At 73.5% G+C, this 230686-nt stretch carries 164 protein-coding genes and 1 pseudogene (2 of these 165 cut by a window edge); 88 read left to right on the top strand and 77 right to left on the bottom strand.

The genetic code is table 11. The annotated features are described in order from the left end of the window. The 4 genes from AB0F71_RS06485 to aspA form a co-directional block, all read left to right on the top strand. Positions 1–488: the 3' portion of a FadR/GntR family transcriptional regulator gene (locus tag AB0F71_RS06485; protein ID WP_360229148.1), read on the top strand. 190 nt of this gene lie to the left of the window's left edge; the window shows 488 of its 678 coding nt (coding positions 191–678); its start codon lies beyond the left edge, outside the window; it ends in the stop codon at positions 486–488. Next, positions 485–1987, top strand: a complete 1503-nt coding sequence (locus AB0F71_RS06490; RefSeq protein ID WP_360229151.1) for an amino acid permease — start codon at positions 485–487, stop codon at positions 1985–1987. Before AB0F71_RS06485 ends, AB0F71_RS06490 begins: the two co-directional genes overlap by 4 nt. A 101-nt stretch (positions 1988–2088) precedes the next feature. Next, positions 2089–3105, top strand: a complete 1017-nt coding sequence (locus AB0F71_RS06495; RefSeq protein WP_360229154.1) for an asparaginase — start codon at positions 2089–2091, stop codon at positions 3103–3105. A 48-nt stretch (positions 3106–3153) separates the two neighbouring features. Further along, the gene (aspA, locus tag AB0F71_RS06500; RefSeq protein ID WP_360229157.1) at positions 3154–4563 is read left to right on the top strand and encodes an aspartate ammonia-lyase; all 1410 of its coding nucleotides are present in this window, start codon (positions 3154–3156) and stop codon (positions 4561–4563) included. 79 nt (positions 4564–4642) lie between these two features. Here the strand turns inward: aspA and AB0F71_RS06505 are convergent, their stop codons facing one another. The 4 genes from AB0F71_RS06505 to AB0F71_RS06520 form a co-directional block, all read right to left on the bottom strand. After that, the gene (locus tag AB0F71_RS06505) at positions 4643–6106 is read right to left on the bottom strand and encodes a SulP family inorganic anion transporter (protein WP_360229160.1); all 1464 of its coding nucleotides are present in this window, start codon (positions 6104–6106) and stop codon (positions 4643–4645) included. A 216-nt stretch (positions 6107–6322) separates the two neighbouring features. Then, positions 6323–6673: a hypothetical protein gene (locus AB0F71_RS06510; RefSeq protein ID WP_360229163.1), complete on the bottom strand. Its 351-nt coding sequence runs from the start codon at positions 6671–6673 to the stop codon at positions 6323–6325. 320 nt (positions 6674–6993) lie between these two features. After that, positions 6994–8652: a phosphoenolpyruvate--protein phosphotransferase gene (gene ptsP, locus AB0F71_RS06515; RefSeq protein WP_360229166.1), complete on the bottom strand. Its 1659-nt coding sequence runs from the start codon at positions 8650–8652 to the stop codon at positions 6994–6996. Next, positions 8649–8924 (bottom strand): HPr family phosphocarrier protein, encoded by a 276-nt coding sequence (locus tag AB0F71_RS06520; RefSeq protein WP_350503014.1) that lies wholly within the window; start codon positions 8922–8924, stop codon positions 8649–8651. Before AB0F71_RS06520 ends, ptsP begins: the two co-directional genes overlap by 4 nt. Positions 8925–9269: 345 nt before the next feature. On the opposite strand from AB0F71_RS06520, the gene AB0F71_RS06525 reads away from it, so the two are divergent. From AB0F71_RS06525 to AB0F71_RS06535, 3 genes are all read left to right on the top strand, one after another. Beyond that, positions 9270–10031 carry a DeoR/GlpR family DNA-binding transcription regulator gene (locus tag AB0F71_RS06525; protein WP_360229170.1) on the top strand — a complete coding sequence of 254 codons (762 nt, stop codon included), beginning with the start codon at positions 9270–9272 and terminating at the stop codon, positions 10029–10031. Beyond that, positions 10028–10987, top strand: coding sequence for a 1-phosphofructokinase (pfkB, locus tag AB0F71_RS06530; RefSeq protein ID WP_360229173.1), 960 nt, complete (start codon positions 10028–10030; stop codon positions 10985–10987). The genes AB0F71_RS06525 and pfkB overlap by 4 nt, the downstream gene beginning before the upstream one ends. A 157-nt stretch (positions 10988–11144) precedes the next feature. Continuing rightward, positions 11145–13190: a fructose-specific PTS transporter subunit EIIC gene (locus AB0F71_RS06535; RefSeq protein ID WP_360229176.1), complete on the top strand. Its 2046-nt coding sequence runs from the start codon at positions 11145–11147 to the stop codon at positions 13188–13190. Between the two features lie 128 nt (positions 13191–13318). Here the strand turns inward: AB0F71_RS06535 and AB0F71_RS06540 are convergent, their stop codons facing one another. From AB0F71_RS06540 to AB0F71_RS06555, 4 genes are all read right to left on the bottom strand, one after another. Then, positions 13319–14119 (bottom strand): hypothetical protein, encoded by an 801-nt coding sequence (locus AB0F71_RS06540; protein WP_360229179.1) that lies wholly within the window; start codon positions 14117–14119, stop codon positions 13319–13321. Next, positions 14116–14646 carry a SigE family RNA polymerase sigma factor gene (locus AB0F71_RS06545; protein ID WP_360229182.1) on the bottom strand — a complete coding sequence of 177 codons (531 nt, stop codon included), beginning with the start codon at positions 14644–14646 and terminating at the stop codon, positions 14116–14118. The genes AB0F71_RS06540 and AB0F71_RS06545 overlap by 4 nt, the downstream gene beginning before the upstream one ends. 134 nt (positions 14647–14780) lie before the next feature. Then, complete coding sequence (locus AB0F71_RS06550; RefSeq protein ID WP_360229185.1) at positions 14781–15788, bottom strand: expansin EXLX1 family cellulose-binding protein; 1008 nt, start codon at positions 15786–15788, stop codon at positions 14781–14783. A 217-nt stretch (positions 15789–16005) separates the two neighbouring features. Further along, on the bottom strand, positions 16006–18573 hold the full coding sequence (locus AB0F71_RS06555) for an RICIN domain-containing protein (RefSeq protein ID WP_360229498.1): 2568 nt from the start codon (positions 18571–18573) through the stop codon (positions 16006–16008). 379 nt (positions 18574–18952) lie between these two features. Here AB0F71_RS06555 and AB0F71_RS06560 point away from each other — a divergent pair, with 379 nt between their 5' ends. Beyond that, a complete protein-coding gene (locus AB0F71_RS06560; RefSeq protein WP_360229188.1) occupies positions 18953–20002 on the top strand; it encodes a LacI family DNA-binding transcriptional regulator in 1050 nt (349 codons plus the stop codon). A gap of 117 nt (positions 20003–20119) precedes the next feature. Beyond that, the gene (locus AB0F71_RS06565) at positions 20120–20617 is read left to right on the top strand and encodes a hypothetical protein (RefSeq protein WP_360229191.1); all 498 of its coding nucleotides are present in this window, start codon (positions 20120–20122) and stop codon (positions 20615–20617) included. A 124-nt stretch (positions 20618–20741) separates the two neighbouring features. Here the strand turns inward: AB0F71_RS06565 and mmsB are convergent, their stop codons facing one another. The 3 genes from mmsB to chvE all read right to left on the bottom strand — a co-directional run bounded on the left by mmsB (position 20742) and on the right by chvE (position 24732). Continuing rightward, positions 20742–21977: a multiple monosaccharide ABC transporter permease gene (gene mmsB, locus AB0F71_RS06570; protein ID WP_360229194.1), complete on the bottom strand. Its 1236-nt coding sequence runs from the start codon at positions 21975–21977 to the stop codon at positions 20742–20744. A gap of 3 nt (positions 21978–21980) precedes the next feature. Continuing rightward, positions 21981–23528: a multiple monosaccharide ABC transporter ATP-binding protein gene (mmsA, locus tag AB0F71_RS06575; protein WP_360229197.1), complete on the bottom strand. Its 1548-nt coding sequence runs from the start codon at positions 23526–23528 to the stop codon at positions 21981–21983. Between the two features lie 109 nt (positions 23529–23637). Next, positions 23638–24732 carry a multiple monosaccharide ABC transporter substrate-binding protein gene (chvE, locus tag AB0F71_RS06580; protein WP_360229200.1) on the bottom strand — a complete coding sequence of 365 codons (1095 nt, stop codon included), beginning with the start codon at positions 24730–24732 and terminating at the stop codon, positions 23638–23640. 670 nt (positions 24733–25402) lie between these two features. Between chvE and AB0F71_RS06585 the strand changes: the two genes are divergently transcribed. The 9 genes from AB0F71_RS06585 (at position 25403) to AB0F71_RS06625 (ending at position 39300) form a co-directional block, all read left to right on the top strand. Next, positions 25403–26773, top strand: a complete 1371-nt coding sequence (locus tag AB0F71_RS06585) for a jacalin-like lectin (protein WP_360229203.1) — start codon at positions 25403–25405, stop codon at positions 26771–26773. Between the two features lie 129 nt (positions 26774–26902). Continuing rightward, complete coding sequence (locus tag AB0F71_RS06590) at positions 26903–28831, top strand: phosphatase PAP2 family protein (RefSeq protein ID WP_360229206.1); 1929 nt, start codon at positions 26903–26905, stop codon at positions 28829–28831. 325 nt (positions 28832–29156) lie between these two features. Beyond that, complete coding sequence (locus tag AB0F71_RS06595; RefSeq protein ID WP_360229209.1) at positions 29157–30641, top strand: arabinofuranosidase catalytic domain-containing protein; 1485 nt, start codon at positions 29157–29159, stop codon at positions 30639–30641. Between the two features lie 451 nt (positions 30642–31092). Beyond that, positions 31093–32085 (top strand): LacI family DNA-binding transcriptional regulator, encoded by a 993-nt coding sequence (locus AB0F71_RS06600; protein WP_360229500.1) that lies wholly within the window; start codon positions 31093–31095, stop codon positions 32083–32085. 310 nt (positions 32086–32395) lie between these two features. After that, the gene (locus tag AB0F71_RS06605) at positions 32396–34093 is read left to right on the top strand and encodes a ribulokinase (protein ID WP_360229211.1); all 1698 of its coding nucleotides are present in this window, start codon (positions 32396–32398) and stop codon (positions 34091–34093) included. Next, on the top strand, positions 34090–34758 hold the full coding sequence (locus tag AB0F71_RS06610; protein ID WP_360229214.1) for an L-ribulose-5-phosphate 4-epimerase: 669 nt from the start codon (positions 34090–34092) through the stop codon (positions 34756–34758). Before AB0F71_RS06605 ends, AB0F71_RS06610 begins: the two co-directional genes overlap by 4 nt. 15 nt (positions 34759–34773) lie before the next feature. Further along, positions 34774–36282, top strand: a complete 1509-nt coding sequence (gene araA / locus AB0F71_RS06615) for an L-arabinose isomerase (RefSeq protein ID WP_360229217.1) — start codon at positions 34774–34776, stop codon at positions 36280–36282. An 86-nt stretch (positions 36283–36368) separates the two neighbouring features. Further along, positions 36369–37457, top strand: a complete 1089-nt coding sequence (locus AB0F71_RS06620; RefSeq protein WP_360229219.1) for an aldose epimerase family protein — start codon at positions 36369–36371, stop codon at positions 37455–37457. Between the two features lie 421 nt (positions 37458–37878). Beyond that, positions 37879–39300: a non-reducing end alpha-L-arabinofuranosidase family hydrolase gene (locus AB0F71_RS06625; protein ID WP_360229221.1), complete on the top strand. Its 1422-nt coding sequence runs from the start codon at positions 37879–37881 to the stop codon at positions 39298–39300. Between the two features lie 88 nt (positions 39301–39388). On the opposite strand, the gene AB0F71_RS06630 is transcribed toward AB0F71_RS06625, so the two are convergent. The 9 genes from AB0F71_RS06630 to AB0F71_RS06670 form a co-directional block, all read right to left on the bottom strand. Further along, positions 39389–41143, bottom strand: coding sequence for a cellulase family glycosylhydrolase (locus AB0F71_RS06630; protein WP_360229223.1), 1755 nt, complete (start codon positions 41141–41143; stop codon positions 39389–39391). A 46-nt stretch (positions 41144–41189) separates the two neighbouring features. Then, positions 41190–42701, bottom strand: a complete 1512-nt coding sequence (locus AB0F71_RS06635) for a glycoside hydrolase family 43 protein (RefSeq protein WP_360229225.1) — start codon at positions 42699–42701, stop codon at positions 41190–41192. A gap of 99 nt (positions 42702–42800) precedes the next feature. After that, positions 42801–44582: a cellulose binding domain-containing protein gene (locus AB0F71_RS06640; RefSeq protein ID WP_360229227.1), complete on the bottom strand. Its 1782-nt coding sequence runs from the start codon at positions 44580–44582 to the stop codon at positions 42801–42803. A 168-nt stretch (positions 44583–44750) separates the two neighbouring features. Next, the gene (locus AB0F71_RS06645) at positions 44751–46892 is read right to left on the bottom strand and encodes a glycoside hydrolase family 36 protein (RefSeq protein ID WP_360229229.1); all 2142 of its coding nucleotides are present in this window, start codon (positions 46890–46892) and stop codon (positions 44751–44753) included. A 36-nt stretch (positions 46893–46928) separates the two neighbouring features. Next, entirely contained in the window at positions 46929–48914 is a 1986-nt protein-coding gene (locus AB0F71_RS06650) for a beta-galactosidase (protein WP_360229231.1), read from the bottom strand. 26 nt (positions 48915–48940) lie between these two features. After that, a complete protein-coding gene (locus tag AB0F71_RS06655; RefSeq protein WP_360229235.1) occupies positions 48941–49969 on the bottom strand; it encodes a LacI family DNA-binding transcriptional regulator in 1029 nt (342 codons plus the stop codon). A 112-nt stretch (positions 49970–50081) separates the two neighbouring features. After that, complete coding sequence (locus AB0F71_RS06660) at positions 50082–51053, bottom strand: carbohydrate ABC transporter permease (RefSeq protein ID WP_360229237.1); 972 nt, start codon at positions 51051–51053, stop codon at positions 50082–50084. Continuing rightward, on the bottom strand, positions 51050–51997 hold the full coding sequence (locus AB0F71_RS06665; RefSeq protein WP_360229239.1) for an ABC transporter permease subunit: 948 nt from the start codon (positions 51995–51997) through the stop codon (positions 51050–51052). Before AB0F71_RS06665 ends, AB0F71_RS06660 begins: the two co-directional genes overlap by 4 nt. Further along, on the bottom strand, positions 51994–53676 hold the full coding sequence (locus tag AB0F71_RS06670; protein ID WP_360229241.1) for a Tat pathway signal sequence domain protein: 1683 nt from the start codon (positions 53674–53676) through the stop codon (positions 51994–51996). The genes AB0F71_RS06665 and AB0F71_RS06670 overlap by 4 nt, the downstream gene beginning before the upstream one ends. A gap of 230 nt (positions 53677–53906) precedes the next feature. Here AB0F71_RS06670 and AB0F71_RS06675 point away from each other — a divergent pair, with 230 nt between their 5' ends. From AB0F71_RS06675 to AB0F71_RS06685, 3 genes are all read left to right on the top strand, one after another. Next, complete coding sequence (locus AB0F71_RS06675; protein WP_360229243.1) at positions 53907–56804, top strand: glycoside hydrolase family 3 C-terminal domain-containing protein; 2898 nt, start codon at positions 53907–53909, stop codon at positions 56802–56804. A gap of 143 nt (positions 56805–56947) precedes the next feature. Further along, positions 56948–58003 (top strand): acetylxylan esterase, encoded by a 1056-nt coding sequence (locus tag AB0F71_RS06680; RefSeq protein WP_360229245.1) that lies wholly within the window; start codon positions 56948–56950, stop codon positions 58001–58003. Positions 58004–58064: 61 nt separating this feature from the next. Further along, entirely contained in the window at positions 58065–59429 is a 1365-nt protein-coding gene (locus AB0F71_RS06685) for a GH1 family beta-glucosidase (protein ID WP_360229247.1), read from the top strand. Here AB0F71_RS06685 and AB0F71_RS06690 read toward each other — a convergent pair whose 3' ends face one another. Next, a complete protein-coding gene (locus AB0F71_RS06690; protein WP_360229249.1) occupies positions 59430–61058 on the bottom strand; it encodes an IS200/IS605 family accessory protein TnpB-related protein in 1629 nt (542 codons plus the stop codon). 241 nt (positions 61059–61299) lie between these two features. Between AB0F71_RS06690 and yicI the strand changes: the two genes are divergently transcribed. After that, positions 61300–63582 (top strand): alpha-xylosidase, encoded by a 2283-nt coding sequence (gene yicI, locus AB0F71_RS06695; RefSeq protein WP_360229251.1) that lies wholly within the window; start codon positions 61300–61302, stop codon positions 63580–63582. Positions 63583–63720: 138 nt separating this feature from the next. After that, the gene (locus tag AB0F71_RS06700; protein WP_360229253.1) at positions 63721–65706 is read left to right on the top strand and encodes a glycoside hydrolase family 31 protein; all 1986 of its coding nucleotides are present in this window, start codon (positions 63721–63723) and stop codon (positions 65704–65706) included. 16 nt (positions 65707–65722) lie between these two features. Here AB0F71_RS06700 and AB0F71_RS06705 read toward each other — a convergent pair whose 3' ends face one another. Further along, positions 65723–66376, bottom strand: a complete 654-nt coding sequence (locus tag AB0F71_RS06705; RefSeq protein ID WP_360229255.1) for a GPP34 family phosphoprotein — start codon at positions 66374–66376, stop codon at positions 65723–65725. A 192-nt stretch (positions 66377–66568) separates the two neighbouring features. Between AB0F71_RS06705 and AB0F71_RS06710 the strand changes: the two genes are divergently transcribed. Both AB0F71_RS06710 and AB0F71_RS06715 read left to right on the top strand, forming a co-directional pair. Then, positions 66569–66970 (top strand): nuclear transport factor 2 family protein, encoded by a 402-nt coding sequence (locus AB0F71_RS06710; RefSeq protein WP_360229257.1) that lies wholly within the window; start codon positions 66569–66571, stop codon positions 66968–66970. Beyond that, the gene (locus AB0F71_RS06715) at positions 66967–67779 is read left to right on the top strand and encodes an SGNH/GDSL hydrolase family protein (protein ID WP_360229259.1); all 813 of its coding nucleotides are present in this window, start codon (positions 66967–66969) and stop codon (positions 67777–67779) included. Before AB0F71_RS06710 ends, AB0F71_RS06715 begins: the two co-directional genes overlap by 4 nt. A 21-nt stretch (positions 67780–67800) precedes the next feature. Here AB0F71_RS06715 and AB0F71_RS06720 read toward each other — a convergent pair whose 3' ends face one another. Further along, complete coding sequence (locus AB0F71_RS06720) at positions 67801–68412, bottom strand: PadR family transcriptional regulator (RefSeq protein WP_360229261.1); 612 nt, start codon at positions 68410–68412, stop codon at positions 67801–67803. Between the two features lie 133 nt (positions 68413–68545). Further along, the gene (gene xylA / locus AB0F71_RS06725) at positions 68546–69718 is read right to left on the bottom strand and encodes a xylose isomerase (protein ID WP_360229263.1); all 1173 of its coding nucleotides are present in this window, start codon (positions 69716–69718) and stop codon (positions 68546–68548) included. 97 nt (positions 69719–69815) lie between these two features. Here xylA and xylB point away from each other — a divergent pair, with 97 nt between their 5' ends. The 3 genes and pseudogenes from xylB (at position 69816) to AB0F71_RS06740 (ending at position 72606) form a co-directional block, all read left to right on the top strand. Next, on the top strand, positions 69816–71246 hold the full coding sequence (gene xylB / locus AB0F71_RS06730; RefSeq protein ID WP_360229265.1) for a xylulokinase: 1431 nt from the start codon (positions 69816–69818) through the stop codon (positions 71244–71246). Positions 71247–71522: 276 nt separating this feature from the next. Continuing rightward, positions 71523–72092, top strand: a pseudogene (locus AB0F71_RS06735) (ROK family protein); the annotation flags it as partial. 190 nt (positions 72093–72282) lie between these two features. Further along, positions 72283–72606 carry an ROK family protein gene (locus tag AB0F71_RS06740; protein WP_360229502.1) on the top strand — a complete coding sequence of 108 codons (324 nt, stop codon included), beginning with the start codon at positions 72283–72285 and terminating at the stop codon, positions 72604–72606. 22 nt (positions 72607–72628) lie between these two features. On the opposite strand, the gene AB0F71_RS06745 is transcribed toward AB0F71_RS06740, so the two are convergent. After that, positions 72629–74632, bottom strand: coding sequence for a beta-galactosidase trimerization domain-containing protein (locus AB0F71_RS06745; RefSeq protein ID WP_360229267.1), 2004 nt, complete (start codon positions 74630–74632; stop codon positions 72629–72631). Positions 74633–74829: 197 nt separating this feature from the next. On the opposite strand from AB0F71_RS06745, the gene AB0F71_RS06750 reads away from it, so the two are divergent. After that, positions 74830–75804 carry an alpha/beta hydrolase fold domain-containing protein gene (locus AB0F71_RS06750; protein ID WP_360229269.1) on the top strand — a complete coding sequence of 325 codons (975 nt, stop codon included), beginning with the start codon at positions 74830–74832 and terminating at the stop codon, positions 75802–75804. 262 nt (positions 75805–76066) lie between these two features. Beyond that, positions 76067–77110, top strand: coding sequence for a LacI family DNA-binding transcriptional regulator (locus AB0F71_RS06755; RefSeq protein ID WP_360229271.1), 1044 nt, complete (start codon positions 76067–76069; stop codon positions 77108–77110). Between the two features lie 67 nt (positions 77111–77177). Here AB0F71_RS06755 and AB0F71_RS06760 read toward each other — a convergent pair whose 3' ends face one another. Both AB0F71_RS06760 and AB0F71_RS06765 read right to left on the bottom strand, forming a co-directional pair. Then, complete coding sequence (locus AB0F71_RS06760; RefSeq protein WP_360229273.1) at positions 77178–78740, bottom strand: cellulase family glycosylhydrolase; 1563 nt, start codon at positions 78738–78740, stop codon at positions 77178–77180. A 72-nt stretch (positions 78741–78812) separates the two neighbouring features. After that, positions 78813–80813 carry a glycoside hydrolase family 6 protein gene (locus AB0F71_RS06765; RefSeq protein ID WP_360229275.1) on the bottom strand — a complete coding sequence of 667 codons (2001 nt, stop codon included), beginning with the start codon at positions 80811–80813 and terminating at the stop codon, positions 78813–78815. A 441-nt stretch (positions 80814–81254) separates the two neighbouring features. On the opposite strand from AB0F71_RS06765, the gene AB0F71_RS06770 reads away from it, so the two are divergent. Then, positions 81255–84236 carry a glycoside hydrolase family 48 protein gene (locus tag AB0F71_RS06770; protein ID WP_360229277.1) on the top strand — a complete coding sequence of 994 codons (2982 nt, stop codon included), beginning with the start codon at positions 81255–81257 and terminating at the stop codon, positions 84234–84236. Positions 84237–84305: 69 nt separating this feature from the next. On the opposite strand, the gene AB0F71_RS06775 is transcribed toward AB0F71_RS06770, so the two are convergent. The 4 genes from AB0F71_RS06775 to AB0F71_RS06790 form a co-directional block, all read right to left on the bottom strand. Further along, positions 84306–85349 (bottom strand): LacI family DNA-binding transcriptional regulator, encoded by a 1044-nt coding sequence (locus AB0F71_RS06775; protein ID WP_360229279.1) that lies wholly within the window; start codon positions 85347–85349, stop codon positions 84306–84308. 197 nt (positions 85350–85546) lie between these two features. Next, positions 85547–86467 carry an NADP-dependent oxidoreductase gene (locus AB0F71_RS06780; protein ID WP_360229281.1) on the bottom strand — a complete coding sequence of 307 codons (921 nt, stop codon included), beginning with the start codon at positions 86465–86467 and terminating at the stop codon, positions 85547–85549. A gap of 228 nt (positions 86468–86695) precedes the next feature. Then, the gene (locus AB0F71_RS06785) at positions 86696–87796 is read right to left on the bottom strand and encodes an endo-1,4-beta-xylanase (protein WP_360229283.1); all 1101 of its coding nucleotides are present in this window, start codon (positions 87794–87796) and stop codon (positions 86696–86698) included. 290 nt (positions 87797–88086) lie between these two features. Next, complete coding sequence (locus AB0F71_RS06790; protein ID WP_360229285.1) at positions 88087–89115, bottom strand: LacI family DNA-binding transcriptional regulator; 1029 nt, start codon at positions 89113–89115, stop codon at positions 88087–88089. A 208-nt stretch (positions 89116–89323) separates the two neighbouring features. Here AB0F71_RS06790 and AB0F71_RS06795 point away from each other — a divergent pair, with 208 nt between their 5' ends. The 4 genes from AB0F71_RS06795 to AB0F71_RS06810 are packed head-to-tail and all read left to right on the top strand — an operon-like array spanning position 89324 to position 94705. Next, positions 89324–90616 (top strand): extracellular solute-binding protein, encoded by a 1293-nt coding sequence (locus tag AB0F71_RS06795; RefSeq protein WP_360229287.1) that lies wholly within the window; start codon positions 89324–89326, stop codon positions 90614–90616. Further along, positions 90613–91509: a sugar ABC transporter permease gene (locus AB0F71_RS06800; RefSeq protein WP_360229289.1), complete on the top strand. Its 897-nt coding sequence runs from the start codon at positions 90613–90615 to the stop codon at positions 91507–91509. The genes AB0F71_RS06795 and AB0F71_RS06800 overlap by 4 nt, the downstream gene beginning before the upstream one ends. Continuing rightward, a complete protein-coding gene (locus tag AB0F71_RS06805) occupies positions 91509–92327 on the top strand; it encodes a carbohydrate ABC transporter permease (protein WP_360229291.1) in 819 nt (272 codons plus the stop codon). Before AB0F71_RS06800 ends, AB0F71_RS06805 begins: the two co-directional genes overlap by 1 nt. Next, positions 92324–94705, top strand: a complete 2382-nt coding sequence (locus AB0F71_RS06810; protein ID WP_360229293.1) for a glycoside hydrolase family 3 N-terminal domain-containing protein — start codon at positions 92324–92326, stop codon at positions 94703–94705. The genes AB0F71_RS06805 and AB0F71_RS06810 overlap by 4 nt, the downstream gene beginning before the upstream one ends. Before the next feature lie 102 nt (positions 94706–94807). Here AB0F71_RS06810 and AB0F71_RS06815 read toward each other — a convergent pair whose 3' ends face one another. Next, the gene (locus tag AB0F71_RS06815; RefSeq protein WP_360229295.1) at positions 94808–95791 is read right to left on the bottom strand and encodes a PHB depolymerase family esterase; all 984 of its coding nucleotides are present in this window, start codon (positions 95789–95791) and stop codon (positions 94808–94810) included. Positions 95792–96062: 271 nt separating this feature from the next. After that, positions 96063–96665 (bottom strand): hypothetical protein, encoded by a 603-nt coding sequence (locus AB0F71_RS06820; protein ID WP_360229297.1) that lies wholly within the window; start codon positions 96663–96665, stop codon positions 96063–96065. 305 nt (positions 96666–96970) lie between these two features. Here AB0F71_RS06820 and AB0F71_RS06825 point away from each other — a divergent pair, with 305 nt between their 5' ends. Both AB0F71_RS06825 and AB0F71_RS06830 read left to right on the top strand, forming a co-directional pair. Beyond that, positions 96971–97681, top strand: coding sequence for a FadR/GntR family transcriptional regulator (locus AB0F71_RS06825; RefSeq protein ID WP_360229299.1), 711 nt, complete (start codon positions 96971–96973; stop codon positions 97679–97681). A 1-nt stretch (position 97682) separates the two neighbouring features. Beyond that, positions 97683–100091 carry a glycoside hydrolase family 95 protein gene (locus AB0F71_RS06830; protein WP_360229301.1) on the top strand — a complete coding sequence of 803 codons (2409 nt, stop codon included), beginning with the start codon at positions 97683–97685 and terminating at the stop codon, positions 100089–100091. 77 nt (positions 100092–100168) lie between these two features. Here AB0F71_RS06830 and AB0F71_RS06835 read toward each other — a convergent pair whose 3' ends face one another. Together AB0F71_RS06835 and AB0F71_RS06840 are read right to left on the bottom strand one after the other, a co-directional pair. Next, positions 100169–102316: an alpha-galactosidase gene (locus AB0F71_RS06835; RefSeq protein WP_360229303.1), complete on the bottom strand. Its 2148-nt coding sequence runs from the start codon at positions 102314–102316 to the stop codon at positions 100169–100171. Between the two features lie 232 nt (positions 102317–102548). Then, a complete protein-coding gene (locus AB0F71_RS06840; RefSeq protein WP_360229305.1) occupies positions 102549–104714 on the bottom strand; it encodes a glycoside hydrolase family 9 protein in 2166 nt (721 codons plus the stop codon). A gap of 217 nt (positions 104715–104931) precedes the next feature. Between AB0F71_RS06840 and AB0F71_RS06845 the strand changes: the two genes are divergently transcribed. Beyond that, positions 104932–107976, top strand: coding sequence for a glycoside hydrolase family 2 TIM barrel-domain containing protein (locus AB0F71_RS06845; RefSeq protein WP_360229307.1), 3045 nt, complete (start codon positions 104932–104934; stop codon positions 107974–107976). A gap of 130 nt (positions 107977–108106) precedes the next feature. Here the strand turns inward: AB0F71_RS06845 and AB0F71_RS06850 are convergent, their stop codons facing one another. From AB0F71_RS06850 to AB0F71_RS06895, 10 genes are all read right to left on the bottom strand, one after another. Beyond that, the gene (locus tag AB0F71_RS06850; protein WP_360229309.1) at positions 108107–109105 is read right to left on the bottom strand and encodes a non-reducing end alpha-L-arabinofuranosidase family hydrolase; all 999 of its coding nucleotides are present in this window, start codon (positions 109103–109105) and stop codon (positions 108107–108109) included. Positions 109106–109209: 104 nt separating this feature from the next. Beyond that, on the bottom strand, positions 109210–110130 hold the full coding sequence (locus AB0F71_RS06855; protein WP_360229504.1) for a glycoside hydrolase family 11 protein: 921 nt from the start codon (positions 110128–110130) through the stop codon (positions 109210–109212). Between the two features lie 486 nt (positions 110131–110616). Further along, entirely contained in the window at positions 110617–111111 is a 495-nt protein-coding gene (locus AB0F71_RS06860) for a GNAT family N-acetyltransferase (RefSeq protein ID WP_360229311.1), read from the bottom strand. Further along, a complete protein-coding gene (locus tag AB0F71_RS06865; RefSeq protein ID WP_360229313.1) occupies positions 111108–112298 on the bottom strand; it encodes a type III PLP-dependent enzyme in 1191 nt (396 codons plus the stop codon). Before AB0F71_RS06865 ends, AB0F71_RS06860 begins: the two co-directional genes overlap by 4 nt. Further along, positions 112292–113611, bottom strand: a complete 1320-nt coding sequence (locus AB0F71_RS06870) for a DUF6271 family protein (RefSeq protein ID WP_360229506.1) — start codon at positions 113609–113611, stop codon at positions 112292–112294. Before AB0F71_RS06870 ends, AB0F71_RS06865 begins: the two co-directional genes overlap by 7 nt. A gap of 173 nt (positions 113612–113784) precedes the next feature. Continuing rightward, positions 113785–115209: a GH1 family beta-glucosidase gene (locus AB0F71_RS06875; protein WP_360229315.1), complete on the bottom strand. Its 1425-nt coding sequence runs from the start codon at positions 115207–115209 to the stop codon at positions 113785–113787. A gap of 58 nt (positions 115210–115267) precedes the next feature. Beyond that, a complete protein-coding gene (locus tag AB0F71_RS06880) occupies positions 115268–116179 on the bottom strand; it encodes a carbohydrate ABC transporter permease (protein ID WP_360229317.1) in 912 nt (303 codons plus the stop codon). A gap of 16 nt (positions 116180–116195) precedes the next feature. Continuing rightward, positions 116196–117200 (bottom strand): sugar ABC transporter permease, encoded by a 1005-nt coding sequence (locus AB0F71_RS06885; protein WP_360229319.1) that lies wholly within the window; start codon positions 117198–117200, stop codon positions 116196–116198. Between the two features lie 189 nt (positions 117201–117389). Next, positions 117390–118694 (bottom strand): ABC transporter substrate-binding protein, encoded by a 1305-nt coding sequence (locus AB0F71_RS06890; protein ID WP_360229321.1) that lies wholly within the window; start codon positions 118692–118694, stop codon positions 117390–117392. Between the two features lie 361 nt (positions 118695–119055). Continuing rightward, positions 119056–120069 carry a LacI family DNA-binding transcriptional regulator gene (locus AB0F71_RS06895; protein WP_360229323.1) on the bottom strand — a complete coding sequence of 338 codons (1014 nt, stop codon included), beginning with the start codon at positions 120067–120069 and terminating at the stop codon, positions 119056–119058. 208 nt (positions 120070–120277) lie between these two features. On the opposite strand from AB0F71_RS06895, the gene AB0F71_RS06900 reads away from it, so the two are divergent. Together AB0F71_RS06900 and AB0F71_RS06905 are read left to right on the top strand one after the other, a co-directional pair. Next, the gene (locus AB0F71_RS06900) at positions 120278–121255 is read left to right on the top strand and encodes a glycoside hydrolase family 6 protein (protein ID WP_360229325.1); all 978 of its coding nucleotides are present in this window, start codon (positions 120278–120280) and stop codon (positions 121253–121255) included. A gap of 75 nt (positions 121256–121330) precedes the next feature. Next, the gene (locus AB0F71_RS06905) at positions 121331–122641 is read left to right on the top strand and encodes a glycoside hydrolase family 6 protein (protein ID WP_360229327.1); all 1311 of its coding nucleotides are present in this window, start codon (positions 121331–121333) and stop codon (positions 122639–122641) included. 25 nt (positions 122642–122666) lie between these two features. Here AB0F71_RS06905 and AB0F71_RS06910 read toward each other — a convergent pair whose 3' ends face one another. From AB0F71_RS06910 to AB0F71_RS06925, 4 genes are all read right to left on the bottom strand, one after another. Further along, positions 122667–123278 (bottom strand): GNAT family N-acetyltransferase, encoded by a 612-nt coding sequence (locus AB0F71_RS06910; protein WP_360229329.1) that lies wholly within the window; start codon positions 123276–123278, stop codon positions 122667–122669. An 89-nt stretch (positions 123279–123367) separates the two neighbouring features. Further along, positions 123368–125731 (bottom strand): non-reducing end alpha-L-arabinofuranosidase family hydrolase, encoded by a 2364-nt coding sequence (locus AB0F71_RS06915; protein WP_360229508.1) that lies wholly within the window; start codon positions 125729–125731, stop codon positions 123368–123370. Between the two features lie 343 nt (positions 125732–126074). Then, entirely contained in the window at positions 126075–127502 is a 1428-nt protein-coding gene (locus tag AB0F71_RS06920) for a non-reducing end alpha-L-arabinofuranosidase family hydrolase (protein ID WP_360229330.1), read from the bottom strand. Between the two features lie 150 nt (positions 127503–127652). After that, on the bottom strand, positions 127653–129128 hold the full coding sequence (locus tag AB0F71_RS06925) for an endo-1,4-beta-xylanase (RefSeq protein WP_360229332.1): 1476 nt from the start codon (positions 129126–129128) through the stop codon (positions 127653–127655). A 1253-nt stretch (positions 129129–130381) separates the two neighbouring features. On the opposite strand from AB0F71_RS06925, the gene AB0F71_RS06930 reads away from it, so the two are divergent. From AB0F71_RS06930 to yjfF, 4 genes are all read left to right on the top strand, one after another. Further along, positions 130382–131365 carry an ABC transporter substrate-binding protein gene (locus tag AB0F71_RS06930; RefSeq protein ID WP_360229334.1) on the top strand — a complete coding sequence of 328 codons (984 nt, stop codon included), beginning with the start codon at positions 130382–130384 and terminating at the stop codon, positions 131363–131365. A gap of 77 nt (positions 131366–131442) precedes the next feature. Further along, positions 131443–132966, top strand: a complete 1524-nt coding sequence (locus AB0F71_RS06935; RefSeq protein WP_360229336.1) for a sugar ABC transporter ATP-binding protein — start codon at positions 131443–131445, stop codon at positions 132964–132966. Next, entirely contained in the window at positions 132963–134057 is a 1095-nt protein-coding gene (locus AB0F71_RS06940; RefSeq protein ID WP_360229338.1) for an ABC transporter permease, read from the top strand. The genes AB0F71_RS06935 and AB0F71_RS06940 overlap by 4 nt, the downstream gene beginning before the upstream one ends. After that, positions 134054–135025 carry a galactofuranose ABC transporter, permease protein YjfF gene (yjfF, locus tag AB0F71_RS06945; RefSeq protein ID WP_360229340.1) on the top strand — a complete coding sequence of 324 codons (972 nt, stop codon included), beginning with the start codon at positions 134054–134056 and terminating at the stop codon, positions 135023–135025. Before AB0F71_RS06940 ends, yjfF begins: the two co-directional genes overlap by 4 nt. A gap of 74 nt (positions 135026–135099) precedes the next feature. Here yjfF and AB0F71_RS06950 read toward each other — a convergent pair whose 3' ends face one another. From AB0F71_RS06950 to AB0F71_RS06960, 3 genes are all read right to left on the bottom strand, one after another. Further along, positions 135100–135594 (bottom strand): universal stress protein, encoded by a 495-nt coding sequence (locus AB0F71_RS06950; protein ID WP_360229342.1) that lies wholly within the window; start codon positions 135592–135594, stop codon positions 135100–135102. 13 nt (positions 135595–135607) lie between these two features. Continuing rightward, a complete protein-coding gene (locus AB0F71_RS06955) occupies positions 135608–136864 on the bottom strand; it encodes an arsenic transporter (RefSeq protein WP_360229510.1) in 1257 nt (418 codons plus the stop codon). Positions 136865–137030: 166 nt separating this feature from the next. After that, the gene (locus tag AB0F71_RS06960; protein ID WP_360229344.1) at positions 137031–138161 is read right to left on the bottom strand and encodes a bile acid:sodium symporter family protein; all 1131 of its coding nucleotides are present in this window, start codon (positions 138159–138161) and stop codon (positions 137031–137033) included. Positions 138162–138285: 124 nt separating this feature from the next. On the opposite strand from AB0F71_RS06960, the gene AB0F71_RS06965 reads away from it, so the two are divergent. From AB0F71_RS06965 to AB0F71_RS06990, 6 genes are all read left to right on the top strand, one after another. Further along, positions 138286–139191, top strand: a complete 906-nt coding sequence (locus AB0F71_RS06965; protein ID WP_360229346.1) for a LysR substrate-binding domain-containing protein — start codon at positions 138286–138288, stop codon at positions 139189–139191. Positions 139192–139224: 33 nt separating this feature from the next. After that, a complete protein-coding gene (locus AB0F71_RS06970) occupies positions 139225–140496 on the top strand; it encodes an AAA family ATPase (RefSeq protein WP_360229348.1) in 1272 nt (423 codons plus the stop codon). Further along, positions 140493–141074 (top strand): hypothetical protein, encoded by a 582-nt coding sequence (locus AB0F71_RS06975; RefSeq protein ID WP_360229350.1) that lies wholly within the window; start codon positions 140493–140495, stop codon positions 141072–141074. Before AB0F71_RS06970 ends, AB0F71_RS06975 begins: the two co-directional genes overlap by 4 nt. A 70-nt stretch (positions 141075–141144) precedes the next feature. Next, positions 141145–142812 carry a hypothetical protein gene (locus AB0F71_RS06980; protein WP_360229352.1) on the top strand — a complete coding sequence of 556 codons (1668 nt, stop codon included), beginning with the start codon at positions 141145–141147 and terminating at the stop codon, positions 142810–142812. After that, complete coding sequence (locus AB0F71_RS06985; RefSeq protein ID WP_360229354.1) at positions 142812–145694, top strand: bpX6 domain-containing protein; 2883 nt, start codon at positions 142812–142814, stop codon at positions 145692–145694. The genes AB0F71_RS06980 and AB0F71_RS06985 overlap by 1 nt, the downstream gene beginning before the upstream one ends. A 37-nt stretch (positions 145695–145731) precedes the next feature. Next, a complete protein-coding gene (locus tag AB0F71_RS06990) occupies positions 145732–146169 on the top strand; it encodes a hypothetical protein (RefSeq protein WP_360229356.1) in 438 nt (145 codons plus the stop codon). A 3-nt stretch (positions 146170–146172) separates the two neighbouring features. Here AB0F71_RS06990 and AB0F71_RS06995 read toward each other — a convergent pair whose 3' ends face one another. Beyond that, complete coding sequence (locus AB0F71_RS06995) at positions 146173–146892, bottom strand: TioE family transcriptional regulator (protein WP_360229358.1); 720 nt, start codon at positions 146890–146892, stop codon at positions 146173–146175. A gap of 94 nt (positions 146893–146986) precedes the next feature. Here AB0F71_RS06995 and AB0F71_RS07000 point away from each other — a divergent pair, with 94 nt between their 5' ends. Further along, the gene (locus AB0F71_RS07000) at positions 146987–148168 is read left to right on the top strand and encodes an erythromycin esterase family protein (protein WP_360229360.1); all 1182 of its coding nucleotides are present in this window, start codon (positions 146987–146989) and stop codon (positions 148166–148168) included. A gap of 224 nt (positions 148169–148392) precedes the next feature. Here the strand turns inward: AB0F71_RS07000 and AB0F71_RS07005 are convergent, their stop codons facing one another. The 7 genes from AB0F71_RS07005 to AB0F71_RS07035 form a co-directional block, all read right to left on the bottom strand. Continuing rightward, positions 148393–148845, bottom strand: a complete 453-nt coding sequence (locus AB0F71_RS07005; protein ID WP_360229362.1) for a peptidoglycan-binding protein — start codon at positions 148843–148845, stop codon at positions 148393–148395. A gap of 251 nt (positions 148846–149096) precedes the next feature. Beyond that, on the bottom strand, positions 149097–154043 hold the full coding sequence (locus tag AB0F71_RS07010; protein ID WP_360229364.1) for an amino acid adenylation domain-containing protein: 4947 nt from the start codon (positions 154041–154043) through the stop codon (positions 149097–149099). A gap of 150 nt (positions 154044–154193) precedes the next feature. Beyond that, positions 154194–154898, bottom strand: coding sequence for an SDR family oxidoreductase (locus AB0F71_RS07015; protein ID WP_360229366.1), 705 nt, complete (start codon positions 154896–154898; stop codon positions 154194–154196). A 102-nt stretch (positions 154899–155000) separates the two neighbouring features. Beyond that, positions 155001–156281 carry a cytochrome P450 gene (locus AB0F71_RS07020; RefSeq protein WP_360229368.1) on the bottom strand — a complete coding sequence of 427 codons (1281 nt, stop codon included), beginning with the start codon at positions 156279–156281 and terminating at the stop codon, positions 155001–155003. A gap of 75 nt (positions 156282–156356) precedes the next feature. Then, positions 156357–157739 (bottom strand): MFS transporter, encoded by a 1383-nt coding sequence (locus AB0F71_RS07025; RefSeq protein ID WP_360229370.1) that lies wholly within the window; start codon positions 157737–157739, stop codon positions 156357–156359. A 4-nt stretch (positions 157740–157743) separates the two neighbouring features. Beyond that, a complete protein-coding gene (locus AB0F71_RS07030; protein ID WP_360229372.1) occupies positions 157744–161409 on the bottom strand; it encodes a beta-ketoacyl synthase N-terminal-like domain-containing protein in 3666 nt (1221 codons plus the stop codon). Positions 161410–161411: 2 nt separating this feature from the next. Beyond that, on the bottom strand, positions 161412–166532 hold the full coding sequence (locus tag AB0F71_RS07035) for an amino acid adenylation domain-containing protein (protein ID WP_360229374.1): 5121 nt from the start codon (positions 166530–166532) through the stop codon (positions 161412–161414). Positions 166533–167490: 958 nt separating this feature from the next. On the opposite strand from AB0F71_RS07035, the gene AB0F71_RS07040 reads away from it, so the two are divergent. The 8 genes from AB0F71_RS07040 (at position 167491) to AB0F71_RS07075 (ending at position 182882) form a co-directional block, all read left to right on the top strand. After that, a complete protein-coding gene (locus AB0F71_RS07040) occupies positions 167491–168630 on the top strand; it encodes a PP2C family protein-serine/threonine phosphatase (protein WP_360229376.1) in 1140 nt (379 codons plus the stop codon). Between the two features lie 405 nt (positions 168631–169035). Continuing rightward, the gene (locus tag AB0F71_RS07045; protein ID WP_360229378.1) at positions 169036–170391 is read left to right on the top strand and encodes an MFS transporter; all 1356 of its coding nucleotides are present in this window, start codon (positions 169036–169038) and stop codon (positions 170389–170391) included. A gap of 77 nt (positions 170392–170468) precedes the next feature. Further along, entirely contained in the window at positions 170469–171725 is a 1257-nt protein-coding gene (locus AB0F71_RS07050) for a non-ribosomal peptide synthetase (protein WP_360229380.1), read from the top strand. Between the two features lie 227 nt (positions 171726–171952). Continuing rightward, positions 171953–175045 carry an amino acid adenylation domain-containing protein gene (locus AB0F71_RS07055; RefSeq protein ID WP_360229382.1) on the top strand — a complete coding sequence of 1031 codons (3093 nt, stop codon included), beginning with the start codon at positions 171953–171955 and terminating at the stop codon, positions 175043–175045. Then, complete coding sequence (locus tag AB0F71_RS07060) at positions 175042–176217, top strand: acyl-CoA dehydrogenase family protein (RefSeq protein ID WP_360229384.1); 1176 nt, start codon at positions 175042–175044, stop codon at positions 176215–176217. The genes AB0F71_RS07055 and AB0F71_RS07060 overlap by 4 nt, the downstream gene beginning before the upstream one ends. A gap of 26 nt (positions 176218–176243) precedes the next feature. Then, positions 176244–178061, top strand: a complete 1818-nt coding sequence (locus AB0F71_RS07065) for a non-ribosomal peptide synthetase (protein WP_360229386.1) — start codon at positions 176244–176246, stop codon at positions 178059–178061. Positions 178062–178206: 145 nt separating this feature from the next. Continuing rightward, on the top strand, positions 178207–179991 hold the full coding sequence (locus AB0F71_RS07070) for a non-ribosomal peptide synthetase (protein ID WP_360229388.1): 1785 nt from the start codon (positions 178207–178209) through the stop codon (positions 179989–179991). Beyond that, positions 179988–182882 carry a condensation domain-containing protein gene (locus AB0F71_RS07075; RefSeq protein ID WP_360229390.1) on the top strand — a complete coding sequence of 965 codons (2895 nt, stop codon included), beginning with the start codon at positions 179988–179990 and terminating at the stop codon, positions 182880–182882. The genes AB0F71_RS07070 and AB0F71_RS07075 overlap by 4 nt, the downstream gene beginning before the upstream one ends. Positions 182883–183080: 198 nt before the next feature. On the opposite strand, the gene AB0F71_RS07080 is transcribed toward AB0F71_RS07075, so the two are convergent. The 4 genes from AB0F71_RS07080 to AB0F71_RS07095 all read right to left on the bottom strand — a co-directional run bounded on the left by AB0F71_RS07080 (position 183081) and on the right by AB0F71_RS07095 (position 187474). Beyond that, complete coding sequence (locus AB0F71_RS07080; protein WP_360229392.1) at positions 183081–183260, bottom strand: hypothetical protein; 180 nt, start codon at positions 183258–183260, stop codon at positions 183081–183083. A 24-nt stretch (positions 183261–183284) separates the two neighbouring features. Then, the gene (locus AB0F71_RS07085) at positions 183285–184763 is read right to left on the bottom strand and encodes a VWA-like domain-containing protein (protein WP_360229394.1); all 1479 of its coding nucleotides are present in this window, start codon (positions 184761–184763) and stop codon (positions 183285–183287) included. Beyond that, a complete protein-coding gene (locus AB0F71_RS07090) occupies positions 184760–186004 on the bottom strand; it encodes a MoxR family ATPase (protein WP_360229396.1) in 1245 nt (414 codons plus the stop codon). The genes AB0F71_RS07085 and AB0F71_RS07090 overlap by 4 nt, the downstream gene beginning before the upstream one ends. A gap of 111 nt (positions 186005–186115) precedes the next feature. Beyond that, positions 186116–187474 carry a hypothetical protein gene (locus tag AB0F71_RS07095; protein WP_360229398.1) on the bottom strand — a complete coding sequence of 453 codons (1359 nt, stop codon included), beginning with the start codon at positions 187472–187474 and terminating at the stop codon, positions 186116–186118. Positions 187475–187832: 358 nt separating this feature from the next. On the opposite strand from AB0F71_RS07095, the gene AB0F71_RS07100 reads away from it, so the two are divergent. Then, on the top strand, positions 187833–188492 hold the full coding sequence (locus AB0F71_RS07100; RefSeq protein ID WP_360229399.1) for a polysaccharide deacetylase family protein: 660 nt from the start codon (positions 187833–187835) through the stop codon (positions 188490–188492). 315 nt (positions 188493–188807) lie between these two features. Next, positions 188808–189560: a DUF1062 domain-containing protein gene (locus AB0F71_RS07105; RefSeq protein WP_360229401.1), complete on the top strand. Its 753-nt coding sequence runs from the start codon at positions 188808–188810 to the stop codon at positions 189558–189560. A 109-nt stretch (positions 189561–189669) separates the two neighbouring features. On the opposite strand, the gene AB0F71_RS07110 is transcribed toward AB0F71_RS07105, so the two are convergent. The 3 genes from AB0F71_RS07110 to tpx form a co-directional block, all read right to left on the bottom strand. Continuing rightward, a complete protein-coding gene (locus AB0F71_RS07110) occupies positions 189670–190164 on the bottom strand; it encodes an anthrone oxygenase family protein (protein ID WP_360229403.1) in 495 nt (164 codons plus the stop codon). A gap of 84 nt (positions 190165–190248) precedes the next feature. Further along, positions 190249–190542, bottom strand: coding sequence for a GNAT family protein (locus AB0F71_RS07115; RefSeq protein ID WP_360229405.1), 294 nt, complete (start codon positions 190540–190542; stop codon positions 190249–190251). Positions 190543–190643: 101 nt separating this feature from the next. Beyond that, entirely contained in the window at positions 190644–191144 is a 501-nt protein-coding gene (gene tpx / locus AB0F71_RS07120; RefSeq protein ID WP_360229407.1) for a thiol peroxidase, read from the bottom strand. Positions 191145–191412: 268 nt separating this feature from the next. Between tpx and AB0F71_RS07125 the strand changes: the two genes are divergently transcribed. Further along, on the top strand, positions 191413–192012 hold the full coding sequence (locus AB0F71_RS07125; protein WP_360229408.1) for a DivIVA domain-containing protein: 600 nt from the start codon (positions 191413–191415) through the stop codon (positions 192010–192012). A gap of 182 nt (positions 192013–192194) precedes the next feature. Further along, positions 192195–192776 carry a hypothetical protein gene (locus AB0F71_RS07130; RefSeq protein ID WP_360229410.1) on the top strand — a complete coding sequence of 194 codons (582 nt, stop codon included), beginning with the start codon at positions 192195–192197 and terminating at the stop codon, positions 192774–192776. A 19-nt stretch (positions 192777–192795) separates the two neighbouring features. Here AB0F71_RS07130 and AB0F71_RS07135 read toward each other — a convergent pair whose 3' ends face one another. After that, a complete protein-coding gene (locus AB0F71_RS07135) occupies positions 192796–193647 on the bottom strand; it encodes a LysR family transcriptional regulator (RefSeq protein ID WP_360229412.1) in 852 nt (283 codons plus the stop codon). Between the two features lie 95 nt (positions 193648–193742). On the opposite strand from AB0F71_RS07135, the gene AB0F71_RS07140 reads away from it, so the two are divergent. Further along, positions 193743–194474 carry an SDR family NAD(P)-dependent oxidoreductase gene (locus AB0F71_RS07140; RefSeq protein WP_360229414.1) on the top strand — a complete coding sequence of 244 codons (732 nt, stop codon included), beginning with the start codon at positions 193743–193745 and terminating at the stop codon, positions 194472–194474. A gap of 64 nt (positions 194475–194538) precedes the next feature. On the opposite strand, the gene AB0F71_RS07145 is transcribed toward AB0F71_RS07140, so the two are convergent. Both AB0F71_RS07145 and AB0F71_RS07150 read right to left on the bottom strand, forming a co-directional pair. Next, positions 194539–195780, bottom strand: a complete 1242-nt coding sequence (locus tag AB0F71_RS07145; protein WP_360229416.1) for a methyltransferase domain-containing protein — start codon at positions 195778–195780, stop codon at positions 194539–194541. A gap of 316 nt (positions 195781–196096) precedes the next feature. Then, a complete protein-coding gene (locus AB0F71_RS07150; protein WP_360229418.1) occupies positions 196097–196261 on the bottom strand; it encodes a hypothetical protein in 165 nt (54 codons plus the stop codon). Positions 196262–196552: 291 nt separating this feature from the next. Between AB0F71_RS07150 and AB0F71_RS07155 the strand changes: the two genes are divergently transcribed. From AB0F71_RS07155 to AB0F71_RS07185, 7 genes are all read left to right on the top strand, one after another. Beyond that, positions 196553–196993: a DUF2690 domain-containing protein gene (locus AB0F71_RS07155; protein WP_360229420.1), complete on the top strand. Its 441-nt coding sequence runs from the start codon at positions 196553–196555 to the stop codon at positions 196991–196993. 127 nt (positions 196994–197120) lie between these two features. Beyond that, a complete protein-coding gene (locus AB0F71_RS07160) occupies positions 197121–197858 on the top strand; it encodes a PIG-L deacetylase family protein (RefSeq protein ID WP_360229512.1) in 738 nt (245 codons plus the stop codon). Positions 197859–198183: 325 nt separating this feature from the next. Further along, a complete protein-coding gene (locus tag AB0F71_RS07165; protein WP_360229514.1) occupies positions 198184–198690 on the top strand; it encodes a hypothetical protein in 507 nt (168 codons plus the stop codon). After that, positions 198690–200078 carry a hypothetical protein gene (locus tag AB0F71_RS07170; protein WP_360229422.1) on the top strand — a complete coding sequence of 463 codons (1389 nt, stop codon included), beginning with the start codon at positions 198690–198692 and terminating at the stop codon, positions 200076–200078. The genes AB0F71_RS07165 and AB0F71_RS07170 overlap by 1 nt, the downstream gene beginning before the upstream one ends. Before the next feature lie 8 nt (positions 200079–200086). Continuing rightward, complete coding sequence (locus tag AB0F71_RS07175; protein WP_360229424.1) at positions 200087–201529, top strand: VWA domain-containing protein; 1443 nt, start codon at positions 200087–200089, stop codon at positions 201527–201529. 97 nt (positions 201530–201626) lie between these two features. Next, on the top strand, positions 201627–202742 hold the full coding sequence (locus tag AB0F71_RS07180) for an AAA family ATPase (protein ID WP_360229426.1): 1116 nt from the start codon (positions 201627–201629) through the stop codon (positions 202740–202742). Then, positions 202739–205627, top strand: a complete 2889-nt coding sequence (locus tag AB0F71_RS07185) for a hypothetical protein (RefSeq protein ID WP_360229428.1) — start codon at positions 202739–202741, stop codon at positions 205625–205627. Before AB0F71_RS07180 ends, AB0F71_RS07185 begins: the two co-directional genes overlap by 4 nt. A gap of 326 nt (positions 205628–205953) precedes the next feature. Here AB0F71_RS07185 and AB0F71_RS07190 read toward each other — a convergent pair whose 3' ends face one another. Then, positions 205954–207042 (bottom strand): zinc-binding alcohol dehydrogenase family protein, encoded by a 1089-nt coding sequence (locus AB0F71_RS07190; protein ID WP_360229430.1) that lies wholly within the window; start codon positions 207040–207042, stop codon positions 205954–205956. 126 nt (positions 207043–207168) lie between these two features. Here AB0F71_RS07190 and AB0F71_RS07195 point away from each other — a divergent pair, with 126 nt between their 5' ends. Next, complete coding sequence (locus tag AB0F71_RS07195) at positions 207169–208062, top strand: LysR family transcriptional regulator (RefSeq protein ID WP_360229432.1); 894 nt, start codon at positions 207169–207171, stop codon at positions 208060–208062. Positions 208063–208187: 125 nt separating this feature from the next. On the opposite strand, the gene AB0F71_RS07200 is transcribed toward AB0F71_RS07195, so the two are convergent. Further along, complete coding sequence (locus AB0F71_RS07200) at positions 208188–208697, bottom strand: GNAT family N-acetyltransferase (protein ID WP_360229434.1); 510 nt, start codon at positions 208695–208697, stop codon at positions 208188–208190. A gap of 457 nt (positions 208698–209154) precedes the next feature. On the opposite strand from AB0F71_RS07200, the gene AB0F71_RS07205 reads away from it, so the two are divergent. Beyond that, on the top strand, positions 209155–209751 hold the full coding sequence (locus AB0F71_RS07205) for a restriction endonuclease (protein ID WP_360229436.1): 597 nt from the start codon (positions 209155–209157) through the stop codon (positions 209749–209751). An 8-nt stretch (positions 209752–209759) separates the two neighbouring features. On the opposite strand, the gene AB0F71_RS07210 is transcribed toward AB0F71_RS07205, so the two are convergent. Beyond that, on the bottom strand, positions 209760–210272 hold the full coding sequence (locus AB0F71_RS07210; protein ID WP_360229438.1) for a hypothetical protein: 513 nt from the start codon (positions 210270–210272) through the stop codon (positions 209760–209762). Between the two features lie 295 nt (positions 210273–210567). Between AB0F71_RS07210 and AB0F71_RS07215 the strand changes: the two genes are divergently transcribed. Continuing rightward, entirely contained in the window at positions 210568–211338 is a 771-nt protein-coding gene (locus AB0F71_RS07215) for a hypothetical protein (RefSeq protein WP_360229440.1), read from the top strand. Further along, entirely contained in the window at positions 211335–212681 is a 1347-nt protein-coding gene (locus AB0F71_RS07220; RefSeq protein ID WP_360229442.1) for a nucleotidyl transferase AbiEii/AbiGii toxin family protein, read from the top strand. The genes AB0F71_RS07215 and AB0F71_RS07220 overlap by 4 nt, the downstream gene beginning before the upstream one ends. A gap of 322 nt (positions 212682–213003) precedes the next feature. Here the strand turns inward: AB0F71_RS07220 and AB0F71_RS07225 are convergent, their stop codons facing one another. Then, positions 213004–213465, bottom strand: coding sequence for a DUF2199 domain-containing protein (locus AB0F71_RS07225; RefSeq protein WP_360229516.1), 462 nt, complete (start codon positions 213463–213465; stop codon positions 213004–213006). A gap of 548 nt (positions 213466–214013) precedes the next feature. Between AB0F71_RS07225 and AB0F71_RS07230 the strand changes: the two genes are divergently transcribed. Together AB0F71_RS07230 and AB0F71_RS07235 are read left to right on the top strand one after the other, a co-directional pair. Beyond that, positions 214014–215555 carry an alpha/beta hydrolase gene (locus tag AB0F71_RS07230; protein WP_360229444.1) on the top strand — a complete coding sequence of 514 codons (1542 nt, stop codon included), beginning with the start codon at positions 214014–214016 and terminating at the stop codon, positions 215553–215555. Positions 215556–215713: 158 nt separating this feature from the next. Next, positions 215714–216049 carry a hypothetical protein gene (locus AB0F71_RS07235; protein ID WP_360229446.1) on the top strand — a complete coding sequence of 112 codons (336 nt, stop codon included), beginning with the start codon at positions 215714–215716 and terminating at the stop codon, positions 216047–216049. A gap of 144 nt (positions 216050–216193) precedes the next feature. Here AB0F71_RS07235 and AB0F71_RS07240 read toward each other — a convergent pair whose 3' ends face one another. Then, complete coding sequence (locus AB0F71_RS07240) at positions 216194–216943, bottom strand: FCD domain-containing protein (RefSeq protein WP_360229448.1); 750 nt, start codon at positions 216941–216943, stop codon at positions 216194–216196. Positions 216944–217279: 336 nt separating this feature from the next. Here AB0F71_RS07240 and AB0F71_RS07245 point away from each other — a divergent pair, with 336 nt between their 5' ends. Genes AB0F71_RS07245 through AB0F71_RS07265 form a run of 5 tightly spaced genes read left to right on the top strand, consistent with a single transcriptional unit; the run spans position 217280 to position 223010 of the window. Continuing rightward, positions 217280–218764, top strand: coding sequence for an amino acid permease (locus AB0F71_RS07245; RefSeq protein ID WP_360229518.1), 1485 nt, complete (start codon positions 217280–217282; stop codon positions 218762–218764). After that, entirely contained in the window at positions 218761–220119 is a 1359-nt protein-coding gene (locus AB0F71_RS07250; RefSeq protein WP_360229450.1) for a glutamine synthetase family protein, read from the top strand. The genes AB0F71_RS07245 and AB0F71_RS07250 overlap by 4 nt, the downstream gene beginning before the upstream one ends. Then, positions 220116–220823: a gamma-glutamyl-gamma-aminobutyrate hydrolase family protein gene (locus AB0F71_RS07255; protein ID WP_360229452.1), complete on the top strand. Its 708-nt coding sequence runs from the start codon at positions 220116–220118 to the stop codon at positions 220821–220823. The genes AB0F71_RS07250 and AB0F71_RS07255 overlap by 4 nt, the downstream gene beginning before the upstream one ends. Positions 220824–220863: 40 nt before the next feature. Further along, on the top strand, positions 220864–222237 hold the full coding sequence (locus tag AB0F71_RS07260) for an aldehyde dehydrogenase family protein (RefSeq protein ID WP_360229454.1): 1374 nt from the start codon (positions 220864–220866) through the stop codon (positions 222235–222237). Positions 222238–222242: 5 nt separating this feature from the next. Next, complete coding sequence (locus tag AB0F71_RS07265) at positions 222243–223010, top strand: 3-oxoacyl-ACP reductase (protein ID WP_360229456.1); 768 nt, start codon at positions 222243–222245, stop codon at positions 223008–223010. 105 nt (positions 223011–223115) lie between these two features. Here the strand turns inward: AB0F71_RS07265 and AB0F71_RS07270 are convergent, their stop codons facing one another. Further along, positions 223116–225143, bottom strand: a complete 2028-nt coding sequence (locus AB0F71_RS07270) for an AAA family ATPase (protein ID WP_360229458.1) — start codon at positions 225141–225143, stop codon at positions 223116–223118. A gap of 334 nt (positions 225144–225477) precedes the next feature. Beyond that, positions 225478–225810 (bottom strand): transcriptional regulator, encoded by a 333-nt coding sequence (locus AB0F71_RS07275; protein WP_360229460.1) that lies wholly within the window; start codon positions 225808–225810, stop codon positions 225478–225480. Positions 225811–226289: 479 nt separating this feature from the next. Between AB0F71_RS07275 and AB0F71_RS07280 the strand changes: the two genes are divergently transcribed. The 6 genes from AB0F71_RS07280 to AB0F71_RS07305 all read left to right on the top strand — a co-directional run. Continuing rightward, a complete protein-coding gene (locus AB0F71_RS07280; protein ID WP_360229462.1) occupies positions 226290–226493 on the top strand; it encodes a cold-shock protein in 204 nt (67 codons plus the stop codon). 151 nt (positions 226494–226644) lie between these two features. Then, positions 226645–227127 (top strand): MarR family transcriptional regulator, encoded by a 483-nt coding sequence (locus AB0F71_RS07285; RefSeq protein ID WP_360229464.1) that lies wholly within the window; start codon positions 226645–226647, stop codon positions 227125–227127. Positions 227128–227243: 116 nt separating this feature from the next. Further along, a complete protein-coding gene (locus AB0F71_RS07290; RefSeq protein ID WP_360229466.1) occupies positions 227244–228065 on the top strand; it encodes an ATP-binding cassette domain-containing protein in 822 nt (273 codons plus the stop codon). Further along, positions 228025–228906 (top strand): ABC transporter permease, encoded by an 882-nt coding sequence (locus AB0F71_RS07295; RefSeq protein ID WP_360229468.1) that lies wholly within the window; start codon positions 228025–228027, stop codon positions 228904–228906. The genes AB0F71_RS07290 and AB0F71_RS07295 overlap by 41 nt, the downstream gene beginning before the upstream one ends. Before the next feature lie 204 nt (positions 228907–229110). Further along, a complete protein-coding gene (locus AB0F71_RS07300; RefSeq protein WP_360229470.1) occupies positions 229111–229644 on the top strand; it encodes a pyridoxamine 5'-phosphate oxidase family protein in 534 nt (177 codons plus the stop codon). 240 nt (positions 229645–229884) lie between these two features. Beyond that, positions 229885–230686, top strand: the 5' portion of a protein-coding gene (locus AB0F71_RS07305; RefSeq protein ID WP_360229472.1) for a GDP-mannose 4,6-dehydratase. The gene runs 236 nt beyond the window's last position; the window shows 802 of its 1038 coding nt (coding positions 1–802); the start codon lies at positions 229885–229887; the stop codon falls past the right edge of the window.

The following is a 230686-nucleotide window of genomic DNA, read 5'->3' on the forward strand; positions in this document are numbered from 1 at the left end:
TGGCGAACACGGTCGAGGACCCGACCTTCGGCGACTACGCGGCCAGCGACCTGCTGGAGGTGCGCCGGCACGTCGAGATCCCGGTCGCCGGGTACGCGGCGCTGCGCCGCACCCCGGAGGACCTGGACCAGCTGGCCCACCTGCTCGACCGGATGGAGCGGGAGACCGACACCACCGCGTGGGTCGCCCTGGACACCGTCTTCCACCTGGCGGTGGCCGAGGCCTCCCGCAACCCGGTCTTCCGTCGGGTCATCGAGGAGATCCGCGACGCACTGGCGCGTCAGTCGGCGTTCCTCAACGAGCTGGGCGATCGACGCGAGCAGTCCAACTGCGAGCACCGGGCGATCGTCGAGGCGCTGGTCGACGGTTCCGAGCCCGACGCGGTAGCGGCGATGTCGCACCACCTTCACCGCGTCGAGGCGACCCTCACCGACATCGTGCACCCCAGGCGCACGGAGACCCCCATGGAAGGCAGAGCTGAGGCGTGAGCGAGCAGTTCCTCGAAGACGAGAAGCGCCCCACGACCCCCAACGCCCCTACCACCCCCACGGCCCCCACCACCCCCAACGCCCCCACCACCCCCACGGCCAGGCACGTCGACGCCGGTGACGCCGGCTACAGCAAGTCCTTGAAGCCCCGGCACGTCAACATGATCGCCATCGGCGGTGCCATCGGCACCGGCCTGTTCCTGGGCGCCGGTGGCCGCCTCGCCGACGCCGGGCCCTCCCTGTTCGTCGCGTACGCCGTCTGCGGTGTCTTCGCCTTCCTCGTCGTGCGCGCGCTCGGCGAACTCGTCCTGTACCGCCCGTCCTCCGGTGCCTTCGTCTCGTACGCCCGGGAGTTCCTGGGGGAGAAGGGCGCGTACACCGCGGGCTGGATGTACTTCCTCAACTGGGCGACCACCGGCATCGCCGACATCACCGCCGTCGCCACCTACACCCACTACTGGCACCTGTTCTCCGACATCCCGCAGTGGGTGATCGCGCTCATAGCCCTGGCCGTGGTGCTGACGGTGAACCTCATCTCGGTGCGGATCTTCGGTGAACTGGAGTTCTGGTTCGCCATCGTCAAGGTCGGCGCGCTGCTGGTCTTCATGGGCATCGCGATCTTCCTGCTGGTCACCCGGCACCCGGTTGACGGCGTCGTGCCCGGCCCGTCCCTGATCACCGACAACGGCGGGATCTTCCCCAACGGCCTGATGCCGATGCTTCTGATCATCCAGGGCGTCGTCTTCGCCTACGCCTCCGTCGAACTGGTCGGCGTCACGGCCGGGGAGACCGAGAACCCCGAGAAGATCATGCCGAAGGCGATCAACTCGATCATGTGGCGGGTGGGCCTGTTCTACGTCGGCTCGGTCGTGCTGCTGTCGATGCTGATGCCCTGGAACAGGTACAGCTCCGGCCAGAGCCCGTTCGTGACGGTGCTGTCCCACATCGGCATCCCGGCGGCGGGCAGCGTGATGAACCTGGTCGTCCTCACCGCGGCGATGTCCTCGCTCAACTCCGGCCTCTACTCCACCGGTCGCATCCTGCGCTCGATGGCCGTGAGCGGCTCGGCGCCGCGCTTCACCGCCCGGATGAGCCGCAGTCAGGTGCCGTACGGCGGCATCCTGCTGACCAGCGGCATGTGCGTCCTCGGCGTGGGCCTCAACTACGTGGTGCCCGCGGACGCGTTCGAGATCGTGCTCAACTTCGCGGCGATCGGCATCCTCGCCACCTGGGGCATGATCATGGTCTGCCACCTCTTCTTCTGGCGGAAGACCCGGGCCGGCGAACTGACCCGCCCCTCCTACCGGCTGCCGGGCTCGCCCTGGACCGAGATCGTGACGCTGGCCTTCCTCGCCACCGTCCTGGTCCTGATGTACGCCGACGGCGGCGCCGGACGCACCACCGTGCTCTGCGTACCACTGATCGCCGCCGCACTGGTGGCCGGCTGGTACGCGATCCGCCGCCGCCTCGCGCGCGACGGCGCCCGGTCCGACGGCTGACCCGGGCGGCGGCCTTCGGTGCGGGGGCGACCCCGCGGCTGTCGAGGGCCGCCCGCCCGGCCGGCGGAGCAGCAAGCGAACCACCACCCAGCGAGGCAGTGATGCACAGAACCACCCCCGCGGACGCACCCGCGATCCGCGAGCCCCGGCACGTCCCCGTCGCCCACGTCACCCGCGGCGGCATGGTCGAGGGGGTCCACCACGGCTCGGTCGTCGTCCTCGACGCCGACGGCGAAGTCCGGTTCCGGCTCGGCGACATCGAGGTCGCCTGCTACCCGCGGTCCGCCCTCAAGCCGCTCCAGGCCGTGGCCATGGTGCGGGCCGGGCTGCCGCTCGACGGCGAACTCCTCTCCCTCGCGATGGGCAGCCACTCCGGCGAGGAACGCCACCTCGCCGGAGCCCGGCGGATCCTGGAATTCGCCGGCCTCTCCGAGGACGACCTGCGCAACGTCCCGGACCTCCCGTACGACCCCGCGGTCCGCGACACCTGGATCCGGGAGGGCCGCCCGCCCTCCCGGCTCGCCCAGAACTGCTCGGGCAAGCACGCCGCGATGCTCTACCTCTGCAAGCTCAACGGCTGGCCGCTGACGGACTACGACGATCCCACCCACCCGCTCCAGCGGGTGATCGCCGGGGTCGTCGAGGAACTCACCGGTCAACGCATCGCGCGGGTCAGCGTCGACGGCTGCGGCACCCCGCTGTTCGCCGTCTCGCTGCACGGCCTCGCCCGCGCCGCCGCCCGCATCGCCACCGGCGCGCCCGGGACGCCCGAGTTCCGGGTGGCCGACGCGCTGCGCGCGCACCCGGAGATGGCCTCCGGCGCCGGCCGGGACACGGCCGCGCTGATGCACGCGGTGCCCGGACTGCTGGCCAAGGACGGCTTCGAGGGCGTGCAGGTCGCCGCGCTGCCGGACGGCCGCGCCATCGCCGTGAAGATCGCTGACGGGGCGAACCGGGCGCGCGTCCCGGTGGCGGCGGCCGCGCTGGCCCTGGCGGGAGTCGAACCGGGGCTGCTCACCGGCTTCGCGGGCGAGCCGACGACCGGCGGTGGCCGGCCCGTCGGCGGCGTCCGGCCGGTGGCGGCGCTCGACCCGTCGGCCCTGCCCGCCCCCGTCTGACCCGACCCACCGTTCCACCGTTCCACCGAGGAAGAGGACCGCACACCCATGACCGCCGCCACCCGTAGCGAACACGACCTGCTCGGAGACCGCGACGTCCCCGCCGACGCCTACTGGGGCGTCCACACGCTGCGCGCCACCGAGAACTTCCCCATCACGGGCACGCCCATCTCCACCTACCCGCACCTGATCGACGCCCTCGCCGCCGTCAAGGAGGCCGCCGCCCTCGCCAACGAGGAACTCGGCCTGCTGGAGCCCGCGAAGGCCGCCGCGATCGTCGCCGCCTGCCAGGAGATCCGCGCCGGAAAGCTGCACGAGCAGTTCGTCGTGGACGTCATCCAGGGCGGCGCCGGCACCTCGACCAACATGAACGCCAACGAGGTCATCGCCAACCGGGCGCTGGAGCTGCTGGGGCACGCCAAGGGCGACTACCGGCACCTGCACCCCAACGAGCACGTCAACCTGGGCCAGTCCACCAACGACGTCTACCCGACGGCCGTCCGGATCGCGACCGTCCTCGCCGTGCGCGGCCTGCTCGACGCGATGGCCGTCCTCCAGGACGCCTTCGCCCGCAAGGCCGTCGAGTTCCGCGACGTCCTCAAGATGGGCCGCACCCAGCTGCAGGACGCCGTGCCGATGACGCTCGGGCAGGAGTTCTCGACCTTCGCGGTCATGCTCGACGAGGACCGCAGCCGGCTGGCGGAGGCCGTCGAGCTGATCCTGGAGATCAACCTCGGCGCCACCGCGATCGGCACCGGCCTCAACGCCCCGGCCGGGTACGCCGAGTCCGCCCGCCGTCACCTCGCCGAGCTCACCGGGCTGCCGCTCGTCACTGCGGCCAACCTGGTCGAGGCCACCCAGGACTGCGGGGCGTTCGTCCAGATGTCCGGGGTGCTCAAGCGCATCGCCGTCAAGCTCTCGAAGAGCTGCAACGACCTGCGCCTGCTGTCCTCGGGGCCGCGTGCGGGCCTCGGCGAGATCAACCTGCCGCCGGTGCAGGCCGGTTCGAGCATCATGCCCGGCAAGGTGAACCCGGTGATCCCCGAGGTCGTCAACCAGGTCGCCTTCGAGGTGATCGGCAACGACGTCGCCGTCACCATGGCCGCCGAGGCCGGACAGCTCCAGCTCAACGCCTTCGAGCCGATCATCCTCCACTCGCTCTCGGAGTCGATCACCCATCTGCGCGCCGCCTGCCTCACCCTCGCCGAGCGCTGCGTGGTCGGCATCACCGCCAACACCGAGGTGCTGCGCGCGAGCGTCGAGAACTCCATCGGCCTGGTGACCGCCCTCAACCCGCACATCGGCTACACGGCCGCCACCGACATCGCCAAGGAGGCCCTCGCCAGCGGCCGGGGCGTGGCCGAACTCGTCCTGGAGAAGGGGCTGCTCCCGGCCGAGCGGCTCGCCGCCCTGCTCCGGCCCGAGGTGCTCGCGGGCACCGGCGCTCCGGTGGCCTGACGGCGGGAACCGGCGCTCCGGTGGCCTGACGGCGAGCACCGGCGCTCCGGTGGCCTGACGGCGAGCACCGCGGACGGGGTCAGGTCCGACCGGCCGGCGCCGGGATCAGCCGCACGGCCTCCGGGGCCCGGGCGTTGTGACGCTCGGTCCAGGTGGTCAGCGCGGACTGGCAGGCGTGGTCGAGGTGCCGGAGCCCGGAGAGGTCCAGCTCCACGACGCGGTCGGCGGGCAGCGCTTCGAGGGTGTCCAGGAGCTTGGGCAGCCGGAGGAAGGTGGCGTTGCCCGTCAGCCGGACCCGGACGGTGCCACCGGGCTGCTCCTCCGTCGCCACGTGCAGGCGGGACGTCTCCCAGGCCGACTTGACGACCGACAGGCCCAGGCCGATCAGCACGCCCTCGAACATGTTGACCGTGACGATGGCCACGGCGGTGGCCGCGAGGACGAGCGCCTCCGCCCGGTGCTCGCGCCACAACGGCCCGAACTGCTCGAACGGCAGCAGCTTGAACCCGGCGTGCACCAGCACTCCGGCGAGCGCCGCGACGGGGATGACGCCGAGCGCCGCCGGGAGCAGTGCGGCGAAGAGCAGCAGCCACCCGCCGTGCAGGACGCGGGACGCCTTGGTCCGGGCGCCGGCCTGGACGTTGGCGGCGCTGCGGACGATGACCGCGGTCATCGGCAGGGCGCCCAGGGCGCCGCAGAGCGCGTTGCCCGCGCCCTGCGCCATGAGTTCCCTGTCGTAGTCAGTGCGCGGTCCGTCGTGCAGCCGGTCGACGGCCGCCGCGCTGAACAGGCTCTCGGCCGAGGCGACCAGCGTGAAGGCCACGACCGTCAGGAGCAGGGCCGGGGTGAGCTGCTCGAAGACCCCGCTGCCGGGCGGCTGGACGGCGTCCAGCAGGCCCTTGACCTCGACCTTCTTCAGCGGGCGGTGCAGCAGCCAGGCGGCGCCGGTGGCGAGCAGCACGGCCACCAGCGCGCCCGGGACGACCCGCACCCTGGCGGGCAGCCGCTGCCACAGCACGATCACCGCGATGGTGCCGGCGCCGACCGCGAAGGAGTAGCCGGCGGCGGGCGAGGAGACGAGCCGGGCGAGCAGGCCGGGAAGGCCCAGGAGCTTGTCGATCCCGCTCGCGGGCGCCGGTCGGTCGGCCATCGCGTAGAGCTGCCCGGCGATGATGACCAGGCCGATGCCGGCCAGCATGCCCTCCACCACGGCGACGGAGATCGCGCGGAACCAGCGGCCCCAGCGCAGCGCGCCCAGCAGCAGTTGGAGCAGGCCGGTGGCGGCGACCACCAGGCCGAGGGCGGGCAGGCCGAACCGTTGCACGGTCTCGGCGACCAGGACGGTCAGTCCGGCCGCCGGGCCGCTGACCTGGAGGCTGCTGCCGGGCAGCGCGCCGGTGACCAGGCCGCCGACGATGCCGGTGATCAGGCCGAGTTCGGCGGGCACGCCCGAGGCGACGGCGACGCCGACGCACAGCGGGAGGGCGACCAGGAACACGACGAGCGAGGCGGTCAGGTCGTACTTGAGTGCGGGAATGCGCATGGGAGCCCTCATCCGGGGAGTTGGGTTGTCGGCCACTGGGTCACTTCGGGACCGTGCAACGCTCGCTCGGTACGGGGGCAGCGCGGAGCGCGGCGGCGCCGGCAGGCGGAATCACTGCCGTGGGCCGTCGTGGACTGCCGGGATGTGGCGGGGCGGTGGGTCACCCGTCCGGGGTGTCGCCACCGTCGGTGAGCGTGCGCGCGCGGTCGGCGCCGATCAGCAGCGGAACACCTGGAGGACCGCCGCTCCGGGCTGTCTGCGCGCCCCGTACGGCGGGGCGGGGGTGCGGGCCGGCGACGGGTTGTCGTCGTCGGCGGCTTCCTCGGCGAGGGCCGGGTGCAACTCCCTTTGCTGCCGCGGTACTTCGACGGTCCGGTGGCGCGTCCAGCCGAGGCCGGGCGGGCACTCGGGGACCACCGCCTCCTCGACGAGCGTGGCCTCCGCGACCATCCGGGGGCAGGACTCCGCGCGGGTGAGGGCGGATGCGGACTGGGACAGCACCAGCAGGCCCAGCGCGGCCACGAGGGCCACGGCGGCGGCGCCGATCACCCTCCTGACCAAGGACATCGCCGTTCCTTTCCCCGCCCGTGGGAGCGCCCCTGGGAGTGTCCAGGGGACTTGTCGAACCGTCATCACTTCTGACGGATGCGGGCGCGGGACCAGTTCCGGTATGCCGTGAACGGTCGGTGAAGCATTCCGGCCGGGTGGTGATGATCCATGAACCGGCGGGGCGGAATGCGGGTGACCGGTGAACCGGCTGTGATGTGAACGTTAACGCGTATGAATCCGCTGCTCCTTGGCAGTCGGTCGGACGCAGGACCGCGCGTCGGCCGGGGCCCTCCGCCCGGCGCCGGGTGCGCTCCGACCCGGCGTCGGACGGAAGAGGTTCAGCGCCCGGACATCCTCGACAGGACCGTGCGGCGCGCGGTGTCGGCGTCGTCGGCGAGCAGGGCCAGCTCGGCGAGTTCGCGGCACTGCGCGAGGGTGTGGGTGGCCAGGGCCGCGCGCAGCTCGGGGAGCGAGGCGGGCGCGGCGGACAGGCTGGTGATCCCGAGGCCGACCAGGACCAGGGCGAGCGCCGGGTCGGCGGCGGCCTCGCCGCAGACGCCGATCGGACGGCCGTGCTCGGCCGCCGCGGCGGCGGCGGTGGCGACCAGTTCGAGCAGCGCGGGCTGCCACGGGTCGAGCAGCTCGGCGAGGGTGCCGAGCGTCCGGTCGGCCGCGAAGGCGTACTGGGCCAGGTCGTTGGTGCCCACGCTGAAGAAGTCGCAGGACGCGGCCAGCCGGTCGGTCCGCAGAGCGGCTGCCGGGACCTCGATCATCGCGCCGGCCATCGGCAGGCCGTGCGCGCGGACCCGGGCGGCGAACTCGGCGGCCTCGCGCGGGATCGACACCATCGGGGCCATGACCCACACCTGTGCGGTGCTGTCCTGTGCGGCCTCGGCGATCGCGGCGAGCTGGGTCTCCAGCAGGTGCGGATCGCGGGCGGCCGTCCGCAGACCGCGGACCCCCAGCGCGGGGTTCTCCTCGTCGGCGGAGCTGGCGAAGGGCAGCGGTTTGTCCGCGCCCGCGTCCAGGGTGCGGACGACCACCCGGCGCCCGGCGAAGGCCGCGAAGACCTGCCGGTAGGCGGCGGCCTGTTCGGCCCGGTCCGGCGCCTCGGCGCGGTCCAGGAAGAGGAACTCGGTACGGAACAGGCCCACCCCCTCGGCGTCGACGGCGGCCGCGCCGGCCAGCTCGCGCGGCGCACCGAGGTTGACCAGCAGCGCGACCGGGTGGCCGTCCGCCGTCCGGCCCGGCCCCCGGAATCCGGCCAGCAGCTCGCGGTGCCGGCGCTCGCGCGCGGCGGCCCGCTCGACCGCCTCCGGACTCGGGTCGGGCTCGACCACGCCGTCCGCACCGTGCACCAGGACCTGCCGGCCGTCCGCCAGGGCCGTGGCGCCGGTGCAGCCGACCACGGCGGGCACGCCGAGGGCCTTGGCGAGGATGGCCGTGTGGCTGGTCGGCCCGCCGCGGACGGTGACGAGGGCCAGGACCCGTTCGGGGTCGAGCAGCGCGGTGTCGGCGGGCGCCAGGTCGTCGGCGACCAGGACGTACGGGTGCCCGGGGTCGGGCAGGCCGGGCACGGGCAGGCCGAGCAGGTGGGCCACCGCGCGGTCGCGCAGGTCGTCCAGGTCGGGGGCGCGTTCCGCGAAGTAGCCGCCGGCGGCGGTCAGGGCGGCGCGGAAGCCGTCGAAGGCGGTGCTGAGCGCATGGGCGCCGTCGGTGCCCTGCTCGGCGAGCTCGGCGGCCCGGTCGGCGAGGACCGGGTCGGCGGCCATCATGGCCTGGGCCGCGAGCACCTCGGCGCCGGGGCCGCTCACCCGGGCGGCGCGCTGCTCCAGGTCGGTGACGACCGCACCGAGGGCGGCACGGACCGCGGCCGCCTCGGCCGCCGGGTCGGCGACCGCCCTCGGCGCGGGCAGCGGGACCGGGGGAGCCATCCGGGCGACCGGGCCCGCCGCGCTGCCGGTGCCGACGCCGATCCCGCGGATCGGGACGGTCATGCCGCTGCGTCGAGGTCGGAGGCGAGCAGCTGGGCGAGCGCCTGGAGCGCGTCCTCGGCCCCGTCGCCCGAGGCGGTGAGCTCCAGGACCTCGCCGGAGCGGGCGGCCAGGGCGAGGACGGACAGCAGGCTGCGGGCGTCGACCGGGGCCTGGCCCGGGCGGCCGACGGTGACCTTGACCGGCTGTCGGGCGGCAGCGGCCTGGACGAACAGCGACGCCGGGCGGGCGTGCAGACCGCTGCTGGAGCCGACGGTGACCTGGGTCGAGTGCATGGGAGTCCTTGAGGGAGAGGGTGGATGCGATCGCCGACCCGGGTGGGAGCCGGGTCGGCGGGAGGGTGGGGCACGGTGGCCCGCGCTCAGAAGCGCGGGCCACCGTGGTGGATGCCTGGTCCGCGCGGTACGGGGGCGGTCGCGGGACCAGGCAGTCTGTGGTTTCGCGCCCGTTAAGGCGTTGTTTCGATTGGTTCTACGCCCGATCGCGCAGGGATGTCAACACATTCGGGCATCAGCCCACGGAGTGGACGAGAGACGGAACAGCCCCTTGCTTTTCCGTCCGAAGCGCGTATGGTCGGGCTTCACCAGGCGTAAACGGACATGAAACGGACCCAATCCCACATGTACGCACCCGAGCGGCAGCAACAGATCCTCCACCTCGCCCAGGAACAGGGCCGGGTGGACGTGCCGACGCTGGCCGAGGACTTCGGTGTCACCCAGGAGACCATCCGGCGTGACCTGAGCGCCCTGGACCGGGCCGGCCTGCTGCACCGGGTGCACGGCGGCGCGCTGCCCGTCGGCGCACTGCACCTGGAACCCGGCCTGGCCGAACGGGACTCCCGGGCCGCGGCCGAGAAGGAGCGCATCGCCAGGGCGGCCCTGGCCCTGCTGCCCGGCGAGGGCAGCGTCATCCTGGACGCCGGGACGACCGTCTCCCGGCTGGCCGGACTGCTGCCCCTGGACTGCGCCCTCACCGTCGTCACCAACGCCCTCCCGGTCGCGGCCCGGCTGGCCGACCACCCCTCCCTCGCCCTGCACCTCGTCGGCGGGCGGCTGCGCCATCGCACCCAGGCGGCCGTCGACGCCTGGGCGCTGCGCGACCTGGCCGACATCCACGCGGACGTCGCGGTGGTCGCCACCAACGGCTTCTCCCCGGAGGGCGGGCTGTCGACGCCGGACCTCGCCGAGGCCGCCGTCAAGCGGGCCATGCTCGCCGGTGCGCAACGCGTCGTCCTGGTGGCCGATTCCTCCAAGTACGGCGCCCGCCACTTCGCCCGATTCGGCTCGCTGGACCAGGTCGACGTCCTGGTCACGGACACCGGGCTGACCGACGAGCAGGCCGCCCAGATCGAGAACCACGGACCGGAAGTCATCCGCGCATGATCGTCACCATCACCCCCAACCCCAGCCTGGACCGCACCTACGAGCTGGGAACGCTCGTTCTCGGCGAGGTCAACCGAGCCGGGCAGGACCGGCTCGACCCCGGCGGCAAGGGCGTCAACGTCTCCCGTGCGCTCACCGCCGCGGGCCACCGCACCACCGCCGTCCTGCCGTTGGGCGGCCTCTCCGGCGAGCTGCTCTCCGACCTGCTGCGCCGCCAGGGCATCGACGTCGCGGCGGTCACCATCGCGGGCGACACCCGGATCAACGTCTCGATCGCCGAGGACGGCGGCAGCCTCACGAAGATCAACGCGGTGGGCCCCGAGCTCAGCGCAGCCGAGTCGGCCGCGCTGCTGGCCCTCGTCCGCGACACCCAGAAGACCGGACGGGGCACCGGGAACGGCGTCGACTGGCTGGCCTGCTGCGGCAGCCTGCCGCGCGGCCTCCTGCCCGGCTGGTACGCGGAGTTGGTCGCGCAGGTGCACTCGGGCGGCGCCCGGATCGCCCTGGACACCTCCGGCCCCGCACTGCTCGCCGCGCTCTCGGCCCGCCCCGACGTGGTCAAGCCCAACCGGGAGGAACTCGCCGAGGCCGTGGGCCGCCCGGTCGCCACCGTCGGCGACGCCGTGCACGCGGCCGGGGAACTGCGCGAGCGCGGCGCCCAGCAGGTCCTCGCCAGCCTCGGTGCGGACGGGATGCTGCTGATCGCCGAGGAGGGCAGCTGGTACGGCAGCGCACCGGTCGCCGCCGTGCGCAGCGACGTGGGAGCGGGCGACGCCTCGCTCGCGGGCTTCCTCGGAGCCGGCGGCACCGGCCCCGAGGCCCTGGCGGCGGCCCTGGCGCACGGCGCCGCCGCCGTACAACTGCCGGGGAGCGTCATGCCGACCCCGGCCGATCTGGACCGGGCCGCCGTGGCCGTGACGGCGGACATCCCGCTCGAACGACCGCTCCGCGGTTGAGACTCGAACGACCGCTCCGCGGTTGAGATTCGCGGTTGGTTCCGCGATCGAGAACAGCCTCCTGCCGGAGGCACCCCGCCCGACCGTGTGGGACGGAACGGCGACCAATCCCGGGGGCAAGGGAACACTGTCAGGCACCAGTTGAAGGATCGACACGATGAGCGACACCAGCGGACTGATCACACCCGCACTCGTTGATCTCCACCTCGCCCCCGCGGACAAGAGCGAGGCTCTCCGCTCCCTCGCCCAGCGGCTGGTCGCCGAGGGCCGGGTGACCGACCTCGACGGCTTCCTCGCCGACGTGGCCGCCCGCGAGGCCCAGGCCCCGACCGGAATGGGGGACGGGATCGGCATCCCGCACTGCAGATCACCCCACGTGACCCAGCCGAGCCTGGCCTTCGGCCGGAGCACCAGGGGCGTGGACTTCGATGCCCCGGACGGCCGGCCCGCCGACCTGATCTTCATGATCGCGGCACCGGCCGGTGCGGACGACACCCACCTGCAGATCCTCGCCGCGCTGGCCGGTCGGCTGATGGACCCCGCCTTCACCGGGGCCCTCCGCGAGGCCGAGAGCCCGGGCGCCGTCGCGGCCCTGGTCAACGGCGAGGAGACGCCGACCGCTGCACCGGAGGCGCCCGCCCCTTCGGATACGGTCGCTGCTGCGGAGGCGCCCGCTCCTTCGGACCCGGCCGCTGCGCCGGAGACGGCCGCCGGCGGCGCTGGGCTGCGGCTGGTCGCGGTGACCTCCTGCCCGACCGGAATCGCCCACACCTACATGGCGGCCAAGGCCCTCGAACTGGCCGCCGCCCGGGCGGGCGTGCGGATCCAGGTGGAGACCCAGGGGTCGGCCGGGACGACGGTGCTGGCCCCCGAGGTGATCGCGGCCGCCGACGCCGTGATCTTCGCCCATGACGTCGAGGTCCGGGACCGCGCCCGCTTCGCCGGCAAGCCGACCGTCGACGTAGGCGTGAAGGCCGCCGTCAACCGCGCGGATGACCTGATCGCCCAGGCCGCCGGGCTGGTCGCCGAGGCCGGCGGAGGTGCTCGCCCCGCCACCGCACCGGGCGCCGCGGTGAGCGCACCGGCGGGTGAGCACTGGGCCCAGCGGCTGCGCAAGTACCTGATGACGGGCGTCAGTTACATGATCCCGTTCGTCGCGGCGGGCGGTCTGCTGATCGCCCTCGCCTTCGCCATCGGCGGCTACCAGATCGCCTCCGCGCCCTCCGTGCTGGGCCACTTCGACTGGACCTCCTCGCACAGCTGGGCGGCGATGCTGTTCCAGACCGGCAAGACCTCCTTCGGCTTCCTGGTCCCGATCCTCTCCGGGTACATCGCCTGGGCGATCGCGGACCGGGCGGCACTGGCCGCCGGCATCGCGGGTGGCGCCGTCTCGGTGGCGGTCGGCGCGGGCTTCCTCGGCGGCATCGTGTCGGGCCTGGCCGCGGGCTTCCTGGTGCTGTGGATGATCCGCTGGAACGTGCCGCGCGCGGTCAAGGGGATCATGCCGGTGGTGGTGATCCCGCTGCTGTCGGTGGCGGCGGTCGGCTTCCTGATGTTCGTGCTGGTCGGCTCGCCGATCGCCTCGGCGATGAACGGCCTGACCGACTGGCTGAACGGCCTCTCCGGCTCCAACGCGATCCTGCTCGGCGTGCTGCTCGGCGCGATGATGGCCTTCGACATGGGCGGTCCGCTCAACAAGGTCGCCTACACCTTCGCCGCCGGTGCGCTCACCACCGCGGGCACCACCCCGGACGCCGGCAGCCTCAAGGTGATGGCCGCGGTGATGGCCGCCGGCATGACCCCGCCGCTGGGCCTGGCCCTGGCCACCGTCGTTCGGCGGCGGCTGTTCAGCCCCGAGGAACGGGAAAACGGCAAGGCGGCCTGGGTGCTCGGCGCCTCGTTCATCACCGAGGGCGCGATCCCGTTCGCGGCGGCGGACCCGCTGCGGGTCATCCCGGCGAACATCGTCGGCAGCATGACGGCCGGCGGACTGGTGATGGCCTTCGGCTCCACCCTGCGCGCGCCGCACGGCGGGATCTGGGTGCTCCCGCTGATCGGCAGTCCGTTCCTCTACCTGCTCGCCGTCGTGGCGGGCACGGTGGTCACCACGGCAGTGGTCGTGCTGCTCAAGGGGCTGCGGAAGGACGCCGCCCCGGCGGCCGTGGACTCCACCGTCGCCGAGAAGGGGCTGGCCGGCGTCTGATCCGGTAGCCGGACCCGGAGGTTTGTCCGGCAGCCGGCCCCAGCACAGCAGGGCGCCCGCTCGATGGAGCGGGCGCCCTGCTTGCGTGGAGCGGTGGCCGGGCCCGGGCCCGGCAGCCGCTCAGGCCGTCAGCCCGCCGGGGCGAAGCCTCCCCCGACGGAGGCGGTGCCGCCCGCCGACTGGGCCTCGACGCGGTAGCTGTCGCCGGCGGTCACGCGCACACCGGTGGCGTGGTTGTACTGCCCGGCGAACTCGTGCTGTCCCGCCGGTACGGTACGGCCGGGCTTGAGGACCCAGCGGTAGACCAGTGTGCCCCCGGACTCCTGGACGGTGACCGTGAAGTCGTCGGGCGACAGCGTCCGCCAGTTGCCGGTGTCCCGGACGCCGCCGGTCTGCACGATGCGCAGTTCGACGGTGAGCGCGGTGAGCGGCTGGCCGGTCCTGAGGATCAGGTCGTTCTCGTTCCAGTAGACGGTGCTGTGCGGGCTGATCGATCCCGCCGACCAGAGCGGGCCGTTCTGGGCCCGGGCGCTCGCCGAGGGGCTCGGGTGCGGGCTGGTCGGGGTGGTGGTGGCCGGGGCGGCGGCCGGTCCCCGGGTCCCGGCGGGAGAGGGAGTCGAGGGCTGCGGCGCCGGCGGGACGGCGGGGGAGGAGGGCGCGGCCGGGGCGACCGTGGGCTCCGACGGCAGCGGGAAGTGGGCGAGCTCCGCCATGGCGAGGCTGCCGGTGGCCAGGATGCCGGCGGTGGCCAGCCCGGCGAGGGCGGCCCTGGGCCAGGACCGCAGACCCGATCGGGTGCGGTGACGGGTGGCGGGACCGGCCATGCCGCGCTGGACGCGGGCCAGCATCCTGGCGCGGTCGGGCTGATGGGCCTCGGCCGCCTCGCGCAGCTGCCGGGAGATGTGCTCGTTCACCGGTTCCTCGTTCACCGGTTCCTCCTTCCTGTCGTCAGTTCGCCGACGGCTCGTTCGCCGAGCAGCTGCTTCAACTCGGCCATGGCCTTCGAGGTCTGGCTCTTCACCGTACCGACCGATATGCCCAGCGCCGCCGCGGTGTCCTTCTCCGAGAGGTCGAAGGCGTGCCGCATGACCACGCAGGCCCGCTTGCGGAACGGCAGCCGGGCGAGTGCCGCGCGGACGTCCAGGACGGCCGCGACGTCGGGGCCCGAGGTCTTCTTCGGGCTGCGGGACCAGAACAGCAGGACCCGGCGGCGCTCACGGACCGCGCTGCGGATCCGCTCCCGGGCCATGTTGGCGACCACTCCCCGGGCGTAGGCGAGCGGGTGGTCGGCCGCGCGGAGCCGGTCCCAGCGTTGCCACAGGGCGACCAGGGCGTCCGAGGCCAGGTCGTCAGCCGCGTCCGTCTCGCCGGTCAGCAGATGGGCGAGACGGGCGAGTTCGGCGTAGTGGCGTTCGAAGAAGTGGTGGAACTCCGCGGACGCGTCATCGAGGAGCATGTCCCTCGGTCGCCCTCTCCCTGCAATGTGAACGTTAACAAGAGGCGTGAGCCTAGCAGGGCCCCGCCCTGGGGCCGCGTCGCGGTCGTCGCCCCGCAGGGTCGTGACCTGCGGTTGCCGGGCCGTCGGTGCGCTCAATGCCGTGCGAACTGGGCGTGGGCGGACTGCACGACGTCCGGCTGCAACGCGATCCCGTCGACGGTCAGCCGCTCGCCGTAGATGTCGGTGACCCTGATCGATCCGCCGCAGCCGCTGCCGTCGGGGGAGAGGAAGTAGTTGTAGTCGGTGCGGCTCAACCTCCGCCAGCCGCCGCCGGCCTGGACCTCCAGTGCCGCCACCGGGTTCCGGTGACCGATCACCTGGATCCCGCACCACCACTGGCTCGACCCGGTCTTGTACCGGACGGACATGCTGTCCGGCGCCGCCGGGCTCAGCAGCGTCCAGGTGATCGGGAGGCGGCCCACCGAGAGGTCGGCGAGCTTGGCGAAGGCCTCGTGGCTGAGGTCGAGCTGCCCGGGGGCGCAGGGCAGCGGGCACTCGTTGACGATCCGCACCGTGATGCTCGCCCCGCCGGCGGAGCGGACCTGCACGTACGCCCCGCACGCGCCGGACGTCTCGTAGTCGGTGTGGTTCATCGCCGCGATCATGAGGTCGCCGGACGGCCCGAACGAGCAGGCGCCGTTGCCGTCGGCCGCGTCGTAGGAGGTCGCCACGCCCTGGTAGCTCGTACCGGGCCTGATCCGCCCGGCCAGTGATGCCGGGCCGGCGGCCGCACGGCTGCCGGCGGTCGCCGACGCGGGCGCGGACGCGGAGGCCGACGGCTTCGGGGAGGCGGACGGCTTCGCGGAGGAGGAGGCGGAGGGCGACGGCGTTCCGGCCGACGGCGACGGCGTCGGGGCGGTGGGGGACGGCTGAGCCTCCGGCGGCGTGGCACCGTCAGGGCCGCCGGAGGCGGTCGGCACGGCCTGCCCGGTGGCTGCGACGGCCGCCGCGACGGGCTGCCCCGAGCCGCTCCCGCCGCCCCCGGTGAGCGCGAAGGCCAGGCACACCACCAGCCCGACGGCCACCAGTGCCAACGGAACACCCATGACCAGCACTCGCCCGCGCCGTGCCCGGGGGACGGCGTGCTTCGTTGCCCTCATGTCCAGAAATCCATTTCGGTAGATCGAGTCGACCTTGCACCGGTCAGTGGCCGCCGCGGGCGGAAAGGTTGCCGCCCGGTCGCCGGTTCCTCCGCGGCCCGCTGCAGCCCTCCGCAGCCCTCCACGGCCCCCGCGGCCCTCTGCAGCCCTCCACGGCCCGCGTCGGCCGGCCCGGGGCGGACGGCGCGGCCACGCCGTCCGCCCCGGGCCGCCGCGGTCAGGACGGGTCGCCGTACACCACGCCGCGGCCGTAGCTGCCGAAGTACACGCGGCCGTACACGTCGGGGTCGCCCGTGATGACGTTGATGACCGTCCCGCCGTACTGGTGCTGGTCGTCGTTGATCCGGACCCAGGTCGAGCCGGCGTCGGTGGAGCGGAACAGCCCGGTCACACCCTTGACCGTCCCGCTGAGGTAGAGGGCCTGGTAGCCGGCGCCCGGTGCCGCCTTGCCGAAGCCGAGGCCGCTCGCCTCCTGCACACCGGCGACCTTGGTGAAGCTCGCCCCGCCGTTGGTGGAGTGCTGGAGCCCGCCGTCCTTGCTCGCGATCCACAGGTCGCCCGCGACGCCCGGGACGGCCTTGAGCTGGCCCCAGGCCACGCCGGTGGCGCGGGTGGTGAAGTGCCTGCCGCCGTCGGTGCTGGCGTAGAGGGTGCCGCCGCTGAGGGCGTAGAAGGTGTTCGCCGCAGAGCGGTCGGCCACCACGGCCGCGTCCTTGGGCAGGCCGGAGACCGCCGTCCAGGACGCGCCGCGGTTGGTCGAGACGAACGGCACCTGGCCCTCCGGGGTCCACACCACGGTGGCCCCGTCCGCCGAGACGGCGGTGGAGCCGGCGGCCGCGTCGGCCGTCGGCGCCGTCGCGAACGGCGACCAGGTCGCTCCGCCGTCGGTCGAGTAGGCGCCGTGCTGCTCGCCGCCGGAGCCGACCCGCACGGAGAACGACGGCTTGGCCTGGGCGAAGTCGATGCCCGTGGCGGTGGTGAACTTCGGCCCGACCAGCTGCCGGGTCGGGGACTTGGTCAGGTCGTCGTGCCGGAATCCGCTCTGGTCGCCGAGCGCGCTGACCAGCGGGAAGCCGGGCGCCTTGATCAGTCCGTTGGTCGCGGTCTCCTCCACCCCCTTGGGGATGGTCCAGTGGGTGGCGCCCCCGCGGTCCGCTGCGGTCACGTCGGTGCTGCGCCACATGCCCGATCCGGTGCCGTACAGGACGTGTCCGGAGTCGAACGGGTCGATGGCCAGCGCGCCCATCCAGTGCCCGACGCTGCCGGACCCCACGTAGGGCGCGGCCGAGGCGTCGCGCACGGCGGTCGAGCCCAGCGCCTTCCAGGTCGCGCCGCCGTCGGTCGACCGGTAGAGCTCCTCGTTGGGGTACCAGCGGTTGAGGGTGGTGACCATCACCGTGTCCGGGTGCTCGGCGTCGACCGCGAGACCGGCGAAGCCGTAGTGGCCGCTGGACGGCGAGATGTTCTTCCACGCCCCGGTGGACGGCGTGTACTTCCACACCGATCCGGCCGTCACCGGCTGCGGGCCCGGACCGTCGCTGTACGTCAGGTAGAGCGAGCCGTCGCCGGACAGCACGCCGTGGTGCGGCAACTGACCCGTCGGCTGGCCCTGCACGGCCTGCCAGGAGTTGCCGCCGTCGGTGGAGCGGTACAGGGAAGTGGACTTGTCGGCCACGCCGACGTAGATCGTCCTGCTGCCCGCCGGGCCGAAGGTCACGAAGGACAGGCCGACCCCGCTGCTCGCGCCGTCCTTGACGGGGAAGGCGCCGACCTGGCTCCACGTCGCACCGTAGTCGGTGCTGCGCCACAGGCCGTTCTTGCGGGTGCCCAGGTAGAGCTTGCTGTGGTCGGACGGGTCCACCACGAGGCGCTCGCCCATCGACCGGCCGTCCTCGTTGCCGCCCAGTTTGAACGGCAGGTCGGTGCGCTGGAAGGTCCTGCCCTGGTCGGTGGAGCGGAGGATCGAGCCGTTGCCCGCCCAGCCGTTGGTGTACGTGCCGCTCGCCAGGTACAGCCGGTTCGGGTCGACCGGGTCGGTCGCCAGGCTCTCGATGCCCAGCAGGTTCCAGTCGCTGATCCAGTCGGTGATCGAGGTCCACTGGCCGGCGGCCGCGTCCCAGCGGTAGGCGCCGCCGATGTCGGTGCGGGCGTAGAGGAGGTCCTTGCGGCTGGGGTTGAAGACGAAGCCGGTGACGAACCCGCCGCCGACGATCTGGGCGTTCTTCCAGACGTACGGTCCGGTGGCCTGCGCGCCGTCGGTCGCGGGCATCCTCACCAGCTTCCACTGCTGGTTGGTCCCGCCCCAGCCGGGATACTGGATGACCGCCGCGCCCTGGGCGGTGGAGGCTCCGGAGACGTCCAGGACCTGGCCGCTCCTGCGGGAGGTGAAGGTGACGGCGTCGGAACCGCTCACATCGTCGATCCGCCACTGCTGGGCGGCGGCGGAACGATCCGTCTGCTGCTCGGCGGTGGCCGTCCGGTCGGTCGAATCCCCCGCTATGCCCAGCACCTTGCCGCTGTTGCGGTTCACCAGCTCGTAGTAGCCGTCCCCGGTGGGCCGCAGCCGCCACTGCTGGTTGGCCGTCGCCTGGTCCGTCCACTGCTGGATACGGGTGCCGTCGGCGGTGGAGAAGGCGTCGACGTCCAGCACCTTGCCGCTGCGTACGGAGACCAGCCGGTAGTAGGCATCGCCGTCGACCGTCGCGGCCTGGGACTCCTCGTGGGTGAACACGAAGTACGACCCGACGGCGACGGGCACGCCGAGCAGCAGGGCGGTCGCGCTCATCGCGCGCCGGCGGTGGCGCCCACGGGCACGCCCTGCGCTGCCGGCCGCCCGGGCGCGCCGGCCGCGGCCCTCCGCCGTGGCATCCGTCTCGTTCATGGGGGCTACTCCTTGCTTCGGCCCCGCCGCCGCACCACACCCGGTCGTACGGGCGGGCGCGCGGCGGCGGCAGGTGGTGGGATCGGACGAACCGCGGGGTGTTCCGCCCTCGGTGTCGCCTGTCAGTTGCCGCCGTCGCGCGGGAGGTTGCCGCCCGCCGAAAAAAGTTTCGACCTCGGAGGTGGGCTCGACCTCCGGCGCAGCCACCGGCCGTGGAAACCCCCGCCGACGGCCCGCGCGGTGATCGCGCACAATGGCGGTCGTGGAGGAGAGGGAGTCGGTCATGGGTATCGAGAGCCGCCCGGTGACGCTGCGGGTGATCGCCGACCAGCTGGGGCTGGACGTGTCCACCGTCTCCAGGGTCCTGAACGGATCCGAAGGCGACGGGCGGCGGGCCGCCTCGGGCACGACGGCCCGTCGGGTCCGGGACCTGGCCGAGGAGTTGGGCTACCGGCGCGATCCCGCCGCCGTCAGTCTGCGGACCCGGCGCAGCAACCTGATCGGGGTGGTGTTCGCCCGGCTGTCCGAGATCGTCGTCGCGACCATCTACGAGGGCATCGAGGAGGAGGCAGCCCGGCACGGGTTCGCGGCCTTCGTCACCAACACCCAGGACGATCCGGTCCGCCAGCGCGAGCGGATCGCGATGGTCCTCGGCCGGCGGGTGGACGGCCTCATCATCGGCGACGCGCACCTGGACGGCGCCGCCCTGGCGGACCCGGCGCTCCGGGACACGCCGCACGTCCTGGTCAACCGCCGTACCGACGGCGGGCTTCCGGCCGTCACCTGTGACGACTACCGGGGAGGACGCCTGGTCGCCGAGCACTTCCTGCGGCTGGGGCACCGCCGGGTCGGCTGCGTCGCGGGGGAGCCCTTCGCCAGCACCGGCACCGACCGCACCGCCGGCTTCGTCGACCGGTACGCGGAGGCCGGTCTGCCGGTGCCGCCCGAACTGGTGCGGCACTGCGCCTTCGACACCGCGGGCGGCCGCGAGGCGGCGACCGCCCTGCTGACCGCCGACGGCCGCCCCACGGCGCTGTTCGCCGTCAACGACCTGGCCGCCATCGGGGTCCTGGGAGCGGCCCGGGACCTCGGCAGGCACCCGGGGCGGGACCTCGCCCTGGCGGGCTTCAACGACACCCCGGTCGCCGCCGAGCTGCCGGTCGCGCTGACCACGGTCCGCTCGCCGATGGCGGAGCAGGGCCGGGTGGCGGTGCGGGAGCTGCTGCGCCGGATCGGCGGCGCGCCCGCCCGCTCCCGGCGGCTCGCGCCCGAGCTGGTGGAGCGGGCCTCCAGCGGAGCGGCTGTCGGGCCGTCACTTCTCCGGTCCAGGTGAGGAGTTCCGGCCTCTGGCGCCTTCGGTCGAACCTGCCTATCATCCAACCCAAACGATTGGGCCAAACGTTTGGGTTGGGGGGAAGTCATGTCACAGGCGATGCCCAGGGGTGGCTCTGTGAGCGTTCACCACGTCCGCCGTTACGTTCCGCTGGCGGTCTGGAAGTGGGCCTTCATCGCCCTGGTCCTGCTCTTCTGGTTGCTGATCTACCACGGCATCCTGTGGCAGGGGCTGGTGGTCGACGCGGTCGTGCTGGGCGGCCTGGTGGTCATCGGTCAGCTCCCGCCGAGCGTGGGCCTGCGGACCGTCGAGGTGCGCCCGGAGGGCCTGTGGCTGCGCTTCGCCCGCACGCCGGACCCGATGCTGCTCGGCTGGGCCGACATCCTGGACGTCAGCTACCGCCCCGGCTACGCGGAGACCCGCCGCAGCGGCGGCCGGGAGGTGTCGACGTTCCACCACACGACCGTCGCCCTGCTGGTCCGCGGGAGGGAGGAGCCACTGGTCCTGGTGCACGTCCGTCGGTCCAAGCGGCTGGCGCTGCTGATCGCCTCCCACGCGGCCCGGGCGCGCGCCCGGGCGGCCGGGCTGGAGCGCCGGGACGGCGAGGGGGTCTGACCGGCGCGGCGATGCCGTACTCGACGATTGAACAAGAGGCTGAACGCGGCATGACGGGCACGGTGCCGCCGCACCGTGCCCGTCCTGCCGCGTCGCTCAACGGCTTGCCGCGTCGCTCACCGGATCAGGAACCGGCCCGGCGCTTGTTGTAGACGTCGAAGCCCACGGCCGCGAGCAGCACCAGGCCCTTGATCACCTGCTGGTAGTCGGTGCCGACGCCGACCAGCGACATGCCGTTGTTCAGCACGCCGAGCACCAGGCCGCCGATGATCGCGCCCATCACGGTGCCCACGCCGCCGCTGGCGGAGGCGCCGCCGATGAAGGCGGCGGCGATCGCCTCCAGCTCGAAGTTGATGCCGGCCTGCGGGGTGCCGGCGTTGAGCCGTGCGGCGAAGACCAGCCCGGCCAGTGCGGCGAGGACGCCCATGTTGGTGAAGGCGAGGAAGACGACCCGCTTGCTCTTCACGCCGGACAGCTTGGCCGCCGCCTCGTTGCCGCCGATGGCGTAGGTGTGCCGGCCGATGATCGAGTTGCGCATCAGGTAGCCGAAGCCGACCAGCAGGGCGCCGAGGATCAGCAGGACGATCGGCACGCCGTGGTAGCTGGCCAGCAGCAGGGTGAACACGACCACGGCCGCCGTGATCACGGCGAGCTTGGCCAGGAACAGCCCGAGCGGGAGCACCTCCAGCCCGTACGAGGCGGTCTGCCGCCGGCCGCGCAGCTCCTGGAGGACCGCCACGGCCAACACCGCGAGACCGAGCAGCAGGGTGAGGTTGTGGTAGTTGGTGTGCGGGCCCACCTCGGGCAGGAAGCCGCTGCTGATGCTCTGGAAGCCCTTGGGGAACGGCGCCACCGACTGGCCCTGGAGCAGGATCTGGGTGCCGCCGCGGAAGAGCAGCATGCCCGCCAGGGTGACGATGAAGGACGGGATCCCGAGGTAGGCGATCCAGAAGCCCTGCCAGGCGCCGGCCAGGGCGCCGATCACCAGCGCGATCAGCATCGCCACGGGCCACGGCAGGTGGTGCTCGACCATCATCACCGCGGCGGCGGCCCCGACGAAGGCGGCCAGGGAACCGACCGACAGGTCGATGTGCCCGGCGATGATGACGATCATCATCCCGATCGCCAGGATGAGGATGTAGCCGTTCTGCTGGATCAGGTTGGTGATGTTGAGCGGCTGGAGCAGGATGCCGTCGGTCCAGATCTGGAACAGCAGCACGATCAGCGCCAGGGCGACCAGCATGCCGTACTGGCGCACGTTGCCGCGCAGTGCGCGGGCCAGGGCGGCGCCGACGGACGGGCTCGGGTCGGGCTCGGGCCCGTTCTGGGCGGAGTCCGGGATGATCTCGGTCTGGGCCATGCCTCACACCTGCTCGTTGCTGGATGCGGCGCTCATGGTCATGAGCCGCATGAGGGATTCCTGGGTGGCGTCGGCGCGGGCGACCTCGCCGGTGATCCGGCCTTCGGCCATGGTGTAGATCCGGTCGCACAGGCCGAGGAGTTCGGGGAGTTCGGACGAGATGACGAGTACCGCCTTGCCCTGGGCGGCCAGTTCGGCGATGACGGTGTAGATCTCCGCCTTGGCGCCGATGTCGATGCCGCGGGTCGGCTCGTCGAGGATCAGCACCTCGGGCCCGGCGAAGATCCACTTGCTGAGGACGACCTTCTGCTGGTTGCCGCCGCTGAGCGTGCCGGTCCGGGTGAACACCGTCGGGGCCTTGATGTTCATGGTCCGCCGGAACGATTCGGCGACCTTGGTCTCCTCGTGCCGGTCGACCCGGCCGTACCGGGCGACCTTGCCGAGCGCGCTCAGCGAGATGTTCCGGCTGATGTCGTCGATCAGGTTGAGGCCGAAGTGCTTGCGGTCCTCGGTGACGTAGGCGATGCCGTGGCCGATGGCCTCCGGCACCGTCCGGGTGCGGATCTCCCGGCCGTGCAGCAGCACCCGGCCACCGGCCCAGCGCCCGTACGAGCGGCCGAAGACGCTCATCGCGAGCTCGGTGCGGCCGGCGCCCATCAGGCCGGCGACGCCGACGATCTCGCCGCGCCGCACGTTCAGGGAGGCGCCGTCCACCACGGTGCGCTGCTGGTCGATCGGGTGCCGGACGGTCCAGTCCTCGATCTCGAAGGCGACCTCGCCGATGTCGGGGGTGCGCTCGGGATAGCGGTGCTCCAGGTCCCGGCCGACCATGCCGCGGATGATCCGGTCCTCGGAGATGCCCTCCGGGCCGATCGCGATGGTCTCGATGGTCTGCCCGTCGCGCAGGATGGTGACGGCGTCGGCGACCCGGGCGATCTCGTTCAGCTTGTGCGAGATGATGATGCAGGAGATGCCCTGCGCCTTGAGCTCCAGGATCAGGTCGAGGAGCTTGCGGCTGTCCTCGTCGTTCAGCGCGGCGGTCGGCTCGTCGAGGATGAGCAGCTTGACCTTCTTGGCCAACGCCTTGGCGATCTCGACCAGTTGCTGCTTGCCCACGCCGAGGTCGGCGATCCGGGTGTGCGGGCTCTCCGCCAGGCCGACCTGGCGGAGCAGTTCGCCGGCGTGGGTGAGGGTCCGGTGCCAGCTGATGATGCCCCGGGTGGCGTGCTCGTTGCCCAGGAAGACGTTCTCGGCGATGGACAGGTACGGCACCAGGGCGAGTTCCTGGTGGATGATGACGATGCCGCGCTGCTCGCTGGCCCGGATGTCCTTGAACTGGCAGGGCTCGCCCTCGAAGAGGATCTCGCCCTCGTAACTGCCGTGCGGGTAGACCCCGCTGAGCACCTTCATCAGGGTGGACTTGCCGGCGCCGTTCTCGCCGCAGATGGCGTGCACCTCGCCGGCCGCCACGGTCAGGTTGACCTCGGAGAGTGCCTTGACGCCGGGGAACGACTTGCTGATCGACCGCATTTCGAGAACGGGTCCAGCCATGGGTGTGCGTCCGTATCGTTCGGGGCGGTGCGGCCCGTAGGGCGCCCGGGGGAGTCCGGGCGCCGCACCGCCGGTTCGGCGCGGGGCCCGTCGAGCGGGCCCCGCGGGGCTACTTGAGCTGGTCAGCGGTGTACTGGCCGCTGTCGACCAGGACCTTCTGGTAGTTGTCCTTGTCGACGCTCACCGGCTGGAGCAGCTGGGCCGGAACGACCTTCGCGCCGTTGTTGTACTGGGTGGTGTCGTTGACCTCGGGCTTCCCGCCGGTCAGCAGCGCGTCGCCCATCTGGACGGCGACCTTGGCGAGCTGGCGGGTGTCCTTGTAGACGGTCTGGGTCTGCTCGCCCGCGATGATCGACTTCACCGAGGCCAGCTCGGCGTCCTGACCGGTGACGACGGGCAGGGACTTGGCGCTGCCGTAGCCGACGCCCTTGAGCGAGGAGATGATGCCGATCGAGATGCCGTCGTACGGCGAGAGCACGGCGTCGACGTGGGCCGAGGTGTAGGCCTTGCTGAGCAGGTTGTCCATCCGGGACTGGGCGAGGCCGCCGTCCCAGCGCAGCGTGGCGACCTGGTTGAAGTCGGTCTGGCCGCTCTGCACGACCAGCTTCTTCTGGTCGATGTACGGCTTGAGGACGCTCATCGCGCCGTTGAAGAAGAAGGTCGCGTTGTTGTCGTCCGGCGAGCCGGCGAAGAGCTCGATGTTGAACGGCCCCTTGCCGTCCTTGAGGCCGAGCTTGTCGGCGATGTACCCGCCCTGGAGGACACCGACCTTGTAGTTGTCGAAGGTCGCGTAGTAGTCGACGTTCTGGGTGCCCCGGATCAGCCGGTCGTAGGAGATGACCGGAATGTGCGCGTCGGCGGCCTTCTGCAGCACGTTGGTGAGGGAGGAGCCGTCGATGGCGGCGATCACCAGCAGCTTGGCGCCCTTGGTGATCATGTTCTCCACCTGGGAGACCTGGTTCTCCACGACGTTGTCGCCGTACTGGAGGTCGGTCTTGTAGCCCTTGGCCTGGAACTCCTTGACCATGTTGTTGCCGTCGTCGATCCAGCGGGCCGACGACTTGGTCGGCATCGCGATGCCGATGAGCCCTCCCTTGGCGTCGCCCTTGGCCGCCCCGTCGCCGACTCCGTTGGCGCTCTGCCCGCAGGCCGCCAACGAGAGCGTCAGGCCCGCTGCGACGAGGCCCGCTGAAAGCTTCCGCACAGTTCCTCCATGGTGATGTTCCGCGACCGGGACAGCGCACCCCTGACTGGGCGGCTGGGAGTGGTCGAGCGGGCCGGGGCCGGAGCGGTCCCTCGCGCTGTGGACGTTGGGGTGGCAGTAGCTCTGGCCTGGCGTGAAATGAAGTGTTAACGCTCACAACAGCGTCGTCAAGGGGCCTTGGGTCACCGTTCGGTCGCGGTGTCCCGGGGGCGGGTCCGTCCGGATGCGAACGGTTGGACGGGGGTGGATCGAAGGGGCGACAAACAGGCCATCAACGTCAATCCGGCGTCTGTCCGGAAGGGGCTGCGGCTGGCGGGGCTCGCGCCGTCCGGCGCGGGGCGCCGACTGCTCGGCGTGCGGCAACGCCCGACCGCCGACGGGTGAGTCCGCCTGAACGTGTGTCGGGCGGGCGCGACCGTGCCTGTCCGGCACCCGGTCGGGCACCCGGTCGGGTACACGGTCGGGCACATCGCCGGGACCCGCTCCGAACGATCGGGCGAGAACAGTCTGTTAACGCTAACAGAACATTGCCGGTGAACTTGGCGTGGCCTGGTAAAACAGCAGGTCAGAGGCGGTTTGTGGGCGTGGCGACCTGGTTGACGCGATCACGGTCCACTCGTACGCTCCGGGGCACCGGATCCCGACGCCGTACTCCGAACGGAGCACACCGATGTCCAAGTCCCGCCTCCGCCATCCCCTTCTCCGCTCCGTCCTCGTGGGCGCGCTCGGCGCGGCTGCCGCGCTGGGCGGCCTGGTCGGCGCGCCAGCCGCGCAGGCCGCGCAGGCCGACGCCGGGGGCGGGTCGTTCTCCGTGCTGACGTACAACGTCGCCGGGCTCCCGCAGCCGGTGAACAGCGCCCCCACCGAGCGGCAGAGCAGCACCACCGCCATCGGCCAGCGGCTGGGGCCGTACGACGTCGTGCACGTCCAGGAGGACTTCAACTACCACGCTGCGCTGTACGCCGCCGACGCACACCCGTACCGCACGGCGACCAGCGGCGGGGCGGGCATCGGCAGCGGCCTCAACACCCTGTCCGGACTCGCCTACGACACCGACGACTTCGAGCGCGTCAAGTGGAACGACTGCCAGCTGGACTCCGGTGACTGCCTCACCCCCAAGGGCTTCACCTTCATGCGGACCCGGCTGGCCGAGGGCGTGTACGTGGACTTCTACAACCTCCACGCGAACGCGGGCACGAACCCCGGCGACGAGACCGCGCGTGCCGCCAACCTGGCGCAGCTCACCGGCTACATCAGGACCCACTCGGCCGGGAACGCCGTGGTCGTGATGGGCGACACCAACACGCGCTACACCCGCGCCGACGACACCATCGGCGCCTTCGCCGCCGACAACGGGCTGACCGACGCGTGGGTGCAGCTCGAGCGCGGCGGCGTGGCGCCGACCCGCGGCGCCGACCCGCTGCTGTGCGACCAGAACGCGCCCACCGACACCTGCGAGATCGTCGACAAGGTCCTGTACCGCAGCAGCCCGCTCGTCTCACTCGCCGCCACCTCGTACGCCAACAAGCACGCCGACTTCCTCGACGGCTCCGGCAGGATGCTCAGCGACCACGACCCGGTCGCGGTCGGCTTCACCTGGAGCCGGAACCAGGCCTACCTGGCGAGCGAGCAGTTCGGCGGCCCGCACGGCGACTTCTACGACGACATCGACCGCGTCGCGCCCGGCGCCCGGGCCACCACCGTCAGCCTGCGCTCCGGCGCCCGGGTCGACCAGGTCGGCCTGACCCTCGCCGACGGCACCACCCTCACGCACGGGGGCTCCGGCGGCACCGCCTCCTCCCTCACCCTGGGCAGCGACGAGTACCTGAGCGCGGCCACGCTCTGCCAGGGCTCGCGCGACGGGCACACCCGCATCTTCTACGCCTCCTTCACCACCAACCTGGGCCGCTCCCTGGCCGGCGGCACCACCACCGGCGACTGCGTGACCCGCACCGCGCCCGCCGGCTGGCAGATCGCCGGGTTCCACGGACGCGCCGGGGACGAGGTCGACAAGCTCGGCTTCCTGTTCACCCGCCGCTGACCGCCCCGAACCTCCCTGGCCCGGGCCGCCGACCGGGCCGGGGACCCTCCGTTCCCGAACACCGCTCCTGAACGCCGCTCCTGAACCACCGCTCCCGCCCGCCGGGCCCACCACCGCAGGAAGAACCCCATGAACGATCAGCGCACCCTGGACCGCCGCCGCTTCCTGCGCACCTCGGCGGGCACCTCGGCCGCCCTCCTCACCGGGCCCGCGGCCCTGAGCCTGCTGGGCACACCGCAGCGGGCCGCCGCCGCCCCGGCCGGCCCCGCCCAGGGCGCCGCCTTCGTGGACTCCTACACGACCAACACGATGGCCGACCTCACCCCGGAGGGGAACGCCGCCGTGCGCATCCTCACCGGAATGAACCGGATCTGGCACACCGGCACGTCCTGGAACGACGGCTCGCCGCTGCTCGCCGACATCCTGCGCGCCAACGTGGACTACTGCGTGGAGGTCACCACCGAGCGCACCGAGGCCCAGGCCCGCGAGGCGTTCATCTACGACCGCCAGCACCAGAGTTACGCCGTCATCGCCGGCCTCGGCCCGCTCGCCGGCCTGTACCGGACCGGCGCCCGGGCCGTCACCTCGATCACCACCGCGCCCGACACCACCCCGCCCGCCAAGGTCGACGACGCCGTCCCCGCCGACGCGCCCGCCGGCTCCGCGCTGGGCCCCGGGGCCGTCGACTCGGAGCTGGGGCAGGTGGTCGCCCTCGTCAACGCGCTCCGCGGACCGTACGCCTCCGGCAACCCCGCCAAGTACGCCTACCGGTACCCGCGCCCCTGGCGCTTGAACGAGGACAGCGGGGTGGTCGACACCGGCGCCACCGACGCCCTCGGCTTCCCGGTCTACGACTCGGACGTCGTCGTCGCCCCCCAACTGCTGCGCCAGCGCGGCACCTCCCCGGCCGACGACGGCGGCTTCGTGAGCGGTCACACCAACGCCTTCCACCTGGCCGCACTGGCGCTCGCGTACGCGGTGCCCGAGCGCTTCCAGGAGCTGGTCACCCGGGCCTTCGAGCTCAGCCACACCCGGATCACCGCCGGCATGCACTCCCCGCTCGACGTCATCGGGGGCCGCACGCTCGCCACCGCGCTCGCCGCCGCCACCCTCGCCGACCCGCGCAACGCCGCCCTCAAGGCCGCCGCCCGCAGCCAGGCCGCCGCGTACTTCCGGGCGAAGACCGGTAGCACCGCCGACACCCTGTACGCCTACGCCCATCGGGCCGCCCCGGCCGAGGACCCGTACGCCGACCGCGAGGCCAACGCCGAACTGGTCACCCCGCGGCTGACGTACGTCCTGCGCCGCAGCGGCCGCAGCGTCCCGATGAGCGTGCCCAAGGGCGCCGAAGTCCTGCTGGAGACCCGCCTGCCCTATCTCGACGCCGCCCAGCGCCGCGAGGTGCTGCGCACCACCGCCTTGCCCGGCGGCTACGTCCTGCTGGACGGCCCGGAGATGTGGGGCCGGCTCGACCTGTTCGCCGCGGCCGACGGGTACGGCGCGTTCGAGCAGGACGTGACCGTGGACCTGAACGCCGCCGAGGGCGGGTTCTGCGCGGCCGACACCTGGCGCAACGACATCGGCGGATCCGGCGGCCTCACCAAGCGCGGCACCGGGACGCTGACCCTGACCGGCACCAACCGCTACACCGGCACCACCGTGGTGACGGCAGGAGTCCTCGCGGCCGGCTCCCGCGACGCCCTCGGGCGCGGCGGCGTCCAGGTCCGCGGCGGCACCCTGCGGGTGGATGTCGAACGGGGGCCCCTGCGGCTGCACGGCGACTACCTGCAGTCGGCCGGCGCACGCCTGGAGTTGACGCTCCACCACTGCCACGCCCCGGCGCTGACAATCGCGGGCCGGGTGACGATCGCTCAGGGCGCGGAACTCCTCGTGCGGCCGGCGGAGGACCTCGAACTGGACGAGGACGTGGTGCTGCCGGTGCTCAACGCGCGTACCCTGCAAGGCGGGTTCGCCCGCGTCACCGTCGACGCGGACGGGTACCGGGCGACGCCGCTGTACACCCGCGACGGCCTCGCGGTGCGCCTGACCAGCTGCTGAACTCACCTCCGCACCCCCGGAATCCGACGGGGGAGCCCATGACCGTGCCCGCGACCAGGTCGAGCCGGACCAGCGGGCCGGCACGGTCACGGTGAGCGCAGCCCTGTTGCCGTAGTGGCGGTGGGGCGTGTGCGGATGGCGGGTTTGTGCGGTTCCGTACGGACGGGGCGCGTCAGAAGTCTTGACGGGACACCGTCGGTGCGGGCACTGTCGCCGCTCGAGGAACTCTCCATGTCCGGCCCGGGTGGGAGAACTCTGTCCCGGGCTGGATTGTTAGCGCTCACATTCCCTTTGAGCCGCGCTCAACGACGAGCAGGGAGACAGCATGAGTGACACCACCAGGACCACCCGTGGACGGGGCGCGCTGCGCCGTCTCGCCCGGGCCGGGGCGGCCCTCGCCGTCCTCGTCGGCGCGCTGGCCGGCGCCACCGCGACGAGCGGTGCGGCCCAGGCCGCCACCCAGGGGCCGTGCGACATCTACCGCGCCGGCGGCACACCGTGCGTGGCCGCGCACAGCACCACGCGCGCGCTCTACGGCGGCTACGCCGGGCCGCTGTACCAGGTCCGGCGCGCCTCGGACCAGGCGCTGCGCGACATCGGCGTGCTGAGCACCGGCGGCTACGCCGACGCCGCCGCCCAGGACGCCTTCTGCGCGCACACGACGTGCGTGATCACCGTCATCTACGACCAGAGCGAGCGGCACAACCACCTCACCCAGGCGCCCGGCGGTGGAGCCGCGCCCGGCCCGGACAACCTCGCGGACGCCACGCTGGCGCCCACCACGCTCAACGGGCACCGCGCCTACGGCGTGTACGTCGCCCCGGGCACCGGCTACCGCAACAACCACACCTCCGGCGTCGCCACCGGCGACCAGCCCGAGGGGATGTACGCGATCCTCGACGGCACCCACTACAACGGCGGCTGCTGCTTCGACTACGGCAACGCCGAGACCAGCAGCAACGACACCGGAAACGGCCACATGGAGGCCATCTACTTCGGCAACATCAAGGTCTGGGGCTACGGCTCCGGGCCGGGCCCCTGGGTGATGGCCGACCTGGAGAACGGCCTGTTCTCCGGCGCCGACACGCGCTACAACGCCAACGACCCGACGGTGAACCACCGTTACCTCACGGCCATGGTCAAGGGAGCCCCGAACCAGTGGGCGATCCGGGCCGGCGACGCCCAGTCCGGCGGCCTGTCGACCTTCTACTCCGGTCCGCGCCCGAACGCGGCGGGCTACGACCCGATGCACAAGGAGGGCGCGATCATCCTCGGCATCGGCGGCGACAACAGCAAGAGCGCCCGGGGCACCTTCTACGAGGGCGTGATGACCGCCGGCTACCCGTCGGAGGCCACCGAGAACGCCGTCCAGGCAAACATCGTCGCGGCCGGCTACGCCAATTCCCCGGCGGCCGCCTCGGGGGCCCTGCGCGGCGCCGGTTCGGGCAAGTGCCTGGACGTTCCCGGCGCCTCCGGCACCCCCGGGCTCCAGACGCAGATCAACGGCTGCTCCGGCGGGGCGAGCCAGACGTGGACCCGCACCGCCGACGGCAGGCTCACCGTGGACGTCTCCGGCACCACGCTGTGCCTGGACGCGTACGGCGGCGCGACGGCCGACGGCACCAAGGTGGTGACCTGGCCCTGCAACGGCGGTGCCAACCAGCAGTGGCAGTTCAACGCCGACGGCAGCGTCACCGGCGTCCAGTCCGGCCGCTGCCTGGACGTCGCCGGGGCCGGCACGGCCGACGCCACGCCCGTCCAGCTGTGGAGCTGCTGGGGCGGCGACAACCAGAGGTGGGCGCTCGGGTAGCTCGGGCAGCACCCGCCCCCGACCGAACCCGGCCCGACCGAGCCCGCCCCCGACCGAACCCGGCCCCGGCTCCGCGCACCAGCGGGGCCGGGGCCGGCCGTCGTCCCTGTGCCGCGCCGGTGGTGTCGCGTTCGCCGTGCCGTCAACCGGACGTCACCCGGTGGTGTGACCGGGACGTGACGGGGGAAGGGCGTGGGGAGCAACGCGATCATGCCCGGCGCCTTCCCCGTTCGACGAGGTCACGCTTTGGCAGTCGGGGCACCTCCGGGAGCGTCAACACGCCGCAATGGCCAGATGTGGGAGGGCCGAAGCGCCTGGTAGGAAGGGATCCGCCCGTCGCGCCGAGGGTGACGAATTGGCCTGGACCTGGTCGCGTACTGTGGTCCACAATCAGGAGGAGGGGACTGCAGTGGCAACGGACAGCACCGGGACGGAACAGCGTCAGCCCGTGATGGCGGACGTGGCGAAACTGGCGGGTGTGTCCCACCAAACGGTGTCCCGGGTGCTCAACGGCGCCCCGCACGTGAAGCCCGACACCCGGGACCGGGTGCTGGCGGCCATACGGGAGCTGGACTACCGCCCCAACTCCGCGGCCCGCGCCCTGGTCACCCGCCGCTCGCAGGCGCTCGGCGTGGTCAGCTTCGACTCGACCCTCTACGGCCCGGCCTCGATGCTGGACGGGATCGAGCGGGCCGCGCGCAGCGCCGGGTACTTCGTGACCGTGACCAGTCTGCGTTCCCTGGACGGCCGTTCGGTCCAGGAGGCCGTCGACCGGCTGCGGGACCAGGGGGTGGAGGGCGTGGTGGTGATCGCGCCGCAGACCTCCTCCGTCAGCGCGGTGGCACGCCTGTCCAGTTCCGTGCCGCTGGTCGCGGTCGGCTCGGGCGACCAGGCGCGTGTGCCCATGGTGTCGGTGGGCAACCGCTACGGCGCCGGCGAGGCCACCGGGCACCTGATCGACCTCGGGCACCGCACCGTGCACCACCTGGCCGGTCCGGTCAACTGGCGGGAGAGCCAGGACCGGGAGGAGGGCTGGCGGCTCACGCTGCAGGCGGCCGGATGCCCGGTGCCGGAGGTGGAGCGCGGCGACTGGAGCGCCCGCTCGGGCTACCAGGCGGGGCTGCGGATCGCCCGGCTGCACGAGGTCACCGCCGTCTTCTGCGCCAACGACCACATGGCCCTCGGCCTGCTGCGGGCCCTCCACGAGGCCGGCCGGGCCGTCCCGGACGAGATCAGCGTGATCGGCTTCGACGACATTCCGGAGGCCGCGTACTTCACCCCGCCGCTGACCACGGTGCGGCAGGACTTCGGCGAACTCGGCAGACGGGCCCTGGAACTGCTCGTCGCCGAGCTGGAGGGCGGCGCGCGCTCCGCACCGACCCAGCTGGAGATCAGCCCGGAGCTGGTGCTGCGGCGCAGCGCGGGACCGGCCGTGCGCCGTTGAGCCGACCCGGCGCCCGGTCCCCGAGCGCCGGTTCCGCAGACTGACCGATGCCGTCCGTCGCCTCCCTTGACATGCCGTTTGTTAGCGCTAACAATCTCTGTGAGCGTTAACAGAAACGCTCCCTTCCACTCCGCCGGCCGGGCCACCGCATCCCGCTTCCGTGAGCCCGGCCGACGGTTCCGCGTTCCGCCGCCTCATGAGGGAAAGGCGGCGGAATGAAGCCTGTCGCCGGTGCGGTCCGCCCTGCCCCGGCCGAGGACCGCACCGGCGACAGACGACGACGCAGACCCCTCCCACGAAGGATGAGCACGTGACCGTGACCCCTCCCGCCCAGGACCCCGACCGGTACGTCGTCGGCGTCGACTTCGGCACCCTCTCCGGCCGCGCAGTGGTGGTCCGCGTCAGGGACGGCGAGGAGGTGGGCACCGCCGTCCACGACTACCCCCACGCCGTGATCGAGAGCGACCTGCCCGGCACCGGCCGACCGCTCCCGCCCGACTGGGCGCTCCAGCACCCGGAGGACTGGCGCGAGGTGCTGCGCACCGCCGTCCCGGCCGCGGTCGCCGCCGCCGGCGTCGACCCCGCGCACGTCATCGGCATCGCCACCGACTTCACCGCCTGCACCGTCCTGCCGGTGCTCGCCGACGGCACCCCGCTGGCCGAGACCTCCGCCTGGTCCGGCCACCCGCACGCCTGGCCCAAGCTCTGGAAGCACCACGCCGCGCAGCCCCAGGCGGACCGGATCAACGAACTGGCCCACGCCCGCGGCGAGAAGTGGATCTCCCGCTACGGCGGGAAGATCTCCGCCGAGTGGCAGTACGCCAAGGCCCTGCAGGTCCTGGAGGAGGACCCGGCCGTCTACGCCGCCTGCGAGCGCTGGATCGAGGCCGCCGACTGGATCGTCTGGCAGCTCACCGGCGCCGAGAGCCGCAACACCTGCACCGCCGGCTACAAGGGCATCCACCAGGACGGGAGTTACCCGAGCGAGGACTACCTCGCCGCGCTCCACCCGCAGTTCGCCGACTTCGCCCGCACCCGGCTGGAGCACCCGCTCTCCCCGCTGGGCTCCAGGGTGGGCGCGCTCACCCCGCAGGCGGCGCAGTGGACCGGCCTGCCCGCGGGGATCGCCGTCGCCGCCGGCAACGTCGACGCCCACGTGGCCGCACCGGCCGCCCGCGCCGTCGACAACGGCCAACTCCTCGCCATCATGGGCACCTCCACCTGCCACGTCGTCAACGGCGCCACCCTCGCCGACGTCCCCGGCATCTGCGGCGTCGTCGAGAACGGCATCGTCACCGGCTCCTACGGCTACGAGGCCGGCCAGAGCGCCGTCGGCGACATCTTCGCCTGGTGGCTGCGCCAGGGCGTGCCCGCCGACTACCTGGCCGAGGCCGAGGCCAACGGCGAGGACCTCCACCAGCTGCTCACCCGCAAGGCCGCCGCCCAACCCGTCGGCGCCCACGGCCTGGTGGCGCTCGACTGGATGAACGGCAACCGCTCCACCCTGGTCGACCACCACCTGTCCGGCGTGATCGCGGGCCTCACCCTGACCACCCGCCCCGAGGAGGTCTACCGGGCCCTGCTGGAGGCCACCGCCTTCGGCACCCGCGTCATCGTCGAGGCGCTGGAGCAGGGCGGCGTCCCCGTCACCGAGTTCATCGTCACCGGCGGCCTCAAGAAGAACGACCTGCTGATGCGGATCTACGCCGACGTGCTGCGCCGCCCGGTCTCGGTCGCCGAGTCCGAGCAGGGGCCGGCGCTCGGCTCCGCGATCCACGCGGCCGTCGCCGCCGGAGCGCACCCGGACGTGCGCACCGCGGCCGCCGCCATGGGCCGCGTGCGGCAGGGCGCCTACCTGCCCGACCCGGCCGCAGCCGACACCTACGACCTGCTCTTCGCCGAGTACCGCGCGCTGCACGACCACTTCGGCCGCGGCGCCGACAAGCTCCTGCACCGCCTGCGCGACATCCGCAACACCGCCCTCACCACACCGAGCGAGGCCCTGTGAACGCGACCATCGACCGCATCCGCCGCCAGGTCAGCGACCTCCACCAGGAACTGGTCCGCTACAACCTGGTCGTCTGGACGGCCGGCAACGTCTCCGCCCGTGTCCCCGGCGAGGACCTGCTCGTCATCAAGCCGAGCGGCGTCTCCTACGACGAGCTGACGCCCGGGAACATGATCGTCTGCGACCTGGACGGCAAGGTCGTCGAGGGCGAGCACGCGCCCTCCTCCGACACCGCCGCGCACGCCTACGTCTACCGCAACATGCCCGAGGTCGGCGGCGTGGTCCACACCCACTCCACCTACGCCTGCGCCTGGGCGGCCCGCGGCGAGGCCGTCCCCTGCGTCCTCACCGCGATGGCCGACGAGTTCGGCGCCGAGATCCCCGTCGGCCCGTTCGCCCTGATCGGCGACGACTCGATCGGCCGGGGCATCGTGGACACCCTCAGGGGCCACCGCTCGCCGGCCGTCCTGATGCAGAACCACGGCGTCTTCACCATCGGCAAGGACGCCAAGGCCGCCGTGAAGGCCGCCGTGATGTGCGAGGACGTGGCCCGCACCGTCCACCTCTCCCGCCAGCTCGGCGAGCCCCTGCCCATCGCCCAGGCGGACATCGACAGCCTCAACCACCGCTACCAGAACGTCTACGGCCAGCCCCAGGGCCGGTAAGAAGGAGCCACCCCCGTGAAGAAGCCGCTGAACGGACGCCAGGTCTGGTTCCTGACCGGCAGCCAGGGCCTCTACGGCGAGCAGACGCTGCGCCAGGTCGCCGAGCAGTCCCGGCAGATCGCCGCGGCCCTGGACGGCGCCCCGGCGATGCCCGTCGAGGTGGTCTGGAAGCCCGTCCTCACCGATGCGGACGCCATCCGCCGCATCTGCCTGGAGGCGAACTCCGCGGACGACTGCATCGGCCTGATCGCCTGGATGCACACCTTCTCCCCGGCGAAGATGTGGATCGCCGGACTCGACGCCCTGCAGAAGCCGCTGCTCCACCTCCACACCCAGGCCAACGTCGAACTGCCCTGGGACTCCATCGACATGGACTTCATGAACCTGAACCAGGCCGCCCACGGCGACCGCGAGTTCGGCTACATCCAGTCCCGCCTGGGCGTCCCCCGCAAGACCGTCGCCGGGCACGTCAGCGACCCGGCCGTGGCCGCCCGGGTCGGAGCCTGGGCCCGCGCCGCCGCCGGCCGCGCCGAACTGCGCAGCCTCAGGCTCGCCCGCTTCGGCGACAACATGCGCGACGTCGCCGTCACCGAGGGGGACAAGGTCGAGGCCCAGCGCCGCTTCGGCGTCTCCGTCAACACCTACGGCGTCAACGACCTGGTCGCCGCGGTGGACGCGGCCGAGGACGCCGACGTCACCGCGCTGGCCAAGGAGTACGAGGACAGCTACCGCCTCGCCCCCGAACTGCGGGCCGGCGGGGAGCGCCACGACTCGCTGCGCTACGCGGCGCGCATCGAGCTCGGCCTGCGCGGCTTCCTGGAGCAGGGCGGCTTCAAGGCGTTCACCACCAACTTCGAGGACCTCGGCGGACTGCGCCAGCTGCCCGGCCTCGCCGTCCAGCGGCTGATGGCCGACGGCTACGGCTTCGGCGGCGAGGGCGACTGGAAGACCGCCACCCTGCTGCGCACCCTCAAGGCGGCCTCCAGCGGCCTGCCCGGCGGGACCTCCTTCATGGAGGACTACACCTACCACCTGGAGTCCGGCTCCGAGCTGATCCTCGGCGCGCACATGCTGGAGGTCTGCCCGAGCATCGCGGCCGGGACCCCCTCCTGCGAGATCCACCCGCTGTCCATCGGCGGCCGGGAGGACCCGGTCCGCCTGGTCTTCGACGCCGAGCCCGGCCCGGCCGTGGTGGTCGGCCTCGCGGACCTCGGCGACCGGTTCCGGCTGGTCGCCAACGAGGTGGACGTGGTCGAGCCGCCGGCGCCGCTGCCGCACCTGCCGGTCGCCCGCGCGGTGTGGAAGCCGCGGCCGGACCTCCACACCTCCACCGAGGCGTGGCTGACGGCCGGCGGCCCGCACCACACCGTGCTCACCCGGGCGCTCGGCGCCGAGGAGCTCGACGACCTCGCCGAGATGCTGGGGGTGGAACTCCTGCTGATCGACGAGGACACGTCCCTGCGCCGGTTCACCAAGGAACTGCGCTGGAACCAGGCGTACCACCGCCTGGCCCAGGGGCTGTGAGGCCCTTGTCCCGAACCGACGACGCCCGCCGACCCGGCGGGCGTCGCCCGTTCACGCCGAGACCCCGCACGGAACGGAGCGGCCGCGTGCCGAGAGAAGCGCTCACATCGACGGGCGAGGTGACCGTCTCCCAGAACGTCACCGCGACGCTGCCGGACGGACGGCCCGTCACCAGCTGGACGCTGGCCGCGCCCCGGGGCGTGAGCGCCGAGGTGCTCGGTCTCGGCGCCCGCCTCCAGGCCCTGTACGCGCCGGACCGCGACGGGGTGCCGGCGAACGTCGTCCTCGGCTGCGACGGCGTCGAGGACCTGCTCGGGGAGGCCGTGTACCTCGGGGCGACCGTCGGCCGCTACGCGAACCGGATCGCGGGCGGGGAGTTCCCGCTCGGCGGCGCCACGCACCGGGTGGCGGCCCCGCCCGGCGGCCACGCCCTGCACGGCGGAACGGACGGTTTCGCCTCCCGGCTGTGGGACGGCGTCGCGGTCCGGGAGGGCCGGCGGGCCGGGGTGCGGCTGCGGCTGCACAGCCCCGACGGCGACCAGGGCTTCCCGGGAGCGCTCACGGCCGAGGTCACGTACCTGCTCGACCCGGCGGGTGAGCTGTGGATCGGCTACCGCGCGACCACCGACGCCCCGACGGTCGTCAACCTCACCAACCACGCGTACTTCAACCTGGCCGGCGAGGGCGACGGCACGGTGCTGGACCACCTGCTGCGGGTGGAGGCCGGCGGGTACCTTCCGGTGGACCCGGGGCTGATACCGGTCGGACCGGTGGCGCCGGTCGACGGCACGCCCTTCGACCTGCGCGAGGCCCGGCGGATCGGGAACCGCTTCGCCGAGGGGAACCGGCAGATCCTCCGGGCCGGCACGGGCTTCGACCACAACTGGGTCCTGGACGGCCACGGGTTCCGGCAGGTCGCCGCCCTGAGCCACCCGGCCAGCGGCCGGCGCCTGGACTGCCTGACGACGGAACCGGGCATCCAGGTCTACACCGGCAACCACTTCGACGGCACCCTGATCGGCCGCTCCGGGCGCCCGTACGGCGCGTACGCGGGCGTCGCGCTGGAGACCCAGCACTTCCCGGACTCGCCGAACCGGCCCGAGTACCCCTCCACCGTCCTGCGCCCGGGGGAGGAGTTCCGCTCGATGACCGTGTACCGCTTCTCGGCCGAGTAGGGGTCACCCGGCCGAGGGGAAGGGGGCGGTGGGGCCGGGTGGGCCCCACCGCCCCCGTGTGGTTTCGACGCTGGCGCGTCCGGGCCTCCGGCCACTCCGGTAGGAAAGTCGGTGCAGCCGTCTTGACGGGCCGGGGCGCGCGGGTATTGACTCCGCTCACACCCAGGATCGGATCCGCCTCCCAGCAGGGGGCTCGCTTCGGCCGTGGATTGTTAGCGTTAACAATCCTCCGAGGACGAGCGGTGGTCCGACGGGCAGTGTGGTGGCCCACCCGGGATCGCCGCCTCTTGGGTTCCGGCGGGCGACGGTGGGGATTCCTCGCCGGTCGAGCCTAACTCCTGGCGCCCGCCGTCAGGTTGCACACGTGTTAACGACTGCCGGACCGGGTGACGGTTCCCTCCCTCCCAGACAGGAGATCTTGATGCGCAGACGACGTTCCGACCGCAGGCCCCTGACGGTGGTGTTCGCCGCGATGGCCGCGGCCGTGGTGGCGTTGGCGGCGATGCTCGTCGCAGCCCCGGCGCAGGCGGCCACCAGCGGCGCCCTGCGCGGTGCGGGATCCGGCCGGTGCCTCGACGTGCCGAACGCCACCCAGAGTGACGGAACGTTCCTGCAGATCTGGGACTGCTCGGGCGGGACCAACCAGCAGTGGACGCTGACGTCCGCCAACCAGCTGACCGTGTACGGCAACAAGTGCCTGGACGTCCCGGGCCACGCCACCGCGGCCGGCACCCGGGTGGAGATCTGGACCTGCACCGGCGCGGCGAACCAGCAGTGGAAGGTGAACACCGACGGCAGCATCGTCAGCACCGAGTCCGGACTGTGCCTGGACGTGTCGGGCGGCGGTACCGCCAACGGCACGGCGGTGCAGCTCTGGACCTGCAGCGGCACCGGCAACCAGCAGTGGACCGGCCTGTCCGGGACGGGCACCACGTGCGCTCTCCCGTCGACGTACCGGTGGACCTCGACCGGTCCGCTGGCGGACCCGGTGAACGGCGGCGCCGCGCTGAAGGACTTCACCGACGTGGTCTACAACGGCAAGCACCTGGTCTACGCGACCTACTCCGACGGCACCTCGTGGAAGTCGATGGGATTCGCCCCCTTCACGAACTGGTCGGACATGGCCTCGGCCACCCAGACCGTCATGCCCTCGTCCGCGGTGGCGCCCCAGCTGTTCTACTTCGCGCCCAAGAACACCTGGGTGCTGGCCTCGCTGGGGTGGGGCACCGCCTGGCCCTTCACCTACCGCACGTCCAGCGACCCGACCAACCCCAACGGCTGGTCCGCTCCGCAGGCGCTGTTCACCGGCAGCCTCCCCACCGGGGGCCCGATCGACCCGACCCTGATCGCCGACGACCAGAACATGTACCTGTTCTTCGCCGGTGACAACGGCAGCATCTACCGCGCCAGCATGCCGATCGGCAACTTCCCCGCCAGCTTCGGCTCCTCGTACACCACGGTCATGACCGACACGGTGCAGAACCTGTTCGAGGCGCCCCAGGTCTACAAGGTCCAGGGCCAGAACCAGTACCTCATGCTCGTCGAGGCCCGGGACGCGAACGAGCACCGCTACTTCCGCTCGTTCACCGCCACCAGCCTGAACGGCTCCTGGACGGCGCAGGCCGCCACCGCGAGCAACCCCTTCGCCGGCAAGGCCAACAGCGGCGCCACCTGGACCAACGACATCAGCCACGGCGACCTCGTCCGCAACAACCCCGACCAGACCATGACCGTCGACCCCTGCAACCTGCAGCTCCTCTACCAGGGCAGGAACCCCTCCTCGGATGGCGCGCCCTACATCCAACTGCCGTACCGGCCGGGCGTGCTCACCCTGCAGCGCTGACCCGCGCCGTTCCACCCGGGAACCCGTACCCGACTCCTGAGGAGCCCCGGCCGCCGGAGGTGGCGGCCGGGGCGGGGAGGGGCGGGGGTCAGGAGACGGTGCCGGTCACGGTGTTGCCGGACCTGGTGACGGTGTAGGTGACGGTGTCACCGGTCCAGAAGCGGAAGGTGAGCGTCGCCGGGGCGCCGTCCTTGAGCGACTTGAGGAAGTCGGGCTTGACGGTGGTGGTGTCGGCGCCGTAGTCGGCGCGGTAGTTGTCGAAGGTCTGGTAGGTGGTCCAGGAGGCCGGGCCGGCGGCGGTGCCGTCGGCGTAGGTGGACTGCACGTTGGCCATCAGGGAGCCGTTGAACCGGGTGGGGATGGTGAGCCCGTCGAGCGTCCCGGTGGCGTCGGCCATGGTCGGCTTGTCGTAGGAGCGCACGAAGAGCTTCCACGGGACGCCGTCGGAGTACCGGACTTCGAGGGTGGCGTTGATCCCGGCGGCGCGGTCCCCGGCGAGCCGGGTGAGGGCGCCGGCGGTCAGGGTGAGCCGGTCGCCGTCGAGGGTGTAGTCGACGTAGGGGATCAGCGGCCGGTCGCCCTGCCACAGGCCGGCGAACCCGAGGCCGTTGCGGTTCAGGGTGACGGTCTGCGCCGCGACGGGGCCGGACTTCGGCAGGAAGAGGTTGTCGGTGGAGGCGGTGCCCGAGCGGGTCCGCCAGGAGCTCTGGATCAGGGCCTTCATCTCGGGGACCGCCCACTGCATGGTGGAGCGGTTCAGGAAGTCGTTGAAGGCGTCCCACACGGCGGAGGTCATGCCGTTGCGCCGCGCCTCGTAGTTGACGTGCTCGAAGTACTTGAGCATCTCGCCGCGCTCGACCACGCCGGAGTAGGGCGAGGTGAGCAGGCCGTACTCGCCCAGGTAGACCGGGATGCCCTTGGCGACGAAGGTGTCGTGCACGCGGGCGAAGCCCTCGGTGAGGTCCGACTGGGCCTTCGCGTCGTAGGTGGTCCCGTTGGCGATGTTCACGCTGAACGGGTACCAGCTGTAGTAGTGCACGGTGGCGACCAGGTTGCGGTCGTGCAGCGAGCTCATCGTGGTGGACAGGTCGTCCAGCCAGTGCTGGGCGTTGTTGGTCTCCTCCGAGGGCAGGACGAGCAGGCGGTCCTTGTTCCGTCCGCCGGAGTTGCGGACGATGCTGTGGAACGAGGTGTTGAGTTCCCGCAGGTACTGGGTCTTCTGGGCGTCGGTGGAGTTGTCGAACTGCGGTTCGTTGATGCTCTCCATGAGCAGGGTGCGCGGCTCGTCCTTGAAGGCGGTGGCGATCTGCTGCCAGGTCGAGTTGAACCGCGCCATGACGGTGTCGTGGTCGGTCGACATGTACTCGATCCACTTCCACGAGTCGTGGTGGACGTTGATCTCGACGTAGAGGCCGTCCTCCAGGGCCCAGTCGACCACCTGCTTCACCCGGTTCATCCACACCGGGTCGATGGTGTAGGGGGCCGTGTCGGACTGGTGCGGGTACCAGGTGACGGGGATGCGGACGCTGCGGAAGCCCTGGGCCTTGAGGCCGTCGAAGGTGGCCTTGGTGGTGAGCGGGTTGCCCCAGGAGGTCTCGTCGGGGATGGCGTCGAGGGTGTTGCCGAGGTTCCAGCTGGGCTGCATCCGGGCCACGGCGGCCATCGGGTCGCTCGGGACCCTGGCCCCCGCCGCCTCGGCCGCTGCCAGGGGCTGGTGATCGGCGGGGGCGGCGACGGCGGTGCCGCCGCAGAGGGCGCCGGTGGTGACCAGGGCCACCACGAGGCCGGCCGTGCGCAGGAGGCGGCGGTTGCGGGGACGTGCGGTGTGCTGGGCGTCGTTCACGATTGTCCCTCTCGTGCTGACGGGTGGGGGAGCCCCTGACGGGTGGTCAGGGAAGCGGGAGCGGCTCGTAGTCGAACCGGTCGAAGTGGACGGTGCCGTCGGCGGCGTACATGCCGATGACCCGGCCGGTGAAGCCGCCGGCCACTTCGGTGGAGAGGTAGCGGCCGTCGAGGGTGGCGAGCACGGTGAAGGTGCCGTCGGGCTCCTCGACGCCGAGGAGGACGTCGTCGGGGCCGGTGCGCGGGCCGCGTGTTGGGCGCGGGACGACGTCCACGCCGAGTACCACGGCCCCGGCGGGCACCGGACGGGAGGCGACCTCGGTGCGCAGCGAGCCGATCCGGGCGAGGACCTTCACCTCGCCGTCGGCCGCCTCGATCTCGTAGTGGTGGTCCTCGTCCATGCGGACGGCCAGGCCGCCGCGGCCGTCGGCGGGGTCGATCAGGGTGCGGGCCCGGCAGCCGAGGTGCTGCTGGCGGCGGCCGACGAACACCACGTCGTTCTCGTCGAGGGAGGCGCCGGCGGCGCGCAGGGTGAGCCAGCCGGAACGTTCCTTCGTGGTGACCAGGTGCTCGGGGCGCTCGCGTACCGAGAGCCACTGGGGGTGCAGTTCGGCCTGGTCGAAGTCGTCCCGGGCCGGGACGGCGGGCACGGGGTGCAACGGCCAGGCGGGGGTGGGCAGTTCGGGGGTGACCCGGCCGACCGCCGGCCAGCCGTCCACCCACTCGACCGGGGCGAGGAAGGTCTCCCGGCCGAGCACGTACCAGCCGGGGGTGCCGCCGCGCGGCCGGACGGCGAGCAGCACCATCCACCAGGAGCCGTCGGGCGCCTGGACGAGGTCGGCGTGCCCGGTGTTCTGGATGGGATGGTCGATGCCGCGGTGGGTCAGCACCGGGTTGGCCGGGCACGCCTCGAAGGGGCCGGAGGGCGAGGTGCCGCGGGCGATGGAGACGGCGTGGCCGCGCTCGGTGCCGCCCTCGGCGATCATCAGGTACCAGTACGCGCCGATCCGGTACAGGTGGGGGGCCTCGGGGGCCATGGCGCCGGGCGCGCCGGACCAGATCCGCTGCGGCTCGCCGATGGTCTCGCCGGTGGTCGGGTCGAGGCGGACCTGGGAGACGCCGGCGACGGTGCAGTAGCAGGTGCCGTCCTCGTCCCAGGCGAGGTCCGGGTCGATGCCGTGGACGCCGGGCAGCCGGACCGGCTCGGACCAGGGGCCGGCCGGGTCGGTGGCGGTGAGGAGCAGGTTGCCGTCGCCGCTGACGTTGGTGACGACCAGCCAGAAGCGGCCGTCGTGGTGGCGCAGCGTCGGGGCGTAGATCCCGCCGGAGGACGGGGACTCGCGCGGCAGGCGCAGCTGGCTCGGCCGGTCCAGGGCGTTGCCGATCTGGGTCCAGTTGAACAGGTCGCGGCTGTGGAAGACGGGGATGCCCGGGAAGTACTCGAAGCTGGAGCAGACGAGGTAGTAGTCGTCGCCCACGCGGCAGACGCTCGGGTCCGGATGGAAGCCGGGGATCACCGGATTGGGGAGGGTGCCGCTCGGCTGGGTCTGGTCTGACACGTGGTCGGTTCCTTTCGAAGGTGCGTGTCGGGGTGGTGGTGCCCCGGGCCCTCGGCCCTGGAGAGATCCGGGGCCCGGGGCACCACCGGCTCAGCGGGTTCAGCCGATCGCGCAGGAGGCGCCGTTGAACCGGAAGGCGGAGGGGTTGGCGTCACTGCTGGACCAGGTGGCCTTGAAGCCCCACTGGACGCTGCCGCCCTGCGGGACGGAGGCGTTGTAGGACACGTTCCCGGCGCTGACGCTGTGGCCGCTCTGCGACACCGAGGCGTTCCAGCTGTTGGTGATGCTGTTGTCGCCGGGGAAGTCGAAGCCGAGGGACCAGCCGTTGACCTGGCCGAGGCCGTTGTTGACGACGGTGATGTTGCCGACCGTGACGCCCGACCACTCGTTCTTGTTGTAGACGACCCGGCAGGCCGCGCTGGTCGGGTGCATCTGGACGACCGTGATGCCGTAGGCGGGCACGGTCTGGGTGGTCGGACTGCCGGACTGGGCGGTGCCGATCCCGTGGGCGTTCTTGAGGTAGGAGTGGACGGTCGGGGTGGCGGCGGACGGGGTGAACCCGGTGTAGGAGAGGTTCACCGTGGCGTCGTTGTTCGGGTCCTTGTTGATCAGCATGACGTCCACGTCGCCGTCGGCGCGGCGGACGGCGTGTGCGGTGAGCAGCGAGGACGAGCTGGCGGCCTTGACGAGCGTGTCCCCGGGCGCGCCGAGCCTGCTGATCATCTGGATGCCGTAGTAGGCGGGGAAGGGGGTGTTGACGGCCGGCTCGCAGGGGGAGCCGCTGGAGAGCAGGCCGCCGTCGTTGTAGTCGGTGGCGCCCTCGACGGTGGTCACCTTGGTGCAGTCGGTGCCGTTGCGCAGGTCCCACCAGTCCACGTTGAACGCGCCGTTCTCCAGCCAGGTGAGGTAGTTGTCCGGGGCGAACAGTCCGTTGGGGGAGGTGTCCAGGTAGGCCTGGGCGTTCGCCTCGGTCACCGCGATGCCGACGTCGGGGGCGTTGGTCCCGGCGTACTGGTTGATCAGCGAGCGCACGGCGCCGGCGATGGTGGCGTTCTGGGCCTGCGGCTTGGTGAGCAGGTCGGCGGGGCTGGTGCTGGTGGGGTAGGCGTGCACGATGGCGAAGTCGATCTTCGAGCCGACGATCGACAGGACGGTGTGGTTCCAGTCCATGGTGTCGCCCGGTCCGACCATGCCGTCCGGCCAGTAGCCGGGGGTGGTCAGTACGGCGCCGATCCTGACGTTCGGGTCGGCCGCCTTCATCGCCGAGACGTACTGGAGCACGTTGTTCGCGTAGGTCGTGGCGCTCTTGCTGCTGTGGGTGTCGTACTCCCACTTGGCGCCGTACTCGCCGTTGCCGTAGACCTCGTTGCCGATCTCCCAGTACTTGACGCCGTAGCCCTTGGTGACGTTGGCGTAGTGGACCCAGGCGGCGGCCTCCTGGGGGGTGCCCGAGCCGTAGTTGGCGGTGATGATCGGCTGCGCTCCGGCGGCGCGCACGGTGCCCATGAAGGCGTCGAAGCCGGTGTTCGGGGCGACGTACGCGCCGTCGTCGGCCGTGCCGGTCTGCCAGTGGTAGACGTCGGAGTGGCTGCCGCCGGGGTAGCGGACGGTGTTGATGCCGGCCGTGCTGAGCAGGCCGGGGGTGGCGGCGGCGTTCATGGCGGCGTCGTAGACCGGGATGTTCACGCCGACGCCCGTGGCGGGGATCTCGGCGAGCTGCAGGGCGGCGTCGACCGACACCGACACGGTGCTCGCGGTGACGGCGGGCGGTGCGGCGGCGGCGTGCGGCGCCGCGACGGCGATCGCGCCGGTGACCGCGAGCGACAGAGCCGCCGCGGCGGCTATGGCGCGATCATGACAGGTGCGGGCTGACCATTTCATGGCGTCCCTCCAGGGGGTGGGGGTGCGAGGCGTTCGCGTGGGGGTGCGAACTCGCGCGATCTGGACGGCAGGGGGCCCGTGCGGCTGCAGGACCGGGCCCGGACGCTGTGCTGCTCCGTCGGTGCGCGGGTCGGCGTGGCGGGCCGCGCGCGATCGGCTGACGCATCGTCAACACCTCTCGGATGACAGCGTGGTGAGGCGCAGCAGGACGGCGGACGGGGCCGCCGGCAGGGTCAGGGTGAGTTCGGCGGTGTCCGGGTGCCAGGCGGCCGACGCCTTGCTGTCGGCCGGGTAGAGCACCTCGGTGCGGACCTCGGCGCCGCGCAGGTGGGGCAGGGCGAGGTCCCTGACGGCCTCCTCCCCGCCGCGCCTCCAGGCGGTGACGTACGTGGTGGCCGGGGTGTGCAGCGCCAGGGCGATCCACGGGTCCTCCCAGCCCGGGAGCCCCAGCGGCCAGGCGGGCACCGCCTGGGGAAGGTCGGCGCGGATCGCCTTGTGGACGGCCACCGCCTCGTGGACCAGCTCCCGGGAGCGCGGGGGGAGTTCGGTGAGCCGCCCGGAGAGGTGGATGCGGCCCAGCAGCGCGTTGGCCATGGTGAGGGCGACTTCGTCGGGGGTGTCCTCGGGCAGCGGGTAGGCCCAGACGGCGCCCTGCTCCGGGGTGACGGCGGTGGGGGCCGCCGCCGCGATCGGTGCGTAGCGCAGCAGGTCCTGCTGGTCGCTGGTGGACTGCAACTGGAGCCGGGACAGCAGGGCGTGGTCCATCCGCATGCCGCCGGAGGCGCAGTTCTCGATCACCAGGTCCGGGTGGCGGTCCAGGAGGCCGTCGAGCCAGTCGAGTTGGGCGCGGTTGTGGCCGAGCAGGCCGGCCGCCGGAACCTCTCCCGGATGGGCGCTGGTGCCGGAGCCCGGGTCGGTGTTGTGGTCGAGCTTGAGGTAGCCGACGCCCCACTCGCCGACCAGGCGGTCCACCACCCCGTCCAGGTGGGCCCGGGCGGCCGGGTGGCGCAGGTCCAGGTGGTAGCGCCCGCCGCCCTCCTCCACCCGCAGGCCGTCGCGGCGGAAGAACGCCTCCTCCGGGAGGGACGCGGCCACCGGGCTGTCCACCCCGACCGCCTCCGGCTCCAGCCACAGGCCGGGGACCATGCCGCGCTCCCGGATGCGGTCGAGGACCTCGTGGATGCCCTTCGGCCCGGGGAACCGGGCGGCCGACGGCTCCCAGGCCCCGACGGAGCTCCACCAGCTGCCCCCGTCGTCGTACCAGCCGGCGTCGATGACGAAGTACTCGGCGCCGGCCTCGGCGGCCGCGTCGACCAGCGGCAGCAGCTTGGCCGTGGTCGGGTCGCCCATCAGGCAGTTCATGTAGTCGTTGAAGATCACCGGCAGGCGGTGGTGGTCGGGGTGCGGGCGGCGGGTGGCGCGCCGGTAGCGGGTGAGGGCGGCGAAGGCGGCGTCCGGGCCGCCCTCCGCGGCCAGCGCGAGCGCCACGGGCACGGTGCGGAACTCGGCGCCGGGCTCCAGCGGGTGCCGCCAGCCGTGGTCGGCGGCCTCGGGCCCGTACAGCGCCGCGTACGCGGTGTCGTCCCGCACCCCGCACTCCCAGCGCCAGCCCCCGCCGTTGTGCTCGATCTGCCACAGCCAGGTCCGGCCGGAGCGGCGGTCCGTCAGGCCGCCCATCGGCAGGTGCCCGCAACTGGACCACACGCCCTGCCCGGCCAGGACCTGGGTGCTGCGCCCGGCGGTGGTGTGGAAGCGGCCGCTGCGCTCGGGCGAGGAGGCCCGCAGCGGTCGGCGCTGCCAGCGGCACTCGGCGAACCACTCGTTCTCCGCCCACAGCAGGTCGGCGGCGTCCAGGGCCTCGGCGCCGCCCTCGGTGAGGCAGCCCGCCACGAGCGAGGCGACCGACTCCAGGTGCAGCGTGCGCGGCCCGTCGTTGCGCAGCAGCACCTCGCTGCGCAGCACCGGCAGGCCGTCCGGGGAGCGGTGGACCACCACGGCGGTCAGTCCGGTCTCCGGCTCGTGGAGTTCGACGGTGAGCACGTGCCAGTCGCCGTTCCGGCCCGCGCGGTGGGAGCGGTGGCGCAGCCGTGGGCCGAGGACGGTGTTGACGAGGTGGCGGCCCGACCAGGAACGGCCGAGGCCGGCGGTCGTCACCTCCACCAGCGGCAGCGGTGCGCAGGGGCGCGCGGCGGTGGACTTCTCGCCGGGCGCGCCGAGGCGCACCAGGCGGGCGGCGCCCTGCTCGTCCAGGGCGATCTCCAGCTCCAGGGCGTCGTGGCCCCAGCGGATCGTCTCGTGCGGGTCGGTCATGGTGCTGCCCTCCTGGGAAGGGAGACGCGGCGGGGGTCAGCGCGCGCGCAGGACCGCGCAGCCGCCGGGCGGCAGTTCGCCGAGCGTGGTGCCGGTGAGCAGGTCGTGGCCGGGCCGCGGCAGCGGTACGGCCACGGGGCGGTGGTTGAGCAGCAGGTGCCAGGCGCGGCCGTCCGGGGCGTGCCGGGTGACGGCCTCCACGCCCCGGGTTAGTCCGGGCAGTTCGGGGGCGGCCCCGGCCTGCGCGAGGAGCCGCTCGACCAGGGCGGCGTAGCCGGCGTCGTCGAGGCGGGTGGACAGGTACCAGCCGTGGCCGGAGCCGAAGGCGTGGCGGGTGAGCGCCGGGCTTCCGGCGAGCGGGCCGTGGGTGTAGGCGGCGAGCGCCTCGGCGCCCTCGGTGCGCAGGGACTCCGTCCAGGAGGTGGCCGTGGAGCCGTCGGAGAGGGTGATCTCCTCGTCCTGCCGCAGCGGGCGGTACTCCTCGGCCCGGATGCCGAGCGCCTCGCGCAGCGGTGCGGCCGGGTACCCGCCGAGCCGGGAGTGGAGGCGTCCGTCGACCACGCCGCTGAAGTGCTGGACGAGCAGGGTGCCGCCGTCGGCGACGTAGTGGCGCAGGTTCTCCGCTCCGGCGTCGGTGAGCAGGAACAGCGCCGGGGCGAGGACCAGCCGGTAGCGGCTCAGGTCGTGCTCGGGGTGGGCGAGGTCGACCGTCCGGCCGGCGTTCCACAGTGCGCGGTGGGCGCGGCGCAGGGCGGCGTAGTAGTCGAGTTCGGGCGAGGGGAGGCCGTCGACGCCCAGGGCCCACCAGGCGTCGGAGTCGTGCAGGACGGCGACCTCGGCGCGGACGGTGGAGCCGGCGAGCTCGCCGAGCCGGGCGAGGGCCTCGCCGGTGGCCGTGACCTCGCGGAAGATCCGGCTGTCCGGCCCGGCGTGCGGGACCATCGCCGAGTGCCACTGCTCGGCGCCGGCCCGGGACTGGCGCCACTGGAAGAACAGGGCGCCCTCGGAGCCGCGGGCGATGTGGGCGAGCGAGTGGCGCAGGATGTCCCCGGGCTCCTTGGCGAGGACGCGTCCGTCGGCGTAGACGGTGTTGGTGCCCTGTTCCATCAGCAGCCAGGGGGCGCCGCCGGCGATCGAGCGGGCCCGGTCGGCGTCGAAGGCGGCGTGGGCGGCGGCTTCGAGGCCGGGGGCGCTGGGGTAGTGGTTGACGGTCACCACGTCGACCTCGCGGCCGAAGGCCCACAGGTCGAGGTTCTGGTAGCCGGGCAGCATGAGGTTGGTGGTGACCGGCCGGTCGCTGTGGGCGCGGATCGCGTCGCGCTGCTCGCGGTAGGCGGCGAGGGTCTCGTCGGACCAGAACCGGCTGAAGTCCAGGCTCTGGCCGGGGTTGTGGTGCCACTGGGTGGTGCGGGGCGGCAGGATCTGCTCCCACGAGGTGTAGTGCTGGCTCCAGAAGTCCGTTCCCCAGGACTCGTTGAGGGCGTCGAGCGATCCGTGGCGCTCGCGCAGCCACACGCGGAAGGCGGCGGCGGTGTGGTCGCAGTGGCAGAGGGTCACGTACTCGTTGTGGACGTGCCACAGGGCCAGCGCCGGGTGGTCGCCGTAGCGTTCGGCGAGGGCGGCGGCGATGCGGCGCGCGGCCCGGCGGTAGGCCGGGGCGGTGAGGCAGTAGGTGTCCCGGCTGCCGTGGGTCAGGCGGGTGCCGTCGGGGCGCAGCGGCAGGGCTTCCGGGTGGGCCAGGGTGAACCAGGGCGGCGGGGAGGCGGTGGGCGTGGCCAGGTCGACCGCGACGCCGGCCGCGTGGAGGCGGTCGAGGTGGGCGTCGAGCCAGGCGAAGTCGTACCGGCCCTCCTCGGGTTCCAGCAGGGCCCAGGAGAAGACGCCGACGGTGGCGAGGTTGACGCGGGCCCGGCGCATCAGCTCGTCGTCCTCCTTCCAGACCTGGGCGTCCCACTGCTCGGGGTTGTAGTCCCCGCCGTAGGCGAGGGCGCCGAGGCGGTCGGTGAGCCGTTGCGGATCCATCCGGGGCCGTCCTTCCAGGAGTGCGGTCAACTGCGGTGCGGGGCGGGGGCGGTGCTCTCGCGGACCACCAGTTCCGGGGGCATCAGCAGGAGTTGGTCCGGCGGCTGTTCGCCCGCGGCGGTCGCGGTGATCCTGGCCATGACCTGCTCGACGGCGACCTGGCCGAGGTCCTTCTTGGGGCTGGTGACGGAGGTGAGCCGGGGGGAGTGCTGCTCGGCCAGCGGGTCGGGGCAGATGGCGATGACGGAGGCGTCCTCCGGTACGGTCCGCCCGCTGGCGCGCAGCAGGCTGAGCAGCGGGCCGATCGCGGCCTCGTTCTGCACCACGAAGCCCGTGGTGTCGGGGCGGTCCGCGAGGATGCGGGCCAGGGTGCCGGCGGTGCTCTCGTAGGTGCCCTCGCAGGGGCGGTGCAGGAAGCGCAGGCCGCGCCGTTCGGCGCGGGCGCGGAAGCCGTTGAGGGTGCGCTCGGCGTAGCCGGCGTGGCGCCGGTAGACGCGGTTGCTGTAGCCGATGAAGGCGATGTCGCGGTGGCCGAGGTCGGCCAGGTGGTCGGCGCACAGGGCGCCGGCGGTGGCGAAGTCGTGGTCGACGCAGGAGAGTCCGGCGGGGTCGTCGGGCAGTCCGATGAGGGCGGCGGGGATGTCCTCGGCGCGCAGGACGGGGATGCGGTCGTCGTCGAGCCGGACGTCCATCAGGATGACGCCGTCGGCGAGTCCGGTGGCGGCGACCCGGCGGACGCCGTCGGGCCCTTCGTCGTTGGTGAGCAGCAGGACGTCGTAGCCGTGTTCGCGGGCCGCGACGGTGACGGCGATGGCGATCTCCATCATGGTGGGCACGTGCACCTCGGGGTGCAGCGGCACCACCAGGGCGATGATGTGCGAGCGCTTGCCGGCCAGGGCCCGGGCACCCGCGTGCGGGTGGTAGCCGAGGTCGGTGATGGCCCTCTCGACGCGGGTCCTGGTCTCGTCGGAGATCGGGCGCTTGCCGCTGAGGGCGTAGCTGACCGTGCTGGACGAGACGCCGGCGTGCCTGGCCACATCGGCGAGTGTCACCATCGTTGTGCTTCCTTCGGGTCGGTTCCGGTGGGAGCGGTCCCGGTCGTGCGACGGGGAGGTCCGCGGGGACCGCTCCCGGTCCGTGGGGCCCGCGGGGCCCGGGGCGGACGGCTCAGCCCTTGATCGCGCCGGTGAGGACACCGGTACGCAGGTGCTTCTGCACGAACGGGTACACGATCACCAGTGGTACCAGGGTCAGGACCACGACCGCCATCTGCAGGGACAGCGGTGCGGTCTGGGTGTGGCTGTTCCCGAAGCCCGAGTTGAGGGAGCCGGGAAGGCCGTTGGCCCGGTTGACGTAGGTGAGCAGCACGTACTGCAGCGGCCACTTCTGACTGTCCGTCGGCATGTAGAGCATGACGTTGAAGAAGGAGTTCCAGTAGCCGACGGCGTAGAACAGCGCGGTGACGGCGGTGACGGCGCGCGAGGTGGGCAGGACGACCGACCACAGGATGCGCCAGTCGCCGGCGCCGTCCATCCGGGCCGCGTCGATCAGCTCGGAGGAGGTCTCCTGGTAGAAGGCGCGCAGCACCAGGATGTTGAAGACGGAGACGGCGCCCGGCAGGATCAGCGCCCACCACTGGCCGTAGCCGCCGAGGCCGGTGACGACCAGGAAGCTCGGGATCAGGCCGCCGCTGATGAACATCGTGACGATCAGCAGCAGCAGGACGAAACGGTGTCCGAGGGAGCGCGGCCGGGAGAGGCCGTAGGCGCACAGGACGGACACGACCATGGACAGCGCGGTGCCGGCCACGGTGATGCCCAGGCTCACCCCCAGCGCGGTGACGATCGTCGGGTCGCCGAGCATCTGGCGGTACGTCTCGGTGGTCAGGCCGTCCGGCCAGATCACCAGGCCGCCGGCCCGGTTGATGGCGCCGGGGGTGGAGAAGCTGGTCAGGACGATGATGTAGAGCGGGACCAGGATGACGGCGAGCGTCCCGCCGAGCGTGATCCCCTTGGCCGCCTGGCCGACGGCCGTCGGCGGCTCCTCCCAGGGCGGGCGGGCGGAGCCGACCCGGCGGCGGGTCGCCGCCGCCGTCCGGCGCTTCTGACGGCGGGAGCCGATGGTGAGTGCGTTGGTCATCTGCGATACAGCCCGTCCTCGCCGAAGGCGTGCGCCAGCCGGTTGGCACCCCAGATGAGCAGCAGGGAGACCACGCTCTTGAAGAGCCCGGCCGCCGCGCCGTAGCTGTAGCCGCCGGTGGCGATGCCGTAGTAGAAGGAGAAGGTGTCCAGGACGTCGGCGGCCTCGTGGCCGACCGCGTCCCGCTGGACCAGGAACTGCTCGAAACCGACGGACAGCGCGTTGCCGAGGCGCAGGACCAGCATCAGCACGATCACTCCGCGCAGGCCGGGCAGCGTGATGTGCCACATCCGCCGCAACCGGCCGGCGCCGTCCGCCGCCGCGGCCTCGTACAGCTCGCTGTTGATGGCGCTCAGCGCCGCGAGGAAGACGATGATCCCCCAGCCCGCCTCCTTCCAGATCGCCTGGGAGGTGACCAGCAGCGCGAAGGTGTGCGGGTTGGTCATGATGTCCCAGGTGCCGATGTCGTGCTGGCGCAGGAACTGGTTGAGCACGCCGGCGCCGCCCAGCATCTGCTGGAAGATCGTGACCGCCAGCACCCACGAGAAGAAGTGCGGCAGGTAGACCACGGACTGGAAGAAGTTGCGCACCCGCTCGCTCACGACCGAGTTGAGCAGCAGGGCCAGGGCGATCGGGACCGGGAAGAAGAGGATCAGCTGGACGAAGCTCAGGTACAGCGTGTTCTTCATCGCGGCCCAGAACCCCGGGTCGCCGAACAGCTGCTGGAACTGGTCGAAGCCGACCCATTCGCTGTGCCAGACCCCGACCAGCGGGTCGTACTCCTGGAAGGCGGTGACGACGCCGAACAGCGGGACGTAGTTGAACACCAGGAGCAGGACGACCGCGGGAACCGTCATCAGCAGGAGCGACCTGTCGCGCCGCAGCCTGATCCGCCAGTTGAGCCGCGCGGGGCGGGCCGGGCGCTTCGGTGCGGCGGTGCTCACTGGCCTGTGCCGTACTTGTCGAGCACGTTGTCGGTCATCCACTGCTTGAGTCGCTCCCCGGGGCCGGAGCGCCAGCTGGAGACGGCGTCCTGGACGTCGGAGACCTTCTTCTTGCCGTGGTAGCAGTCCTTGAGGGTGTCGTTGACGTTCGGCGCCGCCAGGGCGGTGGCGATCGCCGGCGGCATGCTGAGGTTCATGCCCCAGAAGGGCGCCTTGGTGACGTACTTGACGTTGGCGGCGGACCAGGCCGAGTAGTCCCTGGTGACCTGCTCGCCGCCCGGGTTGCTGACCACGGAGGGGGCGGCGGCCAGGAACGCGTAGGTCGTCGGCTGGACGTCCTTCTTGCCCTCGTCGGTGAAGGTCGGCACGCCGCTCACCCGGGTGTGGTGGACGCCCTCGACCCCGTAGGTGAGCAGGGTGTACTCGGCGGTGCCGTAGGGGGCGGCGAGGAAGTTGGCGACGGCGAGCAGTTCCTCGATCTGTGCGGGCTTCAGCTTGGCGTTGAGGTAGCTGAGCATGCCGGCGCTGGCGCCCATGTAGGCCACCGGTGTGCCCTTGCCGTCGGCGGTGATGGAGTTGAGCGCGCCGCGCCGGTAGTTCGGGTCCGCGGCGACGCCGGACTGGTGGTCGGACAGGTTCCAGGCGCCCAGTCCGCCGCCTGCGATCAGGCACTTGCCGCTGTAGAAGCGGGTGCCGGAGTTGGCGACGTCGCCGGCGAGCGTGTCCGGGTGCATGGAGCCCGAGTTGGCCAGGCGGTAGTGCCAGTCGACGGCCTCCAGGAACTCCTGGGTCTCGAACATGTGGACCAGCTTGCCGTTGTCGATCCGCCAGCCCATGGGGACGTTCCAGGTGAACTGGAGGTAGGTCCACACGTCGTCGAAGGCCCACACGCCCCGTTTGGCGTCGGTCAGTTCCTTGCCGAGGTTCATCAGGTCGTCGGCGGACCTGATCTGGTCGGCCGTGATCCCCCGGGCTTCGAGGACGTCCCGGCGGTAGAAGGTGGCACCGGGCATGCCGAAGCTGGTGGAGAAGCAGGGGATCCCGTAGAGCTTGTCGCCCCAGACCCCCGCCTGCCAGGCCCCGGTGGGCAGGGCGGCCAGGTTGGGGTACTTCTTGATCTTGTCGCCGGACAGGTAGGGGGTCAGGTCCGCGAGCTGGGAGCCGGTCAGCCCGCCGGTGTTGAAGTTGGCGTTCCACCAGGCGGGCAGGTTGATCCAGTCCGGCAGCTTCTCGGCGGCGGTCATCGTCGGGACGATGGTGTTGTAGTTGATCCCGTCCGCCGGCTTCATGGTCAGCTCGACCCCGAGCGCCTTGTTCATCGCCTGGTAGAAGGAGTTGCCGACCGGCGGGGCCGTGCCCCACAGCGGGGTGACCGCCGTGTAGCTGCCGCCCTTGCCGGGAACGCCGGAGACGGTGGTGGGCGGGGAGGCCGGGTAGGAGAGGTAGGCCGGATCGGTCGCGATGTCGGCCGCGCCCTGGACGGAGGCGATGTCCGGCTTGACCGCGTTGGGGTTCGGCACGTAGCTCGGCAGGGCGGCCTTGAGGCCCTCCCTGGTGTTCGCCCCGGCCTTCTTGGTCGATCCGCCACCGCAGGCGGACAGCAGTGGTGCCATCGCGGCGGCCCCCGCGACCGTGGCGGCGGTGGCCAGAAAGCTCCTGCGGTTCAGTCCGGATCTCATGGTGGCGTAGCCCCTCTCCGTCGAAGCGCGGCCCAAGCATCGGCGCGTCGAGGCGTCGAAGCGCTTGGATGTTTCGGTGACACTAACGACGCGTTACGGGTTGGGCAAGAGTCTGAACAAAGGCAAAATCCTTTGTTTCCTGGGGACTTGACGCGGTCGATGGAGCGTGTCAGCGTCGAAGCGCTTCGATCGACGATCTCCGAGCCGAACCCGCCCGAGGGGTGTTCCACGTGAGTTCCGTGCCCGATTCCGCCGCCGCCCTGCCCGGTTTCCGCAATCCCGCGCTTCCCCTGCGGGAGCGCGTCGACGACCTGCTGAACCGGCTCACGCCGGCCGAGCGGCTCGCGATGCTGCACCAGTACGCGCCGGCCGTCCCGCGCCTCGGGGTCGGCGCGTTCCGCACCGGCAGTGAGGGCCTCCACGGCGTCTCCTGGCTCGGGGAGGCGACCGTCTTCCCCCAGGCCGTCGGCCTCGGCGCCAGCTGGGACGAGGACCTGGTGCGCGAGGTCGGCGAGGCGGTCTCGACCGAGCTGCGGGCCTTCCACTACCACCGCCCGACGGCCGTCGGCTCCCCCGAGCGCGGGCCCAACTCCCTCCAGGCGTGGGCCCCCGTGCTCAACCTGCTGCGCGACCCCCGGTGGGGGCGCAACGAGGAGGGGTACTCCGAGGACCCGGTGCACACCGCACGCGTCGGCGAGGCGTTCTGCCGCGGCCTCTCCGGCGACCACCCCAGCTACCTGCGCGCCGCCCCGGTGCTCAAGCACTTCCTCGCCTACAACAACGAGGACGACCGCTGCACCACCTCCTCCGCACTGCGCCCGCGCGTGCTCCAGGAGTACGACCTGGCCGCCTTCCGCCCCGTCATCGCCTCCGGCGCCGCGACCGGCGCGATGGCCGCCTACAACCTGGTCAACGGCCGCCCCTGCCACGTGAGTCCGCTGCTCGAAACGGAACTGCGCCGCTGGGCCCGCCCGACCGGCCACGAGATCTTCGTGGTCAGCGACGCCGAGGCCCCCTCCAACCTAGTCGACCCGGAGCACTACTTCGACGACCACGCCGAGTCCCACGCGGCCGCGCTCAAGGCCGGCATCGACAGCTTCACCGACCACGGCGAGGACTCGGAGACGGTGACGGGCCGGCTGCGCGAGGCACTGGAGCGCGGCCTGATCGACCAGGCCGACGTGGACCGGGCCGTCCGCCGCCAGCTCGAAGTGCGCTTCCGTCTCGGCGAGTTCGACCCCGAGCTGGACCCGTACGCGGGCACCGGCCCCGAGGTGATCGACAGCCCCGAGCACCGCGCCCTGGCCCGCCGGGCCGCGACCGAGTCGGCCGTCCTGCTCAAGAACGACGGCCTGCTGCCGATCGACCCGGCCCGCACGGCCCGGATCGCCGTCGTCGGCCCGCTCGCCGACACCCTCTTCGAGGACTGGTACAGCGGCACCCTGCCGTACCAGGTCAGCGCCGCCGCCGGCCTGGCCGCGGCCCTCGGCGCCCACGGCGGCGAGGTCGTCCACGTCGAGGGCTCCGACCGGATCACCCTGCGCTCGCGCACCACGGGCGACCTGCTCGGCAAGTCCGCCTTCGACGTGACCGACTGGGGCGGCGGCGCCTCCACCCTGCGCGTCGCCGACACCGGCCGCTACCTGTGCCTCCAGGACGACGACACCCTGGCCCCGGGCCAGGAGATCATCAAGAGCTGGTTCGTCAAGGAGACCTTCCGGATCGAACCGGCCGGCCCGGACACCGTGCTGCTGCGCAACGTGTTCACCGGACGCTACGCCACCGTGGACCCGACCGACGGCCGGGTCAGCGTCACCGCCGAGACCGCGCAGGAAGCCGAGCACTGGCAGCGCGAGGTGGTGCGCGACGGCGCCGCCGAGGCCCGGGCGGCCGCCGCGGCGGCCGACCTCGCCGTCGTCGTGCTCGGCAACCACCCGCTGATCAACGGCCGCGAGACCGAGGACCGCGCGGACATCGCGCTGCCCGAGGGGCAGGAGAGGCTGCTGCGTGCCGTCGCGGCCGTCCGCCCGGACACCGTCCTGGTCGTGATGAGCAGTTACCCCTACGCCCTCGACTGGGCCGACGAGCACCTGCCCGCCGTGGTGTGGACCTCCCACGGCGGGCAGGAGACAGGACACGCGCTGGCCGACGTCCTGCTCGGCGCGGCCGAGCCCGCCGGGCGGCTGGCGCAGACCTGGTACCGGGGTGACGACCCGCTGCCCGCCCCGCTCGACTACGACGTCATCAAGGCCGGCTGGACCTACCAGTACCACCGCTCCGCGCCGCTCTACCCCTTCGGCCACGGGCTCTCCTACACCGACTTCACCCACCGCGACCTGCGGCTGTCGCAGCCCTCGATCGGCCCGGACGGATCGGTCGAGCTCGCCGTGACCCTGGAGAACACCGGCGCGCGGCCGGGCAGCGAGGTGGTCCAGGTCTACGTCCGCGCCCTGGAGGCCCGGTACGAGGCGCCCCGCCTGCGCCTGGCCGACTTCCGCAAGGTCACGCTGGCACCGGGGGAGAGCCGCGAACTGGCCTTCCGGCTCCCGGCCGGGCAGCTCGCCCACTGGTCCGTCGCCACCGGTGGCTTCACCGTCGACCCCGGCGGCTACGAGGTGATCGTCGCCCGCAGCGCCGACCACCCGGTGCTCACCGCCCCGCTGACCGTGACCGGGGAGCGCCCCGGCCCCAGGGCGGGCACCGGACACCGGGTCCTGGCCGTCGACTTCGACGACTACGAGAACGCCGCCATCGTCGACGCCACCCGCTCCGACGGCGACGCCGTCACGCCCGCCGACCCCGCGCGCCCCGCGACGCTGCACTTCCGCGAGGTCGAACTCGCCGGCGCCGCCCTGATCGAGGTCGAGACGGCCCGCGAGGGCGAGACGCCCCGCGAGGGCGAGACGCCCCGCGAGGGCGAGGGCGAGGGCGCCGGCGGGGCGCGGCTCGTCGTCCGGGCGGACGGCCGGGTACTGGCCGAGATCGAGGTGCCCGTGACCGGCGGCCGCTACGTCCGGACGAGCACCACCGTCGGCCTCTCCGCCCCGCTGGACGGCGTCCACGACCTGAGCCTGACCCTGCACGGCGACTTCCGGCTCACCGCCTTCCGCTTCGGCACGGCGGGCTGAGACCGGCCGACCCGCAGACCAGCCGACCCACAGACCGGCGGTCCGTTCAGGGGCGGACCGCCGGTCTGTGGCCCGGCCCGGCCCGGGCAGGGTGTCCCGATCGTCCGAGCTGGGCCCGTCCACCACCGCCCGGAGGCGGCCGCATGTCACCTCTCACGCCCTACTCCGTCACCTCGAACTCGCAGCACCCGGAGGAAGCCCCCGTGCCGCCACCCGACTTCGGAACCGGCTTCGGAACCGACGAACTCGCCGCCTACCGGCCCGAGTCGACCGCCCCGCAGGACTTCGACGAGTTCTGGCGGCGCACCCTCGCCGAGGCCCGCGCGCACGGCGGGACGGTCAAGGCCGAACGCGTCACCGAGACGTACGGACTGCGCACCGTCGAGGTCGACGACGTGCGCTTCCCCGGCTGGAACGGCGAGCCGGTGGCCGCCTGGCTGCTGCGCCCGCGCGGCGCGGCGGGCCCGCTGCCGGTCGTCGTCACCTACATCGGCTACACCGGCGGCCGCGGACTGCCCACCGAGCACCTGTTCTGGTCCGCCGTCGGCTACGCCCAGCTCGTCGTGGACAACCGCGGCCAGGGCCACGACACCCCGGACCGGAGCACGGGCGACGGCACCCAGTGGGTCGAGGGCTTCATGACCCGCGGCATCGAGTCCCCGGAGCACCACTACTTCCGGCGGCTGATGACCGACTGTGTGCGCGCCGTGGACGCCGTCGCGCAGCTGCCCGGCCTCGACACCGACCGGATCGTCCTGGCCGGCGGCAGCCAGGGCGGCGGCCTGGCCCTCGCCGTCGCCGGACTCACCGGGGGTGGGGTGGCCGCGGTGATGCCCGACATCCCGTTCCTGTGCCACTACCGCGAGGGCGCCCGAACCGCCCTGGACGGGCCCTACCAGGAGCTCGTCAAGTACCTGCGCTGGCACAGCCCGGGGCGTGTACGGCCGACCTTCGACACCCTCGCCTACTTCGACGGCGTCCACTTCGCGCAGCGGGCCACCGTTCCGGCCCTGTTCAGCGTCGGTCTGATGGATCCGATCTGCCCGCCCCGGACGGTCTACGCCGCCTTCAACCACTACGCGGGCGAGGACCGCACCATGACGGCGTGGCCCTTCGCCGACCACGCGGGCGGCTGCGGCTCCAACCCGCCCGTCCAGCTGGCCTGGCTGCGCGAACGCGGGCTGGCACCGCGGCCGTGACGCCCGCGCCCGATCGCCTTCCGACCGATTCCGACCGATTCCGACCGATGAGGAGCGCCGCATGAGTGCCCCGGGATTCCCGCAGCTGCCCCCCGGTTTCCGGTTCGGCGCCGCCACCGCCGCCTACCAGATCGAGGGCGCCCATGACGAGGACGGCCGGGGCCCGTCCATCTGGGACACCTTCAGCCACACCCCGGGCCGCACCCTCGGCGGCGCCACCGGCGACACCGCCTGCGACCACTACCACCGCCACCGCGAGGACGTCGCCCTGCTGCGCGGGCTCGGCGTCGACGGCTACCGCTTCTCGATCTCCTGGCCGCGCCTGCTGCCGCAGGGCACCGGTGCGGTCAACCGGAAGGGCCTCGACTTCTACGACCGGCTGATCGACGACCTGCTGGCCGCCGGGATCGCGCCCGCCGTCACCCTCTACCACTGGGACCTGCCGCAGGCCCTGGAGACCCCGCCGAACAGCGGCTCCGCCGCGGGGGGCGGCTGGCGGGTGCGCGGGACGGCCGAGGCCTTCGCCGAGTACGCGAACGTGGCGGCCGACCGCTACGGGGACCGGGTCGAGCGCTGGATCACCCTCAACGAGCCGTTCTGCTCCGCCTTCGTCGGCCACGCCGAGGGCCGGCACGCGCCCGGTGCCCGGGAGGGCCGGGGCGCACTCGCGGCCGCCCACCACCTGCTGGTCGCCCACGGTCTGGCCGTCCGGGAGCTGCGCGCCGCAGGCGCCCGCGAGGTCGGCATCACGCTCAACCTCGACCGCCTGCACGCCGCCTCCGACCGCCCCGAGGACCTCGCCGCCCTGCGCCGGGCCGAGGTGCTCCACAACGAGGTGTGGACCGAGCCGCTGTTCGCCGGGCGCTACCCCGAGCACGAGGCCGAGACCTGGCAGGGCCTGGCCGACGGCCCGTGGCGCCGGCCCGGCGACCTCGAACTCATCGGCGCCCCACTGGACTTCCTCGGCGTCAACTTCTACCGGCCGGTGACCGTCGCGGCCGCCCCCCACCGCCAGGAGGATCCCGCCCTGCGCACCGCCGTGGACATCGGCGTCGCCGAGACCGACCCGTACGGCACCCGGCGGACCACCATGGGCTGGCCCGTCGTCCCGTCCGCGTTCACCGAGCTGCTCACCGGGCTGCACGCCCGCTACCCGCGACTCCCGCCCGTGTGGATCACCGAGAACGGCTCCGCCGAGGCCGACAGCCTCACCCCCGACGGCCGGGTCCACGACCCGGAACGGATCGACTACCTGGCCGGCCACCTCGCCGCCGTCGCCGACGCCGTCACCGCCGGGGTCGACGTACGCGGCTACTACGTGTGGTCCCTGCTGGACAACTTCGAGTGGGCCCGCGGCTACGACCAGCGCTTCGGCCTCGTCCACGTCGACTACGACACCCTGACCCGAACCGTTCCTGAACAGTGATCAGGAGTGACCGTGAAGATCGACTCTGTCACTGCGCGCATCCCGAACGGTTTTGGGTGCGCTGGTCGCCCGCGTTCTCTTGTTCCCTGTCCGGGCGTGCGGCTCTTGGCTGCGGTCCGTGACGGGGTGGCGGGTTTCCTCACGTCCTCGGGTACCTGGTCCGGCCTGGGCGGTCCGATGCCCGTGCACATCGCTCTGGTGTGCGCGGGGCGGTGTCGTCCGTCGCCGGATCGGGTGTCCGAGGGCGCGTCGTCCGATGGCCACCGCTGCCGCCTGGTGGCGGGTGGTGGCGCGGGTCTTCGTGGTGAGGGGCTTCTTCCAGTGCTGGTCGCCCCACAGGCTGGTGTAGGCGGGGTCGACGGCGATCACCGACAGGCCGTGCTCGGCGCACATGGCGAGGAGGCGGGAGCGGAGGCGGCCGGTGGGGATGCCGGAGATCAGCTGCCGCAAGCGCTTCTTGCGGCCGTGCTTCTCCCGGGTCTTGGAGTCGGTGAAGTCCAGATCCTCAACCGCTATGGCCTGTACGCCGGTGCCGGCGGCCCAGTGCAGGAGCTGGGTGAGGGCGTGGCGCAGTTGCGCGTCCCGGTGGTTCGCGTTGCCGGTCAGGTGGTAGTCGAAGCGGCGGGGTTCGCCGACCGGGTTGCCGTGGGCGTCGAGGTGCCAGGCGGCGAGGTGGTCGGCGTTCGTGTCGACGCCGACGACGCCGCCGGTCCGCAGGCTGTCCAGGGCAACGAGGGGGAGGTCTTTGCGGGTCCACGACGCGTCGAGGTACCAGCGGTCGCGTTCCACGTCCAGGTGGATGCGGTAGGCGACGGCTCGGTTCGCTTCGATGCGGTCGGCCCATTCGTCGCCCCGGTGGGGGAAGCTCACGCGGGCGGCCGGCGTGTACCGGCCGTGAGGGGAGTTCGCCAGCCCGGCGAGTGGCGCGGGGAGCTTGATGCTGATCTCGCCGTCGGAGGTGACCCGGATCGTCTCGTTGCCGTAGCGTTTGCCGGACTCCCCGTCAGCGGACAGGAACCAGCGCGCCGCTTCCCAGCGTGCGCGCCACTGCGCCTCGGTCAGCCCGGCGGCGGGAAGGTTGTGCCGGGTGTTGGCCAACTTCCTTCCGCCCCGCACCACATGTACCCGTCCGGCTTCCCGGTCGGCCCGCACCTGAGCCGCCCGGTCCTCCAGCATCGCCAGCCGACGCGACTTGACGAACCACTCGTGCGCCGAACGGTAGCCGCCCGGGGCCTTCCTGGTGCCCTTCTCACCGACCGGCAGGGACAGCCGATGCCGGATGGTCCTGGTCCCGGCTTCCAGGCCCTGAATGTGGGCGAACTGCGCCCGGCGGGACAGCCCCCACTGCGCATGCGTCGCCCCGGTGACCGACCCCGCCCATCGGGACGACGACTCGGCCGTCAGCTCCCGCTTCCGCGCCGCCCACGTATCGGTGGAATGCTCCAGGCCATCACGGCACCGGGACGCGAGGTCGCGGGAGGCCAGCGAGCCCATGTGCTCGCCGACCAGCCGCAGAACCTTCTCGTCCTCCGCCGTCAGGCCCTTCAGCCGGTCCCGTATACACACACCGCCGGCAGGATCGGCCACGAACGGCCGGGCGATCTGCCGCAACGTCTTCTTCTCGGACACGGCACACCACCTCCCCAACGACCGATCCGGATCAAGACATGAGCACCCTATACGCACCATCAGAACGCCACAAAATCAGGCAAATAGCCACATGTTCGGCATATCCGACAAGCTCACTAAACAGACCTTGCGAACACTCAATGACACTCAACCGCCAGCAGTTCGCCACCCCCAAGGACAGCTACCACTGGTACCGGGGCCTGATCACCGCGCACCGCGCGCGGACGGAGGAAACCGCCCGATGAAGTTCACCGACGGCTACTGGCTGATGCGTCCGGGCGTCACCGCGCGCTACGCCACCGAGGTCGCCGACGTCCGCACCGGCGAGGACCGGATGACCCTCTACGCGCCCGTCCGGCACGTGCGAGGCCGCGGTGACACCCTCAACAGCCCGCTGCTGACCGTCGAGTGCTGGTCCCCGGCCGAGGGCGTGATCGGGGTGCGCGCCACCCACCACGCCGGTTCGGTGCAGCGGGGCCCGGAGTTCGCGCTGCCCGGCTCCGCACCGGGCAGCGGCAAGGTCCACCGGGACGGCGACGTGGTGGAACTGAGCTCCGGCGAACTGACGCTGAGGGTGAACACGGCCGGGCCCTGGCAGCTGGAGTTCTCCGCCGGCGGCCGGGTGCTCACCACGGCGGGCGAGCGCGGCACCGGCTTCGTCACCGACGCCGAAGGCCGCCACCACATGCTCGGACAGCTCGCGCTGGGCGTCGGCGAGCTGGTCTACGGCCTGGGGGAGCGGTTCACCCCGTTCACCCGCAACGGCCAGGTGGTGGACGTCTGGCAGGCGGACGGCGGCACCAGCAGCGAGCAGGCGTACAAGAACGTCCCGTTCCACCTGACCAACCGGGGCTACGGCGTCTTCGTCAACCACCCCGGCAGGGTCAGCTACGAGATCGGCTCCGAAGCCGTCGGCCAGGTGCAGTTCAGCGTCGAGGACCAGTCCCTGGAGTACTTCGTCGTCCACGGCCCGACCCCCAAGCAGGTCCTGGAGCGCTACACCGCCCTCACCGGCCGCCCCGCACTGCCGCCGGCCTGGGCGCTCGGCCTGTGGCTGACCACCTCCTTCACCACCGACTACGACGAGGCCACCGTCAACCGCTTCGTCGGCGGCATGGCCGAACGCGGCATCCCGCTGAGCGTCTTCCACTTCGACTGCTTCTGGATGCGCGGGTACCAGTGGAGCGACTTCCGCTGGGACCAGGACACCTTCCCGGACCCGGCGGGCATGCTCGCCAGGCTCAAGGACCAGGGGCTGCGCATCAGCCTGTGGATCAACCCGTACATCGCGCAGAAGTCGGAGCTGTTCGCCGAGGGCGTGCGCGAGGGCCACCTGGTGCGCCGCCCGGACGGCAGCGTCTGGCAGTGGGACCTGTGGCAGCCCGGCATGGCCCTGGTGGACTTCACCAGCCCCGCCGCCCGCGACTGGTACACCGGCAAGCTGCGCGCCCTGCTGGACATCGGCGTGGACTGCTTCAAGACCGACTTCGGCGAGCGCATCCCGACCGACGTGGTGTGGCACGACGGCTCCGACCCGGAGCGGATGCACAACTACTACACCCAGCTGTACAACCGGGCGGTCTTCGACCTGCTCCGCGAGGTGCGCGGGGAGGGGGAGGCGCTGCTGTTCGCCCGCTCCGCCACCGCGGGCGGCCAGCAGTACCCGGTGCACTGGGGCGGCGACTGCGAATCGCACTTCAACGCCATGGCGGAGTCGCTGCGCGGCGGACTCTCGCTGGGCCTGTCCGGCTTCGGCTTCTGGAGCCACGACATCGGCGGCTTCGAGGGCACCCCGACCCCGGCGGTCTTCAAGCGCTGGGCGCAGTTCGGCCTGCTCTCCTCGCACAGCCGGCTGCACGGCAGCAAGTCCTACCGGGTGCCGTGGGAGTTCGGCGAGGAGGCCGTCGAGGTCACCCGGGAGTTCACCCTGCTCAAGCACCGGCTGGCGCCCTACCTCCAGCGCGCCGCCCAGCAGGCGCACGCCACCGGTGTCCCGGTGATGCGCGCGATGGTGCTGGAGTTCCCGGACGACCCGGCCGCGGCCGCGCTCGACCGGCAGTACCTGCTCGGCGACGACCTGCTCGTCGCCCCGGTGTTCACCGAGGACGGCACGGTCGAGTACTACGTGCCCGAGGGGATCTGGACCAACGTGCTGACCGGCGACCGGATCACCGGCCCGCGCTGGGTGCGCGAGCGGCACGGCTTCCACACCCTGCCGCTGCTCGCCCGCCCCGACTCCGTCATCCCGTTCGGCGCGGAGGACCGGCGCCCGGTCTCCGCCTGGGCCGAGGGCGTGGAACTGCGCGTCCACGCCTTCGCCGACGGCGCCGAGCGCACCGTCGTCATCCCCCGCTCCGACGGCGTCGGCGAGACGGCCCGCTTCCAGGTGCGCCGCACCGGCGACCGCCTGCGGGTGACCACCGACAGCCCGCACCCCTGGCAGCTGCGCCTCGGCGGCCCGGACGGCGCCCTGTACGTCAGCCCGGCCGGCACCCGCGAGGCCGAACTGCCCTACCCGGCCTGAGACCGAACCGCCCTACCCGGCCTGGTGCCGAACCGCCCTACCCGGCCCGGTCGCCGGGACAGCCGCCGCGGCCGTTCCCGGAAGCACCACCCGGGCGTCCGCCCGCACCCGTCGGTCACGTGAACGGAGGAACCACCCATGTCCTACCGCATCCGCGCGGGCGGCCTGGAACGGCACACCGGCGCAGAGGTCCTGCGCATGGAGCCCTGGGGGCCGGACGCCCTGCGGGTGCGCGCCGCGTCCGGGACGATCGACCCCGCCGCCCCCGGCGCCCTGGAGGCCCCGTCGCCGTGCCCGCAGGCCGAACCGTTCCTCTCGGAGGACGGCGGCGCCCGTCTGGTCAACGGCCGCATCGCCGTCGAGGCCACGGCGGACGGCCGCCTGAGGTTCCTCGACACCGCCTCGGGCCGCGAACTCCTCGCCGAGCGGAGCCCGTTCGCGCACCACACCGGCGCCCGCGTCCACGCACCGGGCGGCCGGACGGAGCAGTCCTTCGCGGCGTACGACGGCGAACGGCTGCACGGCCTGGGGCAGCACCTGCACGGGCGCCTGGACCAGAAGGGCTGCGTGATCGACCTCGTCCAGTCCAACACCGTGGCGGCCGTGCCCTTCCTGCACTCCTCGCGCGGCTACGGACTGCTGTGGAACAACCCCGCCACCGGCCGCGTCGAACTCGGCGCCGACGCCACCCGGTGGACCGCCGACGCCGGCGGGCGCATCGACTACTGGATCACGGCCGGTGGCACCCCGGCCGAGGTCCTGGACTCCTACACCCGGGCCACCGGCCGCCCGCCCCTGCTCCCCGACTGGGCCTCGGGCTTCTGGCAGTCCAGGCTGCGCTACCGCACCCAGGACGAACTCCTGTCCGTGGCACGGGAGTACAGGCGGCGCGGCCTGCCGCTGTCCGTCATCGTCTGCGACTTCTTCCACTGGCCGAGGATGGGCGACTGGCGCTTCGAGGAGAGCGAGTGGCCCGACCCCACCGCCATGGTCAAGGAGCTGGCGGACCTCGGGGTGCAGCTCGCCGTCTCGGTGTGGCCCACCGTCGAGCCCGACAGCGATGCCTTCGACGGGCTGCGCTCGGCCGGGCACCTCGTCCGGGACGCGGACGGCGGCCTGCTCACCTTCCGCTGGCCGTCCCGGTTCAGCGGGCAGGAGCGCGGGAGCCGCCCGATGGCGTACTACGACGCCACCCACCCCGGGGCCCGCGCCGAGCTGTGGCGGCGGCTGGACGCCAACTACCGCGCGCTGGGCGTGGCCTGCTTCTGGCTGGACGCCTGCGAACCCGACCTCCCCCCGGGCATCGCCGAGCGCGCCGTCTACGCGGCAGGGTCGGCGGCCGAGGCCGCGAACCTCTACCCGCTGGAGCACGTCCGCGGCGTGGCCGAGGGCCTGCGCGCGGCGGGCGAGGACCGGCCGCTGTCGCTGGTCCGCGCCGCCTGGGCGGGCAGCCAGCGCCACGGGGCCCTGCTCTGGTCCGGCGACATCCCCACGACCTTCGACTCCCTCGGGCGCCAGATCAGGGCGGGGCTGAACGTCGCGATGAGCGGCATCCCCTGGTGGAACACCGACATCGGCGGCTTCTCCGGCGGCGACCCGCAGGACCCTGCCTACCGCGAACTGCTGATCCGGTGGTTCCAGTACGGCACCTTCTGCCCCGTCATGCGGCTGCACGGCGACCGCGTGCCCAACTTCCCGGCCTTCTCCACCGACATGACCGGCGGGCCCAACGAGGTCTGGTCGTACGGGGAGGAGGCGTACGGCATCCTGCGCGCCCACCTGGCCCTGCGCGAACGCCTGCGCCCCTACCTGGGGACGCTCTCCGAGGACGCCCACCGCACCGGCGCCCCGCCGATGCGCCCGCTGTTCTTCGACTTCCCCGAGGACGAGCGCGCCTGGGGCGTGGACGACCAGTTCCTGCTCGGCCCCGACGTGCTGGTGGCACCCGTGTACCAGGCCGGCGCCCGCTCCCGCCGGGTGTACCTGCCCTCCGGCGCCCGCTGGCTCGACCCGGCCACCGGCCGCGCCGTCGAGGGCGGGACGACGCTCGACGCGGACGCCCCGCTGGAACGCCTCCCGGTCTTCGTCCGGGAAGGGGCCGAGGTCGGGGGCCTGCTCCGCTGATTCCGGCCGGGGCCGGTCAGCTCCCGCCCATGCCGCCCTGGGCGGCGACGATGGTCAGGTTCAGCCCGTGCACCGCACGCGCCAGGCCCGGGGTTCCCTCGGCGAGCCGGGCGGTGAGCGCGGCGACCCGCTCGTGGTGGGCCCGGCGGTCGTGGCCCGACAGCACCAGCCGCAGGTGTCCGTGGGCGGCCAGCGCCGCGAGGACCGCGTCGCCGAACGGCACCGCGGCGACCGGGGCGCCGCCCCGGACGACCTCGGCCACCCGCAGCTGGAGGTCCAGGGCCTCGCGCGGATCGTCCACCGCCACGGCCCGGTGCGGCGCGACCGGGCCGTAGGGGTCGCGGTCGGCCATCGTCACCGCGCCGAGCACCGCGAGCCGCTCCTCGACGGCCTCCAGGGTGTCCTCGCGGCCGCGTCTGATCCACGCCTTCCAGGAGCGCGGCCGCTCGGCCACCTCCGCGATCAGCGCGTCCAGCACTGCGTCCCCCGTGGCAGCGGCGGAGACGATCCGCACCCGGCCCGCCCCGTCCTCGTCGACGGCGCCCCGGTGCGCGAGCTCGGCCAGCGCGGCGGCCCGCACCAGGAACCCGGCCCGGGTGCGGTCCTGCAACGACTGCGTCCGGGTGTCGAAGGCCAGCAGATAGGCGTCCAGATGGAGTCCTCGGCTCATGGGACCGACGATACGGCGCGCAGCCCCGCTCGCCGTCGCTCCGCGGGAGGACCCGCCCTCCACCTGCGGGAGCACGCCCGGCCCGCCTCGGAGACGCCGGGTACGTCTACGCCACCCTCGACAGTGCCGGGACCGGGAGGCTAGGCTCGCGCGCAGGCAAGCTATTCAATTTGTTGACTATGGAGCCCGCCCGTGCACCCCTTCCGCGCAGCCGTCGAGGCCGACGACCACGACGCCATCGAGGCCCTCCTGGCCGAGGACGTCGTCTTCACCAGCCCCGTCGCCTTCAAGCCCTACCCGGGCAAGGCCATGACCGCCGCGATCCTGCGCGCCGTCGGCCGGGTCTTCGAGGACTTCCACTACGTCCGCGAGATCAACGACCCCGACGGCCGCGACCACGCCCTCGTCTTCAAGGCCACCGTCGACGGCCGCGAGGTGCACGGCTGCGACTTCCTCCACCTCGACGAGGACGGTCTGATCGACGAGTTCACGGTGATGGTCCGCCCGCTCTCCGGCGCGCAGGCGCTCGCCACCGCGATGGGCGCGCAGTTCGAGCGGATCGCCGCCGAGGCGCTGGGTGCGTCCGAGGCGTGAGCGCGACGACGGGCCTGTACCGCTACGTCGCGGTCGGCGACAGCCAGACCGAGGGCCTGGGCGACGGTGACGAGACGGCCGGGTGGCGCGGCTGGGCGGACCGGCTGGCCGAGACGATCGCCGCACACGAACCCGGCCTGCGCTACGCCAACCTCGCCGTCCGCGGCCGGCTCGCCGGCCAGGTGCGGGCCGAACAGCTCGCCCCCGCGCTCGCGCTGCGGCCGGACCTGGTCAGCGTGGTCGCCGGGATGAACGACCTGATGCGGCCGGGCTTCGACGCGGCCGAGACCGTGGCGGAGCTGGACGCGATGTTCGCCGCCTTCACGGCGAGCGGGGCGCGGGTGCTCACCTTCACGTTCCCCGACATCGGCCGGATCGCGCCGCCGGCCCGCGCGCTGCGCCCCCGGGTGCTGGACCTGAACGCGCGTATCCGGGCCACGGCCGAGCACCGCGGGGTCGTGGTCGTCGACTTCTTCCGGCACGAGGTGACGACCGATCCGCGCATGTGGAGCGCGGACCGGCTGCACGCCAGCCCGCTCGGCCACGCCGGGATCGCCGCCGCGGCGGCCGAGGCGCTGGCGCTGCCCGGCAGTGACGGCGGGTGGGCCGAGCCGCTGCCGCCGCTCCCGGCGGCGGGGGCCGGGCGGCGAGCGGCCCAGGAGGCCGCCTGGATCGGCACCTTCCTCGGGCCGTGGCTGGTGCGCCGCCTGCGCGGCCGCTCCTCCGGGGACGGGCGGGTGGCGAAGCGCCCGGACCTGCGGCCCGTCCAGGCTCCCCGGCCCGTCGAGGCACGCCGGCCCGCGCACTGAGTGGGCGGGCCCCGGGATTCGTCAGACCGGGCCCTGCACCGGCCCCTGCGTCGGCCCCTGAGCCGCCGGGGCCGGCGCGGTGGCCCGCCTCCGGTCCAGGACGGCGAGCGCCTGCTCGCACCAGCGCTGGTTCTCGCGCTCGAACGACAGCCCGCGCATCAGCGTCAGATACGGCCCGATCCGCTCGGCCGTGGCGAGGTACTCGTCCTCGAAACGCCCGTCCAGCAGCCGCGCCCGCAGGCGCTCGTAGCGGGCCACCTTGGCCTGCGCCCACACCAGGCGTTCGAGCAGCGCCGCGCGCACGGCCTCCGGGTCGCCCGCGTCCACGGCCTGCACCTGGACGAGCAGCTCGTCCCGGATCGCGGACGGCCGGGGCGGCGTGGCCGTGAACGCCCGCAGGGCGGCGCGGCCCGCCTCGGTGAGCGAGAACAGCCGCTTGTTCGGCCGCCGCTCCTGCTCGACGACCCGGGCGCTGACCAGCCCCTCGGCCTTCATCCGGTCCAGCTCCCGGTAGAGCTGCTGCGGGGTGGCCATCCAGAAGTTCGCCGCCGACGCGTCGAAGGCCTTCGTCAGGTCGTAACCGGACGCCTCGCCCTCCAGGAGGGTCGACATGATCGCGTTGCGCAGGGCCATGCCGACAGCCTAGCGAGCGCCGGGGACAGCGGCCACCGATGCGATTAGTCAACAAGTTGCGTATTCCTACAGGCCTCCGCCACGCCGGCCGGGTCGTACGGCCCGCACGACCCGGCCGGCGCAGCCGTTCCGGTCAGCGGGCGCCGAGGAGGTGCTCCAGGGCGAGCTGGTCCAGCTGCTCGAAGGCCATGCCGCGGCGGGCGGCGGCGTCGACGTCGAACTCCTCGAAGGCGGAGCGGTCCGCCAGCAGGCCGGTCAGGCCGTCCTCGGCCGTGGGGAGGGCGAGTTCGGGCAGGCGGGACGCGGCGAGCGCGGCCCGGACCTCCGGGTCGGCCCGGAAGGCGCGCGAACGCTCCGCCAGCAGCAGGTAGTTGCGCATGCAGCCGGCCGCCGAGGCCCAGACGCCGTCGAAGTCCTCGGTGCGCGGCGGCTTGAAGTCGAAGTGCCGCGGGCCGTCGTACCCGGCCGACTCCAGCAGGTCGACCAGCCAGAACGCCTGGCGCAGGTCGCCCGCGCCGAAGCGCAGGTCCTGGTCGTACTTGATGCCGGACTGGCCGTTGAGGTCGATGTGGAACAGCTTGCCGTGCCACAGAGCCTGGGCGATGCCGTGCGGGAAGTTGAGCCCGGCCATCTGCTCGTGGCCGACCTCCGGGTTGAGGCCGACCCGCTCGGGGCGCTCCAGCGCGTTGATGAACGCCAGGGCGTGGCCCACGGTGGGCAGCAGGATGTCCCCGCGCGGCTCGTTGGGCTTGGGCTCGATCGCGAACCGCAGGTCGTAGCCCTGCTGCTCGACGTACTCGCCGAGCAGGTCGAAGGCCTCCTTCAGCCGGTCCAGCGCGGTGCGCACGTCCTTGGCCGCGCCGGACTCGGCGCCCTCGCGCCCGCCCCAGGCGACGTAGACCGAGGCGCCGAGTTCGGCGGCCAGGTCGATGTTGCGGATGGTCTTGCGCAGGGCGTAGCGCCGGACGTCGCGGTCGTTGGCCGTGAAGGCGCCGTCCTTGAAGACCGGGTGGGTGAAGAGGTTGGTGGTCGCCATCGGGACCTTCAGCCCGGCGGAGTCCAGGGCGCCGCGGAAGCGCTTGACGGTCTCCTCGCGGGTGGCCTCGCCCGCGCCGAACGGGATCAGGTCGTCGTCGTGGAACGTGACGCCGTAGGCGCCGAGTCCGGCCAGCCGCTGCACGGTCTCGACCGGGTCGAGGGCGGGGCGGGTCGCGTCGCCGAAGGGGTCGCGCCCCTGCCAGCCGACGGTCCACAGACCGAAGGTGAACTTGTGCGCGGGGGTGGGGACGAACGGGTCACTGGACATGGAACGGCTCCCGATGAGTGCCAGGGGGTGTTTGTCAGGACTCTCAACAAATTAGTATGCCGGGACGTCGGAAGGAACCCCCGTACCGGAGGAACGCATGGCTGAGCAACGCGTCGTGATCGGCTTCGACAGCTCGACCCAGTCCACCAAGGCCCTCGCCGTCGACATCGACACCGGCACCGTCCTCGGCCAGGGGCGCGCCCCGCACACCGTCAGCACGGGAGCCGGCCGCGAGAGCGACCCCGAGCAGTGGTGGCGGGCGCTCGGCGAGGCCGCGGCCGCGACGGGCTGGGCCGACCGCGCCGCCGCCGTCTCGGTCGCCGGCCAGCAGCACGGCCTCGTCACCCTCGACGCCGCCGGGGCGCCGGTCCGCCCGGCGCTGCTCTGGAACGACGTCCGCTCCGCGCCCCAGGCCGCCGAACTGTCCGCCGCGATCGGCGCGGCGGACCTCGCGCGCCGCACCGGCAGCGTCCCCACCGCCGCCTTCACCGCCCCCAAGTGGGCCTGGCTGCGCGCCAACGAGCCCGCCGCCGCCGAGCGGACCGCCGCCGTCCGGCTCCCGCACGACTTCCTGACCGAGCGTCTGACCGGAGCGGCGGTCACCGACCGGGGCGACGCCTCCGGCACCGGCTGGTGGGGCCCGGACGGCTACGACCACGACCTGCTCGCCCGCATCGGACTCGACCCGGCCCTGCTGCCCCGGGTCCTCGCGCCGGGCGCCCGCGCCGGTACCGTCCGCCCCGGCACGCCGCTGCGGGAGGGCGCCGCGGTGGCCACCGGCACCGGGGACAACATGGCCGCCGCCCTCGGGCTCGGCCTGCCGCCCGGCCGGCCGGTGCTCAGCCTCGGCACCTCCGGCACCGTCTACGCCGTCGGCCGCACCCGGCCCGCCGACCCGACCGGCACCGTCGCAGGCTTCGCCGACGCCCTCGGCCACTGGCTGCCGCTCGCCTGCACGCTCAACTGCACCCTCGCCGTCGACCGCTTCGCCGCCCTCCTCGGGCGAGGCCGCGAGGAGGTCGAGGACGGCGGCACCGCCGTCGTCCTGCCCTACCTGGACGGCGAGCGCACCCCGGACCTCCCGGGCGCCTCCGGCCTCGTCCACGGGCTGCGCCACGACACCACCCCGGGCCAGCTGCTCCAGGCCGCCTACGACGGCGCCGCCCACGCCCTGCTCGCCGCCCTGGACGGCGTGCTGAGCGCCGGCGGCGCCGACCCGGCGGGCGAGGAGCCGCTGCTGCTCATCGGCGGCGGCGCCCGGGGCCGGGCCTGGCAGCGGACCGTGCTGCGGCTCTCCGGCCGGGCCGTCCAGGTGCCCGACGCCCGGGAACTGGTCGCCCTCGGCGCGGCCGCCCAGGCCGCCGCGCTGCTCACCGGCGAACAGGCCGACGAAGTGGCGCGCCGCTGGCGGACCGCCCGGGGCCCGGTGCTGGAGCCGGTGAAGCGGGACGAGGACGCGCTCGCGCGGATCGGCGATACCCTGCGACGGGCCGGGGCCTTGCAGGGCGCCCCGGCCGAGGACCGGTAGGAGGGGCAGCGCGTGACAGCGGTCGGCAGGGCGGCGAGCAGGGGAGCGGAGCACGGGCCCGCCTCGCTGCAGGACATGCGGCGGCAGAACCTCTCGGTCGTCCTCGCCGCCGTCGCCGCACACAGCCCGCTCTCCCGGGCGGACGTCTCCGGGCGCGTCGGACTGACCAGGGCCGCCGTCTCCTCGCTCGTCGACGAGCTGATCGGCCGCGGAGCGGTGACCGAGGCCGCGGCCACCGCCAGCGGACGGGTCGGCCGGCCCGGACGCGCCCTCACCATGGCCGACGACGGCCCGGCGGGCCTCGGCCTGGAGATCGGCGTCACCCACCTCGGCGCCTGCGTGGCCGACCTGCGCGGCGAACCGCGGGTGTGGCGCCGGGTGGAACGGGCCAACGCGGGCCGGCCCGCCGAAGCCGTCCTGGCGGACCTCGCCGCGCTGGCCGAGGAGGCACAGGCCGAGGCGGCCGCCCTCGGACTGCGCGTCGCGGGCCGCGTCCTGGCCGTCCCCGGGGTGGTCCCCAACACGCCGCGCGGACTGCTGGAGCGCGCGCCCAACCTCGGCTGGCACGGCGTCCGGCTCGCCGACCACTGGCCGGACCCGGACACCGTGCCCGAGCCGGAGAACGAGGCCAACCTCGGGGCGCTGGCCGAGTACTGGAACGCCGGGAACCCGGTGGAGACCTTCGTCCACGTCTCCGCCGGGGCCGGGATCGGCGCCGCCCTGGTCATCGACGGGCGGCTGTTCCGGGGCGCCCGCGGCTTCGCCGGGGAACTCGGCCACATCCCCGTCCACCCGGACGGCCCCCGCTGCCCCTGCGGCGCCCGGGGCTGCCTGGAGCAGTACGCGGGCGAGGCGGCCGGGGGGGGGGGGGGGGGGGGGGGGGCCGGGGGGGGGGGGGGCCCGCGGCGCCCGGGCGCGCGCGGGGGCCGCGCGGGGGGGGCGCGGCGGCCGCCCCCCCCGCGGGGGCGGGGCGGCCGGGCGGCGGCCCCCGGCCCGCCGGCCCCACGACGGCGCGGGCACCGGCGACCCGGTCGCGCTGCTCGCCGAACGGGCGGCGGCCGGGCACCCGCCGACCCTGGCGGCGCTGGAGCGCGCGGGCCGCGCCCTCGGCCTGGCCCTCACCTCCGCCGTCGACCTCATCGACCCGGACCGCCTCGTCCTCGGCGGCGCCTACGCCGAACTCGCCGGATGGCTGCTGCCCGCCGTCCGCGCCGAGCTGGCCGAGCGCGTCACCGTACGGCCCTGGGCCGAGGAGGCGCTGCGCCCGGCCGCCCTGGGGCGGCGCGGGCCCCTGCTCGGCGCGGCGCTGACGACGGTCCGGCGCATCATGGCCGATCCCACGCTGCTCCCCACCGCCTGACCAGGAGCCCGCGCGGCACGGGTCAGTCGTGCTCGACCACGACCATCGCGTGCCCGTCCGCGGTGGTGACCCGCACGTGGACGTACCCGCCGTCGTGTTCCCAGGCGAGCTCCTGCCCGGCGGGCTGCAGCCGCACCGAGCGCGGCGCCGCGGCGAGCCGGAGGGAGACGGGCACGTCGACCAGCGGGAACGGGTCGTGCACCAGGTCCAGTTCGGGGGTCTCCCGGGACGGGACGAAGCTGGTCAGGTGCACCACCGTGGCGGTGTCGGTCCGTACCACGGTGGTCTCCAGGTGGACCGGCCCGCCCGCGCGGACCAGCGGGTCCGGCAGGAGCCGGTCCAGGGCGGCGCCGAGCAGCCGGCGGTACGGTTCCAGGCCGTGGTCGTGGAACGCCTCCAGCAGCGGGACGGCCACCGCGGCCACCCCGCCGCCGACGGCGAGGGCCACCTCCTCGGTCGGGTCGGCCGGCGGTGTGTAGGAGTGGCCGCAGAAGCGGTCCCAGGAGCGCGGGAAGTACGGCGCGACGACCCGGGCCAGCACCTCGGCGCCGGGCATCGCGCGGGCGGTCAGCCGGGAGCCGTGGCTGATCACCGGGAAGTCCTCCGGGACACCGGGGACGCCCTCGCAGGCGAGGAACACCTCACCGGCCGGGGCCGGGGCCAGGTCCTCCACCGGGAGGCCGGGCAGGGCGGGCTCCGTGCCGCCCCGCAGCAGCGCGGGCCCGACCAGCACCACCGCCCCGCCGGCCCGGCGGTACGCGGCCAGACGCTCGGAGAGGTCGTCGTCGACGGGGGTGCTCTCCGGCACCACGACGGCCCGGTACCCGGCCAGGTCGGCCGTCGGCGGGACGACGTCGAACTGGACCCGCAGCTGCTGGAGCGCCCGGACGGCGCCGATGTTGCTCGCGCCGGGGCGGTCCCCCAGGCCGGGGTCGACGACCATGGCGACCTCGCTGACGACCCGTCCGCCCTCGACGAACGGCTCGCACCGCGCGATGTGGCCGTAGACCGAGCCGATCAGCTCGTACACGGCCGGGGCCGGCACGCCCCGCGGATGCAGCACGTCGCCCACGCCGCTGGTCAGGCCGTGGCTCAGCATCTGGCTGTTCTCGTAGAGCAGCGCCGCCCGTGGCTTGAGGGCGGCGTTGTCGCCCCAGCTCTCGTGGAAGCGCCCGGTGTGGCTGAGGGTCGGCATCCCCAGCGGGCGGACGAAGCGGGCCACGTACGGGAGGAAGGCGTAGCCCCAGCCTCCGGTGGGCAGGCCCTCGATCTCGACGTGCCGCAGGAACTGCCGCTCCTTCGGCAGCCCGGTCTTGGGGCGGCCGTTGTAGTAGACGCCCTGGACGGCCTCCGGCGGCAGGGCCTTCTCCACCATCGCGGTGTAGCGGGCCATGTAGCGGTGGGCCACCAGGTCCGCGTAGCGCATGCGGTGGTCGGCGTCGGCCGGGTCCAGGCCCTCCCTGCGCATCCCGTCGACGGCCCAGCGGCTCAGGCTCGGCTGGCTCCAGCACATGTCGACGAAGATCCCGTCGACGGGGGCGAAGCGCCGCAGCACCTCGTCCAACTGGTCGGCGAAGTAGTCGGCGTAGGGGCTGGACATATCGAGGATGTTCCAGCCCGCCTCGAGGGCGGAAGGGGTCCAGCGGGCGATCTTGAGGTTCTCGTCGTGGGCGACCCACTCGGGGTGCTCGCGGGCCGCGTACTCGTCGACCTGGAGGGACAGGTAGATCGGTGCTCGGATGCCGGCCGCGTGCAGGGCGTCGACCTGTTCGGCGAGCAGGTCCAGGTCGGGGGAGAGGCCGGGGTGGCGCTCGGTACGGTCGGTCCCGTAGTAGAGGTGGCCGTGGTGGCACTTGGCGAAGACGGTGACGCTGTCGACATGGGCGTCGCGGAAGGGCTGCGCGAAGGTCGCCGGGTCGAAGTCCCGGCCGACGTCGGGGACATCGGGGCCGGTGTGGAAGTCCAGGTGTACGGTGCGCCGGGGGAAGCGAGCAGGGTTGAGAGCGTTCACATGTCCCTGGGTCATGGGATGGATTTATAGGAGCCAGGTGTGGCAGAGTCCAGGGGTTTTGCAGAATGAGGCTCAAAATCCATGACGGAGAAGGGGACTTGGGCCGGGCTCCGGCCTCTCGCCGTGGGTCGCGTCCTCCCGTTCCTCTCTCGGACATGGGATCTCTCGCCAGCTCGGCGCCGAGCCGCTGACCCCATCTCTGGAGCGCCCTCATGCCCCTCGACCCCTTCCTCGCCGACAAGGTGCACCTCCTCGACGGCCTCGACTGGCCGCAGGTCCAGAACGACCCGCAGGCCGCGGCGCGGCTGGGGGAGTACCTCCGCGATCCCGGCGAGTGGACCGCCCCGGACGTCTCGGTGGAGGACCGCACGGTGCCGGGCCCCCACGGGCGGATCCCGATCCGGATCTACACCCCCGCCACCGAGCCCGGCCGCGCGCTGCTGTGGCTGCACGGGGGCGGGTTCCAGGGCGGCGACCTCGACATGCCCGAAGCGCACCAGGTGTCCGCCGAACTCTCCGCCCGGGCAAGCGCGTTGGTGGTGTCGGTCGACTACCGCCGGGCCGTGGACGGTACGCACTACCCGGTCCCCGTCGACGACGCCCACGCCGTATGGCGCTGGCTCGGCGAAACCCTGCGGCTGCGCTCCGGCCCGTCCGGTCCGGTCGCCCTCGGCGGCGCGAGCGCGGGCGCCGCCATCGCCCTGTCCACGGCGATCCGGCTCCGCGACCTGGGCCAACGCCGCCCGGACGCCCTGCTGCTCGCCTATCCCTTCGCGCACTTCCCGAACCCGGCGCTGGACGCGGACACCCGGGTCGAGATGGAGGCGCTTCCGCCGCTCCTGCGGTTCACCACCGAGGGGATCGAGTCCATGGTGCGGAACTACGTGGGGCGCCTGAGCGACCTGCCCCCGTCGGCGATGCCCGGTGCCGCGGACCTGCGCGGCCTCCCCGCGACCGGCATCGTCCTCGCCCAGTACGACGACCTGAGGCCCTCAGGTGAACTGCTCGAACGGCAGCTGGGCGAGGTCGGCGTCGGCGTACGGTCCTACCTGGCAGCCGGCATGACGCACGGTCACCTCAACCGCGGTCCGTCCCTCAAGGAGGTCGACCGCTCGCTCGACTTCCTCGCCGCCGTGCTCGCCGACGGCGCTGCGGCCCCGGCGGAGCACCCCACCTATAACGGATAGATGCCCCACCATCGGCCTTAGGCGGCAAGCTTCCGGTAGGCCCTGCCCGGCACGCCTCCCCAGCGGCCCGTGCCCGGATCTGGCCGTCGGACCGGTTCTGCGGCTACCGTGAAGGCATTGTGGGAGCGCTCCCAAGGCGGCAGCCGGAAGGGTGCGGTCCGGCGCGGTAATGTGTCGAGGGGGTGGCGCCGGCCGAGCGGGGCTCGCGCCGGAACCCCCGGGGAGCTCGGGCGGACCGGGCAGAACAGGACGGGACGTCAGAATGAACGACAGCGCGGGGCGACCCGCCGGCGGACCGGCCGCCCGGCCGACCCTGGAGGAGGTCGCCGCGCTGGCCGGGGTCGGCCGGGGCACGGCCTCCCGGGTGATCAACGGATCGCCGCGGGTCAGCGAGAAGGCACGCACGGCGGTGGAGCGGGCCGTGGCGGAGCTGGGGTACGTGCCCAACCGGGCGGCCCGCGCGCTGGCGACCTCGCGCACCGACGCGATCGCCCTGGTGGTGCCGGAGGCCGAGACGCGGCTGTTCTCGGAGCCGTACTTCGCCGACATCATCAGCGGGGTCTCCGCCGAACTCTCCTCCACCCAGCTCCAGTTGCTCCTGGTCCTGGTACGCGACCAGCGCGAGCACGAGCGCCTGTCGGCCTACCTGCGGGCCGACCGGGTGGACGGCGTGCTGCTGGTCGCCGTGCACCAGGACGACCCCCTGCCGGTCATGCTGGAGGACCTCGGCATCCCCGCCGTACTGGCCGGCCGCCGCGGCGAGCACGAGCCGCTCAGCTACGTGGCGGCCGACAACGCGGGCGGCGCCCGGATGGCCGTGCGCCACCTGCTGCGCCGCGGCTGCCGCCGGATCGCGACCGTCACCGGCCCGCTGGACATGGAGGGCGCGCAGGCCCGCCTCGCGGGGTACCGGGCGGCGCTCGCCGAGAGCGAGGCCGGGACGCTGCCGGAACTCGTCGCGGTGGCCGACTTCACCGAGAGCGGGGGCCGCGCCGCGATGGCCGAACTCCTGGAGCGCGAGCCCGGGGTGGACGCGGTCTTCTGCGCCTCGGACGTCCTGGCCGCGGGGGCCCTGCAGGCGCTCAGGGCGGCGGGCCGCCGGGTGCCGGAGGACGTCGCCGTGGTCGGCTTCGACGACTCGATCGTGGCCCGGCACACCGATCCGCCGCTGACCACCGTGCGGCAGCCGACCCAGGAGATGGGGCGGGCGATGGTCCGCCAGCTGCTGGAGCAGATCGCCGAACCGGGCAGGGCGCGGCGCCAGCTGGTGATGGCGACCGAGCTGGTGGTGCGCGACTCGGCCTGAACGGGAACGGCCCGGCGCCGGGGCCCGTGGCGGGCCCCGGCACCGGCACCGGGGTGGGCGGGCCGGTTCAGCCTCCGGCCGCGAGGTGGGCCCGGTAGCCCGCCCCGTACGCGGTCGGGGTGCCGTCGTAGGCCGAGATCAGCGAGGGGCCGTTGGAGCAGTCCCAGGTGTTCCAGGTCCACGCCAGGTAGGAGATCCCGTGCCGGTCCAGCCAGGGCAGCAGGGTGTCCAGGTAGCCGGACGCGCAGTCGTTCTCGCCCAGCTCCCCCGCGACCACCGGGACGGCCGCCGCCACCGGGGCCACCTGGGCGTCCCAACAGCTCGACGAGGCGCAGGCGTTGAAGTTGTACGAGTGCCAGGAGGCGGCCAGCTGGTGCAGCGGGTCCGACGGCCGGTGGCTGAGCCACTGGGTGAGGTCGTTGGCGTACTCGATCCCGCCGAGCATCAGGACGTTGTCCGCGCCGGTGCCGCGCACGGCGTCCACCAGGGACTGCATCCCGGCCACCGGGTAGCCGATGCCCGGGCAGGTGCCGCCGTCCCGCCAGCAGGCCCAGCCGCTGTCCGTGCCGCCGGTGGCGCGGGAGGGGTAGGGCTCGTTGAACAGGTCGAAGACGGTGGCGCCGTCCCCCTTGAAGGCGGTGGCCACCGAGCGCCAGAACGGGACGGCGTTGGCGGCGTCCGGCATGGGCTTCTGGCAGGTGGCGGTCGCGGTGGAGCAGGCCGAGGAGTTGCCGGTGTAGACGCCGTCGGTCCAGTGCAGGTCGAGGACGGTGTTCAGCCCGTTGCGGTGCAGCAGCGCCACGTAGGACTTGACCGCCTCGATGTAGGTGCTTCCCGCGTAGGCGGCCGGGACGTTCGGCAGGCCGAGCCAGCAGTCCTCGTTGAGCGGGATGCGGACGGCGGTGACGTGCCAGGCGCGCATCGCGTCGATCGACGCCTGGTCCACGGGCCCGTCGAAGAGGCCCTTGCCCTGGACGCAGGCGAACTCGGCGCCGGAGCGGTTGGCGCCGCGCAGGGTGACGGCGTGCCCGCTCGGGTCCTGGAGCTGGTTGCCCGCCACGTGCAGGGCCGGGGCCGGACCGCCCGGCGCCGGGGTGGTCGGCGGCGGGGACGTCGGCGGTGTGGTCGGCGGTGTGCTGGGCGGTGTGGTCGGCGGTGTGGTCGGAGGGCCGGACGGACCACCGCAGACGGTGCCGTTGAGGGTGAAGGTGGTGGGGGCGGTGTTGGTGCCGGTGTAGGTGAAGTTGGCGCTGGTGGTGTAGGTGGTGCCGGGGTTGATGGTGGGGGCGTAGCTGGGGTTGGTGGCGGTGACGGTGTGGCCGGTCTGGGTCCAGGTGCCGTTCCAGCCGTTGGTGAGGGTCTGGGTGCCGGTGTAGTCGTAGCTGAGGGTCCAGCCGTTGACGGGGGTGGTGCCGGTGTCGGTGATGGCGAGGTTGGCGGTGAATCCGCTGCCCCAGTCGTTGGCGGTGTAGCTGACGCCGCAGGACACCCCGGCGGTGGCGGCGTTGGTGGCACCGGGCGGTAGCAGCAGGGCGCCGGCCAGCGCGCCGGCGGCGACGGCCGCCGTCGCGAACAGGGAGGCGTGCGGGCGGTGAGGGGCACGGGAGGCGCGTACAGCTCGGGGAATCATGGGGCGGCTCCGGTGGAAGCCGGGCCGGCCGGCGGGTGGGACCGGCCGGCCCGGGTGGGGGAGGGGTGCGGGTCAGCCCGCGGTGCAGCTGAGGGTCGGAGCGGTGTTGGCGCCCGAGTAGCTGCCCTGGAATCCGAAGCCGGTGCTGCCGCCGGCCGCGATCGTGCCGTTGTAGCCCGCGTTGACGGCGGAGACGGCGGCGCCGCTCTGGGTCACGGTGGCGTTCCAGCCGTTGGTCACCTGCTGGTTGCCCGGCCAGGTCCAGGTGACCTTCCAGGACGTGGTGGGTGTGCTGCCGGTGTTGGTCACCGTGACGTTGGCACCGAAGCCGGAGCCCCAGTCGTTGGCCACGGAGTAGCTCGCGGTGCAGCCGCTGCCGGTCCCGCCGCCGGTGCTCGCGGTGGTGGCGGTGACGGCCGCGGAGACCGGTGAGGTGTTGCCGGCGGCGTCGAAGGCGTCGACGGTGTAGCGGTAGGCGGTGGCGGGCGACAGGCCGGTGTCGGAGTAGGTGGTGCCGGTGCTGGTGCCCACCTTGGCGCCGTCGCGGTAGACGTGGTAGCCGACGACGCCGACGTTGTCGGTGGCGGCCGTCCAGGAGAGCGAGGCGCCGGTCGCGGTGGTGCCGGTGACGGTCAGCCCGGCCGGGGTGCTCGGCGCGGTGGTGTCACCGCCGCCGGTGGAGGCGCCGAGGGACGGGTAGGCGTTCTGCACCAGCTGCCGGAACTGGGCGCCGAACCACTGGCCGGCCTTGACGTTGTCGCCGGGGAAGGAGTTGGTCGGGTAGGTGTTGCCGTTGCCGTCGCTCTGCGTCCCGGCCGGGTCGCAGTGCGGGTCGCCGTGCGGGTGCGTCGCCGAGGGGTAGTCGCCGTCCGACTCGCCCGGCGGCTTCACCCACAGGAAGGCGATGATCGGGCTGGCCGACCCGAAGGGCTGCGCCTGCGGACGGGCGCCGATGCCCGCGCCGTAGACGTTGCACCAGTTGCCCCGGAAGACGCGCTGGTCCACCTTGTTGGCGGCGACGTAGCCGTCGACCGTGGTCGGCGTGCTGTTGACCCCGGTGGGCCGGGCGCTGCCGCCCCAGCCGTTGCGCGAGGTGTCCACCAGGAAGCCGACGGTGCTCGGGAAGCCGTTGGAGACCATGGTCGAGTACATCTGGCTGGCGTAGTTGTACTCGTCGAAGTCCGGGTTCCACTGGTAGAAGTTGGCGGACCTCAGCGGCTGCCCGCCGACCTGGAGGTTCTGGTCCGGCAGGTACGGCTCGTTGAGCGGGGTGTAGTTGGCGGTGTTGCTGATGAAGCCGTCCACGCTGGCGAATCCGCCGGTGGTGGCCTTGGCGACCTTGGCGTACTCCTGGCCCGCCGGAACCATGTTGGTGGGCCAGCCGAGCCAGCCCGAGTGGCCGATGTCCAGGTAGTTGTAGACGTTGCCGATCGGGTGCAGCTTGTTCAGCGCGTACTCGATGCCGGCCTCGTAGAGCGGGGTCGCGGTGGCGCAGGCCGGCTTGTTCTGGTTGGTGACGGCGTTCGGCAGCGAGTCCGGCTCGATGATCGCGGCGATCCGCAGCGAGGCGTACTTCGGGTCGGCGAGGACGGCCGCGATCGGGTCGATGTACTGGCTCTGGTACGTCGCCAGGCCGGCGGCGGTGGCGGGGAGTTCGCCGTTGGAGGCGATGGCGGCGCAGTCCCGGCCGGGCAGGTCGTACACGACGACCTGGAGGACCACGGGGGTGCTGCCGGCGGCGGCCTGGGCCAGGGCCCGGTCGAGGTGGCCGCGCAGGCCGAGCCGGCCGTTGTCGCCGGCGATGGCGCCGATGTGGTCCATCCAGACGGCGGTGGAGTTGTTCGCCACCTGCGCCTCGGCGGCACCCAGCGTGCCGCCGTCGGCGGCGGCCTGGGCGCTGACCTGGGCGGTGTAGTCCGGGTTGAGGTAGCCGGTCGCGCCGACGAACGGGTTGACCGGGCGGGCGGTGGCGGCGTGCGCGGCCTGCGCGCCGGCGACCGGGACGAGGGCGGAGACGCCGAGCGCGGTCGCGACGGCCGCTGTTCGGAGTCGGCGGAGGGCGGAGAGTGGCACGGTCGGGTCCCTTCGGGTGGGGTGGTGGGCCCGGGGGTTGGGTGCCGGGTCGGACGCTGCGGTCGGGGTCCGGGGCGCCCGGGCCTGCAGCCGGGACGGAGCGTGTGATGGGAGCGCTTCCATATTCCGGCAGACGGCTTTCGCCGGTGCCTGAGTCACATGAAGCCAGGCCGCAGCTGGCCCGTCAAGAGCTCCGACGCGCAGGCCCGAGGGTGAAATGGGCGCGCTCCCACGGGAGTTGGCAGGGCTGTGAAACTTTCCCGCCGACGCCCCGACCCGGGTACGGACGTCCCCGCTGGTCGGCGGCGGGGTGGCGGACGGGGGCCGGACCGGGCGGCGCGCGGCGGGGTTTGCCGGGCCGTTCACTCGCGGAACCCTGCGCCACGCGGGGCCGGAGGACGCCGGCCCCTGCTTCCTCCCACCCGATCCGGAGGCCCGTGCATGCCACGCAAGACCCTGCGCTCCCGCGCGCCCGTACCCACCGTCGCCGCACTCAGCGCCCTCGCCCTGGCGGCGGCGACCGGCGGCGCGCTCACCGTCCCGGCGTCCGCCGCCACCGCCGGGGTGTCCTGCGGCGTCAGCTACACCGCCAACGACTGGGGCAGCGGATTCACCGCCAACCTCGCCATCACCGACACCGGCACCACCCCCGTCAACGGCTGGACCCTCAGCTACGACTACACCGGCACCCAGACCCTCACCAACGGCTGGAACGGCACCTGGACCCAGACCGGCCACACCGTCACCGCCACCAACCCCAGCTACGCCCCCACCATCAACCCCGGCGCCACCTACACCACCAGCGCCAACTTCACCTACACCGGCACCAACACCGCCCCCACCACCTTCACCCTCAACGGCACCGTCTGCCGCGGGCCGAACCAGCCGCCGACGGTCTCGCTCACCTCCCCGGCGGCGGGCACGACCTACACCCCCGGCTCGACCGTGCCGCTCGCGGCGACCGCCGCGGACGCGGACGGCACCGTGGCCAAGGTGGACTTCTACGCCAGCACCGGCCCCGGCGACAACAAACCGGTCGGCACCGCCACCACCGCGCCCTACACGCTGAACTGGGCGAACGTGCCGGCCGGCGACTACTCGCTGACCGCCGTCGCGACCGACAACCTGGGCGCGACCACCACCTCGGCCCCGGTCGCGGTCAAGGTGTCCGGACCGAGCCTGCTGGTCAACCCGAGCACCCTGGCGGTCCAGCAGGGCTCCAGCGGCACCTTCACGGTGGCCCTCTCCCAGGCCCCGGCGGCCCCGGTCACGGTGACGGTGACCCGCTCCGGCGCCGACACCGACCTGTCGGTCACCTCGGGCGGAAGCCTCACCTTCACCCCGGCCAACTGGAACACCCCGCAGACGGTGACCGTCGCGGCCGGTACGGACGCCACCCAGGCGGGCGGCACCGCCACCTTCACGGCCACCGCCACCGGCTACGGCTCGGCGGCCGTCACCGTCACCGAGGCGGCGAAGAGCTCGGGGTACGACCAGTACTTCCTCGACCTCTACAGCAAGATGAAGAACCCGGCGAACGGCTACTTCAGCCCGCTCGGCATCCCGTACCACTCGGTGGAGACGCTGATGGTCGAGGCGCCCGACTACGGCCACGAGACCACGTCGGAGACCTACAGCTACTGGCTCTGGCTGGAGGCCGACTACGGCCGGGTGACCGGCGACTGGACCGGGTTCAACAACGCCTGGACCAGCCTGGAGACGTACATGATCCCCGGGCACGCCGACCAGCCCGGCCAGGGCACCTACAACCCGTCCAAGCCGGCCACCTACGGCCCGGAGAAGGCCCAGCCGGACCAGTACCCGGTGAAGCTGAACTCCTCCGTCCCGGTCGGCACGGACCCGCTGGCCGGTGAACTCTCCACCGCCTACGGCAGCCCGGACGTGTACGCGCCCGCCTGGATCATGGACACCGACAACAAGTACGGCTTCGGCCGCTGCGAGGACGGCACCACCAAGCCGAGCCTGATCAACACCTACCAGCGCGGCCCGCAGGAGTCGGTCTGGGAGACCGTCCCGCAGCCCGACTGCGACGTGCTGAAGTACGGCGCCTCCGGCTCGGGCTTCCTCAGCCTCTTCAACGACGGCGGCGGGAACTACTCCAAGCAGTACAAGTACACCGACGCGCCGGACGCGGACGCCCGCCTGGTGCAGGTCGCCTACTGGGCCCGGACCTTCGCCACGGCGCAGAACAGGAGCGCGGCGATCAGCGGCACCGTCGCCAAGGCGTCCAAGCTCGGGGACTTCCTGCGCTACTCGCTCTACGACAAGTACTTCAAGCGCGCCGGCAACTGCAACGGGTCGAGCACCTGCCCGGCCGGCACCGGCAAGGCCGACGAGCAACTCGGCCTGCTGACCTGGTACTTCGCCTGGGGCGGCGACACCGGCGGGTCCTGGTCCTGGCGGATCTCCGGCTCGGCCGCGCACCAGGGCTACCAGAACCCGATGGCGGCCTGGGCACTGTCCACCGACCCGGCGCTCACGCCCAAGTCGCCCAGCGCGGCGGCGGACTGGTCCGGCAGCCTGGACAAGCAGCTCCAGTTCTACCAGTGGCTGCAGTCCACCGAGGGCGGGATCGCGGGCGGCGCCACCAACAGCTGGGGCGGGAACTACGGCGACGACGGCGCGCCGCCGGCCGGCAACCCGACGTTCTACGGCCTCGCCTACGACTGGCAGCCGGAGTACCACGACCCGCCCAGCAACCAGTGGTTCGGCTTCCAGACCTGGTCGATGGAGCGGGTGGCCGAGTACTACTACGCCACCGGCGACGCCAGGGCCAAGGGCGTGCTGGCCAAGTGGGTCCCGTGGGCGATCTCGGTCAGTAAGGCGGACCCGGCCACCGGCACCCTGACCACGCCCGACGTCCTCACCTGGACCGGCGCTCCGGACACCTGGAACGCCACCGCACCGGGCGCCAACACCGGCCTGCACGTGAAGGCCACCGGCGCGCTCACCGACCTCGGGGTGGCCGGCTCGCTGGCCAAGACCCTCTCGTACTACGCGGCGAAGGCCGGCGACGGCACCGCGCAGAGGTTCGCCCAGAACATCCTGGACATCATCCACGCCAAGTACGCCGACCCGCTCGGCTACTCGGCCCCGGAGACCCGCACCGACTACAGCCGCTTCACCCAGGCGTACGACCCCGCCACCCACCAGGGGGTCTACATCCCGCCGGGCTGGAGCGGGACGTACCCGGACGGCACGAAGCTCAGCTCGGCCAGCAACACCTTCCTGTCCATCCGGCCCTGGTACACCAGCGACCCGCAGTGGTCGAAGGTCCAGTCCTACCTGAACGGCGGCCCGGCGCCGGTGTTCAATTACCACCGGTTCTGGGCCGAGGCGGACATCGCCACGGCGTTCGACACCTTCGCCCAGCTCTTCCCGACGGTGAACCCGGGCGGCTGACGCCCGCACCCGCACCGCGGTGGTGCCGTGCCCGGAACCTCCGGGCACGGCACCACCACGTCCGGCCCGTCAGCCCGCCGAGTCGCGCAGCACCAGGGTGGTCGGCAGCACCAGGGACGCCGAGCGGTCCGGGCGGGTCAGCAGCATTTCCAGGGCCCGGGCGCCGAGTTGCTCGACCGGCTGGCGCACCGTGGACAGCCGGGCCCGGGCCGCGGCCGGGGCGTCGTCGAAACCGATCACCGCGACCTGCTCGGGCACCCGGTGCCCGAGCCGCCTCAGCACGCGCAGGGCGCCCAGGGCCATCGGGTCGGAGGCGGCGAACACCGCGTCCAGGGCCGGGCGCCGGCGCAGCAGCCGCAGCATGGCGTGCTCGCCGGAGGCACCGGAGAAGTCCCCGTAGGCCACCTCGGGGCCCACCGCCGCCTCGGTCTGGGCGAGCGCCTGCCGGTAGCCCGCCAGGCGGTCCGCGCCCACGGCGGTGTCCGGCGGTCCGGCGATGGTCACCACCGACCGCCGTCCGGACGCGCACAGCCGCAGCACGGCGTCGCGGGCGCCGCACAGGTTGTCCGCGTCCACGTACGCCACCGTGCCCGCGCCCGGCGGACGGCCGACGGACACCGCCGGCACGCCGGCGGCCCGCAGCAGGCGCGGCAACTCCAGCGTCTCCCACGCGCCGACGAGCAGCACGCCGTCCACGTGCCCGCCGCACAGGTGCCGCAGCAGGGCGGGCCGCTGCGCGCTCCCGGGGACGGTGAAGACCGCCACCTCGAGTTCCAGCCCCGCCGCGGCCTCCCGCAGCCCCGCCAGCAGCCGGAGGTGGAACGGGTCGGAGTGGTAGCGCACCGGATCGGCGAAGGCCACCACGGCCACCACGCCGGTGCCCCGCCCGCGCGGAGCACGGCGCCGCACGTACGCCAGCTCCCGTGCGGCGGCCATCACCCGGGCGGACACGGGAGGCGAGACGGGCGCCGAGCGGTTCAGCACCCGGGAGGCGGTCGCGGTGGAGACGCCGGCCCGCCGGGCGACCTCGGCCAGGGTGGCGGGCGCGGCTGCGGCAGGGGCTGTGGCGGGGGCTGCGGCGGGGGCGGGCAGGTCGGAGGCGGGCTTCGGCATGGGAGGGGTCCTCACCGGTCGGGTGGAGGGGTGGGGGAAAGGGCGCGCCGCCCGCTACGCCGCGTCAGGTCACCATCGCGCACGGCCCGGACGCCGTCAAGAAGCGCGTCACCGGATGCTCCACCGACCGGGAACGGCCCCGGAACCACCGCCCTTGGAGGGCGGTTCCGGGGCCGGCCGCAGGGCTCTCGGGCCCGTCAGGGAACGATGACCAGCTTCCCGCGGGTGTGGCCGGTGCGGCTGGCGTCGAAGGCATCGGCCGTCCGCTCCAGCGGGAAGGTCTGCGCGACCTCCACGGTCAGGGCGCCGCGGTCCGCCAGCGCGGCCAGCTCGGCGAGCGCGGCGCCGTCCGGGCGCACCCAGATCCACGCGCCGCCGTGCTGGGTCACCGCGGGATCGGCGACGGAGACGTGACGGCCGCCGTCGGCGAGCACGGCGAGCGTCGTCTCCAGCTGGCCGCCGACGAAGTCCGCGACGGTGGAGACGCCGCCGGGTGCCAGCGCGCGCACCCGTTCGGCCAGCCCCTCGCCGTAGGTCACCGGCTCGGCGCCGAGCTTGCGCACGAAGTCGTGGTTGCGCTCCGAGGCGGTGCCGATCACCCGGGCGCCGCGGTCGCGGCCGAGCTGCACGGCGAGGCTGCCCACCCCGCCCGCCGCGCCGTGCACCAGGAGCACGTCGGCGGGGCCGACCTCCAGGCGCTGCAGGCTGCGCAGCGCGGTCAGGCCCGCCAGCGGCAGGCCGCCCGCCTGCTCCCAGCTGAACGAGGCGGGCTTGCGCGCCACCGCGGGCGCGGAGACCGCGACGTACTCGGCGAAGGTGCCGGCCTGCACCACGTCCTTGCGGGCGTACGCCATCACCTCGTCCCCGGGCGCGAACTCGGGCGTGTCCGGGCCGGTGCGGGTGACCACGCCCGCCACGTCCCAGCCGGGGACGGCGGGGAAGACGGTGTCCATCATCGGGTCCAGTCCGCCCGCCATGACCTTCCAGTCGACGGGGTTGACGGAGGCGGCCCGGACCTGGATCAGCACCTGGCCGGGGCCGACCTTGGGATCGGGCACCTCGCCGTACCGAAGGCGGGAGTTGTCCGGGGCGTAGGAGTCGTAGGTCACCGCGCGCATGTACGGACCTCCAGGGGGGGATGTGCCGGCCCCGTGCACCCCGGGGCGGGTGCGGCGGGCGCCGTCGGCCACGATAGGCCGACGGCGTCCGTCCGGCATCCGGGCGAGGCCGTCGGAGAGGCCCGGCCCCCCGGCCCCGGCCCCTCCGTGCGGCTCTCGCCCGCGGTGCGCGCCCCCCGCGGGGGCGTCCCCGTCGGATCGGTACGGAGGTACCGAGCCCGCGGGCCGTCAGTCGGTCGGTGCCAGGTGGTGGGCACCGGCCGCGAGGGCGGCGGCCGAGGCGGTGTACGCGGGCTTGGGCCGGTAGCCGTTGTCGAACATGGTGGCGGCGCCGTAGCCGGGGAAGGTGCCGGGGATCCACGAGTCCGGGTCACCCACGTCCCACTGGGTGATGCCCACGCAGCGGGGGACGGCCAGGCAGGTCCTGACCACGCCGGCGTAGTCATCGGCCTGGCGGGCCAACGCGGCGCTGTTCGCCGGGAGCTGGATCCGGTCGTCGAGTTCGGTGACGGCGACGTCGACGCCGAGCGCGGTGAACCGCTGGAGGTTGGCCTTCAGACTCGCGGGGACCTGGCCGACGACGAAGTGGGCCTGGAAGCCGACGCCGTCGATCGGGACGCCCTGGCTCTTGAGCGACTTCACCAGCCGGTACATCGCATCGCTCTTGGCGTTCAGGCCCTCGATGTTGTAGTCGTTCAGGTACAGCTTGGCGTTCGGGTCGGCGGCCCGGGCGGTGCGCAGCGCGTCGGCGACGTAGCCGTCGCCCAGTGCGTTGTGGAACGGGTCGTCGGTGCGGAAGCTGCCGTCCTCGTTGAACGCCTCGTTGACCACGTCCCAGGCGTAGACCTGGCCCTTGTAGTGGCCGGCCTCGGCGGTGATGTGGCGTCGCATGGCGGCGCGCAGCTGGTCGGCGGGCAGGCCGCGGACCCAGGAGGGCAGCTGGTTGTGCCAGACCAGGGTGTGGCCGCGCAGCCGCATCCCGTTGGCCTTGGCGTAGGAGGCGATCCGGTCGCCGGGGGCGAAGTTGAAGCTGCCGGGCCCGGGCTCGGTGGTGTCCCACTTCATCTCGTTGGCGGGGGTGAGCATGCCGAACTCCCTGCCCGCGACCGCGGTGAGGGAGGGGTTGTTCAGGTCCGACTGGGCGAGGGAGGCGCCGAAGTAGATCCCCCTGGCCTGGGCGAGCGAGCGCAGGGAGGTCCCGGCCGCACCGGCCTGGCCGGTCGGCAGCAGGGCGGTGACGGCCAGGGCGGTCGCGGCGGCGACGGCGAGGGAGCGGGCGGCGCGGCGGGCGCGCCCGGGGCGGGGGAGGCGGGACGTCGGGAATTGCACCGGCGTGGTCCTTTCTCGTCGGGTGGGGCGAGGAGGGGGACGTGCGGTGTGCCTGGAACGCCGGAGGTGCGGGAGCGGCCGAGCGGCCAAGCGACCAAGTGGCCAAGCGGCCGAGCGGCCATGCGGCCATGCGGCCATGCGGCCATGCGGCCATCGAAAGTTTCGGCTCATCCTCCGACTTCTTGAGGGGACGGTAGGGGCGGGCCCGACGGCCCGTCAACCTTTCTGACATGAACCGCTTCGGCCGGGTGCGCCACGAGCCCGGGGGACGGCTCGCGGCGCGGGCCGCCTCAGGCCTCGGAAGCGGGGGCCGGGACACCTCCTCGCGGCGGCGCCGTGCTGCTGCGTTCGACCAGGCTGGTGGCCAGGTCCACCCGCCGGGTCCCGGGCCGCGTCCCGCGGGCCAGGTCGATGACCAGCCTGGTCGCCACCTCGGCCATCTCGGTCAGCGGCTGGCGCACGGTGGTCAGCGGCGGGCCCACCCAGCGGGCCAGCGGCAGGTCGTCGAAGCCGACCACGCTGAGGTCCTCCGGGATGCGCAGCCCCAGTTCGCGGGCGGCCTCGTAGAGGCCGAGCGCCTGGAGGTCGTTCCCGGCGAACACGGCGGTCGGCCGGTCCGGCATCGCGAGCAGCTCCAGGCCGAGCCGGTGCCCGGCCTCGTGGTGGAAGTCGCCCTCGCGGACGAGCCGCGGGTCGTACGGGATGCCCGCCATGTCGAGCGCGGCCCGGTAGCCGTCGGCCCGGGCCCGGCTGCACATCATCCGGGCGGGCCCGGCGATCAGGCCGATCCGGCGGTGGCCGAGGTCGAGCAGGTGCCGGGTGGCGGCGAGGCCGCCGTCCCAGTTGGTGGTGCCGACGGCGGGCACCTCCTGGCCCGGGTCGCCGGCCGGGTCCATCACCACGAAGGGGATGTCCCGGCTGGAGAGCTGCTCCCGCAGCGCGCGGTCCAGGTCGGACAGCACCAGCACCACGCCGGTCGGGCGGCGGGCGAGCACGCCGTCCACCCAGGACTGGCCGGGCCCGTGCCGCTCGGCGGACTCGGAGAGCACGATGCTCAGGCCCTCCTCGCGCACGACGTTCTCGACGCCGCGGATCACCTCCACCGCCCAGGCGCTCTCCAGTTCGTGGAAGACCAGCTCCAGCAGCGGGTTGGCCTGACGGTTGCCGCGCCGCCGGTAGCCGTGCCGGTGCAGCAGCTCCTCCACCCGCTCCCGGGTGGCCGGGGCGACGTCGGCCCGGCCGTTCAGGACTTTCGAAACCGTCGGTGCGGAGACCCCGGCCTCCTGTGCGATCTCGGCGAGCGTTGCCGCTCTGGTCATGAGTTCCTCCTGCACTGCCCCTGCTGGGCGAACTCCGCTGCGGACATGGCCGTACGACGCGGCCGAGGCCGTGCCGTACCGCAGGGATGCTAGCCCCCGCCGTAGCGAAACCGATCCCGTCAGGTCTCTTGACTGGCCGTCAACACGGACCTAGGTTTCCAGCAAGTTTCGCCGACTCGCTCGAAATATTCGAATCAGAGGGCAGGAAATGGGATCGAGAATCGCCGCGGTCGCCGCGGTCACCGTGCTCGTCCTCGGCACCACCGCCGCATGCGGCTCCGGAGGCGGCTCCTCCGACGCCGGCTCCGGGACGATCCACGTGCTGGTCTACGGTGACGCCGCCAACAAGGTCGAGAAGCAGCTCGTCGAGACCTTCAACAAGACCTCCAAGGTCAAGGTGGTGCTGGACACCATCCCCGGCGCGGACTACCAGCAGAAGCTGCAGACCGTGATCAACACCTCGCGGGCCCCCGACGTCTTCTTCAACTGGGGCGGCGGCTCCATCCAGCCGTTCGTCAAGGCGGGACTGCTGCTGCCGCTGGACGACTTCATCGCCAAGGACCCGGGCCTGAAGGACAACTTCCTGCCCGCGGTCTTCAACTCGGCGGTGGTGGACGGCAAGCCGTACGGCGTGCCGATGCGCGGCACCCAGCCGGTGCTGCTGTTCCACAACAAGCAGGTGCTCGCGGACGCCGGGCTCACCCCGCCGAAGACCTGGGACGAACTGGTCGCCGCCACCAAGGCGTTGAAGGCCAAGGGCATCACCCCGATCGCGCTCGGCGGCGGGGACCAGTGGCCGACCCTGATGTGGTTCGAGTACCTCTACGACCGGATCGCCGGCCCCGAACTGTTCCAGCGCGCGCTGAACGGCGACAAGGCCGCCTGGGCGAGCGAGGACAGCCGCAAGGCGCTGAGCACCCTCAAGGAACTGGTCGACGCCGGCGCCTTCGGCAGCAACTTCGACTCCGTCAAGTTCACCGACGGAGGCTCCCCGGCCCTGGTCGCCAAGGGCAAGGCCGCCTTCGAACTGATGGGCTCCTGGTACTACTCCACGCAGCAGGACGCCAACCCCGACTTCGCCAAGTCCGGCCTCGGCTACACCGGCTTCCCCTCCGTGGGCGGCGGCAAGGGCGACCCGGCCGCCGTCGTCGGCAACACCAACAACTTCTACTCCGTCCTGAAGAAGACCAAGTACCCGGACGCCGCCGCCGCCTTCCTCAAGCTGATGTACTCCGACGACTTCGTGAAGGCGCAACTGGCCATCGGCAACCTGCCGACCACCACCAGCACCGCCGACTTCCTCGACCTCTCGGCCAGCCCCGCCTACTCCAAGGCCCAGTACGAGCTGGTGAAGGCCGCCCCCTCCTTCCAGCTCTCCTGGGACCAGGCCTACCCGCCGAGCGCCATGACCCCCATGCACACCGCCGTCCAGCAGTTCTTCGACGGCCGGATCGACACCGACGGCTTCATCAAGGCCATGAGCGCCTTGCCGACCTCATGACCCGCCCCGCGCGCCCCGCCGCGCCGGCGACCCGCCCGGGCTTCGTGTGGGCGCTGCCCGCGGCGGTGTTCTTCCTGCTGTTCGCGTTCGTGCCGCTGGCCCTGGTCGCCGTGCTCTCCTTCACCAGCTGGGACGGCATCGGCGAACCGCACTTCAACGGCCTGGACAACTGGACCTCCCTGTTCGACGACCCGGTGATGCTCCAGTCCGTCTGGACCACCCTGCTGCTCACCGCCCTCGGTGTGGCCGTCCAGACGCCGGTCAGCATCCTGATCGGCGTCTGGGCCGCCGGGCACCAGCGCAACCGGGCGGTCCTCTCCGCGATCTACTTCGTGCCGCTGCTGCTCTCGGCCACCGCCGTCTCGGTGGTGTGGCGGGCCGTCCTCGACCCCAACTTCGGCGTCCCGGCCCAGCTCACCTGGCTGTTCGGCGACGGCAACCTGCTCGGCACCAAGGGCGGCGCGATCGCCGTGCTGACCTTCGTCGGCGTGTGGCAGTACACCCCGCTGCACGCGCTGCTCTACCAGGGCGGCGCCCGGGCCATCCCCCAGGTGCTCTACCAGGCGGCCGCCATCGACGGGGCGGGCCGGGTGCGGCAGTTCTTCCACATCACCCTGCCGCAGCTGCGCAACACGATCATCACCTCGGTGATCCTCATGGTTGTCGGCGGCCTGACCACCTTCGACACGGTGCTGATCCTCACCCAGGGCGGACCGGGCACCGACACCACCGTCACCGCCTACTACATGTACCAGAAGGCGTTCAAGGGCTTCGAGTTCGGCCCGGGCTCGGCCGTCGCCCTGGTCCTCGTGGTGGTCGCCACCCTGATCTCGCTCGTGCTGGTCCGGCTCTCCGGCTACGACCGCATGCGCGGCACGACGGAGGGCATGTGATGCGCCGCCGCCCCAACCTCCTGGCCGGCTTCGGCTCCCTGGTCTGGCTGGCGCTGATCGGCCTGCCGCTGTACGTCCTGCTGATCGCCACCTTCCGCACCCGCGCCGACTACTCCACCGAGGGCCCGCTGAGCCCGCCCGCCCAGTGGACCCTGCAGAACTACCTGGACGACTTCTCCAACGGCTTCGGCCAGGACTTCCTCAACACCCTGACCGTCACCGCCGGCGTGGTCGCCATCGTGCTGCTGGTCGTCCCCCCGCTCGCCTACGCCATCGTGCGCGCCCGCGGCCGGGCCACCGGCTGGGTGTTCCGGCTTTTCCTGCTGGGCCTGGCGATCCCCGCCCAGGCGGTGATCGTGCCGATGTTCTACGTCATGAACCAGACCGGGCTGTACGACCACCTGATCGGCATCGTCCTGCCCACCGCCGCCTTCTGCCTGCCCGTCTGCACCCTGGTGCTGACCGGGGCGATGCGCGACATCAGCCCCGAGCTGTACGAGGCGATGGCGATGGACGGCGCCTCCCCGGCCCGGGTCTTCCGGCAGCTGGTGATCCCGCTGTCCAAGGGCGGGCTGTCCTCGATCACCGTCTTCGCCGCGCTCCAGGCGTGGAACGGCTTCCTCTTCCCGCTGATCCTCACCCAGTCCGACTCCACCAAGGTCATCACCCTCGGCCTGTACGACTTCCAGACCGAACACGGCGTGGACGTGCCCGCACTGCTCAGCGCCGTCGTGCTGTCCATGCTCCCCATCCTCGTCGTCTACCTGTTCGCCCGCCGCGCCCTGGTCCAGGGACTGACGGGCGTGGGAGGAAAATGAACCACCGCCAGCGCACGGAGACCGCGCCCGCCTGGCGGGACGCCGCGCTCACCCCGCAGGCCAGGGCCGACGCCCTGATCGCGGCGATGACGCTCCGGGAGAAGACCGCCCAACTGGTCGGCCTGTGGGTCGGGGCCGACGGCGAGGGCGACGAAGTCGCCCCCCACCAGCACGACATGGAGGAGCCGCCCGACCTCGACACCCTGCTGCCGTACGGACTCGGCCAGCTGACCCGCCCGTTCGGCACGGCCCCGGTCGACCCGGCGATCGGCGCGCTCTCCCTGCTGCGCACCCAGCAGCGCATCGCCGCCGCCAACCGCTTCGGCATCCCCGCGCTGGCCCACGAGGAGTGCCTGGCCGGCTTCGCCGCCTGGGGCGCCACGGCCTACCCCGTGCCGCTGTCCTGGGGCGCCACCTTCAACCCGGACCTCGTCCGTACCACGGCCGCCGCCATCGGGCACGACCTGCGGGCCGTCGGCGTGCACCAGGGCCTCGCTCCGGTGCTCGACGTGGTCCGCGACGCCCGCTGGGGCCGGGTCGAGGAGACGATCGGCGAGGACCCGTACCTCGTCGGCACCGTCGCCACCGCCTACGTCCAGGGCCTGGAGTCGGCCGGGGTCGTCGCCACCCTCAAGCACTTCGCCGGGTACTCCGCCTCCCGGGCCGGGCGCAACCTCGCCCCCGTCTCCATGGGCCCGCGCGAGCGCGCCGACGTCATCCTGCCGCCCTTCGAGATGGCCGTGCGCGAAGGGCGGCCCCGCTCGGTCATGCACGCCTACACCGACACCGACGGCCTCCCCTCCGCCGCCGACCAGGACCTCCTCACCGGCCTGCTCCGGGACACCTGGGGCTTCACCGGCACCGTCGTCGCCGACTACTTCGGCATCGCCTTCCTCAAGACCCTGCACGGCGTCGCCGAGGACTGGTCCGACGCCGCCGGCCTGGCCCTGGGCAGCGGGGTCGACGTCGAACTGCCGACCGTCGACACCTTCGGCCAGCCCCTGTTCGACGCCGTCGTCTCGGGCGCCGTCCCGGAACGGCTGGTCGACCGGGCGCTGCGCCGCGTCCTCGTCCAGAAGGCCGAGCTCGGGCTGCTGGACGAGGACTGGAGCCCCGTCCCGGCCGCCCTCGCCGACGCGGACCTGGGCGACCCGCGGGCGCTGCGCGGCCGGATCGACCTGGACGGGCCCGCCAACCGCGCACTCGCCGCCGAACTCGCCGAACAGGCCGTGGTGCTGCTGCGCAACGACGGCCTGCTGCCCCTGCGCGACCCGGCCCGGATCGCGCTGATCGGCCCGAACGCCGACGAGCCCACCGCGGTGCTCGGCTGCTACTCCTTCCCCGTCCACGTCGGCAGCCAGCACCCGGACACCCCGCCCGGCCTCGAACTCCCCACCCTGCGGGAGGCGCTGGAGAAGGAGTTCCCCGGCAGCGAGCTGCGGACGGTGCAGGGCGTGACGGTCGACGGCGAGTCCACCGCCGGCATCGTCGAGGCCGTCCGCGCCGCCAAGCGGGCGGACGTGGTGGTGCTCGCCCTCGGCGACCGCGCCGGACTGTTCGGGCGCGGCACCAGCGGCGAGGGCTGCGACGTCGAGTCGCTCGAACTCCCGGGAAAGCAGCGGCAGTTGCTGGAAGCAGTGCTGGACACCGGGACACCGGTGGTGCTCACCCTGCTCGCCGGACGGCCGTACGCGCTCGGCCGGGCCGTCACCGAGGCGGCCGGGATCGTCCAGTGCTTCTTCCCCGGCCAGGCCGGCACCCGGGCCCTCGCGGGCGTGCTCAGCGGGCGCGTCAACCCGTCCGGCCGGCTGCCCGTCTCCGTCCCCGCTCACCCCGGCGTTCAGCCCTCCACCTACCTGGCCGCCCGGCTGGCGCAGGCGGGCGAGGTCTCCAGCACCGACCCGACCCCCGCCTTCGGCTTCGGACACGGCCTCGGCTACACCGAGTTCGCCTGGTCCGACCTGGAGGTGCAGCAGGCCGAGACCACAACCGACGGCGCGTTCCGCCTCAGCTTCCTGCTGCGCAACACCGGCGCCCGGGCCGGTACCGACGTGGTGCAGCTGTACCTCCACGACCCGGTGGCCACCGTGGTCCAGCCGGTGCAGCGGCTGGTCGGCTACCGGCGGATCGAGCTGGCCCCCGGAGCGGCCTGCCGGGTGGAACTGACCCTCCCCGCCGACCTGGCCTCCTTCACCGGGCGGGACGGCGAGCGGATCGTCGAACCCGGCGCCCTGGAGCTGCGGATCTCCGCCTCCAGCACCGACGCCCGCCTCACCGCGCCGCTGCGCCTCACCGGCCCGGTCCGCCCGCTCGACCACACCCGGCGGCTGCACCCGACCGTCACCGTCCACCAACTCCCTGCTGCCGCAACGCCGTAGCGGGGTTCCCCGCGCTGCTCGACTCCTGAGCCGCCGCCGCCCCTCGGCCGGGGGGCGGCGGCGGACGGTTTTCAGGGCGGCCCGGCGGCCCGGCGGGGTCGCTCAGCCGTGGTGCGGCTGCCGGCTGCCCGGGGCGGTGGCGGCGGAGCTGCCGTCCAGGCCCATGAAGTGGACGGCGTCGGCGGCCATCGGTGTGCCCTGGATCGGGAGTTGGTGGCCGGCGCCGACGATGCTGTACGTCTCGACCTGCGTCCTGCCGGAGCGGTCGGCGTACCGGGACCGGTTCCAGTTGGCGGCCGGGGTGTCCGTCGAGGACGGGGTCTGGCCCACGCCGAGGACGTTCGTCCACTGCTTGGTCTCTTCGCCGAGGTTGCGCTGGTTCAGGATGGGGTCGGCGGTGCCGTGCCACAGCTGCACGCGGGGGCGGGGCCCGTTGTAGCCGGGGTCGGCGCGGCGCGCCAGGTCGCCCCACTGCTGCGCGGTCATGGAGACCTGGCCCCCGGCGCAGGCGCCGTTCCAGCCGCGCACGGTGCCCGTGTGGAAGCAGTGGTAGGGCACGCCCATGAACGCGGCGCCCGCCTTGAACACGTCCGGGTAGTCCGCGAGCATGACGTTCGTCATCATGCCGCCCGAGGACTCGCCGGTGACGTACACGGCGCCGGGGTTGCCGCCGTAGTGCTGTTCCGTGTACGTGATCATCGACATCAGCCCGACCGGGTCACTGCCGCCGTTGCGGGTCAGCGCCTGGTCGGAGGAGACGTCCCAACAGCTGCCGCCGGGGCTGGTCGAGGGGTAGACGACGATGAAGCCGTACCGGTCGGCCAGCCCCGCGAAGTCCGTGCTGGAGTACATGTACGGCCCGGAGCCCTGGCAGCCGTGCAGCGCCAGCAGGATCGCCGGGTGCGGCTTGACGCCGTTCGGGACGTACACGTGCATCTGCAGGTTGGTCGGATTGTTGCCGAAGGCCGTGACCTGGGTCAGTGAGGCGGCGGCGGCCGGGGGAGCGGCGGACATGCTCACCCCTGCCGCGGCGCCGACCGCCAGCAGTACGGCGAGCAGGCGGGACTTCAGGTGCCGGGAACGCAAGATGGGACCCCTTCTCTGTGGACGGTTGACGGCGGTGTCGGTGCCGGTGCTGGTGCGGGCGCCACGAATTGTGAGCGCTCACATTGCGGCAAACCGGGCTCCGCCCCTGCTTCGGTTTCCGGTGTCGGCTGTTGACGCTGCGGCAATGGCCGGTTCCTGTCAAGGAGTGGTCGGGCCGGTTCCGCGACATCCCGGCGATACGGCCGCTGGAAGCGGTTCTGCCGGTGCAAGTTTCACGGGCGGCGGCGGGTTCAAGGGCCCGTAGCGCCGGTCAGGTGCACCAGAACAGGAACTGCTTGCAGGTCGGTGTCGGTTTCGGTGTGGGCGTTGCCGTGGGCCCGGCCGGGCCGGGCGAGTGCCCGGTGGTCGGTGCCGCCGTGGGCTGCGGAGCGGGCGGCCCGCTCGGGGCGGTGCGCGACGGCGCGGCGGTGGTCCTCGACGCGCTGGGCCGGGCGCCGCCGGAGGGAGACGGTTGCGCCGTGGGGCTCGCGCTCCTCGGGGCGGTGCTCACCGTGATGGGAACGCTCACAGTGCCCGGAGCGGACGGCGTGGCCGTCGACGCGGACGCCGCCGTCCGGTCCGCCGGGAGCGGGACCGCCTCGCCGTCGCCCTGGCCGAGCGCCACCACGGCGGTGGCCAGTCCGCCCGCCGCCACACCGAGCGCGGCCAGGGCGAGCCGGGTGCCGCGCCGCCGGGTCGTTCGGCGCCGGGCCCTCCGGGGTGCGGAAGCCATGGCGGTCGGGTCCGTGGTCGGGCCTTCCCGCCCCTGCTCGGGGAGTTCCCCCTGCCGGGGGAGCTCCTCCTGCGGCCGCCCGCAGCCCGGGCAGGACAGCGCGCCGTTGAGGTGGCGTTGGCAGAGCGTGCAGTAACTCATTCGATCTTCCGTAGCTGCCCGTGCGTCACGACGGGTGTTCTGCGGAGCGTACGCAGATCCGCCCCGGCCGCGACACCGGCCCGGCGCGAGGCTTCTGCGGAGATCACGTGTGGTTCGCGTGAGGTGGACCTGCCGGCCGAGCGAACAGGAGGCCGGGCGGGGCGGTGATTGATGGGATGTATCCAGCCCCGGAGTCCCCGGCCTGCGAAGGTCGACCGGTGAAGTGCCGTGCTGGGGACGCTCATTGCCCGGAGCAGCGGGTGAACTCCCTTCCTGGACATGGGATCACCTGCTACGTTGACGCCGTGTCCCTGACCGACAGAGCAATCACCCGGATCCGTCAGATGATCAGCGAGGGCGAGCTGCTCCCCGGAGCGAAGCTGCCCCCCGAGCAGCAGCTCGCCGCGGAACTCGGCCTGTCCCGGAACCTGACGCGCGAAGCGGTCAAGTCGCTGGTCGTCGCGCGGGTCCTGGAGATCCGGCGCGGCGACGGGACGTACGTGACGAGCCTGGCCCCCGCGCTGCTGCTGGAAGGGCTCGGCGGCGCGGTCGAACTGCTGCAGGGCGACACCGTCCTGGAGCTCACCGAGGTGCGCCGACTCTTCGAGCCCGCCGCCACCGCCCTGGCCGCCACCCGCATCACCGACGAGGACCTCGCCGAGGTCGAGCGCCACCTGTCGGCCATGCGGGACGCGAAGGACGACGTCGAGCTGCTGATCCGGCACGACGCCGCCTTCCACCGGGCGGTCGTCCACGCCACCCGCAACGAGACCCTGGCCACCCTGCTGGAGCACATCTCCGGACGCACCCTGCGGGCCCGCGTGTGGCGCGGACTCACCGACGCCGAGGCGGCCGGGCGGACCGTCGCCGAGCACGAGGCGATCCACCGGGCCCTGGTCGCCCGCGACCCCGAACTCGCCCGGGCGGCGGCCCTGATGCACGTCAACACCACCGAATGCTGGCTGCGCGACCACCTGGCCGAGGGACAGCGGCCCCCCGCGACCGAGGAGTTCTGACGTGCACCCCCATCGGACCCCCACCGACCCGCTCTGGTACCGCCGCCCCGCCGAAGGCTTCCTGGAGGCGCTGCCGCTCGGCAACGGCCGCCTCGGCGCCATGACGTACGGGGGCGTGCACACCGAGCGGATCGAGCTCAACGCGGACACCCTGTGGTCCGGCGGGCCCGGCCCCCGCGACCGGGCGGGCGCCGCCGCCCACCTGCCCGCCCTGCGGGAGGCGGTACTGCGCGAGCGCGACCACGCCGCCGCCCACGCGATCGCCGCCGCCCACTTCGGCGGCCCCCGGACGGAGGCGTACCAGCCGCTGGCCACCCTCCGGCTCACCTTCCCCTCCCACGGCGAGGGCGAGGCCGCCGACTACCGCCGCGCCCTGGACCTCGACCGGGCCGTGCACACGGTGTCGTACACGGCGGGCGGGGTGCGCCACCGGCGGGAGAGCTTCGTCTCCGCCCCCGCCGGCGTGCTGGTCCTGCGCCTCGGCGCGGACACCCCCGGAGCCCTCTCCTTCCGTGCGGACCTCGCCACGCCCCACCCGGCCGCGGCCCCGTCGGCCGAACCCCGCACCGCCACCGTGTCGGTGCACGGGCGGGCCCCCGTGAGCGTCGTGAGCTGGGCCGGCGGGGAGACGGCGTACCGCGAGGACGAGGGCACCGGCTTCGCGGCCGTCGTCCAGGTGCGCACGGTGGGCGGGAGCCGCACCGCCACCGACGGCGGGATCGAGGTCACCGGCGCCGACGAGGCGGTGCTGCTCGTCGCCGTCGGCACCGGGTACCGCGGCTGGCAGCGCCGGCCGGACGGCCCCGGGACGGCACTCGCCGAGGCCCGCCGCCGGCTGGACGAGGCCGGGGGACAGGGGTACGACCAGCTGCGCGACGCCCACACCGCCGACCACGGGCGGCTTTTCGGCGCAGCCGGCCTCCGGCTCCACGACTCGGCGTCCGCGGCGGCGGCCGAACTCCCGACCGACGAGCGCCTCGCCACCGCCGACAAGGACCACCCGGACGCGGGGCTCGCCGCCCTGCTCTTCGCCTACGGCCGCTACCTGCTGATCGCCTCCTCCCGCCCCGGCACCCAGCCCGCCAACCTCCAGGGCATCTGGAACAACGACATCACCCCGCCGTGGAGCAGCAACTGGACGTCCAACATCAACCTCCAGATGAACTACTGGCCCGCCGAGACCACCGGCCTGGCCGAATGCCACGAGCCGCTGTTCGACCTCGTCACCGACCTCGCCGAGGCCGGCCGCTCCACCGCCCGCGCCTACTACGACGCCCCGGGCTGGTGCTGCCACCACAACGTCGACCTCTGGCGCGCCACCAACCCCGTCCCGGGGGACCCGGTCTGGGCCCACTGGCCCATGGCGGGCCCGTGGCTGGCCGCCCACCTGTGGGACCACCACCTCTTCCACGGCGACCGCGACTTCCTCGCCGACCGCGCCTACCCGGTGATGCGCGAGGCCGCCCGCTTCCTCACCCACCTCCTGGTCGAGGACGCCGACGGCACACTGCTCACCTGCCCCTCCACCTCCCCCGAGCACCACTTCCGGCTCGCCGACGGCACCCTGACCGCCGTGGACGCGGGCAGCACCATGGACCACTGGCTCGCGGCGGAACTCCTCGACAACACCGTCGCGGCCGCCCGCGAGCTGGGCGTCGACCACGAACTCGCCGAGGAACTGGCCCGCGTCCGCGCCCGGCTGCGCCGCCCCGGGCTGGCCGCCGACGGCCGCCTCCTGGAATGGCGGGACGACCTCCCCGAGGAGGACCCCGGCCACCGCCACCTCTCCCACCTCTACGGCCTCTACCCGGGCAGCGCCGTCGACCCGCTCGGCGACGACACCCTGCTGGACGCGGCTCGCCTCGCCCTGGACCGCCGCCTCCGGCACGGCGGGGGCGGCACCGGCTGGAGCCTCGCCTGGGTCGCCGCGCTCGCCGCCCGCCTCGGCGACGGCGCCCTCGCCGGCAGCGCCGTCGAGCGACTGCTCACCACCTCGATCGCGCCCAACCTCCTCGACCTGCACCCGCCGCAGCTCTTCCAGATCGACGGCAACTTCGGCATCACCGCCGCCATCGCCGAGTCGCTGCTCCAGAGCCACAACGGCATCCTGCGGCTGCTGCCCGCCCTGCCGCCGTCCTGGCCGGACGGCGACGTCCGCGGCCTGCGCGCCCGGGGCGGGCTCACGGTCGGCCTGAGCTGGCGCCAGGGCCTGCTGACCAGCGCGGAACTGCACGCCGCCCGGGACGCCGAGGTCGAGCTGCACCTGCCCGAGCGCGAGGGCCGGCCGGTCGTGACCGACGAGCAGGGCAAGCCGGTCGCGGCGCCGGGCTCCGCACGGCTTCTGCGGCTGCACCTGGCGGCGGGCGGCCGCCACCGGCTCGGCTACCCGCAGCCGGACCTCGGCCACTGACCCGCCGAGGGGTCACGTCACGGGGCAGGGACGGTGTCGGTTCCCGGCGCCCGGCGCGGGCTCCGGCCGGACCGGGGTCACTCCTGCGGCGCGGGTGCCACCGCCAGCGCCTCGACCACGAGGGCGTGGCCGGGGCGGTCGGCCAGGCCCGGGGCGGCCAGGCCGACCTGGGCGAGGTACCGGCCGGTCAGGGTGAGCGGGGCCGTCCGCCGGGCCCAGGCGGGCCAGGTGGGCTCGGGGGAGGAGAGCTCGGGGCGCACCCGCAGGGTGTAGCGCGTGCCGGGCTCCAGCCCCGGGAGGCGTACGGGCGCGCCGTTCTCGGCGGCGGAGGTCTCCAGCTGGACGTACGCGAAGAGGGCGTGGGCCCGGTCCCGCGAGACGACGCCGTGGACCCAGGCGGCGGGGTCGGGGTGGTCGGTGCGCACGACGTCGCCGCCGTGGAGCAGCGGCCGCAGCTGCTTGTAGGCGTCGATCCACGCGGCCAGCGCCGCCAGGTCCTCCTGCGGCCAGCCGGAGATGTCGGACTCGATGCCGGCGTGCCCGAACAGGGCGGTGGCGCAGCGGAAGGCGAGTGTCGTGTCGCGGTGGCTGATGTGGGCGGGGGAGGAGCCGACGTGGGAGCCGATCAGCTCGTAGGGCAGCAGCAGGCCGGTCCAGCGCTGGATGGCCTGTCGTTCGACCGGGTCGATGTTGTCCGAGCCCCAGATCCGGTCCGTGCGTTCGAGGATGCCGAGGTCGGCGCGGGCCCCGCCGGAGGAGCAGGACTCGATCTCCAGCCCGGGGTGGCGGGCCCGCAGTTCGTCCAGGAGCCGGTAGACCGCCGTCGTCTGGGCGTGCACGCCGGGGCGGCCGTCGTGGACGGCGTCGGCGAGGTCGCGGTTGTGGTCCCACTTGACGTAGTCGATGCCCACCTCGCCGACCAGGGTGCTGATCCGCTCCAGCAGGTAGGCGTGGGCGTCGGGGTGCGCGACGTCCAGCACGTGCTGGCTGCGCTGCTCGTACGGGAGGCGCTCGGGGTCGGCGAGGAACCAGTCGGGGTGGGCGCGGGCCAGGTCGGAGTCGGGGTTGACCATCTCGGGTTCGAACCAGAGGCCGAACTGCATGCCGAGCCCGTGGACGTGGTCGGCGAGCGGGCGCAGGCCGTCCGGCCACACCTTCTCGTCGACGTACCAGTCGCCGAGGCCGGCCCGGTCGTGGCGGCGGTGGCGGAACCAGCCGTCGTCCACCACGAACCGTTCCACGCCGACCTCCGCCGCGGTCCGCGCGAAGGCGTGCAGGCGCTCGGGGTCGTGGTCGAAGTAGACCGCCTCCCAGATGTTCAGGGTGACGGGCCGGGCGGTGGTCGGGTGCTGCGGCCGGGCGCGGAGCATGGCGTGGAAGCCCCGGCTGATCCCGTCCAGGCCGGTGCCGGAGGTCGCGAAGTACACCCACGGGGTCCGGTGGAACTCGCCTTCCGCCAGCCGGATCTCACCGGCGTCCAGCAGTTCGCCGGCGCCCAGGACCGTCGTCCCGTCGGCCAGCCGCTCCGCGTACTGGACGTGGTTGCCGCTCCAGGCGGGGTGCACGCCCCAGACCTCGCCGTGCCGGAAGCCGAAGCCCTCGGTGCCGGTGAGCAGCAGTCCGGCGTCGAAGCCGGTGCGGCCGCGGCGGTTCTCCCTCGACCAGACGCCGTGCCGCAGCGGGGCGCGCTGCGGTGAGCGCTCACGGGCCCAGCGGCCGGTGAAGTCCAGCAGTTCCGCGGCGTGGGCGGGCACCGGCAGCACGCAGGCCAGCGCCTCCACGGTGTAGGGCTGCGGCGCCGTGTTGGTCAGGGTGTGCCGCATCCGCACCACGCCCTGCTCCGTCATCTCCAGCTCGGTGTCCAGCGCGAGCCCCGCGCCGGGGTCCAGGGCCCGCGCGTGGACGGTGCCGCCCCGGCCGTCCCGGGCGCCGTGGACGGCGACGGGTTCGGCGAGTTCGAACCGCAGGGGGCGGACGCGCCCGTCGCGGTGCCCGGCCAGCGTCGGGCGGCCGAACCAGCCCGAGCCCCGCCCCTGGGAGGGCATCAGGCTCCCGCCCTGGTGGCGCGAGGTCCGGCCCATGGCGTCGAGCACCTGCGCGGCGTCACCGGCGCCGAAGCCGGGGTCGGCGCCCCAGTGCAGCACCCGGGGCGGCTCGGGTCCGGTGACGTCGAGCGCGAGGGCCGCTTCACCGGCCGTCAGCACGACGAGCTTCGCCTCAGTCATGTCGTCCTCGTTCAGGGGGGGTGGTCCTGGACTGCAAGGTCGTGTGAGCGTGAGCGTTAACAGGCACTCCGCCCGACGCGTTGGCCGGTACGGGCTTTCCTAGAGATAGCACGTCCACCCGCGCGCGAACATCCCGTGTCCGGTCAGCGCTCGCGACCTACGAACGCCCTGTCGAGATGGGCACGCAGCTGCCGGGCCGGCCTCGGCCGACCGCCCGCCCAAGGGGCCGTGCTCAGGCGCAGGCGGCGCCGTTCAGGGTGAAGAGGGCCGGGGCGGGGTTGGCGGTGGAGTACGTCGCCTGGAAGCCGAAGCTCGCACTCGCTCCGGGCGGCAGCGTGCCGTTCCAGCCGGAGTCCCGGGCGGTGACGGCGCCGCCCGACTGGGCCACCGTCGCGTTCCACGCGTTGGAGATCCGCTGGTCACCGGCGAAGCTCCAGCCGAGGGTCCACCCGGGGACGGCGGAGGTGCCGGTGTTCGTGACGGTGACCGTCGCCGTGAACCCGTTGCTCCAGGCGCTGTCGACCTTGTACGCCACCGCGCAGGACCCCGTGGGCGGCACCGGCCCCGGCCGCCGCTCGGCGGCGAAGGCCGCGAGCCACGCCAGGGAGGCGTTCCAGTTGACCGCCACCTCGTTGGTCGAGTACGAGCCGATGTCGTCCACGTAGCACGCCGCCGGTGCGCAGCCCTGCAGTTGGGCCTTCGACACCGGGTCCTCCAGGCCCTTGTCCGGCCCGCCCGCCAGGGAACCCGCCGGCGGGTGCGGCAGCGAGGGGTCGTTCTGGTGCGCCCAGAACCGGTGGTGCTGGTTCTCGGAGGCGCGCGGGCCGTAGCCGGTGACGTACGAGTGGTCCAGGGCGTTGCGGCCCAGCAGGTAGTCCAGGGACTCCAGCGCTCCCGTGCGGTAGCGCTGCTGACCGGTCAGCTCGTAGGCGACGGCGATGGTCATCGCATTGTTGAGGACCGCGCTGTTGGAGCCCCACACATAGCCGTCGGCGGGGATCGGCACGGCGTAGCCCTGGCCCGCCATGGTGGTGAGGTAGCCGTCGGCCGCGGAGGTCAGCAGGCCGCGCAGCCGGGCGATGTCGTCGGCGGGCAGGGCCACGCCGGGGACGGTGGCGAGGGTGATCCGCCCGAGCGTCGCGGTGCCGCCCCACCAGAACGCGTCGACGGGTTCGGTGTGGTGGGGGGAGGAGGTCACGGCGTCCCGGTACTGCGACTCGCCGGTGGTGGCGAGGAGTTCGGCCGCCGCCCAGTAGAACTCGTCGGAGACGTCGGCGTCCTCGTACGCGCCGCCACCGGTGCTGTCGGTCGCCGGGGCGAACACGGCCGGATTGGCCTTGGCCGCCGCCCAGGCACGGCGCGCGGCGTCCAGACAGCGGGCGGCGAAGGCGGCGTCGTACGGGGCGTACACCCGGGCGCACTGGGCGCCGGTGGCGGCCAGGTTCAGGGTGGCCGCGGTCGAGGGCTTGTGCAACTCGCGTTGCTCGGGGTCGAGTTCGGGGCGGGTCGGCAGGGCGGTCCAGTGGGCGTCGTGCACCTTGTGGAAGGCCATTCCGGCCATCGGCTGGTCGGCCGGGACCTGCATCCGCATCAGGAACTCCAGCTCCCAGCGGGCCTCGTCCAGCACGTCCGGCACGCCGTTGCCACGCTCCGGTATCCGCAGCGTCGAGTCGCCGAGCGCCGCGTCCCCGCCCGAACGGTGGGCCCGTTCGAAGGAGTTGACCAGTTCCCAGGTCGCGATGCCGCCGTTGACCACGTACTTGCCCTGGTCGCCGGCGTCGTACCAGCCGCCGCGGACGTCCAGGGTGTAGTTGCAGACCCCGGCCTGGCAGGGCACGTTGGTGTCGCCCTTGTTCGGCGCGACGCCCAGGTGGCCGGCCGGGCGGGCGTAGGCGCTGCCCGCCAGGGCGGCGTCGATCGCGATGCCGCTGCGCTGCTGGTAGAAGAACGACATGCTGTCGGAGCGGAGGCCGTCGTACAGCGCTGCCGAGATGGCGAAGGGGTGGCTGGCCCGGCCGCCGACGACCAGGGTGAAACCGGTTCCGGTGCCGGTGTAGGCGCCGAAGTCCACCAGGTGGGTGGACTGGCCGGACGCCTGGTCGGCGCCGTACGGGACGGTGGTGCCCGAGGCGACCTGCGCGCCGGAGGCGTCGCGCAGCTGCCAGGCCAGCGGGGCGGTCGCGGAGCTGACCACGGTGGCCCGCTTGGGGCCGTCGGGCAGGTAGCCGAGCTGGTTGACCCGGACGGGGGAGTCGGTGGCGGCGGCGACCGGCGCGGCCGCGTGGGCGGGGCTCGCCGTGAACGCGGCCGAGGCCGTACCGCCCGCGGCCAGGGCGAGACCGGTCAGTAAGGCGACGACGCGCCGCGGCCCGCCGCGGCGCGAGGTGACAGGAGGCACGGGGGAGCCTTCCATGGGTGGGGGTGGGGGTGGGAAACGGGCATCCGCGAGACTGGGAGCGCTCCCAAGGCTCCATCAAGCCAGCCCCGCAGGGGCGCGTCAAGACATGGGGACGGAATGGATCCCGACTCCGGACCGCCCGGGGCGGTACTTCCCGGAAGAAGCCTTCGATAGTACGGTCGCGCGCATCAGCCGAGACCCTCCGGAGGAATTCCGCATGTCGGCACGCTACTTCGAGGACTTCGCGATCGGCCGTGGCGGGCTCGCCCCGCGTGCGGTCCTGGATTCCGACGCTCCTGTGATCGATCTCAACGGGCCGTGGGCCTTCCGCTTCTCGCCCACGCTGCGCGGCGAACCGGACGGCTTCCAGGAGCCGGAGTTCGACGACGGCTCCTGGGGCGCCCTGCCCGTCCCCTCGCACTGGCAGCTGCGCGGCCACGGCCGGCCGGTCTACGTCAACGTCTCCTACCCCATCCCCCTGGACCCGCCGTTCGTCCCGGACGAGAACGAGACCGGGGACTACCGCCGGGTCTTCGACCTGCCCGGGTCCTGGGACGGTGTGCCCGCCGTGGTGCGCTTCGAGGGTGTGGACTCCTGCGCCCGGGTCTGGCTGAACGGGACGGAACTCGGGGTGACGTACGGCAGCCGCCTGCCGGTGGAGTTCGACGTGACCGCCGCGCTGCGGCCGGGGCGCAACGTGCTGGCGGTCAGGGTGCACCAGTTCTCCGCCGGCACGTACCTGGAGGACCAGGACACCTGGCGCCTGTCGGGCATCTTCCGCGACGTCCGGTTGCTCGCCCGCCCGGCCGGCGGCATCCGGGACGCCTTCGTCCGGGCCGACTACGACGCGGCCACCGGGGCGGGCCTCCTGCGGGTGAGCGTGGACACGGACGCGCCAGTGCGGATCACCGTGCCGGACCTCGGGATCGACGACCGGCCGGCCGAGGGCGGGTTCCGGCTCCCGGAGGTACGGCCGTGGAGCGCGGAGGACCCGCACCTGTACGAGGCCGAGCTGGCCACGGCGACCGAACGCGTCCGGGTCCGGTTCGGGTTCCGCACCGTCGCCGTGGACGAGCACGGCGTGCTCCGGGTCAACGGGCGCCGCGTCGTGCTGCGCGGGGTCAACCGGCACGAGTTCGACCCCGACCACGGCCGCACCCTCTCCCTGGAGACCATGCGCCGCGACGTGGAGCTGATGAAGCGGCACAACATCAACTCCGTCCGCACCTCCCACTACCCGCCGCACCCCGCCTTCCTCGACCTGTGCGACGAACTCGGGCTGTACGTCGTGCTCGAGTGCGACCTGGAGACCCACGGGTTCGAGTACGCCGACCAGGAACGCTGGCAGCGCAACCCCTGCGACGACCCCCGCTGGCGCACCGCCTGCCTGGACCGCATCGAGCGCACGGTCGAGCGGGACAAGAACCGCCCGAGCGTCATCCTCTGGTCGCTGGGCAACGAGGCGGGGGACGGCCGGAACCTGCGGGCGATGGCCGACTGGCTCCACCGGCGCGACCCCTCGCGCCCGGTCCACTACGAGGGCGACCGGCTCGCCGAGTACACCGACGTGTTCGGCGAGATGTACCGCACGCCCGCGGCCGTGGCGCGGATCGGGCGCGGGGAACTGCTCCCGGGCGAGATCTCGTACCCCGCGCGGGCCGGGTCCGGCGACCCGGCGGACGATCCGCGCAACCGTAAGCCGTACCTGCTCACCGAGTTCGCCCACGCGATGGGCAACGGCCCGGGCGCCCTCGCCGAGTACGAGCGGCTGTGCGACGAATACCCGCGGGTGCAGGGCGGCTGGGTGTGGGAGTGGATCGACCAGGGCCTGCGAACGTACGACGCCGAGGGGCGCGAATTCTTCGGCTACGGCGGCGACTTCGGCGAGGACCTGCACGACGGCAACTTCATCTGCGACGGCCTGGTCTTCCCCGACCGCACCCCCTCCCCGGGCCTGCTGGAGTACGCCAGGGTCAACGCCCCGGTGCGCATCGGCCCCGGCCCGGAGCCCGGGACGCTGAGCGTGGAGAACCGCTACCAGGTGCTGGACCTGTCCCATCTGCGGTTCACCTGGTCGCTGGAGCGCGAGGGCACCGAGCTGACCCGGGGCGAGCTGCCCACCCCGAGGCTGGCCCCCGGGGAACGCGGCCGGCTGCCGCTGCCCGCGCCCGACCTGCCCCCGGGGGAGAACGGGGAGGGGGAGGACGGGGAGGGCGAACTCTGGCTCACCGTACGGGCGGAGCTGGCCAAGGCCACCGACTGGGCTCCCGAGGGGCACGTCGTCGCCTGGGGCCAGCTCCCGCGCTCCGCACCGGACCGCAGCCGTCCGGAGGGGCTTCTGGTGAGCGCTCACACCGAGGACGGGAGCGTCCGGCTCGGCCCGGGCCGCTTCGACCCCGACACCGGGCTCCTGCTCGGCCTCGGCGAACTGCCCCTCCAGGGACCGCGCTTGAACCTGTGGCGCGCTCCCACCGACAACGACCGCGGCTGGTCCCAGCAGGACGCCGCCTACTGGAAGGCCCGCGGCCTGGACCGGCTGCGCCACCGCACGGTCTCCGTCACCCCTGGCGCCGACGGCCTGACCGTCGTGGTCCGCAGCGCCGCCGCCGCGGTCAGCTGCGGCTACCTGACGACGTACCGCTGGAGCAGCGACGGGACGAGCCTGCGGCTGCGCGTGCACGCCGAGCCGGTCGGCCACTGGCCCGAGCGGGAGGACCACGAGGCCGAGAGCCTGGTGGACGCGGCCCTGCCGCCCGGGGAGTTCCGGGAACTGGTCCGCCGGGGCGCATCGCGTTCGCTGGCCCGGATCGGCCTCGACTGGCAGCTGCCCGCCGACTGGTCGCTCGTCGAGTGGTTCGGCGCGGGGCCCGGCGAGGCGTACCCCGACTTGCGGCACGCGGCCCGGGTGGGACGCTTCCGCGCCACGGTCGACCAGTTGCAGACGCCCTACGTGCGCCCGCAGGAGAACGGCAACCGGGCGGACGTGCGGTGGGCCGAGATCAGCGACGGGGCAGCGGGAGCCGTCCGCGTCCAGGGCGAGGAGCTCTTCCACCTCTCCGCCCGCCGCTGGACCGACCGGCAGCTCGCCGAGGCCCGGCACCGGACGGAGCTGGCCCCGGGGCCGGTGGTCCACCTGCACACCGACCACGCCGTCCACGGCCTGGGCAGCGCCGCGTGCGGCCCCGGCGTGCTGCCGGAGCACCGGCTCGAACTCGGCACCGTCGACTTCACCCTCCTCCTCACGCCGATCCGGCGGTCGTGACACCGGAAGCACCCGGCCACCGTGGGTACGGCGGCCGGGTGCTTCCCGTGGTGCCCGCCGGCGCAGGCCACCACGGATCGGTGCGAGCGGTCCGCAACGGGCCCGCCCGTCACGGGCGGGCCCGTTCCGGTCAGCGTCGCAGGGTGAGGAGGGCGGGGCGCCAGGGGAGTTGGTCGTAGGGGGCGGTGGAGCCGGGGGTCATGCCCTGGTACAGGAGTTGGAGGTTGCAGGGGTCGATGGTCATGGTCTGGTCGGGGTTGTTGCGGACGAGGTCGCCGTGGCTGATGTCGTTGGTCCAGGTGGTGCCGCTGTTGGCTTTGCCGGCGAAGGGGTTGTTCTCGGTGGCGGCTTGGGGGGTCCAGGTGCCGTTGAGGCTGGTGGCGGTGAAGGAGCGGAAGTAGCGTTGCTCGTTGGCGCCGCGGGCTTCGACGATCATGAGGTACTGGTTCCGGTCCTTGACCTTGTAGACCTGGGGTGCTTCGAAGAGGTTCTTCACCGTGTCGGTCATGACGGTGGTGTAGGAGGAGCCGAAGTTGCCGGGGAAGTTGCCGATGGGCATGCTGGCCCGGTAGATGCTGCCGTTGTCGCCGGCGAAGAACAGGTAGATGTTGTGGTCGTCGGCGATCAGGGTCTGGTCGATCGGGCCGGTGCCGGAGTTCGGGATGCTGCCGGTGAACAGGGGCTGCGGCGCGGACCAGCCGTTGGGGTTGGTCGGGTCGCTGGAGGTGCGGTAGATGAACGGCCAGGCGCCCCACTGGTAGGCGAGCACCCAGATCTTCTTGGGCGCGAAGTAGAAGATCGTCGGTGCCACGGCGGCCTGGTTCATCCCGGTCTGCGGGGCGGAGGCCATGCCCGACCAGTCGCCGAAGGGGCTGAACGCCATCGAGCCGTAGGACTTCCCGTTCACGTTCGACGCGTAGACCAGGTGCTTGCCGTTGTACGTGACGTTGGTGAAGTCCTTCAGCGAGGCCCAGCCGTGGGCGGGCTGCGCCAGCGCGCCCGTCGAGGACCAGTGGTACGTCGACGGAAGGGCGCAGCCGGCGGCCGCCGGAACGGCCGCCTGCGCGGGGGCGACGAGCGCAGCCGCGGCGGTCAGGGCGGTGAGCATCACGGACAGGTGCTTGCGCAAGGGGAAACCTCCTGGGTGAACGGACGGGCGGTCGGAGACGGTGTGTGAGCGCTCACAACGGTGCGCGCGACCGTCGTCGTGCGGCGGGGATCCGGCACCGTGGGTCAGCTCTTGTCGCAGGAGACCGTCGGCCAGGTGGTGCTGCCGTTCTTCATGATGGTCATGCCCCAGTTGTCGCCCGCGCCGTTGGGAGTGGCGACCAGCGTCCGGGCGTCGGGGTAGGACGCGTTGACGTTCCAGGTCGAGCTGACCGTCTCCGGGGCGGGGACGTGCACGGTCACCTTCCAGGCGCTGGTGCCGGTGACCGAGACGTTCAGGTTGTAGCGGTCGCTCCACGAGGAGCCGGCCGACAGCGTCGCGGTGCAGCCGCCCGCGCCGCCGCCCCCGCCGCCCCCGCCGGTGGTGGTGCCCAGCGTGATGTTGGAGTTGCCGCTGCTCTGGTAGCCCTCGGTGGCCAGGATCTCGTAGTTCATCGTGCCGAGGTTCATGCCGGACCTGGCCCACGCGTCGAAGTGGTTTCCGACGGTGATGGTCCCGCCGGTCCGCTTGGCCCGGCGGACGCTCCAGTACTGGTTGAAGGTCTTGATGCCTTCGATGGAGGGGGCGTTGTAGCGCGTCGTCTCGTAGACGTCGTAGGTGTCGCCGTCGGTGGTGACGGTGCCCTTGTAGGTGCCGGTGGGCTTGTAGGAGCCGTAGTTCTCGACGATGTAGTACTCGACGAGAGGGTTGGTGGTCCAGCCGTAGAGCGACAGGTAGGCGTTGCCGTTGGTGCTCCACGTGCCCGAGTAGGACACCGGGTTGCGGGATCCGGTGCTCCAGCCCTTGCCGGCGACGAAGTTGCCCGCGTTGGACCACGAGGTCCCGTAGTTGCCGCCGCCGTTCAGGGACATCGAGGCCGCGCCGCTGCCCTCGGTCCAGAACGAGTAGAAGTATCCGCCGTCGGTGCCCGTCTGGTTCGTGGTGACGGTCGCGGCCTCGGCGGTGCCGGGCGTGATCAGGACGACCGCGAGGGCCGGTGCGAGCATGCGGGCCTTGCCTGCGAGCCGCCAGCGGCGGCCGATCCTGCGGCTCCGGGAGAGGGGGAGGTTCACGAGCGTGATCCGTCCTGTCGGGGGGATGGGGGTGGTGGCGGTCCTGAGCCGCCGGGCGGCCGCGAAGGGGTGGGTGCCGTCGCCCGGCGAAACGCGCAGAACCGACCTGTCGTCAACACGCCTGCGTCCGCCAGCAGTTGGCGGACGGGCGGCGTCGATCGATCCGAGGCGCCGCTGGGACGTGCCGACGGCGACAGTGTTGGCCTGCTCCCGACAAGGTGTCAACACTTTCGACAGGAGGAGCGACAGATTCGTTCCGCCCTCGGCCGTACCCCTCCCGTGAATGCGCAGGTCAGGCCGGTGACGGCGATGCACACCAGCTGAACTCACGTTCACCAGGGCATTTTTCTGCGACCAACTTGACGAAAGCGCCATGCCATGCCCCGAAAGTTTCGGCCACGCGATCGCCGTGCCCTCCGCTCAGTCCTCTGCTCGGAGGAGCCGGGACATGTACGTCGCCCCCGGGCCGTACGCGGCCGGCAGCGTGATCTCGGGATGCCGGAGGAAGCCGCGCGCCGCCCAGAAACCGGCGGCGTCCCCCACGGCGACGAGCGACACCACCTCGTACGCCTGCCGGCCCGCCTCGGCCAGCAGATGGTCCAGGAGCCGCCCGCCCAGCCCCAGTCGGCGGTGGCCGGGTCCGATGACGAGGTCGTGCAGGTGCAGGTTGGTGGAGACGAAGGGCGTCGTGTCGGCGTGGGCCAGATCGGGGAAGCGGAACCGGGGGTACGGCAGGGACAGGGCGTAGCCCAGGATCCGCCGTCCGTCCGCGAGGACGTAGGAGGTGCTCCGGTTCGTCCGGCTCAGGAGAGCCTCCGGTGACTCCGACAGGCCGCTTCCCGCATAGGTCTGGGTCTCCAGCGCCACGATGCCGGGCCAGTCCTCCTCGGTGACGGGACGGGGCTCGACGGTCATCGGCTGCCCGCCTCGTCCAGGACAGCGGCGCGCACGGCGCGGTGGGGCAGCGGCGGGAAGCCGTTGAATCCGCTGGTCAGATAGCTGACCGAGTAGGCGCCGGCCGTCAGGATCCACACCGGGTCGCCCGAGGTGACGGCGGCGGGCACCGGGACGGGATGCGCTGCCGCGTACGCGTCGTCGCTGTCGCAGGTCGGACCGGCGATGACGGCCGGTACCGTGGGGCCGCCGCGATGCGTCGGGAAGACCAGCGGGTACTGCACCTGGTCCATCTCGTAGAGCCCGTTGAACCGGCCGCAGCTGAGGTAGAGCCAGTGCCGGCGCTTCCCGTCGCTCTGCTGGCGCTCGGTGAGGCGCACGACGCGGGCCCGGATCACGCCGTGGTCGGCGACGAGGTGGCGGCCCGGTTCGAGGACGAAGCGAAGCGGGCGTGCGCTCGCGAGGCGGAGCCGCCGAATGCCGTCCCGCAGCTCCGCGAGGATGCCGTCCAGGTCGGGGCGCAGCGGTTTCCCCTGCCGGTCGCGGTAGCCGAGGGCGGGCAGGCCTCCGCCGAGATTGACGTGGTCGAGGTGGATGCCGCGCTCCCGCAGCACGGCGATCGCCTCGGTGAGTGCGGTGACGGCGGATCTCCACGCGCCCGGGTCCATCTGCTGGGATCCCACGTGCAGGGACAGTCCGCTCGGGGTGAGGCCGTACGCACGGGCCGTCTCCAGCACGGTCGCCGCGTCCTGCGGGCTGCACCCGTGCTTTCCGTTCAACGGCCACAGGGCGCCCGCGCCGGTGGTGGCGAGGCGGCAGAACACCCGCGCCCCGGGGGCGTGCGCGGCGATGGCCCGTACGTCCGGAACGCTGTCGGTGGCGAACTCGCGCACCCCCATGCGGTGGGCGGCGGCGATGTCCTGATCCGACTTGACGGTGTTGCCGTAGTGGATCAGACGGGCGTCACCGCCCGTGCGCAGTGCCTGGGCGATCTCGTGCGGGCTCGCGGCGTCGAAGCCCGCACCGCCGCGGGCCAGCACCTCCAGCACCTCGTCGACCGGGCACGCCTTGACGGCGAAGCGCACCTCCACGCCCGGGAGTTGACGGAGGAGGCGGGCCAGGCCGGTGTCGACGGCGGCGAGATCGAAGAGGATCTCGTCCTCGGTGGCCGCCGTCAGAGCGGTTCGCAACTCGGAGCTGATCAGCATCGGCCGGACTCCCCGGCGGGCCGGCCCGCCGCCTTGGCCGCGGCGACCAGGCCGGCCCAGGCGTCGATCAGCAGGGCGAAGTCCGTCATGTCCCGCTCGGCCTCGGCGAGGAGCTGGTCGCGGCACGCCCCGAGGCGTTCGGCGAAGACCGCATAGCGTCCGCCCAGCGTCCGGTACGCCAGTTCGAGCTGGTCGAGCCGCCGGATGTTCGGTGCCTGATCGAGCCGGGCGGCCTCCCGGACGATGGCGGCGATGCGTTCGGCGCGGATCCGGTACCCGGGGCCGAGCAGGCGCTGCCCCTCCTCCCGCATGCGCTGGTAGATCACATGGAGGTAGCGCATCGACAGGAAGAACTTCGCCAGCCGGAGGTGGTAGGGGTGGAAGGCCGCGTCCGTCTTCCGGTCGGGCGTGTGCAGGTTGACGACGTGCCGGTTGTGGAGCACACCGGGGAGGCGGCTGTCCGGGACCAGGTGGATGAGGAAGTAGTCGCTGCCGATGGTCTCGGTCATCGGCGGCAACGGGATCTCCTCGTGCACCCGGTGGTAGCTGATGTTGCCCATGTCGACCCGCATCGGGTCGACGAGGCAGAGGATCGAGTGGTCCTGGACGAACGGCTCGTCGGCGGCCCCCGTGAACGACTCCGCGACGAGCGCGCGCTTGTCCTCCTCCGTGGTGCCCTCGGCGGCCCAGAGGCTGACGATGTGGTAGTACGCCTGCGGGTTCAGCTGCTTGATCTCCGCGATGTCGACCGACATCTCGCCGACGTAGGAGGCGCCGACGGTCACCACGGGCTTGTCCCGGTCGGCCGGGTCGAGATCCACCTCGCTGACGTACGCCGCGACTTCGGCGGCCGGCCTGCCCAGCGCGATCAGTTCGTGGTGCACGGGGAAGACCGGGCCGATGGCGTGCTTCTGGAACTCGATGTCCGAGTCGCGCCGGTGCACCGAGTCGCAGCCCAGCGAAGCCGCGATCAGGAAGGCACGATTGGTGCACGCCCCGTAGGAGACCGCCTTCGGCAGCATGAGGTCCATGATCAGCTCCGGCTGCGGGTGCCCGGAGCGGGCGACCACCCCGGACAGGAAGTCGCGTTGCCGCTCCTCGTCGAGGTGCAGCACGGTGAGCTTCGCCGTGCTGGGGAGGGCGTCGACGGCGGCGGCGTGCCGACGGAAGGTCGCCGGGTCGGAGGAGTCGAGGATCACGTACACGACCTCGACGTCGAACCGGTCGATGGCGTAGGAGGCCTCCGCCGCCACCGCGGCGATGGTGGCGACGCATTCTCGGTGGGTGGGCAGGGCCAGGCAGATCTTGCGCAAGCCGGACGCGGTCAACGGTGTTCCTCTGTTCGTCGGCGTGACGGCGCCGTGCCGCCCCCGTGCCGTCGGGGATGTTCACGCTCGGGTTGAAGGGCCCCGTCCACGGGCCTTTGCCCGGCCCGCAGATGCCGGGCAACGACCCGTGGACGGGTGACTGACTGCGGAGACGGGGGTCAGGCCAGGCCGCCCCGGCGGATGACCTGGGAGTACCAGTGGGCGCTGGACTTGGGGGTGCGCTGCTGGGTGGCGTAGTCGACGTGGACGATGCCGAAGCGCTTGCCGTACCCGTACGCCCACTCGAAGTTGTCCAGGAGGGACCACAGGTAGTACCCGCGGACGTCGGCGCCGGCCTCGATGGCGTCGGCGACGGCGCCGAGGTGGCTCTCCAGGTAGCGGATCCGCTCGGGGTCGTGGACGGCGCCGTCGGCGTCGGGCACGTCCTCGAAGGCGGCGCCGTTCTCGGTGACGAGCAGCGGCAGGCCGAACTCCCGGTGCAGGGCGGTGAGGGTGTCGGAGAGCCCGGTCGGGTCGATCGGCCAGCCCATCGCCGTCAGGTCGTCGTTGGCGCGGTGGAAGGCGACGTCCTCGGCGCCCGGCCAGGGGCTGTGGGGGCTGTCACCGTGCCCGTCGTGGCGCGCGAGGTTCCTGGCGTTCTCCGCGGAGGAGACCACGGTGGGGTTGTAGTAGTTGAGGCCGAGCAGGTCGATGGGGCGGGAGATCTCGGCGAGGTCGCCGTCGTGGACCAGTTCCTCCCACCTGACGAGGTGGGCGGTGTCCTTGAGCAGGTCCTCGTCGTAGCGGCCCTTGAACATGGGGCTGGTGAAGACGCGGTTGCCGACGGCGTCGATCCGGCGGGCCGCCGCCAGGTCGTCGGGGTGGTCGCTGAGCGGGCGGACGGCGTGCAGGTTCAGCGAGACGGCGATCCGGGAGGCGCCCGGGAGGGCGGCGCGCAGGGCGCCGACGGCGAGGCCGTGGCCGAGGTTGAGGTGGTGGGCGGCCTTGAGGGCGTCGGCGGGGTCGGTACGGCCGGGGGCGTGGACGCCCGAGCCGTAGCCGAGGAAGGCGCTGCACCAGGGCTCGTTGAGGGTGGTCCAGGTGGAGATCCGGTCACCGAGGGCTTCGGCGGCCAGGGCGGTGTACTCGGCGAAGCGGTGGGCGGTGTCGCGGTGGGGCCAGCCGCCGGCGTCCTCCAGCTCCTGGGGGAGGTCCCAATGGTAGAGGGTGGCGACGGGGGTGATGCCGTGGCTGAGGAGCTCGTCCGTGAGGGCGCGGTAGAAGTCGAGGCCGGCCTGGGAGGCGGGGCCGCGTCCGGTGGGCTGGATCCGGGGCCAGGCGAGGGAGAAGCGGTAGGTGGTGAGGCCGAGGTCGGCCATGAGGCGGACGTCGTCGCGGAAGCGGTGGTAGTGGTCGACGGCGGTGTCGCCGGTGTCGCCGTTCTCGGTCCTGCCGGGGGTGTGGCTGAAGGTGTCCCAGATGGAGGGGGTGCGGCCGCCTTCGGTGACGGCGCCCTCGATCTGGTACGCGGCGGTGGCCGCGCCCCAGGCGAAGCCCGCGGGCAGGGCGCGGTGGACGGGGACGGACGGGGTGGTCACGGTCATCGGGTTCGTGCTCCAAGGAGGTGGGGGTGACGGGGCTCGGGGCGGGGGTGACGGACGGTCAGCCCTTCAATGCACCCTGGGTGATGCCGCCGACGATCTGTCGGCCGAAGACGGTGAACACCAGCAGCAGCGGCAGGGTGCCGACGAGCGCGCCGGCGGTGATGACCGACCAGTCGGTGGACCAGCCGGTGCCCAGCCCGGCCAGGGCGACCTGGACGGTGGGGTTGACGGCACCGTTCACGGCGATGATCGGCCACAGGAAGTCGTTCCAGGACTGCACGAAGGTGAGCATGCCCAGCACCGCCATCGCCGGCCGGGCGACCGGGACGACGACGTGCCACACGACCCGCAGCGAGTTCGCACCGTCGACCCGGGCGGCCTCCAGCAGTTCGGTGGGCAGGGCCTGGGTGAGGTACTGGCGCATGAAGAACACGCCGAAGGCGGTGACGAGGGTGGGCAGGATCAGCGCGCCGAGCTGGTTGCCCAGTCCCAGGTGCTTCATCAGGATGAACAGGGGGACGATGCTGACCTGGGCCGGCACCGCCATGGTGGAGACCACCAGCGCGAGCAGCGCGCCGCGGCCGGGGAAGCGGAGCTTGGCGAAGGCGAAGCCGGCCAGCACGGAGAAGGCCACGGTACTGAGCGCGACGGTGCCGGCGACCAGCGTCGAGTTGAGCAGCGCCACGCCCATGCCGCGCGCTCCGGCGTGCTCCCAGACGTAGCCGATGTTGTGGAACAGGTTCCCGCCGGGCACCAGCGGAGGCGGCGTGGCGATCACCCGGTGGCCGTCGCTGGAGGCCGCCACGAGCGTCCAGTACAGCGGGAAGAGCGAGGCGACCGAGACCAGGATCAGTGTCGCCAGCGCGAACGGTCCGGCCCGGTGCTGGCCGCCCGCACCCCGGGCACGCGGCCGGGGCGTCCCCTTCCGGAGACGGCGGGCGGGGGAGTCGGAGGCGGGGACGGTGGTCATGGGCGTTCCTTCCCGCTCACTTGGCGGAGCGCAGGCGGCGGGCGATGAGGGTGTTGGCCAGGCCGACCAGCAGGAGCAGGCCGAACATGATCCAGGCGATGGCGGAGGCGCGGCCGAGCATGCTGCTGTGGAAGCCCTGGTCGTACATGAAGACGCCGAGGGTCTCGTACTGGTGGTCCGCGCCGCCCTGGTGGCCGCTCTGGCCGCCGAACAGGTAGGGCTCGCCGAAGAGTTGGGTGGCCCCGATGAAGGAGACCACGACCGTGAACAGGATGGTGGGGCGCAGCTGGGGGATGGTGACGTTGCGGAACTGCTGCCAGCGGCTGGCACCGTCGATCGCGGCGGCCTCGTACAGGTCGCGCGGGATCGCCTGCATCGCGGCGAGGTAGATCAGCGCGTTGTAGCCGGTCCACCGCCAGATGACGATCACCGAGATGGCGAACTGCGAGGTCCACGGGCCCGCCTCCCAGCGGACCGGGCCCGCTCCCACCAGGCTGAGCAGCCAGTTGGCCATGCCGCCCTCGGGGCTGAAGACCAGCGCGAACACCAGGGTCGCGGCGGCCACCGAGGTCGCGTACGGCGCGAGCAGCGCGGTGCGGAAGAAGCCGCGCGCCGGGAGCTTGTAGTTGAGCAGGTGCGCGAGGCCGAGCGCGGCCAGCAGTTGGGGGACGGTGGACAGCAGGCCGAGGGTGACGGTGTTGCCCAGGGCGTTCCAGAAGTAGTGGCTCGGCGCGCCGAAGAACAGGTCCCAGTAGTTCTGGAACCCGACCCAGTCGGCCTTGTCCACGTTGTAGAGGCTGACCCGGTGCAGTGACAGCCAGCCGGTGTAGAGCAGCGGGAAGAGGCCGAAGACGGCGAACACCAGGAAGAACGGCGCGACGAACACGTAGGGCGAGACGCGGTGGTCCCAGCGGTGCAGGCGGCTGCGCAGGCCGCTCGGCGCCGGGCGGCGGGCCTGGGTCGGGGTGGTGGGCGGTGGGCCGGGCGGGTCGCTCCGGCCCGTGCGGGTGGGGGTGGCCACAGGTTTCCTCCGTGCCGTGTCGGCCGCCGGGTGGCTCGACGCGTCGGTCATTGATGGGGCAGGGGCAGGGGCAGGGGAGAGGGCGAGGGCGAGGGCGAGGGCGGGCAGCCGGTCCGGCTGCCCGTGGTGTCGCGCGCCGCCGTACGGTCCGGGTGCGGCTGCGGCCCGTACGGCGCTTCGCGCTCGCGGCTACTGGACGGTGCTCTCCACCTGCTTGACGGTGGCGGCCCACGCCTCCTCGGGGCTCTTGTGGTTCTGCTCCATCAACAGCACGCCGTTGCTGAACGCTCCGTGCAGGTCGCCGTGGTGCGGGCCCGTCTCGGCCGGCGTGATGGCCTTCGCGGCGGTGGAGAAGATCTTGCCGGTGGGGGCGTTCGGGCCGATGTACGGGCTGGTGAAGTCGGTGACGCCGGGCAGCGCGTACGCCTTCTGGTTGGCCGGGATGTTGCCGACCTTCTGGAAGACCTTGGCCTGCTGCTCGGGCTGGGTCAGCCAGACGGCCAGCGCCTGGGCCTGGGCGACGTGCTTGCCGGAGGACGGCACCGCGAGGAAGGAGCCGCCCCAGTTGCCGGCGGAGGGCGCCTGCGCGACGTTCCACTTGCCGGCGTTGGCGGGGCCGGAGTACTTCTCGATGTTCGCCTGCTGCCAGGACGGGCAGACCGTGGTGGCGAAGGTGGAGTTGGAGAAGGCCGTCTGCCAGGGGGTGTCGAACTCCTTGAGCCCCTGGCTGACTCCGGCCTGGACGGCTTCGGAAGCCAGCTTCCAGCCCTTCTGCACGCCGGCCGAGTCCTTGTAGGCGAGCTTGCCGTTCCGGTAGTACTGCTCGGAGTTGGAGGAGAGCACGCCGTTGTACAGGCCGGTGGCGGTGTCCATGAAGAAGGTGCCCTTGGGGGCCTTGGCCTGGTACTGGCGGCCCACCTCGACGTACTTCGCCCAGTCGCCCGCCCACAGGGCGCTGACCTGGGCGGGGTCGGTGGGCAGGCCGGCGGCGGCGAACAGGTCCTGGCGGTAGCAGATCGCCATCGGGCCGACGTCGGTGCCGAGGGCGACGGTGCGGCCGTCGGAGGTGGTGGCCTGCTGCCACTTCCACGGCAGGTAGGCGTCCTTCTCGACGCCCGGGGCCTTGGACATGTCGGTGAACGCGTTGTTGAGCTGGTCGGAGGTGGCCAGGGCGATCCGGCTCACCTCCAGCGCCTGGATGTCGTCGAGACCGCCGCCGGAGAGCCGGGTCTGGAGGGCGGTCCAGTAGTCGCCCTCCACGGTGGTGGTGTTCTCCGTGATGGTGATGTTGGGGTGGGCCTTCATGTACTCGTCGAAGAGCCCGGCCTCCTTGTAGCCGAAGGTGCCGTAGTCGCCCACGCTGAGCGTGACCTTGGCGTTCGGGTCGTCGTCCGATCCGGACCCGGAGGAGGAACACCCGGTCGCCAGCACCGCGGTGACGGCGACGGCGGACACCAGGGCGGCGGTTCTGCGGGAGCGGCGGTGCGGGGACATGGAATCTCCTGGGGTGGTGGGTGGGAGGTACGCGAGGAGAGCGGGGGACCGCCCGAAGGGCGTGGTCGACGGCGTGATCGGGGGCGATCGGAGGGTGATTGGGGGCGTGATCGGAAGGTGATCGGGGGCGCAGAACACGGAGCGTGTGATGGGAGCGCTCCCAAAAGCGGCTGAGCGACACCCTGCTCCGGGTGGTGGGCGGCTGTCAAGAGGTGGTCTTGACGGATCGTCGGCTGTCGTGCGGCCGGTCGGGCGCGCGGCCGACCGGCCGGGCTGCAGGGCGGCGCAGCGGTGGGTCGGCGGTCGGTTGCGGTGGGGTGCCGGTTGGGTGCGGTGGGGCGGGCGGTGCGACGGCGGCGGGTCAGGTGGAGTCGCGCTGGACCAGTGTGGTGGGCAGGATCAGCGGGCTCGGGCGCTCGCCCGCGATCAGCGCGAGCAGCATGCGGGTCATCTCCCGGCCGAGGTTCCGTATCGGCTGGTGGACCGTGGTCAGCGGTGGCTCGGTGTTCTCGGACACCGTCAGACCGTCGAACCCGGCCACGGCGACCTCGGTCGGAACGGCCCGGCCCGCACGGTGCAGCACCCGCAGGGCTCCGGCCGCCATGTTGTCGTTGGCGGCGAACACCGCGTCCAGGTCCGGATGGCGGGCCAGCAGCGCCTCCATGGCCGCGACCCCGCCGCGCTCGGTGAAGTCGCCGCCCTCCTCCGCCCGGTAGGGGAGGCCCGCGAGGGTCATGGCCTCCAGGTAGCCGCGCCTGCGGGCCTGGCCGACCTCGGTGTCCAGCGGTCCGGTGAGGGTCGCGATCCGGGTGCGGCCGCGGGAGATCAGGTGCTCGGTCGCCTGCCGGGCGCCGAGCACGTTGTCCACGTCGACGTAGTACGGGACCTCGCGGTGCAGCGGCTTTCCCCCGAAGACGGCGGGGACGCCGGCGGCCAGGGCCAGGCCGGTCAGCGGATCGTCCCCGCGCAGGGACATCAGCATCACCCCGTCCACCGCCCGCGCCCGCAGCAGCTGCCTGACCCGGACCTGCCCCCGGGCGGAGGTCGCCAGGCACAGCACCAGGTGCAGGTCGGTCTCCTCCAGGACGGTCGAGGCGCCCGCGATGACCTGTCCGTAGAACGGGTCGGCCAGCACCGCCGGGTCCTCCCCGGAGATGATCAGTGCCACGGCCCCCGCCTGCTGGGTGGCCAGGGCACGGGCCGTCGGGTTGGGGACGTACCCGAGCTCGCTGATCGCGCTCAGGACCGCCTCGCGCTTGGCGCGGCTCACGTTCGGGGCGTTGTTCAGCACCCTGGACGCCGCGGTGCGGGACACGCCCGCCCGCTCGGCGACCTCGTCCAGGGTGGGCCTTCGGGGCGTCGGATCGTCCCTCATCGTGTCTTCACCTCGACTTGAAGCCGTTGCACAATGTTACCGTTCACATCCAGCCAGACTGGAAGCGCTTCCAGTCCGGACTGTATAGCGATTCGGGCCCAAGGAAAAGTAAAACGAGGTCCCTTGACATCGCCTCAGGGACGCCCAATCATCTGGCCAATGGAAGCGCTTCCACCTCCCCCACCCCACCCCAAGCGGAGGAAGCCCCATGCGCCGCCCACGCCGCCGCACGGCTCTGCTCATCGCACCCACGCTGACCGCCCTCCTGGTCGGGCTCGACCCGGGAACCGCCCACGCGGCCGACCCCACCAGCATGACCAGCGGCTTCTACGCCGACCCCGACTCCAGCGCCCAGCAGTGGGTCAACTCCCACCCCGGGGACGGCCGGACCGCCGCCATCCGGTCCTCGATCGCCAACGTGCCGGCCGCGCACTGGTTCGGGAACTGGAGCGGCCCCATCGGGACCGCCACCGGCGCGTACGTCGGAGCCGCCGCCTCCGCCGGGAAGCTGCCGATCCTGGTGGCGTACAACATCCCCAACCGGGACATCTGCGCCGGGCAGTCCGGCGGCGGGGCGGGCTCCGCCGCCGACTACGACACCTGGATCGCCGCGTTCGCCGGCGGCATCGGCAACCGGCCCGCCCTGGTCGTCCTCGAACCCGACGCGCTCGGGCACGAGAGCTGCATGACGCCCGCCCAGATCTCCGAGCGCAACGCCATGCTGCGCAACGCCGTCGCCCAGTTCAACGCCAAGGCCCCCAACACCTGGGTCTACCTGGACGCCGGGAACCCCGGCTGGCTGAGCGCCCCCGCCATGGCCAGGCTGCTGGCCGACGCCGGAGTGGCGGGGGCCCACGGGTTCTCGCTGAACGTCTCGAACTTCTACCCCACGGGGCAGAACACCGCCTACGGCAACGACGTCAGCGCGGCGCTGAAGTCCTCGTACGGGTACACCAAGCCGTACGTGGTCGACACCAGCCGCAACGGCAACGGGTCGGACGGCACCTGGTGCAACCCGCCCGGGCGCCGGATCGGCACGCCCACCACCCGCGCCGGCGGTGGCCCCGAGATGCTGCTGTGGGTCAAGTCCCCCGGCGAGTCCGACGGCAACTGCGGCACCGGCAGCGGATCGACCGCCGGGCAGTTCGTGCCCGACGTCGCCTACAAGCTGATCTACGGCTACTGACGCCGGATCACATCCACCCGCCCGGGGCCGGCTGTTGGCCCTGTCCGGCCCCGGGCGGCCCACCTGAGGAAACCGATGAGACCTCGCACCATCCCCCGCCCGTTGGTCCCGGTTGCGCTGGCCGCCCTGCTGACCTCGCTCGCCGTACCGGGCCAGGCGCAGGCGCAGGCGCAGGACCGGCCGGCCTCCGGCCACACCCTGCCCGCCGACACCCGGTTCTACGTCCAGCCGGACAGCGACGCCGCGAAGCAGGCCGTCCGCTCGCTGCTGGAGGGCGACCTCGCGGGCGCCACCGCCATGGCCCAGCTCGCCAGCTGGCCGGAGGCCGTCTGGTTCACCGACGGCACGCCCGCGGAGGTGGAGTCCCGGGCCCGTACCCTGGTCCGCCGCGCCGCCGCGACGGGCACCGTCCCGGTCATCGTGGCCTACAACGTCCCGCTGCGGGACTGCTCCCAGTACTCCAGCGGAGGAGCGCAGTCCGACGCGGAGTACCAGGCGTGGATCTCGGCCCTGGCCCGCGGCATCGGCAGGAGCAAGGCCGTGATCGTCCTCGAACCGGACGCCCTCGCCAACCTGCCCTCCGACTGCTCCCCGACCACCGACCCCACGGGCGCGATCACGGCCGGACGCATCGCGGACCTCCGCCACGGCATCGACGCCCTGGAGCGGCAGCCCGGCACGGTGGTCTACGTCGACGCGGGCAACAGCCACTGGCAGAGCGTCGGCACCGCCACCAAGCGACTGCTGGACGCGGGTGTCGAACACGCCCAGGGCTTCTCGCTGAACGTCTCCAACTTCTTCGCCACCGGCCCGTCCGACCGCTACGGCACCTGGGTGTCCAACTGCCTCTGGTACACCACCAAGGGGCCGGAGTCCGCGCGCGGGCGCACCGACCTGTGCGCCGGCCAGTACTACTCGCCGGCCGCGCCCAACGACGGGAAACCGGGCAACGCGGTCGACGTGGACGACCCCGGCACCTGGCACTGGACCGACCAGTGGTACCAGCAGAACGTCGGCACCCCGCCGGTGAACGAGCTCACCCACTTCGTCGTCGACACCGGGCGCAACGGGCAGGGCCCCTGGACCCCGCCGGCCGGCAAGTACGCCGGAGACCCGCAGACCTGGTGCAACCCGCCGGGCCGGGGCCTCGGCGACCGGCCCACCGCGAACACGGGAACCCCGCTGGTCGACGCCTATCTGTGGATCAAGACCGTCGGCCAGTCGGACGGCCAGTGCAACCGCAACATCCCCGGCGGCACCGTCGACCCCGAGTACGGCACCGTCGACCCGGCGGCCGGCGCCTGGTGGCCGGAGCAGGCCAGGACCCTGGTGCGCAACGCCAACCCGCCGCTGACCTTCGCCCCGTGGGGGCGCCCGCATGACTGACCGTTAGCGGGCGCGAGCCCCTCGTTCAGCTCGTGGCCCGGCCGAGGTAGGTCAGGGGACCGGGGTCGGCGACGGGGATCTCGTGGAAGCCCATCCGGTGGTAGAAGGCGCGCGCCGCCGTGTTCGCCGTGACCATCGCCAGGTGGACCCGCTCCGCCCCGGCCCCGGCCAGGGCGGCGAACAGCTCGGTCAGCAGGGCGCGGCCGTGGCCGCGGCCCTGGTAGTCGGGCAGCAGGTCGATGTGCAGGTGGGCCGGGTAGTCCGCGACCTCGGGGACGAGCATCCGCTCCGGCCGGTGCAGGAGCGCCGTCATCACCTCGTCGGGGGTCGTCGGTTCGCCGGCCGGGAGCGGATGGCGATCGGCGACCACGGGCAGCCACGTGCGGCGGAACTCGCGGACGAAGCGCGGGGTGTCGCTGGTCCCCAGCACGTAGCCGACCGGCCCGGCCCCGTCGTCGAGGACGAAGGCCAGGCCCGGTTCCAGCTCCGTGTAGGGCGCGGCGAAGATGTTCGGCAGCAGGTCCTGGTCGCGGTAGCTGCCGCGGGCGTCGCCACCGGCCTCGGCGGTGCGCATGCAGATGTCGAAGACGGCGCCCCGGTCCTCGGGGCGATACGGGCGGATGACGGGCGCGGGCATGCGGAGCCTTCCGGGCGGATGATCTGGGAGCGCTCCCATCCTATGGGGAGCCCCGCCGGTGTCCGGCGGGGCTCCCGTGCCTGGTCGGGTCAGCGCTGGAGGGTGAGGAGGCCGGGCCGCCACGGGAGTTGGTCGTACGGGCCCGTGGCGTTGGGGCTCTTGCCCTGGTAGAGGAGTTGGAGGTTGCAGGGGTCGATGGTCATGGTCTGGTCGGGGTTGTTGCGGACGAGGTCGCCGTGGCTGATGTCGTTGGTCCAGGTGGTGCCGCTGTTGGCTTTGCCGGCGAAGGGGTTGTTCTCGGTGGCGGCCTGCGGGGTCCAGGTGCCGTTGAGGCTGGTGGCGGTGAAGGAGCGGAAGTAGCGCTGCTCGTGGGCGCCGCGGGCCTCGACGATCATGAGGTACTGGTTCCGGTCCTTGACCTTGTAGACCTGCGGAGCCTCGAACAGGTTCTCCGGGGTGTCGGTCATGACCGTCGTGTACGAGGAGCCGAAGTTGCCCGGGAAGCTGCCGATGGGCATGCTCGCCCGGTAGATGCTGCCGTTGTCACCGGCGAAGAACAGGTACATGTTCTGGTCGTCGGCGATCAGGGTCTGGTCGATCGGCCCCGTGCTGGACTTGGGCAGGCTGCCGGTGAACAGCGGCTGCGGCGCGGACCAGCCGTTCGGGTTGGTCGGGTCGCTGGAGGTGCGGTAGACGAACGGCCACGGACCCCACTGGTAGGCGAGCACCCAGATCTTCTTGGGCGCGAAGTAGAAGATCGTCGGCGCCACGGCGGCCTGTTTCATCCCGGTCTGCGGGGCGGAGGCCATGCCCGACCAGTCGCCGAAGGGGGCGAACGCCATCGAGCCGTAGGAGGAGCCGTTCACGTTCGACGCGTACACCAGGTGCTTGCCGTTGTACGTGACGTCGGTGAAGTCCTTCACCGCGCTCCAGCCGTTCGCGGGCTGCGCCAGCGCGCCCGTCGAGGACCAGTGGTACGTCGACGGCAGGGCGCAGGTTCCGCTCGGGGCGGGCTCTGCCGGGGTCGGGGCCGGGGCGGTCGACCCGGACGGCCGGAGGTTCCAGTGCTGGTTGGCGCCGCCCCAGGAGTCCCAGATCTGGACGGGGGTGCCGTTGCCGGTCTGGCCGCCGGGGGTCTCCAGGGCGCGGCCGCTGGCGACGTTGACGAGGGTGTACGAGCCGTCGCTGTTGCGGTTGGCCTTCCAGCGCTGGTTGGCACCGCCGTGGGCCTCCCACACCAGCGGCTGCGTGCCGTTGGCCGTCCGGCCGGCCGGTTCGTCCAGGACCTTGCCGCTGGCGAGGTTGGTGAAGGTGTAGGAGCCGTCGTCGTTCCTGGCGGCCCGCCACTGCTGGTTGGCGGCGCCGCCGGCGTCCCAGACCTGGAGCGGGGCGCCGTTGCCGTTCTGCCCGGCGAACTCGTCGAGGACCCGACCGGAGGCGCCCACCGCGGAGATCATGTAGACGGCGCCCGGGGTGATCCCGCCGCCCGGCGTGCCACCGCCCGACGTGCCGCCGGCGCTGCGAAGGGTGGCGAGGACGTCGGTGTAGGCGGGCTTCCGGTTGCCGTTGTTGTCGAACAGCAGCGGGTTCTCGCCGGTGCGCCAGGAGTCGCTGTCGCGGATGCCCCAGACGGTGATGCCGGTGCAGCGGGCGACGTTGAGGCAGGACTGGACGGCGCCGGCGTAGGCGGTGGCGGGGGCCTGGGCGATGTCGAGTTCGGTGATCTGGACGTCGACGCCGAGTGCGGCGAAGTTGGCCAGGGTGGTCTGGTAGCTGGGCGGGGGGCCGCCGGCGCCGAAGTGGCTCTGGAAGCCGACGCAGTCGATGGGTACGCCGCGGGACTTGAAGTCCTTGACCATGTGGTAGACGCCCTGGGTCTTGGCGTCGGACCAGTTCTCGATGTTGTAGTCGTTGTAGCAGAGCTTGGCGGACGGGTCGGTGGTGCGGGCGGTGCGGAAGGCCTCCTCGATGAAGCCGTCGCCCAGCACGCGCTGGAAGACGGAGTCGCGGTGCCGGCCGCTGCCGTCGTCGCTGAACGCCTCGTTGACCACGTCCCAGGCGTAGATCTTCCCCTTGTAGTGGGACATCTCCTGGGTGATGTGGTTGTTCATCACGCTGCGCAGGGTGGTGGCGTCGCCGGTGGACTTGACCCAGTCGGGCAGTTGGGAGTGCCAGACGAGGGTGTGGCCGCGCATGCGCTGGCCGTGCGCGGAGGCGTGGTTGACGATCGAGTCGGCGGGCGCGAAGTTGAACGACCCGCGCGAAGGCTCGACGGTGTCCCACTTCATCTCGTTCTCCGGGGTGATCATCTTGAACTCCCGGTCGAGAATGGTCGAGTAGGCCGGGTCGCCGAGCCTGCCCGACGCCACCGCCGTACCGAAGTAGCGGCCGCTGCCGGCTGCCGCGTCGCCGACCGTGGTCGGCGAGTTGGTGCCCGGTGTGAGCGCTGCCATGGCGACCAGCGGGACGGCGGCACCCGTGGCGGCGAGGGCCACGGCGATGGCGATCACGCGGCGGGTCGCCGGACGGCGGCGGTGAGAGCGGTTCTGATCTGGCAAGGGTTCGTTCCCTCTGGGACGGAGTTGGCCGTGGTCTTCGGCCTCGGTCACCTGTCAGTTGCCGCCGTGCGCACAGAGGTTGCCGCGATCGGAGAATATTTTTTTTGGGTGTGGGGGAGGGAGGCTCTGCGCGCTGACGAGGCCCGGTACATCGGCGTGCGCCCGGACGCGACGGATGCGAACAGCGGAACCCCGGCCGGTGGGCGGCCGGGGTTCCGCTGTTCGCGGACCGGGTGGGTCAGTGCTGGAGGGTGAGGAGGGCGGGGCGCCAGGGGAGTTGGTCGTAGGGGGCGGTGGAGCCGGGGGTCATGCCCTGGTAGAGGAGTTGGAGGTTGCAGGGGTCGATGGTCATGGTCTGGTCGGGGTTGTTGCGGACGAGGTCGCCGTGGCTGATGTCGTTGGTCCAGGTGGCTCCGGCGTTGGCTTTGCCGGCGAAGGGGTTGTTCTCGGTGGCGGCCTGCGGGGTCCAGGTGCCGTTGAGGCTGGTGGCGGTGAAGGAGCGGAAGTAGCGTTGCTCGTTGGCGCCGCGGGCTTCGACGATCATGAGGTACTGGTTCCGGTCCTTGACCTTGTAGACCTGGGGTGCTTCGAAGAGGTTCTTCACCGTGTCGGTCATGACGGTGGTGTAGGAGGAGCCGAAGTTGCCGGGGAAGTTGCCGATGGGCATGCTGGCCCGGTAGATGCTGCCGTTGTCGCCGGCGAAGAACAGGTACATGTTCTGGTCGTCACCGATCAGGGTCTGGTCGATCGGGGCGGCGCCGGGGATGCCGCCGGTGAACAGGGGCTGCGGCGCGGACCAGCCGTTGGGGTTGGTCGGGTCGCTGGAGGTGCGATAGATGAACGGCCACACGCCCCACTGGTAGGCGAGCACCCAGATGTTCTTCGGTGCGAAGTAGAAGAGCGTGGGCGCCACCGCGTTCTCGTTCATCCCGGTCTGCGGGGCGGAGGCCATGTCCGACCAGTTGGTGAAGGGGGCGAACGCCATAGAGCCGTAGGACTTCCCGTTCACGTTCGACGCGTAGACCAGGTGCTTGCCGTTGTACGTGACGTTGGTGAAGTCCTTCACCGCGGTCCAGCCGTTGGCCGGTTGCGCCAGCGCGCCCGTCGAGGACCAGCGGTAGGTCGACGGCAGCGGGCAGGTGCCGCCCGGCGGGGTGGACCCGGACAGGCCGCTCCACTGCTGGTTCGCTGCGCCGGTGCACGGCCAGATCTGCACGGCCGTGCCGTTGGCCGTGCCCCCGCCCGCGACGTCCAGGCACAGCCCGGACTCCACTCCGACGACGCTGCCGTCGGAGTTCACCCGCCACTGCTGGTTCGCGCTGCCGGTGCACGTCCAGATCTGCACCCGGGTACCGGCCGTGGTGGCGTGGCCGGGGACATCAAGGCACTTGTTTCCGTACACGGTCAGCTCGTTGGCGGAGGTCGCCGTCCACTGCTGGTTGGTCCCGCCCCAGCAGTCGTAGATCTGCAGGGCGGTGCCATCGGCCTGCCCGGCGTTCTGCACGTCGAGACACCGCCCGGAGCCCGTACCGCGCAGGGCGCCGGTGCCGGTGCCGGTCGCCTGGGCCGGGTCGGCGACGACCATCGTCGCCAGTGCCGCCACGACCGCGAGGACGGCCGTGAGCACCGTGGACAGGCGCCGGTAGGTGGAACTTCGTCTGCGCATGGGGATCTCCAGGGGAATGGGCGGAGCTGTCGCACGCCTTCGTCATGTTTGGGCTCCGGGGTGCGCCGTGCGTACGCTCCGGGAGCCGGCACTTGGCGGGCGCGGAGCGGGAGAGGTGCTCCCCCGCTCCGCCCCCGCCTGCGGTTCAGTTCACCTGAACGTCCAGTGCTGGTTGGCGCCGCCCCAGGAGTCCCAGATCTGGACGGGGGTGCCGTTGCCGGTCTGGCCGCCGGGGGTCTCCAGGGCGCGGCCGCTGGCGACGTTGACGAGGGTGTACGAGCCGTCGCCGTTCTGGCCGGCCTTCCAGTGCTGGTTGGCGCCCCCGTTGGCGTCCCAGACCGCCACCCTCGTTCCGTTGCCCGTCTGGCCGCCCGGCTCGTCCAGGACCTTGCCGCTGGCCATGTTGGTCAGCGTGTACGAGCCGTCGCTGTTCTGGTCGACGCGCCACTGCTGGTTGGCGGCGCCGCCGGCGTCCCACACCTGGAGCGGGGTGCCGTTGCCGTTCTGGCCGGCTGGCTCGTCGAGGACACGTCCGGCGGCCACGTCGGAGAGCGTGTAGACCGTGCCGGAGGTGATGCCGCCGCTCGGTGTGCCACTGCCGCCTCCGCCCAGGGCGTTGAGCACCGCGCCGTAGGCGGCCTTCTTGTTGCCGTTGTTGTCGAACAGCAGTGGGTTCTCGCCGGTGCGCCAGGAGTCGCTGTCGCGGATGCCCCAGACGGTGATGCCGGTGCAGCGGGGGACGTTGAGGCAGGACTGGACGGTGTTGGCGTAGGCGGTGGCGGGGGCCTGGGCGATGTCGAGTTCGGTGATCTGGACGTCGACGCCGAGTGCGGCGAAGTTGGCCAGGGTGGTCTGGTAGCTGGGCGGGGGGCCGCCGGCGCCGAAGTGGCTCTGGAAGCCGACGCAGTCGATGGGCACGCCGCGGGACTTGAAGTCCTTGACCATGTGGTAGACGCCCTGGGTCTTGGCGTCGGACCAGTTCTCGATGTTGTAGTCGTTGTAGCAGAGCTTGGCGGACGGGTCGGCGGTGCGGGCGGTGCGGAAGGCCTCCTCGATGAAGCCGTCGCCCAGCACGCGCTGGAAGACGGAGTCGCGGTGCCGGCCGCTGCCGTCGTCGCTGAACGCCTCGTTGACCACGTCCCAGGCGTAGATCTTCCCCTTGTAGTGGGACATCTCCTGGGTGATGTGGTTGTTCATCACGCTGCGCAGGGTGGTGGCGTCGCCGGTGGCCTTGACCCAGTCGGGCAGTTGGGAGTGCCAGACGAGGGTGTGGCCGCGCATGCGCTGGCCGTGGGCGGAGGCGTGGTTGACGATCGAGTCGGCGGGCGCGAAGTTGAACGACCCGCGCGAAGGCTCGACGGTGTCCCACTTCATCTCGTTCTCCGGGGTCACCATGGTGAACTCCCGGTCGGCGATGGCGGAGTACGTCGGGTCGCCGAGCCTGCCCGAGGCCACGGCCGTACCGAAGTAGCGGCCGTTGTCGGCGGCCGCCGCACCCAGCGTGGTCCCCCCGGCGGCGTGGGCCGCCGGGCTCGCGGTGGCGGCGGCCGTGACCGAGCCGGCGAGCAGGCAGGCGGCGGTCGTGAGGACCGTGCGGAGACCGGGTTTCTGCTTGAGCCATGGCATGACGGATCGTTCTCCTCGTGGGTGGGGGATTCCTGCGTACCGCTCGGGAACCGGCTGTGCGTCCTGACGCTGGTTCCGGAGCGGGCACTCGGCCGATCCGTTCTGTTCCGATCCGTGCTGATCCGGTCCGTTCCGGCCGAGCAGGGCGGGCGGTGCGTGTGCGTGCGGGGTCGGGCCGACGGGGATCGGCCTGGCGGGCGAGGTCCGTTAACGCTCACAATCCACCGGGGAAGACTGCGGCTCGACCTGGCAGGTCGGTACTGGCGGGTCAGCTCTGACGGGCGGTGTCAGGGCTTCGCGCGACGGCGGGCCGTCAGGTCACGCCCCAGGAGCTCGCGGGCGCGCGGGAGCGCTCCCTGCGGGCGTCTCGCCAGGGGCAGTTTGTCGTACGGCTCTTGGGGGTGCGGAGAGTTCACGACGGTGATCCGTCCTGCTGACGGGAGTGGGGGCATCCCTGCGGCACCGGCGGCCGTGGTGGGGTGGGTCGGCCGGACGGTGTCGCGCAGCGGTGCGGGTGGAACCGGCTTGGCATCGACACGGCCGCGCCCTCCGCCGGTCGGCGAGGACGGCCCCGGATCGCTCCGGGACCGTGGGACGTGTCGACGGCGACAGTGTTGGCCGGGGCCCGACAAGCTGTCAACAGTTTCGACAAGCACGTCGAAAGCCTCGGGACCCTCCGGGTGGGCCGGGATGCCGATCAGATGCTCGGCAGTCGGGGCGCGTGCAGGAACTTGTCCGGGATCTCGCCGATTTCCGACGGTCACTCCGCAGTGCAGAGCGTGATCTGCACCGGCGAACGTGCTCGAAAGTTTCGGCGATCCCCCTCGGCCGCCGAGAAGCGCCCTCCGCATCGACAGGGCGTGCCACCGTCGGCCGACCGTCGGGTCCTGGGCCCGCCTTCGGGACGTATGTTAGCGCTCACATGCGTCGCCCCGGGCGAGGCGCGGGGGTGTGGCGCCGCCGCACGACGAGGTGGCGGACGGTCGAGATCGGGGCGGGGGCTGCGGCTCTCGACGGCGAGAGTGTCGCGGCATGCTCCTCCGGGTGCGGCAACTGCCCATGTTTCTGACGAGTTGACGGCGCTTCGGACCACCCCCGGTGACCCGGTCAAGATTGAGTAACGGGCCGCAAGAGCCTTGCCGGGGCCATTTGTGAGCGCTAACAATCTGTTCCGAGCGAAACGGCGTCGAAACCTCACGTTCACGTGACGGGTGCCGCTCGCGCGATCGACGAATCCGAGAGGAAGTCCCACCATGTCCAAGAAAGCTGCGGCGGCTCTGGTCGCCGGTGCGATGGTCACCGTCCTCACCGCGTGCGGTTCCGGCGGCGGTGGGGGCTCGGCCGACAAGGGGCCCGGCCACAAGCTCGTCGTGGGCTTCTCGCAGGTCGGCGCGGAGAGCGGATGGCGCACCGCGAACACCAAGTCGATCCAGGAGTCCGCGAAGAAGGCGGGCATCGAGCTGAAGTTCTCCGACGCGCAGCAGAAGCAGGAGAACCAGATCAAGGCGATCCGCTCGTTCATCCAGCAGAAGGTCGACGTGATCGCCTTCTCGCCGGTGGTGGAGTCGGGTTGGGACACCGTGCTGAAGGAGGCGAAGGACGCCAAGATCCCGGTGATCCTCACCGACCGGGCGGTGGACTCCAAGGACGACTCGCTCTACGTCTCCTTCCTCGGCTCGGACTTCGTCGAGGAGGGCAAGAAGGCCGGCGACTGGCTGGTGAAGGAGTACCAGGGCAAGTCCGACGCCGTGAACATCGTCGAACTGCAGGGCACCACGGGTTCGGCGCCGGCCAACGACCGCAAGGCGGGCTTCGGTGACGTGGTCAAGGCGGACGCCAAGTTCAAGGTGGTGGCCTCGCAGACCGGTGACTTCACCCGGGCGAAGGGCAAGGAGGTCATGCAGGCGTTCCTGAAGGCCCAGCCGAAGATCGACGTGCTGTACGCGCACAACGACGACATGGCGCTCGGGGCGATCCAGGCGATCGAGGAGGCCGGCAAGAAGCCGGGCACCGACATCAAGATCATCTCGGTGGACGGGGTGAAGGACGCCTTCACCGCGATGAGCCAGGGCAAGATCAACGTCGACGTGGAGTGCAACCCCCTCCTCGGCGACCAGCTGATGGACCTGGCCAAGAAGGTCAAGGCCGGCGAGCAGGTGCCGAAGCGGATCAAGACCGAGGAGGGTGTCTTCACCCAGGACCAGGCCGCCGCGGCGCTGCCCACCCGCCAGTACTGACCGGCCCGGCCGGCCCGGGGAGCGATCGGCGGATCGCTCCCCGCGGCGCCGGGTCGTACGAGGAGAGGAGAACCGGGGTGCGTCAGCAACCGGTCCTGGAAGTACGGGGGATCCGCAAGGAGTTCCCCGGGGTGGTGGCGTTGGACGGGGTCGACTTCCGGCTCTTCCCCGGCGAGGTGCACGCCCTGATGGGGGAGAACGGCGCCGGGAAGTCCACGCTGATCAAGGTGCTGACCGGGGTCCACCCGGCGGACGGCGGCGAGATGGTCCTGGCCGGGGAGCGGGTGCGGATCGCCGGACCGCTGCAGGCCCAGCAGGCGGGCATCAGCACCGTCTACCAGGAGGTGAACCTCTGCCCGAACCTGTCGGTCGCGGAGAACATCTTCATCGGCCGCGAGCCGCGCCGCCTCGGCCTGATCGCCTGGGCCGAAATGCGCCGCCGGGCCGCCGAGTTGGTGCGCACGCTGGATCTGGACATCGACGTCAGCGCGCCGCTGGACAGCTACTCCATCGCCGTCCAGCAGCTGGTCGCCATCGTCCGCGCGGTCGACGTCTCGGCCAAGGTGCTGATCCTGGACGAGCCGACCTCCAGCCTGGACCGCGACGAGGTGAGCCAACTCTTCGCCGTGATGCGGCGGTTGCGCGACCAGGGGGTCGCGATCCTGTTCGTCTCGCACTTCCTCGACCAGATCTACGAGATCTGCGACCGGATGACCGTCCTGCGCAACGGCCGGCTGGAGGGCGAGTACCTGACCAGCGAGCTCAACCAGGTCGACCTGGTCTCCCGGATGATCGGCTCCGAACTCGCCGGACTCGACCAACTCGCGGGCGGCCAGCGGGGCGAGCGCTCCGTCCCGGCCGCCGGCCCGGCCTTCCTGGAGGCCGAGGGCCTGGCCCGGCGGGGCGCCGTCGAGCCGTACGACCTCGCGATCCGCCCCGGCGAAGTGATCGGCCTGGCGGGCCTGTTGGGGTCCGGCCGGACGGAGGCGGCCCGACTGCTGTTCGGCGCCGACCACAAGGACGGCGGCGCCGTGCGGATCAACGGCACCGAGGCCGACCTGCGGACCCCGCGTGACGCGATCGCCCACGGCATCGCGTTCTGCTCGGAGAACCGCAAGACCGAGGGCCTGGTCGGCGAGTTGACCGTCCGCGAGAACATCGTGCTGGCGCTGCAGGCCGCCCGCGGCTGGACCCGTCCGCTGTCGCGCACCGTGCAGGACGCGTTGGCGGAGCGCTGGATCCGCACCCTCGACATCCGCCCGGGCGACCCGGAGGCGCTGGTCCGCAACCTCAGCGGCGGGAACCAGCAGAAGGTGCTGCTGGCCCGCTGGCTGATCACCGACCCCAAGCTGCTGATCCTGGACGAGCCCACCCGCGGCATCGACATCGGCGCCAAGGCCGAGATCCAGAAACTGGTCGCGGACCTCGCCGAGAAGGGCATGGCGGTGCTGTTCATCTCCGCCGAACTGGAGGAGGTGCTGCGGCTCAGCCACCGCGTCGGCGTGCTGCGCGACCGCCGGATGGTCGCCCAACTGCGCAACGACGGCGCGCTCACCCCGGAGCGCGTCCTGGCCACCATCGCGAGCGGAGCGGAACAATGACCACGGCCCTGACCACCCCATGGGCCAGGGCGGTGACCCGGTCCCGGCTGTTCTGGCCGGCCGTGGTGCTGGCCGCGCTGCTGCTCGGCAACCTCGCCTTCACCCCGGACTTCTTCGCGATCCACCTCAAGAACGGCCACCTGTACGGCAGTTCGATCGACATCCTGCACTTCGGCGCCCCGCTGATCCTGGTGTCGCTCGGTATGACCCTGGTGATCGCCACCGGCGGCATCGACCTCTCGGTCGGCTCCACCGTCGCCATCGCCGGCGCGCTGGCCTGTCAGCACATCAGCCAGGCCGCCGACCCGGCGAGCCTCGGCACGGTGTTCGGCGCGGTGGGCATCGCGCTCGCGACGGCGGTGCTGCTGGGCGCGGCGAACGGTGTGCTGGTGGCCCGGGTCGGGGTGCAGCCGATCATCGCGACCCTGATCCTGATGGTCGCCGGACGCGGCGTCGCCCAGCTGATCACCGACGGCCAGATCATCACGATCACCAGCGAGCCGTACAAGCTCATCGGCGGCGGCTACTGGCTGGCGATGCCGTTCGCGATCCTGCTCAGCGGGCTGGTCGCACTGCTGACGGCGCTGCTCACCCGCTCCACCGCGCTGGGCATGCTCCTGGAGTCGGTCGGCGGTAACCCGGTCGCCAGTCGGCTGGTCGGCATCCGGGCGATGCGCCTGGTCGGCCTGGTGTACGTGTTCAGCGCGCTGTGCGCGGCGGTCGCCGGACTGATGGTCTCCTCCAACGTCTCGGCGGCGGACGGCAACAACGCCGGCCTGTGGATCGAACTCGACGCCATCCTCGCGGTGGTGATCGGCGGGACCTCGCTCAACGGCGGCCGGTTCTCGATCGGCGGTACGGTCCTCGGCGCGCTGATCATCCAGACCCTCTCCACCACCGTCTACACGATCGGCATCCCGCCGGAGACCACGCTGGTGTTCAAGGCGTTCGTGGTGATCGCGGTCTGCCTGATCCAGTCGCCGAACTTCCGCGCCAAGGTCGCCAAGCGCGGTGCCGGACGCCACAGCGGAGCCCGACCCGCTCCAGCCACCACCACCACCACCAACACCAACCGGGAGGTCGGCGCGTGAACGCCAACGCCCTGCTGGCCAGAGTGCGCGGACAGATCCCGCTGCTGGTCACCTCCGTCCTTCTGGTGTCGATGTTCACCGCTGGATCGGTGCAGTACGACGGATTCTTCTCCGGGCAGGTGCTGCTCAACCTGCTGATCGACAACGCCTTCCTGCTCGTGGTCGCGGTCGGCATGACCTTCGTCGTGCTGACCGGCGGCATCGACCTGTCGGTCGGTGCGGTGGTGGCCCTGTCCACGATGGTCTCCGCCTGGCTGGTGGAGCAGCACGGCTGGCCGCCGTTGCTGGTCATCCCGCTGGTGCTGCTGATGGGTACGGCCGGCGGCTGGGTGATGGGGTGGGTGATCCACACCTTCGAGATCCAGCCGTTCATCGTGACGCTGGCGGGCATGTTCCTGGCCCGGGGCCTGTGCTACACGATCAGCATCGAGTCGATCTCGATCACCGACCCGTCGTACACCGCGATGGCGCAGACCCGGATCCCGCTCGGCGACCTGTTCATCTCGCCGAGCGTGCTGATCGCGCTGCTGGTGGTGGCGGCCGCGTTCGTCGTCCTGCACTACACCCGCTTCGGCCGGAACGTGTACGCGCTCGGCGGCAGCGAGCAGTCGGCCCTGCTGATGGGCCTGCCGGTGGCGCGGACCAAGACCACCGTGTACGCGATCAGTGGCTTCTGCTCGGCGCTCGGCGGCGTCCTGCTCACCTTCTACATGCTCTCCGGCTACGGCCTGCACGCGGTCGGCCTGGAACTGGACGCGATCGCCGCCGTGGTCATCGGCGGCACCCTGCTCACCGGCGGCTCGGGCTACCTGCTGGGCACCGTGCTGGGCGTGCTGGTGCTGGGCCTGATCCAGACCGTGATCAGCTTCCAGGGCACCCTCAGCTCGTGGTGGACCAGGATCGTGATCGGCGGGCTGCTGTTCGTCTTCATCGTCCTGCAGCGACTGATCACCGCCCGCCGCCGATAGCCGGAGCGGTCCTCGGCGGTCGGGTCCGCAGGGCCCGCGTCCCGGCCCGAGGCCGAACGCCGGGCACCGAACGCCTACCGCCGGTGGTGCGGCGGGGGAGGGGGAAGGGTGTCGGCGCCCGGTGCCGGCTCCGGCCAGACCAGCAGGACGGGGCAGGGCGCGTGGTCGACGACGAAGCGGGTGGCGGGGCCGAGGCTGTGCGGTCCCAGCCGGGAGCGGTCGCCGTCCCGGGCCAGGACCAGCAGCTCGGCCCCGTCGGCCGCCGCGACCACCTCGCGTTCGGCGCGGCCGGTGCGCTCCAGCCGGGTGCAGGGGCGGGCGAGGCGGTCGGCGGCGGCGTCCAGGAGCTGCCGGGCGGAGGCGGCGGCGAGGTGTTCCACCCGGTCGCCGGGGTCGCGCTCGCGGTGGCCGCGCCCCAGCAGGCCGGCGAAGGCGCCGTGGGCGACGCCGGGGACGTCCTGGCCGCTGACGTGCAGCAGGACGAGCTCCGCGCCCTGCGGCGCGTGGACGCGGGCGGCGTCGACGCAGGCGGGCCAGGTGCCTTCGGCGATCCAGACGACGACGGTCACGGTGTCGGCCTCCTCATGCTCCGATGATCTGCAGGGACCCCCACAGTGCCACCACGGACAGCGTCAGGGCGGCGGGTACGACGAGCAGCCCGAGCCGGGTGAACTCGCCCAGGCCGAGCTCGGTGTCGTGCTCGCGGACGATCCGCCGCCACAGCAGGGTGGCCAGCGAGCCGGCGTAGGTGAGGTTGGGGCCGATGTTCACCCCCAGCAGCACGGCCAGCACGGCGCCGGAGCCGGAGGGCACGGCCAGCGGGAGCAGCACCAGGGTCGCGGGCAGGTTGTTGATGACGTTCGCCAGGACGGCCGCCAGCGCGGCGACGCCCAGCAGCGCGGGCAGCGAGGTGCCGGACGGGAGGAGGTGTCCGAGCGCGGAGGCCAGCCCGTTGTCCACCACCGCCCGGACCACGATGCCGAGCGCGAGGACGAAGGCCAGGAACGGCACGGCGGCCGAGCGGATGATCGCCACCGGAGTGGTGCGGCGCCGGGCGAGCGCCCGGACGGCCAGCACCAGCGCGCCGACCATGGCCGCCCAGGCCGGATCGACGCCGACGATCGAGGTCAGGACGAAGCCGGCCAGTGTGCCCGCCACCGTGACCAGGGCGAACAGCGGCAGCTCCGGCGCCGCCACCTCGGTGCCGGCCGCGGTGCCCGCGTCCAGGTCGGCGGCGAAGAACCGGCGCAGCACCACGTACTCGACGGCGACGGCCACCAGCCAGGGCAGCGCCATCAGGGCGGCGAAGCGGGTGAAGCTCAGCCCGCTCGCGGTGAGGGCCAGCAGGTTGGTGAGGTTGGAGACCGGCAGCAGCAGCGAGGCGGTGTTCGACAGGTGGGTGCAGGCGTAGAGGTGCGGCTTGGGGCGGGCACCGAGGCGGGCCGCGGTGGCGAACACCACCGGTGTCAGCAGCACCACGGTGGCGTCCAGGCTGAGCACGGCCGTGATCACCGAGGCGACGACGAACACCTGCGCCAGCAGCCGGCGCGGACTCCCGGCCGCGGTGCGGGCCATCCAGGCCCCGCAGGCGCGGAACAGCCCCTCGTCGTCGCACAACTGCGCCAGCACCAGCACGGCGGCCAGGAACCCGATCACCGGCCCGAGCCGCTCCGTCTCGGCGACCGCGTGCGCCGACGGGATCGCGCCGGTGGCGACCACCAGCCCCGCCGCGGGGACGGCGACCACCGCCTCCGGCCACCCCCACGGCCGGGCCACCGCACAGACCAGCACCAGGACCAGCAGGCCGACGGACAGTGCTTCGGCGAACGACGTACTCAGGGTCCTGCTCCTCGCGGGCGGTGGTGACGGCGGTGACGGCGGCTACGGCGGTCCCCATCGAACCAGAGCCTCCCGGACCGCGGCACGTCGGGCAGGCCGGGGTCGACCGACGACCGACGACCGACTGCCGTGCGCCTCGCCGATCGGGCGGGCCCGGCCGCAGCGGTCACCGGGCCCGTGCCCGGTGGACGACCGGCGCTGCCTTCGGTGCGCCCTGCCGTCGCGGTCGCGGCGCGGCCTCAGCGGCCGGGGCCTCGGCGGCCGGGGCCTCGGCGCCCCAGCGGCGGGCGAGGACGGCGCACACCATCAGCTGCACCTGGTGGAAGAGCATCAGCGGCAGCACCATCAGTCCGGCCGCCGCGCCGGGGAAGAGGACGGCGGCCATCGGGACGCCGCTGGCCAGGCTCTTCTTGGAGCCGCAGAAGACGATCGCGATCAGCTCGCCCCGGTCGAACCCGAGCCGGCGGCCGCCCAGCAGGGTCACGCTCAGGACCAGCGCCAGCAGCGCGGACTCGACCACCAGCAGGGCGGCCAGCCGGGGCAGCGAGAGCGTGCCCCACATCCCACCGACGACGGCGGCGCCGAAGGCGCTGTAGACGACCAGCAGGATCGAGCCGCGGTCCACCAGGGCGAGGACGGCGCGGTGGCGGGCCGTCCAGGGGGCGATCCAACGGCGCAGCAACTGCCCGGCGGCGAACGGCAGGAGGAGTTGTTCGGCGATCTCCAGCACGGTGCCGGCCGGGATGCCGCCCCTGGTGTGCAGCAGCACGGCGGCGAGCAGCGGGGTCAGGAGGATGCCGAAGAGGCTGGAGAAGGTCGCACTGCAGACCGCGGCGGCGGTGTTGCCGCGGGCGATCGAGGTGAAGGCGATCGAGGACTGCACGGTGGAGGGCAGCAGGGTCAGGAACAGCAGGCCCTGGTAGAGCTGCGGGGTCAGGACGGTCGGCACCAGCAGGTGGGCGGCCGTCCCGAGCAGGGGGAAGAGGACGAAGGTCACCGCGAGCACGGTGCCGTGCAGTCGCCACTGCTTGAGGCCGTCCCAGGCCTCACGGGCGGAGAGCCGGGCGCCGTAGAGGAAGAACAGGACGGCGACCCCGCCGGTGGCGGCGTCCGAGACGACCGGTGCGGCGGCGCCGCGCGCGGGGAGCAGGGCGGCGACTGCCACGGTGGCGAGCAGGGAGGCGATGAACGGGTCGATCCGGAGGCGGGCGCGTCGTCGAAGCAGTGGTCGGGCGCGGAGGCGGCCCGTTCGGCGGGTGTTTCCTCGGCTGTGGGGCGGGGTGTTCGGGCGGGCCATGGTTCTCCGCGCTGGTGGTTCGGGTGGGACGGCCTCAGCCTGCCGCCCGTTCGGGTGAGTGTGAATCCCGCTGGCCGCACTCACTGTCATCATGATGCGTGATATCAGCGGATAGGCTGGCTGGATGTTCGATCCGGTGCAGTTGAGGTCCTTCCTCGCGGTGGCCCAGACCGGCGGCTTCACCCGCGCCGCCCAACGGCTGGGACTGCGGCAGTCGACGGTCAGCCAGCACGTACGGCGGCTGGAGGAGGCCGCCGGCCGGCGGTTCTTCCTCCGCGACACCCACTCCGTGCAGCTCACCGGCGAAGGCGAGGCGATGCTCGGGTTCGCCCGGACCATCCTGGACGCGCACGAGCAGGCGCTCGGCTACTTCGCGCACACCCAGGTGCGCGGGCGGGTGCGCTTCGGTGCCTCGGAGGACTTCGTCCACACCGAACTGCCGCAGATCCTGCGGGGCTTCCGGCGGCGCAACCCCCAGGTCGACCTCGAACTCACCGTCGGGCTGAGCGCCGTGCTCTACGAGCAACTGGCCGACGGGCGGCTCGACCTGGTGCTCGGCAAGCGGCCGCCGGGCGGTGACACCCAGGGCCAACTGGTCTGGCAGGACCGGCTGGTGTGGGCCGCCGCGGAGGACTTCCGGCTCGACCACCCGGCGGAGCCGCTGCCGCTCATCGTCTACCCGCCGCCCAGCATCACCCGGGCCCGCGCCCTGGACGCCTGCGAACGCGAGGGCCGGCCCTGGCGGATCGCCTGCACCAGCACCAGCCTGTCCGGGGTCCGGGCCGCCGCCCTGGCCGGCCTCGGCGTGGTGCCGCACGCCCGCAGCCTGATCCCGTCGGACCTGCGCCCCTTGCCCGACCAGTCGGGCCTGCCGGACCTGGGCACCACCGACTTCGCCCTCACCACGGGGCGCACCGCGGCCCGCGGCCCGGCCCAGGCGCTGGCCCGAGCCGTCCTCGCGGACGCGTTCCGGCTGCACCGCGCGCCCACGGCGGCGGAGGCGCCGGCCCCGGTGGAAACCCGCTGGTGAGGGGTGTTCGGGGCAACGTAGACTCCCGTGCTCGTGACCGAGACCACCGCCGCCGCTCCGATACCCGGCCCCGCCGACCTACCGCCCGTCACCCCGCCCGCCACCTTGCCGGACACCCCGCCGGCCACCTCGCCGGGTGCTGACGCCGAGCTCGTCGCCGCGGCCGTGGCCGCCGCCGGGCGCGGCATGGTCGGCCGGGAGACGGTGGCCGAGGTGGTGGCACTGTGCGCCGTCGCCGGGGAGCACCTGTTGGTGGTCGGCGCGCCCGGGACGGCGAAGTCGGAGGCGGTCCGGCGGGTCGCCGCGCAGCTCGGCGGGCGGTACTTCGAGTACCTGCTCGGCCGCTTCACCGAGCCCAACGAACTGTTCGGACCGGTCGACCTGCGCCGACTCCGGGAGGGCCGGGTCGAGTTCGAGACCGCCGGGATGCTGCCCGAGGCCGAGATCGCCTTCCTGGACGAAGTCTTCCTCGGCTCGACCGCCGTCCTGAACACCCTGCTCGGCCTGCTCAACGAACGGGTCTTCCGGCGCGGCGGCACCGTGCTCGCCAGTCCGCTGCGGATCTGCGTCGGCGCGGCCAACCACCTGCCCGAGGACCCGGCGCTGGCCGCCTTCGCCGACCGGTTCCTCGCCCGGGTCTTCGTCGAACCCGTCGTCGACGCCCGGCTGGAGGAACTCCTGGAAGCCGGCCGCCGCCCGGCCGCGCCCGCGGCCACCGGCGACCTGCTCGGCGCCCTCGACCGGCTGACCGCCGCCGCCCGCGGCTGCGACCTCGACGCCGTCACCCCGCTGCTGGCCACCGCGCTGCGCCGACTGCGCTCGGCGGGCGTCCCGGTCAGCGACCGGCGGGCCGTGCGCTCGCAGAACCTGGTCGCCGCGGCCGCCGTCCTGGACGGCCGCACCGCCGCCTCCGCCCGCGACCTCTGGGTGCTCCCGCTGATCGCCCCCACCGCCGACACCCAGGCGCTCGCCCGCGAGGCCCTCGCGGACCTGATCGACCGGGCCGCCAACCGCAGCCTGGCGCACACGGCGGAGGAACTCTCCCGCAGCAGCGCGGCCCGCGCCGAGCGCCTGCTGCGTACGGGCACCGCGCTGCTCGCCGAACACGGCGGGCTGCCGGACGGTCAGGACTCCCGGCTGCGGCTGGAGGCCGCGCTGCGCGAGATCGACGCGGGCTTCGACCCGGCGGACCTGCCGGCGCCGCTGACCGGGCTCCGGGCCGGACTGGTCGCGGCGGTCACGGCGGGTGCGGCGGTCGCACCGGTCGCACCGGTCACGGCGGGTGCGGCGGTCGCCTCCCCGTGACCGGTGCCCCGCTCCGCTGGGAGCGCCGTGAACCACCGCTGGAACCGGTCGCCGCCCTCGCCCTCGGCACCGCCGTCCCCGCCCTCGCGGCCGCGACGCGCTCCCGGCTGGCGGCCGGGCACCGGCTCGCCGTGGCGGCCGACGGGACGGCGCTGCTGGTCCTCGGCGAGGCGCCGGACCTGCCCTGGGCCGACGGTGCCCGCTACCTGGGCGAGGACGACGGCGTGCTGGTGCCGACCACGGCCCGCCCGCAGCCCGGGGCGGCCCTGTGGCGGGTCGCGCTCGGGGCGACGGACGGGCAGTTGTGCGTCCTCGTCCCCGGCCACGCACTGGTCGGTGACCGTCCGGCGCCCGTCCGAGGCCCGGCGGACCTCGACCGCTTCGTGGAGCCCGGCAGTGGGGAGCCCGGCAGTGGGGAACCGGGCAGTGGGGAACCGGGCAGTGGGGAGCCCGGCATCGGGGAGCCGGGCATCGGGGAGCCGGACGGAGGCGTCGCGCGGAGCGGCGCGGAACGGGTGCGCGAGCAGGGAGGACCTCGACGGTGGAGCGGTACGACGCGGAGCGGAGCGGAAGCGTGAGCAGCGGGGCGACGGTCGAGGCGGCGGAGCCGGTCCGCCCGGCCGACCGGCCGGCGCGGGTGCGTGGCCGGTGACCGCCGCACTCGCGCCCTGGGCCGGGACGCTGTCCGCGCTCACCCCCGAACTCGCCACCGCGCTCGGCCCCCTGCTGCGCCGCCTGGACGCCCTGATCGGCGCGCACGAGCCCGTCGCCGGGTCCGAGGGCGAGCCGGACGGCTACGGCGGTCTGGCCCGCGGCCGACGGCCGGAGCGGCTGCTGCCCGCCGAGTGGCTGCTCGCCGAGGAGTGCCCGGAGGAGTTCCTGCGCCGGTGGAGCGAGGGTGAACTCCTGGAGCTGGAAACCGAGTTGCGTGCCCCCGAGGGCCGCGGCCAGGTGGTCGTGCTGGTGGACGCCGGACCGGCCCAGGCGGGCGCGGCGCGGCTGGTCCAGCTGGCCGCGCTGCTCGTGCTGCACCGCCGGGCGGCGGCCCGGGGCAGCGAACTGCTGGTCGGCGTCCTGGGGGACCCGCCCGGGCGGCTGATCGGCGGCGACCTCGCCGAACTGCTGCCGCGCTGGCTCAAGGCCCGTCAGCACACCGACCCCGAACCCGAGGACGTCCGGTACGCGGAGCGGGCGCTGGACCCGGCCGCGCAGTGCTGGCTGCTCACCTCGCCCCGGCTGGCGGCCCGGCTGCCCGCCCGGCGGCGCACGGTGGCGAGCGAGGAGGCGGGCTGGAACGCGACGGGCGTCGCGCGGGTGACGGTCCGGGTGGACGGCGCACCGGCCGTCGAGCTGCCGCTGCCCCCGGCGAGGGTCGCCGTGCGGGCGCTGCGCGGCAGCGGCTTCCGGGCCTCCGCGCAGTTGGACGCCCAGCTGCCCGCCGTCGGCGGGGCGCTGCCCGCGTTCACCACCGACGCGGCCACCCTGCTGGCCCGGGGCCGGCGCGCCGATGTGCTGATCGCCGTGGCGCTGTCGGGCGGACACCCCGACGGTGCCGCCCGGCCGCGCCGCCACGAGCTGTTCGGCCCGGTGATCGCGGCCGCGCGCACCAGCGGGCGGCTGCTGGCGCTGTGCGCGCGCAACGACCGGCTGGAACTCCACGTGAGCGGACGGGCGTTGAGCGGCTCCGACGGCTACCGGGTCAAGTCGGCGACCGTCGGCCTGCCGGAGATCGGCTCCCCGGAGTTCGCCGAGCTGATGGCCCAGCCGGTGCTGCCGCTGCTGCGCGAGGGCGATGCCCTGGTGCTGCCGGTGGCCGGCCGCTGGCGCCGGATCGAGCGCGGCGGACGGGTGTCGGAGGACGGACCGGTCGTCTCCACCCAGGGCGGACAGCCGTTCCGGCGTGGGCGGGAACCCCGGCTGTCGCCCGTCCCGCTGCCCGCCGACGCGGCCGGGGCACCGCACCTGGTGCACGGCGGCCGTGCCGTCGGCTGGTCGGAGGACGGGCGGACCTGGGAGGTCCGTCCGAGCCGGGGCGAGCACCGCCGGATCCGCCTCGGGGAGGGGGAGACCGAGGTGATCGGACTGGTCGAGGACGGCTTCGAACCCGTCCTGATCACCTGCACCCGGGCCGCGGGGCTGGTCCGCGCCGTCCGGGCCGACGGGGTCCGTACGCTCACCGCGCTGTCCGGCGGCACGACCGCCCCGGCCGTCCACCCCCGGCTGCCGCTGCTCGCCGCCGAACCCCGCCCGGGCCGGGTGGTCGTCGCGAACGCGACCGACGGGCGCACCCACGCCGTGATCAGGAGTGCCGACTGATGAGCAGTTCCCCGACGAGCAACCGCGTGGCGAGCAGTCCCGTCGTGGGCGGCCCCGTGCCGGGCGCCCCGGTGGTCGACGCGGCCGGGTTCCTCCTCGACGTGCCGCTGATCGGCGCCGCCGAGGCGGCCGAGCGCGTCCTCGCGCACTGGCAGGACGGCGCCCGGCTGAGCGAACTGCCGGACGGGCGCTGGCTGTTGCGGCTGGCCGAGCCGGTGCGGACCCGCACCGACCGGGCACCCGGCGCGCCGCTGCAGCTCGCCGGACAGGCCCTGGTGGCGAGCCCCGGGCAGACCGGCCGACCCGGTGAACTCGTGCTCGCCACAGGTGCACTGACGGTCCGTCATGTCATCGCCGAGCTGCGGCCGGTGGACCCCTCGGAGTGGCTGGACCTGAGCGGGCTCACGCTCCACCGGCTTGGGCCGGTCGGCACCGCCGTCGAAGCCGAACCGGTCGGGACGGACCTGCCACGCCCGGCCGCCGTGGACCTGCGGGCCGTGGCCGGTATCCCCGGGCGCAGCCGACGGGCCGGTCGGCTGCTGGGCGAGCCGACTCCAGGTGCCGCGAGGGCGCGCCGGATCTCCGGGGTCGTGACCGCCCTGGTGCTCGCGCTGGGTCTGTCCTTCCTGGCCTCGGTCGTGGCCGCCGGAGTGCCCAAGGCACCCGTGATCGTCCTTCCGGTGGTGGTCGGCGCCTCCGCCGGACTGACGTACCGCTGGTACTCCCGGGTCCGTCCGGGTCTCCGGTTCGGCCGACCCGGCGGCAGCGGCCGGACCGGCCGGCCCGGCACGGCCTTGGCCGCCCCCGTTCAGCAGCGCCGGCCCCGGCAGCGTCCGCACCGGCGTCCGCGCGGCCAGTGGCTGGCCCGGTTCGCCCTGCGCAGCCCCGCCGGGGCGCTCCTCCGGGAGCGCCACGCCCGCTACCTGCACCAGCTCTCCCGCTCCTTCCGGCAGCGCCGCTGGGAGGACGCCCTGCGCGACGCGATCCGGCTCTCCGGCGCCGACGGCCGCCCGGAGCAGGGCCTGCTGACCCTGCGCCTGCCCGACCGCTTCACCGGCGCCCTGCGGCCCAGCGCCCAGGAGCGCGGCGGGGCGCCGCTGGCGCTCCCGCTCAGCGGCCCGACCGTCCACGAGTACCTGACCGGCCTCTACCGGGACGCCGCCGAGGCCCTGGAGCGCGACGGCCGGATCGACGAGGCCGCCTACGTACTGGCCGACCTGCTGGCCCAGCCTGCCGAGGCCGTCGCCCTGCTGGACCGGCACGGCCGCACCGCCCAGGCCGCCGAACTCGCCGAAGGCCGCGGCCTGGCCGCGGAACTGGTGGTCCGGCTGCACTGGCGGGCCGGGAACCGGGAGCGGGCGGTGCGGATCGCCCACCGGCGCGGCGCCTTCGCCAGCGCCGTCGAGCGGCTCACCGCCACCGACCCGGCGGCCGCCCGTGAGCTGCGCGCCGCCTGGGTGGACCACCGCCGTCGGGCCGGGGACCGGCTGGGCGCGGTCGAGGCCGCCTGGCCGGACGAGACGCTGCGCCCGGGCGTGCTGCCGGACCTGCGGGAGGCCGCCGAACTCGGCGGTGCGGCCCGCGGGCGGGCGCTGGTCCACCTGCTGGCGCTCGGCGAGGACGTCGCGGAGCCCGTCCGGGCCCTGCTCGCCGAGGCCGGGCCGAGTGCCGCCGGGCCGAGTGCCCCTGAGCCGTGGTCCACCGAGCCGAGTGCCACCGAGCGTGCGGCCGCCCTCGCGGCCCTTGCCGAGCTGCGGTGCGCCGACCCGGCCGTCGACCGCGAGCTCGCCACCTTCGCGGTACGCTCCCTGGTCCGCACCGGCGGACTGCCCGGCCGCGCCGCCGTACGCTCCGAAAGCACCGTCCACGCCCGGCTGTTGAAGCGCGCCGACCCGCTGGCCGCCGCCGACCTGCCGAAGCCCCGGCGCACCGGGCCCGGCCGGAGCGGGGCGCTCACCGTCACCGCCGCCGACCGCCCCGGCACCCTGCCCGTCCTGGACGCGGCCCGGCTGGACTCCGGCCTGGTGCTGGTGGCCTGCGGCCAGGCCGGCGTACGGCTGCTCGGCCCGGACGGCCGGGCCCGCGCCCGCTGGGACGTGCCCGCCGAGCAGCTGGTGGTCGCCGACCACGGCGGCACCGTGCTGTTGGTCGCCCGCTACGGGACGGTCCGCGAACTGTTCCGGCTCGACCTCGCCACCCGCCGGGTCGAGCGGTGGACGGCCCTGCGGGTGCGCGGGATCGTCCCCTCCTACGACGGCCGCCACCTGCTCACCGTCGACCAGGACGGCATCGCCGTGCTCGACACCCGCGCCACCCGCCCGACCGTCGTCCACCGCGAACTCGGCAACGACCAGCAGGCCGTGGGCCGGATCGCCCGCACCCCCGCGAGCTGCGCCGTGGTCGTCCACACCCGGGCCGGCGGCCACACCGCCGAACTGACCGAACTGTGGCGCTGGGACCAGCCCGGCTGGGAGCTGCGCGCCCGGCAGCAGGTCGAGCTCGACGACTCCGTCGACCGGGTGGCACTCGCCGACGGACGGCTGCTGACCGCCCGCCCCGGCGAAGCCCCCGGCGCCAGCGTGCTCCGCTGGACCGGCCGGGGCAGCGCCGAACAGACCGTCACCGGTCCCCCGGTGGTGCTCGGCGCCGACGGCACCCACTGGGCGTTCACCGAGCGCTCCGAGGACGGCCTGCGGACCACCGTCGGGGGCGCCTCCGGGGCCGCCTTCACCGCCCTGCTGCCCGGGGCGGTGACCGACCCCGTGCTCCGGCTGCGCGCGCACGCCGGGGCGGTGACCTGCTGGCACCGCAGCGGGCGGGTGTTCGCGGTGCGCGCGGACGGTACCGAGCTGCTGGCCATCCTGCGGGTCACGGCGGGCTGACGGAGGTTTGCCAGATGGCGTTCGAGGAGGTGGGCCGGTGTCCTGGCCAGTGGTGATCGTTGTCGTCCCGGCGGAGCGGCGTGCGGAACTGGAGCTGCGCTTCCGCGCACTCGGCCCGTTCTGGCAGCCGGCGCCGCAGGACGATCGGGTGCACTGGGGCGGCAGCTCGTACGCCCTCGACCTGTCGGGGGAGGTCCTGCGCGACTTCGAGCCAGAGGACCTCGAAGAGCTCACGGCCCGGATCGGGGAGCCGTACGCCGTCCGGGTGGCGAGCGAGTCGATGGCCGCGGCCCGGGCCCTGCTGCGGCACGTCCTGCCCGGCCTGGCCGCGATCGTCGACACCGACCACTGGGAGCTCATTCCCTCCGACGACTTCCTCGGCCTCCTCGCCCGTCACCCCGAGTGGGACTGGCGCCGCCTGCCGAGCACGGAACTCCCCGGCGTGTCCGGCGTGTCCGGCGGTGGGGAGAGGTAGGCGTCAAGGCGAGCCCGGCGCGTCGGGCGGTGCGGAGAGGTAGGCGTCCAGGCGGGCCGCGGCGGTGAGCATGGCGCGGCCCCGGGCGGTGAGCCGCTGCTGCCAGCTGTCGAGGGCTGCGGCCAGGCCGTCCGTGCCGCCCGCCGTGCGGACCTGCCGGAGGACGGTGGCGATGTGCGCCAGCGGGTGGCCGCCACGCCGTAGCAGGTGGGCCAGTTCGGCGTCGCGGACGTCCTCGGGGCGGTAGTAGCGGTGCCCGCCGGGGCGGTCGCGGGCCGGGGTGAGGATGCCGGCTGTCTCCCAGGTGCGCAGGGTGGCGGGGGTGAGGTCGAGCCGGTGGGCGAGTTCGCCGATGCTCAGCGGGCCGGGGAGGGTGGTCGCGGCCCGGGTGGGCGGGTGCGCCGAGGTGAGGTGGTCGACCGCACGGCGGACGGTGGCGAGGGTCTCGCGGTCGCGCAGCAGCTGGGCGTGGCCCCGGTCGAGCGCCGTCAGCGCCTCGTCCGGACGGTCGTCATTGACGGCGGACATCGCCAGGCCCGCCGTCGCATGCCCGAAGGCCGCGACGAGGGAGAGGAAGGCCCGCAGCGCGGCGGCGTGGCGCGCGGTGTAGATCCGGTAGCCGGTGGGGGTGCGCTCGGTGGGCGGCAGGAAGCCGTCACGCTCGTAGTTGCGCACCGCCTGGGTCGAGAGGCCGTGTTCGCGGGCGAGGTCGGCAGGGCGCACGGCGGTGACCTCCTGGTTTGAGACTTTTCATCGAGAATGCCGGGCCGAGACGGGAAAAGTCTCAACCGAGCTTTCAAGGATACGCTTGAGGTTCATGAGCCAGGACATCTTCATGACCCAGGACATCGGAGACTTCCGCACCCCTTCCTGCGAACTGCTGGCGCTCGGCGAGCCGACGCACCAGGAACCGGCTTTCGGACTGGTCCGCAACCGGCTGTTCGCCCAACTCGTGGCACAGGGCTTCCGCTCGATCGCCCTGGAGACCGACCGGGTGGCCGCGCTGGCGGTGGACGACCACGTCCGGCACGGCGTCGGCACCCTCGACGCCGTGCTCGCCGAAGGCTTCACCCACGGCTTCGGCGCCCAGCAGGCGAACCGCGAACTCGTCGCCTGGATGCGCGAGTTCAACCGTGACCGGGAGGCCGCGGAGCAGGTGGCGTGCCACGGCTTCGACCTCCCCACCGAGAACACCACGGCGCCCAGCCCACGCCGCTACCTCGAACACGCCCGTGACTACCTCCGGCTCGACCTGGACGTCGCCGCCCTGACGGGGGAGGACGAGCGCTGGGAGCGTGAGGAGGCGATCCTCGACGCCGCCGCGTCGCCCGGAGCCACCCCCGAGGCCGAACGGCTGCGCCGTACCGCCGACGATCTGCTCAACCAACTCTACGTGCGTGCACCGGACTTGATCGCCGCGACCTCGCACGCCGAGTGGCTCCGGGCCGGTGTCCACCTGCGCGCCGGACTCGGAGTGCTGCGCTACCACGCCCAGGCGGCGGTCCAGGGCCTGGGGACGAGCGCCCGGATCTCCGGTCTGATCAGGATGCGGGACGCCCTGATGGCGCAGAACCTGCTCGACATCCGCGCCGTCGAGGCCCGGCGCGGGCCGACCCTGGTGTTCGCCCACAACCGGCACCTCCAGCGCAATCCGAGCGCCTGGTCCCAGGACGAACTGGACTGCGGATGGAACGGCGCCGGCCACATCGTCGGCTCGCTGCTGGAGGAGCGCTACGTGTTCGTCGCGGGGAGCCTCGGGCGCAGCGCCGCGCTCGGGCTCGGCGAGCCGGCGCCGGGGACGTACGAGGCGCGGCTGCAAACCGGCGCCGGCGCCTGGCGGTTGACCGCCCCGCCGGTCTCGGGCACCGCCCGTACCCGGACCGACACCACCCCACGCCAGGGCTACTTCCCGCTCGACCCGGAGACCCTCGACGGCGCCGCCGCGCTGCTGCACATCGTCGACGGCGGGGCTGTGGGGGACGGAGGCGCTGTGGGGTAGTCCGTCGTCACGGCCCCGGGTAGGCCGCCCGCAGGTGGGCGACCAGGGCGGCGGCCGGCGGCGTAGGTGGCCGGAGCGGGGCGCGGAGCGCTTCACGGGGTGGGCCGGCCGGTGACTCCGGCCGACCCACCCCGGGCCCTTCTGCCACCGTCAGGGTGGTTCCCGGGTGGCGCCCGGCTGACGCCTGGGCGGCGCCTCGTTGGCGCCTCGTTGGCGCCCAGGGATCAGAGCGAGTCGCAGTACCGCGCGAACGCGGCCTGGGTCCCGGCGCCGGCGATGCCGTCGATGGCGCCGGTGTAGCCCCAGTTGCTCTTCAGCCAGCGTTGCAGCGCCTCCACCGTGTGGGCCCCGACGATGCCGTCGATGGCATCGGTGTAGCCCCAGTCGGCACGCAGGAACCGCTGCATGGCCTGCCAGCTGCCGGTGCCGAGCTGGCCGTCGAGGGCGCCGGTGTAGCCCCAGTACTGCTTGAGCGCCACCTGGAGCTTGGCGGCCTGCGAGGTGCTCAGCCCGAGGTTGACCACCGCAGCCAGGGCGGCGGGCCCGGGCGCCGCCGCCTGCTGGACGCCGGTCGGCGTCGCCGCGACGGCGGTACCGGCGCCGGCCAGGCCGCCGACGGCGATGCAGGCCACGGCCGTGGCACCGACGACCGCCTTCACCAGAACGTTCGAGCGCATGTGCAGCCCCCTTCGGTACACCCGTGGGACGGGTGGGTTGTCTGGACACCGTCACTCTGGCACGGAGACCGCCGCCCACGAACCGAACCGGTCCGGATGGCCGGTACTGCGCCCTCACTGGCCGACCGGCGGAGCTTCGAACCCGAACCTCCGCCTCCACCTACGGATCCGCCCGCCCCGCCGGTGGCCGCCGTACCGGTGCCCGCCCGGCGGGATCCCGCCGGGCGGCCACCGGGTCAGGGCAGGACCGGTCACGCCCCGCCGACGGCGGGGTACTCGGCGTGCGGGTCGGCGGCGATCTGCCGGAGGGCCTCGAGGACCAGCTCACCGAGCCGCGCCCCGGTGCCCGCCAGGGGGCTGTCCACCCCCACGGTGACGGACAGCGCGCGTTCCCCGGTGTGTGGGGAGCGGGTGAGCTCCAGCATCAGCGGGAAGCTGTGCCGGTCGGAGAACCACCAGTCGCCGGTGCGGATCCGGGCGAGCGCGTCGAGGTCGTCGAAGGCGTGGAAGTCGGTGTAGTTGAAGGCGACTTCGAACAGGCGGTGGTCGCGCCCGACCAGCTGCTGCATGGCGGCGAGCGGGTACCGCCGGTGCGGCTGCCGCTCCCGCTCGGCGTCGAAGGCGGCCCGGGCGAGGTCGGCCCAGCGGCCACCGTCGACCCGGACGTGCACCGGCACCATGTTGAGCAGCAGGCCCAGGACGAGGTCCCCGCCCTCCTGCTCCATCCGGCCGTTGACCTGCATCGCGCCGACGGTGTCGGCGCGGCCGGTGAGCCGGCCCAGCGCCCAGGCGTGGGCGGCGTAGTAGACGCTCTTCACCGGAATGCCCAACTCGGCCGCGACCAGGTCGAGTTCGGCGTCGAGTTCGGCCGGGAGCGGCGCGTGGAAGGCGAACTCGTCGGTGCTGCCGCCGCCGGGCAGCACCGGCAGCTCGGCGGCCGGTGCGGTGGCCGGGAGCAGCCCGGCCCAGTAGTCCCGGGCCGCCGGGTCGGCGAGGGCGGCCTGCTCGGCGGCGACGAAGTCGCGGTACCTGGTCCGCGGCAGGTCGGGCAGAGCGGCGTCGGTCGCGCCGAGCCGGGCGTCGTAGGCCAGCAGGAGTTCCGTCATCAGCCGGGCGAGGCTCCACCCGTCCAGGATGGAGTGGTGGACCGCCAAGGACAGTTGGAAGGCCTGCGGGCCGTCGTGCAGCACGGCGCAGCGCACCAGCGGCGGCTCGTCGAGGTAGAACGGATCCGCCTTCTCCCGCTCCCACCAGGCGTGCAGCAGGGCTTCGCGTTCCTTGTCGCCCAGCTCCGGGCCGTGGTGGCGGTCCTCGACCGTGAGCGGGACGAGGGCCTGTCGGTGTACGAGCTGCATCGGCTCGCGGAACAGGCCGAGGTGGAAGGAGGTCCGCAGGATCTCGTGCCGTCGGCCCAGGTCGGCGAGCGCGGCCTCCAGCGCGGTCCGGTCGAAGGCGCCGTCCACCCGGACGCTGATCAGGTCGTGGTACAGGCCCGACTCCTCGTCGTCCGCGAGCTCGCACTCGTAGACGATGGCCAGCTGCATTGCCGCGGTCGGGTAGGCGTCCGTCACGTCCTCGGGCAGCGAGTCCGGGTCGAGGTCGGCCAGGGTGGTGGAGAGCGGCGCCGGTTCGGCCGGTCCGGCCGGTTGCTCGGCGGCGGCGGTGAGCTCGCAGTGGCGGGCCAGCTCGGCGACCGTGGGATTGCGGAAGATGCTCTCGATGGTCACCGGCAGTCCGGCCGCCCGGGCGGCCACGCCGAGCCGGATGGCGATGATGGAGTCGCCGCCGACGGCGAAGAAGTTGGCGTGCACGTCGGGCTCGTCGCCGCGCAGCACCGTGTGCCACACCTCGGCGAGCCGGCGCTCCGTCTCGGTCCGCGGAGCGGTGCGGGCGGCCGGGGCGGCCTGGGTGCCCGGTGCGGCCGCCGCCTCGGTGCCGGGCGCCGGCAGCTGGGTCTTGTCGAGCTTGCCGTTGGCGGTGAGCGGGAGGGCGGGCAGCTGGACGAAGGCCGCCGGGAGCATGTGCGCCGGCAGTCGCTGCGCCAGCGCGGAGCGGACGGACTCCGCGTCTAGCGGCCGGCCGGGGGCGGGCACCAGGTAGCCGACCAGCCGCGGCACCCCGGGGGTGTCCTCACGCAGCACGCAGGCGGCGCTGCGCACCCCGGGCTGGTCGAGCAGTGCGCGCTCGATCTCGCCGAGCTCGATCCGGAAGCCGTGCAGCTTGATCTGCTGGTCGGCCCGGCCCCGGTACTCGAGTTCGCCGTCCGGCAGGCGGACGGCGAGGTCGCCGGAGCGGTAGAGCCGCTCGCCCGGGGCGCCGAACGGGTCCTGGACGAAGCGCTCGTCGGTGAGCTCGGGGCGGTTGAGGTAGCCGCGGGCCACCCCCGGGCCGCCGATGTACATCTCGCCCTCGGTGCCCGGCGGGACCTCGGCCATCCGCTCGTCCAGGACGTGCACCCGCAGGTCGCCGATCGGGCGGCCGATCGGGCTGGTCGATCCGGTGAGATCGGCGATGCCGATCGGGCGGACGGTCACGTGGACGGTGGTCTCGGTGATCCCGTACATGTTGACCAGGCGGGGCCGGGCGGTGCCGTAGCCGCCGGCCCAGCCGCGCAGCATCGCCGGGTCGAGCGCCTCGCCGCCGAAGACGACCGTGCGCAGGGCGAGCGGCGGGAAGCCGGCGTCCTCGGCGACGGCGGCCAGGTGCCGGAAGGCCGTCGGCGTCTGGTTGAGGACGGTCACCTGCTCGGTGCGCAGGAGTTCGAGGAAGGCCATCGGGTCACGGCTGACCAGGTAGGGGACGAGGACGAGGCGGCCGCCGTACAGCAGCGGGCCCCAGAGCTCCCAGACCGAGAAGTCGAAGGCGATCGAGTGGAACAGGGTCCAGACGTCGTCGGCGCCGAAGCCGAAGTCCGCGGTGGTGGCGGTGAAGAGCCTGGTCACGTTGGCGTGGGTGACGACGACGCCCTTGGGCTTTCCGGTCGAGCCGGAGGTGTAGATCACGTAGGCGACGTTGTCCGGTCCCACCCCGGACTGCGGCGGCCGCACGGACTCGTCGTCGGCCGACCGGCCGTCCCCCGGTTCGCCGCCCTGCGGCCCGTCCCCGAGCGGCCCGTCCCCGAGCGGCTCGTCGAGCCGGACGAGGGTGCGCTCCGCGGAGCCGAGCAGCGGCTCGCAGGACTCGGCGTCCCCGACGAGCAGGCGGCAACCCGCGTCGGTGAGGGTGGCGTCCAGCCGGGCGGCCGGGTGGCGCGGGTCGAGCGGCAGGTAGCCGGCGCCGGACTTGAGGATGGCCAGCAGGCCGACGACCAGGTCGACGGTGCGCTCGGCGCACAGGCCGACGAGCTGTTCGACGTCGGCGCCGTGCCGGCGGAGGCGGTGCGCCAGCCGGTTGGCGGCCCGGTCGAGCTCGGCATAGCTGAGCCGGCGGGTGCCGTCGGTGACGGCGATCGCCTCCGGGTGGCGGGCGGCCACCTCGGCGAAGACCTCGTGCAGGCAGCGGCCCTGCCAGTCCGGCGCGCCGTTCGACGTCGCGGCGGCGGCCTGCACGGGAACGGCCGACCGGTCCGGGCCGGTCGCGTGGTCGGGCCCGTCCAGGGCCGAGGCGAGCAGCTCCACGTACCGGTCGAGCAGGGCCGCGGTCCGCTGCTCGGTGAACAGGTCGGTGCTGTACTCGGCGCTCAGCACGAACTCCTCGCCGTCCTCGTGGACTTCGAGGGTCAGGTCGAACTTGGCGGTGCCGTTGTCCACGGTCCGCGGCCGCACGGTCAGGCCCGCCAGTTCGGCGTGCGGGCGCAGCGGCCCCTGGTAGGCGAGGGCGACCTGGGCCAGTGGGGTGCGGGAGAGGTCACCGGCCGGGGCGAACTCGGCGGCCAGCCGCTCGAAGGGCACGTACTGGTGCTCGACGGCGTCGAGCGCCGAACCGTGGGCTTCCTTCACGGCCTCCCGGAAGCTGCCGCCGCCCGGCCGCAGCCGGACCGGCACGGTGTTGGTGAAGAACCCGACGACGTCCTCCAGCGCGGGCTCCGGCCGGCCGTCCGTCGGGGAGGCGACCAGGAGGTCCCGGCGGCCGGTCAGTTCGCCCAGCAGCAGGCCGTACGCGGCGAGGCAGACCGCGTACGGGGTGGTGCGGGTGGCCGCGGCGAGCTCGCGGGCCGCCGTCAGCAGGGCGGAGCCGGTGCGCCGGGTGACCCGGCGGCCGCGGTGGCTGCGGACCGCGGGGCGCGGGTGGTCCGCGGGGAGGTCGAGGGTGGTGGGGGCGTCCTGGAGGTAGCTGCGCCAGGGGGCGAGCCGGGCGTCGGCGTCCGGGGCGGCCGCGAGCTCCTGCTGCCAGTGGGCGAAGTCCCGGTAGGACAGCGCCGGTTCGGGCAGGGCTTCGTCCGGGCCGCCGGTGTGCTGCCGGTAGGCCCGGGCGAGGTCGCGGTCGATGACGTCCAGGGTCCGGCCGTCGGCGATCAGATGGGGGAGGACCAGCACCAGCAGGTGGTCGTCCTCGCCCAGCCGGAACAGGGCCGGCCGCGGCAGCGGTTCCCGGCCGAGGTCGATGTGCTCGGCGGCCAGTCGCGCCGCCCGGTCCAGGGCCTCCTGCTCGGGGGCCGGGTGCCCGCTCAGGTCGGTGGTCCGCAGCGGTGCGACGGCGTCGTGCACCCGGGTGTCGAGCTCGCCGTCGACGAGGAGGAAGGTGGTGCGCAGCTGCTCGTGCCGGCGGGCCACCGACGCCCAGGCGGCCTCCAGCGCCGCCCGGTCGAGCGGACCGTGCAACCGGGCGGCCGCCGCCACGTTGTAGGAGACGCCGGCGGCGGGGCTGAGGTGGTCGAGGAACCAGAGCCGGCGCTGGCCGAGCGAGTACGCGGGGCCCTCGCCGGGCGCCCGGCGCACCGGGGGCAGGGCGGCCGCCCGGGTCGGGGAGCCGTCCGCGCGGTGGCGCAGCCGCTGGTCGAGCAGGTGGGCCAGGCCCGCGACGGTCCGGGCCTCGAAGAGCTCCCGCACGGTGAGGTCGGCGCCGTGGCGCCCGCGGATCCTGGCGGCGACCCGCGCCGCGTGCAGGGAGTTCCCGCCGAGCTCGGTGAAGTCCACGGCGGGGTCGACGGCCGCCACCCCGAATATCTCGGCCCACAGCCGGGCCAGCTCGTCTCGGAGGCCGTCGGGGGAGGTCGGTGCGAGGTCCGGTCCCGTGGTCGTCCCGGGGTCGGTGGTCATGTGCTGGCGCTCCTGGAGTCTCGCGGGTGGCGACTGGGCGTCACCGGAAGGCGTACGAAGTGCGGCGGCCGATCTCGGCGAGGTGAGTGCGGGGGGTGCGGGGGCGGGCAGGCCGTTGCGCACGGCCTGCCCGCAGGGGCGGACGAGCCGTCAGACGGCCTGTCCGACCGGCCGGATCACGACGGTGTTCACGTCGACGCCGGCCGGCTGGCGGACCGCCCACACGATGGAGTCGGCGATCTGGTCCGCGGTCAGGTTGAGGCCCTGGGGGGCGCCGCCGGCGCCCTCCCAGAAGTTGGTCTCCACCCGGCCGGGGGCGACCAGGGTGACGCCGATCCCGTCGGCGGTCACCATCCGGCGGGTGTTCTCGGCGAGGCCGGTCACCGCCCACTTGGTGGCGCCGTAGATGTTGCCGGGGGTGTAGACCACGCCGGCGACGCTGCCGATCAGCACGATCCGGCCCTTGGACTCCTTCAACGCGGCCAGCGAGGACCGGATGAGCAGGGCCGGGCCGAGCACGTTGGTGAGGACCATGTCGCGCCAGCCGGCCGGGTCGCCCTCGGCGAGCGAGTCGTGGGTGGCGTAACCGGCGTTGGCGACGACGGTGTCCAGTCGGCCGAAGGTCCGTACGGTGGCCTGGACGGCGGCCTCGACGGCCTCGTGGTCGGCGGCGTCGGCGGCGATGGTGAGCAGGGTGTCCGGCTTCGCGGCGGTCTCCTCCGCGAAGCGGGCGAGCCGGTCGCTGTCACGGCCGGTGACGGTCACCCGGTGGCCCTCGGCGAGCAGCCGGCGGGCGGTGGCGGCGCCGATGCCGCTCGAACCGCCGGTGATGAGGGTGACGGGGGAGTCGGTCATGAGGTGGTGCTCCTTGTTCTTCGGTGCAGCGCTCCGCGGTGCAGCGCTCCTCGGTTCGGCGCCCGTTGGTCCGGCGCTCTCGGTTACGGCCGCCCGGGCGGATCAGCGCGGCAGGCGACTGGTGAACCGTACCGGCAGGTCCTCCAGGCCGCGACTGATCGAACTGTCGGCGACCCAGGTCAACCGGTCCGCAGGGACGGCGAGTTCCAGCTCGGGCAGCCGGCGCAGCAGCGTCGCGAAGGCGATCTGGCCCTCCAGTCGGGCCAGCGGCGCGCCCGCGCAGAAGTGCGGGCCGTGACCGAAGGTCATGTGCCGGTTGGGGCTGCGGGTGATGTCGAAGCGGTCCGGGTCCGGGAAGACGGCCGCGTCGCGGTTGGCGCCGGACACCGAGAGGTGGACGAAGCTGCCGCTGGGGATCTCGACGTCGCCGATCCGGACGTCCTCGGTGGTGGTGCGCAGCGTGCCGCGGTCCACCGAGCCCTCGTAGCGGAGGAACTCCTCGACCGCGGGTTCCATCAGCTCCGGCCGGGAGCGCAGCAGTTCCAGCTGCTCGGGGTGGGTCAGCAGGGCCCACACGCCGTTGCCGATCAGGTTGGCGGTGGTCTTGTGGCCGGCGATGATCAGGAAGATCGCGGTGGAGATCAGCTCGGCGTCGGTGAACACGCCGTCCTCGTCGGCGGCCCGGACGAGGTCGCCGAGCAGGTCCTCCTGCGGCTCGGCGCGGCGCTTCGCCAGGACGTCGGTGAAGTACTCCACCACCGCGTCGTTGACCAGCTTGCGCTCGCGGGCCGCGTCGCCCTCCTGGCTCGGGTCCTGGCTCAGCACCTTGCCCCAGTGCTGGAACAACGGCCGGTCCTCGTACGGGACTCCGAGGAAGGCGCAGATGACCATCAGCGGCAGCGGCAGGGCGAAGGCGTCCAGCAGGTCGAGCTCGCCGGACTCCGGGAAGGCGTCGATCAGGTCGTCGGTGATCCGCTGGATCTGCGGGCGGAGCAGCTCCATCCGGCGCGGCACGAACGCGCGGCTGACCAGGCTGCGCAGCCGGGTGTGCTCGGCGCCGTCGGCGAGCAGCATGTTGCTGGCCAGCACCGAGCTGTTCTGCAGGGTCTGGTCGCGGAACCAGGCCGGGGCGGCGTCCAGTCGCTTGGACAGCCGGGGGTCGCCGAACGCGCGGGTGACGCTGTCGTGGTCGATCACCACGTAGGAGCCGTCGGCCCCGGCGGGGAAGTCGATCGGGTGCACCGCGCCCTGGGCCCGCAGCTCGGCGGTGGCCGGGTGCGGGTTCGGCCCCGGGTCGGTGACGAACTCGGTGGGGACGCGGAAGGGGCAGACGGCGCCGTCCGGACGGGCTTCCGGACGGGCTTCGGAACGGGTTTCGGACACGGTGATTCCCTCGACTAGGCGCATTCGGGCGGTCAGGAGGTGCTGCAACGGCGGGAACCGCTGGTGCTGCGGGTGTCAGGACGGGGCGCTGGCCAGCGCGTCGGGGTGGGGCAGCCGGCGGATCAGCCGGGTGAGGGTCGGCAGTGCCGCCAGCGACGAGACCAGGGCCATGAAGGCGAAGACCCAGGGCGCGCCGCCCAGGTCGAAGATCGAGCCGACCGCCAGGATGCCCAGCGGCTGGGCGACGTAGGACAGGAACATCACCGCGCCCATCACCCGGCCCTGGAGCCGGTCGGGCACCAGGACGGCGACGTACGCGAAGAAGAGCGCGTTGACGATCGGACCGCGCAGGAAGACACAGGCCAGCAGGACGCCGAGCGGCAGCACTCCGGGCACGGTCATCAGCAGCACGGCGGCGACCGGGCCCAGCCAGGCCGCGGCGAGGAAGATCGTCGCGGGGCGCAGCCGGTTCAACACCCAGGTGGCCAGGGCCGCGCCGACCAGCCCGCCGGCGCCGGCGATGCTCAGCATCATGCCGATCTCGGGTTCCGAGGCGCCGCGCTCCTTGGCGGTGGCGATCAGCGCGAGGAAGGCCCCGGTGTGGTTGAAGGCCATGTTGGAGCCCATGATCCAGACGATCCAGATCACCAGCACCGGGCGGCCCAGGATGAACCGGAAGCCGTCGAGGGCCTTGCGCCGCTCGTCGTTGCCGGTCGGCGCCGCCTGCATCGGGCGCCGGATGAACAGCAGCGTCAGCGCCGAGCAGACGAAGGTCAGCGCGGTGGCGACGAAGGGCAGGGCCCGGGCGACCCCGAACAGCGAGCTGCCGATCGGGGCGCCGGCCACGGTCGCGCCGAGCGGCCGGATCTGGTTCTGGGCGGTCGCGCGGGTGAGTTGGGAGGCCGGCACCACCTGCTTGATCGCCGCCAGGGCGGGCGGTTCGGAGAGGCCGAGGCAGACCGCGGAGACCACGGCGAGGACGAAGACGGCCGGCACGTTCGTCCGGTCGGCCAGCACCAGCGCGCCGAAGAGCAGCAGCATCAGAGCCCGGGTGGCGTCGCAGGCGATCAGCAGCTTCCGGCGGTCCATCCGGTCGGCGAGGGTGCCGCCGGCGATCGACACGGCTCCGGTGACCATGAGCTGGGTCGCGCCGAGGGCGCCGGCGTAGGCGGCCTCACCGGTGATCGCGAGCATCAGCAGCGGATAGGCGACCTCGGCCGACTCCTTGCCCACGCTGGCGAGGAAGCGGCTGATCCACAGCGCCTGGAAGTCGCGGTTGCGGATCAGCGGCACGTCCTGGGCGGGGGTGTCCGGGGCGCTGCTTCCGGGGCCTGCCGGCCCGAGGACCGAAGCTTCGGCGGCGCCGGGCTCGGCGGCACTGAGTCCGGCGGCAGCGGGCTCGGCGGTGCCGGGTTCGACGGCACCGGATTCGGCGGTGCCGGGTTCGACGGGCTTCACGGGGTCACTCACCTCCGGTCGCGGCCGTGGTCCCGGCCAGGATCGTCGCCAGGTGCGCGGCGACCGGACGGGCGTCGGGTTCGGCGAGGACCGACCAGTGGTCGCCGCGGACCGGGTGCACCTCCACCGACGTGTACAGCTGCCGCAGGTCGCGCCGCAGCACGGCCGCGGTGCGTTCGTCGGCGGCCGCCTTGAGCACCACCGCCGGGCAGCCGACCGGGCGGGGCCGGTAGCGCAGCACGGCGCCGATGTTGGCGACGAACTGCCGTCGCAGCGCGGGGAGTCGGCGCAGCCGCCCGCCGACCGTGCCGGTGCCGAGGACGGCGTCCAGCTGGAGCCGCAGGTTCCCGGCGAGGAAGCCGGGGTCGGTGGCGATCGGCAGCCCGCGTCGGTCGGGCGCGAAGCCGTCGAGGCAGAACAGGACGTCGACCTCCGCTCCGGCGCGGGTGAGTTGCCGCGCCGTCTCGTGCGCCACCACCGCGCCGAAGGACCAGCCGCCGAGGGTGTACGGACCGGAGGGCTGCGCCTGCCGCAGCAGTGCCACGTTCCGGGCGGCGACGGCCTCGATGGTCACGGGCCGGCCGAACCGGCCGAACCGGCCCGTGCTGCCCACTGGTCGGTCGGCCCCGTCGGGTTCCAGCCCGAGGATCGGACGGGTGGTGTCGACGAGCGAGGCGAGGGTTCCGTAGCTGCCGGAGCTGCCCATCGCGTCGGCGGCGAGGAACAGCGGCCGGCCGACGCCCGAGCGCAGCGTCACCAGACCGGGCGGGGTGGGCGCGGTCTCGGTGGCGTGCTGCTCGACCAGCTTCACCAGCGCTCCGAAGGTCGGCGTCGCGGTGAAGTCGGCGACCGGGACGGCGGCCCCGGTGTGCCGGCGCACCTCGCTCATCAGGCTCACGAGCATCAGCGACTCGCCGCCGAGGGTGAAGAAGTCGTCGCCCTCGGCCGCGGACGCCACGCCCAGTGCCGTCCGCCAGAGGCGTTCCAGGACCTGGTGGACGGGCCCGGCCACCACGGTGGTCCGGGCGCGCGCCCGGGCGGGGCGCTCGGGTTCGGTGGCCGGGTCCCGGGAGTCGAACGGGTGCGCCGGCAGGGAGGTCCGGAACGGCCGGTCCGCGCCGAGCAGTTCCTCCGGGTCGAGGTCGGCGCCGCGCTCCCAGAGCGCGCCGACGGCGAGCAGGAGTTCGCGCTCGCCGTCCCCGCCGCTGCGGCCGAGCAGCGGCACGGCGGTGCGGGCGGCGTCCCAGTCGCGGTGGCGCCGCAGGGCTCCGGTCATCGAGGTGCCGGGGCCGAGTTCGAGGAAGGTGTCGCAGTCCGCGGCGAGCACGGTGGCCAGGCCGTCGTCCAGCCGGACGGTGCGGCGCAGCTGCTCGGCCCAGTAGTCGGGCGTGCGGACGGCGCTGGGGTCGGCCCAGTCGCCGGTGGTGTTGGAGACCAGGCCAAGCCGGGGCTCCCGGCCGGGGACGGCGGCGACGGCCTCGCGCAGCGCCCGGCTCGCCGGCTCCATGGTCGCGGAGTGGAACGCGCGGCCGACGTCGAGCACCCGGACGTCGAGGCCCGCCAGGGCGTCGCCGGCCAGGAGTTCGTCCACGGCGGCAGCAGGTCCGGAGACCACGACCCGCTCCGGGCCGGCCACCGCGAGGGTGACGGCGCCGCCGGTGCCGATCCGGCGGGTCACCTCCTCGGGGGAGGCGGTGACGGCGGCCATCCGGCCGGGCTCGGTGTCCCGCATGGCGGTGGCTCGGGCGTGCACCAGCCGGGCCGCCTCGGCCGGGGTCCAGACCTCGGCGAGGGTCGCGGCGACGTACTCCCCGATGCTGTTGCCGAGCATCGCGGTGGGAGTGATGCCCCAGTCCGCGAGCTGCCGTCCGAGGGCGTGGCCGAGGGCCAGCAGCCCGAGTTGCTGGTGGACGGTGTCGACGAACCAGTCGGCCGGTGCCTGCTCGGGGGTGACGACGGGGGAGAGGTCGAGCCCGCAGGTCTCCCGGACCACGGTGGACCACTCGTCGAAGGAGGCCCGGAAACCGGGGAGCAGCCGGTAGGCGGCCGCGCCGGCGGCGCCGGTCAGGGTGCCCTGGCCGGGGAACAGGAAGGCGACCCGGTCGAGCGTGGCCGGGGCCCGGGTGGCGGGTGCCTCCCGCAGCAGGCGGGCCGCCTCCTGCGGGCTGTCGGCCACCACGGCCCGGCGCCAGTCGTGCCGGCGGCGCCCGGCGAGGGTGCGGGCGGCCTCGGCGAGGGCGACGGACCCGGTGCCGTCCCCGGCCGCGGCGGCGTCGGACTCCAGCCGGTCCGCCAGGGCCTGGCCGAGCCGGTCCCGTCCGTCCGAGGAGGCGCCGGACACCGCGAGCAGCCGGTGCCCGGCCCGGGCGGCCGGGCGGCTGCGCTGCGGCGAACCGCCCAGCACCACATGGGCGTTGGTGCCGCCGACGCCGAAGGAGCTGACGGCGGCCAGCTTGTCGCCGCGCTCCGGCCAGGGCTGCAGCCGGTCGGCGATCCGGAACGGCGTCTCGGCCAGCCGCAGCAGCGGGTTGGGCCGCCGGTAGTGCAGGGTGGGGACCACCTCGCCGTGCTCCATCATGAGCAGCGTCTTGATCATCCCCGCCACGCCGGAGGCGGAGCCGGTGTGGCCGAGGTTGCTCTTCACCGCGCCGACCCAGCACTGGCCGACGGCGTCGGTCGAGCGGCGGAACGCGTCGGTGAGGGCCTGCAGTTCGACCGGATCGCCGATCCGGGTGCCGGTGCCGTGGGCCTCGACGTAGTCGAGGTCGGCCGGGTCGATCCCGGCCACCTTCTGGGCCAGCAGGATCGCCTCCCGCTGGCCGGGGATGGACGGCGCGGTGTAGCCGATCTTGTCCCCGCCGTCGTTGTTCAGCGCCGAGCCGAGGACCAGGCCGGCGATCCGGTCGCCGTCGCGCAGCGCGTCCTCCAGCCGCTTGAGGACGACGACGCCGACCCCCTCGCCGGGCACGGTGCCCGCGGACTCCTCGTCGAAGGGCCGGCAGTGCCCGTCGGGGGAGAGGATCCCACCCTCCTGGTACAGGTAGCCGAACTCGCCGTGCGGGGCCAGCGAGACGCCGCCGGCCAGCGCCGCGTCGCACTCGTAGGCGAGCAGGCTCTGGACGGCCAGGTGCACCGCCACCAGTGAGGTGGAGCAGGCGGTCTGCACGGTGATGGCCGGGCCGCGCAGGCCCAGGCGGTAGGCGACCCGGCTGGTGAGGAAGTCCGGCCGCCCGCCGATGACCTGGGCCATCGGGTCGACGTCGTCGCGCGGCGGCAGGGTGCTGCCCTCGGCGCCGGCGAAGACGCCGATCCAGCCGGGGAAGCGGGTCGGGTCGATCCCGGCGTCGTCGACGGCCTGGGACGCGCACTCCAGGAAGATCCGGTGCTGCGGGTCGATGGTCGCGGCCTCGGCGCGGCTGTAGCCGAAGAACGACCAGTCGAAGCCGCGCGAGGCCGGCAGCACTCCGCGGGCCGGGACGTAGTCGGGCCGCCGGACCAGCTCCGGGTCGGCCCCGGCCGCCACCAGGGCGGCCGGGTCGAAGCGGGTGATCCCCTCGGTGCCGGACCGCAGGGCGGCCCAGTACGAGCGCACGTCCTCCGCGCCGGGGTAGCGGCAGGCCATGCCGACGACGGCGACGGCTCCCTCGGCGAGTTCGGCTTCGGTGTCCACGATCACCTTCCCGCGGCGCGCGGCCGCATCTTCCGACGGGCGGCGCCGCGCGCGTCCGCGTCCAGACCGGGGGCGGCAGTCGGCGCGGGCGCGGCCTGGGCCGGGCCCGCCGGGCCGGAGGCGGCCGCGAGGAAGCGGGCCATGGTCCGGATCGTCGAGTTCTCGAACAGGCGCTGGACCGGCAGCTCCACCGCGAAGGCGCGGCACAGCTCGGCGTGCAGGGTCACCAGCTTGAGCGAGTTGCCGCCCCGGTCGAAGAAGTTGTCGTCCGGGCCGAGGTCGGCGGTGCCGAGCACCGTCGACCAGAGGGCGGTGACCCGCTCGACCACGTCCTCGGCGGCCGAGGCCGGGGCCGGGGCAGCGGCGGGGGTGGAGACGGGCGTGGCGACGGCCGGCGCGTTCGGCACCAGCCCGACGAGCGAGCGGGTGCGGTCCTCCAGGACGGCCTCCAGCACGGTCGCGTACCGCCGGGCCAGCTCGGCGGCCGACTCGGCCGAGAGCCGGTCGCCCCGGTACAGCAGCGAGCCGGACATCCGCTCGCCGACCACGGTCAGGCCCAGGGTCAGCGCGAACTTGCCCACCGTCGCGGTGCCTTCGCCGACCGTCAGCGGCAGCAGCTCGTGACCGCCCAGCCGGGCGGGGGCCTCGGCGTGCGCCTGCGGGGCGAGCACCACGTCGAGGTACGGCGTGGACCCGGCCGAGCGCGGCGGGTTGAGCGCGGTGACCACCGTCCCGAACGGGACGTGCTGGTCGTCCAGCGCGTCCAGGATGCCGTCCCGGGTGGCTTCGAGCAGGTCGGCGAGAGTGTCGCCGTCGGTGTGCCGGGAGCGCACCACGACGGTGTTCAGGCAGGGGCCGATGACGTCCTGGAACTCGGGCGAGGTCCGGGTGTCGGTCGGGAACCCGAAGGTGAGGTCGCTGCTGCCGGTCCAGCGGTGCAGGGTGCCGATCAGGGCGGCGGCGGCCACCATGAACCAGGACACGCCCAGCTCCTCCTGGAGCGGACGCATCCGCCGGAGCAGGTCCGCGGGCAGGTCGAGGGCGACACTGCCGTGCGGCTGCGGGGCGGGCGGCGCCGGTAGCGGGAGGCGGCTCGGCGCGCCGGTCAGCCGCTCCACCCAGCGGTCCAGGCCCTCGGGGTCGCCCTGCTCCTCGGCCGCGACCAGGTCGCGGTACTGCTTGCCCGGCTCGGTCGAGGTGCCCTGGTAGCCGCGCTGGAGCTCGGCGAGGAGAAGCGGCAACGAGGAGATGTCGAAGACGATGTGATGGATCGTCAGGGTGAGGACCTGGCCGTCCGGAGTGTCGACCAGCCCCGCCCGGAGCAGCGGCCCGGCGGACAGGTCGAAGGGGCGGTCCGCCTCGGCCCGCAGCAGCCCGTCGAGTTCGGCCGCGCCGGCGCAGCGATCCCGGCGCACCTCCGGTCGCCACGGCGCGCCGATGAGCTGGCGGACGCCGTCCGGCCCCTGCTCGAAGGTCGTGCGCAGCGCCTCGTGCCGTTCGACGACCCGGGCGAGTGCCTCGGCGAGCCGCGCCGGGTCGAGCTCACCGGTCAGCCGCCAGGCGAACGGCACGTTGTAGCGGCCGGGTTCGGGGTCCAGCCGCTCGGCCAGCCAGATCTGCTGCTGGAAGCCCGAGGCCGCGGATTCCTCGCGCGCGGCGGCGGGTGCGGCGGGCGTGGCCGCGGTGCCCCGCTGGGCGTCGATGTGGGCCGCGAGGTCGGACAGGACGCCGTGCTTGAACAGGTCGCGCAGTTTCAGCCGTACGCCCAGCCGCTCGCGGATCCGGGCCAGCAGGGTGACCCCGCGCAGCGAGTGGCCGCCCAGGGACCAGAAGGAGGCGTCGCCCGAGGTGACCGGCCGTTCCAGCAGCTCGGTCCACATCTCGGCGAGGAACAGCTCGGTGGGCGTGGTCAGTTCGCGCCCCGGGGCGTCCGGCTGCCCGCCGGGGGCGGCCGCCGTCCCGGCCTGCTCCAGGAGTTCGAGCATCCGGGCCCGGTCGGCCTTGCCGGTCGGGCCGATCGGCAGCTCGGAGAGGACCAGCCAGCGCGCCGGGACCATGTACCCGGGCAGCCGGTCGGCCAGCCGGGCCGACAGGGCCGCGGGCAGGTCGTCCCCGGCCGGCTCCGACGCGGCGCCGACCACGGCGCAGCCGGCCAGTTCGGCGGCGGTGCCCTCGCCCAGCTTCTCCACGAAGGCGGCCTCGACGAGCCCGGTCGCGACGGCGGCCTGCTCGATCTCCTCCAGCTCGATCCGGAACCCGCGCAGCTTCACCTGGCGGTCCCGGCGGCCGGTCATCTCCAGCGCGCCGTCCGGGAGTTCGCGGGCCAGGTCGCCGGTGCGGTAGATCCGCTCACCGGTGCGCGGCTCGGTGACGAAGCGCTCGGCGGTCAGCTCGGCCCGGCCCAGGTAGCCCAGCGCCACGCCAGGGCCGCCGAGGCACAGCTCGCCCGGCTCACCCGGCGCCACCGGGGCGAGGTCGTCGTCGAGCACGTACGCGGTGGTCTGCTGCAGCGGGTGCCCGATCGGGACCCGCTCGCGACCGGCCAGGCTCTCGGCGGTGCACTCGAACCAGGTCGCGAACGCGGTGGCCTCGGTGGGGCCGTAGCCGTTGACCAGGCGGGCGGGCGGCCCGGCGGCCAGGACCCGCAGGGTCGCGGCCAGGTCCAGCTGCTCGCCGCCGACCACCAGGTTGCGCAGCGAGGCGAAGGCGTCGGGCTGCTCCCAGGCCACGGTGTGGAACAGCGAGGTGGTGAGGAACATCGTGACGATCCGGGCCTCGCGGACCAGCGCCGTCCACTCGTCCAGGGTGAGGTCGGTGAGCAGCGGCAGCGGGACGATGGTGCCGCCGGAGGTCAGCGTGGACCAGATCTCGCAGGTGGTGACGTCGAAGGCGGGGTTGCAGGTGTTGGCCACCCGGTCACCGGGCTCGATCGGGCAGTAGACGGCCCCCTCGACCAGCCGGATGACCGCGCGGTGCGGCACCAGGACGCCCTTCGGGCGGCCGGTGGAGCCGGAGGTGTAGCAGACGTAGAGGGGGTCCTCGCCGCCCGCCGCCGGGAGTGCGGGGCCGGGCTGGGCCGTTCCGGGCTGAGGCGCACCGGGCTGCGGCTCGCCGGTGCCCGGGTCGGCGTCCGTGGTCAGCACGGTGAGCCCGGCGGGCATCCGCCGCCGGCTGCCGACCACGGCGGCGGCCGCGCCGGAGCCGGTGATGATGTCGGCCACCCGGTCCTCGGGGGCACCGGCGTCCAGCGGCAGGTACGCGGCGCCGCTGCGGGCGATGCCGAGGAAGGCCACCACCAGCTCGACCGACCGGTCCAGGTCGACGGCGACGACCGCGCCCCGGCCGACCCCGGCCGCGGCCAGCCGGTCGGCGAGCGTGCCGGCCCGGTGCCACAGCTGGGCGTACGTCAGGGCGGCGCCGGTGACCGGGTCCTGGACGGCAGGGGCCTCGGGCCGGGCCAGGACCTGGGCGGCGACCAGTTCGGTGACGCTCCGGCCGGTGACGGCCCGGCCCGCTCCGCCGGCGCTGTCGACGCGCAGGGCCGGATCGCCGAGGCGGTCGCGGTCGATCTTCCCGTTGCGGGTGAGCGGCAGCTCGGAGAGGAACACCAGCTCGGCCGGGACCATGAACCCGGGCAGCCGCTCGGCCAGGCCCCGGCGGACCGACTCGCGGTCGGGGACGGCGCCGGCGGCGACGGCGTAGGCGAGGATGCGCCCGCTGCCGTCGTCGAGCTTCTCGACCGCGACGGCGGCCTGGGCGATCCCCGGGTGCGCGGTGACGGCGGCCTCGATCTCTCCGGGCTCGATCCGGAACCCGTTGATCTTCACCTGGCGGTCGGCGCGGCCCAGGTAGCGCAGGTTCCCGTCCTCGCCCCAACGGGCGAGGTCACCGGTGGCGTACATGCGGTCGCCGGGGGCGCCGAAGGGGTCGGCGAGGAAACGTTCCTCCGTGAGATCCGGCCTGGCGGCGTACCCCAGGGCGACGCCCTCCCCGCCGATGTACAGCTGGCCCGCGACGCCGGGCGCCACCGGTGCGCCGTTCTCGTCGAGGACGTAGACGCGGGTGTTGTCCATCGGGCTGCCGATCGGGACGTCGTCGCCCAGCGGCGGGCCCGGGTGGATCCGGTAGCGGGTCGCGAAGGTCGTGGTCTCGGTCGGGCCGTAGCCGTTGACGAGGGAGATGCCGGGGCAGGCGGCGACCACCTGGGACACCGCGAGCGGGGAGACCACGTCGCCGCCGACCCAGACCTCGCGCGCCCCGTCGAGGCAGCCCGGGTCTCCGGCGGCCAGCGCGCCGAACAGCCCCGCCGTCAGCCAGAGTCCGGTGACCCGGCCGCCGCCGACCAGCCGGCGCAGCAGCACGGCGTTGACCGCCTCGGGGGCGACCACGACCCGGCCGCCGGACAGCAGCGGCACCCAGAGCTCGTAGGTGGAGGCGTCGAAGGCGTGCGGGGAGTGGAACAGCACCCGTTCGTGGGCGCCGCCGCGCCAGATCCGGTCGGAGGCGAGCGCCACCACGTTGCGGTGGGTGACCTGGACGCCCTTCGGCTCGCCGGTGGAGCCGGAGGTGTGCATCACGTAGAGCACGCTGTCGGGGCCGGGAAGCGTCTCGGCCTCGGTGGCTGCGGTGCCCACGGTGTCGGGCGTGTCCAGGGCAGTGCCGTCCACGGTGTCGTGTGCGGTGTCGTGCGCGGCGCCCGGGCCCACCAGCAGGGTCCGCCCCTCGGCGGCGAGGGCGTGGTGCTCGGTCGTGCCGTCGACCAGGAGCAGCGCGCAGTCCAGCCGGTGCAGGATCGAGCGCAGCCGGGATTCGGGCGAGCGGAGGTCCAGCGGCACGTAGGCGGCGCCGGTCTTGGCCACCGCGAGCAGGGCCACCACCAGCGCGGCCGAGCGTTCCATCAGGACGGCGACCCGGTCCCCGGGCCGTACCCCGTCCCCGGCCAGGCGTCGGGCGAGCACGTCCGCCCTGGTGTTCAACTCCGCGTAGCTGAGGAGCTCGCCGTCGGCGGCCTCGATCGCGACGGCGTCGGGGGTCTCGGCCACCTGCTTCTCGAAGACCTGCGGGAGGCTCCCCTCCGGGAGGGGAGCCGCCGTGTCGTTCCGCTCTCTCAGCCACGCTTCCATGTCAAGTCCTCACGAAGGGCATGCCCAGGGCGGTGGGCATGAAGGTCCGGATGATGGGAGTCGGCCCGGGCGCGCGACGGCAGCCCGCGGGCGGACGGCCCCAGGGGGGACCGCCCGGACCGCGTGCGCGGGGTACGGCTCAGGGATTCTCGACGGTGGTCGCTCGGGCGGGCGTGCGGGGCGCCGCACGGCGGGGAGCGAACGGGGCGCGGGGCACGCGGGGCCGTCGGGCGGGTTGGGCGCGCGGAGGCGCCGGGTGGCGGGCGCCCGTGGGCTAGGCCGTCACACGGGGCGGGGGAGGCGACAGCCGCCCGAGGGGTGAACTGCCTCGGGTGAGAGCGTCGTTCGAGTTGAACCCACTGTGCCTGTCCCCCTGTGAACCAAAAGATGATCGTGTCGCGTCAACAACGTAAGGACCATTCGTCGCGCCGGACAAGGGCCTCCCGGCTTCTGGCCGGAATGCTTCGGTCCGGCTGGGCACTGGGTGCCACTCCGAGGGCCACCGGTCCGTGGCGGTCCGGTGGCGGGGAGTGACAGTGGGCCGTCGGTCCTGGGCGGACGGGTGGACCGGTGCGCGGGATCCGGGCCCTGGTCGGGGAGGTGGCCGTCGGGCTGACCTCCTCGTTCACGCCACGGGGTACGTCGGATGGAGGTCCGGTGAGCGGGTCGCGGCGGTTTCCCGGAGGTACGTCGAGGCCCTGCCCCGGGGTGGGTCGCGCGGGCGGGTGTGGCTGAAAATCTTCGACGCTGACACCTTGTCAGCTTCGATCCGCCGGTGGCAGGGGCCGAGGGTCTTGGTTTCCGTGCTCGGCGGGGGCCGGGGGGCCGCCGTCCGCCGGGGCCCGTGGCCCTTCCCGCCACCTCGCGCGCCCCGCCGTGCTCCGTGCCTACGATCGGAGGAGCCTCCCGCTCGCCGGACGAGCGCGTGGGTGCAGGCGAGACGGAAGTCAGGTGGCCGATGGCCCCGAGGTCCGCGCAGTGGCCGCCGTACGTGCGGCTGGCGCCGTGGTTGCTGATCGTCGGCGGGCTGGTGTGGGACGCGCTGGACCCGGCCGACTACTGGGGCGACCCGATGCTGGCGGCGGCGGCCGTGCTGGCCGGGGCGCTGCTGCCGCTGCGGGACGTCGTCGCGGTGGCGCTGGCGAACGTGGCCGGGATCCTGGTGCTCTCCGCGCGGGACGGCTCGATCGGGACCGGGAGCGGCTACCTGGAGCTGGTCAACACCGCCTTCGCCGCGCTGCTGGGCATCGGGGTGAACCGGCTGCTGGCCCGGCACGGGCGCCGGCTGGAGCGGGTGCGGTCGGTGGCGGAGGCCGCGCAGCGGGCGGTGCTGCCGGAGCCGCCGGGGCGGGTGGCGGGGCTGGAGGTCGCGGCCTGCTACCGGGCGGCGCTGGACGAGGCGCTGATCGGCGGGGACGCGTACGCGTTGCAGGCCACTCCGTACGGGGTCCGGGTGCTGATCGCGGACGTGCGGGGCAAGGGGCTGCACGCGGTGGGGGCGGTGTCGGTGCTGCTGGGGGCCTTCCGGGAGCTCGCGCACCGGGAGCCGGACCTCGCCGGGCTCGCGGAGGCCCTGGAGCGCACGCTGGCCCGGGAGAGCGCCGGGCTGGGCGAGGAGCTGCGGCTGGAGGGGTTCATCACCGCGCTGCTGGTGGAGTTCCCGCCGGGGGAGGCGGTCGCCCGGACGGTGGACTGCGGCCACCCCGGGCCGTACCTGCTGGACGGCGGCGGGGCGGGGGTGAGCCGGTGGGACGCGGCCGACCCGGGGCTGCCGCTCGGGATGGGTGCACTGGGGGCGGGCCGGCCCGAGGTGGAGACCAGGCCGTTCCCGCCGGGGAGCACGCTGCTGCTGGTGACCGACGGGGTCACCGAGGCGCGGGACGCGGCGGGGGAGTTCTACGACCCGGTGCGCGGACTGGCGCCGCTCGGGCCCTTCGCGGGGGCGGGGCAGGCGGTCGCGGCACTGGTGGCGGACGTGGCCCGGTGGACGGGCGGCCCGCGCGACGACGACATGGCGGTGCTCGCGGTCACCCGGCTCCGGCGGCCGGGCCCTGCGGCTCCGGCGGCTCCGGCGGCTCCGGTGGACCCGGCCGGCTGAGCGCGGCGGGCCGGGTGCGGCGGGCCGAGGGCGGCGACCGAGAGTGGCGGGGCACGGCTCCGAACGGTTACGCCGATATCACGGTGAGGTTACGGAAGCTGCCTACTCCATGGATTCCGGCCAAGTTGGCGGGTGTTGGCCGGTGGCCGGAAAGCGGGTGTCCGGATACCGGACGAGGAAATGGACGCCCTGGTCGGGAGCCGTCCGGGAAGCCCCGGAGAGCGGTGAAGGCCTTGGCGGGCAGGCCGGGCCGGGTGCACGCGGGAGCGGCGCCGGGGGATAAGGGCTCGTAAGGGAGGTGCCGGGGCCGGTCACCGTGGTGGCGGGATCCGGCCGAGCCGGGGAACGTCCGGAAAGGGACCTGTTGCTTGCCCTGTGTCGAATGCGTGACCGAGAGTCGCATCGATGAACGAGAAGCCTCACCCCCGCCAGGCCCGTCTGTTCGGCCACCGCGACTTCCGGCTCCTGCTGTCCGGGGCAGCGGCGGCCCAGACGGGCAGTCAGGTCACCCTGGTCGCCCTGCCCTTGGTGGCGGTGGTGGTGCTCGACGCCACCCCCTTCGAGGTCGGCCTGCTCACCGCCGCCGAGACCGCGGCCTTCCTGCTGGTCGGCCTGCCGGCCGGCGCCTGGCTGGACCGGATGCGCAAGCTCCCGGTGCTGATCCGCGCCGACGTGGTGCGCTGTCTCGCGGTCGGCTCGATCCCCCCGGCGGCGGCCTTCGGGGTGCTCACCATGCCCCAGCTCTACCTGGTCGCGCTGGTCACCGGGGTGGCCACGGTCTTCTTCGACGTGGCCCACCAGTCCTTCCTGCCCGCTGTCCTGCCGCGCGAGCAACTGGTCGCCGGAAACGGCGCCCTGGAGACCGTCCGCTCCTCGGCGCAGATCGCCGGGCCGGGCCTGGGCGGCGGGCTGGTCCAACTGCTCGGCGCACCGCTCGCCATCGTGGCCGACGCCTGCGGCTACCTCGCCTCGGCGCTGCTGCTGGCCCGGATCCGGGTCGAGGAGGAGCTGCCGGAGCCGGAGCCCGGGCGCTCGCTTCGGGCCGAGGTGGCCGAGGGCGTGCGCTTCGTGCTCGGGCACCCGCTGCTTCGGGCGATCGCCACCGCCACCGCCGTGTCCAACCTGTTCGCCGCCGTGCTGATGGCCGTTCAGACCGTCTTCTGGGTACGGGTGCTCGACCTGTCGCCCGGGGCCATCGGCGCCCTGCTGTCGGCCTCCGCCGTCGGCGGGCTGGCGGGCGCGCTGTGCGCGGGGCAGCTGTCCCGCTGGGTCGGGCAGGCCCGGCTGATCTGGCTGGCCACCGTGGTCACTGCGCCGTTCGCGCTGCTGTGGCCGCTGTCCGGCGGCGGCCCCGGCGCCGTGCTGTTCGGCATCGGCTCCGGCGTGGTGCTGTTCGGCGCGGTCGCCTACAACGTCGCCCAGGTGAGCTTCCGGCAGAGCGTCTGCCCGCCCGAACTGCTCGGGCGGATGAACGCCACCATGCGCTTCCTGGTCTGGGGCACCCTGCCGATCGGCGCCCTCGGCGGCGGGGCCGTCGCCGACTGGGCCGGGCCGCGCGCCGCGCTGTGGCTGTGCGCGCTGGGCTTCCTGCTGGTGCCGGTGCCGCTGCTGCTCTCGCCGCTGCGGCGGATGCGCGACCTGCCCACGTCGCCGGCCGGACCCGGCGGCGAGGGCGGCCAGGACGGCGAGGGCAGTGAGAGCAGCGAGGGCAGCCAGGACGACGCCCAGCAGCCTGCGGCGAGCCCCAGCGCCACCCCCTGACCACCCGCCAACCTGACCGACCCGAACCGACCCGAACCGACCCGACCGAGCCGACACCGGAGACCGGAGACCGTTCCGTGCACGCCAGCATCACCGCCGCCTACCTCGCCCGGTACCGCGCCGCTGCCGCCGACTCCCCGATGGAACTGCTCCCGCTGACCGGCGCCCAGCGGCGGTTCCTGATCACCCGCCGACTCGCCCCGCAGACCCGCTCCGACGTCGCCCCGCTGTTCTTCGCCTACCCGGCCGGCGCCCTCGACCTGGACCGGCTGGGCCGCGCCGCCACCGCCGTCGCTGCTGCCCACCCGGCGCTGTGCGGCGCCTTCGTGACCGTCCGCGGCACCCCGGTGCTGCGCACCGGCGGCCCCTCCGTCGAGGTCGCCCGGATCGAGGTGGACCCCGGCGCCGGCACCCACCGGGCGCTGCGCGCGGCGCTGCTGGACTGGCCGCTCGACGGGCCCGCGCTGCGCCTGCTGGTGGCCCGGGAGCCGGACGGCGGTGAGGACCTGCTCGCCCTCGCGTTGGACCACGCGGCCTGCGACGAGCAGTCGCTCGGGGTGCTGGTCGGCGAACTCACCGAGGCCTACCGGCGGGACGAGCCGTCCGCGCCCGGCCCCGGCCCGCAGGCCGTCGCCGACTTCCGGGAGGCCGTCGAACTCCAGCTGGCCGCAGAGGAGTCCGCCGCCGGGCCCGCCGCCCAGGCCCACTGGGGGCGCCGGCTCGGCGGCCTGACCGGGGCGGGCGGCGGCGCCGCGCGGACCACCGGCATGCTGGTCGAGCGGCTGCCCGCCGTCCCGGCGAGCGCCCGGGGCGCGATCTTCCCCGCCCTGCTGGACGCCGTCGGCGCCGCCGCCAGGCGCCTGCACCGCGCGGACGGCCCGCTGGCGCTCGGCTATCCGTGGGGCGGCCGCCCGCCCGGCGCGCCCGCCGCGCTCGGCTGCTTCCTCAACACCCTGGTGCACGCCGTGCCCACCCGGCCCGCCACCGACCTGGAAGCGCTCTGCGACGACTGGTGGGACGACCTCGACCACGCCGGAACCCCCTTCGACGAGGTGGTCCGGGCCGCCCGGGTCGCCGGATCGCCCTGGTCCGGCGGGCTGGACGCGATGCTCACCTTCGAGGACCTCCAGCGCCGCCCGCCGTTGGTGCTCGGCGGCGTCCCCGGCCGGGAGGTCCACCTCGGCGGGCGCCCGCTCGCCGCGCCGACGGCCGTCTCCGCCTCCCACGGCGAGGAGCTGACGGTACGCCTGGCCTGGGACGACGAGCGCTTCCCGGCCGCCGACGCCGAGGCCGCCTTCGCCGAGCTGCTGGCCGTGCTGCGCCGTCACCTCTAGACGCTACGGCCCCTCAGACCCCATCCTCCCCAAGGGCCACATCCACCTCCCAGGACCACCACTCCAAGGACCACCTCCACCTTCCAGGACCGCCTCCACCTCCCAGGACCCCCGGGCCGCGCCCCCACCCCGGTGCGGTCCGGCCCCCACCGGCCGCGCCGGGACCACCCCACGCCCGCGCCCGGCCACCGCAGTGCCGACACGCCCACCACACAAGGGAATCACCCATGTTCGCACTCTCTCCCTCGCAGGAGATCGTCTGGCTGCACGAGCAGATGCAGCCGGGCAGCCGCGCCTACAACTTCACCGGCGTCCTCGACCTGTGGGGGACCCTCGACCGGGACGCCCTGCACGCCGGCCTCACCGCCGTACTGGCCCAGCACCCCGGCCTGCGCCTGGAGTTGGTGCCCCGGGCGGAGGGCCTCCCCGGCCAGCGGGTCGCCGAGGACTGCCGGCCGGAGCTGCGGCACAGCGACTTCACCGCCGAGGCCGACCCGGAGGCCGTGTTCCGTACCCTGCTCGCCGCGGAGGCCGAGGAGCCGCTGGACACCGAGCGGGCGCCGCTGCTGCGCTGGCACCTCGTCCGGCTCGCCGACGACCACCACCGGCTGATCCACGTCGAGCACCACCTCGTCCACGACGGCCACTCCTTCGCGATCTTCCTGCGCGACCTGTTCACCGTCTACCGCGCCCACGTCCTCGGCGAGTCCTACGAGTTGGCCACCGCCCCCTCGTACGAGCAGCACGCCCGCACCGAGGCCGACCCGCAGGCCCGCGAGCGCGCCCTCGCCTTCTGGACCAAGGAGCTGGCCGACGCCCCGCGCGAGGTCACCCTGCCCGGGCTGGCCCACCCCGGGGTCGAGCGCCGCCACCGCGGCGGGCAGCTGCGCCAGTCGATCGGCGCCGACCTCGCCGAGCGGCTGCGCGAGCGCAGCCGGACCGACGGCCACACCCCGTTCAGCACCCTGCTCGCCCTGTTCGCCGAACTGCTGCGCCGGCACAGCGGCCACCGCGAGGTCACCGTCGGCACCGCCGTCGGCAACCGCCCCGAGGGCTTCGAGGGCACCGTCGGCATGTTCGTCAACACCGTGCCGCTGCGCCTGCGGCTCGACCCGGCCGCCTCCGGCACCGAGGCCGTCGACGAGGTCACCGACGTCCTGATGCGCGCCCTGCCCTACCAGGACCTGCCGGTGCAGGAGCTCACCCGCCGGCTCGGCCTGCACACCGGCGGCGCCGACAACCCGCTGTTCAACGTGATGTTCAGCGCCCACGACGCCGCGCTGCCCGACGTCCAGGCCCCCGGGCTCGACGTCTCGCTGTACGAGGGCTTCAACACCGGCACCACCCGCTTCGACCTCGACCTGGTGCTGCTGCCCGACGACCGCCGGGTGGTCGGCGAGAAGCACGGCGCCGCCGGGATGACCCTGATCTGGGACTACGACGCCGACCTGTTCGGCGAGGCCAGGGCCGTGCTGCTGTCCGAGCGCCTGCTGGAGCTGCTGCGCCGCTACCTGGACGCCCCGGAGACGGTGCTCGCCGCGCTGGCCCCCGAGCCCGCGGCCGAGCCCGCCACCCCGGTCGTCCCGGTCGGACTCGACCCGGCCGCCGCCCACGACCCCACCGCGCTCGCCCTGCTGGCCGGCACCGAGCGGATCACCTACGGCGAACTGGACCGCCGCGTCGGCGAGTTGGCCGACCGGATGCGCGCTGCCGGGGTCACCGCCGGCCAGCCGGTGGCCGCCGTGCTGCCGCGCGGCACCGACAGCGTGGTCGCCCTGCTGGCCTGCCTGCGCCTGGGCGCCGTCCACGCGCCGCTGTCCACCGAGGACCCGGCCGCCCGGCTCGGGCTGCTGCTGGAGCGGCTCGCCCCCGCGCTCGTCCTCGCCACCCGGCAGAGCGCGCTCGCGCTGCCCGCCGAGGGCGTCACCCCGGCGCTGCTGGACGGCCCCGCCTTCCCGAAGGCCGAGCCCGCCGCCGTCCTGGAGGGCGGCGCGTACGTCATCCACACCTCCGGCTCCACCGGCGTGCCCAAGCCCGTCCTGGTCGGCCGCGAGGCCCTCGCCGGGTACGTCGCCGCGATCGCCGCCCGCTACGAACTCACCGCCGCCGACCGGGTGCTGCTGTTCGCCCGGCCCTCCTTCGACGTGTCGCTGGAGGAGGTGCTGCCCGCCCTCGCGGTCGGCGCCGCCCTGGTCGTGCCGCAGCGCGAGGTGCCCACCGGGCCCGAGCTGGTCGCCGTGCTCGCCGCCCGCGGCGTCACCGTCGCCAACCTGCCCACCAGCTACCTGCTCGCGGTCCGCGAGGACCTGCGCGAGGCGCTGCGCGACGGCCGCTGGACGCCGCGCCTGCTCGTCCTCGGCGGCGAGCGGCTGCCCGCCCGCGCCCTGGCCGGGCTGACCGAGGCCACCACGGTGCTCAACGCCTACGGCGTCACCGAGGCCACCGTCACCTCCACCGTCCACCGGGTCACCGCCGAGGACGTCGCCGAGGACGGCGAGATCCCGCTCGGCGCCGAACTCGACGGCGTGCGCCTGCACGTCCTGGACGAGACGCTGCGCCCGCTCCCGTACGGCTGCGTCGGCGAACTCGCCGTCAGCGGCGGCCTGCTGGCCGAAGGCTACCTCGGCCTGCCGGAGCCCACCGCGGCCCGCTTCATCACCGTCCCCGGCCTGGACGGCGCCCGGGTCTACCGCACCGGCGACCGCGGCTACCGCGACACCGAGGGGCGCCTGCGCTTCCTCGGCCGCGCCGACAACCAGGTCAAGCTGCGCGGCCACCGGATCGAACTGGAGGAGATCGAGGCCGCCGCCTCCGCCGAACTCGGCGGCCGCTCCTGCGCGGTGCTGCTGCACCACGACCCGCAGACCGGCCCCCGGCTGGTCGGCTTCCTGGAGGGCGCCGACCGCCCCGACCAGGCCGCCCTGCACGACGCGCTGGCCCGCCGGCTGCCCGGCGGACTCGTCCCCGCCACCTGGACGGCCGTCGCCGCCATGCCCACCCTGCCCGGCGGCAAGCCCGACCGCGCCGCCCTCGCCCGGCTGGCCGACCAGGCCCCCGCCGAGCGGGAACAGGAGCGCGCGCCCAGCGCCTTCACCGACCCCGGCCAGGAGCTGATCGCCACCGCCTGGCGCGAGGTGCTCGGGCACGACCGCTTCGGCCCGGACTCGCACTTCTTCGAGGTCGGCGGCCACTCGCTGCTCGCCGCCCAGCTCGCCGCCTTCCTGGAGCCCCACCTGGGCAGCCGCCCGCCGCTGCGCACCCTGTTCCGGCACGCCGTCCTGGCCGACCAGGCGCGCGTCCTCACCGGAGACGTCAAGTGACCGCCCCCTCCGCCGTCCTGGAGGACGGCCACCGCGAGCTCGTGGACGCCTTCGAGAGCTTCATCCGCCGCGAACTCGTCCCGCTCGCCGCCGAGTTGCCGGAGACCGCCGACCAGGTCCCGAGCGACCTGCGGGCCTACGTCCGCAAGCGCTCCGCCGCGCTCGGCTTCTACGCCGGCGACTACCCCGAGGAACTCGGCGGCGCCGACATGCCGTTCACCGCCGTGGTGCTGCTGCACCACGCCGCCGGACGCAGCGGCTGCGTGCTCGCCCCCTACGCGCTGGCCGGCTCCGACGGGCCCAGCCCGCTGCTGCGGCACGGCACCCCCGAGCAGATCGAGCGGCACCTGATCCCGCTGGTGCGCGGCGAGCAGACCCGCTGCCTGGCGCTCACCGAGCCGCAGGCCGGCTCGGACGCCTTCCACCTCACCACCACCGCCGTGCGCACCGGCGACGGCTGGGTGCTGAACGGGCGCAAGACCTTCGTCAGCAATGCCGAACACGCCGGGATCGCCCTGGTGGTGGCCGCCACCGACCTCGGCGACGGCAAGGGCCCGACCGCCGGGGCGACCGCCTTCGTGCTGCCGATGGACCAGCCCGGCCTGCGGATCGGCCAGCGCTACGAGGGGATGTCCGGCGAGCCGCTGTTCGAGCTGCTGCTGGATGGGGTCACCGTCGGCCCGGAGGCCGTGATCGGCGGCGAGGAGGGCATCGCCGCGGCCACCGCCCTCGCCATGGACAGCCTCTCCCGCGGCCGCCTGGTGGTCGCCGCGATGTGCAACGGCATCGCCGAGTACGCGCTGCGGATCGGCGTCGAGTACGCCCGCGAGCGGCGCGCCTTCGGCAAGGTGATCGGCGAGTACCAGCACATCCAGGAGCACCTGGTGACCACCCGCGCCGAGGTGGAGTGCGCCAAGCTGCTCACCCTCGCCTGCGCCCGGCTGGTCGACGAGGGCACCGAGGCGCCCGAGAACGCGGCGCTCGCCAAGCTCACCGCCTCCGAGACCGCCGTCCGCGCGGTGGACCGCTCGCTCCAGGTCCACGGCGCCACCGGCTGGGTGCGTGGCCACCCCCTGGAATTCCTGTACCGCTACGTCCGGATGACGACGATCATCGAAGGGACCTCCGAGGTCCAGAAGGTGATCATCGCCCGCTCCATGGGCCTGAACTGACGTCACGCACGCATCTGGAGACGATGATGGAATCCCTGAGCATCGGCTACGGCCGCCCGCACCAGGACGGCGCGGTCCTCGACCTGTTCACCACCTGGGCGCACCGCACCCCGCAGGCGCCCGCCCTGATCGACGGCGGGCGCACCCTCGGCTACGCCGAACTCGACCGCCTCGCCGACACCGTGGCGGCGTCCCTGCGCGGCAAGGTCGGCGCCGGCGACCTGGTCGGCGTCTGCCTCGGCCACTCGGCGGAGCTGGCCGCCGTCACCCTGGCGATAGCCAAGCTCGGCGCCGTCCACCTGCCGCTCGGCCCGCGCCCCGGCGAGAAGCGCCTCCAGGCCGTCGCCGAGCAGCTGCGCCCGGCCTGTCTGATCGGCGAGGCCGCCGTGCTGCCGCCCGGCGGCGAGCGCCTCGAACTCGACCTGCCCAGCCCCGGCCCGACCACCCCCGGGCTGCCCACCCCCGGCCTGCTGGCCGCCCTGACGCCCGGTGAGCAGGTGAGCGTGCCGGTCGGCACCCACTACGCCGTGCTCACCTCCGGCTCCACCGGCACCCCCAAGGCCGTCGCCGTCACCGAACCGGCGCTCGGCGCGCTGCTGCACTGGTACCGCGAGCTCACCGGCCTCGGCCCCGGCGAGCGGCACAGCCTGCTGGTCGGCGTCGCCTTCGACCCGCACGTGATGGAGCTGTGGGCCACCCTCACCTCCGGCGCCGCGCTCGTCGTCGCCCCCGAGAGCGTCCGCTGGGACTCCGGCGCGCTCACCGACTGGTGGCGCGAGGCGGGCATCACGGTCTCCCTGCTGCCCACCCCGCTGGCCGAGCCGATCCTCAACCGGCCCTGGCCCGCCGGGCTGGCGCTGCGCCACCTGGTGGTCGGCGGCGACCGGCTGCGCCGCGCCCCCGGGCCGGAGGTCACCGCGACCGTCCACAACGCCTACGGCCCCGCCGAGGCCACCGTCGCCACCACCGTGCACACCATGGCGCCCGGCGGCGACCACGGCGCCGGTGCGCCGCCGATCGGCCTGCCGATCCCCGGCGCCGTCCTGCTGGTCACCGACGAGCAGGGCGACCCGGTGCCCAGAGGGACGGCCGGCGAGCTGCGGATCGGCGGCCGGGGCCTGGCCGCCGGCTACCTCGACCCCGAGCTGACCGCCCGCCGCTTCGTCCAGGCGCCCCCCGGCGTGGACGGCACCGACCGGGTCTACCGCACCGGCGACCGGGTGGTGATGCGCGCCGACGGCGTGCTGGAGTTCCACGGCCGGCTGGACGACCAGGTCAAGGTCAGCGGGGTGCGGATCGAACCCGCCGAGGTCGAGGCCGCCTTCGAGCGCGACGACCGGGTGCGCCGCGCTGTGGTGGCCGCCGAGGCCGCGGCCACCGGCGGCGTCCGGCTGCTCGCCTTCGTCCAGGCCGAGGCCGACGCGGAGACCGCGAGCCTGCTGGAGGCTGTCCGGCCCTGGCTGCCCGAGCAGGCCGTGCCCTCGGCCGTACGGCTGGTCGACACCTTCCCGCTGGACCCCAACGGCAAGGTGGACCGCGCGGCGCTGCTCGCCGCGCTCGCCGCCGAGCCCGCGGCCCCGGCGGCCGTCGGCGAGGACGGCGACACCGCGGTCGAGCGCACCCTGGTGAAGCTCTGCCGTGAGCTGCTCGGCCGTGCCGACCTCGGCCCGGGCGACAACTTCCTGGCGTCGGGCGGCAACTCGCTGGCCGCCGCCCGACTGCTGGAGTCCCTGGAGGGGGAGTACGGCGTACGGCTGCGCGCCCCGCTGCTGCTGCGCCAGCCCGATCTGCGGGCGGTCGCACGGCTCGTCGAGGAGCGGATGCCCAGCGCGTCCCTCGCCTGAGGACCCGGAGCCGTCCCGTGCACCGGGCCCCGTCCGGCCCTCTGTGTACGGGACGGCTCCGCCCCCGCCGCGCCCCCGTCGCACCTCCCGATCTGAACAGCGGCGCCCCGGCCCCAGCGCCGGGGCGCCCGGAAGGGACCCAGCCATGACGCCCGTCCTCCCCACCCTCCCCGCGCTGGTCGCCCGGCAGGCCGAGCAGCACCCGAGCGCGCTCGCCCTGACCGACGGCGCCACCTACCTCACCTACCGCGAACTCCACGACGCCGCCGGCCGGTTGGCCGCCGTTCTGGCCGCGCGCGGGATCGGCCCCGGCAGCGCCGTCGGCCTGCTGTGCGCCCGCTCGGCCAGGTTCGCCGTCGCCCAGCTCGCCGTCTGGCGGGCCGGCGGCCTCGTCGTCCCGCTCGACCCGGCCTACCCGCGCCCGCGCATCGCCGAGATGACCGCCGACGCGGAGGTCCGCCTCGTCCTCGGCGACAAGGCGCTGCTCGCCGACGCCGGACTGCCCGCCGAGCGCACCCTGGTGCTCACCGAGCGCGGCACCGAGGAGACCGGCGCGGCGGTGCCCGACGCCGCCGAGCCGGACGCGCCGGCCCTGCTCTACTACACCTCCGGCTCCACCGGCCGCCCCAAGGGCGTGCTCGTCCCGCACCGCGCCGTCACCGACCTGGTCACCGCCCCCGACGGGCTCGCCCTCGGCCCGCGCGACCGGGTGCTCTTCCACTCCACCCCCTCCTTCGACGCCGCCACCTTCGAACTGTGGGCGCCGCTCGCCCACGGCGCCGCCGTCGCCGTCTCCCCGACCGAGCGGCCCAGCGCCGAGGAACTCGTCCGCGACATCGAGCGGTTCGGCGCCACCACCGCCTTCCTCACCACCGCGCTCTTCCACCACCTGGCCGCCAAGGAGTCCCGGATCTTCGGCGTGCTGCGCACCCTGGCCGTCGGCGGCGAGGCGCTCGCCGCCGAGCATGCCGGGGCCGTGCTGCGGGCCTTCCCCTGGCTGGAGCTGTACAACGTCTACGGGCCCACCGAGGCCACCACCTTCACCACCGCCCACCGGATCACCCCCGCCGACTGCGCGGGCGGCCCCGTCCCGATCGGACGCCCCTTCGGCGGCGCCCGTACCCTCGTCCTGGACGAGCGGCTCGCCCCGGTCGCGCCCGGCGAGATCGGCGAACTGTGGATCGGCGGCGGGCGGCTCGCCCAGGGCTACCTCAACCGGCCCGAGCTGACCGCCGAGCGCTTCCGCGAACTCCCCGGCAGCGGCCGGGCCTACCGCAGCGGCGACCTGGTGCGCCAACGCCCCGACGGCGCACTGGAGTTCCACGGCCGCACCGACGACCAGGTGAAGGTTCGGGGCTTCCGGATCGAGCCCGGCGAGGTCGAGCAGGCCCTGCTGCGGTTCCCCGAGGTCGCCGAGGCGGCCGTGGTGGTCCGCCGCCCCGGACAGGCCGACGCCGCGCTCACCGCCTGCGTCGTCCTCGCCGAGGGCGCCGGGGCGGCCGCCGAGACCCTGCGCACCCGGCTCGCCGAGCGACTGCCCGCCCACCTGGTGCCCACCGCCTGGACCGTCCTCCCCGCCCTGCCGCTCACCGGCAACGGCAAGGTCGACCGCCGCGCGCTCGCCGCCGCCCCGGACCCGGCGGCGGAGCACACCGGCGCGGCGGCCGAACTCACCCCGATCCAGCAGGTCGTCGCCGAGGCCTGGAGCCGCGCCCTGGAACGCCCGATCACCGATCCGGCCGCCGACTTCCTCGCCGAGGGCGGGCACTCGCTGCTCGCCATGTGGGTCGTCGACGACCTGGCCGGGGAGTTCGGCATCGACCTGTCCCTCGCCGACTTCCTCGGCCACCCCACCGTGGCCGGCCAGGCCGAACTACTGGAGCGCGCCCTGCGGGACGCCGACGACACCCAGGGAGCACCCCAGCGATGAGCAACGACCAGAACGACCTGCTGCGGCGCGCCCGCAACCGCCGCACCGCCCTCGCCCCGCAGCGCCCGGCCGCCGCCGCCGTCGACGCCGGCCCGGCCCCGCTCTCCCACGCCCAGCAGCGGATGTGGCTGATGGAGCAGCTCGGCCAGGGCGGCGCCCTCTACAACGTCCCGATCGCCACCCGGCTGCGCGGGCCGCTCGACGAAGCCGCCCTCGCCACCGCGCTCACCGGCCTCACCGAGCGGCACGCCGTGCTGCGCACCCGCTACCCGCGCCGCGGCGAACAGCCGTACCAGCACCTCGAACCGGCCGGTCCCGTCCCGCTGGCCGTCCTGGACGCCACCGGCGACGGCACCGAGCAGCTGACCGCCGAGGCCGCCCGCCCCTTCGACCTCACCGAAGGCCCGGTGCTGCGCGTGCTGCTGCTGCGGCACGCGCCCGAGGACCACACCCTGCTGCTGACGATCCACCACATCGCGGTCGACGGCGGCTCGCTGCCCGTCCTGGCCGCCGACCTCGCCGAGCTGTACGCCGCCGCCCGCGACGGCGTCGAGCCCCGGCTCCCGGCGCCCGGCATGCGGTACGCCGAGTACGCCCGCCAGGAGCGCGCCCGCGACGCCGAACTCACCGCCGCCGCCGACGCCCTCGCCGCCCGGCTGGCCGGCGCCCGCCCGCTGCCGCTGCTGCGGCCGGTCGCCCCCGGCGCCCGCGACCGCCGGGCCGGCCTGCACGCCGTGCCGCTCGACCCCGCCACCGTCGAGGGCCTGCGGCAGCTCGGCGCCCGGCACGGCGCCACCCTGTTCGCCGTCGTCCTCACCGCCGCCTTCGCCACCCTGCGCACCGCCGCCGGCCAGGACGACCTCACCCTCGGCTGCGCCAGCGGCCACCGGGCCCGCCCCGAACTGCGCCGCACCGTCGGGCTGGGCGTCAACACCCTCGCGGTGCGCGCCGAACCGGCCGGGGACGCCTCCTTCGCCGAGGCCATCGCCCTGGTGCGCGGCGCCCTGCTGGAGGCCCAGCAGCACCACCAGGTGCCCTTCGACCTGGTGGTCGAGCGGCTCGGCGCGGCGGCGCGCGGCGCGGACGGCACCCCGCTGCTGTCGGCCAGCTGCGACCTGGTCCAGCCCGCGACCGCCCTGACGCTGCCCGGCCTGGACGCCGAACACGTCGACGTCGACCTGGAACTCGCCAAGTTCGACCTCACCCTGGTGCTGGAGGAGGGGCCGCGGCCGCGCTGCCTGGTCCAGCACGACCACGCGGCCCTGGACGGCGCCACCGCCGCCCGGCTGGCCGAGGCCTTCGCCGCCGTGCTCCGCGCGGCCGTCGAGGACCCGGACCGCCCGCTCGCCGAACTCCCCGGCGAACCGCTGGTCCGCGCCGACCGGCATCCGGTGCTGGCGGCCCTCGCGGCCCACCCCGGGGTAGCCGACGCCGCCCTGGTGGAGACCGCCGACGGCCCGCCGCTCGCCTACGCGGTGGTGCGCGGCGCGGTCGCCCCCAGCGGCACCGACCTGCGCGCCCTGCTCCGGGCCGCCGTCCCCGCCGCCGAACTCCCGCTGGCCGTCACCCTGTTGGACCGCATCCCGCGCGGCGCGGACGGCGCCGTCGACCGCGGGCGGCTGCCCGGCGCCGCCGGTGCGGCGGCTCCCGGTGGCTCGGGCGCTGCGGAGGCGGATCGGGCCACGGCGGATCGGGCCACGGCGGCTCGGGCGACGGCGGCGACCGGCCCGCTCGACCTGGTCCGCGCCGCCTTCGGCGAACTGCTCGGCAGCGTCCCGCCCGCCGACGGCGACTTCTTCGCCCTCGGGGGCTACTCGCTGGTCGCCGTCCAGCTCGCCGAACGCCTGCGCACCCGCGTCGGCGTGCCGCTCACCGGCCTCGACATCCTGGAGCACCGCACCCCGCGCGCCCTCGCGGCCCTGCTCGCCGCCCGCGAGGAGGAGCGCCGCGCCGCCCTCACCCGCGTCGACGGCTTCCACAGCACCGAGCCGCGCACCGGCACCGTGCTGCTCACCGGCGCCACCGGCGGCGTCGGTGCCGCCGTGCTCCAGGAACTGATGGCCCAGGGGCGGCCGGTACGCGTCCTGGTCCGCCCCGAGTCGGCCCACCTGCCGGCCCTGCACGGCGCCGAGATCGCCGAGGGCGACCTCGCCGACCTCGACAGCCTCGAGCGCGCGGTCAAGGACGTGGACGCCGTCATCCACGCCGCCTGCACCTTCACCGAGCACGAGGTCGACCGGGCCGCCATGCGGGCCCTGCTGGACGGCTGGTCCGGCGGCCCGTTCGTCTTCGTCAGCAGCATCGACGCCTACGGGCGCCCGCCCGGCACCGAGGTCGCCGAGGGAGGCCCCAGCGGTGCACCCGTCACCGCCTACGGGCAGGCCAAGCTCGACTGCGAGCGGATGCTGTTCGAGACCGCCGAGGCCACCGGCCACGGCCCGGCCACCGTGGTGCGCGCCCCCATCGTCTGGGGCCCGCACCACCGCCTGCGCGACCAGCTCCGCTGGGGCTCCACCGGCGACCTCTACCAGGCCGCCCTGGCCGGCCGGCCGATCGCCCTGCCGGCCGCGGCCGACGGCGAGCCGGAGCAGTGGAACGGCGCCGCCTGGGTGCACTCCGCCGCCCTGGCCCGCGCCCTCGCCGCCTGTGCCCTGCCCGACAGCCCCGCCGCCGGCCGGATCGTCAACGCGATCACCGGGCACGTCTCCTGGGCGGAGTTCGGGACCGAGCTGATCCGGCTGCTCGGCTCGGACAGCACCCTGGACCTGCGCCCCGACGCCGACCCCGAGCTGTGGCGCCCGTGGCACTACCGGGCGGACACCCTCGCGGCCGCGCTCCAGCCGGAGCCGGGGGAGGACTGGCGCAGCGTGCTGGCGGCCATGGTCGGCTGACGGCGCCCGCCGGGCGGCGGTCGGCCAGCTCCGATCCGGGGGCCGGCCGCCGTTCGACGGGTGGTACGTCCTGAGCTTCGCCTTCGTTCCGGACCGGCGGTGCCACTGCACGGAGGAGTTCTCGGACGCCCCGGGTTGGGCCGACACCCTTGCCGGGGCCGGCTTCGCCGTGCTGGGGCGCCCTCGCCGGGCGGTGGCTCAGCGCCGGTGCAGCCGGGCCGTGGCCGTGGTGCGGATCCGCCGGGTGCGTCCGTGTTCGGCCAGGAGGTCCAGCACAGGGCCGCTGGGGGCCGTCCCGGCGGTGTGTTCGTCCGGGCCCTGCTCCGGGTCCTGCTCCGGGCCCTGCTCCGGGTTCGCGGTCAGCCCGTCGTCGTGCACGGGGATCTCCTCTCGTCGCGCCCCTCAGCCGATGTCGACCACCCGGGCCCAGCTCGGCGGTGCGCCCGGCCGGTACTCGCCGTTGTTCTCGCTGTACCGGGCCCCGCGCCGGAACCGGCCCACCACCGTACGGCAGGAGGGCGCGACCGACGGCCAGGGCGTCTGCCCGTCCGTCAGCACCACGACGACGTCCGGCTGCGGCCTGGTCCGCAGCGCCGCCGCGAAGCCCGTCCGCAGGTCCGTCCCGCCGCCGCCGACCAGCGGGACGCCCGCCGCGCGGCAGAGCGCGCCGACGGACTGCGGGGCCGCGTCGCAGGACAGCACGGTGACCAGGTCGTGCCGGCCGCCGACCGCCCGGCCGATCGCCGCGACCTCCAGCAGCGCACTGCCCAGCTCCTGGTCCGAGACCGACCCCGAGGTGTCGATCACCACCGACACCCGGGGCGGGCGCCGCCGCAGGCTCGGCAGCACCACGCCCGGCAGCGAGACCGCGCGGCGGGCCGGACGGCCGTAGCTGTAGTCCCCGCCCGCGCCCGGCCCGGAGACCGCCGAGCGCAGTGCCGCGCCCAGTAGTTGGCGCCACGGCTGCGGCGGGTGGAACGCCTCCTCGGCCCAGCGCCGCCAGCCCGCCGGGGCGTTCCCCGGGCGGCCCCGGATGCCCTCGGCGACCCGGAAGCGGACCGCGTCCTGTTCCTGGGCGGTCAGCCCGTGGGCGCCGTCCGGGCCCAGCTCCCAGGGGCGGTCCACGCCGTCGGCGCCGCTGCCGCAGTCCAGCCAGGCCAGGTTCAGCCGGCGCAGGTCGAAGCGGAAGCTGCGGACGTAGTCCTCCATCAGCTCGCCCCCGGGCAGGTCGAGGAGCTCCGGGGTCAGTGCGCCCGCGGGCGTGACCAGGCCGTCACCGAAGGCGTCGTCGTTGATCTCGCAGTCGGCGGCGATGTTCATCCGCAGCCGGTCCGCAGGTTCGGTCAGCCCGAGGACGCGGGCCAGGCGGTCGCTGCGCCCGTGGTGGTCGCGCAGCAGGTGCGAGACCTCGTGGACCCAGATCGAGGCGAGGTCCTCCACCGGGGTGCGGTCGACGAAGGCGGGGGAGGCGTAGCAGCGCCAGTGGCGGTCCACGGCCATGGTCGGGACCTGGCGGTCCTCCACCAGGTGGAGGGCGAACAGCGCGGTCGCCAGGTAGGGGCGGGCCCGGGCGGCCTGGAGCCGGGCGGCGTAGAGCTTGTCGCGGTCCAGCGGGCGCGCGTCCGCCGGGCGCGCGTCCACCGGCTCCGGCACCGGTTTCCGCGCCCGTGCGGACAGTGCTGGGGACCGCGGTACGGGTAGCGGTACGACCAGGGGGCGGGCGGTCAGCGGTTTGCCGCGCCTGCGGACGTCCAGCGGTGTGGCGGCGGGCCGGGTCCGGGTGTTCCAGCCGGTGTCCGGCGGGGTGTCGCCGGTGGGGGTGGTGCCCGGCGGCGTGCTGCCCTCGGGCACGGTGCCCTTCGGCGTGCGGCTCGTGCTCATCGGCCGGCCGTCACGTCGGTGCGGGCGGCGGTCCGGACGGCGGCGCGGTCGGCCCGCCGGGACAGCGCCACCGTCGAGGCGAGGTGCTCGATTGCCGCCGGGACCTCCCAGTCCTCCCGGCGCAGCGAGGCCAGCGTGGTGGCCGGGACGACCAGCACGTCCGGCGCGCCGGTCGACATCGCCCGCACCAGCAGCGCCCAGGCCGCGTCCCAGCGCGCCCGCTCCGGCCGGTTGCGCACCGCGGCCACCACTCCGTCCAGCACCACCTGGCGCAGGTCCCCGCGTTCGGGCAGCACGGCGGCGCTCGGGTCGGCGAGCAGCAGCTCGGGGTCCGGCAGGTCCATCCGGTCCATGCTCGCCATCAGTTCCAGCCCCGGCCCGTCCCCGACCGTGCCCCGGACCAGCAGCGACAGCACCTCCCGGGAGGAGCCGGCCGCGGTGGCGAAGGCGATCAGCCGCAGCGTCATGTCCCAGCTGCGCGGGGACGGCCAGGCACCGCCCCGCCTGGTCTCGTTGGTGGGCAGTCGGTGCACCAACTCAGGCCTCACCGTGAGCAGTTCGCAGACCGCCCGGCGGGCGAAGCCGACCGCCGCCGACAGCTCCGCCGGATCGAGTTGCGGCAGGGTGGCGACCGGCCACACCCCGCCGAGGCCGCGCACCACCACCTCGTGGTCGTGCACCCACTGGAGGTGGACGAAGCGGTTCGCCAGCGGTGCGCTCAGCTCCCACCCGTCGGCCGCCGAGGAGCGCGGGTTCGCCGCCGCCACGATCCGTACGCCAGGCGGCAGTTGGAGCGATCCGATGCGCCGCTCCAGGACCAGCCGGAGCAGCGCCGCCTGCACGGCGGGCGGCGCGGTGGACAGCTCGTCCAGGAACAGCAGCCCGTGCCCGGCCCGGACCAGGCGCACCGCCCAGTCCGGCGGGGCCAGCGGGATGCCCTGCTGCGCGGGGTCGTCGCCGACGACCGGCAGGCCGGAGAAGTCCGAGGGCTCGTGGACGCTGGCGATGACGGTGGTCAGTGGCAGGTCCAGGGCCTCGGCGAGCTGGTTGAGGGCGGCGGTCTTGCCGATGCCGGGCTCGCCCCAGAGCAGCACGGGCAGGTCCGCGGCCACCGCCAGGGTGAGCGCCTCCAGTTGGTCGTCCGGGCGGGGTTCGGTGCGGGTGTCGGCGAGCAGGTCGAGGAGCCGGCGGGCGACGTCGAGGCGGGCGGGGGTGGCGGGGGTGGACATGGTCACGGGCATGGGTGATCACCTTTGGAGGTCGGAGGAGGCCAGTGGGTTCCGCGCGTGGCGGTGCGCGGGTTTCTCGCGGATCGGCGGATCAGCGGGCGGCGGTACGCGGTTTCGAGTGGATCAGCGGGCAGCGGTGTGCGGGGGCCGCGGGAACGCGTGGCTGCGGCCCCGGTGTCGGGGCAGGCCGAACCGGTAGAAGTCGTAGTGGGTCAGGGGCTTCGCAGTCCTGGCCTGCCGGTCGACGGTCAGGCCGGAGCGGTAGAGGCCGTAGGCGACCCGGCGCTCGGCGGCCGCCGCGAGCTCCTCCCGCAGCGGGCCCTCACGCAGTGCCGCCTGTCGGCCGAGCAGGTCCTCCACCACGGCCAGGGCTCCGGCGGTGTCGCCGTGGTTCAACCGCTGGCGCACGTCGTCCAGTTCGGCCGGATCGCGGTGCGCCTGGTCGATCGCGCGCAGGCAGGGCAGCGGGGTGCCGGACAGCGCGGCCAGCAGCTCCTCGCGGCGCAGCTGTTCCGGGTCGTGGTCGAGTGCGGTCAGCACCCCGTCGACCACGGCGATCCGGTGCCTGGCGCCGCGGCACTCCACCAGCCTCTGCCCGGCGGGTGGGCGGTCCTCCTGCCGGGGTCGGTGGCCGGGTGCCAGCGCGGCCGCGACCAGTGGGTGCAGCCGGTCTGCGTCGAGCTCCCCGCTGTGCAGCAGGTCGAGGTCGGGCGGTACCCAGGTCGCCGCGTCGGGCAGCAGTGGCAGCGCCCGGACGTCCCCGACCGCCGCTTCGGCGTGGCCGTCGGGCCCGAGCACCAGCCGCTCGCCGCGTCCGAGCCGTACGGCGACGGGCCCTGGCGGGAGCCCCTCGGCGTGCAGCAGCAGCTGGGCCTCGGCGGGCCAGCGGTCGACGGCCCGGCGCAGCCCGTGGGGCCCGACTCCGTTGTACGGTGCCCCAGTTGGCGGGAGGGAGCCGGACCGCGCCGCCAACTCCCCGCTGCGGCCCGCGTCCCACAGGTGCCGGTGCAGGTCGAGCCGGTACCGGCGGCTGGGGCGCGGATGGGGGTGCGGGGCCGGGCCGGGATCCGAACCGTCCCAGAGCGCCAGGCCGATCCGCTGCCCGTACTCCGCCCAGGCGGGCGGCGTCCGGACGACGAGGTGCACCGGCCGTTCGCCCGGATAGCGGGCGAGCGGGACGGTCAGCCCGGCGCGCAGCAGTCCGGCGGGGGCGGTGCGCGGCAGGTGCCAGCGCAGCAGGTCCGGCGCCAGGCGACGCAGGTCCTCCCGTACCCGTTCGGCCAGTGCGTGCCCGTGGGCGTGCGCGACGTCCCGCAGGCGGAAGTCGACCTCGACGTTGGCGGCGGCGCAGGCCCCGGCCCAGTCACCGGCGAGTCGGCGCGCGGTGGCGGTTTCGATCATGGAGGGCGGCACGGCGTACTCGCGTACGCGCCGCCAGAAGGAGAAGCGGGAGTCATCCTCGTTCGCGGTGTGAGTGAGCATCAGCACTCACCTTTGGCGAACGGGACCTCCGATCCGAGAGCAGCGAAAGTGTTCATCGCCGGGGAGCATAGCGCCCGTCCTCGCCGCCGCGCCACAGCTTTTCGTCACGGCTCCGGTGCGGGTCCGTCCTGCCGGTGTGCGTCCGCCGGTCCGCTCAGGAACCGCTGGAGGGCAGGTCAAGGGCGGTGGTCCGGCTGGCCGATTTCGTCCCCCTTCGCCCTCGGGTTGGTCGCGGTGCCGGCGGTCGGCGGCGCAGACTGGTCGGTACACGGCAGTTCCGACACCAGGGGGCGGCATGGCCTTACCAGCCTTTGGGTGTAGTGGAGTTGGACGGCGGGCGGGTGGGCGGCTCCGGGCGGTGGTCGGCGCGCTCGCCGTCGCCGCGCTGGCGGCGGGTGCGGTGGTCGCGGTGCCGGCCGACACCGCGGAGGCTGCCGGTCCCTCCGGGGGCAAGGGCGGCGCCAAGGTCGTCTACCTCACCTTCGACGACGGCCCCAGCCCGGCCTACACCCCGAGGATCCTCTCGATCCTCGACCGCTACGGAGTCCGCGCGACCTTCTTCGAGCTCGGCGAGAACGTCGCCGCCCACCCCTCGCTCACCGCCCAGGTCGCCCGGCAGGGCCACAGCGTGCAGAACCACTCCTGGTCGCACCCGGACCTGCGCCGGCTCTCCGGCTCCTCCTTCAACGCCCAGGTCGGCGACACCGACCGGGCCATCCGTGCCCGGGCGGGGCACACCCCGACGTGTCTGCGCCCGCCCTACGGGGCGGTCAACGGCACGGTGCGCTCCCGGGCGGCGGCGCTCGGCAAGCAGGTCGTGCTCTGGTCGGTCGACCCGGCCGACTGGTCCCGGCCGGGCGCGGCGGCGATCCGGTCGCGGGTGCTGGACAACGTCCGCCCCGGTTCGGTGATCCTGCTCCACGACGGCGGCGGGGACCGCAGTCAGACCGCGGCGGCCCTGCCGACGATCCTGTCCACCCTCAAGGCGCGCGGGTACCGCTTCGCGACGCTCTGCTGACCGGGCGGGGGCCCGGGCCGGCCGGGCCCCGGCCCCGCCGAATAATGAGTTGCTCGCGGGCCGATCCTCGACCACGATCACCCGCATGGACTTTTAACAGCTGCCACGTAGCACCAGCGAACCCTGTCGCGCGATCGACCTCGGAGCCTGACGGCTCGGTACCGAGGCGATGACGCGCGCCCACGTGTGCATCCGTCATCCCGGGAGCGCCCGCGATCCGCCCTGCCCTGCCCTGCTCCGGCCCGTCACGGTCGGGGCCGCGCCGGGGCGGGGTCCGTGGGGCGTTCCCGCAGAGTCCTGAGAGCAACCACCACCATGAATACCGACCGCAAGGCCCACTGGGCCGTGCGTGAGTCCGCGCTGCCCACCGTCGTCCGTCCCTGCCCGGACTGCCCCGGCACCCGGCACCGTCCCTCGGGGAAGATCCGCGTCAACGCCAGCGGGAAGCTGCTGGACGTCTGGCTGCTGCTGAGCTGCGCGGGCTGCGACCGGACCTCGAAGGTGCCCGTCCACGAACGCGCCCACGTCTCCTCGCTCGACCCGGCCCGACTGGTGGCCTACGAGACCAACGCCGCCGCCGTGGTCCGGGAGTTGACGACGAGCGCCTCGCTCGCCGCCCGGAACGGCTACCGCCTCGACTGGGCCGGCACCTGGGAGCTGGAGGTCCGGACGCCCCTGCACCTGCTCGACGACCCGACGCCGCTCACCGTCCTGGTCGGCTTCGAACTGCCCGTGCCGGTCCGGATCGAACGGCTGCTGATGCTCGGGCTCGGCCTCAGCCGCACCGCCGTACGGCGGATGGCCGCGGACGGGCGGATCCAGCTGCCGCCCGCCCTGACGCCGACGGCCAAGGCGCACCGGGACTTCGAACTCACCCTCCAGCGGCCCGCTTCGGTCCGGGCCGCTTCGGTCGAGGTCGCTTCGGTCGAGGTCGCTGGGGGAGAGGCCGCCGCGCCGGTTCCGACCGTCGTACCGGCCCGGATCGCCACGGCCACGGACCTGGTCCGCCCGAGGGTGTCCCGTACAGCGCGGCGCCAGCCCCTCGTGACGCGGGTCGCGGGCGCGTAAGGAGGGGAACCGCCGTGCCTCCCGTGCGGCCCACCGGCGGATCGCCCGCCGGTGGGCCGCACGGGAGTCCGGCCAGGTCGGTCCGGGGCGGTCCAGGTCAACGGGCCGCTCAGCGCTGCCCGTTGAGGACCAGCGCCCAGGCGAGGCAGCACAGTGCGGCCGTGCACAGCAGCGCGCGCAGCACGTTGAAGCGCACCCAGCGCGCCTCGAAGCGGGTGCGCACCGCCGCCGGGTCGGCGAGCCGCTGCGGTGCCCCGGCCTGCTCCAGCTCGTCGTTCAGCGGGATGTTGACCACACGGGTGACCCCGATCGCCGCCGCGTAGAGCACCAGGGCGGCGATCGTGGCGGGCAGCGCGCGGTGACCGTCCGAGGGCAGGTGCAGGGCGACCGCGGCGGCCGTGCTGAGCAGGGCGCCGACGAAGCCGAGCACGAACCAGCCGTTCAGGATCGCCACGTTGACCCGCTGCATGACCTCGATGAACGTCCGGTCCTCGACCCGCGCGAGCGCCGGCATCACCGAGCACGCGTAGGCGTAGAACAGCCCGGCGGTCAGTCCGCAGGTGACGGTGGCCGCCACCAGGGCGAGTGTGCGCGCCGATTCCATTCTCCCAGCCCCCTGCTCGGTCGTGCTGCTCGTGCTCTTTCTACACCAGCTCGACCGCTCAGGAGTCCTTCAAATGACGAGACGTCACATCATCTCCGGCGCCGACCTGACCATCGGCAGTCCGAACATCGACAGGCAGGGAGGCAGCCCGCTGACCGAGACGGGGACGCGCGCCCGCGCCTGCCAGGCGTCACGGGTCAGCCGCAGCCGCCTGTTCGTCACGGGCCGGCCGCGGACCACATGGCGGTCGATGCCGTCGAGCTCATAACCGTGCCTCCGGGACACGGCGAAGGAGGCGGCATTGTCCTCGAAGGCTCCCGACGTCGCCTCCAGCGCGTCCAGGCCCGCGAAGGCCAAGTGCAGGACGGCGGCGCGCATCTCGGTGCCGACGCGTCGCTGCTGCGGGTGTGGCCGGGCCCGCCTCGTGCCGCTGTTGGTGGCGGTGTGGGGCGGGCCCAGGGTGTGGTGCTGCGTGGGGGTTAGTTGAGGGCGGCGAGGGCGGCCTCGTAGTCGGGCTCTTCGGCGATCTCGGCGACGAGTTCGGTGTGGAGGACGGTGTCGTTCTCGTCGAGGACGACGACGGCGCGGGCGGTGAGGCCGGCGAGGGGGCCGTTGTTGATGGCGACGCCGTAGGTGTCGTGGAAGTCGCGGCCGCGCAGGGTGGAGAGGGTCTTGACGTTGTCGAGGCCTTCGGCGCCGCAGAAGCGGGCCTGGGCGAACGGCAGGTCGGCGGAGATGCAGAGGACGACGGTGTTGTCGAGTGCGCCGGCCTTGGCGTTGAAGGTGCGCACCGAGGTGGCGCAGGTGGGGGTGTCGATGCTGGGGAAGATGTTGAGGACCTTGCGGCGGCCGGCGAAGTCCTGGAGCGAGGTGTCCGCGAGGCCCTCGCCGACCAGCGTGAACGCGGGGGCCTGGGTGCCGGCGGCGGGCAGCGCGCCGCCGATCTCGACCGGGTTCCCCTTGAGCGTGACCTGAGCCATGAAAAGCCTCCTACCAGCGGTGTACGACTGACAACGCCGACGATCCTACTGCCCGCACCCGCCCCCGACGCAGGGTGACCGAGGAACGGACACCCACCCGCCCGGCGCCGCGGGCGTCGGCCTGGTCCTGGTCCTGCTTCCTGTTCCTGGGGCCGGTCCTGGTCCTGCTTCCTGGTCCTGCTTCCTGGTCCTGGTCCTGGGGCCGGTGGGCGGGTCTGTGCGATGCTGACGGGACGGCAGACGGCCGGTGGGACAGCGGGAGGGGCGAATGGCCGAGGGCGGCGGGAGCGGGTTCGACGTGGTGCGGCGCGGCTACGAACGCGCGGAGGTGGACGCCTACTTGGCCCTGGCAGTCTCCCAGCGCCCGGACGTCCCGCGTTTCACCATCGCCCGGCGCGGCTACGACCGGGCCCAGGTCGACCGCGCGCTGGCCGCCGGACACCCCGCCGGCGCCGGTGCTCCTGCCACTGCCACTGCCAGTGCCACCGCTGCGGTGCCGGTGGACGCGGTCGCCCGCCGGGGGTTCGACCTGGTGCGCTGGGGCTACGAGCGGTCCGAGGTGGATGCGTACCTGGCGTCGGCGTCCGCGCCGGGGCGGCGTGCGGGTGGGCCGCGGTTTCGCGTCGTGCGACGCGGTTACGACCCCGCACAGGTCGACCGGGTAGCGGCGGGAGCGGTGCCGGTGTTCGCCCCGGCGTGGCGCGGCTACGACCCGGCGCAGGTGGACGCCCACCTGGCGCAGGCCTCGCACCGGCACCCGGCGGCCGCGGTGTTCGCGGGGTTCGCGGTGGTCCCCCGGGGCTACCGGCGTGCGCAGGTGGACGGCTATCTGGAGGCGTACGGTCCGGGCGCGGTGGCGTCGGCCTGAGGACCGCCGGGCGGGGGCGGGGCGGGCCGAGGAGGTCAGGGGCCCGGCCGGGTGCCGAGGTCATCCGGTGGCCGTCCGCCACCGGCGGTTGCGGAAATTGAGTGACGTTCCGTCAGTTCCTCGTGGTCTACTGCGTGCCAGGTTCGTTCGCGCACAAGTCACCCCGAGTAGTGGACTGTTCGATGAGCGCCGTATGCCCGGGTTGTGCCGCCGGGGAGCACGCCCTGCCCGTGCCCGAGGCCCTGGAGGACGTGGCCGCGGCCGCCGTGGACCCACCGGCGGCCGCCCACCTGGCCCCGCCGCCCGCGCCGGGGCCCGCGCCCGTACGGGAGAGTGCGGCGGTGGCCGTACTGGTGGCGCTGGCGGCGCTGTGGCTGCTGTTGGGGGTGCTCGCCATGCTGCGCCCGGATCCGGACCTGGGCCGTCACGACGACGTCTACCGCGCGGGCTACCTGTTGGGCGGCTTGGTCGGCCCGGCGCTGCTGACGGCCGCAGCCCTGGTGGTGCGCACCGTCTCCCGGCGGCGCGCTCGGCGGCGGGAGGAGGAGCGGCTACGGGTCCAGCACGCGCGCTGGCAGGACCTGGTGCAGCGGTGGCGGGGCGGCTGGTGGTGCCGGCGCTGCCGGGCGGCGTTCTTCCCGGCCGGTGTGCTGCACCCGGGCAGCCCGCCCTCGCCCGCGCTGGCGGCGCAGCACTATCCGGCCTGGGTGCTGGGCGCCGGTCTCCCGGGGATGTGGGGGGAGGGTGGCCAGGTGCTCTCGTAGTGGCCCAGGCGGATGGGAACTACCGGAGACCGGTCGCGGTCCGGACCAGGTCGGCGACGGCTCTGGACCGAAGGTGCGGCGGCCAGGCGATCACGGTGGTGACCTTCGGCGCGTCCAGCACGGGTACGGCGGCGAGGTCACTGTGCAGTTGGGTTCGGCACGACTCCGGCGAGACCGCGCAGGCACGGCCGAGCGCGACGAGCTGCAACAACTGTGCGTGGTCGCGGACCTGCGGCCCTGGGCCGGGCGGGTAGCTGCCGTCGGGGCCGGGCCAGCGCGGCAGGGGCAGGCCGGGCAGCCCGGTGATGTCGGCCATGTGCACATGGCTCCGGAGGGTGAGCGGATGCCCGGCCGGGAGGACCACCACCTGGCCCTCCGTGCTGAGTTCTTCGGTGTGGAACCCGGCCGTCGAGTCGAAGGGCCGGTGCAGCAGCGCCACGTCGGCCCGGCCCTGGCGCAGGAGTCGCTCCTGCTCGCCCGGGCCGCACAGGATGACGTCGACGGGGACCGCGCCGGGTTCGGCGGCGTACGCGTCCAGGAGTTCCGCCAGCAGTTCACGGGACGCGCTGGCCTTGGTAACCAATACCAGGCCGGGACGGCCGGTCGGGGGAAGGGCGGCGCGGCGGGTCCGGCGCTCGGCCGCTTCGACCGCGTCGAGGGCCGCCCGGCCCTCGGCCAGCAGCACCGCGCCGGCTTCGGTCAGCGTGACGCTGCGGCTGGTCCGATCCAGCAGCGTTGCCCCGAGTCGGCGTTCGAGCTGCTGGATCGCCCGCGACAGGGGCGGCTGTGCGATCCCGAGCCGCTGCGCGGCCCGCCCGAAGTTCAACTCCTCGGCGACAGCGACGAAGTAGCGCAGTTCCCTGGTCTCCATCCGGCCACGGTACTCCGGATCGATACCTGACAGGTATCGTTGCCCACCCGATCGGTCTTGGACCCCCGCCGGGGTCCGAGAGCAGCATGGTCTCCATGAGCGAACGAACGACTGCGCTGGTCACCGGCGCGAACAAGGGAATCGGCTACGAGATCGCCGCAGGCCTGGGCGCCCTCGGCTGGAGCGTCGGCGTCGGCGCCCGCCACGACAAGCGTCGCCAGGCCGCGGTGGAGCGACTGCGCGCGGCCGGCGTCGACGCGTTCGGCGTACCGCTGGACGTGACCGACGACGCGAGCGCGACAGCCGCCGCACAACTGATCGAGGAACAGGCCGGGCGCCTCGACGTGCTCGTCAACAACGCCGCCATCACCGGCGGCATGCCCCAGGAGCCCACCCGCGTCGACCTCGCCACCATCCGCACGGTCGTGGAGACCAACGTCATCGGCGTCATCCGCGTCACCAATGCGATGCTGCCGCTGCTGCGCCGCTCTGCCTCACCGCGGATCGTGAACATGTCCAGCAGTGTCGGCTCCCTCACCCGGCAGTCAGGGGCCGCCGGTGAACTGACCACGGGGCCGGTGGCCGCGGCGTACTCGCCCTCGAAGACGTTCCTGAACGCCGTCACCGTCCAGTACGCCCGGGAGCTGAGCGGCACGAACATCCTGATCAACGCGGGCTGCCCCGGCTACGTCGCGACCGACCTCAACGGCTTCCGGGGCGTGCGCACCCCCGAACAGGGCGCGGCCATCGCCATCAAGCTGGCGACCCTGCCCGACGACGGCCCGACGGGCCAGTTCTTCGAGGACGCCGGTGTAGTGCCCTGGTGACGTGCACGGCGGTCATCACCCCCGCGCAGCCACCAGGGTGGAGGCCGCTTCGCCCACGCACCGATCAGTGTCCGGCGGGTGTCGACTGCCCTGCCGGTGCTGACCGTCCGGCGGGTGCTGACCGTCCGGCCGGTGCTGGCCGCCCTGCCGGTGCCGACCGTCCGATCGGCCAACGCGGTCCGTCCGGGCCGCCCTGCCACGCCCACTGGGAGTCGGGGGTGACGGTGATGCCGTAGTCGTACCGGTCCGGGCGGCCGAGTTCCTCCCACTCGGACCGGGCGGCCGTCACCTCGTCGCCGATGCGGCGCGGCCCGCCCTGGTACAGCAGCACGGAGCCGTCGCCGCGCGCGGTGAACGCGGCCCACGACCGGTCGCCGTCGTGGACCCAGGCGTTGACGCCGTCCTCGTCCCGGCCGGTGAGCAGCGTGGCGTCCGGTACGGCCACGCGCAGGGCGAAGCGCAGGTCCCAGTCGCTCTCCAACGGGCCGAGGTCGTACGCCGGCAGCAGGCGCTCCGTGTCCGGTTCGGCCGTACCGCGCACCGCGGTGTAGGCGGCGTGGCCGACCGGTCCCGGGGTGGGGGCGGTGCGGTCGGCCATGAACTGGGCGAGGCCCTGGACCCAGCCGGTCGCGCTCTTGCCGTCGTCGGCGACGGTGAGGGCGACGTGCCCCAACAGGCCCCAGGGATAGACGATCCGGCCGCCCGGCCGTACCGCCTCGACCCAGGCCCACGGGACGGCCTCCACCGCGTAGGTGGCGTGGATCCGGTCGACCGGCACCCCGCCGGGCACCCCGCCGCCGGTCGCGTCGCCGGTCACCACCTCGACGGTGAGGCCGGCGGCCGCCAGGCGGCGGCGGGCGGCGGCGGCCAGGTGCTCGTCCAACTCGCTGGAGACCACCAGCCCGGGACCGACCCGCCACGCGGCCAGTGCCGCCGTCCACCCCTGCCCGGTGCCGATGTCCCACACCCGGTGGCCGGGCTCCGGGCGGAGGCTGTCCAGCATGTCCGCCACGACGGACGGCGCCGACAGCGACGAGGACGGCAGGCCGCCGTGGACCTGGGTGACGGCCGCGTCGTGGACGCCGGCGAACAGTTCGTCCGCCCAGCCCCGCCGGTCCGTCGTACGGTCGAGCGGCACGTAGGCCCGGCCGTCCCAGCGCCACAGCCGGTCCGGTGCGAACCGGTCCCGCGGCACCGCCGCCATGGCCTCGCGCACCCACGGGGACGCGGCCGGCCACGCCCCGTCGCGCTCCATCACCGCGTCCAGGCGCGTCCGGCGGCCCGCCAGGTCCTCGTCGTCCGTCATCGTGCTCTACTTGCGCCGCGTGCCGGTGCCCGGGGGAGGGGGCGGGACCTGCCCGTCCCTGTTCCCGGGCGGCGGGGTTCCCGTTCCGGGGTCCGGCGCCGGCTTCTCGTGCTTGCCCATGCGGTTTCCCTTCGGTCGCGGAGGGGACACGGTCGGCCGCTCATCCTGGCCCACCCCGGTGCCGCACGGTAGTGGGCGCGCGGGAGCGCCCACGGGGCGCGCGCCACGGCGCCGCGCCCGCCACGGGCCCCTCGTTCGCCCCGGAAGGGGGGTTCCGGCCGGCCCGTTCGGCGTCCCTGTCCGTGGGCTTACGAGATCAGAAGAGGGTGGGCTCGGCCCCGCCGAGCCCCGGAAGGGCGTCCTGCCAGACGACGGCGTCGGCCAGCGGCACCTGCCTCATGCTGCCTTCGCAGAGGATGAGGGAGCGACGGTCCCGCTTGTGGTCATGGATCACGCCGTAGCCGGCACGGCGGGTCGGCATGAGGGCCACCGGCCGTTCGCAGGCCGGGCATTGAACTCTCGGGGCACGCATACGCACAGGTTGCCCGGTACCACTGACATTGACCAGGGTCGCGCGGATGCGGTCAGGGGTCCTACTCGTCCTCTTCCCGTCACCGGCGGCGGACCGGCGTTCCCGCGCGGTCAATGCTGCCGCGCGATGTCCCCGTTCGGGTGAATGCCCGAAGTCCCGTGCTCGGCAAGGGTGGTGTCGGCAGTACTCACAGGGGTGACGAGCAGCCCCTCCCGGTGCTGCCTGCGGAAAGGACGGACAATGCGCGTATCACGTGCGGCCCTTGCCCTGGTTCTCGCGACCGCCACGGCGCTGCTACCGCCCCTGCTGGCGCCCGCCCCGGCGGTTGCCGCCGAGACCTGTCACGGCAACGCCTGCGACGGCCTGAGCCCGAAGGCGACGGGCTGCGCGGCGGACGCGCAGACGATTCCGGGCACCGCGGTCCCTCCGGGACATGCCGAGGCTGTGCACGCGTGGCTGCGCTATTCCAAGAAGTGCCATGCCGTCTGGGCACAGGCCGACCAGTCGAACGGCTGGGGCTTCCGACTGCAGACCAGCAAGGTCTCCTACGACGGGACGACCGTCATGTCGGGTCCGACCTACACCGCCATGAGCGGCGCGGACCAGCGCCACCGCGTCGGCCTCCAGGACGCCGGCGACGGCCAGTGGACGTACGGAGCCTGGCGCACGGGCGGTGTGTGACCACCCGTCCCGAAACCCGCGTCGCGCCAAGACCGGTGGGGCCCGACCGGGTCCAACGCCGCAACCCGGTCGGGAGGATTCCGTGCCGCTGCCCCGCTTGCCCAGTCTGCCCAGTCTGCTCGCCGTGATGGCGCACCCCGACGACGAGTCGCTCGTGGCCGGGGGCGTACTCGCACAGCACGCGGCTGCCGGAGCCCGGACCACCGTCGTCACCGCGACCTGGGCACAAGGGACGCAGCGCGCAGGGGAGTTGGCCGAGGCGGCCCGGCTCCTCGGAGCGGGCGAGCCCCGGCTGCTCGGATGGGCCGACCACCGCGTCCCCGCGTCAGCCCCCGGGCGGCCGCGGCTGTGCGACGCGCCGCTGGACGTGGTGGTCGGACAACTCGTCAGGATCCTGCGCGAGGTACGGCCCGAGATCGTCGTCACGCACGACTCCCACGGCGGACTCACCGGACACCCCGATCACGTGCACACCCACCGCGTCACCCTGCTCGCCGTCCAGGCGGCCGCACTCCGGCATGCCTACCCCGATGCCGGCGCCCCCTGGCAGCCCCGAGCCCTCTACTGCGCGACCCACCCGGACTCCGCCGTCGGCGACCTGGGCCCGCTGCTGACCGGGGTGAGCAAGGCGGTCCTCAGCGTTCCCGACGAGCACATCACCGCGACCGTCGACGTCCGCCCCTGGCTGACCCAGAAATGGTCCGCGGTGCTCGCCCACGCGAGCCAGGTCGGCCGGGAGCGCCCGCTGCCGGGCCTGCTGTCCCGCCTGAGCCCGGACGCCCGAGAACGGATCATCGCCACCGAGTACTTCACCCGCCTCGACATCCGCCCCACGCCGGGAACGCTCCACGGGCTGACACCCTGACCGGGCCGGCCCTGACGCTCCGCCGGGACCGGCCCCAGACGCCCGCCAGCAGGCCCGGACACCCGAACGGGGTTCGGGGCGAGAACCGCGTGACCTCCGCAGAACGCAGCACCGAATCCGCCGAACCACAGCGCTGACCCCCGCAGGTGCGGGGAGGGGCCCTTCGAATTGCAGCGATGGACATCGTGCCACGGGGGCGTGTCTGCGGACAGGGAGAGCGTCCGGCGGGCCCGTTTGTCGGTGGTGACCACTACGTTCATCACCACAAGCGCCGCCGCCATGTTGCGGCGCGCTGTCCCCCCAACCCATTGGAGATGGTGTGCTTCTGCCTGCCTGGGAAGGTTCGAGTACGGTCCGGGTGGTTCCGCCCGCCCGGCCCCGCAAGCTCGCCAAGGTGCCGTTCGTGCAGTTGGCGGACGGTCGGTTGCAGGGTGTCGTGTCCAGCGGCTCGGACATCGGCCGGGTCTACGTGTCGGCCGTCGAGGCCGGTTCCTTCGCGTTCTCGTGCAGCACCAACAACAACCGTCCCTGCGGCGGCGCCCGGGGCAGCTACTGCAAGCACCTGGAGGCGCTGGTCGGCGAGGCCGTGGTGCAGTTCGGCGGCGACCGCGTCGCCCGTTACCTGCGGGTGGACACCGGTACGGCGGAGGCCACCGCCCCGGTCATCACCGGTGCCATGACCGCCACCCGCCCGGCGAAGGCCGCCGAGTCCCCTGCGGCGGCGGTGTTCACCCGGTTCCTGAACCACCTGGAGTACCTGGAGTTCGAGCCGGTGACCACTCCACTGCCGGACATGCACTGGTTCCCGACCATGCGGACGGCGGTGGCGTGATGCGCACCGACCTCCTCCACGCGCCGGTCGACGGCCTCGACGAGGCGCTCGCCGTTGTCGACGCCTTCGACCGGGCGATGTCCGACGGCCTGATGCGGCCTCGGCCCGCCCAGGCGCAGGCGCTGGCCGAGCTCGCTGGGGCCGTCGCGGACTCGCCGCTGGCCGCTCTCGTCGCCGAGGCCGCCGAGAAGGCGGCCGCCGGCACCGCGGACGAGCACCACCTGCTCGCCCTGGCCGCCGCCCGCACCGCTCTGCTCGGCGCGGCCCACGACGCGCTCCACGGCGTGGTGGCCGAGGCGACCGGCCGCCCCACCACCCCGTGGACGGTGCCCGCCGCGGGCCCGGCCGGTTCGTCGAACGTGCTCACCGCCGCCCGCGCCTGGCTGGCGGACCTGGCCCGGGCCGGCTGGCTCGGCATGGACCACGACCTCGTGTCGGCCTCGGCGCAGGTCGTCTCCGCGATGCTCCCGGATCCGCGGCTGCGCCGCTTGGCGGTGCTGCTGGACGGGTTCGCGGGCGAACTCGCCGCGTCCTGCCCGGGAGCGAGCCTGGAACGCGTGCCGGTCCGCCGCTGGGCCGACCTGTGGTCGCGGGCGGTGCTGCTGACGACTCCCGGTGCGGGCACCGTCCCTGACCCGCAGCCGGTCAGCGGACGGCTGCTGCCGCTCGGTGTCGACCTGCACGAGCACGCGACGGCCGCGCAGGCCCAGGTCCATGCCGTGTTCGAGCCGGCGGACGGTTCGGTGCCCCGCCTGGTCCGGGCGTCGGTGTCGGTCCCGAAGCCGGACAGCGTTCTGGGCGCCGGGGTGTGGCAGTTGTTGCGCCCCCGGATGTCGCTCCTCGCGGCGGCGGGGGAGGGCCGCACGATGACGGTGATGGACATGCCGCTCACCGCCGAGGGCGACCTGCTGTGGAGCGACGACCTCGCCCGCACCGCGGCCGAGGCCGACCCGTTCGCCACCGCCCGGGTCGTGCTGCCCACTGCCATGGGCGCGCCGGTCGCGCCACTGGAGCGTCACCCGGTCCGCCTGGCCGAACCGGTCTTCCTGGAGAGCTACACCGCCAGGGAGCAGGACGGGGAGCTGACCTTCGACCTGGCCGGCCACCCGCTCGCCGTCGACACCGACCGCATCCCGGCGGCCGGCCCGCTCACGCCGCAGGCGGTGGCCGCGTCCACCGCGTGCATCGGCTTGCTGCGCTGGGACGCCGGGGCCTTCGTCCTCCAGCCGCTCGCCGTCGAAACCACCGTCAAGCGCCGGACGGTGGGCCTGCACGCCGGTGCGTGGGCGGGCGGCACCACCGACAAGAGCGGCGCCAAGGCCGAGGCCGCCGCCACCGAGACGGTGACCGTGCTGCGCGAGCGCGCCGGCAAGCTGCTGCGGAAGTGACCGGACCCATGACCACCACCACCATCTCCTCCTCCACCACCACCGACGCGAACGGCGTTCCCCTCGCGGACCCCGAGGGGAACCGCCGACAGGTGCTGTACTGGCAGCTGCTGGCGCGCCTGTTCGACCCGGCGGAGCAGCCCGCCCTGGAGACGGCGAGCCTGGCCGTCGTCGAGGACCTGGGCCTGCCTGCGGGCCTGCTGGACCCCCGTACGTCCGTCGATTCGCTCGTCCAGCGCCACCCCGGCCTGGCAGCGGAGTTCGACGGCCTCCTGGCACCCGATGCCGACGTCGATGCCGACGCCCCCGCCGCCCCCGCCGGGGCCCGCGACCGGGCCGCCGAGGTACGGCGCGCGGCCCTGTACTCCAAGATCCTCCTCAACGCCCTCGCCACCGGCTCCGGCACGGTGACCGCGGGCCAGCTCTCCCGCTGGCAGTCCGACGCGGGATGGCTGGAGCGCGCCCTCGGCTGCAAGCCCGGAGAGCTGCGCGCCGGCCGCCACGCCGGCACCGGCATACGCACCGGCACCCCCGGCACTCCGGACCTGTCCACGCTGATCCCCGTGATCGGCCCCGAACTCGCCGCCATCGAGGCCGACCTGGTCAAGCGGATGCGCCTGCGCGAGGTCCTCGCGGACAGCAAGCTCGCCTCCCGCCTGACCCCGAGCATGTCGCTGATCGAGCAGTTGCTGCACGACAAGGGCAACCTCGACGGCACCGCGCTCGCCAACGCCAAGGCCTTGATCCGCCGGTTCGTCGACGAAGTCGCCGAGGTGCTGCGCACCCAGGTCGAGAAGGCCACGGTGGGGGAGCTCGACCGCTCGGTAGCGCCGAAGCGGGTGTGGCGCAACCTCGACCTCAAGCGCACGGTCGAGAAGAACCTCGTCAACTGGAGCCCCGACGACGAGCGGCTCTACGTCGACCGGCTCTACTACCGGCACACCACCCGCAAGACGACTCCGCAGCGCCTGATCGTGGTCGTGGACCAGTCCGGCTCGATGGTCGACTCCATGGTCAACTGCACCATCCTCGCCTCGATCTTCGCCGGCCTGCCCAAGGTCGACGTGCACCTGGTGGCTTACGACACCCGTGCCGTGGACCTCACCCCGTGGGTCCACGACCCGTTCGAGACGCTGCTGCGCACCCAGCTCGGCGGCGGCACCGACGGTACGGTCGCCATGGCCCTCGCCCAGCCGAAGATCGCCGAGCCGAGCAACACCGTCGTCGTGTGGATCTCCGACTTCTACGAGTGGCGCGGCGAGGAGCTGTTCGCGCAGATGGCCGCCGTGCACCGCTCCGGCGCGAAGTTCATCCCGGTCGGCTCGGTCACCAGCTCGGGCCGGGGCAGCGTCAACCCGTGGTTCCGCACGCGGTTCAAGGACCAGGGCACCCCGGTGGTCTCCGGCCACATCAGCAAGCTGGTCCACGAGCTCAAGACCTTCCTCACCTGACCCGGTGCCCCGCGCCGCACCCCACGTCACGCCCGAACCCCCAAACCCCCGAAACCCCCGAATCCCCAACCCCGTGCCGCAGAAAGGCTCCTGCCCGATGTCCGACATGCTCCGCGCCCCCGCCGAGACCAAGTACGCCGACGAGCTGGACTACCTGGAGTCGGTCGACTCCGGCCCGAAGCCGTCCACCTGGCGGCTGTCCCCGAAGATGATCCGCACCTTCGTCCTCGGCTCCGAGCCCTCCGACGGCCTGGAGCGCGAGGTGGCCCAGAAGTGGTTCGGCGAGCGCAGCGTGGTCGAGCGGGCGATCGTCACGCTCGCCTCCGACCGCGGCCTGCTGCTGCTCGGCGACCCCGGTACCGGCAAGAGCTGGCTCGCCGAGCTGCTGGCCGCCGCCGTGTGCCGCAACTCCACCCAGGTCGTGCAGGGCACCGCCGGCACCACCGAGGACCACATCAAGTACTCGTGGAACGTGTCCATGGTGATCGCCAAGGGCCAGTCGCGCGAGTCGATGATCCCCTCGCCGATCATGACCGCGATGGAGACCGGCACGATCGGACGCTTCGAGGAGCTCACCCGCTCCACCAGCGACGTCCAGGACGCGCTGATCTCCATCCTCTCCGAGAAGTACGTGTCGGTGCCCGAGTTGAAGGGCGAGGACGGCACCGTGTTCGCCAAGCCCGGCTTCGCGGTGATCGCCACCGCCAACAGCCGCGACCGCGGCGTCAACGACCTGTCGTCGGCGCTCAAGCGGCGCTTCAACTTCGTCCAGATCCCGGTGGTGACGGACAAGCGGAGCGAGGCGGAGATCGTCCGCTTCCGCACTGAGGAACTGCTGCGCCGCCACCAGATCGAACTGGACGTGCCGCCCACCCTGCTGGACGTACTGCTGCGCTCCTTCGAGGACCTGCGCGCCGTCGCGACGGCGGCGGGCAGCGACGACGAGCGACTGGAGTCGGCCCTGTCCACCGCCGAGCAGATCGGCGTGCTGGAGGACGCCATCCTCCACAGCAACTTCTTCGGCGAGCGCGCGCTCACCGCCCACGCCCTCGGCTCCTCCCTGGTCTCCTCGCTCAGCCGCCGCGCGCCCGAGGACACCAGCATCCTCACCAAGTACCTGGCCAACACCGTCCACCAGCGCAGCGAGCAGGAGGGCGGCGAGTGGCCGCAGTTCCTCGCCGCCGGCCTGGAGACCCTCAAGGCGCTCGCATGAGCCGCGCCACCACCCGGGTGCCCGCCGTCGGCGGGCACCCCAGCCCCGAGACCGTCGAGGCCTTCGACGCGCTTCGCGCCCAACTCGACGCAGCCGCCGCCGAGTTCGCCGACGGGCCGGGCGCCCTGGACGGCATCCTCCACGGCCTGGTGAGCGACGTCGAGCGCGCCCTGCGCGAGCCGCTGGAGATCTTCCCGGTCTGCCACCACTCGCCCGCCTCCGCCACCGCCATGGCCCGCCACCTGCGGGCCCGGCAGCCGAGGACGGTCTTCCTCGAACTGTGCGAGGACATGGCCCCGTTGCTCACCGAGCTGCGCAACTGCCGCCTGCCGGTGGCGGTCCAGGCCTTCGCCACCCGCATCGACGGGTTCCCCGCGGACTGGGCACCGCTGTCCGTCGTCGCGCCGATCACCGAGGCCTCCGCCGAGTACCAGGCCATCGCGTACGCGCTGGAGACGCCCGGCGTGGACCTGGTCCTGGTCGACCGGTCCTCGGACCACGTCTTCCAGTGGCAGGCCCGCCGAAACACCCCCGCCGCCCCGGGCACGACCCCCTCCGGGCCGGGTGCGACCCCCTCCGAGGAGGCCGCACTGCACGGGGACGCGGTCGGCGTCGAACTCGGTGACCTACGGCCTCGCTTCGCCGACCTCGAGCGGCACCTGCTGCGCCACGGCAAGGTGCGGCACTGGTCGGAGTGGTGGCACCAGTACGTCGAGGGGCCGCTCGGCGACGCCGACCACGACACCTACCGGCAGGTCATGTTCCTGATCGGCAGCCTCTTCCGCCGCCTGGCACCCGGCGACGCCGACCGGGTGCGGGTGGACGAGGACCGCGAGCGGTACATGTGGACCCGCATCCGCGAGCACCTGGCCGCCACCGGCGCCGACCCGGCGCAGAGCGTCTACATCTGCGGCGCCTTCCACGCCGCCAGCCGGGTCGAGGAGTTCGGCCTCCACGGCTCCGACACCTTCGTCGTGCCCCCGCGCACCGCCACCGAGTGGCAGTACGGCCTGATCCCCTCCAGCCACACCGCCATCGAGACGCAGTTCGGCCTCGAAGGCGGGGCGGTGTCGATCGCCGCGGCCCAGTGGGAGAAGAACCTCAAGCGCACCCAGGTCCAGCCCTACCGCCTCAAGGGCCAGGCCGGCGCCGGTGCCAAGGCCCCCCGCGCCCGCAAGGCCATCGCCCTCGCCCCCGTCGCCGAGGTCGACAGCACCGACAGCACCGACAGCACCGACAGCACCGACGGCACCGACAGCGCCGACAGGCTGTCCGGGTTCCTGCAGCGCCCGCCCGTCCTGGACCGGCTCGACCAGGAGGAACTGCTCGGCTGGTCCGTGGAGATCGTGCGCGCGGCCCGCCGCAACGGCTACCTCGCCTCCACCGCCGACGCCATCGCCGTCTACGAGACGTCCATCCTCCTCGCCGGCCTGCGCGACCGCGCCCGCCCGACCCCGTACGACTTCCAGGACGCGGCCGTCACCTGCATCGAGAAGGACACCGTGCCCGGCCGGCGCGACGTCCGCCGCCTGGTCGAGATCATGATGGGCGGCGACCGGATCGGCCAGGTCGGCTACGAGTCGCTGCCCCCACTGGCCCGCGACGTCCACGACCGCCTCGCCCCGCTCGGCCTCAACCTCCAGGCCCGCGGTGTCAAGCGCGCGCTGCTGGACATCAAGTCCCAGCCCGACCTGCGAGCCTGCTCCGACGTGCTCTGGATGCTGCGCCACCTGATCCCCGACGCCGCCCGCCCGATCATGGGCGAGCGCACCCTCGGCGACGAACCCAAGCAGGAGTCCTGGGACCTCTCGCTCGGCACCCACCAGCGCGCCCTGATCGAGCTCGGCTACGAGGGCGTCACCCTCGAACAGGTCCTCGAGCAGCGCCTGCGCCGCGAGGCCACCGCCCCGCAGGCCGACGCCGCCGTCGTCCTGCGGACCGTGGAGGACGCCACCCGGTACCTCGGCAGTCGGCGGCTCGCCGACGAACTCGGCGCCCGCGCCCTCCAGGTGCTCACCACCGAGCGCAGCGTCGACGGCGCCCCCGAGGTGCTGCGCCGGGTACGGAGACTGCTGGCCTTCTACCGCACCAGCGAGCCGGTCCTGCCGCGCTGGATCGAACGTTTCGCCGAGGCCGGGTACGCCCACTACTGCGCCCTGCTGCCCACCGCGTTCACCGACGAGACGGCGACGGCGCGCCAGGTCGCGGCGATGCTGAGCTTCCTGTTCAGCATGGAGGGCCTGGCCCTGTCGCTGGGCGGCGACCGCGCCCAACTCGAACTCGCCGTCGCCCGGTCCGACCCGCAGGACCAGTCCAAGCGCGCCCTGCTGTGGGCCGCGCAGGTCCAACTCGGCCACCTCACCCGCCAGGACCTGCGCGAGCGCTGCGACGGACTGCTCGGCAACCCCCTCCTGCTGCCCGCCTACCCGCGCTACCTCAGCGGGCTGCTCCACGCGCTGGAGCCGGTCCCCAGCCTGGTCGACCTCGTCGTCGAGGCCGTCTCCCAGGCCTTCGCCCGCCTGCCCGACCCGGTCCTGCTGCCCTGGCTGCCGACCCTGATCACCACCCTGCGCAGCGGCGGCGCCGAGCTCGCCCCGAAGCTCACCAAGGAAGCCGGACGCATCTTCCCCGGCCGGCTCGCCGAACTGGACACCTGGGTGCCGCCGTGGCTCGCACCGGCGCCCCAGCCGGCCCGGCCCGGCAGCAGCACCGCCGGACGGGGATCCGCCCTGCTCGCGGCACACCCCGCCACCTGCGACGCGCTCGCCGGCCTCCTGGACTGCGACGGGCCCTGGACGGCGCCGCACACCCCGGCGGGTTCGGCGCTGCTCGGCCGGCACCCGGGGACGGCCGGCGCCTTGGCGTCCCTGCTCGGCGCCGCCTGAGCGGAGCGCGAGCGGGCCGCCCGTGCGCCGTGGCCCGTCGGGCCTGTCCTGACACCCGGTCCCGTCCTGACACCCGGTCCTGTCCTGGCACCCGGCCCTGTCCTGACACTCGGTCAGGACAGGGTCGACGGGCGCCTCCAGGGTGGCCGTGGTCATGCGCAGGGCGAGCGCCCCGTCTACCGCGACCCGGAAACCGGCTTCGAGCGGCACATCGTGTCGGCGGCCCCGGACACGGGACGATCCGAGATGGTCGTCCACCACCTCCCCACGCACGTCTCCACCGGACTGCTGCCCGCCGGCCGACTGCCTTCCCCGCTGCGGCCCCGTCAGCAGGCCGATGGCGTGAGGACGGTGCGGTCGAACGGGCCGCCGTGCGAGGCGGCGTACGCGACGGCCTCGTTGACCGCGTCGAGGCCGAAGGACCGGACCCGTTCGGGGGCGAGGTCCAGGGCGCCCGAGGCGAGCAGCCGGATGATGCCGACGTTCGCCGTACGCGGGTACATCCACTGGCCGCGCACGGTGACCGAGTTGCGCATGATCCACGGGTAGGGGAGTGCGAGGTCGTCGCCGCCGAGCATGCCGACGCCGCCCATGAGGACCACACGTCCGTACTCGCGCACGGTCATGGCCGCCGTGCGCGCCACCGAGCTGGGAGCGCTCGGCGGCAGCAGGTCCAGCACCAGGTCGATCGGGCCGTCGCCCGCCGCAGACATCGCGGCGCGGTCGCCGGGCTCGTCCCCGGTGAGTGGCACGGGGCGTACCCGCGGGCCGAACCGGTCGGCGAGGAGGTCGAGCGCGGCCCGGTTGCGGCCGGGGGCGACCACACGGCCCGCCCCCATCGCCAGCGCGAGCGCGACGGCGCTGCTGCCGAGGTTGCCGGTGGCCCCGCTGACCAGCAGCGTCTCACCGGCCGCCAGCCCGCCGGCCAGCAGCCCGCCGTACGGGATGACGTGCACACCGAGCGCGGCCCAGCGGGCCGGGTCGTCCCCGGCCGCCGCGGGCAACGGGAACACGTTCTCCGTCGGGACCCGCATGAGCTCGGCGAACGACCCGTCGTGCAGGTACCGGGCGAGCCGCGCGCCGCCCTCGCCCCGTGAGCTCCAGCCCTGGAGGGTGATGTCGGGCGTCAGCGCGTCGTCCCGCGAGCGCACCGTGCAGTCGCACCACACCAGGTCGCCGACCCGCAGCCGGGTGGCGTCCGGGCCCACCTGGACGACCCGCGCCACGCCGCCGATTCCGGGCACGACGGGAAGCACGAGGGGGTACCTCCGCTCGCCGCCGAACACCTCGGCCGCGTACGGGGCCACGCAGGCGGCGAGCACCCGGACCACCACCTCGCCACCGCGGGCCTCGGGGTCGGGCACCTCCCGCACCGTGAGCGGGGCGCCGAACCGCGTCAGGACTGCTGCTCGCACGAGTCGACCTCCGTGTTCGTCCTTCTGTCTGTGCGTCCGTGCGTTCGTGTTCGTCGGGATCGACCCTAGGAGCCCGACGGGCATGCGGGAAGCGACGATCGAGCATGTGTGGTATGCGTATGCGGCATGGACGTCACCAGCACCGGCCTGCGGGTCCTGCGACAGATCGCGGAGTCCGGCAGCTTCACCGCAGCCGCCGCCCGGCTCGGCTACACGCAGTCGGCGGTCTCCCGCCAGGCCGCCTCCCTCGAACGAAGCGCGGGCACCGCCCTGTTCGAACGCCGCCCCGACGGAGTGCGGCTCACTCCCGCGGGCCTGACCCTGCTGCGCCACGCCCGCACGATCCTGGACAGCCTGACCGCGGCCGAGCGCGACCTCACCGGTACCGCCCCGCAGGCCGAACTGCTGCGGCTCGGACTGTTCCTGAGCGCGGGCGCGGGCATCCTGCCCCCTGCGCTCGCCCGCCTCGCGGCAACCGACCCGCAGATCACCGTCACGACCACCGAGGGCACCACACCCACCCTGGTCCGGGCCCTGCGAGCGGGCTCGATCGACCTCGCCGTGCTGACCTCCCGTCCGCCCCACCGCCCCCTGGACGGCGAGTCGCCGCGCCTGCACGTCGAGACCGTCGCGGACACCGAACTGGTCCTGGCGGCGCCGTCGACGGGGGAGTTCGCCGGCCGCACCGCGGTGCACGTCGACGAACTGCTCGACGCCCGGTGGATCGCCACCCCGGCGTCGAACTCCGAACCACTGCTCGGCGTCTGGCCCGCCCTGCCCGGCCGACCGCGCATCGTCCACGCCGCGCGCGACTGGCTGACGAAGCTCCACCTGGTCGCCGGCGGCTTCGGAGTGACGACGGTGCCCTCCCGGCTCGCGCCGCTCCTTCCGCCCGGGGTGAGCCTGCTGCACGTCGACGGCGCCCCGCCCGAGATCCGCCGGATCCTGGTGGCCCGACTCCCCGGCCGCCCGACCCCGACCGTCACGGCCGTCACCCGAGCCGTCATCGCCACTGCGTAAGCGGGGGTCGAGCAGAGGGCCCGTCTACAGCCCGCTGGCCGAAACCATCGGCTGGCAGAGGTAGTCCCGCCCCGCCTGCGCGTCCACCGCCACCGCCACCGCCACCGCCAGCGCTACGGCTACGGTTACGGCTCCTGCTCGGCCTCGGTGCGGTAGACGCGAAGGCCCCGGCGCTGGTAGTTGACGAGTGCGTTCGGATGGTCGTCGGAGTTGGTGTGCAGCCACACCCTGCGTACGGCCTCCGCCTCCAACGGTTCGGTCGCCCAGGCCTGTTGCAGCGCCAGCGTCAACGCATGTCCGCCGAGCCCCCGGCCGACGTACTCGGGCAGCAGCCCGAAGGTGCGGATCTCCACCTCCCCGCCGGCCAGGGGCTCCAGCGCGGTGATCCCAGCCGTCTCGCCCTCCAACACGATCAGCCAGTACTGACGGTGCGGATGAGTCCGCGCCAACTCCTCCCACTCCCGCTCGGACCGTGTCGCACTGCGCCAGCCGTAGGCCGCACCGACCCGCGCCTGCACCGACCGCACCAGAGCCGACAGCCCCTCCTCCCGCCGCAGCCCCAACGCCGACACAACGCGCCCGGGCCGCAGCTCCCCGAGACCGGTCATCTCCAGATACGTGACAGTCCTACCCATCCCGCCACGCTACCCGGGCCCACCGACACATCGCCCCCGAGCCTCCCGAACCAGCTCAGGCAGCCCACGTTGCCCAGAACGTGCAACCCTTTGGCCAGCGGCTGACCCCCGCGGGTGCGGGGAGGACCCTTCACGACCTGCAGCGATGCAGGGGGTTTGCGGGTTCCTGACCGTCGGCCGGTTGGGCGCTGCACTGCTTCACTCCCCGGTCAGAGGCGTTGGTCGAGGCGCGACGCTATGGCCCGGCGCGATGCGAACCGTGCTCGCAGTGTTCGGTCGTCGGCCGCCGGGATCCGGTCAACTCGGAGCCGTAACCAGCGGAATTCACCTAGTTCGCAGGCGGCCGGGCGGGAGCGGACTCTACGCTCGCACGAACACTGTGGCGCGAAGGGGGAGTGCCGTGGCCCGTGGACCTGTCCGGCGACGCCGGTCGACTGCCGCGCGGAGGGCCCGTCGGGTGCGGCAGGCGCGGGACAACGCGGTGCTGCTGGGCGTGGCGGCCGTGATCGTCCTCGTGCTGCTCTCGGTGGTGGTGCAGTGGCTGGCCCAGCACCTGCTGCTGGTGGCCGTGCTGGTCCTCGCGGGCGCGGGGGCGGGCGTCGCCGTGCTGCGCACGCGCGTCCGGGCGCGACAGCGGGAGCTGGACACGCGGGCGGCGCAGCTGCGCCACATCGGGCCGTTCCTGGCGATGAGCCCGAAGGCGTTCGAGCACGCGTTGGCGGACCTGTGCCGACGGGACGGTTGCACGAAGGTCTCGGTGGTCGGCGGTGCCGGGGACCTCGCGGCGGACGTGCTGGCCACCACCCCGACCGGACAGCGGATCCTGATCCAGGCGAAGCGGTACGGGCCACGGACGTTCGTCGGCTCGCAGGACGTCCAGCGGGTCAACGGCACGTACCGTGACGTGCACCGCTGCGACCTGGCCGCCGTGGTGACGACCAGTTCGTTCACCAAGGCCGCCGCCGCGTTCTGCGCGCGGGTCGGCATCCGCGCCGTCGACCGGCGGGCGCTCGCCCGGTGGGCGGAGGGCACGGGCGGCCCGCCCTGGGCGTGACCCCCGGCTCAGCGCCCGGCCACGGGCACCTGATGCCCCGGCCGCGCGGCCCGGAACCCGACCGCCAGGGCGGCCACGCTCACGGACAACAACGGGACGAGGACGCCGACGGACCGCCCGTTCAGCAGCCCGTGGCAGACCTGGTCGACACCGACGACGGCCACCGAGGCGGTGCCCAACGCGGTGACGATCGCGAGGGCAGGCGCTGTCCGTGTCCCCCGGCGGAGGTGGACGGCGGTGCCGATCCACAGGAAGACGGCGGCCGCCGCGATGCTGAGCACCAGGAAGGCGATGAACCCCGCTGCGAGGGTGTTGAGCTGGGAGGTCTCCACCTCGGCGGCGCCCCACTGTTCGCGCGGCGGCAGGCGGTTGGCGTGACGGGGGCGCGTGACCAGGAGGTACAGGGGCGCGATGCCCCAGAGCCAGGCCCCGGCCTGCGCCAGCCGTACGGGTACGAGCCCGTCGGCGACGAGCCTTGCGGGCAGGGGCCGGCGGTCCGACGGTTCGTGGGTTGCGGTCATGGCGGTCGCTCCGGGGAGGCGGACGGGTGAGGACGGGTAGAGCCTCGTCGGTCCGTCCAGGCCGCCGCATGAGTACGGCTACTCATTCGCGCAGGTCCGGACCCCGAACGGACTGCTGTGACGTCTCCTCAATTGAAAGTCGACCCCGATGGAGTGCCCGGCCCGGCCCACTGGTGCCCACCCTCCTCACCCCTGTCGCCGCCGGCGTGGGGCGGGGCGGGGGCGGTGCGGTGGTCGATGTCACCAAGTCGACCGACAAGGGCCGTTGTCAGAGCCGTTTGGCAGGATGATCCCCATGCTCGCCATCCACCCTGACCAGCGCCTTGACGACCGGCCCGCCCAGCCCGCTCAACTCGCTCTCCCCATCGTCCGGGGCGGCTTCGAGGTGCACCTGACCGTCGGGCACGGCGCCGCCGAGGCGCTGGCCGTGTGGGCCGACGGCCAGGGCTTGAAGTTCACCCACATCCTGCTGGAGCGCGGCGCGTCGCCCTCACAGCCGATGCTCACCCTGCGCGCCGACGGCACGCTGGAGGAGGTCGCCGCGCTGACCGACCGGGTCCGGGGCCGGGTCGAGCGGGCCGGATTCACCGTCCTGCGGGCGAAGATCGAGGCCACGCCGTGGGCGGAGGGCGTCCCGGCCTCGGACGAGGACGCCGCGTCGCACGGGGTCGGGCGCTACTTCGAGCACCACGTCAAGCTGCTGCTACCGGCCCAGGCCCAGGCTCTGCCCCAGACGGCCCAGACCCCAGCAGCCGACCTCGCCCGCTTCGCCGAGCTCACCGCACTGGCCGTCCGGCACGGCGCGCACCTGTCGCGCAACCCGCGCCGGACGCGCGAGGACGGTCGGCGTGAGTGGTTCGTGACCCAGCGGTGCCGCCTGGTCGGCCTGGCCACCGCGGGCCGCCGGCTGGACGCGCTGCTGCGGGACCTCTCCGCCGACGGCCGCGAAGTCTCCTCGGTGGAGCGCGAGTTCGTGGTCGTCGACAGCGACGAGACCCTCGATGCGGGATGGATCACCGAGCCCGGGCACAGTGCCCGGCAGTACGGAGAAGGAGAGCCGACATGACCGAGGGCCAGTCCCAGTCCCCCCACTCCCAGTCCCAGCTCCGGCCCCAGTCGCAACCCCGGCCCGAGTCCCCCGTGACGTGGGAGGACCTGCGGTACGGGCCCTGGCAGGGCGTCCTGCTGCCCAAGCAGCCACCGTCGGAGGAGGTCCGGGAGGACCGGGACCTGCCCAGGAGCATCCGCCCGATCGACGACGAGACGGTGACCCAGCAGCCGGTCTTCGACCCCGCCCTCGCCGGCTACGCCCGCGCCCTCCGGCCCAGCGAACCCGCGTTTACCGACCCCGGACTCGCCGAACGCTGGCTCACCGCGCGGCGCGAGGCGCTCGACACCGTGCTGTCCGCCGTTGCCGACTCGCCGTGGGCCGAACACCTGGTGCTGCGCGGAAGCGTCCTGCTGCGGGCCTGGTTCGGCGAACACGCCCGTGAACCGGGCGACCTGGACTTCGTGGTCCGCCCGGTGGATTGGCAACTGGAGGACGAGCGGACGGAGCGCATGCTCAGCGAACTCGCGACCGCCGCCGAGCGCCTCTCGGGCGAGGTGCGGCTGCACGCGGACCAGGCGCTCAGCGACGAGATCTGGACGTACAGCAGGATCCCCGGGCGGCGGCTCGTCCTGCCGTGGTCGGCGCCGGGCGTCCCGGGCGGGAGCGTCCAACTCGACTTCGTCTTCACCGAGCACCTGCCCGTCCCGCCGCAGCCCTACCGGCTCCCGGGCGTCACCGGACCGCTGCTCGGCGCGACGCCGCAGCTCTCCCTCGCGTGGAAGCTCCTGTGGCTGGTCTCCGACAACCACCCCCAGGGCAAGGACCTCTACGACGCGATCCTGCTCTCTCGCGCCGCCGAGGTCCCCTACGACCTGCTGCGGCAGGTCTTCGTCCAGTCCGACGAGAGCTGGTCGCGTTGGCCGGTCCGCCCGGAGCAGATCAGCGGCCTCGAGGTCGACTGGGACGAATTCGCCAAGGACCACCCGGAGTTCGCCGAACCCGTCGAGGAGTACCCGGCCCAACTGCTCGCCGCGCTCCACCCGACCTTCGCCGACCGCGGCGAGTACGCCCTGCGGGCCCAGTGGCTGGCCCCGCTGATCGAGGAACTGCGGGACGTACTGGCGAGCGAGGGCATGGACGAGGTCCAACAACGCATGTCCCGACGCCACATGCTCCCGGACAACACCCTGGTGATCACGTGCGAACTCCTCGGCGGCGACCTCGACGCCGCCGACCGTGCCGTCGCCGACCACCTCGGCACCGCACCCCACCGGAAGACCCGCCTCCTGGCGGAGGCCGCCTCGCGCTACGCCGTCGAACTCGCGGGCGACGACGGCCGGGCGCGCACCACCGCCTGAGACCGATCGCCCCCGGGCGCACCAATCGTCGTCCTGACCGGGCCGTGCCGCCTCCGGGAGCGTACGAGTGCCGCCTCAGGAGCCATCGGCGACGCGGCTGGGGAGGCGGCCGGGCGGGCAGGCGGCGGCCAGGTCCTCGCGGGTGCCGGAGCGCCGGGGCCGCCCTGACGGGTGGCGTGCTCGTCGTAGCCGGTCAGGAAAGCGGTCAGCCGGTGGAAGGAGTCGCAGCTGACCAGCAGGGGGCGTTGGCCGATGCAGGCGAAGTGCTCGCGCTCGTCCAGCTCCGGGAGCTGCTCGATGGGCTGTCCGTCGGCTGTCGGGGTCAGGAGTTGTTGTCGGCCGGGTGCAGCACGGCCTGGGCGATCTCGCGCACGCGAGCCAAGGTGATTCCGGTCCTCTGCTCGACGGCAAGGGGATGGTCGGTGGGCTCGAGCTCGATGAGGGGGCGCCGACCGACGGGCCTGGTGTGGAGGCGGGTCTTCAGGTTGACGGTGCTGGGCGAGTAGACGGGAAGCTCGGTGGTCAGCCAGCCGAAGTACGGCCTCTCGGATTCACGCCCTGGTGTGTCCCAGAGGTCTGCGGCGCGGGAGAAGTTCTCGCGGCTCAGGGAGACCCAGACACCCCAGGAGAACACGTCGCTGCTGCCGATGACCGGTATCTCGACCAAACCCTTGACGAAGTGGTGCTGCGCTTTGATGACGCACTGATCCGACGAGAGCAGGCAGTCCGGGGCCCCGTCGAAGCTCGGGTCCCAGACGGAGGGGGCCGCTGCCGAGTAGTTCATCGGCAGTTCTGCGTGCTGCGCGCCGCAGCACGAGCAGGTGAATCCGGGATCACTGGTCATGGGCGGAATCCTAATGATCGGATCTGACACCTGTCGGGGCAGGGCACTCGGCCCGCCGGGACCGGCGGCGACCCCGACCCCCCGAGACGGCCTCTCGAGGGGGCAGTCCCGTTCCAGCTTCGAGGCGGATGAGGCCGCAGCTGCCCCACAACCTCCGCCACGGCAAGTGAACGGACTCCGCTGAGGGGCGGTTCACCTGGCCCGGGTCCGTCCGGCAGCGGTTCGGGACCTGTTCGGGGACGGTCCTCGGGCAACGGCCTTCGTGTGGTCGGGTGTTGGGCGTGGGAGTGGGAAGGACGGCGGTCACCGGATCGGGGTCCACCCTGATGGGCGGTTGACGGGAAGTGAGACGCCAGCAGTAGGCGCGGCGTGTCGGTGTACGCCGCAGGTTGGATCATGGGCCCCTCCCCGCGCCGTACGAGATGAGGGTGCGGCGGACCGAAGACTGGAGGTGATCCCGGACACCGACTCCGCACGGAGGAACTGCCATGGCTCTGCAAGGCATACGAACGATTCCCGTACTGACGGCGGGTGTTGCAGCCTCCGTTCTGGCGGCGCTGACTCCCGCGACGGCGTTCGCGGCGGCAGATCCGCTCCAGCAGTACGAGCGGCAGGGCCTCCGTTGGGAGCGCTGCGACGCGCAGCGCCCGGAGGAGTTCGAGTGCGCGAAGGTCAAGGTGCCGCTGGACTACGGCGACCCCGGGGGCAGGCGGATCGACCTCGCGATATCGCGGATCAAGGCGAGCAACGCGAAGGAGCGGCACGGCGTGCTGCTGATCAATCCCGGGGGCCCGGGCGGTCCGGGGCTGACCATGCCCGTGGAGATGCAGCCGCTGTTGCCGGCCGGGGTGAGGGAGCGGTTCGACCTGATCGGGTTCGACCCGCGCGGAGTCGGGCAGAGCTCGCCGATCGGCTGCGACCTGACGGCGGACGAGCAGACCTTCCAACACCCCTACGCGGCGGCGACGTTCGCCAGGGACGTGGCCCGGGCCCGCACGGTGGCCGACAAGTGCTGGGCCAAGGCGGGAGATGTCCTGCCGCACATCACCACCCGCAACACGGCGCGGGACATGGATGTCGTCCGGGCGGCGCTGGGGGAGCGGCGGATCTCCTACTTCGGGCACTCGTACGGCACCTACCTGGGCGCGGTCTACACCCAGATGTTCCCCCGGCGCTCGGACCGGTTCGTCCTCGACAGCGCGCTCGATCCCGCGCTCGCGTGGCGGGGCTCGCTCCGGGGGTGGTCGGCAGGGGCCGAACTCGCCTTCACCCGCTGGACCGAGTGGGCCGCCGCCCGCAGCTCCACGTACGGGCTGGGCAGGACCCCGGGCGAGGTCCGGAAGACGTTCTGGGACCTGATCGCCCACGCCGACCGGACGCCCGTCCCCACGACGGGCGGGGCACTCGACGGGGACGCCATCCGCTCCGGGTACGCCGCGTTCGTCCGGGTGGAGACGGTGACCCCCTGGATCGTCGCGTTGAAGGCCGCCGCCGACGGCGGGGCGCCGGCACCTGCCGGGCCGGCGGAGCCGGGAGCCGCGGCAGCGGGCGAGTCGGCACCGAACCGGCCGAACACGGCGCCGTCGGGGGCGTTCGGAGCGGCGGTTCCGGCGGACAACATCCCCGCCGTCGCGTGGGCCGTCTTCTGCGGCGACACCCGGAACTGGCCGCGCGACCCCGAGCGGTACCGCCGGGACGCGATCCGGGACCGGGCCGAGTACCCGTTGGCCGGCGACCTGGGAGCAGGCATCGTGCCCTGCGCGTTCTGGAAGTCGGCGGCCACCGAGCAGGCGACCGTGGTGGACAACGACGTCAACGCGCTGATCGTGCAGAACCAGTGGGACCCGCAGGCGACCCTGGCGATGGCCCAGGGCATGCGGCGGGCACTGCACGGCGCACGGATGGTCACGGTGGTCGGCGGCGAGGGTCACGGTGTCGTGGTGGCCGGCCCGTCCTGTGCGGACGACAGCGTCACCCGGTACCTGACCACGGGCCGGCTGCCCGCGAAGGACCTGAACTGCGGGGCCTGAACTGCGGGTCCTGAACTGCAGGGCCCGAACAGGCCGCCGACCGTGTCGGCGACGGCACGGCCCCGTACTTCCACGCGGCAGTCCGTGAGTAGGGCACGGGCGGGCTTGAGTACCGGTACTCAAGCCGGGTGCCCGCTCGTTGCGTCGTAATGGCACACATGAACACAGTGACGAACAACCTGGACGCCCGGGACCCGAGGTGGTGGCGCTACCCGACGGCCGCCACCCTCCTGGTCCCGCTCTGCTGGACGGTCTCGCAGGTGGCGATGATCGGCTACTCCCTGTTCAGCTACTGCGCCCTGCACAGCGGATGCGACCAGGGCAGCCGGGACGCCCACCAGCAGGCGGCCCTCGTGCTCGGCTGGGCTCAACTGGTGCTCGCGCTGGGTGCCTGGCCGGGGCCGCGGAGCCGCCGCTGGACGGTCGCCCGCTTCGTCCTCTCCGCGCTCTCCGCGATGTGCGGCGCCGGCAGCGTGGTGGCCCTGACCGTGTGAGCCGACCGGCCGGGCGCCCGGCGACGGCATCAGTCGCCGGTCGGACCCGGCGTTGCCGGCCAGGGGGAGTCCGTCGTACCTGACCTGGGGCGTGCTCGGGGTCGGCGGCGACGCAGAACGGACCCTCGGCTCGACCGGGAGAGGTCAGGCGAGGAAGGCGCGGAGCAGGGAGGCCGTTGCGGCGAGGTGTTCCTCGGTGGCGCGGCGGGCGGCGTCGCCGTCGCCGGCGAGGATCGCGCGGACCATGGCCCGGTGCTGTTCGGCGGCGTGCTCGATGTTGCGGTCCAGCATGGGGATCGCGTTCAGCAGGTCGTTGAGGCGCATCCTGGCCTCGGCGATGGCGGCGGCGAGGGCGGGGGAGCCGGTGAGTTCGCCGATGGCGAGGTGGAAGCGGGAGTCCAGCTGGCGGTACTGCTCCGCCGGGGCCGCGTCCAGTTCGGTGAGCCGGTCCTCCAGGTGGGCGCGCTGTTCGGGGGAGAGGGGGCGCCGGGCGGCGGCCTCGGCGGCGCCGACCTCCAGGACCTGCCGGTAGGTCAGCGCGTCCTCCAGTGCGCCGCCGAGGTCGCGGGCGGCGCGGCGCAGGTCGGCGACGTCCGGTTCGGGCATCCGGTAGGTGACGAAGGTGCCGCCGTAGCGGCCTCTGCGGGGTTCGACGCAGTCGGCCTGCTGGAGCGTGCGGAGCGCCTCGCGCAGGGTTTCGCGGCTGACGCCGAGCCGGGCGGCGAGGTCGCGTTCGGCGGGCAGCCGGTCGCCGGGGCGGAACACGCCGAGCTTGATCGCCTGGAGCAGCCGTTCGACGGTCTCCTCGAAGGCGTTGCCGGTCCGGACCGGGCGCAGGATGGCCCCGGCCTCCCAGTCGAGCCGTGCCTGCTCACGTGTCACATCCACGTCCACGCGGGAATCGTACCTGCGATCGGATCTCCCGCACTCGTTCCCGTCCCGCCCTTGACGTGGCCACCGTCCAGCCGGAACGATGCTGCTCACCCACCCAATGGTCTGACTTTAGACCATTGAAGAGCCGTCCGACCGTCGAAGCCGCCGGGGCGGGTGTGCCACGCCGTCGTGGCCGCGCGCACCCCGGCACACCCTCAACCCCCAGGGGTGCCCATGACCGACGCACGCTCGCCCGACCACCCTGCCGCCGCCGTGTTTCCGCTCGACTCATCCCCCGTTTCCGCCGACGAACAACGCCTCCGCGAGCTGGGCTACACCCAGGAGCTGGCCCGCTCGATGTCGGGCTTCTCCAACTTCGCCGTCTCCTTCTCCATCGTCTCGATCCTGTCCGGCTGCCTGACCCTCTACGGGACGGGGATGAAGACCGGCGGCCCGGCCCTGATCATCTGGGGCTGGCCGGTGGTCGGCCTGCTGACGCTCTGCGTCGGCCTCGCGATGGCCGAGATCTGCTCCAGCTACCCGACGGCCGGCGGGCTCTACTACTGGTCCGCCAAGCTGACCCGCAGCCGGAGCCACGGCCCGGCCTGGAGCTGGTTCACCGGCTGGTTCAACTTCCTCGGCCAGGTCGCGGTGACCGCCAGCGTCGACTACGGCGCCGCCTTCTTCACCAACGCCTTCCTCGACCTGCGCTTCGGCGTCGCGGCCACCCCCGCGCACACCATGGAGATCTTCGCGGTCATCCTGGTGGTGCACGGCCTGCTCAACACCTTCGGGGTGCGGCTGGTCGCCGTCCTCAACAGCGTCTCCGTGTGGTGGCACCTGATCGGCGTCGCGATCATCGTCGGCGCGCTCGCGCTGCTCCCCGAGCGGCACGCCTCCGCCTCCTTCGTGTTCACCGAGTTCGTCAACCAGACCGGCTTCCACAGCCAGTTCTACGTCGCGATGCTCGGCCTGCTGATGGCCCAGTACACCCTCACCGGCTACGACGCCTCCGCGCACATGACCGAGGAGACCCAGGACGCCGCCCGCTCCGGCCCGCGCGGCATCGTCAACGCCATCACCGTCTCGCTGGTGGCCGGCTGGATCCTGCTGCTCGGCATCACCTTCGCGATCCGCGACTACGACGGGGCGCTCAACAGCGACACCCAGGTCCCGCCCGCGCAGATCTTCATCGACGCGATCGGCTCCGGCGGCGCCCAGTTCCTGCTGCTCATCGTGATCGGCGCCCAGTTCTTCTGCGGCATGGCCTCCGTCACCGCCAACTCCCGCATGATCTACGCCTTCTCCCGCGACGGCGCACTGCCCGGCTCCCGGCTCTGGCACCGCATCTCCCCGCGCACCCAGACCCCGACCAACGCGGTCTGGCTGGCCACCGGCGGCGCCCTGCTGCTCGGACTGCCCGCGCTCTGGAACAACACCGCCTACACGGCCGTGACCTCGATCTCCGTGATCGGCCTCTACCTCTCCTACGTCATCCCGGTGTACCTGCGGCTGCGCCAGGGCGAGGACTTCCCGCGCGGCCCCTGGCACCTGGGCCGCTGGAGCCGGCCGATCGGCGTCGTGGCGGTCGTCTGGACGGCGGTGATCACCGTCCTGTTCATGCTGCCCACCGCCAGCCCGATCACCGTCGACAGCTTCAACTACACCCCGGTCGCGGTGGCCGTCGTGGTCGGCTTCGCGGGCATCTGGTGGTTGGCCTCGGCCCGGCACTGGTTCACCGGGCCGCACGTCGGCGCCACGCCGACCGACCTCGGCACCCCGCAAGCCCACGAAGCACCGCCCGCCCCCGACACCCGGGACACCGAACAGGAGACCCGATGACCACCCCCCGACTCACCCTCGACGAGCTGCGCACCCGCGTCGCCGACGGGTCCGTCGACACCGTCGTGCTCGCCATGACCGACATGCAGGGCCGCCTCCAGGGCAAGCGCGTCGCCGCCCAGTACTTCCTCGACGACGTCGTGACCGGCGCCGCCGAGGGCTGCGGCTACCTGCTGGCCGTCGACGTCGACATGAACACCGTCGACGGCTACGAGGTCTCCTCCTGGGAGAACGGCTACGGCGACCTGACGCTGCGCCCCGACCTCGCGACCCTGCGGTCCGTCCCCTGGCACCCGGCCACCGCCATGGTCCAGTGCGACGTCGTCCAGCACGACGGCACCCCGGTCGCCGTCTCCCCGCGCCAGGTCCTCCAGCGCCAGCTCGACCGCCTGGCCGGCTACGGCTGGCAGGCCCAGGCTGCCACCGAGCTGGAGTTCATCGTCTTCCGGGACAGCTACGAACAGGCCTGGGACAAGGACTACACCCGGCTCACCCCGGCCAACCAGTACAACGTCGACTACTCCATCCTCGGCACCGGGCGCATCGAGCCCCTGCTGCGCCGGCTGCGCAACGGCATGGCCGGCGCCGGCCTCACCGTCGAGTCCGCCAAGGGCGAGTGCAACCTCGGCCAGCACGAGATCGCCTTCAAGTACGCCGACGCCCTCACCACCTGCGACAACCACGCCGTCTACAAGACCGGCGCCAAGGAGATCGCCGCCCAGGAGGGCTGCAGCCTCACGTTCATGGCGAAGTACGACGAACGCGAGGGCAACTCCTGCCACATCCACCTGAGCCTGCGCGACGAGCAGGGCGCCCCGGTGTTCGCCGGGGACCGCCCGCACGGCTTCTCCCGCACCATGGAGCACTTCCTCGCCGGCCAGCTCGCGTGTCTCGCCGACTTCGCCCTGCTGTTCGCCCCCACCGTCAACTCCTACAAGCGCTACGTCCCCGGCAGCTTCGCGCCCACCGCCATCGCCTGGGGCCGCGACAACCGCACCTGCGCCCTGCGCGTCGTCGGCCACGGGCAGTCGCTGCGCTTCGAGAACCGCGTCCCCGGCGGGGACGTCAACCCGTACCTCGCGGTGGCCGCCCTGATCGCCGCCGGACTGCACGGCGTCGAGCAACAGCTGGAACTCCAGCCGGAGTTCACCGGCAACGCCTACGCCTCCGACGCGCCCCGGGTGCCCGCCACCCTGCGCGACGCGGTCGACGCCTTCGAGCGCAGCGCCGTCGCCACCGAGGCCTTCGGCAAGGACGTCGTCCGGCACTACACCCACGCCGGACGCACCGAACTGGCCTCCTACGAAAGGGCGGTGACCGACTGGGAGCGGCGCCGCGGATTCGAGCGGCTGTGACCCACGAGGACCGCCGACCGCCCCTGATCGGCATCAGCAGCTACCAGGAGGACGCCGCCTGGTCCGTCTGGAACCAGCGTGCCTCGCTCGTGCCCCAGACGTACGTCGACTCCGTCGTCCGCGCGGGCGGCACCCCCGTGCTGCTGCCGCCCCAGCCCGGCGGGGCCGACCACCTGCTCGACGCCCTCGACGGGCTCGTGCTGGCCGGCGGATCGGACGTCGACCCGGCTCGCTACGCGGCGGCCCCCCACCCGCGCACCGGCCCGCCCCACCGGGCCCGCGACGACTGGGAGAGCCGGCTGCTCCGCGCCGCCCTCGCCCGGGACCTGCCGGTGCTCGGGGTCTGCCGCGGCATGCAGCTGCTCAACGTCGAACTCGGCGGCACCCTCGTCCAGCACCTGCCCGACGACAGCCACCAGATCGTCCCCGCCCGCTTCGTCCGCCACCGGGTCGACGTCGTCGACGGCAGCCGGCTCGCCGCCGTGCTGGGGCCCGCCACCGAGGTCGCCTGCTACCACCACCAGGCCGTCGACCGGATCGGCTCCGGCCTCCGGGCCACCGCGCACAGTGCCGACGGGACGGTCGAGGGGCTCGAACTGACCGGCCACCGCTTCGCCCTGGGCGTCCAGTGGCACCCGGAGACCGATCCGGATGACCTGCGCCTGTTCCACGCGTTGATCAACGCGAGCCGGACCGCAAGCTAGACCGCCAGCCACTACCGTCAGCCCAGAGGGAGAGCCCCCGATGACCGAACCGGACCTCTTCGAGGTCGTCAACCCCGCCACCGAGGAGGTGATCACCACCGTCGAACTGGCCGGCCTGGCCGAGACCGACGCCGCCGTCGCCCGCGCCCGCGCCGCCTTCGACACCTGGCGCCGGGTGGCCCCCGCCGACCGCGCCCGGCTGCTGCGCGCCTTCGCCGCCGCCGTCGACGCCGACCGCGAGCACCTCGCCGCCCTGGAGGTCGCCAACGCCGGCCACACCATCGGCAACGCCCGCTGGGAGGCGGGCAACGCGCGGGACGTCATCGAGTACTACGCGGCCGCCCCCGAGCGGCTGTTCGGCCGGCAGATCCCCGTCGCCGGCGGCATCGACGTCACCTTCCAGGAGCCGATCGGCGTCGTCGGGGTCATCGTGCCCTGGAACTTCCCGATGCCGATCGCCGCCTGGGCCCTCGCCCCGGCGCTCGCCGCCGGCAACACCGTCATCGTCAAACCGGCCGAGCTCACCCCGCTCACCGCGCTGCGACTGGCCGAACTCGCCCTGGCGGCCGGGATCCCCGAGGGCGTGCTCCAGGTCCTGCCCGGCCGCGGCCCGGTCGTCGGCGGGCGCTTCGTCACCCACCCCGACGTGCGCAAGGTGGTCTTCACCGGCTCGACCAGGGTCGGCAAGGAGATCATGGCGGGCTGCGCCGCCCAGGTGAAGCCCGTCACCCTCGAACTCGGCGGCAAGAGCGCCAACATCGTCTTCGCCGACGCCGACCTCGCCAAGGCCGCCGCGACCGCGCCCTACGCCGTCTTCGACAACGCCGGCCAGGACTGCTGCGCCCGCTCCCGGATCCTCGTCGAGGCCGCCGCCTTCGACGACTTCATGGCGCTCCTGGAGCCGGCCGTGCGCGGCGTGCGGGTCGGCGACCCGGCCGACGAGAAGACCGAGATGGGCCCGCTGATCTCGGCCGCCCACCGCGAGCGGGTCTCCTCGTACGTCCCGGACGCCTCGGCCGTCGCCTTCCGCGGCAACGCCCCGGACGGGCCCGGCTTCTGGTACCCGCCGACCGTCCTCGCGCCCGTGCGGCACGACGACCGCGCCTTCACCGAGGAGATCTTCGGCCCGGTCGTCGCCGTCGTCCCGTTCCGGGACGAGGAGGACGCCCTGCGGATCGCCAACGCCACCGAGTACGGCCTGTCCGGCTCCATCTGGACCAGGGACCTCGGCCGCGCGCTGCGCGTCTCGCGCGGCGTCGAGGCCGGGAACCTCTCCGTCAACTCCCACTCCTCGGTGCGCTACACCACGCCGTTCGGCGGCTTCAAGCAGTCCGGCCTCGGCCGCGAGCTCGGCCCGGACGCCCTCGACGCCTTCACCCAGACCAAGAACGTCTTCATCTCCACGGAGGAATGATCACCATGACCCAGCGACTCGACGGCCGCGTGGCCGTCATCACCGGCGCCGGCAGCGGCATCGGCCTGGCGACCGCCCGCCGCTTCGCCGCCGAGGGCGCGAAGGTGGTCTGCGTCGACCTCGACCCCGAGACCGGGGCCAAGGCCGCGAACGAGGTCGGCGGCCTGTTCATCCAGGCCGACGTCACCGACGAGACCGCGGTGCGCGACCTCTTCCAGCGGGCCGTCGACGAGTACGGCCGCCTCGACATCACCTTCAACAACGCGGGCATCTCCCCGCCGGACGACGACTCCATCCTCACCACCGGCCTGGAGGCCTGGAAGCGCGTCCAGGAGGTCAACCTCACCAGCGTCTACCTGTGCTGCAAGTACGCGATCCCGCACATGCAGCGCCAGGGCAAGGGCTCGATCATCAACACGGCCTCGTTCGTCGCCGTGATGGGCGCGGCCACCTCGCAGATCTCCTACAGCGCCTCCAAGGGCGGCGTGCTGGCCATGTCGCGCGAGCTGGGCGTGCAGTTCGCCCGCGAGGGCATCCGCGTCAACGCCCTCTGCCCGGGGCCGGTGAACACCCCGCTGCTCCAGGAGCTCTTCGCCAAGGACCCGGAGCGGGCCGCCCGCCGGCTGGTCCACATCCCGCTGGGCCGCTTCGCCGAGCCCGAGGAGATCGCCGCGGCGGTGGCCTTCCTCGCCTCCGACGACTCCTCGTTCATGACCGCCAACACCTTCCTCGTCGACGGCGGCATCTCCGGCGCCTACGTGACCCCGCAGTAGCAGTGACCCCGGAGCCTTCGCGGCCGCCACCGGCCGCGGAGGCTCCGCCGACGGCCCCGTACGGGCGGCCGGTCCCGTACGGGTATCCCTCGACGAGCGGGGTGATCACCCGGGCCGGACGGTGATCGTGCAGAGCCGCTTGGTGGCCCGGGTCAGGGCCACGTACAGGTCCCGCTCCCCGCCGGGGCGGGCCGCGACGATCTCCTCGGGGTGCAGGACGACGACCCCGTCGAACTCCAGGCCGCGTGCCTCGGACGCGGGCACGATCCGTGCGTGGTCGGCGACGCCCCCGGCCGTCAGCTCGCCCACCCTGGTGTCGGCGCAGACCACCCCCAGGAATTCGCCCGGGTTCGCGGCGCTCTGGGCGTGGAGCTCCTGGACGACGGCGCTGACCAGCCCGTCCGGCGGCGCGGTCACGGTGCGCGGGGCCTCACCGCTCCGCAGTGACCGGGTGGGCTGCTGGTCCGGGGCGATCCGGGCCAGCAGGCCCCGGACGCTCTCCAGGATCTCCTGGGTGGTGCGGTAACTGACGGTCAGCTCGTGCAGCTTGAACCGCGGTCCGACGTGGGGGCCCAGGGCCTCCTTCCAGTCCCGCGCCGTCGCGACCGGGCCCGCCTGGGCGAAGTCGCCCACCAGCGTCATCGCCCGTCCCGGGCACCGGCGGACGATCATCCGCCACTGCAGGGCGGTCAGTTCCTGAGCCTCGTCGACGACGACGTGCCCGTACGTCCGCTCGGGCGGGCCGTCGACCAGGCTCGCCGCCTCGTCCAGCAACGGCACATCGGCATCGGTCCACGGGGCGTCCGGGGCGCGCAGCAGGAGGGACCGCTCCCGCACGGTCAGGTGGGGCAGGTGCTCGGCGAGGGCGTCGGCGTCCGTCAGCAGCGCGTTCACGAGGTCACCGGGCGCCAGCCGCGGCCACAGCGCCTCGACCGCCCGGTCGACACCGGCGTCGTAGAGGAGATCGGCCCGGACGGCGTCCAGGTCCAGCTCGTGGGCCGGGCCCGGGGCGGCCGCACCCTCGGTACGGTCTCGGCCGGCTCCCGTGAACTTGTCGAGGTCCAGGCCCGTCATCGCGGCGGTGTCGGCGTCGATCCGCTCCAGGAGGTCACCCATGTCCCGTTGCATCGCGTCGGTGACGGCGTCGACCAGGAGTTCCGTGAACACCCGGCGCGCGGGGTTGTGCCCCGGTACGGCCGCGACGGCGGCGTCGCGGGCCGTGGCGACCTCCGCCGCGGACAGGCGGACCACGTCCCGCCCGACCCGCACCGTGAAGTCACCGGCGGGGGCCTGGTGGGCGCGCAGCAGGCCGGCCAGGGCGTCGGCGAGGTCGGTGCCGCCCTTGAGACGCGCCGTGTCGAACGGCTCCACCGCGTCCGTGGACACCCCGGCCAGCTCCCGGCAGGTCGCCAGGACGACGTCGTTCTCCCCGAGGGAGGGAAGGACCTGGGAGATGTAGTCGAGGAACCGGGTGTTCGGGCCCACCACCAGGACACCCTCCTCCGCGGCCCGCGGGAACGCGTACAGGACGTAGGCCGCCCGGTGCAGGGCGACCACCGTCTTTCCGGTGCCGGGCCCGCCCTGCACCACCGTCACCCCACGGTGTGCGGAACGGACGATCTCGTCCTGCTCGGCCTGCAGCGTCGCGACGGCCGCGTGCATCCGGCCAGTCCGCCGTGCCGACAGGGCCTCCGTCAACGGGCCGTCGCCCACGACGTCCTCGTCGGTCGGGGCGCTCCCGTCCAGCAGTTCGTCGCTCACCGAGACGACCGTGCGCTCGTCCAGGCGCAGGTGCCGGCGCCGCCGCAGGCCCATCGGGTGGACCGGCGTCGCCTCGTAGAAGGGCCGCGCCGCGCTCGCGCGCCAGTCCACGAGCAGGGGCAGGTCGTCCTCGTCGGTGTGCAAGCCGATCCGCCCGATGCGCAGGGCCGTGCCGTCCGCCCAGTCGATGCGCCCGAAGACCAACCCCCTTTCGGCGCTCTCCAGCCTGCCGATCTCCTTGGCCAGCCGCTCGGCGGCGATTTCCCTTTCGTATGCCTCGCCGGCGTTGTCCGCCGGGGTATTCAGCACGCTCGCCCGCTGCGCCCGCGCTTCGGAAAGGCGCTCGGTGAGGAACTCGTACAGGGAGGACACATAATCCCGCTCCGCGTCAACTGCGAGCGTGGCGGGGTCATTCATCGTATTCGACGGCTTCGGCAACGGTGAGCTCCTTCGATTCGGCCCATACCATACGGCCGGAGCTCTTCGAAGGTAAGTCTTGACTTGTCCGGTGAAGATATGGCCCGGTGGCTGAATTCACGGCTGCCGGGCTGTGCGGTGTGTCAGGAATTCCGCCATTCCGCTGTTCCGTCATTCTGTGCATCGCCAATTGCGCACGTGAAAAAGGGGATATCCGGCGAGGCGCCCCGCCCCTGGTCCCGGCCCCCGCCCCGGCAACCGAGCCGCCCGGGCCGGGGGCCGGGGGGCGTCAAGGGGCGTTGTGGGCCTCGGTGTCGGCGGCGGCGATGACGGCGGTCAGGAGGCCGGGGAAGCGTTGTTCGAGTTCCTCGGTGCGGAGGGTGTTCATCTTCGTGGTGCCGACGTAGTACTGGCGCAGGACGCCCGCTGCGCGCAGGACGGAGAAGTGGTGGCTGGAGGTGGAGCGTCCGACGGGGAGGTCGAAGGATCCACAGCTCAGGTCAGCGCCCGAGTGGGCCAGGGTGTGCACCACTTTGCGCCTCGCCGGGTCGGCGAGGGCCTCCAACACCTGCTGGACGTTGACGTCCTCCACACCGGGGTGAACGATCACTCGCGCTGTCACGCGTGCCCGTCCCACACCCACCACCCCTTCCCAAGCCTGGCCCCCGTTCCGATGCGAACCCCCGTCAATCGCCGCGCACCGTGCGCGACTTCATGCCAGACGCTACTACGGGACGTGGCCCCGCCACGCCCGCTGCAACACCTTGGCAACACTGCTCGTGCACCGGATGCGCACGTTCCGCCCGGGCGTGCGCCCGGCCCACCCGGGCGGGGTCGGGCGGGGGCGGGACGAGGAGTAGTACGTGTGGAGGTCGTCGGAGGCCATGCCGGTGCCGTGGCGCCGGTGTGCGAACGCCCGGCCGGGGTGGGTCGGTTGGGAGTGGCTGAATCTGGGTGAAAGCCGGACGCGGACGGCGACGGGTCGGTAGCATGATCATGAGATTCGCCGTCCGCGGTACTGCTGAACGTGCTGTTCCTGGACGCGACCACCGTGAGGGGTGCGCAGCAGCGCGCACCCCTTCGTCCCGAGGGGAGATCGGCATGGCCACCGGTACCGTGAAGTGGTTCAACGCGGAGAAGGGCTACGGGTTCATCGCCCAGGACGACGGCGGCCCGGACGTGTTCGTCCACTTCTCCGCGATCCAGGGCACCGGCTACCGCAGCCTGGAGGAGAACCAGGCGGTCGAGTTCGAGATCACGCAGGGCCAGAAGGGCCCGCAGGCCGAGCAGGTCCGCACGTTCTGACCGGGCGGCGTACGAACGCCCCGCACGAAGGCCCCGCACCGGCGAGCACGCGCCGGTGCGGGGCCTTCTGCTGCTGTCCACCCCCTCCCGCCCCCGTCCACCCACGTCCGCCCCTCGACAGATACCTCTCACTGAGAGCTAAAATCGAGGTATGGAGACAGGACCCACCGACCAACCCGACGGCGCCCTCGCCGACGAGTTCTCCGCCCTCCTCACCGGCATCCAGCGGATGCTGCGCCGCCGCCTGCGCCAGGGCCTGGACCAGCCCCGCCTGCGCGGTGCCCAGGTCGAACTGCTGCACCTGGTGATGGACGCCCCGGGACTGCGGGTCTCCGCCGCCGCCGAGGAACTGTGCCTGGCCGGCAACTCGGTCTCCACCCTCGTCAACCAGCTCGTCGCCCAGGACCTGCTGCGCCGCGAGGTGGACCCCGCCGACCGCCGGGCCGCCCTGCTGTACGCCACCGAGGCCGCCCACCAGCGCATCGAAGCCTGGCGCGAGCGGCGCCGGGCACTGACCGGCGAGCTGGTCGCGGGCCTGCCCGGCCCCGAACGGGCCGCGCTGGCCGCCGCCCTACCCGCGCTGCGCTCCCTCGCCCAGGGGCTGCGCGACCTGCCCGAGGAGGACCCGCGATGACCGAACCGGAACCAGCAGGAATACCGGGAGCCACGGGAACGCCAGGAGCCACGGGAATAGCAGGAGCTGCAGGAACGCCAGGAGCAGCGGGAGCGTCGGCCACGGCGGAGGCCGTGGTGTGCCGGGGCCTGGAGTACAGCTTCACCCACGGCCGTGGCAAGGTCACCCGCGCGGTGGACGGTATCGACCTGACCGTGCGGACCGGTGAGGTCTTCGGTCTGCTCGGTCCCAACGGCGCGGGCAAGACCACCACCATCCGGGCGATCACCACGCTGCTGCCCGCCGGCCCCGGCATGGTGCGCGTCTTCGGCCATGACGCGGCCCGCCGCCCCATGGAGGTACGGCGCCTGCTCGGCTACGTGCCGCAGCAGTTGTCCGCGGACGCCGGGCTGACCGGGCGGGAGAACGTCGCCCTGTTCGCCCGGGTCTTCGACGTCCCCCGTACCGAGCGCGCCCGCCGCGTCGCCCAGGCGCTGGCCGCCGTCGACCTCACCGACGCCGCCGACCGGATGGCCGCCACCTACTCCGGCGGCATGGTGCGCCGGCTCGAACTCGCCCAGGCCCTGGTCAGCGCCCCGCGTCTGCTCGTCCTGGACGAGCCCACCATCGGCCTGGACCCGATCGCCCGTACCGGCGTGTGGGAGCGCGTGGACGCCGTACGCCGGGCCACCGGCATGACCGTCCTGGTCACCACCCACTACATGGACGAGGCCGAGCGCCACTGCGACCGCATCGCGCTGATGGACCGCGGCCGGATCCGGGCCCTGGGCACCCCCGCCGAGCTCAAGGAGGGCATCCGCCAGGCCGTCCCGGGCGGCGAGGAACCCACCCTCGACGACGTGTTCCGCCACTTCGCCGGCCGTGACCTGGCCGACGCCACGGAAGGAGACTTCGGCGATGTCCGCCGCACCCGCCGCACCGCCAGCCGCGTCGGCTGAGCCGCCCACCCCCGGCGCCACCCCCGCCGGCGTCCCGGACCTGAGCCTGCTGCTGGTGCCCCCGCGCGCCCGTACCGGCTGGCGCCTGGTGCCCGCCCGGGTCGCCGCGATGTGCGCGGTGGAACTCCAGAAGCTGCGTCACGACCGCACCGAGCTCTACACCCGCGCCGTCCAGCCCGCCCTGTGGCTGCTGATCTTCGGCGAGACCTTCACCCGTCTCAAGGCCATCCCCACCGGCGGCATCCCCTACCTCGACTACCTGGCGCCCGGCATCATCGCCCAGTCCGCGATGTTCATCGCGATCTTCTACGGCATCATGATCATCTGGGAGCGGGACTCCGGCGTCCTCACCAAACTCCTGGTCACCCCCACCCCGCGCGCCGCCCTGGTCACCGGCAAGGCCTTCGCCGCCGGCGTCAAAGCCGTCCTGCAAGCCGTCGTCGTGGTCCTGATCGCCGCGGCCCTGGGCGTCGCCATGACCTGGAACCCGCTGCGCCTGCTCGGCGTGGTCGTCGCGGTGCTGCTCGGCTCGGCGTTCTTCTCCTGCCTCTCGATGGCCATCGCCGGGATCGTCCTGACCCGTGACCGCCTGATGGGCATCGGCCAGGCCATCACCATGCCGCTGTTCTTCGGCTCCAACGCCCTCTACCCGGTCGACCTGATGCCCGGCTGGCTGCAGGCCGTCAGCAAGGCGAACCCGCTCAGCTACCAGGTCGACGCCCTGCGCGGCCTGCTCATCGGCACCCCCTCCCACCTGCCCCTGGACTTCGCCGTCCTGGCCGCCGCCACCGCGGCCGGCATCGCCGCCGCCTCCGCCCTCCTGGGCCGCCTGGCCCGCTGAGGCGGCCGACCGGGCGTACGAGCGGGGACGCAGGTCAGTAGCAGCACCGCCGGTGGTCTGTTCGAAGGAGCCGGCGGGAAAGGCGAAGGAGCCGGCGGGAGAGGCGAAAGGAGGTGCAGGTGTCGGGTTTCGCCGCGAGAGTAGGGGGGGACCGGTCGGCGCTCGGCGTCGGCCGGGGACCACGTACCACGGACAAGGGACCCCATGCTCGAGACGCCCGACGACCTCGCCCGCCTCCAGGACCTCCTGGACACCTCGCTCGCCCGCTCCACCGCCCACCTGCGCTCGATCATCAACAGCGAGCGCACCCTCACCGCCGTCCAGCTCACCGGCGTGCTCACCGGGATGTGCACGCTCGCGCTGTCCACCGTCACCGCCAAGGGCGAGCCGCGGATCAGCGGCGTGGACGGCCACTTCCTGCACGGCAGGTGGCACTTCGGCACCGCGCGCACCGCCGCCAAGGCCCGTCACCTGGCCGCCAGGCCCGCCGTCAGCGCCGCCCACCTGCGCGGGGAGGACCTGGGCGTGTTCACCCACGGCACCGCCGAGATCCTCAACCCCCGCGACGGCGAGCCGGCCGCCGACTGGCCCGAACTCCTCGCCTACTTCCAGGACTTCTACGGCCGCGATGCCTTCGACTGGGAGCACGACGTCGTCTACTACCGGCTGCACCCGCACTGGATGTCCGTTTTCGCCTCCGATCCGGCCGAACTCCTCGCGACGGCGGAGCGGGCCTAGAACAAGGCAAGGCCACCAGGTAGAAGGTGATGTCGTCCCAGGTGTCAACGTCGACGCTCTGGACGACGTCGACGCTCTGGACGACGTTGACGGTCTGGACGACGTTGACGGGCCGGGTGGTGCTGGTCCCGTTCGATTTCTGGGCGGCGCGCGCCGGAAGTCTCGCAAATTCCTTAGCCCCTCCTCTGGTTCGCTGGCCGTGCCGAGAGCGCTCCGCGAGCAGTGGCTGAAGGGGAACGGATGTCCAAGCGTGCACTGATCACCGGGGTGACCGGTCAGGACGGGTCTTACCTGGCCGAGCACCTGATCTCCCTGGGATACCAGGTCTGGGGCCTGACCAGAGGGCAGGCCAACCCGCGGAAGGACCGGATCAGCCGGTTGATCCCGGAGCTGCGCTTCGTCGACGGTGACCTGATGGACCAGAGCAGTCTGGTGTCGGCGGTCGACACGATCCAGCCCGACGAGGTGTACAACCTCGGAGCGATCTCCTTCGTGCCGATGTCCTGGCGGCAGCCGGAACTCGTCACCGAGGTCAACGGCACCGGCGTGCTGCGGGTGCTGGAGGCGATCCGGATGGTCAGCGGGATCAACAAGCCGGCCGGGGCCGTCGGTGGCCCCGGCCGGATCCGGTTCTACCAGGCCTCCAGCTCCGAGATGTTCGGCATGGTGGCGGAGACCCCGCAGAACGAGCGGACCACCTTCCACCCGCGCAGCCCGTACGGCGTGGTGAAGACGTACGGTCACTACATCACCCGCAACTACCGCGAGTCCTACGGGATGTACGGTGTCTCGGGGATCCTGTTCAACCACGAGTCGCCGCGCCGCGGGGCCGAGTTCGTGACCCGGAAGATCTCCCTCGCGGTCGCGCAGATCAAGCTCGGCCTGCAGGACCGGCTTCTGCTCGGGAACCTCGACGCCGTCCGCGACTGGGGTTTCGCCGGGGACTACGTCCGGGCGATGCACCTGATGCTCCAGCAGGACGAGCCGGGCGACTACGTCATCGGCACCGGGCGAATGCACTCGGTGCGGGACGCGGCCCGGA

Source organism: Kitasatospora sp. NPDC028055 (assembly GCF_040637885.1).
Lineage (GTDB): Bacteria > Actinomycetota > Actinomycetes > Streptomycetales > Streptomycetaceae > Kitasatospora.

Coding starts and splice junctions, on each gene's coding strand:
- AB0F71_RS06495 (WP_360229154.1), top strand. CDS start 2,089: ATGCACAGAACCACCCCCGCGGACGCACCCGCGATCCGCGAGCCCCGG.
- aspA (WP_360229157.1), top strand. CDS start 3,154: ATGACCGCCGCCACCCGTAGCGAACACGACCTGCTCGGAGACCGCGAC.
- AB0F71_RS06505 (WP_360229160.1), bottom strand. CDS start 6,106: ATGCGCATTCCCGCACTCAAGTACGACCTGACCGCCTCGCTCGTCGTG.
- AB0F71_RS06510 (WP_360229163.1), bottom strand. CDS start 6,673: ATGTCCTTGGTCAGGAGGGTGATCGGCGCCGCCGCCGTGGCCCTCGTG.
- ptsP (WP_360229166.1), bottom strand. CDS start 8,652: ATGACCGTCCCGATCCGCGGGATCGGCGTCGGCACCGGCAGCGCGGCG.
- AB0F71_RS06520 (WP_350503014.1), bottom strand. CDS start 8,924: ATGCACTCGACCCAGGTCACCGTCGGCTCCAGCAGCGGTCTGCACGCC.
- AB0F71_RS06525 (WP_360229170.1), top strand. CDS start 9,270: ATGTACGCACCCGAGCGGCAGCAACAGATCCTCCACCTCGCCCAGGAA.
- pfkB (WP_360229173.1), top strand. CDS start 10,028: ATGATCGTCACCATCACCCCCAACCCCAGCCTGGACCGCACCTACGAG.
- AB0F71_RS06535 (WP_360229176.1), top strand. CDS start 11,145: ATGAGCGACACCAGCGGACTGATCACACCCGCACTCGTTGATCTCCAC.
- AB0F71_RS06545 (WP_360229182.1), bottom strand. CDS start 14,646: ATGCTCCTCGATGACGCGTCCGCGGAGTTCCACCACTTCTTCGAACGC.
- AB0F71_RS06550 (WP_360229185.1), bottom strand. CDS start 15,788: ATGAGGGCAACGAAGCACGCCGTCCCCCGGGCACGGCGCGGGCGAGTG.
- AB0F71_RS06555 (WP_360229498.1), bottom strand. CDS start 18,573: ATGAGCGCGACCGCCCTGCTGCTCGGCGTGCCCGTCGCCGTCGGGTCG.
- AB0F71_RS06560 (WP_360229188.1), top strand. CDS start 18,953: ATGGGTATCGAGAGCCGCCCGGTGACGCTGCGGGTGATCGCCGACCAG.
- mmsB (WP_360229194.1), bottom strand. CDS start 21,977: ATGGCCCAGACCGAGATCATCCCGGACTCCGCCCAGAACGGGCCCGAG.
- mmsA (WP_360229197.1), bottom strand. CDS start 23,528: ATGGCTGGACCCGTTCTCGAAATGCGGTCGATCAGCAAGTCGTTCCCC.
- AB0F71_RS06585 (WP_360229203.1), top strand. CDS start 25,403: ATGTCCAAGTCCCGCCTCCGCCATCCCCTTCTCCGCTCCGTCCTCGTG.
- AB0F71_RS06590 (WP_360229206.1), top strand. CDS start 26,903: ATGAACGATCAGCGCACCCTGGACCGCCGCCGCTTCCTGCGCACCTCG.
- AB0F71_RS06595 (WP_360229209.1), top strand. CDS start 29,157: ATGAGTGACACCACCAGGACCACCCGTGGACGGGGCGCGCTGCGCCGT.
- AB0F71_RS06600 (WP_360229500.1), top strand. CDS start 31,093: ATGGCGGACGTGGCGAAACTGGCGGGTGTGTCCCACCAAACGGTGTCC.
- AB0F71_RS06625 (WP_360229221.1), top strand. CDS start 37,879: ATGCGCAGACGACGTTCCGACCGCAGGCCCCTGACGGTGGTGTTCGCC.
- AB0F71_RS06640 (WP_360229227.1), bottom strand. CDS start 44,582: ATGAAATGGTCAGCCCGCACCTGTCATGATCGCGCCATAGCCGCCGCG.
- AB0F71_RS06645 (WP_360229229.1), bottom strand. CDS start 46,892: ATGACCGACCCGCACGAGACGATCCGCTGGGGCCACGACGCCCTGGAG.
- AB0F71_RS06650 (WP_360229231.1), bottom strand. CDS start 48,914: ATGGATCCGCAACGGCTCACCGACCGCCTCGGCGCCCTCGCCTACGGC.
- AB0F71_RS06655 (WP_360229235.1), bottom strand. CDS start 49,969: ATGGTGACACTCGCCGATGTGGCCAGGCACGCCGGCGTCTCGTCCAGC.
- AB0F71_RS06660 (WP_360229237.1), bottom strand. CDS start 51,053: ATGACCAACGCACTCACCATCGGCTCCCGCCGTCAGAAGCGCCGGACG.
- AB0F71_RS06670 (WP_360229241.1), bottom strand. CDS start 53,676: ATGAGATCCGGACTGAACCGCAGGAGCTTTCTGGCCACCGCCGCCACG.
- AB0F71_RS06680 (WP_360229245.1), top strand. CDS start 56,948: ATGTCACCTCTCACGCCCTACTCCGTCACCTCGAACTCGCAGCACCCG.
- AB0F71_RS06685 (WP_360229247.1), top strand. CDS start 58,065: ATGAGTGCCCCGGGATTCCCGCAGCTGCCCCCCGGTTTCCGGTTCGGC.
- yicI (WP_360229251.1), top strand. CDS start 61,300: ATGAAGTTCACCGACGGCTACTGGCTGATGCGTCCGGGCGTCACCGCG.
- AB0F71_RS06700 (WP_360229253.1), top strand. CDS start 63,721: ATGTCCTACCGCATCCGCGCGGGCGGCCTGGAACGGCACACCGGCGCA.
- AB0F71_RS06705 (WP_360229255.1), bottom strand. CDS start 66,376: ATGAGCCGAGGACTCCATCTGGACGCCTATCTGCTGGCCTTCGACACC.
- AB0F71_RS06720 (WP_360229261.1), bottom strand. CDS start 68,412: ATGGCCCTGCGCAACGCGATCATGTCGACCCTCCTGGAGGGCGAGGCG.
- xylA (WP_360229263.1), bottom strand. CDS start 69,718: ATGTCCAGTGACCCGTTCGTCCCCACCCCCGCGCACAAGTTCACCTTC.
- xylB (WP_360229265.1), top strand. CDS start 69,816: ATGGCTGAGCAACGCGTCGTGATCGGCTTCGACAGCTCGACCCAGTCC.
- AB0F71_RS06745 (WP_360229267.1), bottom strand. CDS start 74,632: ATGACCCAGGGACATGTGAACGCTCTCAACCCTGCTCGCTTCCCCCGG.
- AB0F71_RS06750 (WP_360229269.1), top strand. CDS start 74,830: ATGCCCCTCGACCCCTTCCTCGCCGACAAGGTGCACCTCCTCGACGGC.
- AB0F71_RS06755 (WP_360229271.1), top strand. CDS start 76,067: ATGAACGACAGCGCGGGGCGACCCGCCGGCGGACCGGCCGCCCGGCCG.
- AB0F71_RS06760 (WP_360229273.1), bottom strand. CDS start 78,740: ATGATTCCCCGAGCTGTACGCGCCTCCCGTGCCCCTCACCGCCCGCAC.
- AB0F71_RS06770 (WP_360229277.1), top strand. CDS start 81,255: ATGCCACGCAAGACCCTGCGCTCCCGCGCGCCCGTACCCACCGTCGCC.
- AB0F71_RS06775 (WP_360229279.1), bottom strand. CDS start 85,349: ATGCCGAAGCCCGCCTCCGACCTGCCCGCCCCCGCCGCAGCCCCCGCC.
- AB0F71_RS06780 (WP_360229281.1), bottom strand. CDS start 86,467: ATGCGCGCGGTGACCTACGACTCCTACGCCCCGGACAACTCCCGCCTT.
- AB0F71_RS06790 (WP_360229285.1), bottom strand. CDS start 89,115: ATGACCAGAGCGGCAACGCTCGCCGAGATCGCACAGGAGGCCGGGGTC.
- AB0F71_RS06795 (WP_360229287.1), top strand. CDS start 89,324: ATGGGATCGAGAATCGCCGCGGTCGCCGCGGTCACCGTGCTCGTCCTC.
- AB0F71_RS06800 (WP_360229289.1), top strand. CDS start 90,613: ATGACCCGCCCCGCGCGCCCCGCCGCGCCGGCGACCCGCCCGGGCTTC.
- AB0F71_RS06805 (WP_360229291.1), top strand. CDS start 91,509: ATGCGCCGCCGCCCCAACCTCCTGGCCGGCTTCGGCTCCCTGGTCTGG.
- AB0F71_RS06810 (WP_360229293.1), top strand. CDS start 92,324: ATGAACCACCGCCAGCGCACGGAGACCGCGCCCGCCTGGCGGGACGCC.
- AB0F71_RS06820 (WP_360229297.1), bottom strand. CDS start 96,665: ATGAGTTACTGCACGCTCTGCCAACGCCACCTCAACGGCGCGCTGTCC.
- AB0F71_RS06835 (WP_360229303.1), bottom strand. CDS start 102,316: ATGACTGAGGCGAAGCTCGTCGTGCTGACGGCCGGTGAAGCGGCCCTC.
- AB0F71_RS06845 (WP_360229307.1), top strand. CDS start 104,932: ATGTCGGCACGCTACTTCGAGGACTTCGCGATCGGCCGTGGCGGGCTC.
- AB0F71_RS06855 (WP_360229504.1), bottom strand. CDS start 110,130: ATGCTCGCACCGGCCCTCGCGGTCGTCCTGATCACGCCCGGCACCGCC.
- AB0F71_RS06860 (WP_360229311.1), bottom strand. CDS start 111,111: ATGACCGTCGAGCCCCGTCCCGTCACCGAGGAGGACTGGCCCGGCATC.
- AB0F71_RS06865 (WP_360229313.1), bottom strand. CDS start 112,298: ATGCTGATCAGCTCCGAGTTGCGAACCGCTCTGACGGCGGCCACCGAG.
- AB0F71_RS06875 (WP_360229315.1), bottom strand. CDS start 115,209: ATGACCGTGACCACCCCGTCCGTCCCCGTCCACCGCGCCCTGCCCGCG.
- AB0F71_RS06880 (WP_360229317.1), bottom strand. CDS start 116,179: ATGACCACCGTCCCCGCCTCCGACTCCCCCGCCCGCCGTCTCCGGAAG.
- AB0F71_RS06890 (WP_360229321.1), bottom strand. CDS start 118,694: ATGTCCCCGCACCGCCGCTCCCGCAGAACCGCCGCCCTGGTGTCCGCC.
- AB0F71_RS06895 (WP_360229323.1), bottom strand. CDS start 120,069: ATGAGGGACGATCCGACGCCCCGAAGGCCCACCCTGGACGAGGTCGCC.
- AB0F71_RS06900 (WP_360229325.1), top strand. CDS start 120,278: ATGCGCCGCCCACGCCGCCGCACGGCTCTGCTCATCGCACCCACGCTG.
- AB0F71_RS06905 (WP_360229327.1), top strand. CDS start 121,331: ATGAGACCTCGCACCATCCCCCGCCCGTTGGTCCCGGTTGCGCTGGCC.
- AB0F71_RS06910 (WP_360229329.1), bottom strand. CDS start 123,278: ATGCCCGCGCCCGTCATCCGCCCGTATCGCCCCGAGGACCGGGGCGCC.
- AB0F71_RS06915 (WP_360229508.1), bottom strand. CDS start 125,731: ATGGCAGCGCTCACACCGGGCACCAACTCGCCGACCACGGTCGGCGAC.
- AB0F71_RS06920 (WP_360229330.1), bottom strand. CDS start 127,502: ATGCGCAGACGAAGTTCCACCTACCGGCGCCTGTCCACGGTGCTCACG.
- AB0F71_RS06925 (WP_360229332.1), bottom strand. CDS start 129,128: ATGCCATGGCTCAAGCAGAAACCCGGTCTCCGCACGGTCCTCACGACC.
- AB0F71_RS06930 (WP_360229334.1), top strand. CDS start 130,382: ATGTCCAAGAAAGCTGCGGCGGCTCTGGTCGCCGGTGCGATGGTCACC.
- AB0F71_RS06940 (WP_360229338.1), top strand. CDS start 132,963: ATGACCACGGCCCTGACCACCCCATGGGCCAGGGCGGTGACCCGGTCC.
- AB0F71_RS06960 (WP_360229344.1), bottom strand. CDS start 138,161: ATGGCCCGCCCGAACACCCCGCCCCACAGCCGAGGAAACACCCGCCGA.
- AB0F71_RS06965 (WP_360229346.1), top strand. CDS start 138,286: ATGTTCGATCCGGTGCAGTTGAGGTCCTTCCTCGCGGTGGCCCAGACC.
- AB0F71_RS06985 (WP_360229354.1), top strand. CDS start 142,812: ATGAGCAGTTCCCCGACGAGCAACCGCGTGGCGAGCAGTCCCGTCGTG.
- AB0F71_RS07000 (WP_360229360.1), top strand. CDS start 146,987: ATGAGCCAGGACATCTTCATGACCCAGGACATCGGAGACTTCCGCACC.
- AB0F71_RS07005 (WP_360229362.1), bottom strand. CDS start 148,845: ATGCGCTCGAACGTTCTGGTGAAGGCGGTCGTCGGTGCCACGGCCGTG.
- AB0F71_RS07010 (WP_360229364.1), bottom strand. CDS start 154,043: ATGACCACCGACCCCGGGACGACCACGGGACCGGACCTCGCACCGACC.
- AB0F71_RS07015 (WP_360229366.1), bottom strand. CDS start 154,898: ATGACCGACTCCCCCGTCACCCTCATCACCGGCGGTTCGAGCGGCATC.
- AB0F71_RS07035 (WP_360229374.1), bottom strand. CDS start 166,532: ATGGAAGCGTGGCTGAGAGAGCGGAACGACACGGCGGCTCCCCTCCCG.
- AB0F71_RS07040 (WP_360229376.1), top strand. CDS start 167,491: ATGGCCCCGAGGTCCGCGCAGTGGCCGCCGTACGTGCGGCTGGCGCCG.
- AB0F71_RS07045 (WP_360229378.1), top strand. CDS start 169,036: ATGAACGAGAAGCCTCACCCCCGCCAGGCCCGTCTGTTCGGCCACCGC.
- AB0F71_RS07055 (WP_360229382.1), top strand. CDS start 171,953: ATGTTCGCACTCTCTCCCTCGCAGGAGATCGTCTGGCTGCACGAGCAG.
- AB0F71_RS07065 (WP_360229386.1), top strand. CDS start 176,244: ATGGAATCCCTGAGCATCGGCTACGGCCGCCCGCACCAGGACGGCGCG.
- AB0F71_RS07070 (WP_360229388.1), top strand. CDS start 178,207: ATGACGCCCGTCCTCCCCACCCTCCCCGCGCTGGTCGCCCGGCAGGCC.
- AB0F71_RS07075 (WP_360229390.1), top strand. CDS start 179,988: ATGAGCAACGACCAGAACGACCTGCTGCGGCGCGCCCGCAACCGCCGC.
- AB0F71_RS07085 (WP_360229394.1), bottom strand. CDS start 184,763: ATGAGCACGAGCCGCACGCCGAAGGGCACCGTGCCCGAGGGCAGCACG.
- AB0F71_RS07090 (WP_360229396.1), bottom strand. CDS start 186,004: ATGCCCGTGACCATGTCCACCCCCGCCACCCCCGCCCGCCTCGACGTC.
- AB0F71_RS07095 (WP_360229398.1), bottom strand. CDS start 187,474: ATGCTCACTCACACCGCGAACGAGGATGACTCCCGCTTCTCCTTCTGG.
- AB0F71_RS07105 (WP_360229401.1), top strand. CDS start 188,808: ATGAATACCGACCGCAAGGCCCACTGGGCCGTGCGTGAGTCCGCGCTG.
- AB0F71_RS07110 (WP_360229403.1), bottom strand. CDS start 190,164: ATGGAATCGGCGCGCACACTCGCCCTGGTGGCGGCCACCGTCACCTGC.
- AB0F71_RS07115 (WP_360229405.1), bottom strand. CDS start 190,542: ATGCGCGCCGCCGTCCTGCACTTGGCCTTCGCGGGCCTGGACGCGCTG.
- tpx (WP_360229407.1), bottom strand. CDS start 191,144: ATGGCTCAGGTCACGCTCAAGGGGAACCCGGTCGAGATCGGCGGCGCG.
- AB0F71_RS07125 (WP_360229408.1), top strand. CDS start 191,413: ATGGCCGAGGGCGGCGGGAGCGGGTTCGACGTGGTGCGGCGCGGCTAC.
- AB0F71_RS07130 (WP_360229410.1), top strand. CDS start 192,195: ATGAGCGCCGTATGCCCGGGTTGTGCCGCCGGGGAGCACGCCCTGCCC.
- AB0F71_RS07135 (WP_360229412.1), bottom strand. CDS start 193,647: ATGGAGACCAGGGAACTGCGCTACTTCGTCGCTGTCGCCGAGGAGTTG.
- AB0F71_RS07140 (WP_360229414.1), top strand. CDS start 193,743: ATGAGCGAACGAACGACTGCGCTGGTCACCGGCGCGAACAAGGGAATC.
- AB0F71_RS07145 (WP_360229416.1), bottom strand. CDS start 195,780: ATGACGGACGACGAGGACCTGGCGGGCCGCCGGACGCGCCTGGACGCG.
- AB0F71_RS07150 (WP_360229418.1), bottom strand. CDS start 196,261: ATGCCGACCCGCCGTGCCGGCTACGGCGTGATCCATGACCACAAGCGG.
- AB0F71_RS07155 (WP_360229420.1), top strand. CDS start 196,553: ATGCGCGTATCACGTGCGGCCCTTGCCCTGGTTCTCGCGACCGCCACG.
- AB0F71_RS07160 (WP_360229512.1), top strand. CDS start 197,121: ATGGCGCACCCCGACGACGAGTCGCTCGTGGCCGGGGGCGTACTCGCA.
- AB0F71_RS07170 (WP_360229422.1), top strand. CDS start 198,690: ATGCGCACCGACCTCCTCCACGCGCCGGTCGACGGCCTCGACGAGGCG.
- AB0F71_RS07175 (WP_360229424.1), top strand. CDS start 200,087: ATGACCACCACCACCATCTCCTCCTCCACCACCACCGACGCGAACGGC.
- AB0F71_RS07180 (WP_360229426.1), top strand. CDS start 201,627: ATGTCCGACATGCTCCGCGCCCCCGCCGAGACCAAGTACGCCGACGAG.
- AB0F71_RS07185 (WP_360229428.1), top strand. CDS start 202,739: ATGAGCCGCGCCACCACCCGGGTGCCCGCCGTCGGCGGGCACCCCAGC.
- AB0F71_RS07195 (WP_360229432.1), top strand. CDS start 207,169: ATGGACGTCACCAGCACCGGCCTGCGGGTCCTGCGACAGATCGCGGAG.
- AB0F71_RS07200 (WP_360229434.1), bottom strand. CDS start 208,697: ATGGGTAGGACTGTCACGTATCTGGAGATGACCGGTCTCGGGGAGCTG.
- AB0F71_RS07210 (WP_360229438.1), bottom strand. CDS start 210,272: ATGACCGCAACCCACGAACCGTCGGACCGCCGGCCCCTGCCCGCAAGG.
- AB0F71_RS07215 (WP_360229440.1), top strand. CDS start 210,568: ATGCTCGCCATCCACCCTGACCAGCGCCTTGACGACCGGCCCGCCCAG.
- AB0F71_RS07220 (WP_360229442.1), top strand. CDS start 211,335: ATGACCGAGGGCCAGTCCCAGTCCCCCCACTCCCAGTCCCAGCTCCGG.
- AB0F71_RS07225 (WP_360229516.1), bottom strand. CDS start 213,465: ATGAACTACTCGGCAGCGGCCCCCTCCGTCTGGGACCCGAGCTTCGAC.
- AB0F71_RS07230 (WP_360229444.1), top strand. CDS start 214,014: ATGGCTCTGCAAGGCATACGAACGATTCCCGTACTGACGGCGGGTGTT.
- AB0F71_RS07235 (WP_360229446.1), top strand. CDS start 215,714: ATGAACACAGTGACGAACAACCTGGACGCCCGGGACCCGAGGTGGTGG.
- AB0F71_RS07245 (WP_360229518.1), top strand. CDS start 217,280: ATGTCGGGCTTCTCCAACTTCGCCGTCTCCTTCTCCATCGTCTCGATC.
- AB0F71_RS07250 (WP_360229450.1), top strand. CDS start 218,761: ATGACCACCCCCCGACTCACCCTCGACGAGCTGCGCACCCGCGTCGCC.
- AB0F71_RS07260 (WP_360229454.1), top strand. CDS start 220,864: ATGACCGAACCGGACCTCTTCGAGGTCGTCAACCCCGCCACCGAGGAG.
- AB0F71_RS07265 (WP_360229456.1), top strand. CDS start 222,243: ATGACCCAGCGACTCGACGGCCGCGTGGCCGTCATCACCGGCGCCGGC.
- AB0F71_RS07280 (WP_360229462.1), top strand. CDS start 226,290: ATGGCCACCGGTACCGTGAAGTGGTTCAACGCGGAGAAGGGCTACGGG.
- AB0F71_RS07285 (WP_360229464.1), top strand. CDS start 226,645: ATGGAGACAGGACCCACCGACCAACCCGACGGCGCCCTCGCCGACGAG.
- AB0F71_RS07295 (WP_360229468.1), top strand. CDS start 228,025: ATGTCCGCCGCACCCGCCGCACCGCCAGCCGCGTCGGCTGAGCCGCCC.
- AB0F71_RS07300 (WP_360229470.1), top strand. CDS start 229,111: ATGCTCGAGACGCCCGACGACCTCGCCCGCCTCCAGGACCTCCTGGAC.